The organism is Sphingomonas sp. PEI4 (assembly GCF_056679955.1).
On sequence record NZ_CM155258.1, the window covers coordinates 2,019,542 to 2,245,167 of the forward strand.

At 63.7% G+C, this 225,626-nt stretch carries 210 protein-coding genes, 2 tRNA genes and 4 pseudogenes (2 of these 216 running past the window's edge); 88 read left to right on the plus strand and 128 right to left on the minus strand.

The genetic code is table 11. The annotated features are described in order from the left end of the window. Positions 1-737, plus strand: the 3' portion of a protein-coding gene (locus tag AC1MLZ_RS09225; RefSeq protein ID WP_480961380.1) for an LOG family protein. The gene continues 148 nt to the left of window position 1, outside the view; the window shows 737 of its 885 coding nt (coding positions 149-885); its start codon lies off the left edge, out of view; the stop codon is at positions 735-737. Between the two features lie 118 nt (positions 738-855). Here AC1MLZ_RS09225 and AC1MLZ_RS09230 read toward each other — a convergent pair whose 3' ends face one another. Further along, positions 856-1,557, minus strand: coding sequence for a c-type cytochrome (locus AC1MLZ_RS09230; protein ID WP_480961381.1), 702 nt, complete (start codon positions 1,555-1,557; stop codon positions 856-858). 146 nt (positions 1,558-1,703) lie between these two features. Here AC1MLZ_RS09230 and AC1MLZ_RS09235 point away from each other — a divergent pair, with 146 nt between their 5' ends. Then, the gene (locus AC1MLZ_RS09235; protein WP_480961382.1) at positions 1,704-2,606 is read left to right on the plus strand and encodes a prephenate dehydratase; all 903 of its coding nucleotides are present in this window, start codon (positions 1,704-1,706) and stop codon (positions 2,604-2,606) included. Positions 2,607-2,719: 113 nt separating this feature from the next. Here AC1MLZ_RS09235 and AC1MLZ_RS09240 read toward each other — a convergent pair whose 3' ends face one another. From AC1MLZ_RS09240 to AC1MLZ_RS09250, 3 genes are all read right to left on the minus strand, one after another. Then, positions 2,720-4,030 (minus strand): sensor histidine kinase, encoded by a 1,311-nt coding sequence (locus AC1MLZ_RS09240; protein ID WP_480961516.1) that lies wholly within the window; start codon positions 4,028-4,030, stop codon positions 2,720-2,722. Positions 4,031-4,127: 97 nt separating this feature from the next. Then, a complete protein-coding gene (locus AC1MLZ_RS09245) occupies positions 4,128-4,793 on the minus strand; it encodes a response regulator transcription factor (RefSeq protein ID WP_056061146.1) in 666 nt (221 codons plus the stop codon). A 23-nt stretch (positions 4,794-4,816) separates the two neighbouring features. Next, entirely contained in the window at positions 4,817-5,131 is a 315-nt protein-coding gene (locus AC1MLZ_RS09250; RefSeq protein WP_480961383.1) for a hypothetical protein, read from the minus strand. 110 nt (positions 5,132-5,241) lie between these two features. On the opposite strand from AC1MLZ_RS09250, the gene AC1MLZ_RS09255 reads away from it, so the two are divergent. Further along, entirely contained in the window at positions 5,242-7,023 is a 1,782-nt protein-coding gene (locus AC1MLZ_RS09255; protein WP_480961384.1) for an ABC-F family ATP-binding cassette domain-containing protein, read from the plus strand. A gap of 98 nt (positions 7,024-7,121) precedes the next feature. After that, positions 7,122-7,364, plus strand: coding sequence for a hypothetical protein (locus tag AC1MLZ_RS09260; protein WP_480961385.1), 243 nt, complete (start codon positions 7,122-7,124; stop codon positions 7,362-7,364). Positions 7,365-7,441: 77 nt separating this feature from the next. On the opposite strand, the gene AC1MLZ_RS09265 is transcribed toward AC1MLZ_RS09260, so the two are convergent. From AC1MLZ_RS09265 to AC1MLZ_RS09285, 5 genes are read right to left on the minus strand one after another with little or no spacing between them, the layout of a single operon-like run. Continuing rightward, positions 7,442-8,245 (minus strand): DUF815 domain-containing protein, encoded by an 804-nt coding sequence (locus AC1MLZ_RS09265; RefSeq protein WP_480961386.1) that lies wholly within the window; start codon positions 8,243-8,245, stop codon positions 7,442-7,444. A gap of 39 nt (positions 8,246-8,284) precedes the next feature. Continuing rightward, positions 8,285-10,312, minus strand: a complete 2,028-nt coding sequence (locus AC1MLZ_RS09270) for a tetratricopeptide repeat protein (protein WP_480961387.1) — start codon at positions 10,310-10,312, stop codon at positions 8,285-8,287. Next, a complete protein-coding gene (gene prsR / locus AC1MLZ_RS09275) occupies positions 10,305-11,675 on the minus strand; it encodes a PEP-CTERM-box response regulator transcription factor (RefSeq protein WP_480961388.1) in 1,371 nt (456 codons plus the stop codon). Before prsR ends, AC1MLZ_RS09270 begins: the two co-directional genes overlap by 8 nt. Beyond that, positions 11,672-13,720 carry an XrtA/PEP-CTERM system histidine kinase PrsK gene (prsK, locus tag AC1MLZ_RS09280; RefSeq protein WP_480961389.1) on the minus strand — a complete coding sequence of 683 codons (2,049 nt, stop codon included), beginning with the start codon at positions 13,718-13,720 and terminating at the stop codon, positions 11,672-11,674. The genes prsR and prsK overlap by 4 nt, the downstream gene beginning before the upstream one ends. Before the next feature lie 7 nt (positions 13,721-13,727). After that, positions 13,728-15,116: a TIGR03013 family XrtA/PEP-CTERM system glycosyltransferase gene (locus AC1MLZ_RS09285; RefSeq protein ID WP_480961390.1), complete on the minus strand. Its 1,389-nt coding sequence runs from the start codon at positions 15,114-15,116 to the stop codon at positions 13,728-13,730. Positions 15,117-15,341: 225 nt separating this feature from the next. On the opposite strand from AC1MLZ_RS09285, the gene AC1MLZ_RS09290 reads away from it, so the two are divergent. Beyond that, complete coding sequence (locus AC1MLZ_RS09290; RefSeq protein ID WP_480961517.1) at positions 15,342-16,355, plus strand: mannose-1-phosphate guanylyltransferase; 1,014 nt, start codon at positions 15,342-15,344, stop codon at positions 16,353-16,355. Positions 16,356-16,399: 44 nt separating this feature from the next. Here the strand turns inward: AC1MLZ_RS09290 and AC1MLZ_RS09295 are convergent, their stop codons facing one another. Beyond that, positions 16,400-16,564, minus strand: coding sequence for a hypothetical protein (locus AC1MLZ_RS09295; RefSeq protein WP_480961391.1), 165 nt, complete (start codon positions 16,562-16,564; stop codon positions 16,400-16,402). Between the two features lie 505 nt (positions 16,565-17,069). Then, positions 17,070-17,855, minus strand: a complete 786-nt coding sequence (locus AC1MLZ_RS09300) for a MauE/DoxX family redox-associated membrane protein (RefSeq protein ID WP_480961392.1) — start codon at positions 17,853-17,855, stop codon at positions 17,070-17,072. A gap of 84 nt (positions 17,856-17,939) precedes the next feature. On the opposite strand from AC1MLZ_RS09300, the gene AC1MLZ_RS09305 reads away from it, so the two are divergent. Continuing rightward, on the plus strand, positions 17,940-18,344 hold the full coding sequence (locus tag AC1MLZ_RS09305) for a MerR family transcriptional regulator (protein WP_480961393.1): 405 nt from the start codon (positions 17,940-17,942) through the stop codon (positions 18,342-18,344). A 258-nt stretch (positions 18,345-18,602) separates the two neighbouring features. Here AC1MLZ_RS09305 and AC1MLZ_RS09310 read toward each other — a convergent pair whose 3' ends face one another. From AC1MLZ_RS09310 to AC1MLZ_RS09335, 6 genes are all read right to left on the minus strand, one after another. Then, positions 18,603-20,978, minus strand: coding sequence for a PAS domain-containing protein (locus tag AC1MLZ_RS09310; RefSeq protein ID WP_480961394.1), 2,376 nt, complete (start codon positions 20,976-20,978; stop codon positions 18,603-18,605). A gap of 164 nt (positions 20,979-21,142) precedes the next feature. Beyond that, entirely contained in the window at positions 21,143-21,496 is a 354-nt protein-coding gene (locus AC1MLZ_RS09315; RefSeq protein ID WP_480961395.1) for a hypothetical protein, read from the minus strand. Between the two features lie 68 nt (positions 21,497-21,564). After that, positions 21,565-21,729, minus strand: coding sequence for a hypothetical protein (locus AC1MLZ_RS09320; protein WP_480961396.1), 165 nt, complete (start codon positions 21,727-21,729; stop codon positions 21,565-21,567). Positions 21,730-21,804: 75 nt separating this feature from the next. Further along, a complete protein-coding gene (locus AC1MLZ_RS09325) occupies positions 21,805-22,485 on the minus strand; it encodes a sensor histidine kinase (RefSeq protein WP_480961397.1) in 681 nt (226 codons plus the stop codon). Further along, positions 22,482-23,285 (minus strand): Crp/Fnr family transcriptional regulator, encoded by an 804-nt coding sequence (locus tag AC1MLZ_RS09330; RefSeq protein WP_480961398.1) that lies wholly within the window; start codon positions 23,283-23,285, stop codon positions 22,482-22,484. Before AC1MLZ_RS09330 ends, AC1MLZ_RS09325 begins: the two co-directional genes overlap by 4 nt. After that, on the minus strand, positions 23,282-23,560 hold the full coding sequence (locus AC1MLZ_RS09335) for a hypothetical protein (protein WP_480961399.1): 279 nt from the start codon (positions 23,558-23,560) through the stop codon (positions 23,282-23,284). Before AC1MLZ_RS09335 ends, AC1MLZ_RS09330 begins: the two co-directional genes overlap by 4 nt. Positions 23,561-23,765: 205 nt before the next feature. Between AC1MLZ_RS09335 and AC1MLZ_RS09340 the strand changes: the two genes are divergently transcribed. The 4 genes from AC1MLZ_RS09340 (at position 23,766) to AC1MLZ_RS09355 (ending at position 25,871) form a co-directional block, all read left to right on the plus strand. After that, on the plus strand, positions 23,766-24,482 hold the full coding sequence (locus AC1MLZ_RS09340) for a Crp/Fnr family transcriptional regulator (RefSeq protein WP_480961400.1): 717 nt from the start codon (positions 23,766-23,768) through the stop codon (positions 24,480-24,482). Then, positions 24,479-24,730 carry a DUF6894 family protein gene (locus tag AC1MLZ_RS09345; protein ID WP_480961401.1) on the plus strand — a complete coding sequence of 84 codons (252 nt, stop codon included), beginning with the start codon at positions 24,479-24,481 and terminating at the stop codon, positions 24,728-24,730. The genes AC1MLZ_RS09340 and AC1MLZ_RS09345 overlap by 4 nt, the downstream gene beginning before the upstream one ends. Before the next feature lie 140 nt (positions 24,731-24,870). Further along, the gene (locus AC1MLZ_RS09350; RefSeq protein WP_480961402.1) at positions 24,871-25,569 is read left to right on the plus strand and encodes a Crp/Fnr family transcriptional regulator; all 699 of its coding nucleotides are present in this window, start codon (positions 24,871-24,873) and stop codon (positions 25,567-25,569) included. A 41-nt stretch (positions 25,570-25,610) separates the two neighbouring features. After that, positions 25,611-25,871, plus strand: a complete 261-nt coding sequence (locus AC1MLZ_RS09355; protein ID WP_480961403.1) for a DUF6894 family protein — start codon at positions 25,611-25,613, stop codon at positions 25,869-25,871. A 15-nt stretch (positions 25,872-25,886) separates the two neighbouring features. Here the strand turns inward: AC1MLZ_RS09355 and AC1MLZ_RS09360 are convergent, their stop codons facing one another. The 9 genes and pseudogenes from AC1MLZ_RS09360 to AC1MLZ_RS09400 all read right to left on the minus strand — a co-directional run bounded on the left by AC1MLZ_RS09360 (position 25,887) and on the right by AC1MLZ_RS09400 (position 41,008). After that, entirely contained in the window at positions 25,887-26,267 is a 381-nt protein-coding gene (locus tag AC1MLZ_RS09360; RefSeq protein ID WP_480961404.1) for a response regulator, read from the minus strand. Positions 26,268-26,507: 240 nt separating this feature from the next. Continuing rightward, entirely contained in the window at positions 26,508-27,749 is a 1,242-nt protein-coding gene (locus tag AC1MLZ_RS09365) for an alpha-galactosidase (protein ID WP_480961405.1), read from the minus strand. Next, entirely contained in the window at positions 27,746-30,049 is a 2,304-nt protein-coding gene (locus tag AC1MLZ_RS09370; protein ID WP_480961406.1) for a glycoside hydrolase family 3 C-terminal domain-containing protein, read from the minus strand. Before AC1MLZ_RS09370 ends, AC1MLZ_RS09365 begins: the two co-directional genes overlap by 4 nt. A gap of 151 nt (positions 30,050-30,200) precedes the next feature. Then, a complete protein-coding gene (locus AC1MLZ_RS09375) occupies positions 30,201-33,737 on the minus strand; it encodes a hydantoinase B/oxoprolinase family protein (RefSeq protein ID WP_480961407.1) in 3,537 nt (1,178 codons plus the stop codon). Between the two features lie 7 nt (positions 33,738-33,744). After that, positions 33,745-34,806, minus strand: a complete 1,062-nt coding sequence (locus tag AC1MLZ_RS09380; RefSeq protein ID WP_480961408.1) for a PLP-dependent cysteine synthase family protein — start codon at positions 34,804-34,806, stop codon at positions 33,745-33,747. Next, complete coding sequence (locus AC1MLZ_RS09385) at positions 34,806-36,839, minus strand: M3 family metallopeptidase (protein ID WP_480961409.1); 2,034 nt, start codon at positions 36,837-36,839, stop codon at positions 34,806-34,808. The genes AC1MLZ_RS09380 and AC1MLZ_RS09385 overlap by 1 nt, the downstream gene beginning before the upstream one ends. Positions 36,840-36,849: 10 nt before the next feature. Further along, the gene (locus AC1MLZ_RS09390; protein WP_480961518.1) at positions 36,850-38,256 is read right to left on the minus strand and encodes an L-serine ammonia-lyase; all 1,407 of its coding nucleotides are present in this window, start codon (positions 38,254-38,256) and stop codon (positions 36,850-36,852) included. A 205-nt stretch (positions 38,257-38,461) separates the two neighbouring features. Continuing rightward, a pseudogene (locus AC1MLZ_RS09395) lies at positions 38,462-38,644 on the minus strand (IS3 family transposase); the annotation flags it as partial. Between the two features lie 30 nt (positions 38,645-38,674). After that, positions 38,675-41,008, minus strand: a complete 2,334-nt coding sequence (locus tag AC1MLZ_RS09400; protein WP_480961410.1) for an FdhF/YdeP family oxidoreductase — start codon at positions 41,006-41,008, stop codon at positions 38,675-38,677. 132 nt (positions 41,009-41,140) lie between these two features. On the opposite strand from AC1MLZ_RS09400, the gene AC1MLZ_RS09405 reads away from it, so the two are divergent. Next, a complete protein-coding gene (locus AC1MLZ_RS09405) occupies positions 41,141-41,413 on the plus strand; it encodes an SH3 domain-containing protein (protein WP_480961411.1) in 273 nt (90 codons plus the stop codon). A gap of 322 nt (positions 41,414-41,735) precedes the next feature. Here the strand turns inward: AC1MLZ_RS09405 and AC1MLZ_RS09410 are convergent, their stop codons facing one another. Further along, complete coding sequence (locus AC1MLZ_RS09410) at positions 41,736-41,888, minus strand: hypothetical protein (protein ID WP_480961412.1); 153 nt, start codon at positions 41,886-41,888, stop codon at positions 41,736-41,738. A 116-nt stretch (positions 41,889-42,004) separates the two neighbouring features. Here AC1MLZ_RS09410 and AC1MLZ_RS09415 point away from each other — a divergent pair, with 116 nt between their 5' ends. Continuing rightward, positions 42,005-42,781 (plus strand): hemerythrin domain-containing protein, encoded by a 777-nt coding sequence (locus tag AC1MLZ_RS09415; protein ID WP_480961413.1) that lies wholly within the window; start codon positions 42,005-42,007, stop codon positions 42,779-42,781. Between the two features lie 472 nt (positions 42,782-43,253). On the opposite strand, the gene AC1MLZ_RS09420 is transcribed toward AC1MLZ_RS09415, so the two are convergent. Together AC1MLZ_RS09420 and AC1MLZ_RS09425 are read right to left on the minus strand one after the other, a co-directional pair. Beyond that, positions 43,254-43,442, minus strand: a complete 189-nt coding sequence (locus AC1MLZ_RS09420) for a hypothetical protein (protein ID WP_480961414.1) — start codon at positions 43,440-43,442, stop codon at positions 43,254-43,256. Positions 43,443-43,689: 247 nt separating this feature from the next. Beyond that, positions 43,690-43,878 (minus strand): hypothetical protein, encoded by a 189-nt coding sequence (locus tag AC1MLZ_RS09425; RefSeq protein ID WP_480961415.1) that lies wholly within the window; start codon positions 43,876-43,878, stop codon positions 43,690-43,692. On the opposite strand from AC1MLZ_RS09425, the gene AC1MLZ_RS09430 reads away from it, so the two are divergent. Next, a complete protein-coding gene (locus AC1MLZ_RS09430; RefSeq protein WP_480961416.1) occupies positions 43,877-49,252 on the plus strand; it encodes an autotransporter outer membrane beta-barrel domain-containing protein in 5,376 nt (1,791 codons plus the stop codon). The two genes, AC1MLZ_RS09425 and AC1MLZ_RS09430, sit on opposite strands and share 2 nt — an antisense overlap. Positions 49,253-49,419: 167 nt before the next feature. Beyond that, positions 49,420-49,617: a hypothetical protein gene (locus AC1MLZ_RS09435; protein ID WP_480958210.1), complete on the plus strand. Its 198-nt coding sequence runs from the start codon at positions 49,420-49,422 to the stop codon at positions 49,615-49,617. Between the two features lies 1 nt (position 49,618). Here AC1MLZ_RS09435 and AC1MLZ_RS09440 read toward each other — a convergent pair whose 3' ends face one another. After that, positions 49,619-50,746, minus strand: coding sequence for a hypothetical protein (locus AC1MLZ_RS09440; protein ID WP_480958211.1), 1,128 nt, complete (start codon positions 50,744-50,746; stop codon positions 49,619-49,621). Between the two features lie 143 nt (positions 50,747-50,889). On the opposite strand from AC1MLZ_RS09440, the gene AC1MLZ_RS09445 reads away from it, so the two are divergent. Beyond that, entirely contained in the window at positions 50,890-51,849 is a 960-nt protein-coding gene (locus AC1MLZ_RS09445) for a ferritin-like domain-containing protein (RefSeq protein ID WP_480958212.1), read from the plus strand. A 6-nt stretch (positions 51,850-51,855) separates the two neighbouring features. Here the strand turns inward: AC1MLZ_RS09445 and AC1MLZ_RS09450 are convergent, their stop codons facing one another. The 4 genes from AC1MLZ_RS09450 to AC1MLZ_RS09465 are packed head-to-tail and all read right to left on the minus strand — an operon-like array spanning position 51,856 to position 56,688. Continuing rightward, positions 51,856-52,626 (minus strand): Crp/Fnr family transcriptional regulator, encoded by a 771-nt coding sequence (locus tag AC1MLZ_RS09450; RefSeq protein ID WP_480958213.1) that lies wholly within the window; start codon positions 52,624-52,626, stop codon positions 51,856-51,858. Further along, a complete protein-coding gene (locus AC1MLZ_RS09455) occupies positions 52,626-54,830 on the minus strand; it encodes a GumC family protein (protein WP_480958214.1) in 2,205 nt (734 codons plus the stop codon). The genes AC1MLZ_RS09450 and AC1MLZ_RS09455 overlap by 1 nt, the downstream gene beginning before the upstream one ends. A gap of 14 nt (positions 54,831-54,844) precedes the next feature. Continuing rightward, a complete protein-coding gene (locus AC1MLZ_RS09460) occupies positions 54,845-56,182 on the minus strand; it encodes an outer membrane beta-barrel protein (RefSeq protein WP_480958215.1) in 1,338 nt (445 codons plus the stop codon). Continuing rightward, positions 56,179-56,688, minus strand: coding sequence for a polysaccharide biosynthesis/export family protein (locus AC1MLZ_RS09465; RefSeq protein WP_480958216.1), 510 nt, complete (start codon positions 56,686-56,688; stop codon positions 56,179-56,181). The genes AC1MLZ_RS09460 and AC1MLZ_RS09465 overlap by 4 nt, the downstream gene beginning before the upstream one ends. A 362-nt stretch (positions 56,689-57,050) precedes the next feature. Here AC1MLZ_RS09465 and AC1MLZ_RS09470 point away from each other — a divergent pair, with 362 nt between their 5' ends. Then, on the plus strand, positions 57,051-57,695 hold the full coding sequence (locus AC1MLZ_RS09470) for a sugar transferase (RefSeq protein ID WP_480958217.1): 645 nt from the start codon (positions 57,051-57,053) through the stop codon (positions 57,693-57,695). Between the two features lie 9 nt (positions 57,696-57,704). On the opposite strand, the gene AC1MLZ_RS09475 is transcribed toward AC1MLZ_RS09470, so the two are convergent. Genes AC1MLZ_RS09475 through AC1MLZ_RS09490 form a run of 4 tightly spaced genes read right to left on the minus strand, consistent with a single transcriptional unit; the run spans position 57,705 to position 62,623 of the window. Beyond that, on the minus strand, positions 57,705-58,913 hold the full coding sequence (locus AC1MLZ_RS09475; protein ID WP_480958218.1) for a glycosyltransferase family 4 protein: 1,209 nt from the start codon (positions 58,911-58,913) through the stop codon (positions 57,705-57,707). Beyond that, entirely contained in the window at positions 58,910-60,109 is a 1,200-nt protein-coding gene (locus tag AC1MLZ_RS09480) for a glycosyltransferase family 4 protein (protein ID WP_480958219.1), read from the minus strand. Before AC1MLZ_RS09480 ends, AC1MLZ_RS09475 begins: the two co-directional genes overlap by 4 nt. Positions 60,110-60,116: 7 nt before the next feature. Continuing rightward, positions 60,117-61,124 carry an endo-1,3-alpha-glucanase family glycosylhydrolase gene (locus tag AC1MLZ_RS09485; RefSeq protein WP_480958220.1) on the minus strand — a complete coding sequence of 336 codons (1,008 nt, stop codon included), beginning with the start codon at positions 61,122-61,124 and terminating at the stop codon, positions 60,117-60,119. Beyond that, a complete protein-coding gene (locus AC1MLZ_RS09490; RefSeq protein WP_480958221.1) occupies positions 61,121-62,623 on the minus strand; it encodes a DUF6418 domain-containing protein in 1,503 nt (500 codons plus the stop codon). Before AC1MLZ_RS09490 ends, AC1MLZ_RS09485 begins: the two co-directional genes overlap by 4 nt. A gap of 97 nt (positions 62,624-62,720) precedes the next feature. Here AC1MLZ_RS09490 and AC1MLZ_RS09495 point away from each other — a divergent pair, with 97 nt between their 5' ends. Beyond that, positions 62,721-64,160: a lipopolysaccharide biosynthesis protein gene (locus AC1MLZ_RS09495; protein ID WP_480958222.1), complete on the plus strand. Its 1,440-nt coding sequence runs from the start codon at positions 62,721-62,723 to the stop codon at positions 64,158-64,160. Here AC1MLZ_RS09495 and AC1MLZ_RS09500 read toward each other — a convergent pair. Both AC1MLZ_RS09500 and AC1MLZ_RS09505 read right to left on the minus strand, forming a co-directional pair. After that, on the minus strand, positions 64,147-64,842 hold the full coding sequence (locus AC1MLZ_RS09500; RefSeq protein ID WP_480958223.1) for a hypothetical protein: 696 nt from the start codon (positions 64,840-64,842) through the stop codon (positions 64,147-64,149). The genes AC1MLZ_RS09495 and AC1MLZ_RS09500 overlap by 14 nt on opposite strands. After that, positions 64,754-66,013, minus strand: a complete 1,260-nt coding sequence (locus AC1MLZ_RS09505) for an acyltransferase family protein (protein ID WP_480958224.1) — start codon at positions 66,011-66,013, stop codon at positions 64,754-64,756. The genes AC1MLZ_RS09500 and AC1MLZ_RS09505 overlap by 89 nt, the downstream gene beginning before the upstream one ends. 103 nt (positions 66,014-66,116) lie before the next feature. Here AC1MLZ_RS09505 and AC1MLZ_RS09510 point away from each other — a divergent pair, with 103 nt between their 5' ends. Together AC1MLZ_RS09510 and AC1MLZ_RS09515 are read left to right on the plus strand one after the other, a co-directional pair. Continuing rightward, positions 66,117-67,238 (plus strand): glycosyltransferase, encoded by a 1,122-nt coding sequence (locus AC1MLZ_RS09510; protein ID WP_480958225.1) that lies wholly within the window; start codon positions 66,117-66,119, stop codon positions 67,236-67,238. After that, positions 67,231-68,514, plus strand: coding sequence for a glycosyltransferase (locus tag AC1MLZ_RS09515; protein ID WP_480958226.1), 1,284 nt, complete (start codon positions 67,231-67,233; stop codon positions 68,512-68,514). The genes AC1MLZ_RS09510 and AC1MLZ_RS09515 overlap by 8 nt, the downstream gene beginning before the upstream one ends. On the opposite strand, the gene AC1MLZ_RS09520 is transcribed toward AC1MLZ_RS09515, so the two are convergent. Both AC1MLZ_RS09520 and galU read right to left on the minus strand, forming a co-directional pair. Next, positions 68,453-69,553, minus strand: coding sequence for a glycosyltransferase family 4 protein (locus AC1MLZ_RS09520; RefSeq protein ID WP_480958227.1), 1,101 nt, complete (start codon positions 69,551-69,553; stop codon positions 68,453-68,455). The two genes, AC1MLZ_RS09515 and AC1MLZ_RS09520, sit on opposite strands and share 62 nt — an antisense overlap. Continuing rightward, on the minus strand, positions 69,550-70,449 hold the full coding sequence (gene galU, locus AC1MLZ_RS09525) for a UTP--glucose-1-phosphate uridylyltransferase GalU (protein ID WP_480958228.1): 900 nt from the start codon (positions 70,447-70,449) through the stop codon (positions 69,550-69,552). Before galU ends, AC1MLZ_RS09520 begins: the two co-directional genes overlap by 4 nt. 120 nt (positions 70,450-70,569) lie before the next feature. On the opposite strand from galU, the gene AC1MLZ_RS09530 reads away from it, so the two are divergent. Beyond that, positions 70,570-71,871, plus strand: coding sequence for a UDP-glucose dehydrogenase family protein (locus AC1MLZ_RS09530; protein ID WP_480958229.1), 1,302 nt, complete (start codon positions 70,570-70,572; stop codon positions 71,869-71,871). A 9-nt stretch (positions 71,872-71,880) separates the two neighbouring features. On the opposite strand, the gene AC1MLZ_RS09535 is transcribed toward AC1MLZ_RS09530, so the two are convergent. Next, entirely contained in the window at positions 71,881-72,597 is a 717-nt protein-coding gene (locus tag AC1MLZ_RS09535) for a Crp/Fnr family transcriptional regulator (protein WP_480958230.1), read from the minus strand. After that, positions 72,584-73,273: an HWE histidine kinase domain-containing protein gene (locus AC1MLZ_RS09540; RefSeq protein ID WP_480958231.1), complete on the minus strand. Its 690-nt coding sequence runs from the start codon at positions 73,271-73,273 to the stop codon at positions 72,584-72,586. Before AC1MLZ_RS09540 ends, AC1MLZ_RS09535 begins: the two co-directional genes overlap by 14 nt. Before the next feature lie 323 nt (positions 73,274-73,596). Here AC1MLZ_RS09540 and AC1MLZ_RS09545 point away from each other — a divergent pair, with 323 nt between their 5' ends. Then, positions 73,597-74,007 carry a response regulator gene (locus tag AC1MLZ_RS09545; protein ID WP_480958232.1) on the plus strand — a complete coding sequence of 137 codons (411 nt, stop codon included), beginning with the start codon at positions 73,597-73,599 and terminating at the stop codon, positions 74,005-74,007. Position 74,008: 1 nt separating this feature from the next. Here the strand turns inward: AC1MLZ_RS09545 and AC1MLZ_RS09550 are convergent, their stop codons facing one another. Beyond that, the gene (locus AC1MLZ_RS09550; protein ID WP_480958233.1) at positions 74,009-74,464 is read right to left on the minus strand and encodes a response regulator; all 456 of its coding nucleotides are present in this window, start codon (positions 74,462-74,464) and stop codon (positions 74,009-74,011) included. 143 nt (positions 74,465-74,607) lie between these two features. Between AC1MLZ_RS09550 and AC1MLZ_RS09555 the strand changes: the two genes are divergently transcribed. Continuing rightward, positions 74,608-77,400: a PAS domain-containing protein gene (locus AC1MLZ_RS09555; RefSeq protein ID WP_480958234.1), complete on the plus strand. Its 2,793-nt coding sequence runs from the start codon at positions 74,608-74,610 to the stop codon at positions 77,398-77,400. A 210-nt stretch (positions 77,401-77,610) separates the two neighbouring features. Here AC1MLZ_RS09555 and AC1MLZ_RS09560 read toward each other — a convergent pair whose 3' ends face one another. The 3 genes from AC1MLZ_RS09560 to AC1MLZ_RS09570 all read right to left on the minus strand — a co-directional run bounded on the left by AC1MLZ_RS09560 (position 77,611) and on the right by AC1MLZ_RS09570 (position 78,489). Next, complete coding sequence (locus tag AC1MLZ_RS09560) at positions 77,611-77,847, minus strand: hypothetical protein (RefSeq protein WP_480958235.1); 237 nt, start codon at positions 77,845-77,847, stop codon at positions 77,611-77,613. 18 nt (positions 77,848-77,865) lie between these two features. After that, entirely contained in the window at positions 77,866-78,255 is a 390-nt protein-coding gene (locus AC1MLZ_RS09565) for an Arm DNA-binding domain-containing protein (protein WP_480958236.1), read from the minus strand. 141 nt (positions 78,256-78,396) lie between these two features. Beyond that, positions 78,397-78,489: transfer RNA gene (locus AC1MLZ_RS09570), tRNA-Ser, on the minus strand. 171 nt (positions 78,490-78,660) lie between these two features. Between AC1MLZ_RS09570 and AC1MLZ_RS09575 the strand changes: the two genes are divergently transcribed. Both AC1MLZ_RS09575 and AC1MLZ_RS09580 read left to right on the plus strand, forming a co-directional pair. Beyond that, positions 78,661-79,437, plus strand: a complete 777-nt coding sequence (locus AC1MLZ_RS09575) for a DUF1134 domain-containing protein (RefSeq protein WP_480958237.1) — start codon at positions 78,661-78,663, stop codon at positions 79,435-79,437. A gap of 214 nt (positions 79,438-79,651) precedes the next feature. After that, the gene (locus tag AC1MLZ_RS09580; protein ID WP_480958238.1) at positions 79,652-79,999 is read left to right on the plus strand and encodes a hypothetical protein; all 348 of its coding nucleotides are present in this window, start codon (positions 79,652-79,654) and stop codon (positions 79,997-79,999) included. A 129-nt stretch (positions 80,000-80,128) separates the two neighbouring features. On the opposite strand, the gene pyrC is transcribed toward AC1MLZ_RS09580, so the two are convergent. After that, the gene (gene pyrC, locus AC1MLZ_RS09585) at positions 80,129-81,166 is read right to left on the minus strand and encodes a dihydroorotase (RefSeq protein WP_480958239.1); all 1,038 of its coding nucleotides are present in this window, start codon (positions 81,164-81,166) and stop codon (positions 80,129-80,131) included. Positions 81,167-81,247: 81 nt separating this feature from the next. Between pyrC and ygfZ the strand changes: the two genes are divergently transcribed. The 3 genes from ygfZ (at position 81,248) to AC1MLZ_RS09600 (ending at position 84,234) form a co-directional block, all read left to right on the plus strand. Beyond that, positions 81,248-81,979, plus strand: a complete 732-nt coding sequence (gene ygfZ / locus AC1MLZ_RS09590; protein ID WP_480958240.1) for a CAF17-like 4Fe-4S cluster assembly/insertion protein YgfZ — start codon at positions 81,248-81,250, stop codon at positions 81,977-81,979. Positions 81,980-82,034: 55 nt separating this feature from the next. Continuing rightward, positions 82,035-82,796: a 16S rRNA (uracil(1498)-N(3))-methyltransferase gene (locus tag AC1MLZ_RS09595; protein ID WP_480958241.1), complete on the plus strand. Its 762-nt coding sequence runs from the start codon at positions 82,035-82,037 to the stop codon at positions 82,794-82,796. Positions 82,797-82,860: 64 nt separating this feature from the next. Beyond that, the gene (locus AC1MLZ_RS09600) at positions 82,861-84,234 is read left to right on the plus strand and encodes a glutamate--cysteine ligase (protein WP_480958242.1); all 1,374 of its coding nucleotides are present in this window, start codon (positions 82,861-82,863) and stop codon (positions 84,232-84,234) included. Here AC1MLZ_RS09600 and AC1MLZ_RS09605 read toward each other — a convergent pair. The 8 genes from AC1MLZ_RS09605 to AC1MLZ_RS09640 form a co-directional block, all read right to left on the minus strand. Then, positions 84,231-85,517, minus strand: a complete 1,287-nt coding sequence (locus AC1MLZ_RS09605; protein ID WP_480958243.1) for a methyltransferase family protein — start codon at positions 85,515-85,517, stop codon at positions 84,231-84,233. The two genes, AC1MLZ_RS09600 and AC1MLZ_RS09605, sit on opposite strands and share 4 nt — an antisense overlap. Before the next feature lie 73 nt (positions 85,518-85,590). Then, entirely contained in the window at positions 85,591-88,179 is a 2,589-nt protein-coding gene (locus tag AC1MLZ_RS09610) for a PAS domain-containing protein (RefSeq protein WP_480958244.1), read from the minus strand. Between the two features lie 92 nt (positions 88,180-88,271). Further along, positions 88,272-88,634 carry a hypothetical protein gene (locus AC1MLZ_RS09615; protein ID WP_480958245.1) on the minus strand — a complete coding sequence of 121 codons (363 nt, stop codon included), beginning with the start codon at positions 88,632-88,634 and terminating at the stop codon, positions 88,272-88,274. A gap of 124 nt (positions 88,635-88,758) precedes the next feature. After that, positions 88,759-89,370 carry a DUF4198 domain-containing protein gene (locus AC1MLZ_RS09620; RefSeq protein WP_480961519.1) on the minus strand — a complete coding sequence of 204 codons (612 nt, stop codon included), beginning with the start codon at positions 89,368-89,370 and terminating at the stop codon, positions 88,759-88,761. Positions 89,371-89,407: 37 nt separating this feature from the next. After that, on the minus strand, positions 89,408-89,704 hold the full coding sequence (locus AC1MLZ_RS09625) for a DUF3325 domain-containing protein (RefSeq protein ID WP_480958246.1): 297 nt from the start codon (positions 89,702-89,704) through the stop codon (positions 89,408-89,410). Beyond that, the gene (locus AC1MLZ_RS09630) at positions 89,701-91,302 is read right to left on the minus strand and encodes a PepSY-associated TM helix domain-containing protein (RefSeq protein ID WP_480958247.1); all 1,602 of its coding nucleotides are present in this window, start codon (positions 91,300-91,302) and stop codon (positions 89,701-89,703) included. Before AC1MLZ_RS09630 ends, AC1MLZ_RS09625 begins: the two co-directional genes overlap by 4 nt. Then, on the minus strand, positions 91,299-91,613 hold the full coding sequence (locus tag AC1MLZ_RS09635) for a hypothetical protein (RefSeq protein WP_480958248.1): 315 nt from the start codon (positions 91,611-91,613) through the stop codon (positions 91,299-91,301). The genes AC1MLZ_RS09630 and AC1MLZ_RS09635 overlap by 4 nt, the downstream gene beginning before the upstream one ends. Further along, positions 91,610-93,892, minus strand: coding sequence for a TonB-dependent siderophore receptor (locus tag AC1MLZ_RS09640; protein ID WP_480958249.1), 2,283 nt, complete (start codon positions 93,890-93,892; stop codon positions 91,610-91,612). The genes AC1MLZ_RS09635 and AC1MLZ_RS09640 overlap by 4 nt, the downstream gene beginning before the upstream one ends. 218 nt (positions 93,893-94,110) lie before the next feature. Between AC1MLZ_RS09640 and AC1MLZ_RS09645 the strand changes: the two genes are divergently transcribed. Continuing rightward, a complete protein-coding gene (locus tag AC1MLZ_RS09645; RefSeq protein ID WP_480958250.1) occupies positions 94,111-94,419 on the plus strand; it encodes a hypothetical protein in 309 nt (102 codons plus the stop codon). Positions 94,420-94,460: 41 nt separating this feature from the next. Here the strand turns inward: AC1MLZ_RS09645 and AC1MLZ_RS09650 are convergent, their stop codons facing one another. Next, a complete protein-coding gene (locus AC1MLZ_RS09650) occupies positions 94,461-95,237 on the minus strand; it encodes an EAL domain-containing protein (RefSeq protein WP_480958251.1) in 777 nt (258 codons plus the stop codon). A 288-nt stretch (positions 95,238-95,525) separates the two neighbouring features. Between AC1MLZ_RS09650 and AC1MLZ_RS09655 the strand changes: the two genes are divergently transcribed. The 8 genes from AC1MLZ_RS09655 (at position 95,526) to AC1MLZ_RS09690 (ending at position 103,724) form a co-directional block, all read left to right on the plus strand. Beyond that, positions 95,526-96,107, plus strand: coding sequence for an SRPBCC family protein (locus tag AC1MLZ_RS09655; protein ID WP_480958252.1), 582 nt, complete (start codon positions 95,526-95,528; stop codon positions 96,105-96,107). Next, positions 96,107-97,285: a zinc-dependent alcohol dehydrogenase gene (locus tag AC1MLZ_RS09660; protein WP_480958253.1), complete on the plus strand. Its 1,179-nt coding sequence runs from the start codon at positions 96,107-96,109 to the stop codon at positions 97,283-97,285. Before AC1MLZ_RS09655 ends, AC1MLZ_RS09660 begins: the two co-directional genes overlap by 1 nt. A 14-nt stretch (positions 97,286-97,299) precedes the next feature. After that, positions 97,300-98,085 (plus strand): SDR family NAD(P)-dependent oxidoreductase, encoded by a 786-nt coding sequence (locus tag AC1MLZ_RS09665; protein ID WP_480958254.1) that lies wholly within the window; start codon positions 97,300-97,302, stop codon positions 98,083-98,085. Positions 98,086-98,507: 422 nt separating this feature from the next. Further along, positions 98,508-98,849 carry a hypothetical protein gene (locus AC1MLZ_RS09670; protein ID WP_480958255.1) on the plus strand — a complete coding sequence of 114 codons (342 nt, stop codon included), beginning with the start codon at positions 98,508-98,510 and terminating at the stop codon, positions 98,847-98,849. A gap of 115 nt (positions 98,850-98,964) precedes the next feature. Further along, positions 98,965-99,129, plus strand: coding sequence for a hypothetical protein (locus AC1MLZ_RS09675; RefSeq protein WP_480958256.1), 165 nt, complete (start codon positions 98,965-98,967; stop codon positions 99,127-99,129). Between the two features lie 66 nt (positions 99,130-99,195). After that, positions 99,196-99,831, plus strand: coding sequence for a glycosyltransferase (locus AC1MLZ_RS09680; protein WP_480961520.1), 636 nt, complete (start codon positions 99,196-99,198; stop codon positions 99,829-99,831). 98 nt (positions 99,832-99,929) lie between these two features. Continuing rightward, the gene (locus AC1MLZ_RS09685; protein ID WP_480958257.1) at positions 99,930-101,825 is read left to right on the plus strand and encodes an acyltransferase family protein; all 1,896 of its coding nucleotides are present in this window, start codon (positions 99,930-99,932) and stop codon (positions 101,823-101,825) included. A 699-nt stretch (positions 101,826-102,524) separates the two neighbouring features. Then, positions 102,525-103,724 carry an IS256 family transposase gene (locus AC1MLZ_RS09690; protein WP_480958258.1) on the plus strand — a complete coding sequence of 400 codons (1,200 nt, stop codon included), beginning with the start codon at positions 102,525-102,527 and terminating at the stop codon, positions 103,722-103,724. A 511-nt stretch (positions 103,725-104,235) separates the two neighbouring features. Here AC1MLZ_RS09690 and AC1MLZ_RS09695 read toward each other — a convergent pair. From AC1MLZ_RS09695 to AC1MLZ_RS09705, 3 genes are all read right to left on the minus strand, one after another. Then, positions 104,236-104,712, minus strand: a complete 477-nt coding sequence (locus AC1MLZ_RS09695; protein WP_480958259.1) for a hypothetical protein — start codon at positions 104,710-104,712, stop codon at positions 104,236-104,238. A gap of 693 nt (positions 104,713-105,405) precedes the next feature. After that, positions 105,406-105,627: a hypothetical protein gene (locus AC1MLZ_RS09700; RefSeq protein WP_480958260.1), complete on the minus strand. Its 222-nt coding sequence runs from the start codon at positions 105,625-105,627 to the stop codon at positions 105,406-105,408. Positions 105,628-106,012: 385 nt separating this feature from the next. After that, the gene (locus tag AC1MLZ_RS09705) at positions 106,013-106,216 is read right to left on the minus strand and encodes a hypothetical protein (protein ID WP_480958261.1); all 204 of its coding nucleotides are present in this window, start codon (positions 106,214-106,216) and stop codon (positions 106,013-106,015) included. A gap of 170 nt (positions 106,217-106,386) precedes the next feature. Here AC1MLZ_RS09705 and AC1MLZ_RS09710 point away from each other — a divergent pair, with 170 nt between their 5' ends. Then, the gene (locus tag AC1MLZ_RS09710; RefSeq protein WP_480958262.1) at positions 106,387-106,542 is read left to right on the plus strand and encodes a hypothetical protein; all 156 of its coding nucleotides are present in this window, start codon (positions 106,387-106,389) and stop codon (positions 106,540-106,542) included. A gap of 45 nt (positions 106,543-106,587) precedes the next feature. Here AC1MLZ_RS09710 and AC1MLZ_RS09715 read toward each other — a convergent pair whose 3' ends face one another. Continuing rightward, positions 106,588-107,127 (minus strand): LysR family transcriptional regulator, encoded by a 540-nt coding sequence (locus AC1MLZ_RS09715; protein WP_480958263.1) that lies wholly within the window; start codon positions 107,125-107,127, stop codon positions 106,588-106,590. A gap of 159 nt (positions 107,128-107,286) precedes the next feature. Here AC1MLZ_RS09715 and AC1MLZ_RS09720 point away from each other — a divergent pair, with 159 nt between their 5' ends. From AC1MLZ_RS09720 to AC1MLZ_RS09730, 3 genes are all read left to right on the plus strand, one after another. After that, entirely contained in the window at positions 107,287-107,484 is a 198-nt protein-coding gene (locus AC1MLZ_RS09720; protein WP_480958264.1) for a hypothetical protein, read from the plus strand. A 201-nt stretch (positions 107,485-107,685) separates the two neighbouring features. Then, positions 107,686-108,414: a class A beta-lactamase gene (bla, locus tag AC1MLZ_RS09725; protein ID WP_480958265.1), complete on the plus strand. Its 729-nt coding sequence runs from the start codon at positions 107,686-107,688 to the stop codon at positions 108,412-108,414. 158 nt (positions 108,415-108,572) lie between these two features. After that, a complete protein-coding gene (locus AC1MLZ_RS09730; protein WP_480958266.1) occupies positions 108,573-109,502 on the plus strand; it encodes an arginase family protein in 930 nt (309 codons plus the stop codon). Positions 109,503-110,069: 567 nt separating this feature from the next. On the opposite strand, the gene AC1MLZ_RS09735 is transcribed toward AC1MLZ_RS09730, so the two are convergent. The 3 genes and pseudogenes from AC1MLZ_RS09735 to AC1MLZ_RS09745 all read right to left on the minus strand — a co-directional run. Further along, the gene (locus tag AC1MLZ_RS09735) at positions 110,070-110,369 is read right to left on the minus strand and encodes a hypothetical protein (RefSeq protein WP_480958267.1); all 300 of its coding nucleotides are present in this window, start codon (positions 110,367-110,369) and stop codon (positions 110,070-110,072) included. Positions 110,370-110,868: 499 nt separating this feature from the next. Beyond that, complete coding sequence (tnpC, locus tag AC1MLZ_RS09740; protein ID WP_480958268.1) at positions 110,869-112,284, minus strand: IS66 family transposase; 1,416 nt, start codon at positions 112,282-112,284, stop codon at positions 110,869-110,871. Positions 112,285-112,766: 482 nt separating this feature from the next. After that, a pseudogene (locus AC1MLZ_RS09745) lies at positions 112,767-113,981 on the minus strand (FTR1 family iron permease); the annotation flags it as partial. 162 nt (positions 113,982-114,143) lie between these two features. Between AC1MLZ_RS09745 and AC1MLZ_RS09750 the strand changes: the two are divergent. Then, on the plus strand, positions 114,144-114,608 hold the full coding sequence (locus tag AC1MLZ_RS09750) for a P-loop nucleotide/nucleoside kinase family protein (RefSeq protein ID WP_480958269.1): 465 nt from the start codon (positions 114,144-114,146) through the stop codon (positions 114,606-114,608). Positions 114,609-114,704: 96 nt separating this feature from the next. Here AC1MLZ_RS09750 and AC1MLZ_RS09755 read toward each other — a convergent pair whose 3' ends face one another. Beyond that, positions 114,705-115,457: an SDR family oxidoreductase gene (locus tag AC1MLZ_RS09755; RefSeq protein ID WP_480958270.1), complete on the minus strand. Its 753-nt coding sequence runs from the start codon at positions 115,455-115,457 to the stop codon at positions 114,705-114,707. A gap of 179 nt (positions 115,458-115,636) precedes the next feature. Here AC1MLZ_RS09755 and AC1MLZ_RS09760 point away from each other — a divergent pair, with 179 nt between their 5' ends. Next, positions 115,637-116,014 carry a VOC family protein gene (locus AC1MLZ_RS09760; RefSeq protein ID WP_480958271.1) on the plus strand — a complete coding sequence of 126 codons (378 nt, stop codon included), beginning with the start codon at positions 115,637-115,639 and terminating at the stop codon, positions 116,012-116,014. A gap of 150 nt (positions 116,015-116,164) precedes the next feature. On the opposite strand, the gene AC1MLZ_RS09765 is transcribed toward AC1MLZ_RS09760, so the two are convergent. Together AC1MLZ_RS09765 and bdcA are read right to left on the minus strand one after the other, a co-directional pair. After that, entirely contained in the window at positions 116,165-116,845 is a 681-nt protein-coding gene (locus AC1MLZ_RS09765; RefSeq protein WP_480958272.1) for an NADPH-dependent F420 reductase, read from the minus strand. Continuing rightward, on the minus strand, positions 116,838-117,551 hold the full coding sequence (bdcA, locus tag AC1MLZ_RS09770) for an SDR family oxidoreductase (protein WP_480958273.1): 714 nt from the start codon (positions 117,549-117,551) through the stop codon (positions 116,838-116,840). The genes AC1MLZ_RS09765 and bdcA overlap by 8 nt, the downstream gene beginning before the upstream one ends. A gap of 122 nt (positions 117,552-117,673) precedes the next feature. Between bdcA and AC1MLZ_RS09775 the strand changes: the two genes are divergently transcribed. After that, complete coding sequence (locus AC1MLZ_RS09775) at positions 117,674-118,237, plus strand: TetR/AcrR family transcriptional regulator (protein ID WP_480958274.1); 564 nt, start codon at positions 117,674-117,676, stop codon at positions 118,235-118,237. A gap of 377 nt (positions 118,238-118,614) precedes the next feature. After that, positions 118,615-120,045 (plus strand): IS1182 family transposase, encoded by a 1,431-nt coding sequence (locus tag AC1MLZ_RS09780; RefSeq protein WP_480958275.1) that lies wholly within the window; start codon positions 118,615-118,617, stop codon positions 120,043-120,045. Between the two features lie 305 nt (positions 120,046-120,350). On the opposite strand, the gene AC1MLZ_RS09785 is transcribed toward AC1MLZ_RS09780, so the two are convergent. Next, complete coding sequence (locus AC1MLZ_RS09785; protein WP_480958276.1) at positions 120,351-120,713, minus strand: darcynin family protein; 363 nt, start codon at positions 120,711-120,713, stop codon at positions 120,351-120,353. Between the two features lie 148 nt (positions 120,714-120,861). Here AC1MLZ_RS09785 and AC1MLZ_RS09790 point away from each other — a divergent pair, with 148 nt between their 5' ends. Beyond that, positions 120,862-121,416 carry a TetR/AcrR family transcriptional regulator gene (locus tag AC1MLZ_RS09790; RefSeq protein ID WP_480958277.1) on the plus strand — a complete coding sequence of 185 codons (555 nt, stop codon included), beginning with the start codon at positions 120,862-120,864 and terminating at the stop codon, positions 121,414-121,416. Between the two features lie 163 nt (positions 121,417-121,579). On the opposite strand, the gene AC1MLZ_RS09795 is transcribed toward AC1MLZ_RS09790, so the two are convergent. The 4 genes from AC1MLZ_RS09795 to AC1MLZ_RS09810 all read right to left on the minus strand — a co-directional run bounded on the left by AC1MLZ_RS09795 (position 121,580) and on the right by AC1MLZ_RS09810 (position 127,005). Beyond that, positions 121,580-122,968 carry an MFS transporter gene (locus AC1MLZ_RS09795; protein ID WP_480958278.1) on the minus strand — a complete coding sequence of 463 codons (1,389 nt, stop codon included), beginning with the start codon at positions 122,966-122,968 and terminating at the stop codon, positions 121,580-121,582. A 79-nt stretch (positions 122,969-123,047) separates the two neighbouring features. After that, on the minus strand, positions 123,048-123,353 hold the full coding sequence (locus AC1MLZ_RS09800) for a DUF4387 domain-containing protein (protein WP_480958279.1): 306 nt from the start codon (positions 123,351-123,353) through the stop codon (positions 123,048-123,050). Further along, entirely contained in the window at positions 123,337-124,524 is a 1,188-nt protein-coding gene (locus AC1MLZ_RS09805) for an acyclic terpene utilization AtuA family protein (RefSeq protein WP_480958280.1), read from the minus strand. The genes AC1MLZ_RS09800 and AC1MLZ_RS09805 overlap by 17 nt, the downstream gene beginning before the upstream one ends. A gap of 243 nt (positions 124,525-124,767) precedes the next feature. Beyond that, entirely contained in the window at positions 124,768-127,005 is a 2,238-nt protein-coding gene (locus tag AC1MLZ_RS09810) for a TonB-dependent receptor (protein WP_480958281.1), read from the minus strand. A gap of 191 nt (positions 127,006-127,196) precedes the next feature. Between AC1MLZ_RS09810 and AC1MLZ_RS09815 the strand changes: the two genes are divergently transcribed. Further along, positions 127,197-127,901 carry a Crp/Fnr family transcriptional regulator gene (locus AC1MLZ_RS09815; RefSeq protein ID WP_480958282.1) on the plus strand — a complete coding sequence of 235 codons (705 nt, stop codon included), beginning with the start codon at positions 127,197-127,199 and terminating at the stop codon, positions 127,899-127,901. A 97-nt stretch (positions 127,902-127,998) separates the two neighbouring features. On the opposite strand, the gene AC1MLZ_RS09820 is transcribed toward AC1MLZ_RS09815, so the two are convergent. Beyond that, positions 127,999-129,042, minus strand: a complete 1,044-nt coding sequence (locus AC1MLZ_RS09820; protein WP_480958283.1) for a zinc-dependent alcohol dehydrogenase family protein — start codon at positions 129,040-129,042, stop codon at positions 127,999-128,001. A gap of 124 nt (positions 129,043-129,166) precedes the next feature. Between AC1MLZ_RS09820 and AC1MLZ_RS09825 the strand changes: the two genes are divergently transcribed. Further along, complete coding sequence (locus AC1MLZ_RS09825) at positions 129,167-130,057, plus strand: LysR family transcriptional regulator (protein ID WP_480958284.1); 891 nt, start codon at positions 129,167-129,169, stop codon at positions 130,055-130,057. Between the two features lie 575 nt (positions 130,058-130,632). Here the strand turns inward: AC1MLZ_RS09825 and AC1MLZ_RS09830 are convergent. The 4 genes and pseudogenes from AC1MLZ_RS09830 to AC1MLZ_RS09845 all read right to left on the minus strand — a co-directional run bounded on the left by AC1MLZ_RS09830 (position 130,633) and on the right by AC1MLZ_RS09845 (position 137,680). Further along, positions 130,633-131,466 (minus strand): phospholipase domain-containing protein, encoded by an 834-nt coding sequence (locus tag AC1MLZ_RS09830; RefSeq protein ID WP_480961521.1) that lies wholly within the window; start codon positions 131,464-131,466, stop codon positions 130,633-130,635. Between the two features lie 9 nt (positions 131,467-131,475). Next, positions 131,476-132,701 (minus strand): annotated as a pseudogene (locus tag AC1MLZ_RS09835) (alkaline phosphatase family protein); the annotation flags it as partial. 119 nt (positions 132,702-132,820) lie between these two features. After that, positions 132,821-134,965 carry a TonB-dependent receptor gene (locus tag AC1MLZ_RS09840; RefSeq protein WP_480958285.1) on the minus strand — a complete coding sequence of 715 codons (2,145 nt, stop codon included), beginning with the start codon at positions 134,963-134,965 and terminating at the stop codon, positions 132,821-132,823. Between the two features lie 369 nt (positions 134,966-135,334). Beyond that, positions 135,335-137,680 (minus strand): GH92 family glycosyl hydrolase, encoded by a 2,346-nt coding sequence (locus tag AC1MLZ_RS09845; protein WP_480958286.1) that lies wholly within the window; start codon positions 137,678-137,680, stop codon positions 135,335-135,337. Positions 137,681-138,119: 439 nt separating this feature from the next. On the opposite strand from AC1MLZ_RS09845, the gene AC1MLZ_RS09850 reads away from it, so the two are divergent. Further along, positions 138,120-139,376 carry a multidrug effflux MFS transporter gene (locus AC1MLZ_RS09850; protein ID WP_480958287.1) on the plus strand — a complete coding sequence of 419 codons (1,257 nt, stop codon included), beginning with the start codon at positions 138,120-138,122 and terminating at the stop codon, positions 139,374-139,376. A 131-nt stretch (positions 139,377-139,507) separates the two neighbouring features. Here the strand turns inward: AC1MLZ_RS09850 and AC1MLZ_RS09855 are convergent, their stop codons facing one another. Both AC1MLZ_RS09855 and AC1MLZ_RS09860 read right to left on the minus strand, forming a co-directional pair. Next, positions 139,508-140,335, minus strand: a complete 828-nt coding sequence (locus tag AC1MLZ_RS09855) for an IS5 family transposase (protein ID WP_480958288.1) — start codon at positions 140,333-140,335, stop codon at positions 139,508-139,510. Between the two features lie 321 nt (positions 140,336-140,656). After that, a complete protein-coding gene (locus AC1MLZ_RS09860) occupies positions 140,657-141,826 on the minus strand; it encodes a cellulase family glycosylhydrolase (protein ID WP_480958289.1) in 1,170 nt (389 codons plus the stop codon). A gap of 303 nt (positions 141,827-142,129) precedes the next feature. Between AC1MLZ_RS09860 and AC1MLZ_RS09865 the strand changes: the two genes are divergently transcribed. The 4 genes from AC1MLZ_RS09865 (at position 142,130) to AC1MLZ_RS09880 (ending at position 147,954) form a co-directional block, all read left to right on the plus strand. Next, complete coding sequence (locus tag AC1MLZ_RS09865; RefSeq protein ID WP_480958290.1) at positions 142,130-144,964, plus strand: TonB-dependent receptor; 2,835 nt, start codon at positions 142,130-142,132, stop codon at positions 144,962-144,964. 116 nt (positions 144,965-145,080) lie between these two features. Continuing rightward, positions 145,081-145,515 carry a family 43 glycosylhydrolase gene (locus AC1MLZ_RS09870; RefSeq protein WP_480958291.1) on the plus strand — a complete coding sequence of 145 codons (435 nt, stop codon included), beginning with the start codon at positions 145,081-145,083 and terminating at the stop codon, positions 145,513-145,515. A gap of 117 nt (positions 145,516-145,632) precedes the next feature. Then, entirely contained in the window at positions 145,633-145,848 is a 216-nt protein-coding gene (locus tag AC1MLZ_RS09875) for a family 43 glycosylhydrolase (protein WP_480958292.1), read from the plus strand. Positions 145,849-146,754: 906 nt separating this feature from the next. Continuing rightward, positions 146,755-147,954 (plus strand): IS256 family transposase, encoded by a 1,200-nt coding sequence (locus tag AC1MLZ_RS09880; protein WP_480958293.1) that lies wholly within the window; start codon positions 146,755-146,757, stop codon positions 147,952-147,954. A 188-nt stretch (positions 147,955-148,142) separates the two neighbouring features. On the opposite strand, the gene AC1MLZ_RS09885 is transcribed toward AC1MLZ_RS09880, so the two are convergent. The 3 genes from AC1MLZ_RS09885 to AC1MLZ_RS09895 form a co-directional block, all read right to left on the minus strand. Further along, positions 148,143-148,826 carry a replication protein A gene (locus AC1MLZ_RS09885; RefSeq protein WP_480958294.1) on the minus strand — a complete coding sequence of 228 codons (684 nt, stop codon included), beginning with the start codon at positions 148,824-148,826 and terminating at the stop codon, positions 148,143-148,145. Positions 148,827-148,851: 25 nt separating this feature from the next. Beyond that, positions 148,852-150,108, minus strand: a complete 1,257-nt coding sequence (locus AC1MLZ_RS09890) for a tyrosine-type recombinase/integrase (protein ID WP_480958295.1) — start codon at positions 150,106-150,108, stop codon at positions 148,852-148,854. Positions 150,109-150,243: 135 nt separating this feature from the next. Beyond that, positions 150,244-150,334, minus strand: a tRNA-Ser gene (locus AC1MLZ_RS09895). Between the two features lie 88 nt (positions 150,335-150,422). Between AC1MLZ_RS09895 and AC1MLZ_RS09900 the strand changes: the two genes are divergently transcribed. Further along, complete coding sequence (locus tag AC1MLZ_RS09900; protein ID WP_480958296.1) at positions 150,423-151,280, plus strand: peptidylprolyl isomerase; 858 nt, start codon at positions 150,423-150,425, stop codon at positions 151,278-151,280. Here the strand turns inward: AC1MLZ_RS09900 and AC1MLZ_RS09905 are convergent. The 11 genes from AC1MLZ_RS09905 to AC1MLZ_RS09955 form a co-directional block, all read right to left on the minus strand. Then, positions 151,277-152,131, minus strand: coding sequence for a pirin family protein (locus AC1MLZ_RS09905; protein WP_480958297.1), 855 nt, complete (start codon positions 152,129-152,131; stop codon positions 151,277-151,279). The two genes, AC1MLZ_RS09900 and AC1MLZ_RS09905, sit on opposite strands and share 4 nt — an antisense overlap. Position 152,132: 1 nt before the next feature. Further along, positions 152,133-152,705: an NADPH-dependent FMN reductase gene (locus tag AC1MLZ_RS09910; protein ID WP_480958298.1), complete on the minus strand. Its 573-nt coding sequence runs from the start codon at positions 152,703-152,705 to the stop codon at positions 152,133-152,135. An 11-nt stretch (positions 152,706-152,716) separates the two neighbouring features. Further along, a complete protein-coding gene (locus AC1MLZ_RS09915; protein ID WP_480958299.1) occupies positions 152,717-153,511 on the minus strand; it encodes a DODA-type extradiol aromatic ring-opening family dioxygenase in 795 nt (264 codons plus the stop codon). A gap of 76 nt (positions 153,512-153,587) precedes the next feature. After that, positions 153,588-154,655: a spore photoproduct lyase family protein gene (locus AC1MLZ_RS09920; protein ID WP_480958300.1), complete on the minus strand. Its 1,068-nt coding sequence runs from the start codon at positions 154,653-154,655 to the stop codon at positions 153,588-153,590. Positions 154,656-154,691: 36 nt separating this feature from the next. Further along, positions 154,692-155,225 (minus strand): response regulator transcription factor, encoded by a 534-nt coding sequence (locus tag AC1MLZ_RS09925; RefSeq protein ID WP_480958301.1) that lies wholly within the window; start codon positions 155,223-155,225, stop codon positions 154,692-154,694. Positions 155,226-155,245: 20 nt separating this feature from the next. Beyond that, positions 155,246-156,559, minus strand: a complete 1,314-nt coding sequence (locus AC1MLZ_RS09930; protein WP_480958302.1) for an ATP-binding protein — start codon at positions 156,557-156,559, stop codon at positions 155,246-155,248. Beyond that, positions 156,556-157,278, minus strand: a complete 723-nt coding sequence (locus tag AC1MLZ_RS09935; protein WP_480958303.1) for an SURF1 family protein — start codon at positions 157,276-157,278, stop codon at positions 156,556-156,558. The genes AC1MLZ_RS09930 and AC1MLZ_RS09935 overlap by 4 nt, the downstream gene beginning before the upstream one ends. Beyond that, the gene (cyoD, locus tag AC1MLZ_RS09940; RefSeq protein ID WP_480958304.1) at positions 157,278-157,661 is read right to left on the minus strand and encodes a cytochrome o ubiquinol oxidase subunit IV; all 384 of its coding nucleotides are present in this window, start codon (positions 157,659-157,661) and stop codon (positions 157,278-157,280) included. Before cyoD ends, AC1MLZ_RS09935 begins: the two co-directional genes overlap by 1 nt. Next, positions 157,658-158,287 (minus strand): cytochrome o ubiquinol oxidase subunit III, encoded by a 630-nt coding sequence (cyoC, locus tag AC1MLZ_RS09945; protein WP_480958305.1) that lies wholly within the window; start codon positions 158,285-158,287, stop codon positions 157,658-157,660. Before cyoC ends, cyoD begins: the two co-directional genes overlap by 4 nt. Positions 158,288-158,291: 4 nt before the next feature. Beyond that, positions 158,292-160,292: a cytochrome o ubiquinol oxidase subunit I gene (cyoB, locus tag AC1MLZ_RS09950; protein WP_480958306.1), complete on the minus strand. Its 2,001-nt coding sequence runs from the start codon at positions 160,290-160,292 to the stop codon at positions 158,292-158,294. Between the two features lie 9 nt (positions 160,293-160,301). Beyond that, positions 160,302-161,510: a COX aromatic rich motif-containing protein gene (locus AC1MLZ_RS09955; RefSeq protein ID WP_480958307.1), complete on the minus strand. Its 1,209-nt coding sequence runs from the start codon at positions 161,508-161,510 to the stop codon at positions 160,302-160,304. On the opposite strand from AC1MLZ_RS09955, the gene AC1MLZ_RS09960 reads away from it, so the two are divergent. Then, the gene (locus tag AC1MLZ_RS09960; protein ID WP_480958308.1) at positions 161,509-161,748 is read left to right on the plus strand and encodes a hypothetical protein; all 240 of its coding nucleotides are present in this window, start codon (positions 161,509-161,511) and stop codon (positions 161,746-161,748) included. The genes AC1MLZ_RS09955 and AC1MLZ_RS09960 overlap by 2 nt on opposite strands. Continuing rightward, positions 161,745-163,070, plus strand: a complete 1,326-nt coding sequence (locus AC1MLZ_RS09965; RefSeq protein ID WP_480958309.1) for an MFS transporter — start codon at positions 161,745-161,747, stop codon at positions 163,068-163,070. Before AC1MLZ_RS09960 ends, AC1MLZ_RS09965 begins: the two co-directional genes overlap by 4 nt. Before the next feature lie 317 nt (positions 163,071-163,387). Here the strand turns inward: AC1MLZ_RS09965 and AC1MLZ_RS09970 are convergent, their stop codons facing one another. Together AC1MLZ_RS09970 and AC1MLZ_RS09975 are read right to left on the minus strand one after the other, a co-directional pair. Further along, a complete protein-coding gene (locus tag AC1MLZ_RS09970) occupies positions 163,388-164,548 on the minus strand; it encodes an MFS transporter (RefSeq protein WP_480958310.1) in 1,161 nt (386 codons plus the stop codon). Positions 164,549-164,613: 65 nt separating this feature from the next. Beyond that, entirely contained in the window at positions 164,614-165,231 is a 618-nt protein-coding gene (locus tag AC1MLZ_RS09975) for a flavin reductase family protein (protein ID WP_480958311.1), read from the minus strand. Between the two features lie 51 nt (positions 165,232-165,282). Here AC1MLZ_RS09975 and AC1MLZ_RS09980 point away from each other — a divergent pair, with 51 nt between their 5' ends. The 3 genes from AC1MLZ_RS09980 to AC1MLZ_RS09990 are packed head-to-tail and all read left to right on the plus strand — an operon-like array spanning position 165,283 to position 168,053. Further along, positions 165,283-166,017, plus strand: a complete 735-nt coding sequence (locus tag AC1MLZ_RS09980; protein ID WP_480958312.1) for a cytochrome b/b6 domain-containing protein — start codon at positions 165,283-165,285, stop codon at positions 166,015-166,017. Next, the gene (locus AC1MLZ_RS09985; protein WP_480958313.1) at positions 166,014-166,775 is read left to right on the plus strand and encodes a molybdopterin-dependent oxidoreductase; all 762 of its coding nucleotides are present in this window, start codon (positions 166,014-166,016) and stop codon (positions 166,773-166,775) included. The genes AC1MLZ_RS09980 and AC1MLZ_RS09985 overlap by 4 nt, the downstream gene beginning before the upstream one ends. A 51-nt stretch (positions 166,776-166,826) precedes the next feature. Beyond that, positions 166,827-168,053: a class I SAM-dependent methyltransferase gene (locus tag AC1MLZ_RS09990; protein WP_480958314.1), complete on the plus strand. Its 1,227-nt coding sequence runs from the start codon at positions 166,827-166,829 to the stop codon at positions 168,051-168,053. A 219-nt stretch (positions 168,054-168,272) separates the two neighbouring features. Here the strand turns inward: AC1MLZ_RS09990 and AC1MLZ_RS09995 are convergent, their stop codons facing one another. Next, entirely contained in the window at positions 168,273-168,665 is a 393-nt protein-coding gene (locus AC1MLZ_RS09995; protein ID WP_480958315.1) for an EF-hand domain-containing protein, read from the minus strand. 146 nt (positions 168,666-168,811) lie between these two features. Here AC1MLZ_RS09995 and AC1MLZ_RS10000 point away from each other — a divergent pair, with 146 nt between their 5' ends. Both AC1MLZ_RS10000 and AC1MLZ_RS10005 read left to right on the plus strand, forming a co-directional pair. Continuing rightward, the gene (locus tag AC1MLZ_RS10000; RefSeq protein WP_480958316.1) at positions 168,812-170,029 is read left to right on the plus strand and encodes an argininosuccinate synthase; all 1,218 of its coding nucleotides are present in this window, start codon (positions 168,812-168,814) and stop codon (positions 170,027-170,029) included. Positions 170,030-170,138: 109 nt separating this feature from the next. After that, positions 170,139-171,725, plus strand: coding sequence for a hypothetical protein (locus AC1MLZ_RS10005; protein ID WP_480958317.1), 1,587 nt, complete (start codon positions 170,139-170,141; stop codon positions 171,723-171,725). Here the strand turns inward: AC1MLZ_RS10005 and AC1MLZ_RS10010 are convergent. The 4 genes from AC1MLZ_RS10010 to AC1MLZ_RS10025 all read right to left on the minus strand — a co-directional run bounded on the left by AC1MLZ_RS10010 (position 171,688) and on the right by AC1MLZ_RS10025 (position 174,470). Beyond that, the gene (locus AC1MLZ_RS10010; protein WP_480958318.1) at positions 171,688-172,833 is read right to left on the minus strand and encodes a GNAT family N-acetyltransferase; all 1,146 of its coding nucleotides are present in this window, start codon (positions 172,831-172,833) and stop codon (positions 171,688-171,690) included. The two genes, AC1MLZ_RS10005 and AC1MLZ_RS10010, sit on opposite strands and share 38 nt — an antisense overlap. Before the next feature lie 79 nt (positions 172,834-172,912). Continuing rightward, the gene (locus AC1MLZ_RS10015; RefSeq protein ID WP_480958319.1) at positions 172,913-173,377 is read right to left on the minus strand and encodes a RidA family protein; all 465 of its coding nucleotides are present in this window, start codon (positions 173,375-173,377) and stop codon (positions 172,913-172,915) included. A 200-nt stretch (positions 173,378-173,577) separates the two neighbouring features. Continuing rightward, entirely contained in the window at positions 173,578-174,204 is a 627-nt protein-coding gene (locus AC1MLZ_RS10020; RefSeq protein ID WP_480958320.1) for an HAD family hydrolase, read from the minus strand. Then, positions 174,201-174,470 carry a DUF3572 domain-containing protein gene (locus tag AC1MLZ_RS10025; protein WP_480958321.1) on the minus strand — a complete coding sequence of 90 codons (270 nt, stop codon included), beginning with the start codon at positions 174,468-174,470 and terminating at the stop codon, positions 174,201-174,203. The genes AC1MLZ_RS10020 and AC1MLZ_RS10025 overlap by 4 nt, the downstream gene beginning before the upstream one ends. 36 nt (positions 174,471-174,506) lie before the next feature. Here AC1MLZ_RS10025 and AC1MLZ_RS10030 point away from each other — a divergent pair, with 36 nt between their 5' ends. Further along, positions 174,507-174,869 (plus strand): response regulator, encoded by a 363-nt coding sequence (locus tag AC1MLZ_RS10030; RefSeq protein WP_480958322.1) that lies wholly within the window; start codon positions 174,507-174,509, stop codon positions 174,867-174,869. 398 nt (positions 174,870-175,267) lie between these two features. Here the strand turns inward: AC1MLZ_RS10030 and rpmG are convergent, their stop codons facing one another. Beyond that, positions 175,268-175,435, minus strand: a complete 168-nt coding sequence (gene rpmG / locus AC1MLZ_RS10035) for a 50S ribosomal protein L33 (protein WP_055881863.1) — start codon at positions 175,433-175,435, stop codon at positions 175,268-175,270. A 222-nt stretch (positions 175,436-175,657) separates the two neighbouring features. On the opposite strand from rpmG, the gene AC1MLZ_RS10040 reads away from it, so the two are divergent. The 6 genes from AC1MLZ_RS10040 (at position 175,658) to AC1MLZ_RS10065 (ending at position 179,571) form a co-directional block, all read left to right on the plus strand. Beyond that, positions 175,658-175,960 (plus strand): hypothetical protein, encoded by a 303-nt coding sequence (locus AC1MLZ_RS10040; RefSeq protein WP_480958323.1) that lies wholly within the window; start codon positions 175,658-175,660, stop codon positions 175,958-175,960. A 3-nt stretch (positions 175,961-175,963) separates the two neighbouring features. Next, the gene (locus tag AC1MLZ_RS10045) at positions 175,964-176,530 is read left to right on the plus strand and encodes a TMEM165/GDT1 family protein (RefSeq protein WP_480958324.1); all 567 of its coding nucleotides are present in this window, start codon (positions 175,964-175,966) and stop codon (positions 176,528-176,530) included. Between the two features lie 62 nt (positions 176,531-176,592). Continuing rightward, positions 176,593-177,090 carry a Dps family protein gene (locus AC1MLZ_RS10050; protein WP_480958325.1) on the plus strand — a complete coding sequence of 166 codons (498 nt, stop codon included), beginning with the start codon at positions 176,593-176,595 and terminating at the stop codon, positions 177,088-177,090. A gap of 67 nt (positions 177,091-177,157) precedes the next feature. Then, positions 177,158-177,343 (plus strand): DUF1328 family protein, encoded by a 186-nt coding sequence (locus tag AC1MLZ_RS10055; RefSeq protein ID WP_480958326.1) that lies wholly within the window; start codon positions 177,158-177,160, stop codon positions 177,341-177,343. Between the two features lie 70 nt (positions 177,344-177,413). Next, positions 177,414-177,920 (plus strand): DUF6265 family protein, encoded by a 507-nt coding sequence (locus AC1MLZ_RS10060; protein WP_480958327.1) that lies wholly within the window; start codon positions 177,414-177,416, stop codon positions 177,918-177,920. Between the two features lie 58 nt (positions 177,921-177,978). Beyond that, a complete protein-coding gene (locus AC1MLZ_RS10065) occupies positions 177,979-179,571 on the plus strand; it encodes a cisplatin damage response ATP-dependent DNA ligase (RefSeq protein ID WP_480958328.1) in 1,593 nt (530 codons plus the stop codon). Positions 179,572-179,578: 7 nt separating this feature from the next. Here AC1MLZ_RS10065 and AC1MLZ_RS10070 read toward each other — a convergent pair whose 3' ends face one another. Together AC1MLZ_RS10070 and AC1MLZ_RS10075 are read right to left on the minus strand one after the other, a co-directional pair. Further along, positions 179,579-180,409, minus strand: coding sequence for a glutaminyl-peptide cyclotransferase (locus AC1MLZ_RS10070; protein ID WP_480958329.1), 831 nt, complete (start codon positions 180,407-180,409; stop codon positions 179,579-179,581). Between the two features lie 35 nt (positions 180,410-180,444). Further along, the gene (locus tag AC1MLZ_RS10075) at positions 180,445-181,329 is read right to left on the minus strand and encodes a cold-shock protein (protein WP_480958330.1); all 885 of its coding nucleotides are present in this window, start codon (positions 181,327-181,329) and stop codon (positions 180,445-180,447) included. 302 nt (positions 181,330-181,631) lie between these two features. Between AC1MLZ_RS10075 and AC1MLZ_RS10080 the strand changes: the two genes are divergently transcribed. The 5 genes from AC1MLZ_RS10080 to rpoN all read left to right on the plus strand — a co-directional run bounded on the left by AC1MLZ_RS10080 (position 181,632) and on the right by rpoN (position 186,029). After that, a complete protein-coding gene (locus AC1MLZ_RS10080) occupies positions 181,632-182,252 on the plus strand; it encodes a ribonuclease D (protein WP_480958331.1) in 621 nt (206 codons plus the stop codon). Beyond that, complete coding sequence (lptC, locus tag AC1MLZ_RS10085) at positions 182,249-182,905, plus strand: LPS export ABC transporter periplasmic protein LptC (RefSeq protein WP_480958332.1); 657 nt, start codon at positions 182,249-182,251, stop codon at positions 182,903-182,905. The genes AC1MLZ_RS10080 and lptC overlap by 4 nt, the downstream gene beginning before the upstream one ends. Positions 182,906-182,910: 5 nt before the next feature. Further along, a complete protein-coding gene (locus AC1MLZ_RS10090; RefSeq protein ID WP_480958333.1) occupies positions 182,911-183,456 on the plus strand; it encodes an LptA/OstA family protein in 546 nt (181 codons plus the stop codon). Between the two features lie 135 nt (positions 183,457-183,591). After that, positions 183,592-184,374, plus strand: coding sequence for an LPS export ABC transporter ATP-binding protein (gene lptB / locus AC1MLZ_RS10095; RefSeq protein WP_480958334.1), 783 nt, complete (start codon positions 183,592-183,594; stop codon positions 184,372-184,374). 158 nt (positions 184,375-184,532) lie between these two features. Continuing rightward, positions 184,533-186,029 carry an RNA polymerase factor sigma-54 gene (gene rpoN, locus AC1MLZ_RS10100; RefSeq protein WP_480958335.1) on the plus strand — a complete coding sequence of 499 codons (1,497 nt, stop codon included), beginning with the start codon at positions 184,533-184,535 and terminating at the stop codon, positions 186,027-186,029. 10 nt (positions 186,030-186,039) lie between these two features. Here the strand turns inward: rpoN and AC1MLZ_RS10105 are convergent, their stop codons facing one another. After that, a complete protein-coding gene (locus AC1MLZ_RS10105; RefSeq protein WP_480958336.1) occupies positions 186,040-187,050 on the minus strand; it encodes a ligase-associated DNA damage response exonuclease in 1,011 nt (336 codons plus the stop codon). A gap of 188 nt (positions 187,051-187,238) precedes the next feature. Next, entirely contained in the window at positions 187,239-187,844 is a 606-nt protein-coding gene (locus tag AC1MLZ_RS10110; protein WP_480958337.1) for a hypothetical protein, read from the minus strand. An 83-nt stretch (positions 187,845-187,927) separates the two neighbouring features. Between AC1MLZ_RS10110 and AC1MLZ_RS10115 the strand changes: the two genes are divergently transcribed. From AC1MLZ_RS10115 to AC1MLZ_RS10125, 3 genes are all read left to right on the plus strand, one after another. Next, on the plus strand, positions 187,928-190,372 hold the full coding sequence (locus tag AC1MLZ_RS10115) for a ligase-associated DNA damage response DEXH box helicase (RefSeq protein WP_480958338.1): 2,445 nt from the start codon (positions 187,928-187,930) through the stop codon (positions 190,370-190,372). Between the two features lie 521 nt (positions 190,373-190,893). Further along, the gene (locus tag AC1MLZ_RS10120) at positions 190,894-191,703 is read left to right on the plus strand and encodes an aspartyl protease family protein (protein ID WP_480958339.1); all 810 of its coding nucleotides are present in this window, start codon (positions 190,894-190,896) and stop codon (positions 191,701-191,703) included. 74 nt (positions 191,704-191,777) lie between these two features. Beyond that, positions 191,778-193,175 carry a M20/M25/M40 family metallo-hydrolase gene (locus tag AC1MLZ_RS10125; protein WP_480958340.1) on the plus strand — a complete coding sequence of 466 codons (1,398 nt, stop codon included), beginning with the start codon at positions 191,778-191,780 and terminating at the stop codon, positions 193,173-193,175. A gap of 161 nt (positions 193,176-193,336) precedes the next feature. On the opposite strand, the gene AC1MLZ_RS10130 is transcribed toward AC1MLZ_RS10125, so the two are convergent. Then, a complete protein-coding gene (locus AC1MLZ_RS10130) occupies positions 193,337-195,343 on the minus strand; it encodes a potassium transporter Kup (protein ID WP_480958341.1) in 2,007 nt (668 codons plus the stop codon). A gap of 135 nt (positions 195,344-195,478) precedes the next feature. Between AC1MLZ_RS10130 and pdeM the strand changes: the two genes are divergently transcribed. Then, entirely contained in the window at positions 195,479-196,141 is a 663-nt protein-coding gene (pdeM, locus tag AC1MLZ_RS10135) for a ligase-associated DNA damage response endonuclease PdeM (RefSeq protein WP_480958342.1), read from the plus strand. A 201-nt stretch (positions 196,142-196,342) separates the two neighbouring features. On the opposite strand, the gene msrA is transcribed toward pdeM, so the two are convergent. From msrA to pabB, 4 genes are all read right to left on the minus strand, one after another. Then, the gene (msrA, locus tag AC1MLZ_RS10140; protein ID WP_480958343.1) at positions 196,343-197,002 is read right to left on the minus strand and encodes a peptide-methionine (S)-S-oxide reductase MsrA; all 660 of its coding nucleotides are present in this window, start codon (positions 197,000-197,002) and stop codon (positions 196,343-196,345) included. A gap of 49 nt (positions 197,003-197,051) precedes the next feature. Further along, positions 197,052-197,198 carry a hypothetical protein gene (locus tag AC1MLZ_RS10145; protein WP_307088212.1) on the minus strand — a complete coding sequence of 49 codons (147 nt, stop codon included), beginning with the start codon at positions 197,196-197,198 and terminating at the stop codon, positions 197,052-197,054. Positions 197,199-197,444: 246 nt separating this feature from the next. Then, positions 197,445-198,644 (minus strand): pyridoxal phosphate-dependent aminotransferase, encoded by a 1,200-nt coding sequence (locus tag AC1MLZ_RS10150; protein ID WP_480958344.1) that lies wholly within the window; start codon positions 198,642-198,644, stop codon positions 197,445-197,447. A 49-nt stretch (positions 198,645-198,693) separates the two neighbouring features. Then, complete coding sequence (pabB, locus tag AC1MLZ_RS10155; RefSeq protein ID WP_480958345.1) at positions 198,694-200,466, minus strand: aminodeoxychorismate synthase component I; 1,773 nt, start codon at positions 200,464-200,466, stop codon at positions 198,694-198,696. Positions 200,467-200,546: 80 nt separating this feature from the next. On the opposite strand from pabB, the gene AC1MLZ_RS10160 reads away from it, so the two are divergent. After that, complete coding sequence (locus tag AC1MLZ_RS10160) at positions 200,547-201,215, plus strand: MBL fold metallo-hydrolase (protein ID WP_480958346.1); 669 nt, start codon at positions 200,547-200,549, stop codon at positions 201,213-201,215. Positions 201,216-201,501: 286 nt separating this feature from the next. Here the strand turns inward: AC1MLZ_RS10160 and AC1MLZ_RS10165 are convergent, their stop codons facing one another. Further along, positions 201,502-203,127 (minus strand): M28 family metallopeptidase, encoded by a 1,626-nt coding sequence (locus tag AC1MLZ_RS10165; protein ID WP_480958347.1) that lies wholly within the window; start codon positions 203,125-203,127, stop codon positions 201,502-201,504. Continuing rightward, positions 203,124-203,567 (minus strand): MAPEG family protein, encoded by a 444-nt coding sequence (locus AC1MLZ_RS10170; protein ID WP_480958348.1) that lies wholly within the window; start codon positions 203,565-203,567, stop codon positions 203,124-203,126. Before AC1MLZ_RS10170 ends, AC1MLZ_RS10165 begins: the two co-directional genes overlap by 4 nt. 216 nt (positions 203,568-203,783) lie before the next feature. Here AC1MLZ_RS10170 and rpmF point away from each other — a divergent pair, with 216 nt between their 5' ends. The 5 genes from rpmF to AC1MLZ_RS10195 all read left to right on the plus strand — a co-directional run bounded on the left by rpmF (position 203,784) and on the right by AC1MLZ_RS10195 (position 206,771). Then, positions 203,784-203,963, plus strand: coding sequence for a 50S ribosomal protein L32 (gene rpmF, locus AC1MLZ_RS10175; RefSeq protein WP_056054400.1), 180 nt, complete (start codon positions 203,784-203,786; stop codon positions 203,961-203,963). 41 nt (positions 203,964-204,004) lie between these two features. Further along, positions 204,005-205,033 (plus strand): phosphate acyltransferase PlsX, encoded by a 1,029-nt coding sequence (gene plsX, locus AC1MLZ_RS10180; protein ID WP_480958349.1) that lies wholly within the window; start codon positions 204,005-204,007, stop codon positions 205,031-205,033. After that, positions 205,030-205,998, plus strand: a complete 969-nt coding sequence (locus AC1MLZ_RS10185; RefSeq protein ID WP_480958350.1) for a beta-ketoacyl-ACP synthase III — start codon at positions 205,030-205,032, stop codon at positions 205,996-205,998. The genes plsX and AC1MLZ_RS10185 overlap by 4 nt, the downstream gene beginning before the upstream one ends. A gap of 94 nt (positions 205,999-206,092) precedes the next feature. Next, complete coding sequence (locus tag AC1MLZ_RS10190) at positions 206,093-206,392, plus strand: integration host factor subunit alpha (protein ID WP_107963972.1); 300 nt, start codon at positions 206,093-206,095, stop codon at positions 206,390-206,392. Between the two features lie 4 nt (positions 206,393-206,396). Then, positions 206,397-206,771 carry a MerR family transcriptional regulator gene (locus AC1MLZ_RS10195; protein WP_480961522.1) on the plus strand — a complete coding sequence of 125 codons (375 nt, stop codon included), beginning with the start codon at positions 206,397-206,399 and terminating at the stop codon, positions 206,769-206,771. Positions 206,772-206,888: 117 nt separating this feature from the next. Here AC1MLZ_RS10195 and AC1MLZ_RS10200 read toward each other — a convergent pair whose 3' ends face one another. Then, positions 206,889-207,404: a Ros/MucR family transcriptional regulator gene (locus AC1MLZ_RS10200; protein WP_480958351.1), complete on the minus strand. Its 516-nt coding sequence runs from the start codon at positions 207,402-207,404 to the stop codon at positions 206,889-206,891. Between the two features lie 679 nt (positions 207,405-208,083). Then, positions 208,084-208,263, minus strand: a complete 180-nt coding sequence (locus AC1MLZ_RS10205; RefSeq protein ID WP_480958352.1) for a hypothetical protein — start codon at positions 208,261-208,263, stop codon at positions 208,084-208,086. Between the two features lie 1,261 nt (positions 208,264-209,524). Between AC1MLZ_RS10205 and AC1MLZ_RS10210 the strand changes: the two genes are divergently transcribed. From AC1MLZ_RS10210 to AC1MLZ_RS10220, 3 genes are all read left to right on the plus strand, one after another. Continuing rightward, positions 209,525-209,854, plus strand: a complete 330-nt coding sequence (locus AC1MLZ_RS10210; protein ID WP_480958353.1) for a TIR domain-containing protein — start codon at positions 209,525-209,527, stop codon at positions 209,852-209,854. Positions 209,855-209,904: 50 nt separating this feature from the next. Next, on the plus strand, positions 209,905-210,735 hold the full coding sequence (locus AC1MLZ_RS10215) for a DUF4231 domain-containing protein (RefSeq protein ID WP_480958354.1): 831 nt from the start codon (positions 209,905-209,907) through the stop codon (positions 210,733-210,735). Between the two features lie 244 nt (positions 210,736-210,979). Then, positions 210,980-212,338 carry a TIR domain-containing protein gene (locus AC1MLZ_RS10220; RefSeq protein WP_480958355.1) on the plus strand — a complete coding sequence of 453 codons (1,359 nt, stop codon included), beginning with the start codon at positions 210,980-210,982 and terminating at the stop codon, positions 212,336-212,338. Between the two features lie 52 nt (positions 212,339-212,390). Here the strand turns inward: AC1MLZ_RS10220 and AC1MLZ_RS10225 are convergent, their stop codons facing one another. The 12 genes and pseudogenes from AC1MLZ_RS10225 to AC1MLZ_RS10280 all read right to left on the minus strand — a co-directional run bounded on the left by AC1MLZ_RS10225 (position 212,391) and on the right by AC1MLZ_RS10280 (position 222,216). After that, a complete protein-coding gene (locus AC1MLZ_RS10225; protein ID WP_480958356.1) occupies positions 212,391-212,573 on the minus strand; it encodes a DUF6771 family protein in 183 nt (60 codons plus the stop codon). A 702-nt stretch (positions 212,574-213,275) separates the two neighbouring features. Beyond that, positions 213,276-213,593 carry a hypothetical protein gene (locus AC1MLZ_RS10230; protein ID WP_480958357.1) on the minus strand — a complete coding sequence of 106 codons (318 nt, stop codon included), beginning with the start codon at positions 213,591-213,593 and terminating at the stop codon, positions 213,276-213,278. A gap of 113 nt (positions 213,594-213,706) precedes the next feature. Continuing rightward, positions 213,707-214,864: a tyrosine-type recombinase/integrase gene (locus AC1MLZ_RS10235; RefSeq protein WP_480958358.1), complete on the minus strand. Its 1,158-nt coding sequence runs from the start codon at positions 214,862-214,864 to the stop codon at positions 213,707-213,709. A 729-nt stretch (positions 214,865-215,593) separates the two neighbouring features. Beyond that, positions 215,594-216,349: pseudogene (gene istB, locus AC1MLZ_RS10240) on the minus strand (IS21-like element helper ATPase IstB); the annotation flags it as partial. Further along, complete coding sequence (gene istA, locus AC1MLZ_RS10245; RefSeq protein WP_151989758.1) at positions 216,346-217,854, minus strand: IS21 family transposase; 1,509 nt, start codon at positions 217,852-217,854, stop codon at positions 216,346-216,348. The gene istA and the pseudogene istB, both read right to left, overlap by 4 nt. A gap of 157 nt (positions 217,855-218,011) precedes the next feature. Next, positions 218,012-219,037, minus strand: coding sequence for a VapE domain-containing protein (locus tag AC1MLZ_RS10250; protein ID WP_480958359.1), 1,026 nt, complete (start codon positions 219,035-219,037; stop codon positions 218,012-218,014). 601 nt (positions 219,038-219,638) lie between these two features. Next, a complete protein-coding gene (locus AC1MLZ_RS10255) occupies positions 219,639-219,983 on the minus strand; it encodes a hypothetical protein (protein WP_480958360.1) in 345 nt (114 codons plus the stop codon). Beyond that, on the minus strand, positions 219,980-220,384 hold the full coding sequence (locus AC1MLZ_RS10260; RefSeq protein WP_480958361.1) for a hypothetical protein: 405 nt from the start codon (positions 220,382-220,384) through the stop codon (positions 219,980-219,982). The genes AC1MLZ_RS10255 and AC1MLZ_RS10260 overlap by 4 nt, the downstream gene beginning before the upstream one ends. Before the next feature lie 81 nt (positions 220,385-220,465). After that, a complete protein-coding gene (locus AC1MLZ_RS10265; RefSeq protein ID WP_480958362.1) occupies positions 220,466-220,873 on the minus strand; it encodes a hypothetical protein in 408 nt (135 codons plus the stop codon). Positions 220,874-220,974: 101 nt separating this feature from the next. Next, the gene (locus tag AC1MLZ_RS10270) at positions 220,975-221,463 is read right to left on the minus strand and encodes a hypothetical protein (RefSeq protein ID WP_480958363.1); all 489 of its coding nucleotides are present in this window, start codon (positions 221,461-221,463) and stop codon (positions 220,975-220,977) included. Positions 221,464-221,476: 13 nt separating this feature from the next. Next, complete coding sequence (locus AC1MLZ_RS10275; protein WP_480958364.1) at positions 221,477-221,845, minus strand: DUF4177 domain-containing protein; 369 nt, start codon at positions 221,843-221,845, stop codon at positions 221,477-221,479. Positions 221,846-221,847: 2 nt separating this feature from the next. Further along, the gene (locus AC1MLZ_RS10280; RefSeq protein WP_480958365.1) at positions 221,848-222,216 is read right to left on the minus strand and encodes a hypothetical protein; all 369 of its coding nucleotides are present in this window, start codon (positions 222,214-222,216) and stop codon (positions 221,848-221,850) included. A 113-nt stretch (positions 222,217-222,329) separates the two neighbouring features. On the opposite strand from AC1MLZ_RS10280, the gene AC1MLZ_RS10285 reads away from it, so the two are divergent. The 3 genes from AC1MLZ_RS10285 to AC1MLZ_RS10295 all read left to right on the plus strand — a co-directional run bounded on the left by AC1MLZ_RS10285 (position 222,330) and on the right by AC1MLZ_RS10295 (position 224,450). Next, a complete protein-coding gene (locus tag AC1MLZ_RS10285; protein ID WP_480958366.1) occupies positions 222,330-222,557 on the plus strand; it encodes a helix-turn-helix domain-containing protein in 228 nt (75 codons plus the stop codon). A gap of 221 nt (positions 222,558-222,778) precedes the next feature. After that, the gene (locus tag AC1MLZ_RS10290) at positions 222,779-223,240 is read left to right on the plus strand and encodes a toll/interleukin-1 receptor domain-containing protein (protein ID WP_480958367.1); all 462 of its coding nucleotides are present in this window, start codon (positions 222,779-222,781) and stop codon (positions 223,238-223,240) included. Positions 223,241-223,250: 10 nt separating this feature from the next. Further along, positions 223,251-224,450 (plus strand): outer membrane protein assembly factor BamB family protein, encoded by a 1,200-nt coding sequence (locus tag AC1MLZ_RS10295; RefSeq protein ID WP_480958368.1) that lies wholly within the window; start codon positions 223,251-223,253, stop codon positions 224,448-224,450. A gap of 261 nt (positions 224,451-224,711) precedes the next feature. Here AC1MLZ_RS10295 and AC1MLZ_RS10300 read toward each other — a convergent pair whose 3' ends face one another. Further along, positions 224,712-225,626, minus strand: partial view of a toll/interleukin-1 receptor domain-containing protein gene (locus AC1MLZ_RS10300; RefSeq protein ID WP_480958369.1) — the 3' portion only. It continues 177 nt past the right edge of the window; the window shows 915 of its 1,092 coding nt (coding positions 178-1,092); its start codon lies beyond the right edge, outside the window — the gene reads right to left on this strand; the stop codon is at positions 224,712-224,714.

Genomic DNA, 225,626 nt, shown 5'->3' on the forward strand with positions numbered 1-225,626 from the left:
TGCGGCCGGTGCGATTCCAGCTCGAACTGCTGAAGACCGAACTCGTCCTCGACGAGGCGAAGATTTGTTCGACGTTCGTGTTCTACGGGTCGGCGCGCATCCCTGAGCCGGCCAAGGCGCAGGCGCTGCTCGCACTCGCGACCGACGAGAAGTCGAGGAAGATCGCGGAGCGGCTGGTCGAGAAGTCGAAATATTACGACGTCGCGCGTGAGCTTGCGGCGAAGGTCAGCGTGTTGCCGCGTGACGAGCGGGGCTGGCGGAACTTCGTGGTGTGTTCGGGTGGCGGTCCGTCGATCATGGAAGCGGCCAATCGTGGCGCGGCTGATGTCGGCGCCGAATCGATCGGGCTCAACATCGTGTTGCCGCACGAGCAGGCGCCCAACCCGTATGTGACGCCGTCGCTGTCGGTGCAGTTCCACTATTTCGCGCTGCGGAAGATGCACTTCCTGCTGCACGCGCGCGCTCTGGCGGCGTTTCCGGGTGGGTTCGGGACGTTCGACGAGTTGTTCGAACTGCTGACGCTGATCCAGACGGGCAAGATCCAGCCGATCCCGGTGCTGCTGTTCGGACGGACCTTCTGGGAGCGGGTCGTGAACTTCGACGCGCTGGTCGAGGAAGGCGTCGTCAGCGAGAAGGATCTGGCGATCTTCCATTATGTCGAAACGGCGGACGAGGCTTGGGACGTGGTTGAGACGTTCTATCGTGAGCGGGCGGAGAAGGAAGCCGCCGAGGGCTAAGCCTTCTTGCTCCCTCTCCCTTCCGGGGAGAGGGCTGAGGTGAGGGGCTGTTCCGGGCGCTGCATTGCTTGGCAGCCCTTCACCCCGACCCTCTCCCGCAGGGGAGAGGGAGTAGCGGTTATTTCTCCGAGCGGGCGCCCTTGCGCGCTGCTTCCGGATCGACCGACGGCGCGCCCGAAGCGGGCGTGCCGGTGTTGGCGATGTCTGCCGTATCGGGCCCGTTGGTCGCCGCAGCCTCCGCCGCATCCGCGGTCGCTGGCTGATCCTTAGCCGCCGGAGCCGCACCCGCGGCAGGCGCCGCTGGAACGGGCAGATTCGAGCCCTGCTGGTTGAGATACAGGATCACGTTCGCGCGATCCTGCGCATTGCCGAGGCCCGCGAACGTCATCTTCGTGCCGGGGGCGAACTTACGTGGGGACGTCAGCCACGCGTTCATCTTGTCGAAGTCCCAGGTTCCACCGACGCTCGCAAGCGCCGTGGAAAACGCGAACCCGTTCTTACCCTTGGCGATCGCCTCGCCGACGGTGCCGTACAGGTTCGGCCCGATACCGTTCGCGCCACCCTGGTTGATGGTGTGGCAGGCGGCGCACTTCTTGAACACTTCGGCGCCCTTGGCGGCGTCGGCAGTCGGCAGCAGCGACGCGATCGGAACCTCGGCAGCGCCGCCCTCCGCGCCCTCGGCCGCGACACCCTCGATCGCATAGCCCATCTTCTCGGGGCGCTCGCCGTGGAAGATCATCCCACCGACGATCGACAGTCCGAGTGCCGCACCACAGCCTGCGAGCACCCAGCCGGCGATCGTATTGGTCCGATTGTCCATCTTGCGCATCCGCCCTGTTCTGTTTGGGATAGCCATAGAAAAGGCGGGCGCGCACCGCAAGCCGCGCTTGTATGGCGCGCATATGGCGGGCGGGGGCTCTCCACCCGGCTTGAACAGGCAGGCAGCGCGCTTTAGGCGCTAGGCGCATGGAAAACTTCGCCGCACCCGCCCGCCCGATCGTCGCGCGGATGACCGACGCCGCCGCCGCAGAACCCGCGCGCGCCGTGGCGTTTCAGGGCGCACCGGGCGCGAACAGCCATGTCGCCGCGGTCGAGGCGTTCCCGGATGGCCTGCCCCTGCCCTGCTTCGATTTCTCCGACGCGATCGACGCGGTGAAGGACGGCCGCGCGGATTGCGCGATCATCCCGATCGAGAATTCGCTGCATGGCCGCGTCGCCGACATCCATTTCCTGCTGCCCGAATCGGGGCTCGTCATCACCGGCGAGCATTTCCTGCCGATCCGCCATGCGCTGATGGCATGCGGCCCGCGCGACGGTATCCGCCAGGCGATGAGCCATCCGCAGGCGCTGGGGCAGTGCCGGCATTGGCTGAAGGCGCACGGGATCGAGCCGGTGAGCTATCCCGACACGGCTGGCGCGGCGGCCAAGGTCGCGGAGTTGGCCGACCCTGCGATCGCCGCACTGGCGCCGCCTGCCGCTGCAGGGCTGTACGGGCTGGAACTGCTCGCGACGGACATTGCCGATGCGGATCACAACATGACGAGGTTCGTGGTGCTGGCGCGCGGCGGCAAGCCTCCCGCAGCGCAGGAACCGGTGGGCGGCGAATGGATGACGACGCTGATCTTCGAGGTGAAGAACGTGCCCGCTGCGCTGTACAAGGCGGTCGGCGGGTTTGCGACCAACGGGGTGAACATCACCAAGCTGGAAAGCTATCAGCGCAACGGCAGCTTCTCCGCGACGGAATTCTATGCGGACGTGGTCGGCAAGCCGGGCGACGCGAACCTCGACCATGCGCTGGAGGAACTGGGGTTCCATTCAAAATGGCTGCGGGTGTTGGGGACGTATCGGCAGGCGCGGTCGCGGGGGTAGTCGACCGATCAATAGTCCGTACCGTTCTCCTGCGAACGCAGGAGCCCAGGGTCACAAGAGTCTTCCCTCTCGGCCCTGGATTCCTGCATTCGCAGGAAAACGGTGACTGACTGCTAGTTCGCGGCCGGCAACCTTAGCCGCACAAGCAGACCGCCTAGGTCTTCGCTCTCCTCCAGCGCGACCGTCCCCTCATAAATCTCTGCCACGTCGCGCACGATCGCGAGCCCAAGCCCAGTCCCCGGCTTGCCCGTATCGAGCCGCACGCCGCGATCGAAGATGCGGACGCGTTCTTCTTCCGGAATGCCGACGCCGTCGTCCTCGATCAGGAACTCGACAAAGCCCGACTGCGCGCCGACCGTCACGAACACGCTGCCGCCGCCATATTTCGCGGCGTTCTCGATCAGGTTGCCGAGCATCTCATCGAGATCCTGCCGCTCGACATGAACCTGAAGTCCCCGCGGCCCGGTCACGTCGATGCGGACATGGCGATACAGCCGCCCGACCGCGCGCTCGACCGATTCGAGGCTTGGCCACACGTCCGCGCGGCTGTGCGCGGAACCGCGGCGACCGACCGCCCGCGCTCTCGCAAGGTGATGATCCACCTGCCGGCGCATCGTCCGCGCCTCGCGGATCACCGTGTCGGCAAGATCATCCGACTGCGCGGTTGCCGCGTTCATGATCACCGTCAGTGGGGTCTTCAGCGCATGGGCAAGGTTGCCGGCGTGCCGCCGCGCTTCCTCCGCCTGACGCTCGTTATGCTCGATCAGCGCGTTGAGTTCCTCGACCATCGGCGCGACCTCGACCGGCATCGCGCTCGACACCCGGTTCGATTGGCCAGCACGCATCCGCGCGATCTCCTCGCGCACCCGCCGCAGCGGCCAGAGCCCATAGAACGTCTGCAGCGCCGCCATCACGATCAGCCCCAGCGCGAGCAGCGCGAAGCTGCGAACCAGCGTCCGGCGCAAGGTGGTGATCTGCGCGTCGAGCCCGTCGCGGCTCTGCGCGACCTGAAAGCGCCAATGGACCTTGGAGCCGGGAATGACCGCGTCGCGCTCTACGATCCGCAACTTTTCGTCGGGAAACTGCGTGCTGTCGTAGAAATGCGCGTTGCGATCGTCATGCGGGCCGCCGAATGCGAGCCGGCGATCCCACAGCGAGCGCGACGGGAAATCCTCGCGCCCCTTGCCCGACACCTGCCAATACAGTCCCGAATACGGCTCGACGAACCGCTGGTCGGCCGCAGCCTCGCGCGAGAAGATTACCTCGCCATCCGGACCGATCTCGGAAGAATTGAGCAGCGACCGCAGTACGTATTCGAGTTGGTCGTCGAAGTTTCGCGTTACCGCCTGGCTCAGCACGCGGTCGAGCGCGAACCCGCCGCCGCTGAGCAGCACGCCGATCCACACGGCCGCGATCAGGATCATGCGCCGCGACAGCGATCCCTTGACGGCGGCGGGCACGCGGATCGGCCCGTCCACTATCGGCGTGTTTGTGACCGGCGCGCTGTCCATCGTGAGCCGATCAGGCGTCCGGATCTTCGAGGCTGTAGCCGAGGCCGCGGATCGTCGTGATCACGTCCTGGCCGAGCTTCTTGCGGATCCGCGTCACGAACACCTCGATCGTGTTTGAATCGCGGTCGAAGTCCTGGTCGTAGATATGCTCGATCAATTCGGTACGGCTGACGACCTTGCCCTTGTGGTGGAGCAGGTAGCTGAGCAGCTTGTATTCCTGCGCGGTCAGTTTGACCGGCTCGCCGGCGCGCGTGACCTTGCCGCTGCGCGTGTCGAGGCGGATGTCGCCTGCGGTCAGCTCGGAAGAGGCGTTGCCCGACGCACGACGGATCAAGGCACGAAGACGCGCGATCAGCTCCTCGCTCTGGAACGGCTTGGCGACGTAATCGTCCGCGCCCGCATCCAGACCCGCGACTTTGTCCGACCAGCTGTCACGCGCGGTCAGCACCAGCACGGGCATCGTCTTGCCCTCCTTGCGCCAACGATCGAGCACGGTTAGCCCGTCGATCTCGGGCAGGCCGAGATCGAGCACGACCGCGTCGTAATTCTCCGTCGAGCCGAGGAAATGTCCCTCTTCGCCATCGACCGCGAGGTCGATCGCATAGCCGGCCCCCTCCAGGGTATTCTTCAATTGCTGGCCGAGATTCGGCTCGTCCTCGACGATCAGAACGCGCATGATAGTCCTCTCGATTGGGGGTTTCAGCGACCCGTGCGGCCGACGATCTGGCCGGTGCGGCCATCTACGTCGATCCAGATGACGGTTCCATTGCGCAGGTATTTGAGCGTGTAAATGGCACTGCCCGAATCATAGTCGAAGCCAAGATACTGCGCGTCCGCCATCGTCGGGCGCACGCGCGCCTCGATCTCGCGGACCGAAAGCAGGCGCCCGGTCTTGCGCCCCTCGAACGCCGACATCTGATCGCTGCGGCGTTGATCGGCGCCAGCGAGCATAGGAGCAGCGCCCATCAACACGGGCACCGCGGCCAAGGTCGCAAGGAAAAGCAGCATCTTCATGGCCGTGGCATAGCTGCCACGCGTTGAACACCCTGTGAATGGTCGCGCTCACACAGTCCCGACACAGTGTAACTTGCCTGCATCACCTGCCGTCCCTACTTGGCCCGGACATGGCAGCACCAATCTTAGCATTCGAAGGCCTCGGACTCGTCCAGGGCTCGGGATGGCTCTTTCGCAATCTCGACATCCATATCGGACCGCGCGACCGGCTCGCGCTGATCGGCCGCAACGGCGCCGGCAAGACGACCTTGCTCAAGTTGCTCGGCGGCAGCGTCGTCGCGGACGAGGGGCGCCGGACGATCGTCCCCGGCACCCGCGTCGTGATCCTGGAGCAGGAGCCCGACCTGCGCGGGTTCGCGACGCTGCGCGATTACGTGATGGCGGGCGACGATGCGCCGGTGAACTACGAGGCGGATTCGATTGCGGACCAGCTCGGCATCGACCTGTCGCGCGAGGCGGCCTCCGCGTCGGGCGGCGAACGGCGGCGCGCGGCGATCGTGCGTGCGCTGTCGCAGGACCCCGACGTGCTGCTGCTCGATGAGCCGACCAACCATCTCGACATCGGCGCGATCGAATGGATCGAGGATTGGCTCAAGCGCTTCCGCGGCGCGTTCGTCGTCATCAGCCATGACCGCACCTTCCTGACGCGGCTCACCAAGCAGACGCTGTGGCTCGATCGCGGCGCGATCCGGCGCGCGGAGATCGGCTTTGGCGGGTTCGAGGCGTGGACCGAACAGGTGTACGCCGAGGAACAGCGCCAGACCGAGAAGCTCGATGCACGCCTCAAGCTGGAGGAGCACTGGCTGCTTCGCGGCGTCACCGGGCGGCGCAAGCGCAACCAGGGCCGCCTGACCAAGCTGCACGAGATGCGCGCCGAACGCGCGTCGATGATCGGGCCACAGGGCTCGGCGAACCTGACCACGAGCAGCGACGACACCAAGTCGAAGGTCGTGATCGACGCGAAGAACGTCACCAAATCCTATGGCGACCGCACGATCATCGGTGACTTGACGTTGAGGGTGACTCGCGGCGACCGCATCGGCATCGTCGGCCGCAACGGCGCCGGCAAGTCGACGTTGCTCAAGCTGCTGACCGGTGAGATCGAACCCGACAGCGGCACGATCAAGCTCGCCAAGACGCTCGACGCCGTCGTGATCGACCAGCAGCGCAGCCTGATGGCGCCCGAGAAGACGGTCCGCGAAGTCGTCGTCGACGGCGGCGAGTGGATCGACGTGCTCGGCGTGCGCAAGCACATCCACGGCTATCTGAAGGACTTCCTGTTCGACCCCAACATGGTCGACGCGAAGATCGGCTCGCTGTCGGGCGGCGAGCGGTCACGGCTTCTTTTGGCGCGCGAGTTCGCCAAGCCGTCGAACCTGCTGGTACTCGACGAGCCGACCAATGATCTCGATCTCGAGACGCTCGACTTGTTGCAGGAGGTGATCGGCGATTACGACGGCACCGTGCTGATCGTGAGCCATGATCGCGACTTCCTCGATCGCACCGTGACGATCACGCTCGGGCTCGACGGCTCGGGCACGGTCGACGTTGTCGCCGGCGGGTACGAAGACTGGGAAAAGCGTCGCGTGTCGACGACTACCGGCAAGCGTGCTTCGAAGAAGGTCGCCGCGACCGCCCCCGTCGCCGCCGCCCCCCGTGCGAAACTGACCTACAAGGATCAGCGGGATTACGAGTTGCTGCCCAAGCGAATCGAGGAGCTAGACGCGCAGATGGCAGCCGATGCGATCAAGCTCGCCAAGCCCGACCTCTACATGCGCGACCATGCGACGTTTGCCAAACTGACGAAAGCGATCGAGCAGGCGCGCGCCGAGAAAGAGGCAGCCGAACTCCGTTGGTTGGAGCTTGCGGAGCTGGTCGAAGGCGTCGTTTGAGTCGAGAAGCTTCGATGGAGCTTGCCAAAAGTGGGATGGAACGCATTGACATTTATTGCGTTGCATCATAACGTTGGCTCTTAATTCTGGAGATTTTTATGAAGCTCAAGGCCCTTACCGGCAGCGCACTTGCTGTCGCAATGCTGTCCACCTCGGTTGCAGCGACCGCAGCACCTGCAAGCCTGTCGGTTGCGAACGTTCGCACCGGTTCGGCAACGTCGGGCAAGAGCGAAGCAGCAAGCGGCGGCATCATCGCTGCCCTGATCGCTGCTGGCGTCGTCGCCATCGGTGTTGTCGCGATCGTCAAGGACGACAACGACGACAATTCGGACAGCAACTAAGCGTTTCGGGCCGACGCCAACCGCGTCGGCCCATTCGTTTCCCGGTTGGCCTGTAGGCTCACCGGCATAAATACCGGCTAGAGCGCTGTACCCGCCTTGCCGGCCAGATTGACGATGAACTGCCACGCTACCCGACCCGATCGACTTCCCCGACGTGTCGCCCACCCGATCGCATCGCCAGGCTCGAACGACAGATCGTTCGCCTTCGCATACGCCGCGACGATCGCCAGATACCCCTCCTGATCCAGCGCGTGAAAGCCCAAGCTAAGCCCGAAACGGTCGGCCAGCGCGAGATGATCGTCGGCGGAATCGCGCGGATTGATCGCGCTCTCCTGTTCGGCAATGTCGCGCGGCGCCAGATGGCGACGATTGGCCGTCACTACCAGCCGGACATTGGCTGGCCGCGGTTCCGCGCCGCCCTCCAGCATTGATCGGAGCGTCCTCGCCTCAGCGGGAACGTCGAACCCAAGATCGTCAACGAACAGCACGAAGGCGCGATTGACCGGCGCCAGTGACGCGAACAGTTTCGGCAGGCCGCCCAACTCGGACACTTCGACGAGCGCCAGTTCGCCGCCTTCCGCCTGCACGGACGCTACCGCGCTCTTGACGAGCGCCGACTTGCCGGTACCGCGCGCACCCCAGAGCAACACGTCCTGCGCCGCGTGCCGCTTGGCGAGATGCCGCAGATTGGCGACCAGCGACGCCTTTTGCCGGTCGACGCCGATCAGCATGGGCAGCGGCAACGGCGCGAACGCACGCGCCGGCTGGAGCGTGTCACTGCGCCAGACATACGCCGGATGCGCCAGCGGATCGGCGGCGGGCGGTGGCGGTGGAGACAGGCGCTCCAGTGCGGCGGCAATGCGGTCCAGCGGATCAGTCATGTGCGGCTTCTGGCGGCGCGATGCCCGTCAGGCAAGCGTTCAGCCAAGCTGGCGAAGATGATCCGCGATCGCTGCATTGGCGGGCGCCACTCGCGTTGCCTTGACGAGCAACTGCCGGGCGCCGTCGATATTGCCGTCTGCCGCCAGAGCGACTCCGTACGCATCCGCCGCTGCCGCGCTCATCGGCGACAGCGTGTAGGCGGCCTGCCCGTATCGCACCGCAATCGCGCCGTCGTCGCTGCCGGCATAGGCCAGCGCGAGATCGACCAGCACGCCGCCGTCACGGTTGCCAACGCGCCGCCGTACCCCTTCCAGCGTTTCGATCGCAGCGTTCCAGTCGCCGGATGCGACCTGCCAATGCCCGAGCAGGCGGAGCCCTGCCAGGCTCTGCGGATTCTGCGACAGATACAATGCGAGCGCCGTGCTTGCGTCCTCCGCCCGTCCGGCGCGGCCGAGCGCATCGACGAGACGCAGCATGGTCGGTTCGTCGAACGACAGGTCAGCCGCGCGGGCGTACGCGCCGGCGGCTTCGCCGTAGCGTCCCCCGGCAGCAAGCGTATCACCAAGCGCGCGGTGTGCCGCCGGCGCACCAGGGGCCGCCGCGACCAGCGCCCGCGCGCGCGCGACCGCACCGCCCAAGTCGCCGCGCGAGACCAGCCCGCGGATCACACCCAGCACATAGGTCGGGTCGCCCGCCGCCGCATCGGCGTCCGCCATCAGTGCACCGATCGTATCGTCCGTGGCAAAGGTCGCGGCCGGCGCGATCGGCCCCGCTGCCGCCCGATCGAAATAGACGGCGGCCGAGGCACGATCGCCGGCCGCTTCGAATGCGCGCGCGATCAGCGCCAGCGAATAACTGTCGGCGTCGGCGCGCAACCCGATCGGTCGCAACGCGTCGAGCGCACCCCTGGGGTTGCCCGAACGGAGCAACGCCGCGCTCAGCAATCGCCGTGCGGTCACGTTCAAAGGCTGCACGGCGACCAACCGCTGCCACGTAGCGACCGCCTGCTCCGGTTTCCCCTCCGCATAGTCCAGACTACCCGACAGCAGGAGCGAGCCCGGCAGGCCCGCGATCGCGCCCCCGGTCCGTTGCAGCAACGTGCGCGCCAACATGGTTCGGCCGGCACGCGCCGCGAGAACCGCCTGCAGGTACAGCGCCTGCGGGCTGCCCGGCCGTGCGAGCAGCGCATCTCGAGTAGCGCCGAGCATCTCGGCGTTGCGCCCCAGTTCGCCCAGCGTTGCAGCATATTCGATCAGCGCGGGGTGGTAATACGCATCGCTCCGCAACGCCGCCGCGAACCACGGCAGCGCGGCGACCAGCCCGTAACGGCTACGGACAACCTCGCCCTGCAAGGTCAGCGCGGCGGGCTCGCGCGGGGCGAGCGTCGCTGCACGTGCTGCCGCAACTGATGCCCCGCCAACGTCGCCGGCGGTCAGGCGGATACGGCCGAGATCGGTCCATGCCGCCGCATCGTTCGGTACGCGATCGAGCAGCGCGCGAAGCACCGCCTGCGCCTGAACGCCATCGCCTTGCGATGCGAGCGCACGCGCCTGGATCCGTGCGGCATAATCGGCGTAGCGCGGCAGCGCCTCCGCGGCTTCGTCGAGTGCGCCATCGGCATCGCCTTGCAACAGACGTGCATGCGCCAGAAGCTGGTGGAGGCGACCGGCGGATAGCCCGGCATCCGTCGCTCGCGCGAGTTCGGCTTCCGCCGCCAGCCCATCACCGAGCTCGAGATAGGCGCGGGCAAGTACCGCGTGCGCGAGCGCAAGCTTGGGTTCGGCGGCAATCGCGTGCTGCGCATTGGTGCGGGCAGCGCTGTAATTGCCCGCGTCCAGTGTGTTCAGACTGTCGATCAGCAACCGACGTGCGTTGGGCGGTGGTGCACGCAGGGCAAGCGCGATCGCGATGGCGACAAGCGTCAGGCTCAGCAGACCGATCGCGAGGATCCTTGCGCGATCGCCTGTCAGGATGAAGGGCAACTTTACCCGCCGCCGCCGCCGCTTGCGACGCAGCAGCGGATAGCGGCTCGCCCGCGGACCCGGTGCAGCCACGGCCTCAGACATGGAGATCATAGCTTTTCAGCAGATCGTACAGTGTCGGCCGGCTGATCCCGAGCAGTCGCGACGCACCCGAAATATTGCCGTCCGCGCGGACGAGCGCTTGCCGGATCGCCTTCCGGTCCGCGAGTTCGCGGGCGGCACGCAGGTTCAGCGCGGCGGCCTCTTCGGCCTTGCCGTCGAGATCGAGATCGATCGCGGTGACGAGCTTGCCGTCCGCCATGATCACCGCGCGCTTGATCCGGTTCTCGAGTTCGCGGACGTTGCCCGGCCAGCCCCAGCCATCGATCGCAGCGCGCGCGTCGGGAGCAAGGCCGGTGACGACGGGGTTCATGGTCACGGCGTAGCGCGTCACGAAGTGGCGTGCGAGCAATACCGCGTCGCCGGTCCGGTCGGCCAGCGCCGGGATCCGCACGACGATCTCCGCAAGCCGGTAATACAGGTCTTCGCGGAAGCGCCCGTCGGCGACCATCGCATCGACATTCTGGTGGGTCGCGCACACGATCCGGGTATCGACGGGAATCGCCTTCCTCCCGCCGACGCGCTCGATCACGCGCTCCTGGAGGAACCGCAGCAGCTTCACCTGTAGTGCAAACGGCACGTCGCCGATCTCGTCGAGGAACAAGGTGCCGCCGGCGGCCTGCTCGATCTTGCCCTGAACGGTCTTGATCGCGCCGGTGAACGCGCCCTTCTCGTGTCCGAACAATTCGCTCTCGAGCAGCGTCTCGGGAATTGCCGCGCAATTTATCGCGACAAAACTCCCGCGCGATCGCGGCGAGGCATCGTGCAGCCCGCGCGCGAGCAATTCCTTGCCGGTGCCACTGGCGCCGAGCAGCATCACCGATACGTTGGCGGGGGCGACCCTCTCCAGCGTCCGCGTGACCACCGCCATTTCGGGCGACGCGCTGATGAGACCGCCGAACCCGCCTGCCCCGACGCGTGCGGCAAGCCGGCGGTTTTCGGCTTCGAGCGCATGAACGTGGAAAGCGCGGCCGACGATCATGCCCAGCGCGTCGATATCGATCGGCTTGGCGTAGAAATCCCAGGCACCGTCGGCGATCGCCTGCAACGCGCTTTCGCGTGCACCGTGTCCCGATGCGACGATCACCTTGGTATCGGGCTTCATCGCCAGGATGTCGCGCAACGTCGCAAAGCCCTCGCTCACGCCGTCGGGGTCGGGCGGCAAGCCGAGATCGAGCGTGACGACCGCCGGCTCATGCGCGCGCACCGCGTCGAGCGCCTGCGTCCGATCGCTCGCGACGACGATCTCATACCCTTCATACGCCCAGCGGAGCTGACGCTGCAGCCCGACGTCGTCCTCGACGATCAACAGGACGGGACGGTCCTTGTCGGTTGTGGCGCCGCTCATGCCGCCGCCTCCATCGCGGTCGCGGTAGGCAGCAGGATTCGGAAGCGCGTGCCCTGCCCCTCGCGGCTCGTGACCTCCAGCGCACCGCCCATCGCGTGGACGAGCTGACGCGCTTCGAACGCGCCGATGCCGAACCCGGTCGGCTTGGACGATACGAACGGACGGAAGAGCTGGTCTCGTACGAAACCTGGCGCCATACCGCAGCCTTGGTCGACCACATCGATCGCCACGCGGTCGCCCTGCGCGTCGATCGACAGCATGATCGGATCGTCGACGCCGCTCGCCTCGATACCGTTCTGGACGAGGTGCCCCAGCACCTGTTCGAGCCGCGTGGCATGACCGAGCGCCAGCGCCGGCACGACGCGTGCCGCGATCGGATGCTGGCCCTTCCGAGCGGCCACGATACGTTCGACCAGCGCGCCGACATCGACCGGCTGGAGCGGTTCGCTCGGCGCGGCATTATGCTGCGAAAGGCGGGCAAGCAGCGCGTTCATGCGATCGGAGGAGTCCTTGAGGGTCGCGACCATGTCGACGCGGAAATCGGGATTGTCAGCGTGGCGCTCTGCATTGCGCGCGACCAGCGTCAACTGGCTGACGAGGTTCTTGATATCGTGCAGGATGAACGCGAAGCGGCGGTTGAACTCGTCGAAGCGTGCCGCATCCGCCAGCGCGACATGCGCGCGATCCTCTGCCAGGTAGCTTGCCGCCTGCCGCCCGGCGACGCGGAGCAGATCGAAATCCTCCCAGTCGAGCGCCCGGTCGACCGCCGGGCGGGCGAGAACGATCGCGCCGACCAGTTTGCCGCCGTGCAGCAGTGGCACGATCGCCCAGGCCTCGGGACAGTCGCACAACCACGTCGGAACGCTCACCCGTTCGTCGTCGGGCGCGGCGCCGGTGCGAACCGGATCGAGTTCGATGATCCGAACACTGTTGCCGAGATAGCGTGCCAACACATCGCCGCCGCTCTCGCCCGCGCAGGACCAGTTCCACGTCGCGCCGATCTCCAGCGATGCGCCATCCGGCACCAACAACAGGCCGGCGGGCGAGTCCGTGAGATTCGCGACCGCCTTTACGACCCGCGTCCCGAGCGGTTCGGCGGTGTCGTCCGACTGGATGCCGGACCTGCCCAGCGTATCGGTAAAGCGCTGCCATTCGGCACGATAATCATAGCGATGTCGGAACAGGTGCTTCGCGATCTTCACCTTGATCCATGCCCGCAGCCAAGGCGTCGACAGCATCGCCATGAGGGTTGCGGTCGCGCCGAATACGATCGCAGTCTGCGCAATCCGGGCATAGGGGTCGGCATAGCTACCGGCGTAACTGGTCGAGAGCGCGACGATCCCGACATACAGCACGATTCCGATCGCCGAGAGCGCGCGTATCGTGACCGGCCGCGACAGCGCCAGCGTCCAGTCTCCACTGCGATGCACGGCGATCATCAACACTGCGGCCACGCCCACCATCGTCACGCCGCGCACCACAGACAGCCAGGACACCCAGCCGACCTGGAAATAATACAGCGCAAGCAGCACCAGGTCGGCGCCCCACATTGCCGTCAGCGCGAGCGTGACCAGCCTGATCCCACCGCGCGACGCCGGGGCCGCCTGGTAGAGATGGTGGACCAGCACGAGCGCGCTGACCGCAGTCATCATGCGGAAGACCAACCGCGCGGTGACGACCGCGGCCACCGCCTCGCGATCCATCGGCGCCATTTCGGCGACCGCGAGCAAGGCAGTCATGGCCGCGATCGCGACGACGAGGAGATACACCACCCCCAGCGCGAAATTGCCCGCCCGATCCCGCCGGACGAGCGCCAGCATGAACGCCAGCCAGGCGATGTTGCGGACGCTTTCGACAATGCGCGGCGCGACGTCGCCCGCATCTATCCCCGCCACGGCCAACGCCCACAGGCTCGTCGCGAACAACGCGGTGACGAACGCGCCGTGCGGCCACTGCCTCGTTTCCCCGCGGAATTGCGCCATGCCCAATACCCCGAACACCAAGGCAGCGAGCGCATGGCTCCAGAGGATCAGCGTCGCCGTCATGTCGGTTTCAGCGCGCGCCGACCGGCCACAGCACCACGCGCAGCGTCTGCAACAGGATCAGCATGTCTAGGAACGGCGAATAATTCTTCGCGTAATATAAGTCGTATTCCAGCTTGTGCCGGGCATCCTCGATCGACGCGCCATAGGGATAGTTGATCTGCGCCCAGCCGGTGATGCCGGGCTTCACCATGTGACGCTCGGCATAGAAGGGCAGCTGATCCTCGAGCTGCTCGACGAACTGCGGGCGTTCGGGGCGTGGGCCGACGAAGCTCATCTCGCCCTTCAGCACGGTCCAGGTCTGCGGCAGTTCGTCGATTCGCACTTTCCGGATGAAGCGACCGATGCGGGTAATCCGCGGATCGTCCTCCGCCGCCCAGACCGCCGTCCCGGCTACCTCGGCATCCTGCCGCATCGAGCGCAGTTTCAGGATGTCGAAATCCTCGTTGTAGAGCCCGACGCGGCGCTGACGGTAGAATGCGGGGCCCTTCGATTCGAGCTTGATCGCGATCGCGGTCAGCAGGATCACCGGCAGCGTCAGGACGAGCAACAGCCCGCTCGCGATGATGTCGAACGCACGCTTGAAGACGCTCGACAGCATGCGGCTCGACGCAAAGCCATCGGAGAAGATCAGCCAGGACGGGTTGACGCTCTTCAGGTCGATGCGTCCCGTTTCGCGTTCGAGAAAGCTCGATATCTCGCTGACCTGGACGCCGGTGGTGCGGACCCGCAGGAGATCCTTCATCGGCAGCGCGTTGCGGCGTTCGTCGAGCGCCAGGACGACTTCGCTGGCATTCTGATCGACGATATACGCGGCCAGATTCGGGATATCGCCCCGCGGCGTGGTGACCGCGACGACCGGGCTCGCCTCTCCCATCGATACGAAGCCAGCGACGACGAAATTTATACCGGGCTGTTCGGACAATTCGAGAATCTGCGCCGCACGCTTTCCGGCACCCAATACGATGATGCGGCGCTTGAACGTCTCGCCACCGAGCGTCTTGCCCAGCAATGCCCGCACGGTGACGAGCAACACGGTCGCGATGACCGTGGAATACAACAGGTTCGATCGCCAGAAGGTGAGCGCGGGGACCAGGAAGAAGATCAACGACAAGAACATCACGCCGAGCGCCAGCGCCACGGCCAGCCGCGCGGCGGCGAACCGGAGCGACAGGAACGATGCCACGCCGTACGCTCCGACCGCGACCAGCGAGACCTGCAACGCGGTCGCAAACGTCAGCAATTGCGCGATCCGGGTATCGATCGGCTCGACCACCATGCCGATCTGATGCGCGCGAACGACCCAGCCGAGCTCTGTCGAAACGATCAGCAGGACCAGATCGACCAGCCCGAGCAGGAGCACGGTATGCGGCACGTAATGCTTGAAGAGCCGTATCATGCAACGCTTCCCGACACATTAATTGTAAATGCTACCGACACCTGAACGCTTGGTTTCGCACGAAAACACGAAAAAAGCCTGAAGACCGCGCATCCAATCGGTACATTTGACGATTGGCACCGGTGGCGGCTCCGCTATAGCTCGGCGCCACCCGGAGGATTCATGACCGCACGCAAAATCGTTCCCGTTATCTTGTCAGGTGGATCGGGCACGCGCCTTTGGCCGATGTCCCGCCCTGAAATGCCCAAGCAGATGCTGGCACTGACGGCCGACGAGACGATGCTGCAACTGACGGCCGGTCGTGCGTTCGGCGAGCGCTTTGCCGCGCCGATCGTGGTCGCGAATGCGCGCCATGCCGATCTGGTCGAGCAGCAGCTTGCAGAGGCCGGCGCAACGCCGCAGGCGCTGATCCTCGAGCCCACCGGTCGCAACACGGCGCCCGCCATCGCCCTTGCGGCGATTGCAGCGGGTGGCGGCGGCGATGCTCTGCTGGTGATGCCGTCGGACCACGTCATCGGCGATATCGCAGCATTCCACGCCGCGATCGAGGCGGCCATGCCGCTCGTCACGCAAGGGTGGCTCGTAACCTTCGGCATCGCGCCTGACGCACCAGAGACCGGCTATGGCTGGATCCAGATCGGCGACGAACTCAAGCCGGGCGTCCACCGCGTCGCACGGTTCGTCGAGAAGCCGCCCCTCGACAAGGCGCAGTCGATGCTGGCGAGCGGCGATCATGCCTGGAACGGCGGAATATTCCTGTTCCTTGCCGATGCCTATCTCGAAGCGCTTGCACAGTTCGATCCGGGCATCCTGACGGCTACGCAGGAGGCGATGGACAAGGCACGGACCGAGGGCACGCGGATCTACCCAGACGCAGTCGCCTTCGCCGCTTCGCCCGACGACTCGATCGATTATGCGGTCATGGAGAAGGCGGACCGCGTCGCGGTCGTGCCGGTCGACATGGGCTGGAACGACGTCGGCAGCTGGGATGCACTGCATGCGATCAGCGACACGGACGGTGACGGCAACGCGCACCGCAGCCACGGCGACGGCAACGTGTTGGCGATCGATACGAGGAACTGCTTCGTCCGCAGCGACGGCGTGCGCGTCTCGCTGGTCGGGGTCGAGGACCTGATCGTGGTCGCGAGCGGCAACGACGTGCTGATCATGCCGCGCGGGCGCAGCCAGGAAGTGAAGAAGCTGATCGAGGCCATGAAGACCGCCGCGTCGACGAACTGACATCGGGAGCGAGATCGGTCCGGCCTCGCGCCGGACCGATCGAGCTATGGTTTCTTGCGGGTCTTCGGCACCTGCGACAGACGCGTCAACAGCGTCGGAATGTCCTCGGTTATCATCGTGTCGGTCGGCGTCTGCCAGGACGAGCGCAGCGCTTCGCCGACGTCGTGCAATCGTGCGCCGGCTTCACGCCTGGATGTCTCGTTTCGCACGTCTACCTCACTTACGCATACACCCGACGGCATCCTTCGGGGGGTAAGGACACCGCCGGGCTCTCGGGTCAAACCGACGATATCCGCGCTTGTTCCGGCAGTTTCGCCACGGTTTCGCCACGCACGCCTGTTCCGCGCCGGTTCCGGTCGCAGACGCGCCGAAATTCCGATCCTGGAAGCGCTGCGATCAGGCGACGATCGGCTTGGACGTTCAATGATGGTCGCATGGGCTATATGGGCACCGTCGAGGACGACGCGCCTATTTGCTGAGGAGGCCATCGATCCGGAGTCCGTGCATGGGCGGAAATGCATAAAGCGCAGCTGCTGGATCTGGGCGATCAGGCTGCCGGCTAAATCACCAGCTTCTCGGGTGCGGTACGGTGATCCGTGTCGCATGCTTCCTCTGGGCTTATCTATGCATATAGCCCCGCGCTATGTCGCTCGTCATCGTCTCGTTCGCGGCTTGGTAGGCCGCGGTCGAGGGAGACACAGCGACGGGTGACGATTACGGCATGGCGTGCGTAGTCCCGCTCGCGAGGCCCAGCGCTGCCAGCCCCATCCATACCGCCATCGCGATCATCATGAGGTTCTCGGTCAGCGACAGGAAACCGAGCGGCACGTTGCTGGCCCCGCCCACGCAGGCACACTTCAGCTCGCGCCTATCGAGGTACACCGCCTTGAACACCGACACGGCACCCACGGCCCCAATGAACAGCGCGACCGGTGCCGACAACCAGGTCAGCACGCCTGCGATCATCAGCACGCCCGCCATGCCCTCGGCGAAGGGGTAGATGTAGGAGTAGCGCACCCAGCGCTTCGCGAGCAGGTCGTAATTGAGGAACATCGTGGCGAAGCTCTCGATGTTCTGGAGCTTGAGCAGCCCGAGCACCGCCATGCTGAACCCGATGAACCACTCGCCCGCTCGTAGCGTGAAGGGCGTACCGTAAGCGGCATGGCTCGCAGCGAGCGCCATCAGCGCAGTCACTGCAAACAGCGCAACGACCGGCGTGTAGGTGGTCGCCTTGGGATCGGCGACGGCCTTACCGAAATGGCGGCGCACGTCGTCATAGCCGCCGATCCGCTCGCCCCCGATGAAGGTCTGCGGCGTCGTCTTCACGCCGTTCTCGGCCTTGAAGGCGTCCGTTTCCTCCCGCGTGGTCAGCCAGCGGTCGTCAACGGTGTAGCCCTCGCGCTGCAGCAGGTCCTTGGCTTTCAGGCCGTAGGGGCAGACGTGCTTGTCCATTACCATCCGGTACAAGGTGGCGTGGCGGGGGGCGGCGATCGTGGTCATGAGCAGCGGCTTTCGAGCTGGTATCTTTCAGGCTGCCATCCATATAGGGTCCGGACCATGGTACGGAGTCAAGGGTTGGCCCAAATGACTATTGCCGGGCTCGCGCGCGGGGCGGGCGTCGGCGTCGAGACCGTACGCTACTACCAACGACGTGGGTTGCTGGAGACGCCCGAGCGACCCAACGGCGCCGGACAGGGCGGGAGCGTACGGCGCTACGGTGTCGAAGACGTGCGCCGGCTACGCTTCATCCGCTCGGCGCAAGCGGCTGGGTTCACGCTTACGCAGATCGAGGAATTGCTGGCACTCGATGCGACGGACGATCGAACACGGGCGCGTGAACTCGCCAGCGAGAGGATAGCGGCGTTGGACGCCAAGATCGAAGAATTGGAGCAGGCCCGCGCATCGCTGCGCCGGCTCGCTCAGCAGTGCGGCAGCGGCGCGGCCGGTCCGTGCCCGATCCTGACCTCGTTCGAGCAGTCCGGCAACTGAACTCTGCGCTTCCGATTGGAAGACGGCGGTCGCGACGGTTTTCGCTGTCTCGATAGCGATCGTGAATGGGAACACCTGAGCTTGATAACGCTCTTATAGACCGGTTCCGGGAAGAGAGACGGCCAGAGTTGCCGGTCCGGATGCGACAAGCCCGTCGTCGCTTCCGGACTATCGTGACCTTCCGATTCAGCTACCTTCGCTCGGCGATGCCGGCTGTCCGAGACGACCGCTCGCGATGTTTGAATTCACGCTTTCCGCCTATGCGTCAGCACTGACCTTCATCATCTCCGCGACCTTGGCCGCCAGCCCCTGCATGGTGAAAGGCTTGGTGAGCAACTCCATGCCGGGCTCGAGGTGGCCGTTGCCGACCGCGGCATTCTCCGCATAGCCGGTGATGAACAGCACCCTCAAATCGGGCCGCAGGGAACGCGCAGCGTCGGCGACCTGCCGCCCGTTCATGCCGTTCGGCAATCCGACATCGGTGATCAGCAGCTCGATCTTGGCGCCCGATTGCAGAACCTTGATGCCTGCCGCGCCATCCGCCGCCCCGATCACGGTATAGCCCTGCTCGTCGAGCACCTCGTCGATGAGATGTCGGATCGTCGCCTCGTCATCGACGACCAGGATCGTCTCGCCGCTGGCCGATGCGGCCGTTGCGATCGCCTCTTCCGCCTCGCTCGGTAGGGCATCACCGGCATAGCGGGGAAGATAGATGGAGATCGTCGTTCCCTGCCCGACCTCCGAGTAGATCCTGACCTGTCCACCCGACTGGCGAGCGAAGCCGTAGATCATCGACAGGCCGAGCCCAGTGCCCTGGCCGATCGGCTTGGTCGTATAGAAGGGCTCGAAGGCGCGCTCGATCGTCTCCTGCGACATGCCCGTGCCCGTGTCCGTCACGCAGATCGACAGATATTGACCCGGCGGCAGGTCGCGCTCCAGCGCTGCGCGGTCGTCCAAACACGCGTTCGCCGTCTCGATCGTGATCCGGCCGCCGTCGGGCATGGCGTCACGTGCGTTTATGCACAGATTGAGAATGGCGCTTTCGAGTTGCGTTGCGTCGATCATGGCGGGCCACAGCCCGGCCGCTCCCGCCACCTCGATATCGGCGGTCGACCCCACCGTCCTGCACAGCAGGTCTTCCATTCCGGCGATCAGGCGATTGACGTCGGTTGGCTTGGGATCGAGCGTCTGTCGCCGCGAAAAGGCGAGCAGTCGCTGGGTGAGGGAAGCCGCGCGCCGCCCGGCGCCTTGGGCGGCGTGGATAAAGCGCTCGGCGTCGTCGAGCTTGCCTCGTTGCAGTCGCATCTGCAGCAACTCCAGATTGCCCATCATACCGGTCAGGAGATTGTTGAAGTCATGGGCCAGCCCGCCGGTAAGCTGACCGACCGCTTCCATCTTCTGCGCCTGGCGGAGCTGATCCTCGATTTGCCGCTGCCCGGTCATATCGACGCCGACACCGGTTCGCCGGACGGGTTTGCCACTCTCGTCGAAGTGGGTGTGCCCACGGGACAGCACCCAGCGGATCGACCCGTCCGGATGCACCAGCCGATATTCCAGTTCCAGGTCTTCCGGATGCTGCAGCCCGCCGGACATCGTTTCCTGCAGGGTGAGGCGGTCCTGCGGATGGACGTGAGCCAGGAACTCTTCACTCGTCAGGCCCGCCGCGCCGCGCTCCGGATCGAGCGCGTACAGCGCCGAGATGGCTTCGTCGCAGTAGAAGCAGTCGGCGGCGACATCGTAGGTCCACACGCCCACGCCGCCCACGGCCGAGAGGGCAAGGCGCGCGAAATCCTGCTCGTCGTGCAGCCTGGATTCCATGTCCCGCTCTGCGGTGACGTCGCGGCCCGTCGCATAGGCGATGTCGCCCGCAGGTGCGGCGACCCATGAGATCGTGCGGGTCGAGCCGTCCTTGTGAAGGTAGCGGTTTTCGATCTTCTGATTGCCGGTCGCGGCCGTTTCATAGGCGCCGACCGTCTTGCCGTGATCGTCCGGGACGACGAATTCGTTGACGTGATGTCCGATCAGCTCGTCAGGGGCATAGCCGAGAACCGTGGTCCAGGCCGGATTGACGCGGTGGAATATACCGTCGAAGTCGATCACCGCGAGGAGATCGGGCGAGGTGTCCCACATGCGGTCCCGCTCGGCCGTGCGCTCGTCGACCTGCTGTTCGAGCGTCGCGTTCAGCTTGCGCAACTTCGCTTCGCTCTCATGAAGCGCGGCCTCCGCATCGCGACGGGCGCTGATGTCGCTCGCCGCGCCGAACCATTCGACGATCTCGCCCCCCGGGCTCAGCAGCGGAACGGCGCGGGACACGGTCCAGCCGACCGTTCCATCCTTGCGAACAACCCGATGTTCGAGGTCGAACGTCTTCTTGAGCCGGATGGCGTCATCGATGGCAGCGGTCACCGCGGCCCGATCGGTCTCGGGAATATAGGCGAGCAACCACGAACGGTTCGGCTTCGACGAAGGCGTGCTGGGCAGGAACCCGCCGCCGTCGAGCTCCTTCATCTCGCCCCAGTCCGGGCTCATTCGGTAAAGCACGTCCGAACTCGCTTCGGTCAGCAGGCGGAGGCGGGCTTCACTCTCGCGCAGGCGCTGTTCAACGCTAACCGCGTTTTCGGTCCGATCTGTCATAACGTCCTCAGAGCGCTGATCTATTCCGGCCATCTATCAACTGCCGAACACACTGTAAAAGCGCATATAATTACCAACGCGATCGGGGCGCCCGATCGTTCCATAAGCCGCGTCACCACGGGCATGGCGGAGCCGCGCCTCGCGAACTTTGCCGCCGCGGCCGTTCAAGATACGCGGTGCTTCAAGGTGCTGGCTTTCTGCAACAGACGTTCCATTTTCCCTATCGCGGCCCCCGACAGCGTCAGCGCTTCGTCGAGATCACCGGTGCCATCGCCGACGATAAGTCCCTCGGCGGTCAAATGCATGAGCCAACGGGATGCTACTTTGGTTGGAATGCGGTGCTGCTCGCTGATGTGTCGCCCGGTCATGCGAACACCGCGCGCATCGGCAATGAACAGCTCGAGAAGAAAGTCCCAGCTGGGTTCGCCGAAAAACGATGAGGGAAGTTCCTCGGTACGGCTACGCCTGAAGGCCAGCATGAAAGCCGCGAGATTGGCAGCGTCGTCATGATCGATCACCCACGGCCCTCCGATTTTTTCACGTCTTTCCGCACACAACACCTACACGACAGGGTGGTTGCGACGGTTCAAGGCGAAGAGGTAATGGGCGCATCCCAAGCGTGCTCAAGATGGTCGAGCGCCGCGCACAGCAGGGCGCCCAGAACGAAGTCCTCATAGCTGTCGGCGAGCCCGATCAGGCGATCGATCTCGCTCGCCATCGTTTGCGCTTGGTCGGCAGGAATAGTCGTCAACGTCGCTTCTCCCACAAGTCTATTCGGTAGGACCATTTGACCCGACGCGCGGCTTGCCCCGCCAATCACGGGGTCTCACCTGGCCCGGGCTATGCGCAGTTTCTCGGAAACGCGAAGCTCGAACGCCTTGGATCCTGCCTTGGGCGGAATGAAGAGACCGCCGATCGATGCCGTCAGCCGTTTTACCAATCCGAGGCCCAGCCCATTATGATTGGGCCGATCGAGGTCTGGAAACGGCAGCCCGTCATCGTCGACGATGACCGATACGTCGCCGGCCGAGGTCCGACCGAGCGTGACCCGAATGTGGCCCGCCTTACCGTCCTTGTAGCCATGCTTGATCGCGTTAGTTGCCAGCTCGTTGGCGACCAGGGCAAGCGTCGTGACCTCGTTCGACGTCAGGCCATCGACATCGTCGGTGACCTGTAGCGACACGAGGATGGACCTTGGCTCTGCTTGCGCGTGCAGTGCCTCGCATACCTGGCGCAGCGCAGCCTCGATCGAGGGGTGTCGATCGCCGTGCATGGTACTGCGCGCGCGGGCGAGAATGGAAACCCGCTCCATGGCATCGGTCAGCGCCTGCCGTGCCTCCGGGTTCGTTGCCCGCTGGCTTTGCAGCGCGAGCAAACTGACCACGAGCTGCAGGTCGTTGCTGCACCGGTGATTGGTCTCGCGGAGGAGAAGATCATTGTCTCGGGTCGAACGAGGCACTCCGGCGGCTTTCGCCGAAGTCTGCGGGCGCAGGCGGTCGCTGATCATGCGACGTCGACCGTAGCGCGGGCAGCGGCATCGATAGTCTGGTCCATATGCAAGTAAGCCGGATCGAACCCGGCAGCGAAGCGCAATGCCGTGACGTCGTGGATCGTCAGCACGCGATCGCGGATTTCGATGAGGCCTTCACTGCGCAAATGCTGGATCATCCGATTGACGTGGATATTGGTCAGGCCGAGCAGGTCGCCGATCTGCTCCTGTCGCAACGGGAACGGGAAGGTGACATGGTTGCCGTCCTCGATACCGAGACGGATCGCGATCTCGCAGAGCAGATGGGCGATACGCGCGTGTGCCGACCGGCGACCGAGCGACACTATCCATTTACTCGCGACCGCGTTTTCGATCATCGCAAGGCCCGTGAAGGTCCGCGCGATACCGGGATGTTCATTGGCCAAAGCGAGCGCCCGACTGCGCGGCAACGCGACGATCGTCGCATCGGTGAGCGTTCGCACGCTATACCCAACCTGGTCGAAGAGCAGCGTATCAAGATTGGCCATGTCCCCCGGCACCAGGAGTGCGGTCAGCTGGCGGCCGCCATCAGAAACACAACTGTAACGGCAAGCCCAGCCACTAGCGACGATCAGCAGATTATCCGCTTTATCGGCCTCGGAAATCAGATCCCTGTTGATTTCGAACTGCCTGGACCAGGTGACGGCTTGCTCAAGCGCATGCCGCTCTTGCTTTGCCAGAAATGGCGAACACCAGAGGCTCGTTTCGCGAAGATATCGCGATGGCCGATACTCACAACGATGCGAGCGGCTTGATTGGTGTAGGGCCATTCCGGTCATACCAGATCACCTTTTACAACATGCGCAAGATGCGTTGCGGGATGTGAATTGAAACTATCTCTCACCGGCTCGGCGCGCAGCCATTCGGTTTTAAACGCAGAAGCAATGCCTGACTGGTTCCCAGCGGGAGACAATATCAGGGATTGCAGGCGTAGGAGGTAAGCGTTCGCCAAACCCTGATGAGCAGCAGCAGACGCACAGCAGGTTGCATTACGAGCAAGATTTCGTTCGACCGCGAGACGACTCGCTAGGTAGCTGTAATCTTCATCATGCATCGGGATTCTCCTGCTGATGTTCATGCAGGATACATATGTTAACGCTCTCGCCAAGCTTTGCAGGGAGTTTGGTCTGATAGATGACGGAGTTGGTTACTGACGGTGATGCCGGTGTGATGTATCAAATGCTGTATCATCTACGGACGACCCCGGGCGTAGATGGCTGAGAGTTCGTTACTCCCGCCCTTCGAACAAACGAGGGCGCATGACGCATCCGACCCAATCCTTCGTCCGCAATTGCCTGCTATCGGTCATCGATGCTGCGGGTTACGCCGCGATCGCGCCGCATCTCGAACCCGTCGACCTGCCCAAGGGTACCGTGCTGATCGAGGCGGGCGAGCCGTTCACCCACGCGCATTTCTTCAACAGCGGCATCGGCTCGATCGTGGTCAGCACCGCGGACAGCCGGCGCGTCGAGGCGGGAATTTTCGGCCGTGAGGGCCTGTCGGGTTTTGGCTGCCTGCTCGGCGTCGATCGATGCCCCCAGACGACATTGGTACAGGTCGAGGGTGAGGGCTACCGTGTCAGCATCGAAGCCCTGCGTAGCGCGTGCGATCATTCCAAGTCCCTGCGCGAGACGCTGTTGCGCTATGTCCACGTCTTCATTTCGCAGACCAGCTATACCGCGCTGTCCAACGTCAATCAGTCGGTCGAGGGGCGTCTCGCGCGCTGGCTGTTGATGTGTCACGACCGGGTGACCGGCGACGACATAGCGCTGACGCACGAGTTCCTGTCGATCATGCTGGCGGTACAGCGCCCCAGCGTCACGACCGCCCTGCACATGATCGAGGGCTATGGGTTCATCAAGGCCCGGCGTGGCCACATCACGATCAAGGACCGCGACGCCCTGATCGACTTTGCCGACGGCATGTATGGCACCCCCGAGGCGGAGTATCGTCGCCTTATCGGTCCATTCGCTTGAGCCGCTTCTATTTGCATCAGCAAATTGCGAACGGTATCATCGAAGACCCGGACGGCACCGAAGCCGTCGACCTGATGGCCGCAAGGCACGAGGCTATCCTGGCCGCACGCCAGCTTCTGGCCAACGCCATCCTGACGGGCGCTGCGCCGCTCGGCACCGCCTTCCAGATTACCGACGAAGCCGGCCAAGTGCTCCTGACAGTACCTTTTCGCGACGCTCTGCCGCCGCACTTCATCACTGCCGACTGAGAGGAGGTTGGTACGGTATCGAACCAAAAGGCGCTGCACGCTCGCCCGAACCTTAATCCGCATCTACCAACTTATATCAACTGCAACAGGGGCCAGCATCGCTACTGGCTTTTAGATACGAAAGATGTCGCAAGGGCAGCATGGCGTTCAACAATCGACTTCTTCGTGCCCTGTCGCCCGTTGACCAGGAGGTCCTGCGCCCACATCTGCGGTGGTCCGAGCTGGAGCGCGGCACCGTTCTCGTTCTGCCGAACGAGCCTATCTCGCGCGTCTGGTTCCCCGAGAGCGGGCTGAGTTCGATTATCGCCATGGCAGGCGGCGATCAGGGTATCGAAGTCGGCCTTGCCGGCCGCGATGGCCTGGTCGGCATGCCGCTCGTTCTCGACGCCGACCGTACGCCGCACCGTATCTTCATGCAGGTCACCGGCGCCGCGTATAACATCGATGGGGATATCTTGCGGCAGGTGCTGGACGACCATGCCAGCATCCGGAAACTGCTTATGCGCTACGTTCAGGCCTATTCGACGCAGACCACCTACACCGCATTGTCGAACGCCGTGCATACTGTCGAGGAGCGGTTGGCCCGCTGGCTGCTGATGAGCCACGATCGCCAGGATGACGACGAGATACCTCTGACCCACGACTTTTTGGCACTTATGCTCGGCGTCCGCCGACCGAGCGTGACGATCGCCTTGCACTCGCTCGAAGGGCTTGGCTTCATCAAGGCGACCCGCGGGCTGATCGTGATACGCAAGCGCGAGGATCTCGAAGAGTTCGCCGGCACCGGATACGGCGTTCCCGAAGCCGAATATGAGCGCTTGATCGGTCAGCTACGCTGAACCATCAGTCTAACTCTGATCAAGTTATGGATACCGCCAGCATGCCCCGTTTTTTCCTTCATATCGATGACGGGACGCAGCGGATCGAGGATGAGGAGGGCAGCGAACTGCCCGATCTCGCGGCTGCGCGCGAGGAAGCACTCGTCGCCGCCCGACAATTATGGGCCGCGGCGATCCTCAGGCAGCAGGATATCGGAACGCGCCGGATCCTGATCGCGGCTGGCGACGGCAACGTGACCGACGTCGTGGAGATGGACGATGCTCTACCACGCAGCCTCCTGTACCGCTTGAAGGCGATCTAGAGCTACTGGACCAGCTCACTCCTCGCGACCGACGAGCTGCGATTTGACCAACCGGGCCAGATCGGCCGGCGAATAGGGTTTGGGAAGAAATTTGCCGGTATCCGGCAGGACGTCATCCTTGATACGAACCCCGCCCGACGTGACGATGATCTCGATCTGCGGCCACCGCTTCGCAACCTCCATGGCCAGATCCAGCCCATCAATGTCCCCCGGCATGTTGATGTCGGTGAAGATCAGCGAGATATTTGGTGTGTGCTCGAGGAGTTCCAGTGCCTCCCGAGCGTCTCCTGCTTCGAGGATCACGTAGCCGCGGTCCTCGAGCGTATCGACGGCGAGCATGCGGATGAACATCTCGTCTTCAACAACAAGGACAGATGATTTTGGCTCGGTGGTCATGCCGCCTCAACGCACGTCGGAGTAGAGGGTTCGCCTGCCGATACCATTTTCGACATCCATAATGGGGATGCGGGTGAAGGCGGCACTGGGTGATCGGTTCGACCTTACGCCCTATCCCCGTTCGTGCCGAGTAGCTGCGTTGGCCGCGTATTCGAGGACACGTATCGAGGTACAGGTTCCGCGTACCAGCCTGCCCTTCGATACGCTGTCTCGATACGCTCCTGTGGAGCTGCTCGACGGCTACTCGGGACGAACGGGCCGCGGCGTCACCTTCACCATCACCACCCCGTGCGGTGGGACCATCGCGGAGAAGCGTCCCTCACGCAGTCGCCGCGTCGTCCCCGACCATAGATCACGCACATCCGACGCCATCCCCGCGGTGTAGCCGATCTCCGGCCACGCGACCGCGATCTCCGCCGGAGCCGCCCCCCGGTTCAGCAACAGCACCGCGCGGCTGCCATCCGCCAGCGGCCGCGCCCAGACCTCGTGATCGCCGTCATCGCGCACCCGTCGCCCCTGCATCCCGAGCGTATCCTGATCGACCGCGATCACGTCCTTGTTGAGCAGGATCGTGCGAGTCCTTGCGTCCATCTTCGCCACGTCGTTGCCCGCGATCAACGGCGCCGCCATCATCGCCCACAGGCTGAAATGCGCGCGATATTCGGTGTCGGTCATCCCGCCATTGCCGACCTCGAGCATGTCGGGATCGTTCCAGTGGCCCGGCCCGGCATAGGGATAGAGCGGCTCGTTCTTGTCGACGATGTCCATCATCCCCAGCGAATAGGTCACCGGCCCCGCCCACGCGTCGCGGATGTCGCCGGTGGTGCGCCACATGTTGCCGATCTTGGCCGCCCACTCCCAGGGCCGGTTGTTGCCCCATTCGCAGATCGACAGCAGCATCGGCCGCCCGGTCGCGCGGATGGCGTCCGACATCAGCGCATACGCCTCCTCGGCGTTACGCACGCCGGTCGAGCACCAGTCGTATTTGAGATAATCGACGCCCCAGCGTGCATAGGTGAGCGCGTCCTGATACTCGTGCCCCTGGCTGCCCGGACGCCCGCCGCAGGTCTTTCGCCCGGCGTCGGAGTATATCCCGAACTTCAGGCCCTTGGCGTGCACGTAATCCGCCAACGCCTTGATTCCCGACGGAAACTTGCTTGCGTCCGCGGTAATGAAGCCCTCCTTGTCGCGCTCGCCGTGCCAGCAATCGTCGATCACGACATGGCCGTAACCCGCCGCCTTCATGCCGTTCGCGACCATCGCATCGGCGGTGTCGCGGATGATCTGTTCGGTGACCTTGCAGCCATGCTTGTTCCAGCTGTTCCACCCCATCGGCGGCGTCATCGCGAGGCCGTTGGCGGTGCGCCCGGCTTCACGCGACGGGCGCACGGTGTTGGGATCCACGAGCTGGTCCTGCGCGGCCGCGCCGCTGGTCGCGACGATGAGCATCAACGCCGCGGCGATCTGCCGGATCGCGATCACTGGCCGTTCCGATCGAGCGTCTGCGCGGGCACGCGGACCGTCACGGTCTGGACGATGTCGGTTGCCGAAGTGGCGAGCATCACCTTGTAGTCGCCGCCTGCGATCTTCCAGCCGCCACGCGTCACGTCGAACGTCGCGAGCAGTCGCGGATCGATCGTCACCGACACCGACTGGTCGGCACCCGGCGCAAGGTCGACCTTGCGGAATGCCCCCAGCCGCTTCGGCGCTTCCCAGCCCGCCCCCGATACATAGACCTGCGCCACCGCCTTACCCTGCACCGCGCCCGTGTTCTTCACGGAGAAGCCGGCCTTGATCCCCTTGCCCTCGGCCGCCGCGGTCAAACCGCTCATCGCGAAGTTCGTATAGGAAAGCCCGTATCCAAACGGGAACAGTGGCTTGGCGCCGGTCTTGTCGAACCATTTATAGCCGACCGCGGCCCCCTCGATGTCGTAATTGCCCATCGGATGCGCGTCGCGGTCGAGCTTCGGGTCGCCCTCCAGCACCGGCCGCGGCGTCTGCGCGAGCGACGCGGGGAAGGTCGCGGGCAGATGTCCCGACGGGTTGACCTCACCGGTCAGCACGCGCGCGATCGCCTCGCCGCCCGCCGTGCCGGGATACCATGCCTCCAGCACCGCGCCGACCTTGCCGAGCCACGGCATCACCACCGGACCGCCGGTTTCGAGCACGACCACCGTCTTCGTGTTCGCGCGCGCGACCGCATCGATCAGCGCATTCTGGTTATCCGGGAGGTTCAAGTCGGGCGCGTCGATCGACTCGCCGGTCCACTGCTCGCCGAATACCACGACGACATCCGCTTTCCGCGCCGCCGCGGCAGCCGCCTTCACGTCCTTGCCGTCGAGATACGTCACCGTCGCGCCGGTCCGCGCCTGCAACGCTTTCAGCGGCGACGACGCGTGATAGGTCTTGGGGCCTGGGAAGCCGCTCGGGAAGGCGTCGGGCACGACCAGGCCGTTGGCCGGCGCGTTCGGCGAATAGACCTGGCTCGAACCACCACCCGACAGCACGCCGACATCGGCATGCGCGCCGATCAGCAGGATCGACTTCGCGGTCTTGGCGATCGGCAGCAGCCCGGCGGTGTTCTTGAGCAGGACAATGCCCTCTTCCGCGTCCGTGCGCGTCACCACGGCATGGGCGGTGTAATCGATCGTCGTCGCGCGGTCGCCTGCGACGACCGTGTCGAACGCGCCTACGGAGAACATCCCCCACAATACGCGGCGCGCCATGTCGGTCGCGCGCGCTTCGCTGACATGGCCGTTGTTGACCGCCTCGCGCAGCGCATCCGCGAAGTATGCCGAGCGATCGAACGCCCAGCCGGACTGCTGGTCGAGCCCGGCGTTTGCCGCCTCGCTGGTCGAGTGCACCGCCCCCCAGTCGGACATGACATAGCCCTTGAAACCCCAGTCACGCTTCAGGACAGTGTTGAGCAGCCAATCATTCTCGCACGCATAATGGCCGTTCACGCGGTTGTACGAGCACATGACGGAGCCGGGTCGGCCGATCTCGTTGGCGATCTCGAACGCGAGCAGATCGGACTGGCGCGCGGCCTGTTCGCCGATCCTGTGGTCCATCGTGAAGCGGTTCGTCTCCTGCCCATTGAACGCGAAGTGCTTCATCGTCGAGACGACGTGCTGCGACTGGATGCCTCTGATTTCGTGCCCGGTGATCACACCCGCCAGCAGGGGATCCTCGCCGCCATATTCGAAATTGCGCCCGTTGCGCGGTTCGCGCGTCAGGTTCATCCCGCCTGCCAGCTGCACGTTGAAGCCCGACAGGAACGCCTCGTTGCCGATCATCGCGCCGCCCGCCTCCGCGAGTTCGGGGTTCCAGGTCGACGTGGTCGCGATCCCGGACGGCAGCGACGTGCGCAGACGCGGCGTCGGCCCGCGCTGGCTGGCGACGCCGACGCCGGCATCGGTCTGCCACTGGTTCGGGATGCCGAGCCGCGGAATGCCCGGCACGATTCCAGCGGACGCGGCTAGGCCGTCCTTCGGATAGACGAAATTCTTGATCGGCGTCTTCTGCCAGTCGGCGGTAGTCGCGAAATAGCCGAAGGTGAGCTGCAACTTCTCGTCGAGCGTCATCTCCTTGAGAAGCAGGTCGACGCGCGCATCCGCGGATAGCGCGGTGTTCATCCAGGGCCGCGCCTTGGGGGCCTCGGTTCGCGCCGCCGCTGCACCCGGCGCGTTGTTGGTCGTCTGCGCTGTGATCGGAGCAGATAGCGCCAGGACCGATCCCGCCAGCAATCGGACGAGCACGCGGCGGGAGTGGGATACGGTCATGGGCCTCACCTGAATTATACGACGAATTGTATCGCGGTGTGCCGTGTCTCTGGTGCGAGCACAACCGGTGGTCGATTCAAATCCGGCAGATTGATAGGCTGATGTCGGAGGCGGGACCGGCTTATGAGCGATGGCAGCCCCGGCTGACGCTCTAACCGCCGAAACCGCCGCCGCCAGGCGTCTTGATCACGAACACGTCGCCGCCGTGCATGTCGACCTTGGCGGTGGACCCGAGGTGCTCGACGCTGCCATCCGCGCGCTCGATGGTTGCCGAGCCCAGTCCACCCGGCTCGCCGCCCGCCATGCCGAACGGGGCCACGCGGCGGCGGTTGGCGAGGATACAGGCGGTCATGTCGCCGAGGAACCGCACGCGTCGCGTCGCCCCGTCGCCGCCGTGGTGCACGCCTGCCCCGCCCGAGCCGCGGCGGGTCGAGAATTCCTCCAGTAACACCGGGAAGCGCGTCTCGAAGATCTCCGGGTCGGTCAGCCGGCTGTTGGTCATGTGCGTCTGGATCACCGACGCGCCGTCGAAGCCGGGGCCTGCGCCCGCGCCGCCGGCGATCGTCTCGTAATATTGGTGCACGTCGTTGCCGAAGGTGAAGTTGTTCATCGTCCCCTGGCTCGCCGCCATCGCGCCGAGCGCGCCGAACAGCGCGTCGGTGACGACCTGGCTCGTCTCGACGTTGCCGGCGACGACCGCGGCCGGATAGCGCGGGTTGAGCATCGAGCCCTCGGGCACGCGGATCGTCACGCCGCGCAGGCAGCCGTCGTTGAGCGGGACGGCTTCGTCGATCAGCGCGCGGACGACGTACAGCACCGCCGCGCGAACGATCGAGACGGGGGCGTTGAAGTTGGTCGGGCGCTGTTCGCTGGTACCGGCGAAGTCCACGACCATCGTCGCGGTCTCGCGATCGACGCGGACTGCCACGCGGACGACTGCACCGTCGTCCATTTCGTACGCGAACGCGCCATCGTCGAGCGTCGCGATCAGACGGCGGACGGCGGCGTCGGCATTGGCCTGAACGTGCTCCATGTACGCCGCAACGACGTCGGTGCCATATTCGCCGGCCAGCCGTGTAAGTCCCGCCGCGCCGCGCGTGCAGGCGGCGAGTTGCGCGGCTAGATCGGCGATGTTCTGGTCGATGTTGCGGGCGGGATAGGGGCCGCTCGCGAAGACTGCGCGCAGTTCGGCTTCGAGAAAGCGGCCTTCGTCGACCACCAGTACGTCGTCGAGCAGCACGCCCTCTTCCTCGACCGAGCGGCTTTCGGGCGGCATCGATCCGGGCGTGATCCCGCCAACGTCTGCGTGATGGCCGCGCGCGGCGACGAAGAAGGCGGGGGCGTCGTTATCGCCTGCGAAGACTGGCATGATGACGGTGATGTCGGGGAGGTGCGTGCCGCCGCGATAGGGCGCGTTGAGTGCGTAGGCGTCGCCACGGCGGATACCGCGGCCGTCTGCGTTATTCCCTCGCGCGTCGATGATCGTGCGGATGCTTTCGCCCATCGAGCCGAGATGCACCGGGATGTGCGGTGCGTTCGCGACGAGGTTGCCGTGCGCGTCGAACAGCGCGCAACTGAAATCGAGGCGCTCGCGGATGTTGACCGATGCGGCGGAGCGCTGGAGCGCGGCGCCCATCTCCTCGGCGATGCTCATGAACAGCCCGGCGAAGATCGCCAGCCGGACCGGGTCGGATTCGGTGCCGATGCTGGCGCCGATACGGGGTGCGATGCGGTCGAGGATCAGGTTGCCGATCGGATCGACGCGCGCGCGCCAGCCGGCCTCGACGATCGTGGTCGAGACGCTGTCGAGGATCAGCGCGGGGCCATCGATGGCATGGCTGACAGGTAGCCCTTCGCGGGCGAGGACAGGCGTGTCGTGCCACGCGCCTGCCATGTAGACGGGGACGATTGCTAGCGGCGCAGCGGGTTCGTCGGGGAACGCGACCAGCGCGGCGTCGATCGGCGGGCTCTCGGCGATTGCCTCGGCGACAATCCGGTCGGCGATCAGCGGCGCTGCGCTGGCAAAACCGAACTGCGCGATGTGTGCGGCGTCGAACGCGGCGATCATCGCTGCCGGTTCGTCGAGATCGAGTTCGATCGTGTGGTCGGTCTGGCCTCGCCGGAGATGCACGCGCCGCTCGATCCGCACGGCCTCCACCGCGACACCCTGCGCCACCAGCGCGTCGCGCGCCGCCTCCGCCAACCCGTCCAGCGCCTGGGTGATCGCGGCATAGTTTGTGAACGCCGCCCCGGACGTGGCCTCTCGAAGAACCCGGCGATCGGCCAGCCCCATGCCGTACGCTGACAGCACGCCGGCCAGCGGGTGGATCATCACGCGGTCCATCGCCAGCGCATCGGCAACCAAGCACGCGTGCTGCCCCCCGGCCCCGCCGAAGCAGGCCAGCGTATAGCGCGTCACGTCATGCCCGCGCGCGACGGAAATCGTCCTGATCGCATTCGCCATGTTCGCCACCGCGACCGCGACGAACCCTTCGGCTGCGACCTGCGGATCGAGCGGCAGTTCCGCGAACCGCGCAGCCACGGCCTCGGCATCGAGCGGCTGGTCGCCTGCTGGTCCGAACAGCGCCGGGAAGAATTCGGAGCGCACTTTGCCCAGCATCACGTTGCAATCGGTCACCGTGAGCGGTCCGCCACGGCGATAGCACGCAGGCCCCGGCACCGCACCCGCGCTCTCAGGGCCGACGATCAACCGCTCGCCATCGAAGCGGCAGATGGAGCCGCCGCCCGCCGCCACCGTGTGGATCCGCAGCATCGGCGCGCGGATGCGGGCGCCGGCGATCAGTGTCTCAGTGTCACGCTCGTACGTCCCGGCGTAGTGCGACACGTCGGTCGAGGTGCCGCCCATGTCGAAGCCGATGACATGCTCGAACCCGGCCGCGCGAGCCGTTGCCGCCATGCCGACGATGCCCCCCGCCGGGCCCGACAGGATCGCGTCCTTGCCGCGAAAGCCTGCGCCATCGACCAGCCCGCCCGACGACTGCATGAACAGCGCGCCCTGCCCCAGCGCGTCGCTCAACCCCGCGACATAGCGATCGACGACCGGGGACAGATACGCATCTACAACGGTTGTATCGCCTCGCCCGATCAGCTTGATCAACGGCGCAACGCGGTGGCTGACCGAGATTTGCGTAAAGCCGATCTCGCCCGCGATTGCTGCCAGCGCGTCCTCGTGCGCAGTGAAGCGATAGCCGTGCACAAGAACAATCGCGACCGCACGCAGCCCGCTATCGAACGCCGCCTGCAATCCTGCGCGGGCCGCATCGACGTCGAGCGGACGGAGTACGTCGCCCTCTGCCCCGACCCGCTCGTCGATCTCCACGACGTGCGCGAATAGCGGCGGCGGCCGGTTCACGTCGCGCGCGAAGATGTCCGCGCGTTCCTGGTGCCCGATCAGCAGCGCATCGCCGAACCCGCGCGTGATCGCGAGACACGTCGGCTCCCCCTTGCGTTCGAGCAACGCGTTGGTCGCGACCGTCGTCCCGATCCGCAGTTCGAGCGGCACGTCCGCGCCGTGAGTCAACCGCCGGATCGCCTCGACCGCCGCATCAGTGTAGCGCTCGGGGTCCTCCGACAGCAGCTTGGCGGTGACGATCCGCCCGTCGGGTTGCCGCGCGACGACGTCGGTGAACGTGCCGCCGCGGTCGATCCAGAACTGCCATGCGGTCATCGGTCAATCAGCCCAGAAAAGCGGTCATCCGTGCGGCGGCATCGGTCCACGCCACCTGGCGGTCGTCGAGCCACGCGTCGTCGTAATAGGTGCAGCCATAGCGATCGCCGCCATCGCACAACAGCGTGACTATGCTGCCCGTCTCGCCCGCCGCCGCCATCTCCTCGACGATCTGCGCGCACGCCCAGAGGTTGGTCCCGGTCGAGCCGCCGACCCGCCGCCCGAGCCGGTCGGACAGCGCGCGCATCGCGCCGATGCTGTCCGCATCCTCGACCGCGATCATCCGGTCGATGACGCTCGGCACGAAGCTCGGCTCGACGCGCGGCCGCCCGATCCCCTCAATCCGCGACGCGCACCCCTCGGGCAAGGCGACGACCGAGCAATCCTCGAAATGGCGATGGAACACCGAGTGTACCGGGTCGGCGACGCACAATCTCGTGTCGTGCCGGCAATAGCGGATGAAGCGCCCGATCGTCGCCGATGTGCCGCCGGTTCCCGCGCCGCACACGATCCAGGACGGGCACGGATGCTCCTCCTCGCCCATCTGCGCGAAGATGCTCTCGGCGATGTTGTTGTTGCCGCGCCAGTCGGTTGCGCGCTCGGCATAGGTGAACTGGTCGAGATAATGCCCGCCGGTTTCGGCTGCGAGCCGGTGCGAGACCGCGTAGACGGTGCGCGGATCGTCGACCATGTGGATCTCGCCGCCGTGGAAGCGGATCGCATCGAGCTTCGGCGTGGCGGTCGTTGCCGGCACCACCGCGATGAAGTGCAGGCCCAGCATCCGGGCGAAATACGCCTCCGATACCGCGGTCGATCCCGACGAGGATTCGATCACCGTCGTCTCGGGCCCGATCCATTCGTTGCACAGCGCATACAGGAACAGCGACCGCGCGAGCCGGTGCTTGAGGCTGCCGGTCGGGTGCGAACTCTCGTCCTTCAGGTACAGCACGATGCCCGGGTAGCGCGGTAGGTCCACGCGGATCAGGTGCGTGTCGGCGGACCGGTTATAATCCGCCTCGATCCGCCGCACCGCCTCCGACAACCAGCGCCGGTCGACGCGCTTCGCCATCACTGCAGCCCGTGACGGACCAGCATCGCAGTCGGCTCGGGATCACGCCCGCGGAATGCACGAAAGCTGTCCGCCGCTGGCCGCGTCGCACCGCGCGCAAGCACTTCCTCGCGGAACCGGTCGCCGGTCTTGCGATCGACCAGCCCGGCCTCCGCAAACGCCTCGAAGCCGTCCGCGGCCAGCAATTCGGCGTAGAGATAGCTGTAGTATCCCGACGCATAGCCGCCTGCGAAAATGTGGCTGAACGCATGCGGGAAGCGATGCCATTCGGGCGGTCGGATCACCGCCACCTCGTCGCGCACCGCCTCGATCACCTCGATCGGATCGCTGCCCATCGTGCCGAGATGGAGCAGCAGGTCGAACAGCGCGAACTCGACCTGGCGCAGGATGAACATCCCCGCCTGGAAATGCCGCGCCTTCACCATTCGCTCGAACAGGTCGGCGGGGAGCTTCTCGCCGGTCTTGTAGTGGCCGGACATGCCGGTCAGCACGTCCTTGTCCCAGGCGAAATCCTCCATCAGCTGGCTCGGCAGCTCGATCGCGTCCCACTCGAACCCGTTGGTCCCGGCGATGCTCGGCCGGTTCACCTTGGTGAAGAGCAGGTGGATGCAGTGGCCGGTCTCGTGCAGCAGCGTCGTCACGTCGTTGTGCGACAGCAAAGACGGCGTCTCGCCGCCATCCGGCGCGAAATTGCAGACGAGATACGCGACTGGCACCGTCACGGTGTTGCCGTCGTGCAACCGCGGTCGCGCCTGCGCCATCCACGCGCCACCGCGCTTGCCGGTGCGCGCATGCAGATCGAGATACAGTCCGGCGAACACCGTTCCGCTCTCGTCCACCACATCGAAGAACCGCGCGTCGTCGTGATACAGCGAGACGTCGTCGCGCTCGACGAGCTTGATGCCGAACAGCCGCTGCATCAGCGTCTGCCAGCCCTCCATCACGCGCTCGACCGGGAAATACGCCTTCACCACCTGCGCATCGACCGCATAGCGATCCTGCCGCAACCGGTTCGACACGAAGCCCGCATCCCAGGGCTCGAAATCGGCGATCCCGAGCTGCTCGGCCGCAAACGTCTTCAGTTCGGCGAGGTCGCGCTCCGCCGCCGGCTTCGCACGCCGTGCCAGATCGCGCAGGAATGCGATCACCTCGGCGCCATTGGGGGCCATCTTGGTCTCGAGCGACCACGCGACCGGATCGGTGAACCCGAGCAACGACGCCGCCTCGTGGCGTAGTTCGAGAATCCGTACGATCCGTTCGCTGTTGTCGAACTGCCCCGCATGCGGCCCCTTATCCGATGCCCGTGTCGCGAACGCCCGGTACATGCGGGCGCGCAATTCGCGGTTCTCGGCGAAGGTGAGGACGGCGTTCACGCTTGGCTGTTGCAGTGTGACCCGCCAGCCCTCCTGCCCCTTCGCCTTGGCGGCATCCGCAAACATCGCCTTGTCCGCGTCGGAAATCCCCGCGAGGTCCGCCTCGTCCGTCACCAGTTCCGACCAGGCATCGGTCGCATCGAGCACCGCGCTACCGAACTCGTTCGACAGGCCCGACAGCTCGACCGAAATCTCGCTGAACCGGTCGCGCGCCTCCGGCTCCAGCGCCACGCCCGACAATTTGAAATCGCGGATCGTCTGCTCGACGGCGACCCGGTCCTCATCCGACAGCGACGCGAAATCGGGCGACACGCTCAGCGCGACGAACACCTCGTACAGATCGCGGTTCTGGCCGACCTTCATGTCGTTCTCGACGAGTCGCTTCTGCCCCTCCGAATAGGCCGCGCGCAGTTCGGGCGTGTCCGCCACACCGTGCAGATGCGACACCGCCGACCAGATCGCGCCGATCTCGGTATTCGCACGCTCGTACGGCAGCCACGCGCCCGCGAAATCGGTCGGCCGCGCGGTGGTCAGCGCCTCGACCATCGCCTCGTGCCGCTCGATCGCCTCGTCCAGCGCCGGCGCGATCTGGTCGGGCGAGAGCTCCGCGAAACGGGGCAGCGACAGCGTATCGAGAAGCGGGTTCGTCGGGGCAGTCATGGGAAATCCTTCAGCATTCGACGACGTTGACGGCCAGGCCACCAAGCGACGTCTCCTTATATTGCGAGCGCATGTCCTCACCGGTCTGGCGCATCGTCTCGATCACCGCATCGAGGCTGACGATATGGCGACCGTCCCCGCGAAGTGCCAGATAGGCGGCGTTGATCGCCTTGATCGCACCCATCGTGTTGCGCTCGATGCACGGGATCTGGACCAAGCCGCCGATCGGATCGCAGGTCAGGCCCAGGTTGTGCTCCATGCCGATCTCGGCCGCATTCTCGATCTGCGCATTGGTGCCACCGAGCGCCGCGACCAGCGCGCCCGCCGCCATCGAACACGCGACGCCAACCTCGCCCTGGCATCCCATCTCCGCCGCCGAGATCGACGCGCGCTTCTTGTAGAGAAACCCGATTGCCGCCGCGGTCAGCAGGAAGTCGTGCGCGCCCTTCGCCGTCGGGTCCTTGGTGAACGTCTCGTAGAAGCGCAGTACCGCAGGCAACACACCCGCAGCCCCATTGGTCGGCGCGGTCACGACGCGACCACCCGCCGCATTCTCCTCGTTCACCGCCAGCGCATACAAGCTCACCCACTCGAACACCGCGGACGGATCCGCCGCGGTATCGCGCGCCTGCAACCCTTCGAACAGCGCCTTCGCCCGACGCGGCACCTTCAGCCCACCCGGCAATATGCCGCCCTGCCGACACCCGCGATCGATCGACGCGAACATCGCCGCGCGGACGGCATCCAGGAACGCATCGGTCTCGCTCTCCGGCCGCCACGCGATCTCGTTCTCGCGGACGATATCGGCAATCGTCATGCCGGTCGCGTCACCGGTCGCGAGCAATTCCGCCCCCGACGAGAATGGCCTCGGCAACAGGATGTTCGCCTTGACCGGTCCTGAGCCAGCCTCGACGATCGCCCCGCCACCGATCGAGAAATAGGTCCGCTCGACACTGCGCCCGTCGGCGAACGACGCGGTAAACGTCACCGCATTGGGATGCCCCGGCAGGAAAGTCTGCGCATGGAACAGGAGATGCTGGCTCTCCTCGAACCCGATCTCGATCCGGTCCGCCAGCATCAGCCGCCCGCTCGACCGGATGGCCGCAAGCCGCACCGGGATCAGGTCGGGATCGATCGTCTCGGGCTGCGCACCGCTAAGCCCCAGCATCACCGCACTATCGGTAGCATGTCCTCGCCCGGTCAGCGCCAGCGAACCAAAGAGGTCGACGCGCACCGCGACCGGCTTCTCGTCCGCGACCAGATCGGCGAACAGCCACGCCGCGCGCATCGGCCCGACGGTATGCGAACTCGACGGCCCGATCCCGATCGTGAACAGGTCGAGAATGCTAATCGCCTGGTGGCAATCGGGGCGGGCGCGAGCGTGTTCGTCCGGGCGATCGACGGTCAGCGGGTTCATCCAGCGATACTCAGGCGGGATCGGCGACGACGGACGGTGCGCGAACCTCGACCGGCGCGGCATACTTGGCGTAAACGTCCATCGTCCTCGGCATCCTTCAACCCATGACGCGCCAGCCGGTCACGACGGCAAGCCAGCCGTACCGTAGCCACGGTCGACATCACAGTACGAGACTATGGTCCCCGTCGTCCATCCGAAGTGAGTGGAGGCATTCCCGGCTATAGTCGTCGATCACATTCAGCATGCGGAACCGCCGGTCGCAGGCCAACGAGTCCTAGCGCGTTGTCGGGCGACCAGCGCTGGTTGGGTTCCTGCGGGATCGCCCTCGGCGCTCGCGTCCCAGCGCGCGCTTGCGGTCACCACGCTTGCGCACGGTCAGCCGCTCCTCGCAGAACGTCGCGTCGCTCAAGCCTGCCCTTCACTGGCGGCCAGCATACTCCATTTCAGGCGCAACGATCTCCGGTCCGTCGCTGTGGATCGTGACAGGGATCGACTTGGCGGCAGGCGTCTTGCTTTCCGCCGCATAGTGCCAGATCGGCATCAGGACGTTGCACTCCGGATAATATCCGCCGACACAGCCGATCGGCAGGTCGTAGGCGACGACGATCATGCCCGACAATTGGCGATCTACGCCGTCATTGGCCACCGTTTTAAGCGTGGCGAGTTGCCCTACGCGAAGCCCTAGCCGATCAATGTCCGAACGGTTCATCAGCACCACCTTTCGGGTGTTCTTGATGCCTCGAAAGCGGTCGTCATAGCCGTACACGGTCGTGTTGAACTGGTCGTTGCTACGCAGCGTCATCAGCCGAAAGCTATCGTGGTCCGCATCAGGCATGTCCGGATCCTCGTCGAGCCCGGTGGGCGTCACGAACTCGGCACGCCCACTCTTCGTACGCCATTCGCGGCGCTTGACGGGAAGGTCCCGCTGAAAGCCGCCCGGCTCCCACATGCGGCGCTCGTAGTCGTTGAAGCTGTCGGGCAGCGTCACACCCACTTCCTTTCGGATCTCCGCATAGTCGGTCATGTAGTCGTCCCAGCGCACGCGCGGATTGGGATCGAGCGCCTGATTGGCCAATTCGCAGATCAGACGCACTTCGCTGAGGAGATGCGGCGAGGCGGGCGTGCGCAAGCCGCGGCTGCCATGGACGCAGGCGGTAGTATCCTCGATCGACAGCACCTGTTGACCGGCTGCGGTCTCGTCGATCTCCAACCGGCCGAGAACGGGAAGGATGTAGCTGATTTCACCCGGCAGGAGCGCGCTGCGGTTGAGCTTGGTGATAACGTTGACGGTCAGGCGCAGCTTGCGCCACGCCGGCTCCATCTGCCCATGATCGGGGATGGCGCGGACGAAATTGCCACCCATCATGATGAAGGCCTGCACTTCGTCGCGCAGGATCGCCTCGCACGCCTCGACCGTGTTGTAGCCGGGCTCGCGCGGTGGTTCGAAGTTGAACTGCTCGCCGAGGCGGTCAAGCGGGAACAGTTCGGGCTTCTCCGTCACGCCCATGGTGCGCTGGCCCTGCACGTTGGAATGGCCGCGCACCGGACAGATGCCCGCGCCAGCGCGACCCATGTTACCGCGCATCAGCAGTAGGTTGACCAGCATGCGGACGGTTTCCACCCCCGCCTGATGCTGGGTGAGCCCCATGCCGTAGACGGCGATCGCGGCAGTCGAGCGCGCATAGACCGTTGCGGTCGCTTCGAGGTCCGCGCGATGGAGGCCGGAGTGGCGCTCGATTGCGTCCCATTGCTGCTCGCGCAGCCATTCGATGAAGGTTTCGAAACCCTGCGTGTGCTCGGCAATGAAAGCTGTGTCGAGGACCCCGGGCTCCCCCGCCGCAAGGGCTGCGTCATGCAGGGCCAACACCGATTTGCAGATGCCGGTTATCGCGGCAAGATCGCCCCCTGCCCTCACCTGATGATATTGTGAACTGATCCGCGTTTCCCTGCCCGTGAGCATTTCGGTCGGCGATTGCGGATTGATGAAGCGTTCGAGTCCGCGTTCGCGCAACGGATTGTAGGTGATGATCGCCGCGCCGCGCTCGCTCGCCTCCTGCAACGGGTGGAGCATTCGCGGTGAATTACTGCCGGGGTTCTGCCCAAAGAACATGATGCAGTCGGACCGGGCGAAGTCACGCAGGTCGACGGTGCCGACCCCCTGCCCGATGCTGGCGGGCAGCGCCACGGAGGTCGTCTCGTGGCACATGTTGGAGCTGTCGGGCAGATTGTTGTTGCCGTAGAGTCGCGCGAACAACTGGTAGAGATAGCTCGCCTCGTTGGACAGGCGGCCGGAGCTGTAGAAAACCGTGCCCTTCTGCTTGTCCTCAACCGCACGCAGTTCGCGTGCAATTTCTTCGACCGCATGTCCCCAAGAGACTGGGACATAGCGATCACTCGCTGCGTCGTAACGTAAGGGCTGGGTGAGACGGCCAGGCTGCTCGAGGTGATAATCATCCCAGCCCAGCAGCTCGGTGACGGTGTGTTCGGCGAAGAACGCGGGGGTGCAGCGATGCGCAGTGATCTCCCAGGCGACGGCCTTTACCCCGTTCTCGCAGAACTCGAGCGGCAGTGGGCTGGCAGGCTTTACCCAGGCGCAACTGTTGCACTGATAACCGTCGACCTTGTTGTGGCGGGTGAGCGCTATAGGACCGCTGGCGGCTACACCCTCACGCGTCAGTATTTCGCGCACGGACCGCGCCGAGCCCCAGCCACCGGAGGGCAGGCGATACGGCTTGAAAGTGGGTTTTTCCATCGGATGTCTCCGGCCTGCAGGAAGGAAGCGGATACATCCGCCGCGTGCTTACGTTCTTTACCAGGTACGATGCGGTGTCGTTGACCTACGTTATCGTCGAGGCAGGATACCGAACAGCAAGGGAGAAGCCGGATGACTGTTGGACGAGACTATCTGATGAAACAGCCATCCCGCCCGTCTGCGCCGAAGGTGTTTCTCGACACTCGGGTTATCCCTTCCGCAGTGAACGCCGCGGGAAGCCTGGAGGTGGCGCTGGATCGCGTGGCGGTGCGTACCGGGTTGCGGCCTGTTGTGATCCTGACCGGTAGCGCCGTTGCCGGTCTCCTCGTTGGCTGGAGCCTGTGGCGCAAGCGTAGCACCATGCCAGTCAGCGTCTCAAAGGAACCGCTGCTTAAAAGCCAGTGAACGGCATCCGCTAAATTTGGAAGACTAGTGCGCGGCCATTGATGAATACGCCCCCGGCCGCGCGTTACATATGCAGCCTTTCCTATGAACCGGAGTGAGGACGTGACGGGCATCAATCCGATATCTACAGCGCACCTCAGGATTTACAGTTACGTTGGCGGCACCAAAGACCAGTATTCCGGCTACGGCTATGACAGTTCGTCCACTCCCGGCCGTTCAAACCCGCTTCCCATCGCTACAATAGCGAACACAGAACAGGCCATGACCCTTTCAGGCATCGGCACTCTCGACATCGGACAGACGGTGAGGCGGCGTCGGATTTCTACTGTCCGCTCGTCTCCGAGATCACGTCCGGATCGCGCTTGTCGCCCCAGTATTGCAAAGTCGCCACGACGATAATTGCTAGAATGGCCGCTACAAAAATCCCCAGCGCGATGCGGAGGTAATTTCGATCTGCGGGTTTCGGATCATCCACCGCTACACTCCCGTACCGTAGTTTACAGAAACGAGAACGGGCGACGCAATGCTCGGTTCCTGATCCGCTAGCGCGTTGAAGCACCCGGCATCGGGGCCCCTGATCGCGACCCGCCTTTGACCAAGCGGCTCGGAAGGTCATCGCGTATTCGGCGACCGGCGCTGCCGATCGGCAGCTACCGGCGGATCGCGCAGGAGCGCTTTAGTCCCAAACCTGAGCGACAGCGAAAAAGGCCGCTCGTGCGTCCGCTTCGAATCGCCGGTCAGCCGGAACAGGTACGGATCATCGTCGTTGCTACCTTGAACAGAGGAGCGAACCACATGGCAACGGCAGCGCGCGAACCCGCATCCGAGAACTTCAAACGAAAGATAGCGATGGGGGCGGCGGCCGGCGTTGCCACTGGGCTCCTCGCGAACCTGCTCCGAAAGGCCGCTGTACAGGCACCAACAGCCATGGCGGGCAACTGGGATACAGCTCTGGCGTCGGAACATTCGGCGGCGCTTAAAATCTTTGACCTGCTGGAGAAGACCAGCAACCAAGCGACCGGCCGCCGATCGTTTCTGCTGATGCAGTTGAAACACGCGATCAGCAAGCATGCGTTTCAGGAAGAGAATGTGGTTTATGCCATGATGCGCGATCAGGGCCTGACCGACGCAGCGGATCACCTCAATCACGAGCATGGCTACGTGAAACAGTATTTCTTCGATCTCACGGAAATGCCCAAGGACGACCCCGCATGGCTGCCGAAGCTCAAGGAATTCCGCGGCATGATCGAAAAGCACATGCGCGAGGAGGAGGACGATCTTTTTCCGAAGCTCCGCGATCAGCTTTCGGATGAGCAGAACAAGCACATCACCATCGCGATGAACAAGGAAGGCCTTAAGCTGGCCTGAGCCGTTTACCCCCAGTCAGCAGGAGACAGACATGACCGACGATCCGAAAACCGACGACGCGACCCAGTCCGAAGAGGCTGAGGAAATGGAAAAGGTGCAGGAGGACGCTGCCAAGGAGCGCGAGGAAAACGGCGGTTATCAGTAGACTGGAACACCTGGTCAGCAGCCGCGCTGCCCCCGTGGTGCGGTTGCTGACATCCGACCCTCAAACGCAATTATGTCTGCGTGAACCCCGGGCCCGATGCGCAGAGTGTCATTGACCAATTGCCCGGCTGGTTTGCCCATTATATCGAAGTGCATCCGCACCGCGCTTTACGCTATCGATCACCACCCGCGTTCATCGCGCAAACCTGCGACGCTCTGTCAGGCCTTCAGGGGACAACAACACGGAGCCGGTCGAACAGCGCGAGGAACGCGTCGTCCGTCGGCTGGCAACCCCTGCCCTAACCTGACGATTCGGGACGCTTCGACGTTAGCCATGAATGTTCGGCCGGTTGGGCAAAGGGACATCCGGACACCGACCCGTCTTTTCAAGCAGCGCCGCCTGCTCTTCCAAAATTCCTGCACAGTAGAAAGCCCAATCGCGCTCAACCGTCGTGCGCGCACGTGAAGCAGCCGCTCGGAAGTCCTCGGCTTTCTGTAGGAACTCGTAATCGGTCATGTGGGCCACTCCGGAGGCCAGTTTGCTAATCGGACCCGGAAGCAGTTTTATTCGCATGGGTTAATGGCGGACCGTCATTCGCGAGGCGATCGGTCTTTTGATGTATTGCACGCCTGACATGTTGCCGGCCGATCATACCCGCTCTTGGCTGAGGAAGCATATGTCGACGGAGCTGTGCTTTGGCTGCGCTCGGGACGGGCGGTCCGCAAGACATTCGTCCGTCTCCCGATCACTCGTCGACCTGCCACTACATCATTTGTGGTTTCGCCCGCTCGCGAAAAGCACTGTGTTCTTTCCATAAACCACCCGTGTTCCGCCGGTCTAAACAGCCGGTTGCGCATTCCAAACCACCATCGCGCCAGCGCCAGTCATCCGTTGCCATTTCCTCCGGATATCTGATTTCGCCGGCACGCAAAATAGCGGCGAAATACACCATGGCATCGCGGAACCATTTACTTACCCACCACCTCTTCATCGGCGGCGTGTCGATGATCGCGCTCGCAACTGCCGGAACGGTCGCCGGCCACGCGCAAGCACTGCAACCCTCCTACTCGCCGGGCGCCAACAACGGCGGCGGCAGCAACGCAGGACGTGCCGACATCATCGCGGTGACAGACTCGACCAGCACGATCACCGGCGACTACGCCCTGCGTGGCACCAGCGCGCGCCGGTTCGTCTCCGACACCGCCACCATCGCAGACCGCAATCGCGACGGCCAAGTGGTCGCCGGCTTCGACGCCGTTGCCGACCGCTCGAGCGTCGTCCTCGGCGCGCAGCAAAAGACGCTCGCCGTTACCTATCCCGACCAGATCAAGGGCACCCGCGTCGCGACGTCGGTCTATGACAATGACCGTCTGTTCGCGACCGCCAGCACCGACACCCGCGCGGTGACCTATGTGGATACCAATGCACCGGTCTATGGCGACCTGCGGCTCGCCAACATCGCCAACTCGACCGTCACGATCGCGACCGGCGACAAGGCCAGGAGCGTCTACGACACGGCCAACTTCGCGCTCGTCACCGCGGACAGCGGCTCGACGCTGTACAACGTCACCGGTGGCAGCACGATCATCTATGATTCGCGGACCGCCACGATGGACGGCGCCGACCAAGACGGGCTGTCGCAATCCGAATCGGCCAGTGTCGGCGTACCGGTCACGACCTTTTCGGGCATCGCGTTCGGCAATGGCGACGCGGTGACCGATCTTGCCAGCCTGAAGCGCTACAACAGCGAACAGATAGCGCTGCTGACCGCCGGCACGATCGCACCCGCAGAGTATGACCGCCGCATCCAGGCGGCGGCGACGTCCGAAATCCGTCAGGTGACGGTGCGCACGCCCGTCATCGCGCCCTATACCGCGCCGCCGACGATCAGCGAGCGGCTGTTCATCAAGCTCGATCGCTCGACGCTGGTAACCACCACGGACTCCGAACTGGTCGGCGTGGTCGGCGCTGACGGCAATAACGATGGCATCTCGACGCTGATCCTTGCGCAGAACGGATCGACGGTCGTCAACAACGGCACGATCGCGCAGGGCGGAGGCGGCGTCGGCATCCGTGTCCGGGATGCGGGCAGCAGCCTGACCAACAGCGAAACCGGCGTGATCGGCGTCGGCTACGAAACGCTCGACCGCAGCAGCGGCCGGCCGAGCCCCAGCGGTCTCACCGATTTCCTCGGCTACGGCACTGCCAATATCGCGGTCCGCGCCACCGATGGCGCGACGATCGTCAACCGCGGCATCGTCAACGTCGCCAATCGGGACATCCCGAACCACCCGGAGGACCCGAATTACGGCAAGGCGAATGCCGGCATCGCGGTCAGCACCGGCGCGACTGCGTCCAATTCGGGGACCATCCTGATCGGTGGCGCCGACAGCGCGGCCGCCACCACGCTCGGCCTGTTCGGCGGCGCCGCCGGGTTGGTCGCGTATGACGGCGGCACCGCCATCAACACCGCCGGCGGCGTCATCCGCGTCGGCACCAGTTTTGCCGGCAACGCGGCCGACCTGAGCGGAATCGTCGATGTCGTCTCGATCAATCCGGCGGCGGGCATGACCTCGCTCTCGGGCGGGGGCATGCTGGTCAATGACGGACTGATCCGCATCGGCTCCCTGGCGCAGAACGCCACGGGCATGCTGGTAGGCGGCGAGGGCAATGTCGCGGTCAACACCGGAGCGATCACGATCGATCCCACCGCCACCCAGGGCCCAAGCGCACGCAACGTCGGCATCGCGGTCCGCGGCAGCAGCGTCGCTGGCGCAGTGCAGGCGACCAACGCCGCGACCGGCGTCATCACCGTCGGCGGCGTCAATGGCGTCGGCCTGCTCGTCGAGAACAGTGTCGACGGCGGTTCGGCCCGCGCGGTCAATGACGGCGCGATCGTGATCGGCGGCGGCATCTCGGTCGATCGCCTGCGAAACTACGGTATCTACGTCGCCAACGCGTCGTCATCGGCACGGCAGAACGGTGCGGTCACCTTGCTGGGCGAGGGCGCGATCGGCGTCCATGTCCGCGGCGGCGGCATAGTCGATATCGGCACGACCGGCGGGGTCGACTTCCAAGGCGCGCGTCAGATCGGCTATTATGCGCTCGGCGCGGGGTCGGCGATCACCGGCGCGGGTCTGACGACCGTCGACACCGTCGGCTCGACCGGATTGCGGGTCGAGGGCGGCGCGTTCGCGCGTGGCGCAGGGCAGAGCTTCGTCGTCTCCGGCCCCAACGCTTACGGCGTCGTGGCGACCGGGGTGTCGACCGGAACGACAATCGACGCGACCGACACGCGCTTCACCGTCTCGGGCGCCGGTGCGACCGGGCTGGTGGTCGAAGGCGGCGCGACCGGTATCCTCGCGGCGAGCAGCGGTCTCCAACTGACCGGGAACGGCACCACCGCGGCCATAGTCGACGGCCAGGCGCACGACCTCGACGGTGCAGCGGTCGGCGTCCCGGTTGCCGGAACCCGGCTGACGACGGCGGCGAACCTTACGTCGTCCAACATGGGGATCACCGGCTATGTCGTGCGCAACGGCGCCCAGCTCGCGCACGCCGGCACGATCGCCTTTACCGGCGCCAGCGCCACCGGCATCGTCGCCTCCACCGGCGCGGCGGTTACCAACAGCGGTGCGATCACGCTCGGCGGCGGCGCAAGCTATGGCATCGACCTGTCCGGCACCGGCACCACCGGAACCCACAGCGGCAACATTGGCGGTGCGGGAACCGGCGTACGCATCGCGAACGGCGCGAGCTTCGCCAACGCCGGCACCATCGCATTGGCATCGGGCACCGGCATCCTGATCGACGGCGCAGGCTCGACACTGTCGGGCACAGGCACGTCCCCAGTATCGGTCGGCGACGGCGTTGCCGCGCTGCGGCTGACCAACGGCGCGGCGGTGACGAGCGCGGGCAGCTTTACCGGCGGCGGCACCGCGCACGGCGTGCTGGTCGACACCGGCGCCGGCGCGCTGACGCTGGGATCCGGCATCATCACCAGTACCGGCAGCGGCAACGCGCTCGAAAACGCCGCGGGATCTGACGCGATCCGCCTGAACGGCACGACGCTGATCGCGAGCGGCAGCGGCGCGGCGGTCCACACCGCGGTCGCGCTCGACCCCGCCTCGATAGCGACGCTCACGGCTGCAGGGACGAACAGCACCGGCTTCGATTTCTCCGGCACAGGTGGCGCAGTCACCAATGGTCCGCTGGCGCTAGGCAATGGTCTCTCCATCACCGCCACCGGCGCAGGCGCGACCGGCGTTCGCCTCAACACCACGGGCGCGGTCACGCTCGGCGGCACCATCGCGGTCGCCAACGTGCAGGGCGGATCGGCGGTCGTCGCAGGCCCTGCGGCCTCGATCGCCAACACCGGAACGCTGCGTTCGACGAGCACGACGGCGGCCGTCATCGACCTGACCGGTGGCACGCGCGCCTTTACCAACAGCGGAACGATCAACGCCGCTTCGTCAACCGCCACCGCGATCGCTGGCGGCGCGAACGGCCAGGCGGTGACGCTGACCGCGGGACCGGTGACCGGCGCGGTGATGCTAGGCGCGGGCGACGACGTCTTCCTGATGACCGGCGGCACGCTGGCCGGTGCGTTCTCCGCCGGCGGCGGGAACGACCGCGCGATATTCCGCGGGTTGGGCGACGCCAGTCTGTCCGGGGTCACCGCGATCGCAGGGGCGGGCAGCGCAGGCGGTAGCGACGCGCTTACCTTCGACGCGACCACGTCCACCGGCACCCGGCGGATTACCGGATGGAACACTATCGCCCTTACCAACGGATCGACGCTCACCTCGGATGGCGACCTGATCCTCGCCGGCGGCAGCGCAACGATCGACGCCACCTCGACGCTGTTCGCCGGCAACGGCGTGCGCGCCGTCGTGGGGGCAAGCGCCGGCGGGTCCGCGACGCTCGTCAATGCTGGCATCGTCGACCTGACCAACGGCCCGTCCGGCGCCACCGACACGCTGACGGTCCGCGGCAATTATGTCGGCCAGAACGGCGTGCTGAAACTGCAGACGGTGCTCGCGGGAGACGGCGCGCCATCCGATCGCCTGATCATCGACGGGGGCTCGGTCAGCGGCACCACCAGCATACAGGTCGTCAACGCTGACGGGTTGGGCGCACGTACTACCGGAGACGGCATCGAACTGGTCGGCGCGATCAACGGCGGCACCACCACCGCCACGTCGACCGGAACCGGCTTCACTCTCGCTGGCCAGCATATCGACGCAGGTGCGTTCGAATACAGGCTCTACGCATCGAACGCGGCGGGAACGAGCCAGAGCTGGTTCCTGCGCACGCAGGCTGACGCGGGGGAAACGCCGTCCGACCCGACCTACCGCGCCGAAGTCCCTCTCCTCGCCGCGCTGCCCGCAGCGCTGCGCCGCGGCGACCTGGCGATGCTGGGCACCTATCACAAGCGCAGGGGCGACGAGAACGATCCGGTTGCGGAAGGATTCACGGTACCCGGCCGGCTATGGGGTCGGGCGATCGCCGACGACGGGCGCTTCCGCCAGCGCGGTGACGCACGACCCACCGCGGACGGCCATCTCTACGGCTTCCAGCTCGGCGTAGACCTGTTCCGCTTCGGCGACGGGGCCGGTCATCACGCAGCCGGTGTCTATGGCGGGTATACGGACGGTCGCTACACGACCAACGGCTTCACCGGAGGCGTCGAGAACCGCCGCGTCGGCCGGCTCGATCCCAACACGACCTATGCAGGCGCCTATTGGACGTATCTCGCGAACAGTGGATTCTATGTCGACACCGTCGTGCAGCACAGCTGGTATGGCGGCCGCGCGACCACGGCGGCCGACGGCTTTCGCATTCCGATCGACGGCACCGGCATCCTCGCTTCGGTCGAAACCGGCTACGCCGTCCCGCTATCGGCAAACTGGGTGCTCGAGCCTCAAGCGCAGCTGATCGCGCAGGGCACCGCGATCGATGACGTGACGATCGTCAATGCTTTGGTCCAGCAACGCGACCGCGGCCATCTGACCGGACGTCTCGGCCTACGTACCCGCGCTCGGTACGAGACGGGCGCGGGCGCGGTTCAGCCCTATCTTCGCGCCAATCTGTGGAAGGCGTTCGCGTCGACCGACCGGACCCTGTTCGTCTCTCCGGCTGCGACCTCGGTCGTTCGCACCCCTGGTTCGGCTATGTGGGGAGAGGCGGGAGCCGGGGTCACCTGGGCGCTCGGCCAGCGCATCGCGCTGTACGGCGAAGCAGACTATCGCAAGTCGCTCGACAACGATCGCGGGCTGGTCGGCCATTCCACGAGCGGGTCGATCGGACTGAAGATCGGGCTGTAATCTGCCCGGTCACGGATCTTCGGAGCGACGCGAAGGCGTTTTCGAACGGTTGAGGGGGGCGACCGTTCACCGAAGTCGGATGACTGGAGCCCAACCTGCGACGCTTGCTCGCGCAAGTCGTCAATTGATCGGGTGGGCCGATTTCCCTGCGTTACCGTAGCGTCGCAATGTCTAGTCTCCCCGTCGAACCTCAAGCGCTGACACCTGCCGAACAATCGCGCGTCAGTGCGGTGCTCGCCTCCGTCAGTACCCGGACGCTCCTCCAATCGCTGGCCCGGTTGAATGCGAACAATACCGACGCCGCGCTCATCATCGCCGAACTGCTCGAGCGGATGCCCGTCGGTTCGGACACGACCGCGACGTAGTTCAGGACCCCGTCATGGCGATGAAGCGAGTGCCCGTATCCGTCCCCGTGTTGCGGACGTTCAGCGATCCGATCCGCGCGCCGCTCGCCGACCGTACGACCAGATCGATGACGTAGTCGCCGCACTGTTCCAGCTGGACCAGGTTGTTCATCGGGTTCCCTGCGATGGTATCCCAAACCTCGCCCGTCACGCGCAGCCCGGTGCAGCGGATCGCGCGGAGAAACTGCCCGTTGCGTCGTCCCCTGAGGGTCACGTTGCGCAGCGTCACGTTGCTGCAATCGGTGATGAACGCAGTCGGCCCGTCCTGCGTCGCGGCGCCGAAGTCGAGATCGGCGTCGACGATCGTGATCTTGTCGATGATGCAACCTTGCGCCACGCCGGTGTTCTGCATGGCCAGCGGGCACCCGGTCGGTCCCTGCGTTATGCGCCCCTTGATTCCGGTCAGCGTGACGTTGCGAATGATCGCCTTGCCGGTCGTCTTGCTGGTGTAGAACTTGATACAGGAAAACGCCGCGCTGTTCAGCGTCATCGCGGTGAGCGTGATCCGCTCCATCAGCGCATTCGTCGACTCGTGATTCTCGGACGTGAACGACACCGCATCGTCGCCGCTCTGCACGACGATGTTCGACCCCGTCACCTGTCTGCACGCGCCGAAGAAATGCAGCCCGTCCGCCCCCGCCTTGTTGACCCCCGACTGAAGTAACAGCCCGTTGATGTGGCCCCCCGTCGAGTTCTTGATCTCCATGCCGAAGCCGGTCAACGGCCCGGCGGTGCGCACGCCGATCACGGTAAAGCCGTCGGTCGCTACGATCCCGAGTCCTTTGCGTGTCGCCCCCGCCGGATCGGTCGGGGCTCCGGCGAACGCGCCGCCGCCGCCGGTGATCGTCACGTTGATCAGACGTTTTCCGGACCGGTTGGTCAGGCAGTAATGCGTGCCCACTGCCGGGCCGTGATCATTGTAGACATCGCCGACGACGATGATCTTGGCGTGGCTGGCGTAGCCGAGTCCGGTACTCTTCAGCCGATGTCCTCCCACCGGGATGGTATAAGCGATCCGCCCGGCAGCGGCGGCGTCGAGCGCGGCTTGCAGAGGGGCGGTCATGTCGGGCGAAGCCATGGGTGTCGTCATGCCCGCCGGTAAAGGCTTTGACGTATTAACGGTTTACTGACGGTTGGTAGCAACCCGCCTCGATTACATCATTTGATGTATTGAGGTGCTGATCTCATGGAACCGTTAACGTCCTGGAAAAGGTCGCGATCCCTACTCGCGGGATGCAGACCATCTCCCCCCATCGCCGCCAGTTCCTACGCCTGACCGCCAGCTTCTCGACTGGACTCCTTCTCGCCGGGTGCGGCGGTGGCGGCGGTGCCGACGAGGAAGACGCTGCGGCAAGCGAACCGATCGTCGTTGTTCCTGGGCCGACGCCGACGGTCACCCCGCCCCCCTCCGCCGTTGCGGGCGTAAGTCACCCGCTCAACCTTGCGCTGACGCTCGCCTATGTCGGCGCGCAATACTACGGCTATGCCGCGCGCGGTGCCGGGTTGCCGGCAGCTTTGACTGGCGGAGTCGGACGCTTCGGGCTCGCATCCGGCGCACGACAGGCTAGTTTCTCCGACCCGCTCGTTGCGGCCTACGCGGCCGAACTCGCCGACGACAAGCAGCAGCATGTCGAGCGATTGCGCGGTCAATTGGGCGCGCAGGCGGCAGCGCAACCTACGCTCGACCTGTCGAGCGGCGCGACCGGCGCGTTCACCACCGCGGCGCGGGGAGCCGGGATCGTCGGATCGGGCACAGCTTTTGATCCATACGCTAGCGACGCGCATTTCCTGCTCGGTGCATTCCTCGTCGAAAATACGGTCGCGGCGACCTATCGCACGATCCTCGGCCAGACCTCCGACACCGCAGTCGCCGATATGCTGTCCGTCAATCTCGCCGACGCGATCTATCACGGCGGCCTGATCCGGACGCTGCTCGATGGCAAGGCGGCGACCAACACCGCGATCGCGACCGCGCTGAGCGGTGCCAGCATCATGCTCGGCGCGCTCGACGGCAGCAATATCGGCGACCAGTCGCTGGCCGGCGCGAGCGGATCCAGTTCGAACCTGCAGGATTCCGACGGCCGCCCGATTCCCTTCACGCGCGCGACGGCACAGGTACTGAAAAACCTGTATCTGTCGGACAGCGGGGTCGGTGGGTTCCTGCCCGCCGGCGTGAACGGCGTTACCGCCTGACGCCGCTCAGCCGGAGGCGGCGTCTCGCGTGGGGTCCGCGCGGTCCGCAAGCAACGCCAGCCGTGCAAAATCGTCGATGGTGACAACGCCGCCACGGATCGACACGAGATTTTCACGGCGGAACTGCGAAACGATGCGGTTGACGTGCACCAGGCTCAGTCCGAGCAGTTCCGCCAGCGTATCCTGCGTCAGCGGCATAGGGAACGATCCGTTGTGAACGAACCCAATGGACGCCAGCCGCTGATGCAGTTCCAGCAGCAGATGCGACATCCGCTGCCGGGCGCTCTGGCAGCCAAGCCGGACCACGTGATCGAGCAGCGCCGTCTCTTCGGTACGGTCGATCGCCGCAAGCGCGCGGGCGATCCCGGGATAGTCATGCGGGTTCAGCCGGACGGCCTGGACCATCCGCGCGATGCTGATCGTGCGCACCGGTGTCAGCGCAACCACCGGATTGAGCGCGAACGGGCGTCGTTCGCCCCGGTCGCCCATCAGGTCGCCGGGAATCAGCACGCTCAATATCTGCCTGCGGCCGTCGGGCAGGATCCGCGGCCGACACGCCCACCCGCCTACGACCAGCCGCGGATGCGGGCTGCCGTCTTCTTGCGGACAGATACTCGTCCCCGGCGCGTGCTGCTTGGGCTGCTCGCCCAACGACAGCACCAATTCGACCTCCAACGGCGAGAGAACCGTGACTTTGCGCAGGCGATGCAGCAGCAGCTCGGTGCTGAGCGACCTGCCACTGCCGCGGGGATCGCCTGTGTACATGACCTTCAACATCAGTTTGAATAATAGCCGCTGTACGACCCCATGAACTGGGCGGGGTCACCGTAGCCGGACCGGGCGAGTGCCCGCAGGTCGACCCGGCTGAGAGCGACGCCGGTCATCTTGACGCCGAGTGACTGAAGCAGATGGATTGCCATCTCCACCGCCGCATCGGATGTTTTCCGCCAGCGAACGAGGAGGATGGTGGAATCGACCTTCTTGGCGACCAACCGACCGTCGACCACGGGCAGGACCGGCGAGGCGTCGAAGATGACGACGTCGAACCTAGCCTTCAGGTCCTCGATCAGCGCATCGAAACTGCCATTGCCAAGCGCATGTGATGCGGCGAGGCCCGCGCGCAGCATCGGCAGGATCGTCAGGCTCGAATCGACATCCGGCAACAGCGCCTCGTCGAGCGTCGCGTCGCCTTCGAGCACCTGTTGCAAGCCGACGGTTGGGCGCAGCCCCAGCGCGTTGGCGATGCTCGGCCTGCGCATGTCGGCATCGACCAACACGGTGCTGACCCCGCTCATGGCGACGATCCGTCCGAGACCGATCGACGCGGTCGTCTTGCCTTCGTTCGGCAGCGCGGAGGTCAGTGCAATAGTGCGAACCTTGCCCGATCCCGCCGCCTGCAACACCGAAGCCGCAAGGTTGCGATATCCCTCTGCATAGGCCGAGCCGCTATGGTCGACGAGCGCGCTGATCGGGTCGCTGCCGCCGACATGGCGGACCGCCGAGCCGAGCGTCGGCAACCCGGCAAGGTACGGCAGTTGCAATCGACCCTCGACGTCCTCCAGAGTACGGATGCCACGATCGGTACCTTGCTTAAGGAACACGACGCCTAGTCCGATCGCGGTGGCGAGCAATGCGCCGACGAGCAGGTTGATCGGCATATTGGGCGAGGTCGGCCGCGTCGGCACCGCCGCCAAACTGGCGACGCGCGCATCCGACTGGGTCGTCGCCGCCTGTGCGCCGATTTCGTTCAGTCGATTGAGGATCTGTGCATAGATCTGATGCGCGGTATCCGACCGAAGCTGCAAGGCGCCAAGCGCGATAGAGGCGACGCTATTGTTGACGACCTGTGCCCGTGCGCCACCGGCGCTGCTGGCCAGCGATCCGGTGCGCCGGGCTGCGACCTCGCGCTGTGCCTCGAGATTGGCGATCGTGCGAGTGATCTCGCCCTGGATCTGCGTATCGATGTCTGCAACCTGCCGCTGTGCAGCGGCAAGCGGCGGATACTTGGGTCCGTAGAGCCCATCCAGATCCGCTACCTGCGCGCTGAGCACCGCGCGCTGACTCCGCAATTGCTGGATTACCGGAGAGCCAAGCGCCTCGCCCAAATCGTCCCCGGACGAGCCGCGGGCAAGCTGCTGCCGCGCGGTCTGCAACCGGGCACTGGCCTCAGCCTCCCCCGCCCGCGCCAACGCGACCTGGCCATCGAGCGACGACAATTGCTGCTCGGCGATCGTGCCGCCCTGCACGCTCATCAAATTATGAGCAACCTTGTACCGGCCCAGTGCATTGTCCGCAGCCTCGACCTCGCGACGCGCTCCAGCAAGCTGCCCGCGCAACAGGGTGACGGACGCGTCGGATCCCTCGCGCTTGACGACGGTCGACTGCGCCACGAACTCCCGGGCATAGGTGTTGACGATATCGGCTACGAGCTGGGGATCGTGATGCTCGAACGACAGGCTGAGCGCGAAGGTCTGCGCCGTGCGGTGCACGTCCAGTCCCTGCTGGAGCCGTTCGATCGCCGCGTCGCGCCGCGCCGAGGCTGCGACTGCGGTCGCCTTCGCCGCGAGTAAAGGTACACGGTCGCGGATCGAGGGATTGCGCATCAGATCGTCGAAGCGCGTCGGTTCGTCCAGCATCAGGCGATCGACGACCAGCGCCGCAAGCGTGCGGCTTTTCAGCAGTTCGACCTGCGTATCGACGCTTGAATCGGCCGCCGGATCGCTGAGCGCGGTGGTGCGGTCAGACCCGATCTCGGCCGGGCGCGGCGCGATGACCAAGGTCGCAGTCGCCGTGTAGCGCGGCGTCTGGAGCAGCGTATAGGCGGCGACTGCCAGCATGATCGCGCCAGCGACCAGAACGAACAGGGCCAAATGGCGGCGATAGGTCTTGAACAGGTCTATCAAGCTGGTCGACGGTGCGGGCCGCTCGGTTGGCGTGATCGTCGGACGAAGCCCGGTATAAGGCGCAAGTACGCTAGCCATGGTCTAGTCTCCGGTCAGTTCTGAAAGGTGAGCGTCGCGGAGACGCGATGGTCGTCGAAATTGGTGACGCCGGCGGTGCAGGTGCAATCGCGCGACAGGTATCGGTAGCCGAGCCGTGCGTTCCAATGGTTGCGTGAGAGGTAGGTCAGCCCGACATCCGCATAGGGCAGGCTGTCCCGGCGGTTGAGGCCGCGATAGGTATCGCGGAAATAGCCGCCCTCGACCGAAGCCATGAGGTAGCGACGCAGTTCATGGTCGCCGCGCAGCGATCCGCCGCGATGCAGGAAGCCGCCAGTTCCGGGGACACCGCTGTCCTCGATGCTGCTCTGCGCGGTCGCGGTGATCGTCCACAGCCGGTTGGGAAAATAGACCAGCGTCGCGAGCGTACCGATGCCCGACAGCGGGCGGATACCCGCAAGGTCGAAATTCTGCCGGATATAGCCGACGCGGACGTCGCCGCGCAGTAGCGTGGTCAGCTCGAAACTCGATCCGACATAGGCACCAAAGCCCTTGGAATCACGCGTACCGATGCCGGGGGTCGGGAGGCGATAGTCGATCTTGTTCAAGCTGCCCGCGGCGTAGACGGAAAAAGCCGGGCTGATCGCACGCTCGATGCGCACCAGTCCCTGGTAGCGGGTCCGGTCGCGGTCACGCGCGAACAGCGTACCGCCCTCGCGGCTCGGCGTATCGCTGAACCTCAGCCGGGCGATGTCGCCGCGAAAGACGACGCGGGTGCTGGTGCCCTCGATCGTGCCGCCGGCAAAGCCGTTCAACGCGCGATATTCGATCGGCTTTGCGGCATTGACCGGCGAATCGGCAGCGTAGCGCGGGTTGATCAGCGATCCATAGCTGACGCCCGCTGTCAGGCTGCTGAGCGCGCCGATCGCGACGCTGCCGCGGAGCCCGGCCAGTCCCTCTTCGGTGTTCTCGCTGGTATAGGTCGAATAGCGCCGCAGGTCACCGCGCGCATAGGCTGCAACCTGATAGGGGCCGGCGCTGGTGCGGACTGTCACTTCAGGGCGGACGACCAGCGCGATGTCGTCGCGGCGGTCGTCGTTATTGGCGAACAGGTTGGTGGTGTACACGCTGCCGATCGCAAGGCCCGGAAATACGTCGAACGCGCCGACCGAGATCCCCTGCGCGGTGAACGCAGGCAGCATGCGATCCGCGACTGCGGTTTCCTGCGTACGCGCGAACACCGACCGCACCGACGTGATTGGCGCTTCGGGGGGGATCATCACGGTCGGCGCGTCTTGCAGCAGCTGCGCAGACCCGGGCGCGGCGGTGCCCGCCGCGAAAACCAGTCCCAGCGCAGTACGGCGGCGTCGTGCCGCCGACGAAGACCGGCTCAAAACCAGCGCTCTTTGATACGGATGGTGTCGCCCGGCGCGACCCGGGTCTTTGCGGTCACGTCATAGGTGATGAATTCGCTGGCCTCGCCGGCGTGCTTGATCAAGACCTTCTTGGTCTTGGCGCGGTAGGTATAGCCGCCAGCCTGCGCAACCGCAGCTTCGACGGTCAGGCCGTTGGCGAACGGATATTGACCGGGCTTGTTAACCTCGCCCAGAATGTAGAACGGCCGGGTCGACAACACTTCAACCGCGACGCGAGGATCCTTTAGATAGCCATCGGCAAGCTTCGACACGATCCGGGTTTGCAACTGCGACGACGTCAACCCTCGCACATCGACTTCGCCGATCAGCGGCAGCGCAATGGTACCGGAACCGTCGATGGTAAACTCGCCTCCAAGCGAAGAATTGCCAAACACGACGACGCGCACGCGGTCTCCGCCCGACAGCGCGTAGTTATAGGTCGGTAGCGTTGAAGCAACGTCCTGCGCGATCGCCGACGTCGCCAAGCCGACAGCAAAGCATCCTAATACGACACGCCTAAGCATACGTCCTCCCGGGGCGCTGAGCACCGTTGCTTGTTAAGTTACATCCAAGATCAGCTACCCGAACCAGGTTCAGGCAGGTCCGATACTGCACGAGCGGTCAACGACGTTATCGTGCTCGACCGCTAATCTTCTGAACCATCTAATGATGTGAGGGCTTTAATAGTTCTTTAACCCATATTCATTTTCGACTTATCCGCCGAAATGATTGTATCAATTGATGTTTTGAGGGCTGTGTTGGAGCAGCGGGGGCTGGCGTGCCTCATTTGATCGCCGCGCAATCCCGTCCCGCGCGTTAGCGTGTCTTAGCTAACGGGTAGGTAACCATGACATCTCAGTATCAAACCGATCACGCGCGCGGCCAATCCCAGCTGATTAGGGCGATCGACGTCACGCTCGCCGCGCTCCTCATGATGACGCTATTACCGATCATGATCCTGCTCGGGGTCGCGATCTGGGCACGCGACGGGCATTCGCCGATCTATGGCCATCGCCGCTACGGCAAGGACGGGCGCACGTTCCTGTGCTACAAGTTTCGGTCGATGGCACCGGATTCCGATGCGCGTCTCGCACGGCTGCTTGCCAGCGACCCGGTCGCTCGCGCGGAATGGCACCGCGACCACAAGCTGCGCAACGATCCGCGCATCACCACGATCGGCCGCATCATCCGCAAAACCAGTCTCGACGAGCTGCCGCAGTTCGTGAACATCCTTCGCGGCGAGATGAGTCTGGTCGGCCCGCGTCCGATCGTTGCCGCGGAAGTCTCGCGCTACGGACGGCGTTATGTGGATTACTGCTCGATGCTGCCAGGAATTACCGGGATTTGGCAGATCAGCGGACGCAACGACACCGACTATCGCCGCCGCGTCGCGATGGACAGCATAATGGCACGCCGCCTGTCGCCACGTCTTTATGCACGGATTCTATTGGGCACCGCGCGCACCGTGCTGTCGGGTCACGGCGCCTATTGATCCCCCTAGCTAGCCGATGTCGGAGCGCCCGAGGAGGGCGCGATAGACATCGGCGAACCCGTCGGCGACGGCGGCGGGCGTAGTCCGCGCGACCACGCGGTCCCGTCCTGCCGGCGACGACGGCTTGCCGTGCACGAGCACTGCTTTCATCCGCTCGGCGAGTGCCTCGACGTCGCCGGGCGGCACTAGCCAGGCATCGTCCGCAATGATTTCCGCGATGCCGCCGCTACGCGCGCCAATGACGGGCACATACGCCTGATAGGCCTCGAGTACGGTCCGCCCGAGCGGTTCGGCCCACAGCGACGGTGCGACGAGCACGTCGATCCGGTCGAACAGATCCTTGGGTTTCTGGAAGCCGATGAACTCGACCGGAAGCCCCCTTGCCAGTTCCTCATAAGGCGCGAGCGGGCCGAGTGCCGCACCAGCGATCAACAGCCGCCATCCGGTCGCGGGCAGCAACCGTGCCGCGCGCAGCAACGTATCCACGCCTTTTTCCGGGCTGATCCGACCGAGATAGCCGAACGTGACCGGTCCGGTGAGTGGCGGCTTCACATAGTCGACGCCGACCCCCTCGACCTTTGCAGTGTTCCAGATCACATGCCGTCGCGCTGCCGGGACATGATCAAAGAACCCGTATTTCAAATGCCGCGCAAGAACCTCCTGCCCGACCGCGGTCACCGCCGAGACGAGGCGCTGGTCGAACTGCTTGGTGAAGGTCAGAACCTTGCATTTGAGGTGCCGGTGCGCGCATGGCCCGGTCTCGCGGTACATCGAGCTCGCGGCGCATAGCAGGTCGAAATCGCGCAACGTATGGACGATCGGGACGCCGCGTTTCTTCGCCGCATGCCAGACGCGCGTCGAGATATCGACCATCGAATGCGTGTTGATCAGATCGGGGCGGAACGCGTCGATCACCGCGCCGAACCGTCGCTCGATCGCGAAATTCGCCTGTTGCTTGAACTTTGCCCATTCGCGCTGCCGTGGCGTGTGGCTGAGCCAATCCTCGATCCAGAAGTCGTTGCCATGCGCCATGCGAAACACGCGGACGCCGTTGCGAACCTCCTCGACCGGATCCCCCGGCGTCAGGCAGGCGGCAGCAACCTCCCAGCCGGCCGCAACCTGTGCCTCGGCCAGCATGCTAACCGACCGCTCCGCGCCGCCGACGATATGCGGCGGATAGAGGCTCGAGAGATGGAGGATGCGCAGTGGCGCGGTCATGCCGCCATGCTCCCCGCCATGACGGTATCGTACAGCGCATCATACGCATCGAGCATCCGCGTCGGCGTGACGGCCGCCAGCACGTCGGCGAACGCCGCCGGTTTGGGCAGCGCGCTACGCCCCTGTTCCATCGCAAGCCGCATCCGCGCGGCCAGCGCCGGCGCGTCGCCGGGTTCGACCAGCCAGTCGTCCCCGACCGCGCCGACCAGATCGGTGATCGCTCCCAGCCGCGCGCCGATGACGGGAACGCCCCGCGCGAAAGCCTCGACCACGGTCAGCCCGAACGGCTCGCGCCATATCGATGGCACGACCAGCAGGTCGATCGAATCGAGGAACGCGCGCGGATCGGTGAAGCCGAGGAAGTCGACCGGCAAGCCTTCGGCCAGCGCACGATAGGCTGCATCCCCCTCCTGCGCGCGACCAGCGACGCGTAGCCGCCAGCCCTGCTCGGGAAGCAACCTGCAGGCGGCGAGTAGCGGCTCGATGCCCTTTTCCGGCACCAATCGTCCAAGGAAACCGAAGACCATGTCGCCGATCCGCGTCGGCCGCGCGTGCCCTTCGGCGACGTCGACCGCATTCCAGATCACCCGCGCCCGGTCCGGGCCAAGGTTGCGGAACAGGCCGAAGCGTCGATGCTCGTCGAGCACCGGCTGAGAGACTGCCGCAACCGCATCGATCCGACCGGCGAACCGCGCCTTCCATGCGGCCGTAATCCGACAAGACGTGTGCAGCGCCTCGCACGACTTGCCGTTGCGAAACCGTGAGGCGCGCGAACAGATCAGGTCATAGTCGTGGAGCGTATGCACCGACCGCGCGCTGCTGTTCGCGATCGCCGACCAGATCATCGGCGGCAATTCGACCATCGAATGGGTGTGGACGATATCGGGACGGAACGCCGCAATCGCTTGCGCGAAATCGGCGGTGGCGCGGTAGTCGACCATCTGGCCCAGCTTGTTGGCGGTGCGCATCGGTCGCGGACTGGCGAACACGTCCTCCATCCAGATCAGGTTACGGCTCGGCTGCGGCATCACCGCGACGCCGTGGCGTTCACCCGCCGGTTGCGCGTCGCGCGTCAGATACGCCGCCGCGACCTGATGCCCACGCGCGACCTGCGCCTCGGCGAGCATTTCGACGACCTTCTCCGCGCCGCCGATGACATGCGGCGGATAGACCGAACTGACGTGCAGGATACGCAAGAGTGGTTCAGCCCTTCATGAAACGGCGCGCGGCCGAAGAGGTCAGTTTTAGATACCGGTCGCCATGTTCGCGCGATGGTTCGATCTCCGAACCCTCGTGCCATTCATTGAAACTGGTAATGACTACCCAGTCCGCGTCGTACCGGATCGCGGCGTCCCAGAGCGTCTGGTAGGTCTGGCCGTCGTGCCGCTCGACCGTCGGTCGTGGCTGAGGCCTGCCGGGAACACGGGTATCGTCGAAGCCGGGTATGACGGTCGCGCAAAACAGCCGGTCGGCGACCTGCGTCTTCCACGCCGGATAGGTTCGGTTCGCCCACGCCGCCATCTGCGGCGGCGTCATCCCCTTCACATAAGGGGCAAGGACATAGACGTGGATGCCGTCCATGAACGGCGCCCAGGCCGCGAATTGCGCGGTTTCGCGCGGCGAAACGTCGCCGACCAGGAACGCCCGCCCCGCTGCCTTCCGCCAATCCCTTGCTGGCAGGTCGCGCAGCGCCTGCAGATAGAGGAACAGCACCGGTCGCGTGTCGACCCGCAGCCAGGACGGGTGCGCGCCATACGTGCTGGTCAGGTACGCGATGTCACGCGCCGCGCCCGCCGCACCGTCCTTCTGCTGTTCGAGATAGACCGTAACCTTCAACCCCGCCTCCTGCGCGGCCGCGAGGATCGCAGGCATTGCCTTGTCCTCGAACGACGCCGGTCCCCACCAGCTGACGATCAAGCCGGTGAGCCCGGCCGCCTTGGCCTGCGCGATATGGGCTGCGACCACCGCCGGGTCGTGGCTGTCATAGGTGCCGAGCGTCGGATGGTTGAACGTCGGGCTCTGCCGCGGCGCTTCGCCGTGCGGCCCCTGCCAATGGAACCAGCGTCCGCTCGTCTTGGGATTACCGTACCAGGGGTAATAAAAGGCCAGCACCTGTCGCGGATAGCGGCGCGGGGCGGCCCCGATTGCGGGTGCGCTAGCCAACAAGCTCCCACCGATGCCTGCACCGATGATCGTCCGCCTGGAAATCATGCCGATCGCTCCCTTGCGAAGAATGCCGCGCGACCGCGGCTCAGCGCCGACAGGATCTGAGCGCGATTGATCGCGAGCAGGACGATCTCGATGGTCACGAACAGCAGCACGCGATTGATCTGACCGGGTGCCGCGACGCTCCACAGCGACGCCTGCTGCGCGGAGAAATACACCTGGAGAAACACCCACACCGCCAGGAACAGGCTAAGCGGAAACCGCGATTCGAAGGCCCGGCGCAGATACAGTGCGGCGAACGCGGCAAGCACGCCGAGCACCACCATCACCGCGGCTACACCTAGATACCCGAACATCACCAGCGCCAGCGCCTCGGTACCCATCGTCAGCTGCACCCAACCCTGGTTCTTGCGAAAGCTGTCGGCAAGCTTGGCAGGCGAGTAGCGCTGGATGAAATAATAGGTCTCGACGCCGTTGGCGAAGGCCGCGGCCGGCGGTGATTTGGCGCCCAGCGTCTGGACGTTGCCGTTGACAAGATGCGAGTCCCAGTTGGTCACGCGCCGCGCATCGCGGCTGGCGACGAACCACAGTTCGCCCTGCCCCGCGATGCGCTCGCCCACCAACGTCACAGTACGGTCGAGCGGCAACCGGCCATAGCCAGAATAGATATACAGCGTCGCGCCTAGCGCGGCACACAGCAGCGCGCCGACCGGCACCGCCAGCCGTATCATCGTCCCTGCCAGCCTGCCCTGCCGCGACAGCAGCAGCGGCATCGCGAAGAACGCGACCTCGGCCAGGATCGTGAAGAACTTGTCGCCGAACAGGAAGTACAGGCCGGTCAGTCCCAGGAACGTCAGGATCGCCGCGGTCCTCAGCACCGGCTGGTGCCGCGGCGCGAACGCCACGGCGCCCAGCATCGCTGCGAACAGGAACTTGTTGTCGAGCAGGATCAGGACCAGCCCGCTGCTATATTCCCGGCGGTACAGGAAGCGGTCGATACCCTCGAGCAAGGGAAATCCGCCCTGCAATCCGTGCAGGAAGGCTAGCCCGCCGAGCACCATGCACAACAACACGACCGGCCAGCCGAGCAAGGCGACCAGCTCGTCGAGCATCGGCGAGCGGACATAGGTGAGAAAGGCCCGCTCGAACCACCGGAACACCAGTCCGAAGACGAGGAAGAATATCGACGTGAACGCTACGAACGACGCGCTCGCATCGCCCGGTTCGCCGAGCCGGTTGACCTCCGGCATGTAGGCGCCGGCCTCGATCACCAACAGCGACACAAGCGTCGCGAGGCGCGTGATGGCCAGCGGCAACAGCAGGATCAGCCCGGCGGCACTGATCCGACCGATCAGTAGCAAGAGGAAGCCGAACAGCAGCAACGAGGTCCACGAAAAGATCGGGCTGACGAGCGTGGACGCGAGCATCCAGTTCAGTGCCAGCGCGGCCGCGATCGCCACGATGCCGCCGAATGGTACCGGTCTGGTCGTCGGCGTGTGATGGTCTGTCGCTGCGAACACGCCGCGACCCGTTGGATTGGCCATGCCCCCGATTACGGCGCGCATCTGCCGCCCGGTGCCTCATTTGAGGCATGCGCCGCCGCACTGCCATGGTCAGGGCGGCCTGGCAGGAGGCCCCGACGTGCTAGGCAAGAACATACTCTCGATGTCCGGGCTCAGCCTGTACCGCAACGCCATCCAGTTCGGGATGAACATCGCAATCGCGGCGTTCGTGTCGCCTGCCGATTATGGGCTGGTCGTGTTCACGACGCCGTTCGTGGTGCTTGTCGCGATGTTGACCGATCTCGGGATGACCAGCGCGATCACGCGCGCGCCATCGCTGTCGCGCATCGAAGCGGGGGCTGCGATGGGCGCGATGATGCTCGGCGGCCTCGTTTGCGCGACGCTGCTGGTCGCCGGTGCCTGGCCGTTGGAGCACGCGATCGGCATGCGCGGCTTGGCGCCCGTCATGGCTGCGATGGCGGGAGTGGTCGTTCTATCGATCTCGGCCGCAACGCCGCGCGCTCTGCTCGAGCGCGAACTTCGCTACGCCCACATCGCTCGGATCGAGGCGGTCGCGATCGCCGTCTCCGCCACCGTCGGCATTTTCGCGGCGTGGCATGGCGCCGGCGTCTGGTCGCTGGTGCTGTACAATATGCTGGTCCAGACGCTGCGCCTTGCCGCGTTCTGGTGGACCGTGCGGCGCGAGCTCAGCCCCAACCTGCAATTCCGTCGGCTCGGGCAGCTGCTGTCGTTCGGCGGCTGGGTGCTGGCCAGCAACATCCTGAACTTCCTGTCGCGCAACAGCGACAATCTGCTGATCGGCGCTTCGCTCGGCGCGGCAGCGGTCGGAGTTTATGGCCTGTCCTATCAGTTCATGCTCGCGCCGCTGATGGCGATCACTTGGCCAACCAGCGCGATCCTGCTCGCCACGTTGCGCGACCAGGATCCGCATGGCGAGCGCGCCAGGGCGATGGTCGAAAGCGTGCTGTCCGCCACTGCGCTCGTCGTCGTGCCGGCGATGCTGTACCTGACGTTCGGGCTAGCCTTTCCGGTCGGCGCACTGCTGTCGGATCGCTGGGCCGCGGTGCCGGGCATCGTCGCCTGGCTCGCACCGGCCGGTGCGCTGCAGGCGATCGCGTCCTATAACGGCGCGCTGCTGATGGTCGCGGGTCGCGCGCGGGCGCAGTTCGTCCTGACAGTGATCAATACCCTCGTGCTGGTCGCGACCTTCGTCCTGGCGCTCCCCTATGGGCTGACCGCCTTGGTCCATGCGTACACGCTGGTCGTCACGCTGCTCAGCTTCGCCTTCATCGCGCTGATCGTCACGCTGACCGGGCTGGGGCTGCGACGGCTGGCCGATGCGCTGGCGCCTGCCATGCTGGCTAGCGGCGCCGGCGTGCTCGCGGTCGCGGTCACGACCGGCACGCATCCGGTAAGCTGGCTCGGCTGGGCGGGCGCCAGCGCGATCTACGGCGCGGTGGTGCTCGCCTGCTACGCCGCTTTCCACGTTCATGTCCGCGCGACGCTGGCAGTGATGCTGGCGCGCGGCGCGCCGGCGGCGTCGGTTACAGGAACGTAGCCGGCAGGAAGCGCCCGCCGGCGAACACCGCCTGCGTCTTTGCCGCACGGACGACACCGACCGCATAATCATGTTTCGCCGCGTGTAAGCGGTCATGGACCAGCGCGACGGTGTCCTGCTCGCCGTCGCGTTCCGTATCGTCGAGCACCAGCGCGAAATCCTGCGGCAGGCCATCGATCATCGACAGGATGCCACTACGCGAATCCCGTGGCGTTCCACGTGGCCCGTCGCAGACGATGACGTCGAAGCTGCGCCCCTGCTTCACCGTGGCCCAGTCATAGGTCGTGATCGTACGCCGCCCGATTCGCATTGGCTGCAACGGTGTCACCAGGATCTCGTGCGTGACCTGAGCACCGATCCGCGCGGCCCATTCGGCGTCGTTCTCGAGCGTCAGCAGGTTGCCGACGAACCCGCGCCGCTGCAGCATCGCCCATAACAAGGTGCTCTGTCCCGCCCCGATGTCGAGCACCGACGCGGGGCGGAATTCGCTACCGAGACGGAGGATCAGGTACAACAGGCTGTAGTTGGCGGCCCCGCCGGTCGGATAGAACCGGTCCTCCTCGCCCAGCAACGCCAACTCGCGCAGGAACAGGTCACGATAGATCACTTCCAGCGCCGGCTCCGGCTGGAACACGCTTGGTTTTCCGGTCAGGCGACGAAATTGCTGGCGTAGGTTCGTCATGCGAGGGGTCCTCTACGGTGGAGAATGCGTCGGATCGGCGCGGGGCAAATTTCATGGTGAGCGCACGGGTCATCGGCCGTTCGACCCAGCGATAGACGGCAAGCGCCAGCGCGATCGCTGCCGTTACCGTGACGAGGACCAGCAACCACCCGGGCGCTTCACGCACCACCGGCAGCTTCTGTGCGGCCTTTTCCATCGCTATCAGCGCGAACGGGTGAAACAGGTATAGCGAATAGGACGCGTCGCCGACCCGGGTGAACGGCGCCGCCACCTGCGGCATGCGCGGTTCCGGCCCGAGCAGCGCGGCCGCCAGCACGGCCGCCACCGGAATGCCCGCGAACAACACGCGCGGCCAGGCATTGGCGACGGTCATGCCGACCGGCTCGTCGAACACATGCGCCGGGTCCGCCAGGAGCACCGTGATCCCGACGACGGCAATGGCCAGCCGCAGCGAAGGCGGCAGTACGAGACGCCGCGCAACCAGCGCCCCGATCACCACGCCCAACCCGAAATCTAGAATGATCGGCCGGGTCCAGAACCACAAGGCTGCCGGTAGCGGCGCGGCTTGCCCGACCGCGACGAGCAGCGCGAGCATGACGCCGAGCGTCACCAGAGCCCTATGCCGCGGCCACGCGACGACCAGCCCCAGCAGCGCGTAGAACAGCATCTCGTAATTCAGCGTCCAGCCAAGATCGAAGACCGGAAACAGCCGGCCTTCGCCGTAAGTATCCGCGGGCAGAAACGCATAGGAGGCCAGGATTGCAAGCGAACTCGGGAACCGGTCGCCGCCCTTCAGCGTCGCGACGGCGAGCAAGGCGAGGAACAGCGTCGTTACCAGCCAGTAGAGCGGCACGATCCGGATCAGCCGCCGCGTGACGAAATCGCGCCGTGCGCCCGCACGCCCGAACAGCCGCCCCGACGCGTGCACGATGATAAACCCGGAAATTACGAAGAACAGGTCCACGCCTGCGCCCCAAGGCACCAAGGTCGACCGTACGAACACCTGTCCATCGGATGCGACAACGGCGCCGACCGCGCTTTGACTATGGCCGAGAACTACCATCAGCGCCGCGACCCCGCGCAGGACCTGCACGGTCCATAGCGTGTGGTGCGGCAGCGGCGGCGTTGCTGCTCGTACGCGTGTGTTCAGGGCATCGGGCCGTTCGTCCATGCGTCGTTCGACCACAGCGTCGCCCAAGCGCCTGCCTCAATTGACGCAGTGCCGCCCAGCCCCGCCTCCTACGGATCGACTTCTGTAAAACACCGAGGGCATGATGAAGATTCTCCACCTTGCCGAATCCGCCAAGGGCGGGGTCGGGACCTACCTCGCGGAGATCCTTGGCGATCAAGCTCGGCGATATGGCAGCGACAATGTCCGGGCGCTGATCCCCAGCCAGCACGCTGCCCATGTCACCGGGGTCGACCGCCGCCTGCTCGTGACATGGCGCCGCCAAAACCGCTCGGCGCTGGGCGTGTTCCGGCTGGCGTCATCGATCCGGCAGCAGATCGCCCGGTTCAAACCAACCATCGTCCATGCCCATTCGAGTTTTGCCGGCGGTGTTCTGCGGCTGCTCTATGGCTGGAGGCGCCCGCCGTTCCGGATCGTCTATTGCCCGCACGGCTGGGCGTTCGACCGCAAGTCCACCGGCTTGAAAAACCGGCTGATCGAAAGCATCGAACGCAACCTAGCACCGTCGGCAGACCGCATCGTGCTCATTTCCAACCACGAACATCTCGAGGCGCTCCGTATCGGCATCGATCCCGAACGGCTCGCCGTCGTACTCAATGGAATCGACGACCAGCCCCCGGCGCGGTCGGCCCGGTGGAACGATCATCGGATTCGCGTCCTGTTCGTCGGGCGGCTCGACACACAGAAGGGGTTCGACACCCTGCTCGACGCGGTCGACCCGATCCGCGATCGTGTATCGGTGCGGGTGATCGGCAAGGCGGTAGCGGGGCCCGCTACCGCGCCGCGCCCGCACAGTTCACAAGTCGAATATCTCGGCTGGCGTTCGCTGTCCGAGGTCGCGACCGAGATCGCAGCGGCCGACGTCGTGGTCATTCCGTCGCGCTGGGAAGGTTTCGGCCTGGTCGCGCTAGAGGCTATGCGCGGCGGGTGCGCAGTGGTGGCCTCCGCAGTGGGCGGCTTGCGCGAGATCGTCGTGGAAAACGTCACCGGGCATCTCGTCGTTCCAGACAATCCCGAACGGTTGATGACCGCCCTGACCCTTCATGATCGCGCGGCCTGGCAGGCAATGGGCGCAGCCGGTCGCGCGCGTTATGAGGCAATGTTCACTGCGCGCCGCATGAACGACGAGTTGCACGCGGTCTATGAAGAGTTGGCGTCCCTGCCCGACCCGCTTCCGGCCAACCGCATGACGGCTGCGCATGCGTAGCGGCCGCGCGATCATAATATCGGACTATATCGGCGGCGAAGGTGCCAGCAGTGGCGGTGCCGGACATGCCGCGCTCGACAGCTACCGCGCGTTGCGCGCGGCAGGCGCCGATGTCCGGGTCGTCGCGGGGTTCGGCACGCCGCCGCCGATCGAGGGCGGGCGGTTCGCGACGCTCGGCGGCAGCGACTTACGCGCCGGACAGGCGGCCGGCATGCTGAAAGGGATCTACAATCCTGCCGCACGCACCGCGCTCGCCCACGAACTGGCGGACGAGAACCCCGACACGACGTTGATCATTCTGCACCAATGGACGCGCTACCTGTCGCCTGCGGCGCTGGCGGTCGTCGATCGCTTCCCGACGATGATCTACATGCATGATTATTTCTGGGCCTGCCCGAACGGGCTCTATTACGATTTCCAGGAGGAACGTCCGTGCGACCGGCGTCCCATGGGCGCGCGGTGTATAGCGGCGGACTGCGATCGCCAGGGTCGCGTCCGCAAGATCGGACGCGTCGTGCGCCAGGCGGTGCGCCAGGTCGGGACCCGATCGCCACCGACGCGGCGGCTGTTCCTGCATCTCTCCGAGCTAGCGCATCGCACGGCCGCGCCGTTGCTGCCTGGCGAGCGCCATGCAATCCTTTACAATCCGCTGGCCATCACCGCCACGGCCTCTCCCCCACCTCCAGCGCCACACTACGACGTCGGATATTTTGGTCGCCTCGAAATGGACAAAGGCATCGTCGCCTTGGTCGACACGCTCGCCACCGACGGGCTGACCGGATTGTTCGTCGGTCAGGGATCCCTGGAAGCGACATTGACGCATACGCCGGGCGTCGAACACCGCGCATGGGCACCACGCGATACGATGGCGGAAACGATGCGGTCCTGCGGCGTCGTCGTGCTGCCGTCGTTGTGGCACGAGACCTGGGGGTTGGTCGTGCCCGAGGCGATGGCCGCAGGCGTTCCGGTACTGGTTTCTTGCCGCGCCGGTTCTGCCGAACTGGTGCGGCGGTTCGGCGGCGGCGCGACCTTCGATCCCGAGGTGCCAGGCGACCTTGCCGCCAAGCTCGGCATGATGCGCGCCGCTGCGGCCAAAGCGACGCCGCTGCGGGACAGGTTGCGAACGTTCCTGTCGCCGGAGCGTCACGCCGCCCGGCTGCTGGGACTCGCCGAAAGCCAGTTCGGCCTCGACCTTCGCGCAACCGACCGCCGGGTCAGCGCTCGATCAAATCCGTCAATACGCTTGCAAGCTTGGCCCCCGCCGCAGCCCAGCTGAAGTCGCGCGCCCGTGCTTGCCCTCCGGCGATCTTTGCGGCGCGCAAGCCCGGCTCCCGCAAGGCCAGAACCGCGCGCGCCCACTCCTGCGCGTCGTCGACGCCGGCATAGATCACCGCATCGCGGCAGACTTCGGGGATCGCACCCGCGGGCGCCGCGATCACCGGACATCCGCACATCATCGCCTCGACCGGCGGCAGGCCGAAGCCCTCGGTGCGAGACGGATAAAGAAGGCAATGCGCCTGTTCGTACAGTGCGCGCAGCCCGGCGTCGTCGATCCCACCGACGAAGATTGTGCCCGCTGGCGGCGTCAGCTGCGCCGCCTCCAGCGTTGCACGCGACGGCCCGATCACCACCAGTTGCACCCCGGCAAGTTCGGCACGCGCGAACGCAGCAAAGACCACGGCGACATTCTTGTACGCAGCAACCGATCCGAACATCACCGCGTAACCGCCCGATATCAGTCCATGCCGCTCCAGCACCATGCGATCAGCCGCTGTTTCGAGAATGTGGTCGGCGCCGTTGTGGATTACCCGTGTCGCCTCGGCGCTGGCGACCCCGAACGTGGCCAGACTGTCGCGCGCATAATCCGAAACGGTCAGCACCGTCCGGCTCGATCGTGCGCCTCGCGGCACCAGCAGGCGATAGCCCCATCGCAGCTTGGCGGGATAACTTTCCGGCGACAGCCGGAACTGCACGTCATGCACCATCGTCAGCTTGTTTCCGTGGAAGCCGGGCGCGAGGTTCGCGAAGCTGGCGAGCACGCCGCCGCGTGCCGCGATCGGCAAGCCGAACTGTTCCCACGCCTGGCTATGCCCACGCCACTGCGGCACGGGCATGATCGCTTCGAATGGCGGCGCCCAGTTCCGCGTCCTCGGCAGCAGCAATCGCATGTCCCAGGCCGCGGGTGCCCCCCCCGCCACCGCAAGCCGGTCGAGCTCGCGGATCAGCCGGTCGGCCACGCGGCTGACGCCGTTGGTGGCGCCGGAATAGAATTTGCCGTTCAGGAACAGTCGCGGCCTACCCGCCTGCCCAATCAAGCTGCGCGCGCGATCTGGACGTCGACCGTGCCAATCAGGTTGCTGGCAAACGCGCGCACCGCAGGGCCGATATCGCCGCGCGCCAGTGCCAGCGCGAAATTAGCCTGCACGTAGCCGGTCTTGTCGCCGCAATCGTGCCGCTCGCCGTCGAAGGTCACCCCGTGGAATGGCTGTCGGCCAATCAGTTGCGACATCGCATCCGTCAGCTGGATCTCGCCCCCCGCGCCCTTTTCCTGCCGCCCCAGAATGTCCATGATCTCGGGCTGAAGGATATAGCGACCGGGTATCATCAGGTTCGACGGTGCCGTCCCGCGCGCCGGCTTCTCGACCAGCGCGGTCACCTCGGTCAGCGCGCCGTCCCGCCTGCCGGGTGAGATAATGCCGTATTTATCGGTCTCTGTGTTTGCCACGGCGAGCGCGCCGACCAGATTGCCGCCGACCCGCGCATAGGCGGCGACCATCTGCGCGAGAAAGCCGGGGCTGCCGACCATCAACTCGTCGGGCAGCAATACCGCGAATGGTTCGTCGCCGACGATGTCGCGCGCGCACCACACTGCATGCCCCAAGCCCAGCGGCTCCTGCTGCCGGACATAGACCGGACTGCCCGGCTGCATGCGGATCCCGCTGATCGGCGCCAGCGACTTGCCGCGCGCGCGCATCGTGTCCTCCAGCTCATACGCGATGTCGAAATGATCCTCGATCGCGCCCTTGTTGCGACCGGTGACGAAGATGATCTGCTCGATCCCCGCCTCGATCGCTTCCTCGACCGCATATTGGATCAGCGGCTTGTCGACGACGGGCAGCATTTCCTTGGGAATGGCCTTGGTCGCGGGCAGGAAGCGCGTCCCCAGCCCCGCCACTGGGAAGATTGCCTTGCGTACGGGTTTCATCGCCATCTCCACGATTGAGTATGGCGCGGCAATATCGTGTTCCCCGGTCGGGCACCCATCAAAGGATGGCTTCCGGGCGAGCCGGACCTGTCATCCCCGCGCCGAACGATAACGAGTGTAACATCCATGCGCATTACAATGATCGGCTCGGGCTATGTCGGCCTGGTATCGGGGGCGTGCTTCGCCGACTTCGGGCACGTTGTCATCTGCGTCGACAAGGACGAGGCGAAGATCGCCGCCCTCGAAGCCGGGCGGATGCCGATCTACGAGCCGGGCCTGGCAAATCTCGTCGCGCAGAACGTCGCTGCCGGGCGGCTGACCTTCACGACGGACCTGGCGACCGCGGTGGCCGGCGCCGATGCGATCTTCATCGCGGTCGGCACGCCGGCGCGGCGCGGCGACGGTCACGCCGACCTGCGCTATGTGATGGCTGCGACCGAGGAGATCGCCGCGACGATCACCGGCCCGACGATCGTCGTCACCAAATCGACCGTACCGGTCGGCACCGGCGACCGGGTCGAGGCGATCCTGCGGCAACATCGCCCGGAACTGGCCGTGCCCGTCGTGTCGAACCCCGAATTCCTGCGCGAAGGTGCGGCGATCGACGATTTCAAGCGGCCCGACCGGATCGTCGTCGGTACCACCGACCCCCACGCCCGCGACGTAATGCGCGCGATCTATCGTCCGTTGTTCATCAATGAATCGCCGATCCTCTTTACCGATCGGCGGACGTCGGAACTCACCAAATACGCCGCCAACGCGTTCCTTGCGACCAAGATCACCTTCATCAACGAGATCGCCGATCTGTGCGAGGCGGTTGGCGCCGATGTACAGGACGTCAGCCGCGGGATCGGCCTGGACAACCGGATCGGCAAGAAATTCCTGCACGCCGGCCCTGGTTATGGCGGGTCGTGCTTCCCCAAGGACACCCTCGCGCTGTTGAAGACGGCGGAGGAGCATCGTTCGCCGATCCGCATCGTCGAGGCCGTCGTCGCGGTAAACGAAAGGCGTAAGCGCGCGATGGGTCGCAAGGTGTTGACCGCGCTGGGCGACGATCCGCGCGGAAAGACCGTCGCGCTGTTCGGGCTGACCTTCAAGCCCAACACCGACGACATGCGCGACGCGCCCAGCATCGCCATTACAGCCGCGCTGACGGATGCCGGCGTCCTTATTCGCGCCTGCGATCCCGAGGGCGTGACGGCGGCGCGCGCGGTGATGCCCGATCTCACCTATTGTGACGACGCCTATGCCGCGGCCATGGGCGCTGACGCCGCTGTCGTCGTTACCGAATGGGATGCATTTCGCGCCCTCGACCTCGACAGGTTAAAAGCATCGATGGCGTCCCCGGTGCTCGTCGACTTGCGCAACGTGTATCGCCGGGAGGTCGTCGAACAGGCAGGGTTCGCCTATGTCGCGGTTGGCCGGTAAAACCGTCGATCAGCGGTTCCGAACGAGGTGCGGTGCGCGGTAGTCGACCATCAACCGCAGTCGCGGTTGGTCGCTTAGCGTGATCGTACCCCCTTGCGAGGTCACCAACCCTTCCCGCTGCAACAGCTTGAGCGTGCGGTTGACGTGCACGTTGGTCAGGCCGAGCAGGTCGGCCAGCAGTTCCTGCGTCAAAGGCACGGGGAACTGATCGTCCGTCCCAATTCCTGTCAATTGGAGCCGTCCCTGAACCTCCAGAAACCAGTCGATCAATCGTTCTTGCGCAGTGAAGCGGCCGAGCCGGATCGCGTGCGCCACCAGGTAATGGCCATCCAGCGCGGCGCTGACCGCATAGGCTTCCGCCAGTTCGCTCCCCGGCTCCGCCTCGGGAACCGCGCAGGTCACCACTTCGGTCACGGCGACGATCGACGACGACTCTATCGGCTCGCGGTGAGTCCGCAGCCCGATCACGTCGCCCGGGATCAGGAAGTTGAGGATCTGTCGGCGACCGTCGGTCAGGATACGCTGCTGGAACGCCCAGCCGCTCAGGATCGCGCGCGGCTTGCGAAGCAATTCGCGCTCCGCGACCATCTCCCGCTTGGCCGGCGAGCGGCGACGATCGCGTTCGGCCGCCGCTAGTGCGGTAATTACCGAGGGCTCCAGCCGAGCCAGCTTCGCAAGCCGTATTTGCAGGGGAGACGGTGCAGAGGCCGAACTACTCGATATCATCGATATCGCTCCGGTCGGCCGCGCTTAGCCATTCCAGCTCTACATCCGCCATTTGCCGGGCAGGCAACGGAAGTATTATCGTGCAGTCGAGGCCCCCAGGCTTAAGCGCGAAGACCGTCGTCGCCCCGAACTGATACGGTAACGCGTCTTCAATCAGGCCTTGCCCGAACCCGGGCACGCGTGGAGCCGAGGACATCAGCGGTACGCCGGACTCCCTCCAGTGAAAGTGCAGGATCGACTGCTCCTCCTCCGGTGACACCGTCCATTCGACATGCAGCGCCCCGCCATGCGCCAGCGCGCCAAATTTTACTGCGTTGGTCGCCAGTTCGTGCAGCGCCAGCCCCATCAGTTCGACCCATTTCCCGGACAGGTGCACTCGCGGTCCGCTGATCGTGCAGTCCGGTCCGTCCGTGCAATGTACAGTCAACAATTCGTCGCGGACCATGTCCTCCAACTCGACCCCGCCCGACGTCACGCCCGCGATATCGGCCTGGTAGCGCCCGATCGCATCGAGCCGGTCCTCGAAATGGGACGAGAACTGGTCCTGCGCCGTTTTGCCGGCGAGCATGCGCCGATAGATCGTCCGGATGACGGCCAGCATGTTGCGGACCCGGTGCTGGAGTTCATAAGTCAGCGCCCGTTCGCGAACGGCAGCGGCGGCGAGCGCCCGGCGCAAAGTGTGAACTTCCTGCTGCAACGCCTGCAGCGACGCGTCCGCGTTCGAAGGCGTCGGCTTGGATGGCGGCAACTGCCCCCGTCCTTCGGAATCAGTCGCAATCGGCGTTGGTTCTGTCACAGCATGCTACTCGTTCGTGGAATCGTCCGCGGCATAAGGCCGGCCGATGCAACGAACAACGCAAATGGTCGTTTAGATCAAGTATGTTCGTATATTACCCGTAGCCAACTTGTTAAATATGCTTAATTCGTGGACAGTGCACTCGTACAAGTCAGCACTGCACTCCCTAACATAGATTATAAAAGAGTGGGGACCGATAAACGATGAACGATGATCGATTGACGGGGCTCCAAATCTTGGTTGTCGAGGACGAATACTACCTTGCCGACGAAGCGCGGGAGATTCTATCGCAGATGGGCGCAGCGATCCTTGGACCGGCGCCAACCGTAGAACAGGCCCACGCCATAATCGCGCGGACGGGACAAATCGATGCTGCGTTGCTGGACGTCAATCTGCGCGGCGAGCTGGTCTTCGAACTGGCTGACGCGTTGCAGGAGCGCGGCGTTCCCTTTGCGTTTGCGACCGGCTATGACAGGGACGTGCTGCCGGATCGTTTCGCCGACCGGCTGGTGTTCGGCAAGCCGGTTCGCCCGGAGTTGTTGATCGAAGCGTTCACAGAGCTTGTAGGAAGGCGCACAACCGCCAGCCCTGCGGCGTCCGGTCCAGCTATATAGACTAGTACGTCGAACTGTTGACGGCATCACGTCGCTGGTTCGACAGCAGGTCATGGATGGTCCGCAACAAAGTTGGCATGTGGATCGGCTTTGCGCAACTGACGACATCGGGATACCGTTCGCGCGTGATCGCGTCGTGATAACCGCTTGAAAAGACGAACGGCACCTGTCGCGCAACCAGCGCGTCGGCGACGGGGAAAACAAACTCACCGCCAAGGTTGACGTCCAGTACGGCGGCGTCGATCCGGGCTTCGTCGAACACGCGACGCAGTGCACCTTCCACAGACGCTTCGGGGCCGAGGATCGTAGCGCCCCTATCTTCGAGCTCGTTTTGAAGATCGGCCGCGAGCATATATTCGTCCTCGACCAGCAAGATTCGGCAGTGCGCCAGATCGTTCATGACAAAGCCCCCCCCAATTTCTTTTGTACAGGCATGAATACCGAACACTAAACGCATCGTGATGCCTTAACCCAGGTTGTCGCTGCCTCGTCCAATCCAGCTAACGTATTGGTAAGCATACTCCCGGCCGTCTGGTGTTCGCATTGTTCTTTCGAGCAGCCCCACAAGGGACCGGAAACAACCGAACCGCTGGGAATGGCATGATCGATCGCGGCAAATATTCCGAACGCCAGCGAGTCCTGGCGGATTTCGGCGATTTTGTACTTGATCGCGACGACCTCGACCAGATCCTCGACGAAGCCTGCCGGTTGATCGCACATACGCTAGGCACCGATTTCGCCATGGTCATGGAAATCGACTCGTCGACGCATACCGGGCTCGTTCGCGCCGGCATCGGTTGGCGCCCGGGCATTGTCGGGCACGAACGCATCGGCCTGAGCGCGAACACGTCCGACGCGTTCGCGATCGAACAGACCGAGCCGGTCGTCATCAACGACCTTGCGCATCGGCAACGGTTCGTCTGCCCCGACTTTCTTATGGATCACGGTATCGTGGCGCTGGTGAGCGTCCCGATCCTGCTGCGCGGACGCAAGCGCTACGGCGTCCTGCAGGTCGACGACAGCCGGACCCGCGCGTTCGACGAGGACGATGTCGATTTCCTCAAGACCTATGCGATGGTGCTAGGCCCCGTCATCGATCGCCGGAAGACCGCAGCGGCGTTGAGGACCGCCGACGAACGCTTGCGGCTGATCGTCGAGAACGCTCATGCCTATGTAATGATCGTCAGCGATGCGGATGGCCTGATCACCGACTGGCTTGGCGGCTCCGAAGCCATTCTCGGCTGGTCGGCTGCGGAAGTGACCGGCCGGTCGGTCGACCTGATCTTTACCCGCGAGGATCGCGATGCGGGCATCCCCGAGCGCGAGCTATCGGGCGCGCGCGCGCGGGGTACGGCAGCAGATGTGCGGTGGCATTTGCGCAAGGACGGGACGCGCGTGTTCCTGGACGGCCAGACAATCGCGCTGAAGGAGCAAGGCGGCAAGCTGCGCGGCTATCTGAAGATCGCGCAGGATTTCACAGATCGGAAACACAACGAGGATCGCCAGGCTTACCTGCTGGGCCTGTCCGACGCGTTGCGGCTGCTGACGACCGTAGACGAGATCGTGGCGCTGGCGGCAAACGGCCTTGGCGAGCAACTGAAAGTGGACCGCGTCGTGTACGGCAAGATCGCCGCCGGCGTGCTGAACTTGGCGTACAACTATACTTGCGACGCGGCGTCGATCGTCGGCGACTATGCGATCGAGCCACTCGGCTCCGGCCTATTGGATGCATATCAAGCGGGTGCGCTCGTGGAGATCGAGGACGTCGGAGCCGACGTACGGTTGGACGATCAGGGCCGCGCAGAGCTTCGAACCCGCGCCATCGCCGCGTTCGCCGACCTCGTGCTGTTCCATGACGACGGCGTGGTAACCTTCCTCGGCGCGCAGAGTTCCAGCCCGCGAATCTGGACTTCTGCCGAGCGCACCCTGATCCGCGAGGTTGGGGAACGCGTCAAGACGGCCATCGAGCGTGCGCTTGCTGAAACCGCGTTACGTGAGAGCGAGGCGCGCCTGCGTCAGTTCGGCGACGCCTCGTCCGACATTCTGTGGATCGAGGACGCCGAGACGCTCCAATGGGAGTATCTCAGCCCGGGATTCGAATCGATATATGGACTGTCGCTCAGTCAGGCGTTCATGGGTGACAATTTTCACAACTGGACCGACCTGATCGTCGAGGAAGACAGACCGCATGCGCTCACTAGCATCAAACGGGTTCTGAATGGCGAGCAGGTGACCTTCGAGGTCCGTATCCGGCAGCCCGATGGCGAAATCCGCTGGCTGCGCGATACCGATTTTCCGATCTACGGCCCCGGCGGACGGGTCGAGCGAATTGGCGGCATCGGGCAGGACATTACCGAGATCAAGCAGGCGCAGCAGCGGCTGGAGGAAAGCGAGGAGCGACTGCGCATCGCGGTCGAGGTGGGTCAGCAAGCGCTGTGGGACTGGAACATACGGACCGGCGACGTGATCTGGTCGGATCAGCATTACCTGCTCGAAGGCTATGAGGTGGGCGAGATCGTCCCGAGCTACGAGGCATGGCTCGCACGCGTCCATCCTGACGATATGGCGGGCGCGGAGGCCGCGCTTCGTCTGGCGATGGATATGCAGACCGATTTCGAGCACGAGTTCCGCAGCCTCCACCCCAATGGAACGGTGCTATGGCTCTACGCGCGTGGCCGCTTCTTCTACGACGGTCACGGCCACCCGTTGCGGATGGTGGGCGCGATGATCGACATCACCGAACGTCGCGAATGGGCGGAGCGCCAGAACGTGCTCGTCGCCGAACTGCAACACCGCACCCGCAACCTGATCGCCCTCGTCCGCTCGACGGCTGACAAGACGGCCAGGACCAGCACCGACCTCTCCGACTTCCGTTCACGGTTTCGCGATCGCCTGGAGGCTCTGGCGCGGGTTCAAGGCCTGTTGTCGCGGCTGACCGATGTCGATCGGGTGACCTTCGACGACCTGATCAGCACCGAGTTGTCAGCCATGAACGACACGCTCGACCGTGTGACGCTCGACGGTCTCTCGGGTATCCGTTTGCGTTCCTCCACCGTGCAGACGCTGGCGATGGCGCTACACGAACTTGCGACGAACGCGGTTAAATATGGCGCGCTGGGGCAGCCAGCGGCTCAACTCACCGTTACCTGGTCGCTTGGGGATACCGGCGCAGACGGACGGCCATGGCTGCATGTGGACTGGCGCGAGAGCGGCGTGCAAATGCCAACCAACGGCGTGGCCTCGCGAGGAACCGGCCAGGGACGCGAACTCATCGAACGCGCGCTCCCGTACCAACTAGGCGCTAAAACCACTTATGTGCACGGCCCCGATGGAGTGCACTGTACAATTTCCGTTCCGGTATCGGGCACCACACTCGATACGCGGCACAGCTGACGCGTAACTGACAGGTTTTACCCTATCTAGAATATATCCGCACGATCGCACGGTTCGTCCGCTCGGCCGGACCATTGGGTCCAAGGGTGGTTCGGTTTGGTGAGCCGGTGCTCGATGTCGTTGCCTCGCAGATCATGTCGAAGCGCATTTGACGCGACCAGGCGGTGTTACGATTGCGCGGCTGCTCGGCAAGCTGGATGCTATTGTCGGTCAGAATCGTGTGGATCCGGTACGGCACCGCTTTCGGCAAGTGTTCAAGGAACTGTCCGTGCCGATGGGGCTCGCGTGCCTGAAGTCTTGGTCGATGATCTTGCGGTAATGCTCCTTGCCATGGCGTTCAGCCCATTCGTTCATGATCGTGGACAACGCCGCGCGAAATCCGTGCGGGACGTGACGGCCATGATAGCCGGCGCGGTTGAGCAGGTAGCCGATTGCATTCTCGCTCATCGGTCGATGGTGTGCCGATTACTGGGGAACAATAGGTGGCCGCTCCCGGTCGGCCACAGGGCCCTGAGCACGGCCAAGTGCTTGCGTCATGCCATTCACGGGCGACGCGCTCGAACGTCTGCCGTCCGGCCTCGATATCTCCTCGACCTTAAGTTTCCGCGCGATGGCTGGATCCCGCCCTTCACACAGGAGGGTAAAGGCCTCGTCGCGCTTGCACCGCGCGTCGGCCAGCGCGACGAGCGGATAGGCGCCAAACGCCATGCTCTTCTGCTTGCCGTCGTAAGAGTAATTCCAGCGCCAGAGCTTTCCGCCACTGGGGGCGAATAGCAGGAGCAGGCGGTCGGCGTCGGTCAGCTTGTAGGATTTCTCGCGCGGCTTGGCCGCTCGAACCTTCGTATCACTCAGCACGGGGCGCCTCCAAAGTACCACGTTCCAGTACCTCCAAATCGTCGGAGGCCTATGGACGGCTGTGGCCAGGCTGGCGGGCTAAGTGTCGGTACTCAGGAGAAGTCGATATTGGTGGACTTTTGCGGCCCCCTGCGAAGGGGCTGGCGGAGACGGAGGGATTCGAACCCTCGGTACCAGTAAACCCGGTACGGCGGTTTAGCAAACCGCTGGTTTCAGCCACTCACCCACGTCTCCGGCTGCAGCAGATGCGGGGCTATAGCGAGGGTCGGGCGGCGGGGCAACGGCTGTAATGCGCTATTCCGACGCGAAATCGACACGGGCCGGTGGTTCGTTCATTGCGCGGCAAGGCGCATCTTGGTTACCTAGCCGCAGCGGGCGCATTCGCGTTCTGGGGAATAGTTGATCATGCGTAGCTTCTGGCTTGGCCTTGGCGTCCTTGCAGCCACCTTGTGCGGCGGTGCGCCGGGTATCGCGGCGGCACAGGTCCGCACGATCGATCCCAACCAGGCGATCGACGGCGACCTCTCCGCCCAGCCCTCGCAATATCGCGCCGGCCAGTCGACTGCACAGACGACGACGCAGCCATCGCGACCCGCGGATCAACCGGTGGACCAGACCGTGCCGGTCGAGCCGACGCCGCCGCCCGTCACGACGACCCAGCGTCCGGAAACGCGAGCCGAAGCCACGATGCAGGCGGCCGACACCTATCAGCGCGACGATCTGCTCGCTGCGGGCGAAGGCGTGTTCGGCAAGGGCGCGGCCGGGCTCGGTGGCATTCTCGAAAACATCCTCAAGGATCAGGGCCAGCCCAACGCCTATATCGCCGGCCGCGAGGCATCGGGCGCGTTCATCCTCGGCGTGCGCTACGGATCGGGGATCATGAGCCACAAGGTCGAAGGCCAGCAGCCGGTCTATTGGACCGGGCCATCGGTCGGCTTCGACATCGGCGGCGACGCGAACAAGGTCTTCGTGCTGGTCTACAACCTGTACGACACCGAGGAACTGTATAAGCGCTTCCCCGCGGTCGAAGGGCGCCTGTACCTGGTAGGCGGTTTCGCCGCGACCTACCTCCGCCGCGGCAACGTCGTCCTGATCCCGATCCGCCTGGGCGTCGGCTGGCGCGCGGGTGTCAACGTCGGGTATATGAACATGACCCACAAGAGCAGGTGGTTACCGTTCTAGGCGAAGTCGAGCAGCCGGCCACGCCCGGCTGACTCCGACAAGCCCGGCCGGCGGGGCGAAGCTCCGTCCGACGTTGCCTGTCCTGAGCGCCTGCCTTGGCAAGCAGTCGAAGGAGACTTTGCCCACGGCGCGCGCCCAAACCACGGGCCATTCACGGCTCCCCGAGGCGCGTTGCACCAGTTGACGCACCCACCCCAAGCGCTACCCCACCGCCATGGCAAAACCCGACCGCCTCGCCCGCCTCGACGCCCAGCGCGAGGACCTCGAAACCGAATATCGCGAGACGCTTATAGCGGCGCTGGAGAAGACCGCGTCCGGCTCGCTCGGTCTGTTCGACCGCACCCCGGACCGCCGCGTCCGCGCCGCGATCGCTCCCACGATCGACGCGCTCACCGAGATGGGCAGCGACATCGATTCGATGCGCGAGCGCCTGATGCTGGACCCCTTCGATCTCCACCGCGACTTCTTCGCCGCGCGCGGCCCGGTCAGCGCGAGCGCAGTCGGCGAGCAGAAGGAAGCACGGCTGTGGCTGGACCGGCTCAAGGCAGCCCCACAGCCATAATTTCAATCGTTCGTCATCCTGACGAACGTCGGGATCCAGAGCCACGCTGATGGGCGTTCGTGGCTCTGGTCCTGGGTCGAGCCCAGGATGGCGGAGCATAAGGGGCATGCTGCGATCGGAGCTACGCTCCTAGCCCTCGAACCGCCATCCGACATTGGTCCCCGCCAGGAACGGCACTACCGCCGTATCCCCAGCGCCGATCGACGCGGGCACCTCGACGTCGCCGCGCACCAACGTCACCGTCCCCTCGTTCAACGGCAACCCGTAGAACCGCGCGCCGTGCTCGGACGCGAAGCCCTCGAACTTGTCGAGCGCCCCCTCTTCGTCGAACACCCACGCATAAGCCTCCAAGGCGAACGGCGCGTTGAAGATCCCCGCACAGCCGCAGCCCGATTCCTTCGCCCCGACGACATGCGGCGCACTGTCGGTCCCGAGAAAGAACCGCGGCGATCCCGACACCGCCGCGCGCCGCACCGCCAACCGGTGCGTCTCGCGCTTCAGCACCGGCAGGCAATAGGCGTGCGGCCTGAGCCCCCCGTCGAACAGCGCGTTGCGGTTGATCAGCAGATGCTGCGGCGTGATCGTCGCGGCGATCGGATGATCCGCCTCCGCCACGAACGCCGCCGCTTCCGCGGTCGTGATATGCTCCAGCACGATCTTCAGGCCGGGATAGTCGCGCACCAGCGGCGTCAGCACGCGCTCGACGAACACGGCCTCGCGGTCGAAGATGTCGATCGACTTGTCGGTCACCTCGCCGTGGATCAACAGCGGAATGCCGATCCGCTGCAACGTCTCCAGCACGCCGGTCAGCGCGCGGATATCGGTGACGCCGTGCGCCGAATTCGTCGTCGCATGCGCGGGGTACAGCTTGCATGCGGTGAACACGCCCTCGGCATGGCCGCGCTCGATCTCCGCCGGATCGGTGCCGTCGGTGAGATAGCACGTCATCAACGGCGTGAAGTCGGCTCGGTCTCCGAGTGCAGCCATGATCCGACCGCGATACGCCTCGGCTGCCTCGATCGAGGTCACCGGCGGCGTCAGGTTCGGCATGATGATCGCGCGCGCGAACTGTCGCGCGGTATGCCCCGCCACCGCCTCCAGCATCGCGCCATCGCGCAGGTGGACGTGCCAGTCGTCGGGGCGGCGGATCGTGAGGCGCTCGGTCATGCGGCCTTCCTATCGGTGCCGGCCGCCGGATGCCAGACGTCGCCTGCTTGGAAATCGCGCTGGGCACACTAGGTGGTGATCATGGAAACTCCTGGAACGATGCTCGCCGACCGCAGCGTGATCCGCGTCGCGGGTGAAGACGTGCGGGGCTTCCTGCAAGGGCTGGTCACCGCCGACACCGCGCTGCTGACCCCCGCCAACCCGGCCTGGGCCGCATTGCTCTCACCGCAGGGCAAGGCGCTGTTCGATTTCATCCTGTGGGCGGACGGCGACGACGTGCTGATCGACGTCGAAGCCGCGCAGGCCGGGGCACTGACCAAGCGCCTGTCGCTTTACCGCCTGCGCCGCGCGATCACGCTCCAGCCCGACGCGCTGAAGGTCCACTGGTCGCCCGATGGTGCGCAAGGCGTCCCCGACCCTCGCCTCGCAGAACTCGGTCATCGCTGGCTCGCTCCCGAAGCCACGCCCGCGACGGGGTGGCACGCGCACCGCCTGTCGCTGGGCGTTCCCGAAGGCGTCGCGGACTTGGGCGCGGGTGAAACACTCTGGCTCGAATGCAACGCACGCGAATTGAACGGCGTCAGCTTTACCAAGGGGTGTTACGTCGGCCAGGAAAATACTGCGCGGATGCACCACCGCTCGAAGGTCAATCGCCGCCTCGTCGTCGCGCCCTTCACCGAGCCCAGCAACCGTACTCGCACGACCTACCCCGATCTTGGCCTGATGATCGAACATCGCCGCGTCGAAGCACTTGGCGACGCCTTGATCCCGGGATGGCTCGCCGCCGCTCTGGCTGACGAAGCGACGGCTTAGTACCCGGTTGCCGCCGCCCCTCCCCGTCTGCGGGAAGATTTGCTAGGGGCGGTACATGCCTGCAACCCCAGCCTGGCCGCCGCAGTCCACGCCGCGCCTTTTCGTCGATACGCCGCTCGTGGCTGGACCGCTCCACGTTGATGGCCCAGCGGCGCATTATCTCGTCGGTGTGATGCGGATGAAGATCGGTGAACCGGTGAAGCTGTTCGACGATCGGACCGGCGAATGGCTCGGCGTCGCGTCGAGCGTCGGCAAGCGCGACTTGGTCCTGGACGTCACCGAAATGCTCCGACCGCGCGAGGATGTGCCCGATCTTTGGCTGTGCGCCGCGCCGCTCAAGAAGGGCCGCGTCGACTGGATGGCCGAGAAGGCGTGCGAGCTCGGCGTCGCGCGGCTGCAGCCCGTCATCACGCGGCGGACGATCGTCGACAAGCCCAACACCGAGCGTCTGCGCACGCAGATGATCGAGGCGGCCGAGCAATGCGGACGCACCGCGCTGCCCGAGGTGACCGAGCCGGTGAAGCTGGCGGCGTTGCTGCGCGACTGGCCTGAAGATCGCGTGCTGTTCTTTGCGGACGAGACTGGCGGCGTGCCTGCGCTGGAGGCGATGCGATCGCGGCCCGGTCCGGCGGCGATCCTGATCGGGCCCGAAGGCGGCTTCGACGCGGACGAGCGCGAGGCAATCCGCAATCATCCCCAGGCCATCGGTATCGGCCTCGGTCCACGCATCCTGCGCGCGGAAACCGCGGCGGGTGCTGCAGTCGCCTTGTGGATGGCGGCGGCCGGCGATTGGGGGCCCGGTCGCGGCGGTGTGTGAGATCGGTACCGATTGGTCCGAATCCCCTCTAGCACCCTCGTTCATCGACGCGTAAGGCGCGGCGATGACGACGATTCCCGCTCCGAAAAAGACCAGCCCGACGATCGAGTCGCGCGACCAGTTGATCGCCAGCTTTGCGCGCGGCGAGAAGCCGAAGGACGCGTGGCGGATCGGCACTGAGCACGAGAAGTTCGTCTATGCGAACGGCGATCACCACGCGCCGTCGTATGACGAGCCCAGTGGCATCCGCGCGCTGCTCGGCGAACTGGAGCAATATGGCTGGAAGCCGGTCATGGAGGGCGGAAACGCCATCGCCATGTCGGGCCCCGACGGCAGCATCAGCCTGGAGCCCGCCGGACAGTTCGAACTCTCCGGCGCACCGCTCGACAGCCTGCACGAGACCTGCGCCGAGACCGGGCGTCACCTGGAGCAGGTGAAGGCCGCGGGCGAAAAGCTCGGCATCGGTTTCCTCGGGCTCGGCATGTGGCCGGACAAGACGCGGGCCGAACTGCCGACGATGCCCAAGGGGCGCTATGCGATCATGCTGCGGCACATGCCGCGCGTCGGCAGCATGGGCCTCGACATGATGCTGCGGACCTGCACGATCCAGGTGAACCTCGATTACGCGTCCGAAGCGGACATGGTGAAGAAATTCCGCGTCGGGCTGGCACTCCAGCCGCTGGCGACCGCGCTGTTCGCCAACTCGCCGTTCACCGAGGGCAAGCCGAACGGCATGCTGTCGTATCGCAGCCATATCTGGTCCGACACCGATCCGCACCGCACCGGCATGCTGCCGTTCGTGTTCGAGGATGGCTTCGGCTACGAGCGCTACGCCGAGTACGCGCTCGATGTGCCGATGTACTTCGTCTACCGCGAGGGCAAGTATATCGATGCCGCTGGCCTCTCGTTCCGCGACTTCCTGAAGGGCGAACTCAGCGTCCTGCCGGGCGAGAAGCCGACGCTGGACGACTGGACCGATCATCTGTCGACCGCCTTCCCCGAGGTGCGACTGAAGACGTTCCTCGAAATGCGCGGCGCGGACGGCGGACCGTGGAACCGGATCTGCGCGCTGCCGGCCTTGTGGGTCGGATTGCTGTACGATCAGGGTGCGCTCGATGCTGCGTGGGATCTGGTCAAGGACTGGACGATCGACGAGCGCCAGTCGTTGCGCGATGCGGTGCCGAAGCTGGCACTCGACGCGCCGATCCCCGGCGGCGGCAAGCTGCGCGACATCGCCGGCCAGGTGCTCGACATCGCCGGTGCCGGTCTCTCTGCACGCGCGCGCTTCAACCGGGCGGGCGACAACGAGACCGGCTTCCTCGATCCGCTGCGGGAGATCGTGCGGAGCGGCAAGGTGCCCGCCGAAGTGCTGCTGGAGCGGTACAACGGCGTCTGGGGTGGCGACGTCTCGAAGGTCTATGACGAGGCCAGCTTCTAACTGCGCAACCTCGCGAACAGCCCCGGGACGAACCCGTTGCGCGTCATCCAGTCGAAATACGCGCGGTAGTCCGGGTCGAGCTTCAGATGCCGCTCCTCGGTTTTGGCGCGCCAGTAGTAGACACCGCTCACAGCCGCCATCAGCAGCGTCGCGCGCACCGCGTCGACGACGCTGCCAACCGTCAGAATCGGAATGGTGGAGATCCACCAGAACAGGTTCTTCGACAGATACGCCGGGTGGCGCGACACCGCATAGGGCCCGTGCGTCAGGATCCCGCGGTTGGTCAGGTTCGAGAAACGGAAGCCGAAGGCCATCGTCGCCCACGCGTAGATCGCGGTCAGCGCCACCAGGACCGTGCCGATCACGCCAAGCAGCACCGGATGCCACTGGAACCAATATGCCCAGTCCGACGTGCCCGGATGATAGTCGAGCGGCCCGCCGGTATTCATCAGGATGAACGGAGGGTAGCACATCAGCGCCGGCATCCACGCCGCCGCATACGGATTGGCACTGCGGATGTGCGAATCGAGCGGGCGGAAGGTCAGCACATAGCCGATCGTCGCGAACGCCACGTCGATCAGGAACATCAGCATCACCAGCCAGTTCGACAGCGTCACCGGATCATGCAGCACCGCGCGCATGTCGCCGCGGACGAACTCGCCGAACCCCGGCGGGACGATCGCGAGCATGAAGGCGAGGAAGAACGTCTTCACGCCCCATGCGCGCAAATGACCATAGATCGCCTCGCGGTCGACACCCGCCTGACCCGTCATCCACGCGCCAAGGTGCCAGGCGCCGTCGCGCGGCTCGACGAGGTACCGGTCGATCCAGAGGACATAGGGGATCGAGACGACGAACACGATCGGCGCGGCGTTGGTGAAGCACCACATCGCAAATGCGAAATTGCCCTGCCAATAGAATCGCCCGGCACCGTAGATCACCGCGATCCCCGCCCAGGTCGCCCATAAACCGGCAAGCTTGGTCAGGCTGGTGTCGAGCGTCTCGCGCCAGGGCCTGCCCACAGACCAGTCGATCCCGGTGCTCGGGTTCCGATGGACCTTGTCGACCAGCAGCGACCACGCGACCATCGGCAGCCCGCACGCGGCTACGTTGATGAGCGCCGAATACGGCCCGTCCATCCCGTACCAGCGCGCGATGCCGAGCCACGCCAACACGCCGACCAGTCCCGAAAGCCCCGCACCATGGCTGACCGCAGACCGCGGACGGGGATCGGTCTCGGGGTCGACCTCGGCCCGATCGGAAAGCGCGGCATCCTGAAGCATGGAATGCTCAGTAGCGCGGATTGGTAAGCAAGCCATGAAGCATGATGCGCCGACCGAACCGGTCCGCCCGGGATCAGCCCGCCGCCTTGCGCAGCACGCGCGACAATTGCTCGACCGAATACGGCTTGTGCAGCAGATCGAAGCCGTGCGTTCCGTTCTGCGCGAGCACGTTGCTATACCCCGACGTCAGCACCACCGGCAGTCCGGGGTATCGCGTCCGGATCGTCTCGGCGAGTTCGATGCCGTTCATCCCCGGCATCACCACGTCCGAAAACACGATGTCGAACCGTGACGCATCCTTGTCCAGTTCGGCCAGGGCCTCCTGCGCATCGGCGGCCCAGACCGTCAAATAGCCAAGTTCCGCAAGCGACTGCGTGGTGAACGTCCCGACTTCACGGTTGTCCTCGACCACCAGGACACAGGTGCCGTGACCGTCGGCCAGATCCTCGACCGCGTCGTCCGCTTCGGGCAACGCCCCCTGATCGACCGCCGGCAGGTACAGGGTGAAGGTCGTGCCGACGCCGACTTGGCTCTCGACCGTGATATCGCCCTCGGACTGTTTGGCGAACCCGAACACCTGGCTGAGCCCGAGCCCGGTCCCCTGCCCCACGTCCTTGGTCGTGAAGAACGGTTCGAAGATGCGTTCGAGCTTGTCGGGTTCGATGCCGGAGCCGGTGTCGGTCATCGATATCGCGACGAAATCGCCGTGCACCAAGGGATGCGATCGGACCGCGGGAATGAACGAGGCCCGGCGTACGGCGACGTCGATCCGGCCCGCCCCGTCCATCGCATCGCGCGCGTTGACCGCCATGTTCACCAGCGCGGTATCGAGCTGGCTGGGATCGACATTGGTGAAACACGCGGCGTCCGGCACGTCGATGCCGATCACGATGCGCGATCCGGTCAGCGTGCCCAGCATGTCCGAAATCACGCGCAGACTCTGACCGACATCGATGATCTCGGGCTTGAGCGCCTGCCGACGCGCGAAGGCGAGCAGCTGCCCGGTCAGCTTTGCTGCGCGATCAGCCGTATCGGAAATCGCCTCGATATAGCGCGCGCGCCGGTCGTCGCTGAGGTCCGGCCGCTTGAGCAGGTCGGTCGCCGACCGGATGACGGTCAGCAGGTTGTTGAAATCATGCGCGACGCCGCCGGTGAGCTGGCCGACCGCCTCCATCTTCTGCGACTGGCGCAGCGCGTCCTCCGCGTTCTGAAGCTCGCCGGTCCGCGCGGTCACCTGCTGTTCGAGCGATGCGGCGAGCGCGGCCAACTCCTGTTCCGCGCGCCGCCGCTCGGTGGCGATCCGGGTCCGCTCGGCAACCTCGCGGATGAATGCGAGTTCGTCGTCGCGCCAATGACGCTGCGCTTCGTGATTGATGTACAGCAGGGCAACGAGAGCGCCGTTCTCGGTCAACGCCATGTTGATGACGGCGCGGGCGCTGATCGCCTCGAGCGCGGCGGCGTTCGCCATCGTACGAGGGTCGACCCGCGCATCGTCGAACACCACGTCGCGGCCCTGGGCGAGGTCTTCGATGTACGAACCGTAATCGCGGAAGTTGAGCACGCCCGCGAGTGACGTGATTCCGGGCGCATTCCAGTCTCGCGCGATCGTGATGGTTTCGGCCTGCGTATCGACTTGGCCATAGCCGACGCGGCTGACGCCCAACGTATTGCCGATGATCCGCGCCGCCGCGAACGAGATATCGTCCGGCTCGTCGGTATCGCGGAACACGTCGGACAGCTCGACGAGCGCGGCGCGCATCATGTCGCTACGCCGCTGATCGGTGATGTCGGTCGAGACGCCGGCGATCCGCAGCGCCTCATGGTCCGCATTGTAGAAGGGCTGCCCCCGCGAGCCGATCCATCGCATCTCGCCGTTTGGCCGGATTATCCGGTATTCGACGCCATAATCGGTTCCCTCCGCAACACAGCGGGCCACCTCGGCAATGCTCTTGCCCCGATCGTCGGGATGGATCGCTGCGAGCCGATCGTCATAGGTGAAGGGTTCGTGCGCGGGTCGGCCGAAGATTTCCTTGCAGGTTTCGGATGCGGTCAGCCGCTTGCTGGCGATTTCCAGGCTCCACGTACCGAACCGTGCGGCCTTCAGCGTAAAGGCGAGCTCGCGCTCATGCTCCTCCTGCATCCGCAGCCGGTCGGTGAGTTCGGCCATCAGCGATGCGTTGCTGACCTCCAGGCCGTGCAGTTTCTGCCGCTCGATCGTCACGTCGACCTGGCTGGCAAAGAAATACGCCAGCACGCCCTCGGTATCGTAGACTGGCGCCATCAGCAGGCGGTTCCAGAACGGTTCGCCGTCCTTGCGGTGGTTGCGGATATCGATCTCGAGCGGCTCGACCCGTCGCACCGCCTCGCGAATGCGTTCGATCGTCGCCGCGTCGGTCTCCGGTCCCTGCAGGAAGCGGCAGTTACGCCCGAGTATCTCTTCACGCGTATAGCCGCTCAGACGACAGAACGCGTTGTTGGCGAACACCACCGGGTTGTCGGCCAGGCGCGGGTTGGTGATGATCATCGGCATGCGCGTGGCCCGCACGGCGGCGACGAACGGGTCGGTGCCGACATCCTGGCCGACCAGCTCCGAGGCGATCCGCTCGGCATCGGCGGTAATCTTCGGTGCGGCGGGGGGAACGCGGTCGGTGATGTCAGTCAAGGCCGGCTTCCGTGGATTGGCGCTAAGTCGCCGACATCTAGGTCGCGATCTCGCTCACCGCAACGTGGCGCCGTGTTTCGGGAATCGCATTCTCACTGGTAATGCGTGGTGTTCTCGAAGCCCTCGTTCGTCTTCGCCATCTTCAGCAACTTCTTTGCATAGGACCGAACGTGCCGGTCGAACCGCGTGTCGTTGTACACGCCGCGCCAAATATATTCGTCGCGCTCGAGCAACAGCAGCAGCGCGGCGGAGAACGACGCCTGGAGATCGACCGTGTTCCTGACCTTCAGGAGCGAGCAGACCATTTCCTCGGCGCTCGCCTTGTCGCAATCGTCCTGCAGCTCTCGCCCGCCGCGCTCCGCCACGACCTGATCGTTTCGCGCGGCGACCACCCGGCTTTCGAGCCACGTGCGGACGACCGCGCCGTTCCATTCCTTCGTCGGCTTGATTGCCACGCCTCGACTCCGTTCGCGCTCGGTCGGCAAAACGCCTCCTCGCATTCGCTCGCGGCTTCAAGGACGCAGGATCGATCGTCAATCGCCAATCGATCCTGCGTGGGCAGTCTCAGCGTGGGAAGTCTCAGCGTGCGACGTACGAGGTCGTCGTGATCCGGTACACCGTCTGCGCGACGCCGCCCGGAAGCGAGATCGGCCCGTCTTCCTTCTTGCTGGCCACCAGGAGATAGCGTCCCGGCTTGGCGACACCCGTCCTGCCCGTCTCGATGATCCCGGCGGCATCGGTGGTCAGGTCGGTCTTCGAACGATCGGGCGCGTACAGCGCGACGGGGACGCCCGCCACCGGCTTGCCGTCGCGCGTCAGCACGAAGCGCGATCCGTTCGCGGTGACCGGGGCCAGTTCGAACGGCAGCTTGGCCTGCGCCTCGGCACGGCCCGCGCGTGCGTAATAGACCACGCCCTCCTTCTTCCCGTCCTGCCCCCAGGGGGCGAAGACCGAATCGTCCCAGGCGCGCACGTCGCCCGCCGGCAGTTTCGCCTCAAGGAAGCCTACGCGCCGCGTCAGGACGGCGTCGGGCTGCGCGAGTATCCGCGGCGCTTTCAGCTTGGCGAATTCGGGATCGCCACCGGCCGGCATGGGTTCGCCCGGCTCGCCCAGATAGACGCGCGCAGGGCCGGTGCCATCGCGCTCGATCCAGATCTCGTGCGCGTGAGCGGTCGCGGGGATGCAGAGGATGAGCGCTGCGAACAGGAAACGCATGAACTAAGGTCCTTTAGACGGAGGATCGCGACGGCTGCGCGTCGCGGGGCGGAATGAAGTTGAGCGCGAGGAAGGCGATCCCGGCACCGGCCATGATCGCGCCTGCCCACAGGATGGGCCCGAAGATCCAGCCGCGGGCGAGGATCGCGGGCACGACGCTCGCGACCAGCGCGAGCCAGCCGCCGGTCCGCAGAATCCTGCGCCGCGCTTTCTGCGGACAGCACCCGAACCGGCGACGATGATGCGCGTCGGTCGCGAGGCCGAGCAGCACGAACGCGGCGGTGGCGACCAGGAGCGACAGGATGCTCATTCGGCGGGCTCCAGAACCTTGGAGGCGATGACGGCCGGGACCTTGCGAACGCGCTTTGCAGCCGGGCGATGGCGCGCGACGCGACGGGCAAGCAGGAGGAAGGCGACCCCGAACACCGCGATCGTCGCGTCGATGCCCGCGATCATCGCGTCACCGATCGCCAGCGACGCGAACAACCCGCGATCGGTGGCGACGACGTCGTACACCGGCAACGCGACGAGCAGCACGCCGGTCGCCGCGAACAGCAACGGCCAGACGCGCGCCGGCCTGACGACGAACGCCACCACCGCGGCCACCGCCCAGGCGATGAACAGCACATGCATCTCCCAATCAGCGCGCGCGCGCAGCGTTACCGGCAGGAGCCGGTTGGCCCAGAAGAAGCACGCGATCCCCAGCGGAAAGCCGCCGATCACCGCGACGTTCAGCCGCTCGACCAGGCGAAACCCGAAATGCGGTCGGGTCGGGTCGGGCAGGCGCTCGCGACGCTTGACGGTCCAGAGCACGAGGCCGCTCGCGACCATCAGCGTGCCGGCGATCCCGCACAGGAAATACAGCCAGCGCCCGCCGTCGCCCGCGAAGCGTCCGGCATGCAGACCGATCATCGCACCCGCAGTTTCCGCAGCGGCTCCCGGTGCCGGCGAACGCCAGACGAGCCGTCCCGACACGCCGTCATAGGTCAGCCGCGGCGTCCGCGAACTTAGCATTGAACTGGCGCTCTGGCTGACCGATACGCGCGCGGCGGCGTCGCCGGGATCGCTGACCTCGATGAAGCTGGCAGGCGCGCCGAGCCGGCGTTCCGCATCGACGGCGATCCGCCGCAGGTCGATCAGGGGCGCCGGGCGGCCGGTCCTCTCGACTACCGTAGCGGTGGGGAACAGTGCGGCGAACACCGCGCGCTCGTCGATATAATTGGCGACGACCGCCCACGGCATCAGCATCGCCATCAGCGTGACCAGCCCAGTATAGGTGATCATCAGGTGGAACGGCAGCGCCAGAACCGCGGTCGCATTATGGCCGTCGAGCCAGGATCGCTGCCCCTTGGCGCGGCGCAACGTGAAGAAATCCTTGAAGATCTTCTTGTGCGTGACGATCCCGCTCATGATCGCGACCAGCATCATCATGGTCGCGAACCCGACCAGCCACCGCGCCCAGATCACCGGCATGTAATGGAGGTCGAAATGGAACCGGTAGAAGAACTCCCCGCCCCGCGTCTCCCGCGCCTGCCCGACCTGTCCGTCGGCGCCGATCAGCGCCTGGGTATCGCCGCGTCCTCGTCCGCCACGCCGGCCCCGCCCGCGCTCTTCGCCGGGCTTGGGCTGCGGCACCCAGAACAGTTGCGCGCCGGGCGTCCGTTCGGTCGCCACCGGGATGAACCAGCTCTTGGCATCGGGCGCCTTCCTGGCGAGGAACGCCTGCGACCCCGCCAGCACGCGCATCGGTTGCTCGACCCGCGCAATCTCGGGTCGCATCCAGCGGTTGAGCCCCTCGCGCCAGAACGCGATCGTGCCTGCGACGAACACGAGGAACAGGATCCAGCCGAGCAGCAGCCCGGACCAGGTGTGCAGGAACGCCTGCGACTGTCGAAACCCCTTGCTCATAACCGCCCCGTCGCATCGATCGACACCCACGCGATCGCCGCCGCGACGCCCGCAGCCGCGGCGAGCGTCCAGATCGCCCGCCAGCCACTACGCGCCGCGAACGCCCACATCGCCGCGATCGCGCACAAGGCGAGCGCGATCAGCGCGGCGGTGACGCTCGCCTCGGCACGATCACCGGGCAGCAGCCGCGCGATCGCCATCGCCCACAGGCTCGCGGTCGCATAACCGAGCGGCACCGCCGCGACGACGCGCAGCGCGATGTCGCCACGACGCGCCCAGCGCGCGCGGGCATGCGCGTCGCCCGCCGTCATTCGAAGCTGTACCGAAGCGTCGCGAACGCAGTGCGCGGGCTGCCATAGTAATTGCCGCGACCGGTGGCGGCGATCCGTGCGTAATAGCTCTTGTCGAGGACGTTGGCGACGTTGACCGACACGCCTACGCGCTCGCTGAACTTGTAGCCTGCGCGCAGGTCGAGCACCGCATAGCTCGGCTGGCGGACGATGGTGGACCGGGTGCGCAGCGTGCCGTCGGGGTTGAACACCGCCGCATTACCGCCGAAGGTCGAGCTGAACCACGTCACGCTGCCGCCAAGGCTCGCGCCTGCCAACGGCCCGTCGACCGGCGCATAGTTGGTGAACGCCTTGATCATGTGCTTCGGCACGATCGGCACCAGCGACAATCCTTCGAACGCGGCGTTCTGGTCCTCCAGATACTTGGTCTTGGTGTAGGTGTAGCCGCCGTTGATCCGCCAGCCCGGCAGGATCTCACCGGTCGCCTCGGCCTCGATCCCGCGCGAGCGGACCTTGCCCGTCTGCAGCACGACGGTCGCGACGTCGGGATCGTTGAACAGCCGGTTGGTCTGGGTGATCTGGTACGCTGCCGCCGACAGCAGCAGGCGGTCGTTCATCAGCGAAAGCTTGGTGCCCGCCTCATATTGCGCGCCGATCAGCGGCTCGATCTGCTGCCCGTCGGGACGTGCCCGCCCGACCGGCGCCGCCTGCGGCGTGAAGCTGTCGGCATAGCTCGCATAGAGATTGAGCTGCGACGTCACGTCCCAGAGGATACCGGCATAGGGCGTGAAGCGGTTGTCGATCCCATAGCGCGTCGACGGCGGCAGAACGCCGCTCGGCGTCAGGAGCGTGGTCGTCGTGGTATCCCACCATGTCACGCGACCGCCACCGATCAGCGTCAGGCCGGCGACCGGGCTCAGCCGCATTTGCCCGTAGATGCCGTATTGCTCGACGTCGGTCGAAGAACCGCCATAGCTTTGCAGCACGCAGTTGACGGGCGCAGGCGTGATGGCCGTGCTGGAGTTGGGGCATGTCGCGCCGCTGCCCTGCACCGGATAATAGGGCGACGCGCCGTACGGGTTCAGCGGCGGCTCGAACGGCGATACCGGATTATACACGTCGATCCGCGCATAGTTGGACAGGCGCGTGTTGTACGACGTACCCGAACTCGCCTGATAATCGGTGCCGAGGATCAGCGTCTGGTCGCGCCCGAACAGCGGGAAGCTGCCGATGCCGTTGAAGTCGAACGAGCGCGTCTGCTGCTTGCTGTCGCCGCGATAGGCGATGTGGCTGGTCGAGCCATTGGTCGCGGTGACCGGCTGGTTGCCGATATAGCTGTAGATATCGACGCGGTCGACGTCGGTGAACAGTCCCGTCGCGCGCAACGTCCAGCGATCGCTGATCTTGTGCTGGAGTTCGGCGAACCCGGTCCAGGTCTCGGCGTTGAACCGGTTCCAGTCGGCACCGAGATAGGTCGATCGCTTCACGTCGAGCAACTGCCCGTCGCTGCCGTCCGCGCCGCCGATGATGCCGGGTAGCCCCGACTGCACCGCCGGGCGGAAACGATCGTAATAGCCGCCGACCGTCAGCGTGGTGCGCGTCCCGATCTCCAGCGAACCGGCCGCGAATCCGCCAATCCGGTTGCGGTGCGCGGTGGCGAAGAACTGATCCTGGTCCTGCGCCATCGCGCCGACGCGGATGCCTGCCTTCGATCCGATCGGCGTCGAGACGTCTAGCTCGAACCGGGCATTGTCATAGCTGCCGACACCAGCGTTCGCCTGCATCTTGAACGCTTCGAGTGGTCGCTTGCGCACCATGTTGATGCTGCCGGCCGGATTGCCCGATCCGCTGAACAGTCCCGCCGGGCCACGAAGGACCTCCAGTCGGTCGTAGAAGAACAGGTCCGGCACGGCGGACGGGAAATTGAACGCGAACGTCGGTACGCCGTCGATCAGGTAATTGGTGATCGCGAACCCGCGCGAGAAGAACGACGGATCCTCGCTGCCGACGCCGTTGACGGTGATACCGTTGGTCGCGGTCAGCGCGTCCTCCAGCGTGAACAGATTCTGTGCCTCGATCTGCTCGCGGTCGATTACGGTGATGGTGTTCGGCGTGTCCTTCAGCGGCGTCACGGTCTTGCCGACCTCGCGACCATAGCTCTTGCCGATGACCATGATCTCTTCGGCCTTCTGCGCGTCGTCCGATCCGGTGGCTTCGACGGTTTTCGGCTCTTCCGCCGGCGCTGGCAAAGGTGCCCCGACCAGTGCTGCACTCGCCAGCAATATACTCGAAAAACTCATACTGAACCCCCGTTGACGGGAGGCCTCTAGGAGAATCGCTGTTGCGAGTCACTATCAATCTAACGCTTTTGTCATGTTTCAGCTGTACTCTCGTCATGACCGATACCCGCACGAACCGGGTCGCTCTCGCCGAACGCGGCAATTTTGTTCGGCCTCAACCGGACAAAAATCCCGCCAACGCGTTGAGCACGTTCGATCGAACAACCAAGGAGCTTCCCATGCCGACCAATTTGAAAGCCAAGTTCGAGACCCGCCGCGAAGCCGAGATGACCGTCGAGCGTCTCGTCCAGGAGCAGGGCATCGAGCGGGCCGACATCTTCATCACCACCGACGGCGATCGCAACAGCGTCGGCAACGAAGAAGCGGGTGCCGACACCGAGGGCCAGGACCCTACGCCCGAATCGCGTGACGACGCGGCGCTGGAGGGAAAGATCGTCGTGTCGGTAGATATTCAGGACGAAGCGCGCGCAGCGGAAGTCAAAGCCGCGTTCGCCGAGTTCGACGCCAGCGATGTCGCCGAAGACTGACGCGTTCCGCTCATCACGGCAAAGCTATCATCTTGCCGTGATCAGACGCTTGCGAGAGTGCCGATGGCAGGGCGACCCAGCAGATACCCCTGGCAAAGACGGATGCCGAGGTCACGCAGCGTGGCCAGTTCGGCGTCCGTCTCGATGCCCTCGGCGAGCGGCTGGATATCGAGCGCCGTCGTCAGTCCGACGATAGCCGATACGATCGTGCGTTTGGTGGCGGACAGGTCGATGTCGCGAATCAGCGCCATGTCGATCTTGAGCACGTCGGGGCGAAGTTCGGCCAGCAACCCCAGCCCCGCATAGCCTGCGCCGAAATCGTCGATCGCGGTCGTGAACCCCTGCGCGCGATAGGCTTCGATGATCCGTCGGACGTGATCGACGTCCTGCATCTTTTCGTTCTCGGTGAACTCGAACATCAGGTTGCGCGGGTCGAACCCCGAGCGTGAGGCTGCGTCGAGCGTGGCGCGAATACAGGCATTCGGCTCATAGACGGCATTGGGCATGAAGTTGATCGACAGCTTGATGTCGGTATCCGCCGGATAGAGCTGCCCCGCCAGTTCGACTGCCTTGACGCGACAAGCCTGGTCGAAACCGTAGATCAGTTCGGGCGCGACCTGCGCGAGGATCGTGCCGGCGCCCTCGCCCGCGGCTCCCCGGACCAGCGCCTCGTACGCCCAGATCCTTCCAGTTTGGATATCGACGATCGGCTGGAACGCCATCGTGAAATCGAACGGCAATTCGCGACCGTCGCGGCACCCTGCACACCCGCGCGATCTAGTTCCGCCACTGCCTCGCGGAAATGCATCGAAGTCCATGAAGCTCATATCTCGCTTGCCGTAGTGCGATCCCGGAAATGCCCGGATTGATGACGAAGGCCTTACCGTACGTTGGTTAAGATTTGTCGCACCGACATACCTTATCGCAGCAAAGAACTGCGCTATCGCAGTGCCTTCGGGCTACCGGCCTGCCGCTCCCGATGGCGCGTGTTCAGGGCGGAATATCATTTCCCGACGCCGGGGCCATTTCTTGGATTGTGCGTTGAGCGCTCACGCAACGTGGTGAACGAGCGAGCCAACATGCTCGCCAGGACAGGATGAATTGACATGACGGACGAGAAGACCGCGCATGGTGACGATGCCCCCCCGACGACCTGGAAAAAAGGCGATGCGCTGACGGAATCCAGGGTTACCGACCTCAAAGGCGACACGATCGTCGCGCGCGCCGTAACGATCAATCGTCCGATCGCCGAGGTTTTCGCCTATTTCCGAGACTTCGCGAACCTGCCGACGTTCATGGAAAACGTCGAACGGATCGACATTCTGGACGACAAGCGATCGCACTGGGTCGTGAAAGCCCCCGCGGGCAAGACCGTCGAATGGGATGCGGTCGTCACCGAAGAGGCGAAGGACGGCGTGATCGCCTGGACGTCCGAGCCCGGCGCCGACGTCGCGAACAGCGGCCGGGTCGAGTTTCGCGATGCCGGCGCGCGCGGTACCGTCGTCACCGCGACGATCGCCTATGATCCGCCCGCCGGCGTCATCGGCAAGCTGATCGCCAAGATGTTCCAACGCGAACCGGCGATACAGGCACGCCGCGACCTGCGGCGCTTCAAACAACTGATGGAAACCGGCGAGATCGCGACCGCGGCGATGACCCGCAAGCAACGCGAAGAGGAGATGGCCTGATGCGCGCTTTGGCATGGCACGGTAAGCACGACGTCCGCGTCGATACCGTCGACGACCCCGAGATCGTCAATCCACGCGACTGCATCATCAAGGTCACCGCGACCGCGATCTGCGGCTCCGACCTGCATCTGTACGATGGTTACATCCCGACGATGCAGGCAGGCGACATTCTCGGCCACGAATTCATGGGCGAAGTCGTCGAGGTCGGCGCGAAATCGACGCTGAAGAAGGGGCAGAAGGTCGTCGTCCCGTTCACGATATCGTGCGGCAGCTGCTATCACTGCGGCAAGCATCAATATTCGGCCTGCGACAACGGTCTCCCCGCCGACAATCAGGATATCGCGCAGGAACTCTACGGTCAGCCGATGGCCGGTCTGTTCGGCTATAGCCACATGACCGGCGGTTATGCGGGCGGCCAGGCGGAATATGTCCGCGTGCCGTTCAGCGACGTCGGGCCGATCGTGATCCCGGACGGTGTCGAGGACGAGAAGGTGCTGTTCCTCTCCGACATCCTGCCGACCGGCTGGATGGCAGCGGAGAATGCGCAGATCGAACCGGGCGACACGGTCGCGGTCTGGGGTTGCGGTCCGGTCGGGCTGTTCGCGGTGCAGTCGGCATTCCTGATGGGCGCCGAACGCGTCATCGCGATCGATCATTTCCCGCACCGCCTTGAGTTGGCAAAGAAGTTCGGCGCCGAGACGATCAACTACGAAGAAAGCGCCGTGTACGAAGCGCTGATGGTGATGACCGGCGGGATCGGTCCCGATGCGGTGATCGACAGCGTCGGCCTGGAGGCACACGGCTTCTTCGTCGACAACGTGATCGACCAGATCAAGGCGTCGACCTTCCTCGGCACCGACCGCGCACATTCGATCCGCCAGGCGATCATCGCCTGTCGCAAGGGCGGGCGGGTATCGATGCCGGCGGTGTATGGCGGGTTCATCGACAAGTTCCCGCTCGGTGCGCTGATGGAGAAGGGGCTGACGCTCAAGACCGGCCAGACGCACGTCCAGCACTATATGCCCGCGCTGCTCAACGCGATCATGGAGGGCAAGATCGACACGACCTTCCTAATCTCGCACCGCATGGACCTGGAGGACGCCCCCAAGGGCTACGACATGTTCAAGAACAACCAGAACGAAGTGACCAAGGTCGTGCTGAAGCCCGGCTTCAATTGAGAGGATCTGAGACAATGGCCGATAAATTCGCAATCATCACCGGTGCCTCGACGGGCATCGGCTTCGAACTCGCCACGCTCGCCGCGAAGGACGGCTATGACATCCTCGTCGTCGCCAACGAGGCGCTGATCCAGGCTGCCGGCGCCGACTTCAAGCAGTTCGGTACCGACGTGACCGCGGTCGAGGCGGACCTGTCGACGATCGACGGCGTCGATGCGCTGATCGCCGCGACCAACGGGCGGAAAGTCGACATATTGTGCGCCAATGCCGGCCACGGTCTCGGCCACGGCTTCCTCGACCAGAAGGTCGAGGATTGGCGGCTCGTGGTGGATACCAACATCACCGGCACATTGTACCTCATCCATAAGGTGCTGCCGGCGATGGTCGCGCGCAACGACGGCAAGGTTCTCGTGGTCGGCTCGGTCGCGGGCTACATCCCCGGCGCGTTCCAGGCGGTGTATAACGGCACCAAGGCGTTCATCGACAGCTTTACCGAAGCGCTTCGCAACGAGATCAAGGAGGCCGACGGCGTCACGCTGACGACGCTGATGCCCGGCCCCGTCGATACCGAATTCTTCGACCGCGCCGGCATGAACGACACCGATGTCGGCACCGATCCGAACAAGAGCGATCCGGCCGATGTCGCCAAGGACGGTTGGAATGCGCTGATGAGCGGCAAGGCATCGATCTTCTCGGGCTGGAAGACGAAGGTCCAGGGCGTGCTCGCCAACGTGATCCCCGGTTCCATTCTCGCCGAACAACATCGGGGGATGGCAGAGCCAGGTAGCGCAAAGGACTAAACGGTGGTCGCCTTCCGGCTGACGGCGTTGAAGGCATGCCCGGCCCTGATGGGACCGGGCGTCGCCGCTTCGCACCAGCGGACGCGGGTCCGAGATACCGCAGATTACCCGTGCTCGCCAATGCCGATCTGCGCTGCGGACTGCAGTTCATTCTGCCCGAGACCGGCATGACTGCTTCGGCGAACGGGTTTGCCGAAGCGGTCCTTACAATGCGCGAAACCGTCGACGAATTTCGGCCCCGCGGGGGCGTCCTGGAACGTTGGACATGGACGCATAGCGTGGCACGATTGGCTAAGATTATCGAGTAAATACAAGATGTAAAGCAATGAAAAATACCTGACCGACCATAGCGACTTGGCCGGAACATGGTTTTAGGTTCGAGCACCAACGCGGATGACTGCGGCTTCGCGGATTGGAAGAGCGTGCACGGTATCGGACCCACCCCCAGCCTCTCGAAGTCCGATGACGCAAACGCCCCGCCGCTGATCTGTTTCTCGCATCTCCGTTGGGATTTCGTCACCCAGCGCCCCGAGCATCTGATGAAGCGGTTCGCGCGTAACCAGAGCGTGTTCGTCTGGGAAGAACACATACCCTGCGACCACCCGCTGCCGTTCCTCGAACATCACCCCTTCCCCGCCGACAAAGTGATCGCGCTGCGCCCGCGCCTCCCGCATTGGTGGAATGCCGAGCAGGTCGGGACGGGGTTGCGGCAACTGCTCGACATGCTGATCGCAACGAGCATCCGGACGAAGCCATTGCTCTAGTTCTACACGCCGACGATGCTCCCTTTCGCCGAGCACCTCGACGCTACCGCCGTGATCTACGACTGCATGGACGACCTGTCCGCGTTCCGTTTCGCCGACCCCGCCCTGCTCGACCGTGAAAACCCGGTTGCTCGCGCGTGCCGGCCTCGTCTTCACCGGCGGCTATAGCCTGTACGAAGCCAAGCGCGACCGCCACCGCGACGTCCACGCCTTCCCCTCCGCGGTCGACGTCGCGCATTTCGCACGAGCCCGCACCGGCAACGTCGAACCGGAAGACTAGCGCCGCATCGCGGGCCCGAAGCTCGGATTCTTCGGCGTCATCGACGAACGCATCGACCTCGCACTGATCGACGCCGTCGCTGCTGCACGACCCGACTGGTCGTTCGTGATGATCGGCCCGGTCGTGAAGATCGACCCCGCCCACCTGCCACGCCGCGCCAACATCCACTGGCTCGGCGGGCGTGATTACCACGAACTTCCCGCCTATCTCTCGGGCCGGGACGTCGCGCTAATGCCGTTCGCGATGAACGCCGCGACGCGCTTCATCAGCCCGACCAAGACGCCCGAATATCTCGCCGGCGGCCTGCCCGTCGTCTCGACGTCGATCGTCGACGTGATCCGCCATTATGGCGACTCGGCGGCGGTGGAGATCGCGTCCGATGCGACGCCGTTCGTCGCCGCCTGCAAGGCCGCCCTCGCCCTCCCCCGTGCGGGCGTCTGGCGCGACGAAGCCGACCGCCTGCTCGCTACCCAATCCTGGGACCGGACCCAAACCGCCATGACCGCAGTCATGCCGGCGAGGTTGATGACGACGAGCCGTCCGTGCCCATCGAAGGACGGAGGGGCGAGCGTCATAGGGCCTTTCGCTACCGCTTGGGCCGCGAGGCTACTGTTTGCTGTCGCAGTCATGCGTCATCCTTTCCTGCGACCAGATGGGTCGCGATGCTGGTGGGGGGGGCGCCGCAGCCGAGCGTTGAGCTAGACGCGGCTTGAGTGTCTGCTATCGGCGTACAGTCTCGCCGGGGAGCGGACGGCATTCGGGGCGGCGCGATGAAATCTCAAGAGACTACGCGGCTAGTCGTGCTCGATGCACTTCGCGCAGTAGCCGTTGTAGCGGTGGTGTTATTCCACTCCTTCCCAGCATGGGTGCCGGGCGGGTTCGTCGGCGTCGATATCTTTTTCTTGATATCGGGCTTCATCATTTGGCTTCAGTACGGCGAGAAACTGGTCAGCGGCGAAAACCGCTGGCGTACATTTTTTGCGCGGCGTGTGCGTCGCCTGGTGCCGGCCTATCTCGTGCTCCTGATCGTCACGACAGCAGCGGCGTACTATGTGCTGCCGCCGAACCTATTGCTGGAATATGGTCAATCGCTCTTTGCCCAGGCGATTTACAGCCAAAACGACGTGTTCTTAGCCCAAGGCGACTATTTCGTCGGCTCTTTACAACGGCCGTTGCTGCATACGTGGAGCTTGGCGATCGAGGAATGGTTCTATTTCCTGTTTTTCGTACCAATACTTTTAAGGAAGTGGAGTGGACGATATTGGCCTATCGCGCTGATAGCCTTTGGTTTCAGCTCGCTCGCGTTTGCTGTGGGAACCGCACACTACAGCGATCGCGCAGCTTTCTTCCTGCTACCCTCCCGCGCATGGGAATTTGCAGCCGGCATCGGCGCAGCGCTGCTGTATCAAAAGTTTCGTGAACGATCCGCCTCGCGGGCCACTCCCGCCATCGCGATAGGGGCAGTCGCACTAATACTGGCCTCGATATTCTTGTTTGCCGAGCATGCGCCTTTCCCCGGACTGCATTCCGCCCTAGCTCTTACCGGCGCGTTCATTCTGTGCGTCGTCCAAGGGCAGGCCGGTGCGGCGTTCACCGCTGCAGCTTCTGCCAGTCCCGTGCAGCACGTCGGCAAGATATCGTACAGCTGGTATCTCTGGCACTGGCCGCTGATCTCATTGTACGCGGTATGGTCTGGTAAACCGATAACCGGCACCGCGGGGGCCATACTGCTTGTTGCAGGATATCTTTTAGCGGTCGTGAGCTACATCGCTATTGAGCAACCCTCTCATCGATCCTCCGGTCTAAAGCGCCCCCTAAACACGACACTGTTGCTCGTTGCCTTCGTCATATTTTCCGCGGTGGCCGGCGCTTGGCTGATAAATTCCAACGGGGCAATCGAGCGCTACCCCGTCTCGGATCGCCCTTACATCGAAGCCAAGTTCGATCGGCCCGGCGAGCGGTGCCCAATCATCGACCGTCTGTTCTCATTCAACTCCAGCATCTGCAGCCGAAATAAAATCCGAGGGGACGGGGGTGTTCTTCTACTCGGGGACTCTCACTCGAATATGCTCCGTGAAGTGTTCACCGATCTTGGAACCGAGGCGGGGACACCCGTATTTGTTAGCACGAATATCTGCCGGCCGATTGAGACCGGCAAGATGCTATGTCCCAGCGCGTACTGGAAGCGGCTCGAAAGAGGCATTGCGGATAATCATATCGCGACCGTGTTTATCGTTGTGTCGTGGCCGTTAGATTTCGTGGAAGATGACTTCCGCTATGCGATCGGCCGGCTTCGTTCTTTCGGTCTTCAAGTATTTGTCATGAAGCCGATACCGCAAAATCCCGAGTTTGATCCTTCCATATATATTGGGAACCCCAAGACCAGGGATCTATCGCAAGCCGTCACGTTCTCCGAATATGGCCGGGATACGTACTTAGGAACGCGAAAAAAACACCTCGAGATCCTTGATCGAATTGGAAGCCGAGACCGGTCCGTTCAGATTATCGATCCCGCCCCGTATCTCTGCCCGAATGACAAGTGCATTTTCGCGGTTGAAGGTCGCCTTACTTATGCCGATGCCGATCACCTGAGCGCCGCGGGAGTGGCGCTAATCCGGGAGGAGCTTCGGAAAGTCTTTCAGGACGCCGCGCCGGCAGTAACCGTACCGGCGCGACCGCCACGCACCGGAAATTAGCTCTGTCACATCGTCGACATCACGGCGAACTCGGCCGGGTTAAGGTGGCGATTGTAGATGACAGCGTGCGTTATGATGCGACCAGCACGGCCCGGAGCATTCGTACGTCGCGGCGGGTGGGTCGCGATCGCGTGGTGAATCATCGTTGCTCCGGCATGGCTAAGGGCGGCCGCGGACGGACCGCCCGTAATGAGCGCTGGCGTTGAAAGGGGAGGTTCGTTCGCGGACTACCCAAGTATACTGGTAGGGCTCGACGAGCCTCAACGACCGAGGACGCGGCAGCCATACGCGTTCAAGACGCCTATTTCTCCACAGGTGCGTTGAGCTCGGAAGGGTCGGCCGTGAGCAGCCAGACCGCAGCCGGGACAATCTGTAAAACAAGGAAGGCGATGGCGATGAGGCAGAAAGCCAGTTTCTGTATTCGCGTTGTTGGCACCGGTTTCGACATGAGGACGCACGTTAACTTGCTACCCCAGGATGTAAACGCTGCGCTGCACCAATTTGTACTTGATTTAGGTTAGACTATTGGGAAGCGTCGAGTTTCGGTCGTGTCCCCGCTGGTGGTGTAGCTCAGCGGTAGTGAAGCTGACCGGTCGCGCGCTATCATCCAGCGCTGTAGCGGCCGGTCAGGTTCACGGGTGGCCATCGAAGATCTTCGGATAGGTTTGGGTTGCAAGACTCAACCAACGGAGACCTTCGATGACCGACGATACGATGAACCTGCAAGCGCTGGTGGGAAAGAGCGCGGATGCAGATTTCCTACGCGAAATGATTGGCTTTGCCGCGCAGCGGCTGATGGACCTGGAGGTCGGTAGTCTGACCGGCGCGGGTTATGGCGAGAAGAGCAGTGACCGCCTCGCGCAACGTAACGGTTACCGCGAGCGGGACTGGGAAACGCGGGCCGGCACCGTTGAACTGCGTATCCCCAAGCTGAGGACGGGCAGCTACTTTCCCGCCTTTCTGGAGCCCCGGCGCCTTTCCGAGAAAGCGCTAACCGCAGTCGTCCAGGAGGCATACATCCAGGGCATCTCGACCCGTTCGGTCGACGATTTGGTGAAGGCCATGGGTATGAGCGGCATCTCGAAAAGCCAGGTGAGCCGGCTTTGCGAGGAGATCGACGTCCGCGTGAAGGCGTTCCTCGAGCGCCCCATTGAAGGCGACTGGCCATACGTGTGGGTCGACGCGACGTACCTGAAAGTGCGTCAGGCTGGTCGGATCGTCTCGGTCGCGGTCACCATTGCGGTCGGCGTGAACGGTGACGGCAGGCGCGAGGTGCTCGGCATGGCGATCGGTGCGTCGGAGGCCGAGACATTCTGGACAGACTTCCTCCGCGGCCTCGCGCGGCGGGGCCTACGCGGCGTGAAACTCATCATCTCGGATGCCCACGAGGGCATCAAAGCTGCCGTCTCACGCGTGTTCAGCGCCACGTGGCAGCGGTGCCGCGTACATTTCGCGCGCAACGCTACGGCCCATGCCGGCAAGAGCGGGCGGCGCGTCGTCTCGGCCTTCATCGCCACCGCGTACGCACAGGAGACGCCCGAAGCCGCCAAGGGTCAGTGGCGCAAGGTCGCCGATCAACTCAGGCCCAATGTCCCCAAGCTCGCGAAGCTCATGGACACTGCCGAGGAGGACGTGCTCGCGTACATGTCGTTCCCGCCACAGCATCGCACCAAGCTGCACAGCACCAATCCACTCGAACGCCTCAACGGCGAGATCAAGCGGCGCACCAATGTCGTCGGCATCTTCCCCAACGAGGATGCCATCACCCGGCTGGTCGGCGCCTTGCTGCTCGAGCAAAACGATGAGTGGGCGGTTCAGCGGGGCCGTTACATGACACTGGAAAGCGTGACGCAATTGGGCGATGATACCACCGTCACGTTGTCGTCCATGACGGCGTAATCGACCCGGCCCTGCCCGGAGATCAAAGCGGCTACGCCGCTGAAGCTACACCACGCGGTGGGACACGATCCGAGTTTCGTAAGAAGTCCGACCGCCATGACTAAATACACGGTATTCGTCGCGATGATTTTACCGACTTCATTTAATGCTACCTGGTTCACATAAAAGTACCATTCCATCTGCCCCTGCTTATCATAATCTTGATACAGCAGAGCGGCCGGGTTGGCGATGCCGTCAACATCTAGAACGGGTACGGTTTCAAATTTTATCTTCTATGATCTCGATTTTTGAACGGGTTGAAGCTGGCCCGAACGCGTGGGACTTGCTGGCTTTGCGACGACCGTGTTTTCCCTGGTGAATCCGGCAATAATCGCTGCCCGCATCAGATGCAGGCAGCCAAAGATACGCACTTAAACTGCGGCGATCCCACGTGCCGCCATCGTGTCGCGAATGAGCGCAGCGCAGGCGATCTTCTTCGACAGCGACGGAAAGCCGCGCGGATTGCTGATTGTCAGCAACGCACCCAACCGAGCATTAACCGAGGGCAGATAGAGCGGAGAAGCCCGTTCCGCCCCCCCCCCCAACGAATACCGTTAGGAAGCGGCAAGCCCGCTTCGGCAGTGGTTACTTTGCGCCTGCCCGCTGTCATGGTTCCTGCAGAAATACGTTCGACTACTATCCGGCCTTCGAATACCACGACCATCCAAATCCCGGTGACAGTTGTCGGGACAGATGCATGGGTCGTTTCGGTAAGAATTTGTTCGGTGATATTGCTCACCGCCAAGGTGGCGATAACGGTGTGCATTCCGGAGACGCCAAACGCGTATATGCGATAGCCCTTCAGCGTCGCTTGGTCCTGATTTCCGCCGAGCGAAAACCCGCCTCCCGCACCCGTTAGACGCAGGGCGAAGAAATGCGCGACAGAGGCGTCACCAAGATCGTCAGGCATGTCAAAGTATGTCGTACCGTTCAATTGCGGTACAGTCATCGTCACCTCTAGATATGCAGACGGGGCTAGGACCACCTCCGAGGAGTTGTCTGCGACCCAAGCGGGGCGACGCCGGCTAGGTGTCAACTCATTCACCGCAACCGATCCAGCTACTGTCTCACGCCGCGTGCATCCGTTCCGTCTTGCCGTCCGTTATAAGCATTCAACAGGAGCAAACCATGGCGGACCGAAACGACACGAAACCTCAGAAGGGCATGCTGATCGGCTTAGCGATAGGGCTGGTCCTGATGGTTGCCCTCTTAGTTACCTTCTACTTCCGGGTTCAGAAGCCTGCAGTCGAAGCGAAGCCAAACCGGCCACCTTTGGCGACGCAAGGGTAAGTTGCCAGACCAGCGTCATCGGCGGTGATCAGTCGCAAAGCGGTACAGGTATGGGTGAACTATTCCGCAGCATCACCGCTCCATACCGTTGAACAATCGCCCGAGCGCCTTGTTCGGGCCTCTGCGTTGGGGGTGGGGGCAGGCCCTAGACCCAGTCCAATCAACTCACCACGGGGTGCTAGAGCACCGGTACCCGTTAGGGCCGGTACGGCTTAGACCGCTGCCGATTCTAGAAGCCAAGCCTCAATCGCCCGCGCCGCCAGCGGCAATCCAACGCGGGAAGAGGTATCAACGATGACGCAGGGCGATGCCATTTCGAAAGAATCGCCGCGTTACGCCGCGGCGATCACCGTCAGCCGGGGATGCCCCAGTTGGCCTCCTCGTCGGCCGCTTTCGCCGTGCGAACCAGATGCTCGACATAGTTCTGGAAGATCGGAACCGTGAACGTGACCAGCGTAGGCTCGCCCTTTGGTTCCTTGAACGTCAGCACGACGAATCGTCCGCCTTCCTCGTCGAGGACGAGGCCAGCCTCCATCGCACCGGGGCCGCTGGGGGTTATGATCGTCGCCGCCATCTCAATCTCTCGCTGTTCGCTTGGCCTGCTGCATTACCGCAGCGGCGCAAACGTACCAGCGTCGATGTTGGATCAGGCCGCGGTTGCCACGGTGCGATTCGAACCAGCGTCGTTCGCGGCACGGACGCGCGGGGTTGCTGCGGCAACGGTCAGCATGCGGGCAGCCTGCATCTTACGATATTCGAAGTAGAGAGCGATCAAGGAGAACATAGGAACCTCGGGCAAGACATTGCTGCGTCGCAGCATCAGTCTTGCAGGTGGTCGCGCAGCCCGCGAGACGCAATTGCGTTATGCCCAACCACGATTGTGCAAAATGAAGACGCCTGCGCTTCAGCCCGCGCATGGTCCGTCACAGCAGGGCGCCGTCATGCCGCTTTGGTTGTGATCAGGTCCCGCCGCAGATCCCGAATTTCTGGGACGTAATCGCCCGATCGCGCCCGGCGCACTTGATGACGATGGCTTCGGCTTCAGAGCCGTCGTGCTCGTCGAATGCGTCAATCATCTGTCCAAGCGATCCGGATGCAAGTCGCTCGTCGATATGCTCGGCTTCGTCGTCCGCGGCTTTAGTTCGTAATAGCTCGGCGGGCATGTTCCACATGGTTTTTAGCACGGCTTCTGACTCCTGCCCCCAGGTTGTCAGGACAGTTGGCCATCGATCGAGACGGCGTCCAGACCCATGCAGCCGCCAATGCGCCCGCCTTACTGACTGGCGCGACGAACTGCTCCCCAGCTCTAAGCTTTCAAACAGAGGCACCGACGATGACCCGCGAAGCTAGCCAGCCCGCCGCCGAGAGCGATCGCTTGGTCATGCTCAAGGTCGTTGAGATCATGGTCAGGCTGAAGCGCACCCGGATCTATAAGCTGATCCGCGAGAAGCCTTGCTTCGATATGGTCCTGCAAAGCTCCGCTAGTTAGGCCAACGAAACGATCGCCGATGACGTCGGCAAGATGCACCTGTCGTTAGTTAGCGAGTGGGTGGTGCCTAGACGCGACAACCACCAGGCGGTCCACCGCAAAGGGGCGAAGGATCAACGCGCCCGTTTCGACCGCATTCGACAGCACACCGATCTCCGCAAACCCGGCCGCGACGCTTCGGGCAATCTGGTCGCTTTCGCGCTCCCTGAGTTCGATATCGACTTGCGGATGTGCCGCCATCCACGCGGCCAGTCTTTGCGGCAGAACCTCGGTAATTGCAGCGGTGTTCGCGAAGATACGAACGGAAGCGCGAAGTCCTTTGGCATACTGGCCGATGTCACCCCGCATTTGGGCCATTTGGTGCAAAATAGTGCGGGCATGATGCGCTAGCATGTCGCCAGCCTCTGTCGGCGTGATCCCGCGACGACCACGGTTCAACAAAGCGACTTCGCCGGTCGCCTCCATATCACGCAACCGCTCGCTGGCCGCAGGTAGGGACAGGCCGATTTCAGCAGCGCCATGCGTGATGCTGCCCGCATCGACGATGGCGAGGAACAGCCGCAAATCTGTCAGGTCGAACCGCATAACTACACATAGCGCGTCATCAGCCTTCGTTCCAGCCGAAGCCAGCGATCGGAACTTCCGCATTGTGGGCGTGCCAGAGACCGCTAGCTCACAGTCATATTTGATCAATCGCCTGTTCGGCTTGTGATTGGTTGCGGCCTTTGAGATGGGAGAAAGGAATTGATCAAAGGCTTCGATAACGCCGACTTTTTGTTAATTCTGCTGTTTGTTGATCTGCTGTGTTTGACGATCGCAGGTTGCGGCTTGGCGACAGCCCCAACGGATGAACCCAGGACTGGATGTGAAAACCGCAGTGTCCACATTCCGCCGCCCCATGAACAGCAAACTATGCTCGCCGACATGCTACTTCACGACTGATTGCGTAGCGGGCAATTCCGGTGCCGCCTCTCCGCTTGCTCGAAAGTTTCCAGCCCGGTCATGTCAGTAGCAATTACAAGGCGCATTGCCTTGGTCGCACCACTCATCGTGCTACCATCATTCCGAGCCTCGGTCGGCAGCAGCATACAAAGGCGGTTGCAGGAACTGGAGGTGAAAAGTGGGAGGAGGCTTGGAGTCGCGGTGCTCGACTCCACGACCGGGCAAGTGACCGGCTATCGGATTGATGAGCGTTTCGCCATGTGCAGCACCTGTAAGGCGCTCGCCGTAGCGTTCGTACTAGCGCGGGTTGATCGAGGCGAAGAACGCCTGACGCGCCGTGTGACCTTCACCAAACGCGAGCTTGTATCGCCATTTAAGATGACTGCTCCTCACGTCGGCTCTGAAGGGATGACGATTGAGGCACTCTGCGAGGCAGCTTTAACCGTCAGCGATAGCACCGCCGCCAATCTGCTTATTGCAAGCTTCGGCGGACCGACTGCGCTCACGGCATATCTTCGATCGATCGGCGATCCTGTAACCCGCCTGGATCACATGGAACCCGAACTGAACATCGTCACGGTGGGCGAGACCCACGATACCACCTCACCTGCCGCTATGGCGAAAACTCTACGCCGCCTACTGCTTGGAAACGCTTTATCGAACTCGTCGCGCAAGCTCCTGACAGGATGGATGATGGGAGCGATTGATGCAGCAACGCGCCGCCTCCGGGTAGGCGTCCCAGCAGGATGGCGGATTGCGAACAAGCCGGGCACGTGGGGAGGGATCGCGACCAACGATGTCGGCGTGATCTGGCCGCCGGCCCGGCCTCCCGTCGTGGTCACGGCCTACCTTGGTGAAGCGCTGGGAACCGTCGAAAGCCAAGAACTTATTTTGGCCGGCGTCGCTCGATTAATTGCGGGCACGGTGTAGCATGACGGGCTTCGCCTAAGCGGCCGGGCAATGTAGCGCTTTCCGAATTGGGAACGGCGATCGAGACGGCCGACGCTGTCCCACAGGGATGGTGTTTCGAGAAATAGACACGTCGCGCGAGTATTGCTGGGTAGTCTGGTTCACCCTAGCCTCGCGCCATGCACGTCATCACCTCTCCGTCAAACCTCGGGCTTCGGCCACTACGTCTGAACCACGAGCCCGGTACCTGGCGCGCGCCTGCGGCTCTCCTCGAAGCGGGGCTGTTGAAGGCAATTGGCGCGCCGCCCGTCACGAGTTTGCGACGCCCGATCTACTCGCCGGAGCCGCAAGTTGGGACGCGCATACGAAACGGTCGAACCATGCGGGACTTCAATCTCACGCTGGCCGAGGCCGTCCGCGATGTACGGCGTAGAGGCGAGTTCGCCCTCGTTATCGGTGGCGACTGCTCGATCCTCATGGGGGCGCTCGCCGGCGCGCGCGAAGAGGGACCAATCGCTCTGATCCACATCGACGGCCACAGTGATTTCCGGCATCCGGGGAACTACGACTTCAACCGAAATCTGGGTGCTGCGGCGGGTATGGACCTTGCCCTGGTAACGGGGCGCGGTGAGCCGCTGGGAACCAAATGGCCGGGTATTGGAGGTCCGCTCGTCGCGGATGCGGACGTGATACAGCTTGGGGAACGCGAGAGCCGAAACCCGGACTTCGCCTGGCCTGACGTGCAGGATACGGACATAGATACGATCGACGTGTTCGAGGCGACCGCCATCGGTGCGGAAGGCGTCGCTGCCCGCATCGCCACCATGCTTGCAGCTAAGCCGGATCAAGGTTTCTGGATTCATCTCGACGTGGACGTGTTGGATGAAGCCATTATGCCTGCGGTCGATTGCCCCGGCAGTCCCGGCATACCACCGAAAGAGTTGGTTGCGATCCTGCATCCGCTGGTCGCCGATGAACGATGCCGGGGCATGACCGTGACGGTGTTCGACCCGGACCTCGATCCTGATGGCAAGTACGCCGACGCGATCGTCTCGCTGATGGCGAAGCTACCTTTTCCAGCGCCTGCATCGGTCGATCCGACCGCGTGAGCGCTGGCTAAGCCTTCCCAATTAGGAACGGCGATCGAGAAGCCGGGACGTTCTCGATTGGGATCGAATTTCGGGAATGTCCGGGTGGGAAGGTTAGCTGCCGGTCCGCTTACTGCGCCATAAGCGGACTTTCGCGACAAGCACGTTGATGGCGAAGGCCAAACCAAGAGCAACCACAACTACAGCGCCCATCATGATCCACACGGGTGTGAAGTCGCCAACGCAGGGCTGCTCCCGTCCCTCGCATCGCCACCGGCCATCATGCCAGCGCCAAAAACGATCAGCGCTACCGGCGTCATCAGCGCGGTGGCGGACAGACATCCCCAATTGGTCGGACGCTTTTCATAGTTCATTCGGCCATCCTGACCGTCGACGCGAGCGTCTGCAACTGAGCGATTCTTTTCAGCCGCCCCCCATTCCTGATTAGGATCGATTCCGAGAACGCGTGCGTCGTTTCGATCTCCGTTCCATTTTGAGAACGTTGTGTCGATCGCTGCCGCACAGTCCCGCTAAAGCGGTTATGCCTGCGGATCAAAGCAGCCGGCACTCCCCTTTGGTGAGCCGCGTTTAGTAGGTACGCCCCTCACTCCCACGGTACGCGACGAAAGTCGTTAGCGCGGATAATGGCAGGCCAACAGTCAACAGCATAGGAATGAGCTTCGGGTCGAGGAACGCTGTCCCCAGGCCGTGCTGTATCCCCCATAGAAGCACGTATGACAGCATCAGCACTACGGGTGACAGCGCAGATGTCGCGAAGATGATGGTCACAGCGGTTGACGACCCGCGCCAGATCGCCAAGCGATTAGCGATCCAGACTGATGCAAACAGCCCGATCGTCGCGGCAATAAGTACAAGCGTCGGCACCATTTGAAGATTGTGCCCGAAGTTCCGGTTGCTTTCTAGTTTATTCGGAGAGTCGCCGACCGTCTCTGCCACTCGTTGAGAAGCGGCTCGCCGCTGAATTAAAACCCCGCCATTGGTAGCTTTCGAACCGGGTCCGATCTCGCATCCTAATCGCGAAGCAGAATGGACCCAGAACCCGCCGTCAATCCGCAGTCCAGGTAGCTACGTCGATCTGCTTTAGACCTGCACGCTGAAGCGTATATATCGCTCCGCCGATGCATTTATACGACGCGTTAGGACGATAGACGATAATTCCGCGACGATGCTTACCAGCTTGAACAATCTGAGGAAGGCGATCTGACGCCACCCTCTTTCCGTCGACAGTAATGCGGCACTCATTGCCGTACCGAGCTACATTCGCAATCAAAGGAAAGTCATTGGTTTGACCGTCAGCACTCGGCACTATCAAGGCCGTAGCTATCCCCAAACCGCAGAACAGAGGCTGTTTGTATCTGCTCACCCCCTATGCGGCGAGGGTCGGCGCACGACGCTGTGAGATGACGTCTACGATCGCTTGGAGGGCGGTCTTGCCGTGTAGCTTTGCTGTGGCGATCACGGAGACTGTGGCAGCGTAGAACTGCGAGCCCCAGGTCGAGCGGAAGCAACCGGTTACCTTGCGGAAGATCACCGACATGCGCAGCGCGCGTTCCGAGCCGTTGTTGGTGTAGGGCACGTCGCGCCGGGTCATGAACACGAACAGGTCGGTGCGGCACCTCTTGATCGCGCGCATGAGCTTTTGCCCCTGCTTGTGCGGTACTGCGAGCTTCATCAGGCCGGTCAGTTGTCGCTCCAGCCGGGCGAGATACTGGGCAAGCGTTGTATTCTTGAGCCGGTCTCGTCGTTTGCCGATGTTGCAGGCCCGCTTGAGCAAAGCCTTGAAGCCCGGTGCGAACATCATGTCGCCGCTGTCGATGGCATATTGTGCGTCGCGTAGCAGGTGCGCCAGGCAGACCTGGCGCTGCTCGCCATGGCCGTTCTGCGCACCGTAGCGGTCCGCTACCCAGACCTTGGGCCTGGCCCCGCCCAGGAAGTCGGTGATGATCCGCGCGGCGCGGGTGTCGGCGATGATGTGATAGATCGCGGTAGTGGTGTGCATGACCCACTGCCAGTGCTTGCGCCCGCAGACCCGTGCCGACGTCTCGTCGGAAGCGATCACCTCGGCCCGGCGGACTTCCTCGCCGATCTCCTCGGCCGCCTCCAGCATCGGCTTGAGCGCGCGCTGGAGGATATTGGCGACCGCACCTTCGCTGATGTCGAGACCGAAGACCGTCTTCATGATCTCCTTGAGACGCTCGAAGCTGATCGCTTGCGTGACGTGGAGATGGATCAGCAGTGCCTGGATGCCGGGGCCAAAGGGTGAGCCCGGCTCCATCCCTTCGGGTACAGGTGCAGTGAAGGTGGCCTCGCAACACGGGCATACTCCGCTATGCAGATGGACGCGCGTCGTCACCGGCTTGATCGGCGGGATCTCGATATGATCATAGGCATGAACCTTGCGCTGGTCGTCCTGGCTCAACGCCGCGGCGCAGTTCGGGCACTGCGTGGCAAGGGCCTCGACCACCTGGTCGGGATCGGCAGCCAGCGCGCGGGTGACACCGGGGCGACCCTTGCGGTCTTTGCGCTGGCGCTCGGGCAGGTTTGGCTTTTGTCCGGCGCTCGGCGGTATCGAGGAATTGTCCGGCGTCTTCGGCGGCTTGCCCAGCTTGTCCTCCAGCTCGGCCACACGCCTCTCAAGGCGCGTGATGGATGCCGCCTGAGTCTCTACCAGGGCGCTTAACTCCGCAATTCGCGCGGCCTGAAGCGAAATAACTTCCGCCTGCGCCAGCACCAGCGCGACCAGCTCATCATGCGAAAGCGCTCGGACGGCTTCGACGTTCATGAGGATTCTGAATCAGCAAGCGCGCAACGGCGCAAGCAAAATCCGGCAGCCCCACCCAACCTCGGACTATGCAGCCCGTGTCACGCCGCCTGTGTTACCGCCGCAAGGGGGTGAGCAGATACGGCTGTTTCATTGCAGGATCATGGGATACTATTCACTTACAGGCAACATCCGCTGTTTTCTCAACACAGCCATTCCCGAAACTCGATCGATTTTCGGGGAATCTTAGGGCTTCCCGAAACCCCAGCAACAGCATCAAACGGGAATACGATCGCTGCCGGTTGAGTGCGTCGCCCGGCAATAGGGGTGTCACAACCGTTCAGTTATGACACCTTCGACGTTCGCCAATGCCGATATCGGTTGGTCGCGTTTTTCTCGGAAGGCCGCGCCGGCAGCGACGGGCACCATCGGTACGCCCGCGATCAGAGCCGGGAGAGATCGTGGTCCGACCGCTTTCGAGGCGGTCGCAGAGCGTTGCGGGGTTAGGCGGTCGCTTCCTTCGCAGTGCTGGCGGTGACCCGGTTGCGGCCGAAGCCAATCGCCAGCAGCGCCGCCATGACAAGCTGCGCCGCGATCCCCTCTGTTGTTGGATAGAGGCCGAGGATTTCGACGCGCGGGAAGCCAGCGACTGGGTTGACCGGCAGCCAGCCCGCTTCCTGCAGGGCGGACCCGCCCTTGCCGATCAGCACCACGGCCAGCAGTGCCATCAGTGCCGAGCTGTAGGCGAAGAACTTCCCGAGCGGCAGCGTGCGGCTGTAGCGCGTCATCCCCCACGCAATGACAGCGAGAGCCGCAACAGCCGAGGCCGCTCCCGCCAACACCGATCCGCCGTTCCCTCCCGTCCATATCGCTGTGAAGAACAGGATCGTCTCGAAGACCTCGCGGTAGACGACGACGAACGACAGGCCGAACAGGAACCACGCTGATCGCGCGTTGAGCGCCGTCGTCAGTTTCTCGCGGATGTAGCGTTGCCAGGCATCGGCGATGCTCTTGCCGTGCATCCAGATGCCGACCCACAACAGCACCAACGCAGCGAACACCGAGCCGAACCCTTCCGTCAGTTCGCGACTCGCGCCGCTGATCTCGACGGCATAGGTGCCGACGGCCCAGGTGGCGGCGCCGGCGACCAGCGCCGCGACCCAGCCGCCATGCACGTAGGGCATTACGTCGCGGCGTTCGGCCTTGCGCAGAAAGGCGAGCATGGCGACGACGATCAGCAGCGCCTCTAGCCCTTCGCGCAGTAGGATCGTGAAGGCACCAAAGAAGCTGGACGCGCCCGACGCCCGTTCGGGCGCAAGCGCGGCTCCCGCCTCGCCGAACAGCGTGTCGAGCGCGCGTGCCTGATCGCGCACGGAGGTTGGTGGAGCGCCGTTGGCGATGCCGGCGCGTAGTGCGCCCATCGCGCCTTCGATCCGCACCATCAGCGCGTTGTCGCGCGCCGACAGCATCGGCTCGACCGGCTCGAAGCCGTCCAGATAGGCCGACAGCGCGAGGTTGGTCGCGCCCTTGCGGTCACCTTGGGCATAGGCGGTAACGGCCTCGCCGAGCCGTTCGCGGGCAAGCGACAGTGTGCCGACGTTCCGCGGCACGACCGCACCCGGGTTGCGGCGCAAATAGGCGATCACGGCATCGGTCTTCGCCTCGCCGATCTCACCGGCGAGATCGGCCGGGGTCATCCCGACCAGCTTCTCCATGTTGATTCACTTCCTACAGATAGCCGATCGCAGTCGCTCGATCTTTCCCACAAATGAACGGCGATCGAGAAGGCCGGGACGTTCTCAATTGGGATCGAGTTTCGGGAATCGCTAGCAGTGGGCCTCACCTGCTATTAACGGGGGAAAGCGACGGCAGGAGACGGAATGCCTACGGCTCACCTTGTGTTCGGCTTCTTAGGATCGGGGAAGACGTCGCTAGCCAAGAGGCTTGAGCTTCAACATAGCGCCGTCCGGTTTACTCCTGACGAATGGATGGCACGCCTATTTGGCGAATACCCGCCCGCCAACACGTTCCAAGACAGGGCAGCGGCTATCCTCGATATCATGCAGCCTGTTTGGATTCGCTGCCTATCACTGGGTCTCGACGTTGTTCTCGATTACGGTTTCTGGTCTCGGGCTGAACGGGATCGCGTACGGGCTGCAGTCGAGAACGTAGGGGCTACCTCTGTGTTGTTGGCTGTAACCTGTTCCGATGGGGAGGCCCGAAAGCGCATCGCAATCAGAAACAAGGCCGCTCACCGGAGCCTCTATATCGCTCCTGCCACCTTTGACCGGCTTAAGGCACGGGTTGAGCCTTTGGGCATGGACGAGCCGCACTCAGTGGTGTGAACATACCGGCGCTGCTTCCCAGCTAGGATGCTGATTTGGGAATGATCTGGGTCTTCTAAGCCGTTGCGCTTGGAAGAACCCGATCATGAGAACTGACTAAAGTTTCACGGCAGCGTTGCCACCATCTACCCAAAGCGCTGACCCTGTAACGAAACTCGACATATCGCTGGCGAGGAACAGCGCCGCTTGGGCAATTTCCTCGGGTCGAGCGATCCGCTTCATTGCGTGGAGACCGGCAGCCCATTCGCGCTGGGCGTCATCGCCGGCCATGTCGGTAGCCGTGCCGCCCGGCAGGAGGGCGTTTGCGCGGATGCCGGCTGCGGCATAATCGGCCGTGATGCCTCGGACCAACCCCATAAGACCCGCCTTGGCCGCGCCATACGGTCCCATGCTTGGCAGACCCACGCTGTTGCCAACGAAGCTGCCTGTAAAAACAAGCGCGCCGCCCCCTTGCTCGATCATGACGGGGATCTGCGCTCGGGCGCCGAGAAAAGCCGCAGTCAGATTCACCGCCAACACTTCTGACCATTGGCGAGGCTCAATCTCTGCGAGCGGCCCAATGGTGCCAACCGAGCCAGCATTATTGAAGGCGATGTGTAAGCCACCAAACCTCCCGCGTGCGGCAGCAACCGCCTTATCGTGCGTGCCCGGTTCAGTAACATCACCAACGATCGCAATCGCTTGACCTCCTAGACGCTCGATTTCGTCGACCGCTATTTTTAGCGAGGCTTCCCGCCGGGCAACGAGCACCACAGACGCACCATTCGCAGCAAATAGTTTCGCTGCCGCCTTCCCAATGCCAGAACTGGCACCCGTAATAATTGCGACCTTACCGTCCAGCAGTTTCATTCGTTGGCTCCTTGATGGAGGCAATTAGCTAGCTAGTCTTTCCGCTGCGTGCGTCCTGTTCCTTGTCATCAAATTGATTAGGTTACTTTGTGCAGGGTGAGCCTTCCCGATTGGGAATGGCCGGCCTTAAATTCCGCCGGTACAGGTAATATGAACCATTTCCTAAGGCTGGAACGAGAATGCTGCATCACTTATCAATTGCTGTGACCGATTTGAAACGGGCCATGATTTTCTATGATGCGGCACTTACCCCACTTGGCTATGCCCGTGTCTTTACGGGAGATGAATCAGTAGGTTATGGATATGCCGGGCAAGGTGACAAACTGCTACTCAATCTTGAAGCCCAAGTAAGCGTACCCGGTGAGGGGTTCCACTTGGCATTCTCCGCGTCCGAGCCGGAACACGTCGATCGATTTCACGCTGCCGCATTGCTGCACGGAGGAAGCTGCAACGGACAGCCCGGGCGACGTCCTGATTATGGCGACAATTATTACGCGGCCTTTGCGTTCGATCCCGATGGATACCGTATTGAGGCGGTGGTTAATCGAGCGCCGTGACGCCGCCTCCAACCCGGTACGATATCGACCAAGGCGACCAGTGAATGGTCGTTTCCTGCCGTTCTGGTTTTCTCGAAAACGAACGGCCAGCGAGACAGCGCGCGCATTCTCGAAATCGATCGAGTTTCGAGAAAGGCAGAGCCGGCCGTTCTACCTCAGCGGGAGCCGTCTCGCCTTGGCAAGGTTCACGATCAACTCGGGGAGCGTCTGATGTTCGTGCGCGCGCCATGCGGGCTGACCTGGGCCGCTCCGCCAGGACTCGCTAAGTGGACTGTTGTCTGCCGTATCGAAGCCGAACTGATCGTAAAGCCGCGTGACCAGCTCCACCGCCTCGGGGTGGTCGCTTGATACCGACAGCGCGTGCCGCCCCGGCGTGCCAGATGGCCGCGCCGACAGGAACAGGCGCGGTGCCTGAATGTGCGTGAACGCCTTCGCGACCTTAGAGGTGGGGAGCTGTTCCTGCCGTAGCTCGTGCTCCGTCTTCTCACCGACGTCTACCACGGCGTAGCGCCCGTCACGCCACGGCATGTAGTTGTTGGTGTCCAGCACGATCTTGCCCGCCAGTTGCTCGACCGGCATGTCGTTGGCGAGCTTGAGGGGGGACGCCACCATGACGAAATCCCCCGCCTCGGCCGCATCGGCAGCGGTCGCAGCGCGCGCGTCGGGCCCGAGTTCGGCGACCAGGCGGGCCAAAGTTTCCGGTCCGCGCGAGTTGGCGATCACCACCCGGTAGCCGTTCGCGATGGCGGCGCGGGCGATCTGGCTGCCGACCTCCCCCGCACCAATGATGCCGATGGTGGCCATAGTTGAGCGCTTCAACGGATCAGGCACCGAACGCTCCGTCGATGGTGTGCATGGCGCCGGTGACGAACCCTGCCTCCGGTCCGGCGAGCCATGCCACCATGCCCGCGACCTCCTCCGGCTGGCCGTGACGCTTGATCGCCATGAAGCCGTGCAGCAGATCCTTCATCGGTCCGTCTGCCGGGTTGGCGTCGGTGTCGATCGGACCGGGTTGCACGACGTTGATCGTAATCCCGCGAGGCCCGAAGTCGCGTGCCAGCCCACGTGCCATCCCTTGCAGCGCTGACTTGCTGAGCGCGTAAGCCGCCATGCCGGGAACGGGCATCCGATCGCCGTTCACCGATCCGATAACGATGATGCGCCCGCCCTCGGGCATCTGGCGCGCCGCCTCGACTGATGCATGATACGGCGCGTGAACATTGATCCGGAACAGCCGGTCAATCGCGTCCGGGTCCTGTTCCAGCGAGTCGCCGAACACGGCGATGCCGGCATTGACGACCAGCACGTCGAGCGCGCCGCTGTCCTTCACGCGGGCGATCACCGCGTCGCGATCCGCGCTGTCCGTCTCCACGGCCGTGCTGCGCGTCTCGGCCGCCAACGCTTCGGCTGCGTCTCGCGAGCCGGAATAGGTGAAGACCACGGTCGCGCCATCCGCTGCAAAGCGCCGAACGATTGCCGCGCCGATCCCGCGGCTACCACCCAGCACAAGAACGGATTTTCCCTCGAACGCACCCATCGCACTCTCCTTGATCCATAACTTACGATGCGCTACATAAATGGTTCAACCCGCGCGTCAAGGTATTTGTAGTGGAGCAAACAGAAAACCGCCGCACACGTGGCCGACCGCGCCAGTTCGACTTGGACGAAGCGGTCGCGACCGCCCAGCGCCTTTTTCACGCCCGCGGCTACGATGCGGTCAGCGTTGCCGACCTCACCCAGGCAATCGGAATAAATCCGCCGAGCTTCTATGCCGCCTTTGGTAGCAAGGCGGACCTCTACAGCCGCATCCTCGATCGTTATGCCGCCCACGGCGCGATCCCGCTGCTCGATCTGCTAAACGCGGAACGACCGATCGCGGAATGCCTTTTGGCGGTGCTGGAAGAGGCGGCCCGGCGCTACGCAGCCGATCCAGGCGCGGCGGGTTGCCTCGTCATCGAGGGTGCGCGCTGTGCCGACCGAGAAGCAAAAGGCGCGGCTGGCGCTTTCCTTACGGCTGGGGAGAAGGCGATTTATCGATTCATTGCCGCCCGTTATCCCGATCAAGCCGCGTGTATCCAAGATTATATGAGCACCGTAATGGCCGGGCTGTCCGCCAGCGCCCGTAACGGGCACAATTTTGATCGCCTGCTCGCAACCGCCCGTCTCGCAGGAGTCGGTCTTGAACAGACGTTCGCGCTTGATAGGCAAGGTCGGGAAAGGTGAACACGACGTTCCCGTAAAGGAACCCGTATTGCGAATGCGTCCGCGGCAATCATACCGAGTGAGGCCTTGAGGCCTGTTTTCCCAAAATCCGTTCCCAATTACTCTTTCCCGAAATTGCGGAAAGAAGACGGAGTTATGGGAATGTTTAGCGTTCCCAGACAGCGGGGTTTGGGAGGGCCGCACGGACCCAAAAGCAGACGCTCAGAGCAACGGGACAGCTCCCCAACTCCGGCCGCTTGTTCATGTCCACTCCCAGAGTGAAATTAGGACGGCAAGCCCCTCCCTCTGACTGCCAGGTTTTCTCAAAAGGGATGGCAGACCGTGCGAAAACTCGCTGGGTGATTCCACAAGGTTGCTGACGGGCGTATGCTGTGGCCATGGCATACATCCAGGGTCATGCGCGCGACCAGGCGCTGCTGCTGCCGGCATCGGTAGAGGATTATGTGGCAGCGGATAGTCCGGTTCGGTTCATCGACGCGTTCGTTGATGACCTCGATCTGGGCGAGGCCGGTTTTCATCGGTCGCGGCCGAAGGCGACGGGGCGGCCAGGCTATGACCCGGGCGACATGCTCAAGCTGTACCTGTACGGCTATCTCAACCGGGTGCGGTCGAGCCGACGGCTGGAAGCCGAGGCGGCACGCAACCTCGAGCTGATCTGGCTGCTGCGTGGGCTTCGGCCAGACTACAAGACCATCGCTGACTTTCGTCGCGACAACCGGAGCGCCTTCAAGGCAGTGTTCCGCGCCTTCGTCGTCCTATGCCGCAAGCTCGACCTGTTCGGGCGCGAGCTGCTGGCGGTGGACGGCACGCGGCTGAAGGCGGTGAACAACCCGGCACGCAACTTCTCCCGTGACAAGCTGGCCAGGTATATTGCCGCGGCCGACGAGCGGCTTGAGGGGTATCTTGCCGAGATGGACGCCATCGACCGCGGCGAGGATGGCCATGGGCCTGGCCGCAGCGGGGCGCTGGCCGCAAAGATCGCCAGGGTGCGCGAGCGGCGTCAGGCCCAGGAGGCGATGCTGCACGAGCTGAACGCCAGCGGCGAGAGCCAGATATCGCTAACCGACCCCGATGCGCGCGCGATGGTCACGGGTCGAAAGACCACGGTGGGCTACAACGCGCAGGTAGCGGTGGATGCGAAACACAAGCTGATCGTCGAGCAGCACGTTACCAACGCCGGCACCGACATGGGTCTGCTGGCACCCACTGCTGGGGCGGCGAAAGACGCGCTAGGCGTCGAGCAGATCGATGTGGTCGCCGACATGGGCTATTACAAAGGCGAGGACATCGAAGCATGCGAGGCGAATGGTATCACACCCTTCGTCGCCCGGCCGAGACGGGGCAGCGCCATCGCCAATGGCCGTTTCTCTAAGGATCTCTTTTGCTACGATGCCGAGGCGGACGCGTACCACTGCCCGGGTGGCCGGACCCTCGACATCAGCTATCGCGCAGTGACGCGCGGCCACGCCAACATCCAATATTCCAACCCCGCCGCCTGTTCGGACTGCGCAATCAAGGTGAACTGTACCAGCAGTCGCTGGCGGCGCATCAACCGTTGGGAAAACGAGGCGGTGCTGGACCGCATGGCGGGGCGCTTGGTTGCGCGCCCTGATATTCTTGCCGTTCGCCGCGAGACGGTCGAACACCCGTTCGGCTCGATCAAGCAATGGATGAACCAGGGCGCATTCCTGATGCGCGGGCTGGAGAAGGTTCGCGCCGAGTTCAGTCTGACCGCGCTCGCCTACAATCTAAGAAGAGCCATTACCCTCATCGGCGTGCCGGGGTTGATCAGGGCCGTACAGGGCTGATCAAGCTCGCCAAATCTGCTGCGCAGCGCTCAATGGCCTCCCCTTGAAGCCACCACAGCGCCACCAGAGCGCCACCAGAGCGCCACCAGAGCGCCACCACGGCAGTAACTCAAAAATATTTGCGCCCAGCTCCACGGTTTAACAAAAGACGTCTGTGCCCATGTGACGGCGAGTTCTCGCACGGTCTGGATGGTGTTTCGGGAACGGCCACAAGAAGGGCATGAAGAACGCTGCTCTTTCGCTCCACCCGCACAGGGTGTGGAGCGGAGCAGCGCCACTGAGCGGCATACACCGCACGTTGAACCTTACGATTGGAGAGCTTCGACCTCGTAGTTCTTTGCCCAGGCGTTCAGTTCACCTGGGAAAATGTCATGAACGAGAAAGAAGCGGTCCCAGAACGGCGTCTCGCGCAACTTCTCACAAAACAGTTGATAGCTGTGATGATCCTTTGACTCGATCATCCAGACATCGCTAATCCTTGCCGTGTAGAACTCAACGTCGTACCAATTTAGGCGAACCCGCCCCTTGAATTCATCGAGGATTGGCTGGAAAGTGTTTCGTGCATGGGTCAGTCGCGTCTCGAACGTGAAACCTAGCCATTCCGGCGAGGTCTTAACCATAAAGAAGGTCGTGAGTGCGGTTTCGAACTGAGTGGGTTGGGTGTCCATGATGCATCCTTGCGTCGTTGATTGACGCTATTAGGATGTGAGCATACGCTCACCTTAGCTACTCGCATTGGCCATCATGACTGCACAGCCTCAAGACCATCGCACGCGCCCACGAAAACAGCCAAGGCAGGCGCGCGCGCAGCACACCGTGGCTGCGATCATCGAAGCCTCTGCTCGCATTTTGGAGGAGCAGGGGCATGGTGGTTTCACCACTAATGCAGTGGCTGAATTAGCCGGCACCAGCATTGGCACGCTGTACCAGTACTTTCCTGACAAAAATGCGCTGCTCGGTGCGTTGATTGCCCGCGAAACATCCCGGCTTATCGAGGAGGTTGAGGCCGCGAGTATCGTGGTTGCCGGGCGGGGCGCTTTAAATGGCGTGATTGAAGCCGCTGTTCGCCACCAAATGCGTCGCCCTCGCCTGGCACGACTGCTCGATTTCGAGGAAGCCCGCCTGCCTTTCGATGCCGACACTCAGTTTGTAAGAGCGAGTATCGTCACACTTCTCGCAGACATTCTTGCCCGGCCGGACCTTCCCCACCAGTCTGACGCTGTATCTGCCACGGGGGATGTTCTAGCGATTATCCGGGGAATGATCGATGCCGCAGGCGAACGCGGCGAGGAGCGACAGGCACAACTCATGGTGCGGGTTCGCCGCGCCGTACTTGGATATCTGTCAATGCCCGACAGCGCTGAGGCCTGACTCTCATACGATGGACGCAGATAAAAATGCGCCTGGGAGGTCCGCACGGACCCATGACTGGAGGCTCGTGACGTTTCCCGGACGTCCCAACATCAGACGTCCGTTCATCAGTATTAGGCCACTAGGATCACGCTGCCGGTGGAATGGGGTCGATGAGCATTTGTTACGAGACGGTCGGGGCCAGTTCCGGCGTCACGCGGATCTCGTCGGCCTCGTTCGTCCGCAAAGTCGCAAGGTTCCGCTCGTGCTGCGTCCGATCGATCCGGTAAGCGAAAAGTAACCCGATCGCGATGAGCGTCATCCCAATGACCGTCGGCAGATACAGGGCACCCAGTCTGAAAATCAGTTCGGGATCCACTTCCCCCGGCTTTGCGTCCCGGGGAAAAGCGATCAACGAAAGCACTCCACCCGATACCATGACCCCTAGTCCAGATACCGCCTTGGTAAAGAACTGATCGGCTGAAAAGAGCAGCCCTTCCGAACGTTGCCCGGACTTGACCGCGACATCTTCTACGACGTCGGCGAGCATAGAGTTCATCATGACAGCGCTCATCACGTAAAGCATCCCGAGAAAGAAGGCTTCCGCTGCAAGGATGACGAACAGGGCGTTCGATCCATTTCGCGGCATAAGATCTAACAATCGAAGCGCGATCGGGATTGCGCCGTTCAAAAGGCCGAGTGTGTAACAGATTATCGTGCCGCGACGCTTCCCCAGCCTGCGACTTACCACTCCTACTACCGATGCGCCTACGAGAGCCCCGACAGCACCTATAGTTGCCATGAGCGACAGCCGCGACTGCGACAGTTCCCAAAAATACAGGCCAAAGTACAGGTCGAGTCCGGTCTTCGCACCAGCTGCAACCGATTGGAAAGCGCCAACCCCGAGCATGGCAACTGCGGATCGGTTGCGCAGGATACCCATTGTATCCTGCCAAAATGTGCCACCCCGGTGTTTGGTCGGCACGGGGCGGCGCAGGTAGGGAATGAACCGGTGCGTCGCCGCAGCCGAGGTGACGATCACGGTAAACATGATCGCCGACATCGTAAGGGAGAAACCGAAGTAACCTGCCTGCTCCGTCGCGCCGCCCGACCCATCAGGCCGCTCGCGCATAAAGACCTCTAGTCCAAGGACCGTCACGAGCAGCCCGGCGATCGTACGGAAGAAGATGCGGAAGTTCACGATCCGCGTGCGGCCGTCATAGTCCTCGACGAGTTCAGGCGCGAGGGCCGCGGACGGCAACTCGAAGAAGGTATCCGAGACCCTGATCAACAATAGGCAGGCGAACAGCCAGCAGAGAAGCGGCCAATCGGCCAGACCAGTCGGCGGGTTCCAGAGCAGGAAGAACCCGATCGCCAGCGGCGCGGCGGACAGATACATGAAGGGATGCCGCCGGCCCCAAGGCGAGCGAAAACGGTCTGACAAATGCCCGACGACGGGATCGCAGATAGCGTCGAAGACCAGGATCACCGTGATGACTAACGACACACGCGTCGGGGAAAGACCGAGCACCTGATTGTAGTACAGCAGAAGGAACGCGCTCAACGCGCGCATTTTGATCCCGCTTGAGACAGCACCGAGTCCGTAGAGGGCTTGGGTGATGATACCTGCAGTCGGTCGACCGCTACTGGGATCAGAGCTCGACATCAAGCAACCTCACGTATTGCTGACCGCCGTGCATGTCCCGCTCGACCGTTCCGCCCTGCGGCGTGGCACGAGGATAGGAGAACTTCAGCACCGAAAGATCCGTCACCTCGAAACGCTTCATACTGACGGGGTCAACGCCGAACACCGCGGCAATTGCCGAACCAGTGAGCGACGGGGCGTTCGAGTAATGTGCAAACGTCCCGGCATCAGGGAAGAAAAGATCGACGGTGATCCAGAAGGGCCCGGCATTCTTTGAACGTACATGCGAGCAGACGTTACTCAACTTCGGCATGATTAACCCCTTCCGCACCTGGGTATCGGATCCGAACAAGCTCCAGCGGGTCGTCAACCCGAACCACGTGGTTCAGCCTGAACTCGTAAACCTGTCCGCGCTCGATCTCGGCCGGCGAGAATGGAAAGGCGTAGCTCGGAAGCTCTTGATTAATGTTCAGCGGCATGTGGAAGAAAGCCGGGTTGCAGGTCTTGGCTATTTGCGTTGCCAGCTCCTGCGTCGATGCGGTGGCGACGAACATCAGGCCAATTTCGCGCGGCGGAGGCGCGGCTGGATCCACCGCTTCCCCCGTAACCCCGTTCCAGCCATAGGCTCGCAGCGAAACGTCGTAGTCTCCGAGACGAACCCCGATCGTCGCCTGCAACCGCGATCGGAAGAAACCTTCCATCTGAGCGATGAAACGTGGGATCTCGGCCAACACGCCGCGGTCCTGGATACCGACAAGCATGATCGTCTGGAACGGTCCCCCGGATGCGCCCTCCAGCTTCATGGTATATGGCGCAGGTTCGAAGACCGATCCCGAGACGCGTACGATCCGATCGTCGAGCGCCTCGTAACGTGAGGTGCTGACGTCCAGAACGCCGCCCGGCTCAGCGAGCCGGAACGGATCACTATTCTCGTAGAGCATATGGGCCGACACCGTCTTCGGCGTGCACGCGTTGCTCGTGGCCAGCGGCTCGACGTCGAAATGGTCGATACCGACGCGAACGATCACGCCTCCGTCGCGTGAGCGGACCGTGCAGAGTCCGCCGCATTCCGCAGTTTTGCCAGCATGCCACGCAGCGCCTGCACCAGCGCCCATCATTAACGGTACCGCAGCGATGACGGCGGTGTCTGTAGTCCGTCCACCAAGGACGATGTCAGCACCCGTGCGTAAGGCTTCTATGTACGGCTCTGGCCCCATCAGGGCGACGATGTGGTCGCACGCCGCGAAGACGCCTGGCGGGACATCCTGGACAGGTGCCAGCGGCATGATACCGCCGTTCGTGGCACGCTCCTCGAGCACCGCTGCTTGCTGCTCCGAATAGAGCAGAGCGATACGCGGGCTCAATCCGTTCTCGCGCGCGATCTCGACGGCAACGTCGTACATCCAGTCGAGCGCCATGTCGCATCCGCTGGTTCCGCACGAGCCGATCAGCAGCGGGATTCCAGCATTGGCCTGCGCCATCATCAGGATGGCGAGATCGGACTTGACCGCATCACGAGAGTATTTGGACCTCCCTGTCGCTAGATACGCCGGACCGCTATCAGTCGAACCTGCGTCGCACGCGATCGCGTGAGCGCCCATCGTAATGCCGCGAGCCACGTCCTCCGTACGCACACCCGCACCAAGAGCCCCGACCGGGACGATGACGTTGCATGTCTGTTCGAGTGCGGGCGTCATACTCGCATCCTGACCGGAGCGCGGGCGAGTTCAGAAACGTGCATCGAGTGTCACTCCGATCTGCCGCGGGGCGCCGTACTGCACGAATAGGCCGTTGGCCTGGTCCACGTTGTAAACGCGATATTCCTTATCGGTCAGGTTCTTGACCCAGAACCTTGCAGAAAACCGCGCATCGACGTGATAGGTCACGCTAGCATCCCAAAGGGTCCGCGGCCGACGATACTCGATGAAATCGTTGTCGTTATCGTCGAAGATGTCGCTCTGGTAGTCGAGTGATACTACAGCCCGCAGCCAGCCCCAGTCCGATTTGGGCGACGTGAATCCAAGGTCCGCGGTCATCGCATGCTGCGGGGTACGGCTGAGACGACTGCCTGCGAGGTTCCGCTGCACTACGGCGCCGTTGGCAAGGATCGCAGAGGTTTGCGTCAGCCGATCGAAGAAGGGATGGAGGTAGGTGTAGCGCGCCGTTAGATCGACAAACTCGACAGGCGCGAGCACCAGTTCGCTTTCGATGCCCTTGATCGTCGCGTCCCCCGTGTCGGTGGATACGCGCGTTCCACCGGGTCCTGCGGTCGCATCCGGGATGACCTGGATCGTCTGCAGATCGCGATATTCCGCCTGGAACACGGACACGTTCAACCTCAGCCGGCGGTTCAGCCAGTCGGTCTTGATCCCCGCCTCGTAGTTGGTGACCTTCTCTGGCGCGGTTGCGACCCGGGCCAGTATGGCTGATCCCGGCTGTTCTTGAAAAGCGCCTGATTTGAACCCGGTGGATACGGTGCCAAAAACGAAGATGTTGTCACTGAAGCGGAAATCGGTGCCGACGCGGTAGGTGACGAGCTTTTGCCGCGTGACGCCGGGGGTGCCGAACGTCGAGTAGTTCACAGTCGGCAGGACCGGGTTACCCGTCAGCCGCGTGACCTCGTAAACCTTCCTCTCGTCCGTATAGCGCGCGCCGCCAAACACCCCGAGGCCGAAGTCGAACTTGTACTGCGCCTCGCCGAACGCGGCATAGCTGCGGTTGCGAGAGTGTGCGACGAAGCGGTTCTCGCTGTTGTCGATTACCTCGGTCTCGCTCTCCCGTTCGCGATCAATGTCATCGCGATTGTAGTACAGACCTGCCACCCAGCTGAACGGCCCGGAACCAAGTGAGGTTAGCCGGGTCTCGGCCGAATAGGAGTCCGCTTGCTCTTTTGCCAGTATCTGAATTGCGGGCACCAGTACTCCCGTGGCGGCATTCACAGCGGCGGTGGCGCCGTCTAGGTCGTCCGAGGAGTCGTAGTCCAGCGTTCGCCATGCTGCGGTCGCGTTCAACGTTGCGAAGCCAAGTACCTCGGTGTTCAGCTCGCCGCGAACGCCACCGGTCGTCGATCTGATGAAACCATAGCGATCAGGATCCGCAATCCGCGGCTTGTCGTAGTCGTCGTAGCCGGCATTCGGCCTGGTGGGGTGGAACGAAAGTCTTCGAACGTTGAAGCGGGACCCTGGCGCGAGGTCCTGGTCTGCGATGTCGGCTGAGATCAGGAATGTTGTGGCGCTGCCGAGACCGAACATCGTCTGCATCCGCGCGCTCATTTTATTTTCGTCGTCGAGAGGACGGCCTATCGGAGTTTTGCGAAAACCATCGTTACTCACCGCACCGAGCACGATACGCGTGGCGATCGTATCAGTGATGGGGACGTTCAACATCACGTTGCCGTTCAGCTGCGAAAACTCGCCGGCCGTGAACTGAACCTGTGCCTTTGCATCCCGCGTCGGTTTTGCGGTGATGAAATTTATCGCCCCGCCGACGACGTTCTTTCCGAACAGTGTGCCTTGGGGCCCTTTCAGAACCTCAATGCGCTGCATGTCGAAAAAATCGATTCCGAGCATCGCGGCACGGCCGAGATAGACCCCGTCAAGGAAGGCAACCGACGACGGGTCCCCTCCCGCACCCTGGTTGGCGCTTCCGATGCCCCGGAAGAAGGGGCGGGGAGCAGCACGAGGGAATGCGTCGAAGTTCACGCCTGGAGTGGCCTGAGCAAGCTTGGCAAAGTCGTTGATGCCCTTCTCCTGGAGCTGGGCATTGGTGAACGCCGTGACAGTAACGGGCGCGCTTTGCAGTGACTCCTCGCGGCGACGCGCCATGACGACAATGTCCTGGATCCCGGAGGCCTTGGCTTGCTCAGTCGGCATGCCCTCCGGTGGAAGTGTCGTCTGCGCATAGGCCGGCATTGACGCAAAGCTGCCAAGCGTCGCCGCGCACAAGATCGTTTGGTAGGAATGCATACTCAGGTCCTCCCCTGCCCCCGCATTTGACCTGCGGGTCTCATTGACGCGACGGTGCTTTCACCATCCGCTGCCGGACCGTTTGCACTCTGGGATAGGTTCGAACGTGTCACCAATGTTACATCGAACGACAATCTTTCGAGCTATAGGCTCGGGCGCAGCTGCGTATTGCAGCGCGGAGAGGAACTATAATGGACGACGGCGCGGCCCCCCCGGTGCCCGGCATCATCAACCGGGAGAACTGGATCGGTGCACTTCCGGGTACGGTGCGCTTGGCCGTCGAGGCCCGCATGACGCGCTTCACCGTCGACCCCGGCATGCCGGTAAAGCGCGCCGGTGAGGCGGCAACGCGCATCTTCCAGGTCGAAAGTGGCTTTCTGAGCCTCATTGGACTGCACGTCGACGGGCGGCAGGCGCTTATTACGATCTACGCGTCCGGAAATTGCTTTAGCGAAACTGCGATGATCGCTCGGCGCATGCACAACCACACGACGATCGCGCTGACCCCGGCGGTTATGCGGCAACTCGATCGTGATGATTTCTGGGAGTTGTATCACCGGCATCCGGAGATCCCTGAGGCGCTCTGCCGGAAGTTCGCGGAGGCCATCTCTCGGCAAATGGCCAGCCGCGAGCAGCGTGCGACCCAGCGTCTCGGAAAACGCGTAGCAATGATGTTCGATAACCTCGCAGAACATGCAGGATCGGAAACGAGCGAAGGCGGCGTCCGCATCGCTCTACCGATCACGCAAAGTGACATCGCTGATCTCTTCGACGTCACACGGCAGAGCGTGCATCGCGAGGTGGCAAACCTAAAGCAGCTAAAGCTGGTAGAAAGGCATCGGGGCGAATGGATCGTTTTGGACCCTGTAAGGCTACACCAGATCTGCAGTTACTGAATGCCCCGATCGCTTCGCGATGAAAGACTGCTGAAGGGACGATAGCTGAGGATCCAAACGTTCACGGCGTGTCCGCTCCCCGAGTTTCGGCATTTATTCAGGTCGGCGGCAGGGTGATGTCGCACGTATCGATCACGATCTTGCCGAACGGGCCAGCGTCAAGACGATCGAGTGCGTCCGATAGATCGGCGAACGCGAAGCGGCTGTCGATCACCGGCGTCATTCCGGTCCGTGCGACCGCGCGCACCAGGTCCTCAAGCGCACGACGATGACCGGTACCAATGCCCTGGATCGTCACGTCCTTCATCATCAGCGGCATGGCGGGTGAGGAGAGGTCGAACCCATCGAGCGCGCCGATCTGATAGATGCGTCCGCCAATCGCCGCAGCCTGTACCGACTGGCCGAGAAAAGTACCGCCGACGGTCTCCAGGATATGATCTGCGCCTCGGTCGTCGGTCAACGCGTATAGCGCTTCGAGCCAACCCGTTCGGTGCCGATCCATCGGATGGTCGGCTCCCAGCGCCAGGACACGATCGATCTTCTCCGAGCTGCAAGAGACGAGCACCCTCGCCCCATGCAACTTCGCGAACTGGAGCCCGAAAAGCGCCACTCCGCCAGTCCCCCGGATCAATACGGTGTCGCCGGCGCGTACTCCGCCGCGCTCGACCAGCGCGAACCAAGCGGTGAGCGCGGCGCAGGGCAGCGTACTCGCCCGGGCGTCGTCCAGTGCCGCTGGTGCCGTGACCAGCCAGTCTTCGGGCAGTACAACATACTCTGCCAGTACGCCGGCGAAATAGCCGCCGAGGGTGCGATAGGCTGGGGTGCGGGCCGTGCCTGCGCGGGCACCATCGATCCACTCGGGCGTGAAGCAAGAGATCACGCGATCGCCAACCGCGAACCGTTCGGCATCGTCGCCCATCGCCACGATGCGGCCAGCTAGATCCGAGCCCGGCGTGAATGGAAAGTCGAGCGTAAGCCCGCGCCCGCTATCGATAACCATCTTGTCGCGGTGGTTGAGGGAAACCGCGCCGACCTTGACGAGCACCTCTTGCCGCCCGGGTGTCGGAATGGGCCGCTCCCGCAAGGTCAGGCGATCACGACCGATCCCGTCCATCTCCCAGCGCTGCATCATGTCCGTCATCGTCGATCCTCTTCGTGCCTTAAGCAGATATCGGTCATCCACGATAACAGTATAATGGACTGGGATCGGCACGGGCCGGTGAGCAGGATTCATCAGTATGCGTGGCGCAGAGTTTGCTGAACTGATGGCCTTCATGGCCATCGCGGATGAGCGAAGTTTTCGAGGTGCTGCCCTGAGGCTGAATATTTCGCCCTCGGCGCTGAGTCACAGCATGCGATCGCTCGAGCAGCGTCTGGGCGCCCGTCTCCTCCACCGTACGACCCGCAGCGTCGCGCCAACCGAGGCGGGGCAAGCCTTGTTGGAGCGTCTAAAACCGTCGGTCGCCGAGGTTGAAGATGCGGTGCGTGATGTCGCCGCTTTTCAGCAGCAGCCACGCGGGCTCGTGCGGATCAACATGCCGCGAATAGCGGCACAATTGATCGTCATGCCAAAACTGGCGGCCTTTCGCGCCGCCTATCCCGACATCCGGCTCGATCTCGTGATCGACGATAGCATCATCGATGTGATTGGCAGAGGCTTCGATTTCGGGATCCGGTCGGGCTCGATCGTTCAGCAGGACATGATCTCGGTGCCCCTCACCCCGGACCTCCGCATGGCTGTCGTGGCGTCGCCGGTCTATTTCGCTGAGCGGCCGCCACCGCAGTCGCCCGCCGAGCTAAACGGTCATGCCTGCCTAACGTACCGCTGGTACGAAACCGGTGCCCTGCATCCTTGGCACTTCGATGGCCCCAAGGGGCCAGTGGACGTGATTGTCGACAGCGTCATGACCGCAAACGATACCGACCTCCTGCTCGAAGGCGCCTTGCGGGGTTGCGGCGTCGCACTTTTAGTTGAAAGCAGGGTCGAGAAGCATATTGCGGACGGATCGCTTCAACGCGTGTTGATGGACTGGTGCAGGCCGTTCCCGGGCTTCCAACTTTACTACCCGAGCAGACGCCACATGCCTGCCGCCATGCGGACCTTCATTGAGTGGATGAAGCTGTCTGATGGCGTCGCAAGACCGCTAGCGGTTTGACAAAAGCAGACCCTCGCTAGCCGTAGGTGGCATCACCGATTATCAGTCGCCGAGCAACTAAGCGACTACGAGACCCAGACGTGGTCATTCGCCGCGCGTTTTCGGCTCCCCAACTTCGGCCGCTCGTTCATGTAGATCGCCTGACTTTAGTAGATCCCGCAGCCATGCCAGCGGCTTTCCCAAGAGGAATCAAGTAATGGTACGCCTGCTTCCCAGCAACGAAGGTCTTCGTTTGGTAGGTAAGTGGGCTGGCCGCTTTCGGGATTGTAGAATCTGCGATCACTTATTGGTCTAAGTAATGTGCGCTGTCTGCTTCAGCACGTCTTTCGTCTCGCATTGGCGCACCCACGAATAAATTTGCTAAGTCGCGGATAGGCCAGATCATATGGACTGATTCCCATGAATATGCACATGGGAGTGCGGCCTGAAACGAATGGATCGGTTACTGGGTCTATCGACGGAATAGAACCTTTTCGCCTGATTCGCGATCCGGAACGAAGCTGTATCTAATACGAATGTGGCTGACCTGTCTTGTTTGACTGGAAATAACTAGCCTTTGCTTAAAAGAATCGCGGTCAAGTTGCACGCCGGCCGTAGGCGGGGTCGCTCACGCTCGACCGGCCGGTCTCGGCATGTCCGGCGAGACGTACTGTGGTGGGACTGCCGCCGATCCGGACGATCATGTCGTACCAGTGATTGCTTGACCTTATGTCGAAGCGGCTCGTCCTTCGCTGCCCCGGTTGCAGTGCGATCACGCGGACCGGCTCGCTGAGATAATCGAGGTGTTCGATCGTCACGTCGCACCCGGAGGATGCAGCCGCGATCACGGTGATGTCGAAGTGGTCGTCGCGGGCCGCAAACCGCGCTTCGATCCGGGGCTGGTGGATTTGCATGCTCGTACCCTTGAACTCGCGCAGGAATCCGTTGGGTCCGTGTACCCGGTACCAATAGTCGCCCGACACGGGCAGCGGCAGCGTATCGGCCAGCGATTTGCCCGCCTCGACGGTGTAGAACCACGGGCCCTGGTGATCGTCGGGCGCATAGACATTGAACCCTGCCCCCGCCTTACCGGTGTTCGTGATGCGGAGATCGAAGCGTTGCGCGGCGTTCCGGATGCCGTCCACGGCCAGATCATAGGGCAGCGCACGTGCGGGGCGGCGGCCCGGCTCCTGCTGCGGCCTGTCTTGCGCGAGCGGCGGCGCGGGGCGCGTCTTCAGGCGGCCGCTCTCCACCAGTCGCTTGCTGTCGGCGGTATCGGGCCATCTGGCCGGCAGCGCGCGGTCGGGGTGCGCGAAGTCGAACGCGCTGGTCAGGTCGCCGGTGACGGCACGTCGCCACGGCGTGATGTTGGTGTCGATCACGCCGAACCGCTGTTCGATGAACCGGATGATCGAGGTGTGATCGAACATTTGTGAATTGACCCAGCCACCCTTGCTCCACGGCGACACCACCGTCAGCGGCACGCGCAGGCCCAGCCCGACCGGCTCACCGTGGAAGCTCTCGCCGGCGACGTCGACGGTGGATGCGCCCATCGCGCGGTTCAGCGCCGGGAGCACCGGCGGAACATGGTCGAAAACCCGTCATTCTCGTCGTAATTGATCAGGAAGACGGTCTTGCCCCACACCGCCGGATTGGCGGTCAGCGCACCGAGGATGCGCGCGGTCAGGAACTGGCCGTATTCGAGCGCGGACGCCTCGGGATGTTCGCACAATTTGTAGGGCGCGGCGATGTACGAGACCTGCGGCAGGGTATCGTTCATCACGTCGCGGCGGATCGCCTCGACCAGATGCTCTCCCTCCGACGCGGCAGCATTCTCGCGCGTCGAGCCCGCTACGATCGATCGTCCGCGCTTGTAGAGGTCCGATGACGGATCGAGCCCGCGGAAGTTGGCGAACGAACTCAGCGTGTTGTCGCCGAAATTGTCGTATTCCTGATAGACCCGCCACGAGATGCCGGCCTGTTGCAGGCGTTCGGCATAGGTCGTCCAGGTCAGCCCCTTGAACTTGGGGTCATCGCGGGAGGCGTCGCCGGTCCAGTTGTTATCGTCGGCGTTGGTGACGAGCTGTGGCCCCGTGTCGCCGACCGACAGGCCGCTCGTTCCGGCATACATATACATCCGATTGGGGTTTGTCGGGCCGTGGAGCGAGGCGTGATAGCCGTCGCACAGCGTGAAGGCGTCGGCGAGCGCATAGTAGAACGGGATGTCGTCGCGGGTGTGATAGCCCATCGTCAGCGCGGTCTTCTTCTCAACCCACGCATCGTTGTTCTTCCACAGCGCGTGCGATCCCTTCCAGCTATGGTCGAGGCTCTGCATCGCGTTGGCGTTGTGCTCGCCGGCGTTGAGCCGGAACGGAAGCACCGCGCTCTCCGCACCGCGCGTGAGCGGCTGTTCCCACACCGAACGACCACCCGGCAGCAGCATCGGGCGGGGATCGCCAAAGCCCCTGACGCCGCGCATCGATCCGTAATAATGATCGAACGAGCGGTTCTCCTGCATCAGGACCACGATGTGCTCGACGTCCTGGATCGTGCCGGTACGGCGTGCCGCGGGCAGCGCGAGCGCGCGGGCGATCGGGGCGTTCAGGCCACCGACCGCGCCCGCAGCCGCCATGAGTTTGAGGAAGTTTCGGCGGGTATCCGACATGGAGCCTCGTGTTTTCTCGATACAGCGGAGGCGACACGCGTCGGCCGCTTACCCGCCGTCATTGATGACATCCGCGACATCCGCGGTACGCGTCGGTCTAACGGCCTGCGTTCTACGGCTTAGAAGCGCTTTCTGACGGTGACGAAAACCTGCCGGGGCGCACCGACCATCATGCCCTGGTAGGTGCCCTTCAGATCGCTGTTCGTGCCGCCGACATTGGCGATGTAATCCTTGTCGAACAGATTGGTGACATTCGCCTGAACCTCGAGCTTGCCGACCGGGCTGGAGTCTTCGAGCCGGAAGCCGAGCGTCAAATCGGCGAGCACGCGTCCCGGCACCGAGCTGTCGTTCAGATAGGTGTAGTCGCGCTTGCTCTGGTAGGCGAGATTGAACCGTCCGAAGACCGCGCCGTTGTCATAGGCGAGTTCGGCGTTGGCGAGATGCGTCGGAACGCCCGTTACGGTCTTGCCGTCGGTGGCGAGGACGGTTTCGCCGGCGCCGTTGAGCGTATCGTCCGCATAGCGCGCATGGGTGAAGGAATAGGACCCGAACAGCGAGACGTGGCGCATGAGCTTGTAGGTGCCCGCCAGTTCGACGCCGTTGGTATTCACGCTGCCGACGTTGGAGGTGATGCTGGCGCAGGTTTCGATTACCGCGCACGGACTGAAGCTGGCCAGCCGGTTGCGGAAGGTGACGTGATAGCCCGACAGCAGACCCTCGAAATGCGGCAGATGAAAGCGGAAGCCGCCTTCCGCGGTCTGCGAGCTTTCCGGTTTGATGTTGCCCTTGTTGGCGTCGAACGTCGCCTGGTCGGTACCGAACGGGCCCGAGCCGAACGCCGAGATGTTTTCCGAATAGCTCGCGAACAGCTCGACCTTGGGATCGATCATGTAGTTGAAGCCGGCTTGTGGCAGGAACAGGTCCTTGGCTTTTATCTTGCCGCTCGCCTGCGCGATGGTCGAATAGATGACGTCGTTGCTGACGCCGACGTCGAGCGCCTTGAAGCCTGCGGTGATCTTCAGCCGGTCATTGACCTGCCAGGTGTCCTGCGCGAATCCCTGATAGGTGTTCACCGTGTAGCGATAGTCGTAGTAGCGATCGAAGACATCTTTGCTGTCAGGCCATTGCTGCTCGCCCCAGTTGCTGCCGTCGCTCGCGACGCCGTATTTGAACCGGCGATAGGTGAACTTGTTGTGTTCGTACCAGCCGCCGACTTCTAGCTCGTGGTTGCCGAGCTGATATGTCAGCGATCCCGTGAGGCCCTCGCGCTGGATGCGGTAGCCCGAGCTGCGGACGAACAACGGCGCACCGCCCGGCGTGCCCGAATAGGGATACCACCATGTTCCCTCACCCTTGTTGTGATGCATATAGGGCTGAATCCGCAGCGTCAGCGCGTCGGTAATCTTGGTTTCCAACCGGACATAGCCGAGATAGTCGCGGCGCAACGTGGTGCCGTCATAATAGGTGTCGTCGACGCACTTGATCCCGTTGGGATAGACGTTCGTGGTACAATCGCCGGCCGGATTGGCCTGATACGCCTGCGCGAGCGCGACCGCGGTCGCCCAGTCGTAGCGCAGATAATCCCAGTTATAGCCGTAGCGATCGATGATCGATTTCGACATGTCCATGTAATCGTCGGTCGCGAGATCGGAATAGGCGGCGTAGGCGGTGATCGTGGTGTTCTCGCCCAACGGCACGATCGCCTTCGCATTCGCCTGCCATGACGAGGTCTTGCCGTTGCCCTTCCATTTCGGCTGGTCCAGCCGCGCGCCACTGACATAGGCGCGCGCGCCGTTGCCGAGGTCGCCGGTGTCGATCCGCGCGAACAGGCGATAGGTGTTCTCGCTGCCGTAGCCGGCTTCGGCGAGCACGCCCGCATCGCGGCTGGGATCGACGGTCGAGAACTTGATGGTGCCGCCGAGATTGGAGCTGGCCGCAGTGTCCAGCGCACCCGCCCCCTGCGCCAGTTCGACGCCGCCGATGTTTTCCGAGATCGTCGCGCGGCTGATGTGGAGGCCGTTGAAGTTGCCGTACGACATGTCACCGAGCGGCATGCCGTCCAGCGTATAGCCCAACTGGTTCTGGCCGAAGCTGCGAACCGAGATGTTGCTCGAATATTCGTTGATGCCGAGCGGATCGGCGCTCTGGAAGTTCACGCTGGGCAGCTTGGCGAGGATCTTGATCGGGCTCGTTCCCGGCGGCGCGGCATCGATGTCGGCCTTCGACAGCGTCTGCACTTGCCGGGTCTCGCCGCGCCCGAGCACGACGATGTCGGCGTTGGCGTTCCGGGTTTCTGCTTGAGTTTCTACTGGTTCAGTCTGCGTCGTCGAGACTGAGGGTGCGGGTTCAGCCGAAGATGACGCTACGATCTCCTGCGCATGCGCCGAGAATATCCACGGCCCCGCTGCAACGAGTGAAGTGCAAGATATTAGAAAAACACGCAACTTCTTCATTTTTTACGCAGCCCCGTCGCTTTTTAGGTCAGAATCCATTCCCTTAATGAGATTTCGTGGCGGTGGGGTTACGGTTTCAGGTCAGTTCGGTGGCACCTGCGCCTTGCACGGCCTCAACTGCGGATGCCGCCGCTATCACCTTTGCGCCGTTAGGGCGCGGGGCAATCGGTCTGACAGTCTTTAATTGCGCGGCATGGTCGATGGCGCGGTGGAGGACGAGAACGGGCGGGCTTTCGCGGCTTTGCCCCAGAGCTTGTTCGGTTTCGCGGCCATCACGAAGCGGAGTTCGCCGCCCTGGCGGATCTCGTCGTCGCGCAGATAGCTGCGGGTGAGGGGCGTTCCGTTGAGCGTGACCGATCGGATATAGGGGTTGGCGTCCGACAGATTATCCGTCCGGATCGCGAACTGCTTGCCGCCGGGCAGCGCGAGCGTCGCCTGCGACAGGAACGGCCGGCCGATGACATATTCGTTCGATCCCGGCGCGACCGGGTAGAAGCCGAGCGCGGTGAAGACGAGCCATGCGGACATTTGGCCGAGATCGTCGTTGCCGCTGAGCCCCTCTGGCTTGGCGCCATATTGGCTCCGCACGATCTGGCCGAGCCGCTCCTGCGTCCGCCACGGTGAGCCGGCGTAACTGTAGAGATAGGCGACGTGGTGGCTCGGTTCGTTGCCGTGGATATACTGGCCGATCAGCCCGGCGATATCCTCCGCATGACTGTAATCGACCTTTGAATTGTCGAAGTCGAACATCGCATCAAGCTTATTCAAGGTCTTGGCGTCGCCGCCGAGCAGCCGGAACAAGCCCGCCTGATCCTGCGGTACGAACCAACTATATTGCCACGCATTGCCTTCCGTATAATCGGAGCCGTAATTGATCGCGGTCGGATCGAACGGCGTGCGGAAGGTTCCGTTCGCCAGCCTTGCGCGCAGCCATCCGGACTTTGCGTCGAAGCTGTTCCGCCAGTTGCCTGCACGCCTCTCGAACCGTTCGGCGATCTCGGTCTTGCCCATCCGCCGCGCCATTCGCGCGATCGTCCAGTCGTCATAGGCATATTCGACGGTCTTCGATGCAGCCTCCGGCTCCTTGTCGATCGGGACGTAGCCGCGCTGAATATACTCGCCGAGCCCACCATAGGATGCATGGTCGGCGCTCGCGACCATCGCCTGCAACGCGGCGTCCGCGTCGAAGCCGCCGATCCCCTTCATATACGCGTCGGCGATTACGGGGACGGCGTGATAGCCGATCATCGTCCACGTTTCGCGCCCGGCGAATTGCCAGACCGGGAGAATGCCGTCGGGGCTGCGTTGCTGGCTGGCGATCAGCGAGCGGACGATGTCGGAGTTGGTCTTTTCCGGCTGGATCAGTGTCAGCAGCGGGTGTTCGGCGCGGAACGTGTCCCAGAGGGAAAAGGTCGATCGAACCGTAAAGCCATCGGCCTGATGCACCTGGTCGTCGGGGCCACGGTAGCGCCCGTCGCTGTCGCTCCAAACGCTGGGGGCGAGCAGGCTGTGGTAAAGCGCGGTCGCGAAGATGCGGCGCATCGGAGCTTCGGCCTCAAACTTGACCGCGCCGAGTGCGGTATCCCAGTCGGCCTGCGTCTTGGCGCGGACAGCGTCAAAGCCGCCGGGCTCGCTGTCGAGATTGGTGAGCGCGCCGGCTTCGTCGACGCCGGAGATCCCGACCTTTACTTCGAGCGGTGCATCTAGCGGGCCGAAATCGAGTCGCGCTTTGAGTGCCTGGCCGAGCTTTTCCGCCAGCGCATCGCTGCCGCGGCCTGGGCCTTGGAACCCCTTGTACGGAATCTCCTTCTCGCGGTTGACCAACGCGTGGCCGACCAATGGGGCGGAGAACCGCATCGCGAAATAGAGCTTGCGGCCGGGCGCCCAGCCGCGCGTCTCGCGGAAGCCGGTGAGCACGCCATCGTCGCGCAGGTGCAGCCCCGACCACAGGATCTTGCCGGGGTAATTATAAAGCGACGACCGGAGATCGACGACGAGATGCGCGGCCTTGCCCTTGGGGAAGCTGTAGCGATGCACGCCGATCCGGGTGCCGGCGGTCATTTCCGCGCTTACGCCAGGCCCGTCGAGCGTGACGGCATAATAGCCGGGCTTGGCGACTTCGGTGGCGTGCGAAAAGCGCGAGCGATAGCCGGGGGCAGCGGGCGTGCCGGGGTCCATCGGCACGTTGTCGCCCGATACCGGCATGACCAGAATGTCGCCGAGATCGGAATGCCCCGCGCCCGAGAAATGCGTGTGGCTGAACCCCTCGATCGTCGGATCGTCGTAGCGATAGCCGGCGGCATGGCCGTAGCAGGTGCGGATGACGCACGAGGTGTCGGTATCCGGCGACAACTGGACCATGCCGAACGGCGCGACCGCGCCCGGGAAGGTGTGGCCTTCGCCGCCGGTGCCGATGAACGGATCGACCGCCTCGCTCGGCTTTGCCTCCTCCTGCGCGAAGACAGGTCCGGCAAAAATCGTGGTGACCACTGCACCCATGAGGCACGATCGCGTGAAGATAGACATCGAGGTCACCCGTTCAGAGGGAAATAGGGTCGGCTAATGTGGACGAGGTCACTGGACGGAAAAAAGCGTCGTTATGCGCCGATGATCGCAGGACCATCTCGGGTGCCAGATAGACCATGTCGCGCAAATCCCCGCTACCCGGACACGCGGTGTCGTCCCGTCATCCGCTACTGCTACACCGTAAGTCCGGTCCTGGTCGAACGCGACCTGCCTCCGGCTTCCGGCCAGACCCATACCGGACATTCGCGCCTCCATCCTTGCCTCCCAACTTCAGACACTCATTCGGGAAGCCTGTGGTCACCGCCAACGAAAGAGATTGCGCCGAGATCGATCGAACGTTGATCTGCACGCCGAAAAGCCAAGGCACCCCAATTCGCTCGTCGTTGGCCGCCGTTTGTGCGTGCCAACAGACATGGTCACTCTTCGATTGCTGACCTAGATGACGGCCATGATCGATAAGCAGACGTCTGCCTCCATGGGAGCTGGCGAATTCGTCGCGTTCGTCGCCGCGCTGATGGCAGTCAACGCTTTGGGCGTGGACCTGATGCTGCCTGCGCTCGCCGACATTGGCCATCAGCTTGCTATCACGACGGCCAACCACCGCCAGTGGATCATCACGGTCTACATGCTGGGCTTCGGTGCTGGACAGCTCGTCTATGGCCCGCTTGCGGACAGGTATGGCCGCAAGCCCATCCTGCTCATCACGCTTGCCGGCTTCGTGGCGGCCAGCATCTTCGCCGCAGGTTCGCAGACGTTCTCCGCCCTTCTCGGCGCACGCGTGCTCCAGGGCCTCATGTCGGCATCGACGCGGGTGCTCGCGGTCGCGATCGTGCGGGATCGTTATTCGGGCCGCCAGATGGCGCGCACTCTGTCCGTCGCCCAGATGATCTTCTTCCTGGTGCCGATCATGGCGCCCAGCCTCGGTCAGGTCCTGCTGGCTTTCGGACCCTGGCGCTTCATCTTCTATGCGCTGGCGACCTTTGCGGCCGTCGTCCTCGCCTGGTCCACCCTCCGCCTGCGCGAATCCCTGCCGGTGGAACGTCGTTCTCCCTTGTCGCGGGCATCTCTTGGCCGCGCCTACCGATTGACGCTGACGAACCGCTTCTCTGCCGGCTATGCCGTGGCGGCGTCGATGACGTTTGGCGGCATCATCGCCTTCGTCTCCTCCGCCCAACAGATATTCGTCGATGAGTTCCATGCCGGCGAACGCTTCACGATCCTGTTCGCCGTCTGCGCCTTCTCAATGGCCTGTGCATCCTTCGCCAACAGCCGCCTCGTCGAGCGGCTTGGCACCCGCCTCATCTCCCAGTCCGCATTGCTCGCCCTGATCGCCTTGTCGCTGCTCCACCTCGTAGTGATCGGCGTCGGACGGGAATCGCTGGGGACGTACATGCTGTTCCAGGCACTCAGCATGACTTGCATAGGACTGTGCGGGTCGAACTTCGGTGCCATGGCGATGGAGCCGGTCGGACACATCGCCGGTACCGCGTCCTCAATACAGGGCTTCATCACCAGCGTCGGGGCGGTGGTCGTCGGCTCCATCATCGGACAGGCATATGACGGCACGACCTATCCGCTGGCCATTGGATACCTTGCAATCGGCATCGCAGTTCTGGGCGTCGTGTACTTCACGGAAGGACGAAGGCTGTTTCAGGCTAGACATCCTAGTGACACGCAAGAGCCCGGACACCCCTAGACCCAGATCTCGACCTTCAGCGGAGCCACTGGCCTTTTCGGAAGCGGTCGCCGGTTCATCTCGTCCTGAGCCGGGCGACGACGGTCAGCATCAGCCTGTCGCACGGCGCTAGAATGGCCTCAGAGCCCGACTCACAATTGGAGTTTGGCAATACGGCGCGTCATTCGCCTGATGGATGAAACGACCATCCACGCCTCGGACGATGCGATGGAGGCTTCCCAGTCCTTGGCGAGACGCCGGCATCGGCTGAGCCACGCTAGGATGCGTTCGATGGCCCAGCGCCGGGGCAGAATGACAAAGCCCGTCAGGTCGGAACGTTTGATGATTTCGATTGTCAGCCGATCAATGTGCGCGACCGCTACTTCAAGTTTCTGGCCGCCATAGCCGCCATCGGCATACAGTCTGGTGAGCGTGGGATACGCGTCGCAGGATCGCTCGATCAGGCCGGGCGCCCCGTCGCGGTCCTGAACACCGGCGCCGTGCACCACGCCTTCAAGCATGTTGCCGAGTGTGTCGGTCACGACGTGGCGCTTGCGCCCCTTTATCTTCTTGCCAGCGTCGTATCCGCGAGGCCCACCCGCCTCGGTAGTCTTCACCGACTGGCTATCGATGACGCCTGCGCTCGGCGCCGGTGTGCGACCTTCCGAAACTCGCACCCATGCTACCAGCACCGCGTTGATGACATCGAGCAGGCCGTTGTCGCGCATCCGGTAGAAATGATCCTGCACCGTCGTGAAGGGCGGGAAGTCCTTGGGCAGTTGCGCCCATTGGCACCCTGTCGTGGCGATATACTGGATCGCGTCCCACAGGGGCCGCGCCTTGTGCTTGCGCGGGCGTCCCACCCTGGAGGTTCGCCTCAATAACGGCCTGACGACAGCCCATTCTTCATCCGTGCAGTCGCTTGCATAGCGCAGCCCGCTTCTGTCATGCTCGCGCCGAGCGGTTTCAGTCCAGCCCATGTGATCCTCGTGGTCTTCGCAACCCCCGGTGAATCACAGGCTGCTGAAATCGCTCAACTCAATTTTCGGTCGGGCTCTTAGAACCTCGGCCAATAGGGTCAGAGGATAAAGTCCTAACGGTCGCGGCTAGCGGTCACCCGTCGAGGCCTGCCCGGATCGCAGACCCGGTGGCATGATATTTGGTTGGTCAGATACAACCCAGAACGATCATCGAAGACGGCGGAAAGTATCAGCGCATCGCGCAGACGATAGGCCTGCCGCCTGACAACCACTGCGCGCGCAGCATCGCCTTCCTTCGCGAAGGCGATGCTGCAGATCGCTTCAGCGTTGGCGACCTGCCGCCGACGTATCGGACGGGGCCGCCGGTACGACGCCCTTCGGCGCCGCGCTCAGTCGACGGATGAGGTCGGTTTCAGCCTGCCGATACGGCGTGCCGTCGTTCCGGAACACCTCGTGAAACCAGATCGTCGGCTCGGCGAGCACGTACGGCTTCTGCCAGCTGTCCCAGGGGAGCCGCGTCTGCGTCTTCCCATCGACGAACCCCCAGTTGATCATGCCGACATTGTAGCGCTTGCCGATCGGCAGCGACCCATCGAAAGTCGAGCCGTTGCCGCGCGCCATATACTCCGTGCAGATGATCGGGCGATTATAGGCGAGCAACTGCTTGATCCGCCGCTCGAACGTCTCCGGCCAGCTATAATCGTGGAACGTCACCACGTCCGACTGCGCGAGCTGGAGCTTTTCCATCGGAGACGTCTTGCCGCCCGGTGCCCAGTCGTCGCCGATCCACACCCCCGAGGTCAGCGGCTGCGACGGATCAGCCGCGCGCGCCCAGTCGAACACCTGCGCCAGCAGCGCGCGGACCAGCGGCTCCTTGCCGTCCTGCCCCTTATATTGATCCGCGCCATTGTCGGGCTCGTTCCAGACGTCCCAGCCGAGGATCCGGTCGTCCTTCGCAAACGCACCGATCACGCCCTGCACATACGCCTTGTAGCCCGGATAGCGCGTGCGATCGCGCAGGCCCGGCAGCCCCGGTCCCTGCACCCAGCCTGAATTATGCACCCCGGGGATCGGCGGATGCTGTGGCCCGCGTTTCGGATCCGGATCCCAGCAACTGTCGAACAGCACGAACAGCGGCTTGATCTTGCGGGCCTTGGCCATCGCCAGGAACGCGTCGATCCGCTGCTTGAAGCCTTCCGGATCCTGCTGCCAGAGCTGATCGTGGAGGAACACGCGCATCGTGTTCATGCCGATGCCCTGCGCAAGGCCGAGTTCATAGTCGATCCGCTTAGGATCCCAGGTCGCCGCCTGCCACATTTCTAGCTGGTTGATCGCGGTTGCGGGAGCATAATTTGCGCCGACCAACCACGGTTGCGCGGCGTACCAGCTTTTCGCCTGCGCCTCCGTCCAGCGGCCGCGGGCATCGGCAGGGCTGGCGACGAACACCGCGGTGGTGAGCAAGGCGAGGTACAGCGACTTTGCGGCAGTCACGGTCCCTGCGGTCCGGGGCTCTCGTATCGACCACGCGGGCGTCCGCGCCAAATTGCCACCGTTCACGGGCGTTCCTCTCCTGTTCAACCGTTTCGCCGCTCGCCGTATCGACGATACGCAGTGGCCTCACCGCGGTGCTGTTTTCGCATCCTCGGCGATCCTAGCTGGCCAAGCCTCGGATCAACAAGACCCCATGAAGAATCCATCAATCTTGTCCTACAAAATGATTGATTGCGCGATTTGATCGTTTTAGCGTGACGCCAAGTCGTATGGAAAACCAGCGACACTAAGGGGGAGAGAGACATGAACGCGAAAGCACGCCTTTACGCATCCGTGGCCGCCGCAGCGATCGCCACGGTGGCGCCGGCAACCGCACAGACTTCCGATACCACGCAGACCAGGGCCGGCGGCCAGGACCTGCCCAAGCCGACAACGGCGTCGGACCAGAATGCCAACCCCGCCGCACCACAGCCGTCGGTCCAGGAGAGCCCGACCGAGGGCGGTGACGAGATCGTCGTGACCGGCCTCCGTCGCAGCCTCCAGTCGGCGCAGGCGATCAAGCGCAATTCAGACGGCATCGTCGATGCGATCGTCGCCGAGGATATCGGCAAGCTGCCGGACACGTTCGCGTCGTCCGCGCTCGCGCGGGTGTCGGGCGTGCAGGTGACGCGTGGCGGCGGCGAGTCGGCGGGTGTCACGGTGCGCGGCTTGCCCGATCTCAGCACCACCTATAACGGCCGCGAAATCTTCACCGCGGAAGGCCGCTTCGTCCAGATCCAGGATTTCCCTGCCGGCACGGTCGCCGCGCTCGAAGTCTATAAATCGGGCACCGCCAACCTGATCGAGGGCGGCATCGGCGGCCAGGTCAACGTTCGCGGCCGTCGGCCATTCGATTTCAACGGCTTCGAACTGTCGGGATCGTTGAACGGGGTGAACTGGCAACAGTCGGGCAAGATGTCGTGGAACGGCAATCTGCTCGTCAGCGACCGGTGGGACACCGGGATCGGCGAGATGGGCCTGCTCGTCAACGCATCCTATGTCGGCATTAATTTCCTGGATGCCACGCGCGAGCAATCGCTGGTGGTTGGCACCACCAATTCGGCGAACACGCCGGATACTGCCGGCGGAGTCCGCTATCCGGACGCACAATCGCTCTTCCTGGGTTATGGTCGACGCTGGCGGCCATCCGCCAACGCAGCGTTCCAGTGGAAGCCAACGCCCGAACTCGAAATCTATGTCGACGGTCTGTACCAAGGGTATCGCGGACGCGACTCCAACCGGTTCATGTTCGTTCCGATCTTCGGCGGTGCCGACTTCCAGCTGACGAACCTGACGACGCGTCCCGGCAACGCGAACGTGGCGCAAAGCGCGACCGTGACGGGGGCCAATGCACCGGACGGCTATTATGGTTCGGCCAACGGTACGACCAACACCTACCAGGCGGGTGGCGGCGCGATCTGGAAGCATGACAATCTGCAGATCTCGGGCGACGTCGCCTACACCGACAGCAGCTACACTTTCGATCTGATCAACATCGACTATACGTTCCGAAGCTCGCCGGTGCGCAATGTCGTGTTCGAAGCCCCCGGAACCGACGGCGGCCCGACGTTGAACCTGGGCGACTTCAACCTGACCGATCCGGCCAATTACCTCAGCCGCGGCTTCTTCCAGGAATATACCAAGGTCGGCGGCAAGGACATCCAGTCGCGCGTCGATGTCCAGTATGATTTCGGCGGCGGCCTGTTGAAGCGCTTGCAGTTCGGCGTCCGCTACAATGATCGCGACGCCAACCGCGATCGCGGCGCGCCGTACATCTTCAACCTGCCCGCGCAGTTGCCGATCACCGCGCTGCCGGTCAGCACGGAATCCACGCTTGCCGGGTTCGGCTACAACAACACCTTCCCCATCCGCACCTTCACCGCGATCCCGTCGAGCAGCATCCGCGATAATCTCGTCGCCCTGCGAAGCTTCTACGGGGCGCCGGCAGGACGACCGGAATTCAACCCTTCGGAGAATTTCCGGGCGAACGAAAAGGCGCTGGCCGCCTATGCTCAGGTCAAATACGGGTTCGACATCGGCAGCGTGGTCGTCGACGGCGTCGTCGGTTTGCGCGCGATCCGCACCAAGAACCGCATCAGCGGCTTCCTGCGCGACGAACAGACGACGGGGAACTTCGTCATCACCCCGATCACCGCGAAGAACGAATACACCGACTACCTGCCTAACGTCAGCGCACGTGTAGCCGCCACCGATGAGTTGCAGCTCCGGCTAGCCTACACGCAGACGCGGACCCGGCCGAACTTCTTCGACCTCAATCCTGCGCTGACCGTGGGATCACCGCCGACGATCGATCCGAACAATCCGCCAAACCCGAACGACCCCAACAGCAACGTGCGCAACATCACCGCCGGCAACCCGAACCTGTCGCCGCTGACGTCGAACAACTACGACGCGAGCCTCGAATGGTATTTCTCGCGAAGCGGTTCACTGACCGGCGCGATCTTCCGGCGTGATGCGCAGGGCTTCATCTCGAACACCACGGTCTTCACCACCGACCCCACTTATGGTCGCGTCCGCTTCACGCAGCCCGAAAATACCGGCGCGACGCGGTTCCAGGGCGTCGAAGTCGGCTTTACGAGCTTCCTCGACATCGACGGCCTCCCCAATTGGGCAAAGGGCTTCGGCCTCCAGGCCAATGGTACCTATGTGGACTCCAAGGGCGATCTGGCCTCGACGCTCGCGACGTCGCCCAACGTTGCCGGCCAGCAGCAGCGCTTCAACGGCGTATCGAAATGGACCTATAATCTGGTCGGGCTGTACGAGCGCCCGTTCTTCTCGGCGCGTGTCGCGTATAATTTCCGCTCGGACTTCGTTCAATATTACAGCCAGGAGCCGCTCGACGTCGACGTCAACGGCGCGCAACGCACCGGCGGGGTCATCGAGAAAGCGCGCGGACAGCTCGATCTGTCGGCAACGGTCACGCCGGTTCCGAGCGTTACTCTGGCATTCGACATCGTCAACGTGCTGGGCAATCCAATCCGACGCTATCGTGAGTTCAACGACGCCGGCGACCAGTTCGCCCGCCAGATCTTCTACCTCGAACGCACTTATTCGCTCGGCGTACGGTTTCGGTTCTGACCTGACTCAGCGATTATAGGAGATATACTCATGCAGCGTGCGGATTTCAGGCAGATTAGCGTAACTACCCCGGTTCTCAAGGCGGTGTTCGTGCTCGAGGCCGGGCAGCCAGCACAATGACGCGACATCGGGGACCGTGGATCGCAGGCGCAATCGGGGTCGCACTGGTTACGGCGGCGGCAGGCACCGCGCGCAACCCGGTGTTCCAAGGTGCTGACCCGCACGCAATGATGATCGATGGCGAGATGTGGATCTTTCCGACTGGCGGTCCGGGTGGAAGCTGGGCCGCGGACCGGTTCGGCGCCTTCTCTTCGCGTGACCTCCAGACCTGGACCAGCCGTGGCGAGATCTTGCGACGTGATCAGATCCGCTGGATCGGCGACAACGGTGCGAAGGCGCATTTTCTGTCGGCACGGGGCGTCGCGACACGTGGCGGCAAATGGTATCTCTATTATTCGGTCGGGCCGCAGAATCCGACCCGAGCCGGATCGGCGTCGCCGTCGCGGACGCACCGCGGGGGGCCTACCGCGACAGCGGTCGGCCTCTGGTGACCGGCGGCCGGCAGGCGAACGGCGCGAAGCTGCGTGTCTGGGAGCTCGGTCGCGACATGGTCAGTCTCGCGCGGGAGGTCCGGTCGACCAGCCGCCCAATTTTACCGAGGGGCGTTCATGCGCGAGCGTAACGGTGTCTATTATCTCTCGTACAGCTGCGGCCACTGGGCTGCCCCGATTACTCCGTCCATTACGCAACGTCCCGCTCGCCGATCGGTCCGTGGCGCTAACCGCGGAACCATCCTGAAGCGCGACGCGTCACATCAAGGCCCGGGCCACCACAGCTTCGTCCGCATCCGCAAAGGCGATTGGCTCATCATATACCACCGTTAGGACCAGTCATCCGGTACCACGCCGTTGAAGGGCGAGCGCTAGGTCGCGATCGACCGTGTTCGCTATGCCGCCGATGGGCCTATAGTGCCTATCGCAATGACCGACGGCGATGACGCGCCGACGCTGCCCCGCATTGGGAGACGGGGCGAATAAGACGGTACAGTTACTATCCACCGTATGGATAATTATTTGTTTTCAACCAGCCGTAATCTCTGAGCAAGCGGCTGATCAGTAGCGGTGACATTCGAGCTCCTCTGCCGAAACAAAACGAACGGCGGTTTACGCACGCCAACGGCCCGAAAGCGGCCAGGCGGCTTTCCACCATTCACCCCCGAATACTCCGCAAGAACCCCCGCCTCGCCCGTTAGCTTCTTACGTGCCTTTTGATGCAGTTGGGATATCTGATGCGCAGCGCGCTGACACGTGGCCTACGCCGCAAGATCCCTCCTACGGTGATGCAAATTGATGCACCTGCCACCCCATTTAACACGCTTATCCCCCCGCCTCGCCCGCGAGCTTTTCGTGTCGGTTCCGGTGCATTAACAGGCAACAACCAGTCCCACGGTATTCCGCCGCTTTTGGCCACATATCACGGCATCATCGACGGTGCGCTTCGGTGCACCAACAGCCGCCTGGGCGAAACCGCATGTACCAAGTCCATGTAGGACGTTTAAACACGCCAAACCGCTCGACTCCTATCGCCGCGGGTTTGCGCCGGCGCACTGTCACAGAGTACGACCGAGCACCGCCGGGTCGTGTCCCGGGTGGTGGTGTAGCTCGGCGGTAGTGAAGCTGACCGGCCGCGCGCTATCCCCGAGCGCTGTAGCGGCCGGTCAGGTTCACGGGTGGCCATCGAAGATCTTCGGATAGGTGTGGGTTGCGAAACTCAACCAACGGAGACCTTCGATGACCGACGATACGATGAACCTGCAGGCGCTGGTGGGAAAGAGCGCGGATGCAGATTTTCTGCGCGAGATGATAGGCTTTGCCGCGCAGCGGCTGATGGACCTGGAGGTCGGCAATCTGACCGGCGCTGGATATGGCGAGAAGAGCAGCGACCGGCTTGCCCAACGTAACGGTTACCGCGAGCGGGACTGGGAGACGCGGGCCGGCACGGTGGAGTTGCGGATCCCCAAGCTGAGGACGGGCAGCTACTTTCCCGCCTTCCTGGAGCCCCGGCGCCTTTCAGAAAAAGCGCTGACCGCGGTCGTCCAGGAGGCGTACATCCAGGGCATCTCGACCCGCTCGGTCGACGACCTGGTGAAGGCCATGGGAATGTCGGGCATCTCGAAGAGCCAGGTGAGCCGGCTGTGCGAGGAGATCGACATCCGCGTGAAGGCGTTCCTCGAGCGGCCTATCGAGGGCGACTGGCCATACGTGTGGGTCGACGCGACGTACCTGAAGGTCCGCCAAGCCGGCCGGATCGTCTCGGTCGCGGTTACCATTGCGGTCGGCGTGAACTGCGACGGCAGGCGCGAGGTGCTCGGCATGGCGATTGGTGCGTCGGAGGCCGAGACATTCTGGACAGACTTCCTGCGCGGCCTCGCACGGCGAGGCTTACGTGGCGTGAAACTCGTCATCTCGGATGCACATGAGGGTATCAAAGCAGCCGTATCGCGGGTGTTCAGCGCAACGTGGCAACGGTGTCGAGTCCACTTCGCGCGCAACGCCACAGCCCATGCTGGAAAGAGCGGTCGCCGCGTTGTCTCAGCTTTTATCGCCACGGCTTATGCCCAGGAAACGCCCGAGGCTGCCAAGGGGCAATGGCGAAAGGTTGCCGACCAGCTCAGACCCACCGTCCCGAAGCTCGCCAAGCTGATGGATACGGCGGAGGAGGACGTGCTCGCCTACATGTCGTTCCCGCCGCAGCATCGCACCAAGCTGCACAGCACCAATCCACTCGAACGCCTGAACGGCGAGATCAAGCGGCGCACCGGCGTGGTCGGCATCTTCCCCAACGAGGATGCCATCACCCGCCTCGTCGGCGCCTTGCTGCTCGAGCAGAACGACGAGTGGGCGGTCCAGCGAGGACGTTACATGACGCTGGAAAGCGTGACGCAATTGAGCGATGATCCCGCAGTCACGTTGTCGTCCATGGCGGCGTGATTGACCCGGCCCTGCCCGGAGATCAAAGCGGCTACGCCGCTGAAGCTACACCACGCGGTGGGACACGATCCACCGCCGGACAGGACCCGCCGCCCATGCCCAGAACATCGGGTCATTTGAAGAACCTGTCACGGTCATCGATGGGCGATCTTCCCTTTCTATAAATGAATGGTGCTGGTTTCAGACCGCTAGGCGGACTCGCGCTCATTCTCGTCCAGCGCGTCCGCAAGTCGGGCGAGGGCAGCCGCCAGCGCCTCGTTCCGGACACCAAATCCCACCGCTTCGCGCAACGGCAACTGAGCCACCATCTCCGCCTGCTCGGTGCGGGTCTGCTTAAGATGCTGGACCATGTCGGCAGGCATCGGCGCGGGACCAACGATACGCTCCACGATCACGCGGGCAAACGCCGGAATGCAGAGTCGGTACGCGTTGCTGATCTGGCGGATTCTGGGTCCGGCACCTTCTGCTTCAGGAATCGGTTCTGTCCTGCGGACCCAATCCAAAAAACCGTGGTCCTTGAGCGCTTTCAACGCGCGCACGATAGCGTCACGCGAGCGTCGCAACTTTCCCATCAGATAGTCGATCGACGGCTCAAGCCGGCCTGACCGGTGACACACGATGCGATACAGCGCGCGCAGGACTTCTAGCCCAACGTGACCTAGCGGTCCGTTACGCTTGCCAGGCTGCTTGTGCTGCCGGTCATATCCTTCTGCAGCGATCATCGCCGGGCCCATCTGACGCTTCCTGAGCGGGCGCCAGAACCGGGCCTCGCAGGAGCCCTTGGGAAAGCTGTCGCGCCGGACGCGGTTACGCGAGATGCCGTACTGGCTCGCCCTACCGCCAATAATCTCGTGGAGCGAGCGCGCGGTCATGCCACCGCTCCCTCGGCGGCAACGCCTAGCGGCGCGGTCCTTCGAGCAGTTCCGCTGCTGGCGCAAACCCATCGAGCAGAAGGTCCGCCCACTCCTGCGCGATCTCGATACGACGCGGCAGGTACGCGGCGCGGTTGTAGGTCGCCTCGACGCGGTCTGGAATATGCGCGAGCATGAGATCGATGATGGCCCGATCGCCCGGTCTGTCGAGCGCCTCCGCGCGTTCGTTCATCACCGTCGAGAATGTCGATCGCCAGCCGTGCGGCACATGCCGCGCCCGGACCGCCAGGCGATTGTAGAAATACCCGATCGCATTCTCGCTGATCGGTTTGTGGGCATGGCGCTGGCTCGGAAAAACCAGTGGGCCGCGCGGTGCGAAGGCACGCGCTGCCCGGAGCACATCCATCGCCTGTCTGGACAGTGGTGCTAGAAAATCGAAGCGGTCGTCCTGCTTGCGCGCGACCTTCAATTTCATCCGGTCCGCCGGGATGCGCCACACCGGCGCATCCTCGTTCAACGGCTCCAGCTCGGCCCAACTGGTCGTTCGAAGCGCCCCCGGCCGCAGTGCCGTCAGCGCGAGAAGTCGCGACGCGAGCTTGGTCATGGGATGCGCTGCCGATGCCTCGGCTGCCATCAATAGCGCACGGGCTTCCTCGATCGATCCCAGCGCCGGCTGCCGTTTCTTGATGAGCGGCTTCATCGCTCCACGAATTGATACAGCCGGATCGCTCGTCGCGTATCCCGACGCTATCGCAAAGCCGTACACAGCTGAGATGCGCTGCCGAACGCGACGCGCGGTCTCGACCGATGGCCGCTCCTCAATCCGCCGTACCAGTTGCAGCACCATGGGCGAGGTCACCGCTGCGACTGGCGTCGAGCCGATATACGGAAAGACATCCTTCGCTAGGCTGTTCAGGACGTTCGCCGCATGCACCGCGACCCAGCTCGACAGCTGCTGGGCATGCCATTCCCGCGCTACCGCCTCGAACGTCGTTGCCTGCTCGATATGACGGACGGCAGCGGTTTGCTTGCGGTCGACGCTCGGATCGGTCCCTGCCTTCAAAAGTCGCGACGCCACGTCCCGGTGCTCGCGCGCGCGCGCCAGGCTGACTTCGGGATAGCTGCCCAGCACAAGCAGCTTTTCTTTGCCGGCGATTCGATACTTCCAGCGCCACGAACGAAAGCCCGTGGTCGTCACGAACAGATGAAGCCCCCGGGCATCGGACAGCTTGTAGCTCTTCTCCGCTGCCTTGGCCTGTCGGCAGCGTAATTCGGTCAGCACTCGATACCCCCAGAATACCCCCAACAAGCGTGCGCTTGGCTGAGACACAATGGGACGATGGGAGGCTATCGCACAAGAGAAACCAAGGCAAACCCTTGGCTTATGAGACGGAATGGACGCTGTGGAAAGGCAGGGTGGCGGAGCGGGAGGGATTCGAACCCTCGATACGCTTTTGACGTATACTCACTTTCCAGGCGAGCGCCTTCGACCACTCGGCCACCGCTCCGCATTGCTCTGGAAGGGCGTCTGCTAGTGCGGGTTTGGCCGGGGCGCAAGCGATTGCGTGCGGTGATCGGCTGGGGCAGTCTGCGGGGATGTTGAATATCCTTCTCGCCGCCATGCTTGCGCAAGCCGTTCCGGCCGCCGCGACGCTCCCGTCAGATCCGATTGCGGCGGACTGGGTCGCGGTGCCGGACGACGAACTGGTGGTGTTCACCTTGGCCAATGGGCACCGGTTTACCGTGCGGCTGGCGCCCCGATATGCGCCTGTGCACGTCGCCAATATCCGCAAGCTTGCCGCGGCGCATTGGTGGGATCTGGGGACCAGCGTGTACCGGTTGCAGGACAATTACGTCGCGCAATGGGGCGATGCGACCGAGAAGAAACCGTTGGTCGCGGGCGTCGTCGCCAATCCGCCGGCGGAATATTCGCATGCCGGGCCGACGACGGTGGCACGGCTGTCGCAGCGCGACCCTTATGCCGAATGGGCGGGATATAGCCGCGACGGCTGGTCGCTGGCGGGCAATGGCGCGACCGAGTGGCTGCCGCATTGCTACGGCATGGTCGGCGTCGCGCGCGATCTGGCGCCGAGCACGGGGAGCGGCGCGGAGTTGTATACCGTGATCGGGCATTCGCCGCGCGCGTTGGACCGGAACATCGCGGTGGTGGGGCGGGTGATCGATGGTGTCGAGTGGCTGTCGTCGCTGCCACGTGGGACGGGGGATCTGGGGTTCTACAAGACCGAGGGGGAGCGGAGCCCAATCGTGTCCGCCCGCCTCGCGAGCGAACTCCCTGCCGCCCAGCGGCCGCGCTTCGAATATCGCGCGGCGGACAATCCGCGGTTTGTGGCCTGGATCGCGTCACGCGAGAACCGGCCGGGCCCGTTCTTCACGGTGCCTGCCGGGGGAGCGGACATCTGTGCCGCGCTGCCCCCGGTTCGCAAGGCGCCCTAGCGGATGACCGGAGGCTTGCCGAACAGGCCCGCGTTATAGTCCTCGATCGCGCGGACGATCTCTTCGCGGGTGTTCATCACGAAGGGGCCGTGTGAGACGACGGGTTCGCCGATCGGGTCTGCGTGGCCGTAGAGGATCGTGGCCGGTGCCTCGGTCGTCACGGTGATCGTGTCGCCGTCCACCGCGAAGGTGGCCAGATGGTGCGGCTTGATCGGCGTGCCGTTCGCCGAGGGGGCGCCGGCGACGACGTAGAAGAAGACCGCGCGGCCACTCGGGGCGGGCAGGTCGACCCTGGCGCCGGCTTCAAGCTCGACGGTCATCATCGCGACGTCGGTCAGCGACTCCATCGGGCCGCGCTCGTCTCCGAAGCCGCCCGAGATCAGGTTCACGACACCGCCATCGACCGGGATCGCGGGAATGTCCTCGCGTTGGAGGCCGGTATAGGTGGGCTTGGTCATCTTGAGGCGGCCGGGGAGGTTGACCCAGAGTTGCAGGATCTCAAGCGGGCCGCCGTCGCGCTTGAACGACGCCGGCGAGATTTCCGCGTGGATCAGGCCCGAGCCCGCCGTCATCCACTGAACGCCGCCCGCGCGGATGACGCTCTCGTGCCCGCCGCTGTCGAGATGCGCCATCTCGCCCTTGAGGATGAAGCTGACGGTCTCGAACCCGCGGTGCGGATGCGGGCCGAACGGCAGGCCGGTGTTGCCGGGGCGATAGGTCTGCGGGCCGTGATGGTTGAGGAACAGGAACGGATCGACCTGCGGCAGGCCGGGCCCCGGCAGCGGGCGCCGGGTGACGAGATCGGCGATGTCGTCGCGCTGGGCCGGATACTGGTTGAGGACCTGCCGCATGTCAGGATGCCTCGCGGTCTGCGGTGGTGGGCCGCGCGATGTCGGCGAGCAGGTCGTCGATGCCGGCGACGAGGAAATCGAGCGTGCGCTGGTCGGTGAGGCGACCGTCGGCGATCTTCTCGTGAACCGCGCCGACGACGGCTTGTGGACGCAGCACGGTCCGGGCACCAATCGAGGCCAACGTCTCGTTGAGTTGTGCATGAGCACGCGCGCCGCCGACTGCACCGGGCGAAGAGGTAAGCGTGAAGACCGGCTTCCCCGTCAGCGTCGCCTTGCCGTGCGGGCGCGAGGCCCAGTCGAGCGCGTTCTTCAGGACGCCGGACATGCCGTGGTTGTATTCCGGGGAGGCGATGACGATCCCGTCGGCCGCGCCGATTGCGGCGCGCAGGGCTGCGACGGCGGCGGGGGGCGTGTCGGTGTCGGCGTCCTGGTCATAGAGCGGCACGTCGTTCAGCGCGAAGACCCTCAGCGCGGCCTTGTCGGCCACCGCTTCGCCAAGCGTGGTCAGGATGACGGTGTTGTACGAGCCGCGGCGCAGGCTGCCGGAGATGGCGAGCAGAACGGGAAGAGCCATGGAAATTCCTTTTAGTTGAAGCGGTAGCCGGAGATCGCGGTTTGCAGCACGCGCTCGCTATAGTTTTGCGTGCCCCGCTCGTCGGAAGCACCGGCGGCGACCATCAGCGGCAGGAGATGCTCCTCGCGGGGGTGCGAGAGTCGACCGGCGGGGGCTTCGGCCCAGTTGGCGAGCGCTTGAGCACGAGCGGTCGGTTCGGACTCGACGGCCGCGGTGAGCCATTGGTCGAACGCTTCGGACGGCGCGGTGAAGCGCGGGTCGCCGTAGCCGCGCATATTGTGGAAGCTCATGCCCGAGCCGACGATCAGGACGCCCTCATCGCGCAACGGGGCAAGCGCGCGGCCGGCGGCAGCGTGGAGCGCCGGATCGAGATCGCGGTCGACCGACATCTCGACGACCGGGATGTCGGCGTCGGGGAACGCGACCTTCATCGGGATGAAGACGCCGTGATCGAGGCCGCGCGTCGGGTTGACGGTGGCGGTCAGGCCGGCGCCGCGGAGCAGGTCGGCAGCGCGGGCGGCCAAGGCGGGATCGCCCGGCGCGTCGTAGCGGAGCTCGTAGGTATGCGCCGGGAAGCCGCCATAGTCGTAGATCAGCGGCGGGGTGGTGGCGCCGGTGAAGGCGAAGCCGCGGGTTTCCCAATGGCCGGAGACGACAAGAATCGCCTTGGGCTTTGCGGGCAACGAGGCGGCGATCGACCGGAGGTACGCGGCCATGCCGGTCCAGTTACCGGCATGGTCGTCCATGAAGAAACAGGGCCCGCCACCATGCGGGATGAAGAGGGCTGGTTGGCGGGTGTTTGTCATGGCTTCGAGGTAGGCGGCGGCGGGGGCGATCGAAAGGGCGCGAATGGCAACGCTGCGTTGCCGGTTGGCGCGCGCGTCACGTCCAGTAAAGGATCCGGGCTTGCGGCAGCTTCGCGGCGATCTCGTCCTGGAAGACGCTGCGAAGCGCGCGCATCGTGTCCGCGTCGTAGACGTATTTGACCGAGCCGAACTTCGTGCGCTTTTCGGTCCGGTTGGCCATGCTGAGGTCGAGCGACGAGCCGGGATACCAGGTTTCGAGTACCGCCTTCGATCCAGGCGTATAGCGATGGGTGATCAGTTCGATCGTCACGTCGGGTACGTCGGCGAGCACCCTGCCCGCCTCCGCCAGCAATTCGCCATACGCCTCGCGCCAGCCTTCGGCGGCAATGATTGGCGCGACCGTCAGCCCGATCTTGTAGCCCGCGTCCGCCATTTTCCGCAACGCGAGCAACCGCGCCGCGACCGGGCTAGTGCCGCCTTCGAAGCGCGCATAGGCGGCGGGGTTGATCGAGGCGCGCATGCGGGTGCGACCGCGGTGGTCTAGTTCCAACAGCGGCTCCACCGCGTCGAACTTGGTGGTGAAGCGCAACTGCACGTCCGCCTCCCACGCGCCGAAATGCGCGATCAGCGCGGAGAGCGATCCGGTGACGTGCTCGATGCCGAGCGGATCGGTGTAGCAGGACGCCTCGAATGTCGTGCCCTCATGCGCGCGGGCGGTCGAGCGCGAGGTGACGGTGCCCTGGCCAAGATGCGCGGGCAGTTCGGCGAGGATCTCCGGCAGGTTCGCGTAGACGCGCGTGATGGGCGGGCCTTTCAGCGAACCGGCCAGGTAGCAATAGCCACAATGCGCGGGGCACCCTTCGGCGAGGTCGATCCGCCAGTCCGCGCTGGGGGCAATCGGCTGGAGCTTGCGCTTCGACGGCGGCGCGACGACCAGCGCAAGCGTCGCCTTTGCCTCGGCGTAGGCGCGGCGGGAATCGTCGGGGAAGTCGAGCTTGAGGCGGTCGCTCGGTAGCGTCGTGACGGGAACGCCTAGCGCAGTCGCGCGGGCGGCAATTTCGGCGCCGTGCTCCCAGGTCAGCGCGGACGGGGTCGCGAGCAGTCGCTTTGGCTGCCAGAGTCGTGAGGGTTTTGGCGCTGGCATCGATGGACAACGCGCGCCTTCGCCCAAGCGTTGCGGCTATTTTACCGGGCGCTTCTCAAGCTTCCGCGCGAGCGTGCGGCGGTGCATGCCCAAGCGGCGCGCGGTCTCCGAGATGTTGAAGTCGGTTTCGGCGAGCGTGGTGTGGATGCGCTCCCATTCGAGCGTCTTGATCGAGGTCGGGCGTTCGGAGAGTTCGGTGTCGACGCTGCCCTCGGTGCGATCGAATGCCGCCTCGATATCGTCGGTGTTCGAAGGCTTTACGAGATAGTGCGAAGCGCCGAGCTTGATCGCCTCGACCGCCGTGGCGATGCTCGCGAAACCGGTGAGGACGACGACGAGGATCGCGGGGTCGTGTGCGTGGAGTGTTTGGACACAGACCAGGCCGGACGCGCCGCCAAGCTTCAGGTCGACGACGGCGTAGCGCGGCGTGCGCTCGGCCAGTTGCTCGACGAGTTCCTCGTGGCTGGCGGCCTGCATCACTTCATAGCCACGGCGTTCGAACGAGCGCCGCAAAGTCCGTGCGAAGGTCTCGTCGTCCTCGACGATGGCAAGGAGTTTCGGTTCGGTCACGGCGTCCGTCATGGCGTCCGTCACGAGAGGGCAATCGCGGAGAGGGGCATGGTGATCGTGACTTCCGCGCCGCCGCCTTCGCAGTTCACGACGGACACGCCGCCACCGAGTTTGCGCATGACGTTGACCGCCAGGAACAGGCCGAGGCCGTGGCCGGGTTCGCGTTTGCTCGATTGATAGGGCTTGCCGAAACTGGCGAGCCGTTCGTCGCTGAAGCCGGGGCCGCGATCACGGACGATCAGCGCGAGGTTGCCGTCGTTGCGTTCGCCGCGGAACGCGACCCAGTGCGGCGAGGCTTCGGCGGCGTTGTCGAGCACGTTGGCAATCACCTGTTTGAGCGCGGGGTCGGACACGACCTGCGGATCGTCGCCGACCCGGGTGGTATAGTCGAACTCGACGCCGGCGTGCACCGCACGCCATTCGTCGACGATCCCGTCGAGGAGCTGGTGGAGCGGCATGATCTCGGGCGCTTCGCCGCGGGCTTCGCCAGCAGAAAGCAGGATGCCGGTGACGATCGCCTTGCAGCGCTGGACCTCGGATTGCATCTCGACGATTTCGGCCTGAAGGTCGGCAGCGTCGGCAAGCACTGGCATACGACGCCAATCGGCGAGGATGACCGCGATCGATGCGAGCGGCGTGCCGAGTTCATGCGCGGCCCCCGACGCGAGCAGGCCCATGCGGACAATGTGATCCTCCTCCGCAGCCTGCTGGCGGAGGTCGGCGAGGCGCGTGTCGCGGGCGCGCAAATTGCCCGTAATGCGGGTCATGAAGAGCATGAGCAGCGTCGCGATCAGCATGAAGCAGAGCAGCGAGCCGATCGTGTAGAGGATGAAATACTCGCCGCTGTAGTCGGCCGGCAGGACCAGCGGTCGGTAATAGAGCGTGAGCAGGCCGAAACAGGCCGCGGTGACGACGACGATCGCCCAGCTCGACCAGCGATCGAGCAGCACGGCGCCGAGCACGACGTGGAGCAGGTAGAGCGAGATGAACGGGTTGCTCGCCCCGCCCGCGAGATAGAGCTGGGTGGTGAGCAAGCCGACGTCGAACAGGAGGGCGAGCAGGAGCTGGACGTTTGCCCCCTTGCGCCACCCATAAAGCGGCATGCTCGCAAGGTTGAGGCCGACCGCGGCGGCAAGCGCCGCCATCATAGGCAAGAGCGGAAGGTCGAAGCCGAGGGCAAAGCGCGCGAACAAGATCGTGACGAACTGGCCGGCGACGGCGATCCAGCGCAGCGTCACCAGTTGCCGCATGTTGGCGTTGCCGGTCGCGTCGGTACGCGCGGTGGCGAGCGCGAGCCAGCGTTGCCAGCCCTGGCGTGCCGACGCCGAAGTCATGCGTCCGCGGACCCGTGCCGCTTGCGCGTATCCTGGCGTACGAACACAACGAACGCGAACACAGTCATCGCGGCGAGCGCGAACCAAGTCAGCATGTAGACGAGGTGGCTGTTCGGGAAGGCGATGATCGTAAGGCCGCCGACGGGAGCGGCACTACCTGACTTGTCCGCATCGACGAAATAAGGCGCGACGTTCGAGAGACCGCGCGCCTTGGCGATTGCGGCGACGTCGCGCGAATACCAGTTGCCCGCGACGGGATCGTTGCTGCGAAGGAAGCCGCCCTCGGGTTCGGTGATGCGGAGATACCCTGTGATCGTGACCCGGCCCATCGGCTTGCCATGCCCGACGCGCTGCTCGGGCGAGACGTAGCCGCGGTTGACGAGGACGGTGAAGCCTTGGACGGTCCGCAAGGGCGTGACGACCCAATAGCCGCTGCCGAGCGCGGTAGCCGCGCGGACGAGCGTTTCCCGCGTGTTATCGAAGGTGCCGTCGAGCCGGATCCGGCGATAGGCATCGCTGGTGGCGGCAATCGCGCCCCATGACGCGGGCCCCGGCGGCGCAACCGGCGCGGCGTGCGCGCGGGCCGCGACCTGTTCGATCAGGTTGAGCTTCCAGGCGCGACGCTCGACCTGCCAGATGCCGAGCGCCATGAACCCGGCGAACAGCAGCAGTGCGACCAGGCCTGCTACATAGACGGCAGGGCCCGGTCGCGTCTGCATCACATGTCTGCCGCGGCCTGCATCGGCATCATGTTCGCGTTCATGTGGTACATGACCCAGATCGACCCCGCGAGCGTGATGACGACGAGGATGATCGTGAAGATCAGCGCCATCATCGTCCAGCCGCCCTCCGACTTGCCGCTCATGTGCAGGAAGTAGATCATGTGGACGACGATTTGCGCGACCGCGAACACCATCACGACGAGCGCCGCGGTCGACGGGTCCTTGAATGCGCCGGTCATGACCGCCCAGAACGGGATCGCGGTCAGGATGACCGAGAGGAAGAACCCCTTGAGGTAGCTGCCCCGCGTGCCGTGTGCGGCGCCGTTGTCGTGGTCGTGATCGGCGTGCGGGTTGTTCGCCGGTGCTTGGGGATCGCTCATCGTAGGGTGCCCATGAGATAGACGAAGGTGAAGACGCCGATCCAGATGACGTCGAGGAAATGCCAGAACATGCTGAGGCACATCAGGCGGCGCTTGTTGGCGGCGATCAGGCCGTGCTTCTGGACCTGCACCATCAGCGTGACGAGCCAGATCAGGCCCATCGTGACGTGAAGGCCATGCGTGCCGACCAGCGTGAAGAACGACGACAGGAACGCGCTGCGGGTCGGCCCTGCGCCCTCATGGATAAGGGTGGCGAACTCGTACATTTCGATCGACAGGAAGCACAGGCCGAACAGCCCGGTGAACACCAGCCACATCTGCATGATGCGCTGGCGCCCTTCCTCCATCGACAGCATCGCGAAGCCGTAGGTGATCGACGAGAACAGCAGCATCGCGGTGTTCACCGCCACCAGCGGCAGCTCGAAGATCTCCTTCGGGCTGGGCCCGCCGGCATAGCTGTTGCCGAGCACGGCATAGGCCGCGAACAGCACCGCGAAGATGAGGCAATCGCTCATCAGGTACATCCAGAAGCCCAGCATCGTGCTGCTGCCCTCCGGATGCTCGTGCTCGTCGATCTCGTAGAACGAGACCGGCTCGCCCTCTTTGTTCATCGGTGTAGCGGACATCGCGTCAGGCTCCCTGGGTCGCGAGCTGGCGGGTGCGCGCGTCCTCGCTGGCGATCACGTCCTCGACCGGGATGTAGAAGTCGCGCTTGTAGTTGAAGGTGTGGAAGATCGTCGTCGCGAAGATGCCGAGCAGCGCCAGCCCCGCGAGCCACCAGATGTACCAGATCATCGCGAACCCGAATGCCACGCTGAGCCCGGCGAGCACGACGCCCGTGCCGGTGCCGCTGGGCATATGGATCGCCTTGAAGCCGGAGACCGGGCGCGTGTGCTTGCGGTCCTTCATGTCGTACCAGGCATCCAGATCGTGGATGATCGGCGTGAACGCGAAGTTGTATTCCGGCGGCGGCGACGACGTCGACCACTCCAGCGTGCGGCCACCCCAAGGGTCGCCGCTATGATCGGCAAGCGCCTCGCGGTTACGGATGCTGACGAAGATCTGCATCAGGAACGCAGCGATACCCGCTGCAATCATCGCCGCGCCCACGCCGGCGATGACGAACCAGATCTGCAGGTTCGGATCGTCGAAATAGCGCATCCGGCGGGTCACGCCCATCAGGCCGAGCACGTAGAGCGGCATGAACGCGAAGTAGAAACCGACGACCCAGCACCAGAACGAGATCGTGCCCCACTTCTTGTCCAGCTTGAAGCCGAACGCTTTCGGGAACCAGTAGTTGATCCCGGCGAACATGCCGAACAGCGTGCCGCCGATGATCACGTTATGGAAATGCGCGACCAGGAACAGCGAGTTGTGCAGCACGAAATCGGCTGGCGGCACCGCGAGCAGCACGCCGGTCATGCCGCCGATCGTGAAGGTCACCATGAAGGCGATCGTCCACATCATCGGCAGTTCGAACCGAATCCGCCCCTTGTACATCGTGAACAGCCAGTTGAAGATCTTGGCCCCGGTCGGGATCGAGATGATCATCGTGGTGATGCCGAAGAACGAGTTCACGCTCGCGCCGGAGCCCATCGTGAAGAAGTGGTGCAGCCAGACGAGGTAAGCGAGGATCGTGATGACGAGCGTCGCATAGACCATCGAGCTGTAGCCGAAGAGGCGCTTGCCCGAGAAGGTCGAGGTGACTTCCGAGAAGATGCCGAACGCGGGCAGGACCAGGATGTAGACCTCGGGGTGACCCCAGATCCAGATCAGGTTGACGTACATCATCGGGTTGCCGCCGGCGTCGTTCGTGAAGAACGCGGTGCCGATGTAGCGGTCGAGCGACAGCATCGCGAGAACCGCGGTCAGCACCGGGAAGGCGGCGATGATCAGGATGTTGGTGCAGAGCGACGTCCAGGTGAAGATCGGCATCTTCATCATGGTCATGCCGGGCGCGCGCATCTTGACGATCGTCGCGACCAGATTGACGCCGGACAACAGCGTCCCGATGCCCGCGATCTGCAACGCCCAGATATAGTAATCGACACCGACGTCGGGCGAGTATGCGAGGCCCGAAAGGGGCGGCATCGCCAGCCAACCGGTCCGCGCGAACTCGCCGATGAACAGCGACATCATCACGATGATCGCGCCGGCCGTGGTCATCCAGAAGCTGAAATTGTTGAGGAACGGGAACGACACGTCGCGCGCACCGATCTGGAGCGGGACGACATAGTTCATGAGGCCCGTGACCATCGGCATCGCCACGAAGAAGATCATGATCACGCCGTGCGCGGTGAAGACCTGGTCATAGTGGTGCGCGGTCAGATAGCCTTCCGAGCCGTTGAACGCGATCGCCTGCTGCGCGCGCATCATGATCGCGTCGGAGAACCCGCGCAGCAGCATGACGATCGCGAGGATCATGTACATGATCCCGATCTTCTTGTGGTCCACGCTCGTGAACCATTCTTTCCACAGATAGCCCCAGACCTTGAAATAGGTCAGCGCCGCTACGAGGCCGAGACCACCGATCGCGACCATCGCGAAGGTGGCGACGACGATCGGTTCGTGCAGCGGCAGCGACTCCAGGGTCAGGCGGCCGAAGATAGTCTTCAACAGGGTGTCGTTCATGATGGTTCTCTAGCCGTTCGCGACGGGGCGCGTGCCCGGCTGTGTGAGTGGGGTGCGCCCGTTGATGGGCATCAACATCGTGTGATTGCGGTTCTGCTGCGAGCCGGGTGCGCTGTTGGCGCCGTCCTTCTTGATGTCGGCAGGCGCGGTCCAGTGGTTGCCGCTGCCCTTCTCGCCGGCATCCTTCATCAGCGCGCCTTCGACACGCTCGGACGAATCCTGCGGGCCCTTGCCGTTGTTCACGCCGGGCATCGCCATGCCGCTGTGCGAGTCGCCGCCGTGAACGCCAGCCTTCGCGCCGTGCATCAGTTCGGACATGCAGGGCTTGCCGGGCTGGACGCACTGCTCGACGACCAGCTTGAACATGTTCGCCTCGACCGCATTGTAATAGCGGACCGGGACCTTCTCGCTTGGCTTCTCCAGCTGGAGATAGCTTGCACGGTTCAGGCCACCGCCACGCTGCTTGACCTGGTTGACCCAGGCCTGGAAGCCGGCATCGTCGACGCCGTGGAAACGGAACCGCATGCCCGAGAAGCCCGCGCCGCTATAGTTGGACGAGAAGCCCTCGTAATTGCCGGGCTTGTTGATCACCGCGTTCAGCGTCGTCTGCATGCCGGGCATCGTGTAGATCATGCCGGCGAGCGCAGGGATGTAGAACGCGTTCATCACCGACGACGAGGTCAGCTGGAAGCGAATCGGCCGATCGACCGGCGCGGCCAGCTCGTTGACCGTGGCGATGCCGTATTCCGGATAGATGAAGAGCCACTTCCAATCGAGCGCGATGACCTGAACCTCGAGCGGCTTGCCGGCGCCATTGGCACCATTGCCCGCCTGCTGCCTGTCGACCAGATTGCCGACCGGCACGTTGTTCGCGAGCGTCGGCGTATCGGGCTTGATCCGGCCGAGTGGACGGTACGGATCGAGCAGATGCGTACTGGTCCAGGTCAGCGCGCCGAGCGCGATGATGATCAGCAGGGGCGCACCCCAGATCATCAGCTCGAGCCCGACCGAGTGATCCCATTTGGGCTCGTACTTGGCCGACTTGTTGGACGCGCGATAATGGAACGCGAAGAACAACGTCGCGCAGATCACCGGCACGATGATCAGCAGCATCAGCCCCGTCGAGATCAGGACGAGATCGCGCTGCTGCACTGCAATATCGCCCGACGGCGACATCACCACCCAATCGCAACCGCTCGTAAGCAGCGCTAAAGGCATGGCGGCCAACCATTTGAAGGCCGAAATTTTCGGGCGGGAAAGCGATTTCACGACGGTCATTGCGTCCCCCTACGCCTCGGTTGCGTTGCGCTACAGTGGACAATTTGTCCAATGGGCGTTGCACTGCAACATCGGCATGGTTTTATCATTACGCGGGGTAGCACAAATTGCCCCTGCCCGCATCCGTCGAAAGAGCGTATCGTCGGGTCCGCGCCCTAAAGAGCGAGTTGAAGAATGAGTGCAAACACGGTTCCCGAAACGAGCTTCGAGAGCGACGCTCGCGACATCAACAGCGAGCATGTCTCCCCCGGCGTGATCGCGATCGGCGTGGTGATCGGCCGTGCGTCGGAGTTCTTCGACTTCTTCGTGTACGCGATTGCCTCGGTGCTCGTGTTTCCAACGCTTGTCTTCCCGTATGTCGATCGATTGCAGGGCACGTTGTATTCGTTCGCGGTCTTCGCGCTGGCGTTCATCGCCCGCCCGATCGGCTCGATCATCTTTATCGGAGTCGATCGCGCTTATGGTCGCAGCGTCAAGCTGACGATCTCGCTGTTCCTGCTGGGCACCTCGACCGTCGCGATGGCCTTCATCCCCGGCTACGAGTCGGTCGGCAACTGGTCGGTCGTGATTCTCGCGCTGCTGCGGATCGGCCAGGGCATCGCGCTCGGCGGCGCCTGGGACGGGCTCGCCTCGCTGCTATCGCTGAACGCACCGGAAAAGCATCGCGGCTGGTACGCGATGTTGCCACAGCTCGGCGCGCCATTCGGCCTGCTGGTTGCGAGCGGCCTGTTCGCGTTCTTCGTCGCCGCGCTGCCGACCGAGGATTTCTTCGCTTGGGGCTGGCGCTATCCGTTCTTCGTGGCGTTCGCGATCAACGTCGTCGCGCTGTTCGCCCGCCTCCGCCTCGTCGTGACGCCCGAATTCGAGGACATGTACGAGAAGCGCGAGCTTCAGCCTGCGCCGGTGGTCGAGACGATCCAGGCCGAGTGGAAGGCGATCTGGCTCGGTTCGTTCGTGCCGCTCGCGAGCTTTGCGCTGTTTCACATGGTGACGGTGTTCCCGCTGTCGTGGATCGTGCTGTACACGCGTGAGGCACCGGGCCGTTTCCTGGTCGTCGAGATGGTCGGCGCGGTCATCGGTCTCGGTGCGACCCTGGTATCGGGGCTGCTCGCGGACCGGTTCGGTCGCCGGACGATGCTGGGCACCATCGCCGTGCTGATCGCGCTGTTCGCGATCGCCGCACCGTCGCTGCTCAATGGCGGCGACTCCGGCGAGCGCCTGTTCATGGGCATCGGCTTCCTGCTGTTCGGCCTGTCGTTCGGGCAGTCGTCGGGCGCCGTGGCGTCAAGCCTGTCGCCGCAGCATCGCTATACCGGCTCCGCGCTGACGACCGATCTCGCCTGGCTGTTCGGCGCTGGCTTCGCCCCGCTGGCGGCCTTGCTGCTGACGAGCAAGCTCGGGCTGGCGGCAAGCGGCGCGTACCTCTTCTCGGGCGCAGTGTTCACGCTGATCGCACTGGGGCTGAACAAGCAGCTCGCCAAACGCGACATCGCACGGTGAGCGTTCGGGGCTGACGGACGGACCGCCCAGCCCCTCCCGGCACTCACGAACACCACACCGAAATGACAAGCACCACCCCGGCGAAGGCCGGGGCCCAATTGGCAAGGCCGTGGTAACGACGCGCTGTCCGTTGTTAGCACCGTTCCCCAATTGGGCCCCGGCCTCCGCCGGGGTGGTGGCAGCCAAGTAGCTTCGGGGAACGTCTCCGCAAGAACTGCTCCCCCGCGAAGGCGGGGGTCCAGGAAGCCACCAGCGCCAGCACATCTAACCTTGGACTCCCGCCCCCCGCGGGAGAACGGCAGGTAGAGCGCTTTCGGTCAGGCCCGCCGACGATCCAGCGTCCAAGACAGCGCCCAGATCGCAAACCCACCAAGCGCCAGCGCCGTCCCGACCCACCCGGTCGACGGCAGCCCATACCCACCCGCAATCGCCAGCCCGCCAAGCCAAGGCCCAAGCGCATTGGCCGTATTGAACGCCGAATGGTTGAGCGCCGCCGCCAAGGTCTGCGCCTCCTCCGCGATATCCATCAGCCGCGTCTGGAGGATCGTCGACAACCCTCCGCCACAGCCGATCAACACCACCACCGGCAACATAGCCCAGAGATGCGGCGTGGCGGGCGCGTACAGAGCAAGCGCCCCCGCCCCGAACAGCAACGTGATCCCCGCCGCCGGCATCAACGCCACGTCCGCCGCCTTCGCGCAGACAAGCGTGCCGATCGTCAAGCCGACGCCGAACAGCGCGAACGCCACGGGCGTGAACGCGGACGACACGCCCGTCACGTCGGTCAGCGTCGAGGCAAGATAGGTATAGACGCAGAAGATCCCGCCGAAACCGACCGCACCGATCGCCAGCGTCAGCCACACCTGCCCGTTACGCAGCGCCGCCAGCTCGCCAAGCGGACTCGCATTCTTGGCTGGGTGCAGGATCGGCGCAAACCTGAACAGCATCGCCACCGTTGCGGCAGCAATGATCGCGACGATCCCGAAGCCCCAGCGCCAGCCGAACCACTGGCCGATGCCATTCGCCAGCGGCACCCCTGCGATCGTCGCGATCGTCAGCCCGAGCATCATCCGCGACACCGCGCGCGACCGCTTCTCGCGCGGCACCATCGACGCCGCAACCAGTGACCCCACGCCGAAATACGCGCCATGCGGCAACCCACTAAGGAACCTCGCCAGCAGCATCAGATGATAGGTCGGTGCGAGCGCGGACAGCCCGTTGGCAATCCCGAGGAACGTCATCAACCCGATCAGCAACACCCGCCGTTCGATCTTCGCTGCCAGCACCGCGATCGTCGGCGCACCGACGACGACTCCGAGCGCATAGGCGCTGATGACATGCCCCGCGGTCGGCTCGTCGATCCCAAGCCCGCGCGCGAACTGCGGCAAAAGGCTCATCGCGGCAAACTCGGTGGTCCCAATCGCGAATCCGCCGACGGCGAGCGCGAGCAGCGCCATGCGCGTATCGACAGGTTTCATGGGAGAATCGCTTTCGTGAATGGGTGAGGGCTCAAAAAATGCTGCGCCGCAACATCGCCCCTCTATCAGCCCGGGCGGCGCATCTTGAACAAGGAATCCTCCGTGATCGCAAAGTAATCCGCGGGGCCGCCGCCGCGCAGGATCGGTTGCGCGCGGGCCGTCTGGTACACGCCGTCCTCCAGCATCGCCGAGTCGATGTGGATCGCCACGGCCTCGCCGAGCACCAGCCACTGGTCGAGCGCGCGACCCTCCTTCGTCTCCAGCCGGATCAGTTGCGTGACCTTGCACTCGAACTGCGCGCGCGACGCGGCGACGCGTGCCGGCTTCACTTGGGTCGACGCTGCCATATCCAGCCTCGCCAGCGCGAACTCGTCGACGTCGGCGGCAACGTTTGCGGCGGTCGTGTTCATCGCCTCGCTCAGGTCGCGCGACACCAGGTTCCAGACGAACTCGCCGGTCGCCTCGATATTGGCCACGCTGTCTTTCCAACCCATCGACGAGAAGCCGATGATCGGCGGCTTGTAGTTGAACAGGTTGAAGAAGCTGTACGGCGCAAGGTTCGGCACGCCGTCGGCGGAGACGGTGCTGACCCAGCCGATCGGTCGCGGCGCGACGATCGCGTTGAGGGGGTCGTGCGGCAGGCGGTGGCCGTTCGCGGGTTCGTAAGAATGCCATTCGGTCATGCAGATATCCCTGCTAGGTTCAGGTTCGACTGGCTAGAGCGAAGACCGAGCATGAACGATCCCTCTCCCCCCGTAACGATCAAGCGTCACCGGTTGGCGACGCGCGTCTGGCACGGGGTGACGGTGGTGGCGATGTTCATCATGATCGGCAGCGGGATCGGCATCTTCAAGGCGCACCCTCGGCTGTATTGGGGGCGGTATGGCGCCAATTTCGACACCGCGTGGACGACGCTGGACCAGTGGCCGGGTTGGGTCGTCACGCTGCTCAACCTGCTGACCATCCCGACGAGCTACAACCTCGCAATCTCGCGGCGCTGGCATTTGCTGTTCGCGCTGGTGCTCGCATTCGCGCTGCTCGGGTTCATGATCGTGAGCCTGATCAACCGCCATTTCCAGCGCGACCTCCGCGTGCGCGCCGCCGAGCTGTCCCCGCGAGAAGTCGTGCACGACGTGAAGGAACATCTCGCCTTCCGCTTCCACGATCCCAGGCGGCCGGGCGCGTACAACATCCTCCAGAAGCTGTCCTACGTGGCGACGATCTTCGTGCTGATCCCGGTGATGATCCTGACCGGGCTCGCGATGTCGCCGACCATGGATGCGGCATGGCCGTGGCTGCTGGAGGTGTTCGGCGGACGGCAGTCGGCGCGCTCGATCCACTTCATCGCCGCCACCGGCCTGGTGCTGTTCATCGTCGTCCATATCGCGCTGGTCATCCTGGCGGGCACCTGGAACGAGGTGCGATCGATGATCACCGGACGTTGGACAGTTCCGGAGGACGTCGCATGAGTTCGCTGATTACCCGCCGTGCCCTCGTCGCCGGCGCCACGATCGGTGCAGGCGCGCTGCTTACCGGGTGCGACAAGATCGCCCAGAACGGGTCGGCGCGAAAAATCCTGTTCATGGGCGAGGACATGAATCGCGGCCTGCAACGCGCGCTGGCGAACCGCAACGCGCTCGCGCCCGAGTTCACGCCCGCGCAGATGTCGCCGATCTTCCGGTCGAACGGCACGCGCGATCCGGGGACGGCGGATTACACCGCCCTGGTTGCGAACAATTTCGCGGATTACCGGCTGAAGGTCGGCGGACTGGTCGACCGGCCGCTGTCCGTCACGCTGCCGCAACTGCGCCGGATGCCCGCACGTGCGCAAATCACGCGGCACGATTGCGTCGAGGGTTGGAGCGCGATCGGCAAGTGGCAGGGGCCGAAGCTCGGCGCGCTGCTGACCGCCGCCGGGTTGCAGAGCACCGCGCGCTACATCGTCTTCACCTGCGCCGACCTGTATCGCGGCACGCCCTATTACGAGTCGATCGACCTGGTCGACGCGTTCCACCCGCAGACGATTCTCGCCTGGGCGCTGAACGACCGGGTGCTCGACGTCGCGCACGGCGCCCCCGTCCGGCTGCGGGTCGAGAGGCAACTCGGCTACAAACATGCCAAATACGTCATGGCGATCGACGCGGTCGCCAGCCTCACCGGGATCGGCAAGGGCAAGGGCGGCTATTGGGAAGATAACGTCGATTATGACTGGTACGCGGGGATCTGAGCCGCCCCCGAGGGGTAGCGCAATTCCGTACCAGTCATTAGCTAACGCAGCATGGCCCTATTCGATCGTTTCCTGGCCCGGCAGGTTAAAACCGGCGAACTCACGCTCATCCATGCGGACGGCACGACCAGGCATTTCGGCAAGCCCGATGCAGCCTATAACCCGGTCACGATCCGGCTGACCCAACCCGGTGTCGCCGGCGCGATCGTCCGCCACCCGGCGCTCGGCGCGGCGGAGGCGTTCATGGACGGGCGTCTGGTAATCGAGCGCGGCGACATCCGCGATCTGGTCAATCTGCTCAAGGGCAACAGCCCGTGGGAGCGTGGTGGCGGGCTCAATCCGTCGCTGCCGATCAAGCTGCTCGACAAGGTCGTCCACCGCGTCGACCGCGTGAACATGGCGCGCCGATCGAAGAAGAACGTCGCGCATCACTATGACCTGTCGGACCGACTGTACGACCTGTTCCTCGACGCCGACCGGCAATATTCCTGCGCGTATTTTACCGATGCGGGCAACAGCCTGGAGCAGGCGCAAGGCGACAAGAAGGCGCATATCGCCGCCAAGCTCGCGATCCAGCCGGGCATGCGCGTGCTCGACATTGGCTGCGGCTGGGGCGGCATGGCGCTGTACCTGCATGCGAAGACCGGCGCCGAAGTGCTGGGCGTGACGCTGAGCGAGGAGCAGTTGAAGGTCGCCCGCCGACGTGCCGAGGAGGCCGGTGTCGCCGACAAGGTGAAGTTCGAACTGATCGACTACCGCGCGCTGACCGGGACGTTCGACCGGATCGTCTCGGTCGGGATGTTCGAGCATGTCGGCCCCGCGCATTACAAGGCGTTCTTCCGCAAATGCCGCGACCTGCTGACCGAGGATGGGGTCATGCTGCTCCACACCATCGGCCGGATGGGCGGGCCGGGCGTCACCGACACCTTCACGACCAAGTACATCTTCCCGGGCGGCTATAACCCAGCGCTGTCGGAGATCGTGAAGGGGTATGAGGGGCTGCGGATGTTCCCGACCGATATCGAGGTGCTGCGCGTGCATTATGCGCTGACCATCGATCAATGGTACGACCGCACGGTCGCCGCGAAGGACGCGATCGTCGCGCTGTACGATGAGCGATTCTACCGGATGTGGACCTTCTATCTCGCGGGAGCGGCGGCAGCATTCCGGACCGGGGGCATGGTCAACTACCAGATCCAGCTCTCGAAGAGCCGGATGACCCTACCGCTGACGCGCGACTACATGATCGAGGGCGAGCGGGCGTTGCGGGAGGGGTGAAGCCCGCAGAGTCCTTCACCCCGGACTGGTTCCGGGGTCCACCGTTCCGCAAGATCTACGCTTGCCGAGTCTGCGGAACGGTGGATGCCGGAACCAGCCCGGCATGACGGAGGGACCTTAGGTTCGCACCACCCACGTGTTCCCCCGCGAAGGCGGGGGCCCAGGACCAAGCAGGAATACGATATTTAGCTGGGCCCCCGCCTCCGCGGGGGAACACGTTTAGCGCGGACCCTGCACATCCGCCTTCGCCGCAGCGCGCTCGTCGCCGCCGATCTTGCCGTCCTTGTTCGCGTCGTATTTCGCGAAGGTCGCCGCGAGCAGCGCCTGCGCCTCGGCTTGCGTGACCTTGCCGTCCTTGTTCTTGTCCGCGCTGGTGAACCACAGGTCAGCGAGGCGCTTGGCGTGGACCGGATCCGGACGCCCCTGCCCGCCGACCTTCATATTGCCGATCCGTGCCTGCACTTCGGCGCGCGTCAGGACGCCGTCCTTGTTGGTGTCCGACGCAGCGAACTCCGATTTGAACTTGGCCGAGGCGGACGCGCGGGTTTCCTGCGCGAGCGCCGGGCCTGCGAGACCGGCGAGGACGAGAAGGGTGAGGCTTTGGCGTAGCACGGTGCGGTAACTCCAGAGGATTTGCGGCGCGAATAGACCGGATCGGTTGTACGCGCCATTAACGCCGGAGTTTCATGCCGTGGTTGCATGGCGAGCGCCCAACGCATAGGGGCGCGGGCATTGGATATTGCCGAAGGACCCTGCCCGTGACCGATCAGATCAACCGCGTCGTGCTCGCCTATTCCGGTGGCCTGGACACGAGCGTGATCCTGAAATGGCTCCAGCAGACGTATAATTGCGAGGTCGTGACCTTCACCGCCGATCTCGGCCAGGGCGAAGAGCTCGAGCCCGCGCGTGCCAAGGCCGAGATGATGGGCGTGAAGCCCGAGCACATCTTCGTCGACGATCTGCGCGAGGAGTTCGTCCGCGACTACGTGTTCCCGATGATGCGGTCGAACGCGCTGTACGAAGGGCTGTACCTGCTCGGCACGTCGATCGCGCGGCCGCTGATCGCCAAGCGCCAGATCGAGATCGCCAAGATGGTCGGCGCCGACGCGGTCAGCCACGGCGCGACCGGCAAGGGTAACGACCAGGTACGCTTCGAGCTCGGCTATTATGCGCTGTCGCCGGACATCAAGGTGATCGCACCGTGGCGTGAATGGGATCTCACCAGCCGCACGCGCCTGATCGAGTTCGCCGAGCAGCACCAGATCCCGGTCAGCAAGGACAAGCGCGGCCAGGCGCCGTTCTCGACCGATGCGAACATGCTGCACACGTCGAGCGAAGGGCTCGTGCTCGAAAACCCGTGGGACGAGGTTCCCGACTATGTCTACTCGCGCACGGTGAACCCCGAGGACGCGCCCGATACCCCTGAATACATCACGATCGATTTCGAGCGCGGCGACGGCGTCGCGATCAACGGCGAGGGCATGAGCCCGGCCACCCTGCTGTCGACGCTCAACGACTATGGCCGCCGCCACGGCATCGGTCGCCTCGACCTCGTCGAGAACCGCTTCGTCGGCATGAAGAGCCGCGGCATGTACGAAACGCCCGGCGGCACGATCTATCACCTCGCGCACCGCGGCATCGAGCAGCTAACGCTCGATCGCGGCGCCGCGCATCTGAAGGACGAGCTGGCACCGCGTTATGCCGAGCTGATCTACAACGGCTTCTGGTTCTCGCCGGAGCGCGAGATGCTGCAGGCCGCGATCGATCACAGCCAGGAGAAGGTGTCGGGCACCGTGCGGCTGAAGCTCTACAAGGGCGGCGTGTACGTCGTCGGCCGCAAGTCGCCGAACTCGCTGTATTCCGAGAAGGTCGTGACGTTCGAGGACGACCAGGGCGCCTATGACCAGCGCGACGCGGCGGGCTTCATCAAGCTGAACGCGTTGCGGTTGCGGTTGCTGGGCCGGCGCGACCAGTAATTCACGACCCCGTGGACCACGGTTCGATGCGGAAGTTTGCGGGAAAGATCGTCAACTCGTCGTGCGCGCACTTGTCTAGTGCGCCCACCCGCCCCTAGGGTTCGACGATATGATTACTCAGGGGGAAAAGCTGCATTGGTGGCAGACGCGCGCGTTCGTCGCAGCCGTTGCGATCGCGTCGATGATACCGCTGCTGTGGCCGGAGGTCCCGCCGCTCGTCGACCTGCCCGGGCATATGGGCCGGTACCGCGTCCAGCTGGCAATCGCCGACAATCCCTGGCTTTCCCAGTGGTATAACTTCCGCTGGCAGATGATCGGCAACCTCGGTATCGACCTGCTGATCGTGCCGCTCGCGCCGATCTTCGGGTTGCAGCTGGCGGTGAAGCTGATCGTGATGGCGATTCCGGCGCTAACGGTGACCGGGCTGCTGTGGATCGCGCGCGAGGTGCATGGGCGAATTCCCGCGACCGCGTTGTTCGCGCTGCCGCTCGCCTACAGCTATCCGTTCCAGTTCGGTTTCGTGAATTTCGCGCTCGGCATGGCGCTCGCGCTCAACCTGTTCGCGCTGTGGCTGCGGATGGGGCGGCTCGACCGGCTGCGGTTGCGCACGGCGATCTTCGTGCCCGTCTCGTGCCTGTTGTGGCTGTGCCATACGTTCGGCTGGGGCGTGCTGGGCGTGCTCGCCTTCTCCGCCGAGCTGATCCGCCAGCACGACATCCGCCGCGACAGCGATCCCAAGAGCTGGGCGCATGGCTGGTTCAGGGCGTGCATCCAGGCGGGGCTGAACTGCCTGCCGCTCGCGCTGCCGATGGTGATGATGGTGGTGTGGCGCTCGGGTGACCATGTCGGCGGCAAGACGCAGGACTGGTTCAACTGGCGCTGGAAGATGAACTGGATCACGATGGTCCTGCGCGATCGTTGGATGACGTTCGACATCGCGTCGGTCACCGTGCTGTTCGTCATCCTGTTCCGCGGCGTGCGCGACCAGACGATCGAATATTCGCGCAATCTCAGCCTGTCGGCACTGTTCCTCGCGATCGTGTATATCCTGTTGCCGCGAATCGTGTTCGGTTCGGCCTATGCCGACATGCGGCTCGCGCCGTTCATGCTCGGGATCGCGGTGATCGCGCTGCGGCCGCGGCATGGGCTGTCGTTGCGGGGCGCGGCGGTACTAGCGGTGCTGGGCTTTGCGTTCTTCGGCGTGCGGCTGGCGGGGACGACGGTCAGCTACCTGATGTACGACCGCAGCTACGATCAGGCGATCGCGGCGATCGATACGGTGCCCGAGCGGTCTCGTGTCGTGTCGTTCGTCGGGCGGCGGTGTCGCGACGACTGGGCCTATTCGCGGCTCGAGCATGTCCCGGCATTACTGCTGGAGCGGCGGCTGGCCTTCACCAACGACCAATGGTCGATGGCCGGCGCGCAGTTGATGACGACGCAATATCCGGCGGCGAAGGGCTTTGCGCATGATCCGTCGGAGATCGTCAGCGACGTCAAGTGCCGTGGCCAGTTCTGGCGGCCGATCTCGCTGGCGCTGGAGAGATTCCCGCGCGACGCGTTCGATTACGTCTGGCTGATCCACCCGCCGAAGTTCGATTCCGCGCTGGTCCGCGACCTGACCCTGATCCGGCGCGACGGCACCAGCCTGCTGTACCGCGTCAACCGGGCTGCTGCTCGCCCCGCCGGAACGGAGTAAGCTCGCCGAGATACTCCTGCTGCTCCGCGACGGCTTCGCGCTCGCGAACGAGATAGTCGGCGATCGCCCGGCGGAAATTCGGGTCGGGGATGTAGTGCGCGGAATAGGTCGCGACCGGCGCATAGCCTCGCGCGAGCTTATGTTCCCCCTGCGCGCCGGCCTCGACGGTCTTCAGGCCACGCGCGATGGCGGCGTCGATCGCCTGATAGTAGCAGAGCTCGAAATGGAGGAACGGCACCTCCTCCGTCGCACCCCAGTATCGACCGTAGAGCGTGTCCTCGCCGATCAGGTTGAGCGCACCGGCGATCGGCACGCCGTCACGCTCGGCCAGAATGAGCAGCACGCGGGCGCCCATAGTCTCGCCAATCTGGTCGAAGAACGCCCGCGTCAGATACGGCTGCCCCCATTTGCGAGCGCCGGTGTCCTGATAGAACACCCAGAACGCGTCCCAATACTCCGGCGTGATCTCCGCCCCGGTGAGGTGGCGGATCGTCAGGCCTTCGACCGCGGCGGCGCGCTCCTTGCGGATCGCCTTGCGCTTGCGGCTCGCGAGCACGGCGAGGAAGTCGTCGAAGCTCGCATAGCCGTCGTTCTTCCAATGGAACTGCGTGCCTTGCCGGATCAGCCAGCCCGCCGCCTCGAACAGCGCCACTTCGTCGGGGTCGATGAAGGTCGCGTGCGCGGAGGACAACCCGCTCTGGTCGGTCACCGCCTCCAGCGCAGCGATCAGCGCGGGGGCGTGCTCGGGATCACGGAGCAGCAGGCGCGGGCCTGGCACCGGGCTGAACGGTGCTGCGATCTGGAGCTTGGGATAATATTGCCCGCCGGCCCGCTCCCACGCATCGGCCCAGCCCTGATCAAAGACGTATTCGCCCTGGCTGTGGCTCTTGGCATAGGCGGGCGCGATCGCGGCGGGCTTGCCGTCGGGCCCGTCGACCACGACCGGCAGCGCCTGCCAGCCGGAGCGCCCGCCGACACTTCGCGACGCTTCGAGCGCGGACAGGAAGGCGTGGCCGACGAACGGGTTGGCGGTGCCGGAGCACGCCTCCCAATCCTCGGCCGCGATCGAAGTGACGCCTTGGGCGATGCGAGCGGTGACGGCGTTCATTGCCGCCTAGGTAGAGACGCGAGGGCGCGCCTCCAAGGGCCGTGTAGATGCGAGACGCGCGAGCGCGCCTCCGGGACGGTCAGACGGAAACCTGTACGATCGCGTCGATCTCGACCGCAGCGCCGAGCGGGAGGACGGGAACGCCGACCGCCGAGCGCGCATGCTTGCCGGCATCGCCGAACAGCGCGACCATCAGGTCCGATGCGCCGTTGGCGACCTTGGGCTGGTCGGTGAAGTCGCCGGTCGAATTGACGAACACGCCGAGCTTCACGATCCGCTCGACCCGGCCGAGCGTGCCGAGCGCGGCCTTCATCTGCGCGACGAGCATGAGCGCACACAGCTTGGCGGCCTCCTGCGCGTCTTCGAGCGAAACGCCGTCTCCGACGCGGCCGGTGACCAGGGCGCCGTCCTTGAACGGCAACTGGCCCGAGATGTGGAGCATGCCGTTCGCCAGCACGGTCGGGACGTAGGACGCCACGGGTGCGGCAGCCTGCGGGAGGGTGAGGCCCAGCTCTTCGAGCTTGCGGTCGATACGATCGGTCATGGAGAAGGTATCACCACAGGGGTGGGGGACGGGTCAAGTGGGGGGCTTCACGGTCCATCTGTCATTCCCGCGGTGGCGGAGAAGTTGGTGACCAACTCCATCATGAACGCTGTTCTCCCGCGAAAGCGGGAGCCCAGGATTACGGGCGATATCGCTTGTGGCTCCTGCGGCCCCGCGTCCGCGAGGGCACAGAAGGGTATTTAGACCTCCGCCGGCACCCCAGCGTCGAACCGCGCGGAAATCCAATCCGCCGCCTCGCGCCAGTCATCGATCCGCGCATGAGCCTCGGGCGCCTTGGGCACGCTCACCGCCAGCGTCGGCTCCGAAATCATATGCAACCGGTGGACCCCCGGCGCATGCTTGGCGACCGACTCGTGATGCACCGCAAGGTCATCCACGAACACCGTGACCGGCGAACCATATTCCTCGACCAGCCGCGACACCGGCGTGCCCTTGCCGCCCTGGTTGCACTCCACCCGGTGCGCGATGCCGAACTTGGCGAGTTGCTCGATCCGCGGCTGGTGGCATTCGTCCTGGAGGTTGGTGAGGATGACGATGTCCGCCACCTGCGCCAGCCGCTCCAGCGCCTCGACCGCGTGCGGCACCAGCGTCTGGCGGTGCATTTCGCGGGGGAAGAACTCCTCCAGCATCGCCCGCATATCCTCGCGTGACGGCGGCGGACTGCCATCGCGCCGCGTCATCGCGGTAGAGAAGTCGCCGTGCTGGATCGCGAAATCGATATCGTGGCGCTCGTCGAGCCACACGCCGAAATGCTTGACCATGTGCAGCAGCACTTCGTCGCAATCGCTGATCAGCAACGGCCTCATGCTTCCAGCTCCAGCCGCGCGCGAACCAGCGCCTCAGGCTTCACCCCGAGCGATTCGGCACACGCGATCAGGTCCGGCTCGTGGTTTTCGAGGAAGCCGAGCGCCGCGGAAAGCACGGTCGGGTCGCTCGCCCTTGCACGGAGGTCGTGTGGCTCCAGACCGGTCACCGACAGCAGCCGCATCGCGCGATCGGGCTCGCCCAGGGTCCATACCAAAGCGCGCAGGGCGAGCGCTTCGGCGTCTTCGTTTGAATCGCGGTCGCGCATTGCCTATCGTGCCCTCTTTCCGGATAAGGTGGATCGGTGGCAAAGAAGGTGCTCGTTGTCGAGGACAACGAACTGAACCTCAAACTATTCTGCGACCTGTTGCGCGCGCACCAGTTCGCCGTCGAACCCGTGCGCGACGGCCGTGAAGCCGTTGCGCGCGCTCGGGAATTCGTGCCCGACCTGATCATCATGGACATCCAGATGCCGCACGTCACCGGCTACGAGATCATCCTCGAACTGAAGGCCGACGAGGATCTGCGCGCGATCCCGGTGATGGCGGTCACGGCGTATGCCGGGCGCGACGACGAGGAACGGATCCGGGCGGCGGGCGCGGACTCGTATGTGTCGAAGCCGATCAGTCTGGCACGGTTCATGGATGCGGTTAAGGCGCTGATCTGAGCCGGGGGGGGGGTGGACACCGCGTCGGCTCCGCCTTCCCGTCGCTTCAACCCAAAATCCGTTGCCTACCACGTACCCCGTACCTCCTCCACACTGACCTCTGGCCTCTACCCCCTCACCCGTTCGTGCTGAGTAGAGACCGAGTAGCTCCGTCAGCAGCGTATCGAGGGCTCGTATCGAAGCATGGGGTTCCGCGCGCCAACCTGTCCTTCGATACGCCGTCTCGATACGCCGCCTACGGCGACTACTCGACGGCTACTCAGGACGAACGGAAGGGGGAATACCGCACCCCGGCCCGCGCCGCGACGACGGACGACACAAACGCCAAAAGCCGCGGGGGCTACCCCGCGGCTTTTCGGATCTTCGCAATCAGACGACGGCTTGCGCCGCCGACCGGATTACTTGATCTTGGCTTCCTTGAACTCGACATGCTTGCGCACGACGGGATCGTACTTCGAGAAGGAGAGCTTCTCCGTCTTGGTACGAGGATTCTTCTTGGTGACGTAGAAGAAGCCGGTGTCAGCGGTGCTGAGCAGCTTGATCTTTACGGTGGTCGGCTTGGCCATGAGCCCAATTCCTATGGCTTGAAAATGCGAAAGCGGCGAACTCGCGCCGCCGCTCCATCAGGGGCGGCGCATGGCGGACGTCGCGGGCGAAGTCAAGCTTTACCCCGTCGCTTCGCATCGAGACTGTTCATTTAACCCGCTATTCACTGTCCGGCGCGCATACTAGCATCGGATAATGACGGGAGCGGGATCGTGGGGCAGGCACTGGGTCGAATCGACGACATGATCGCTGTGAAAGCCGACCTCGCCGCGCGAATCGCCGCGATCGACGTCCGGGCGCCTTATTCCCGCCCCTGCGACATCGCCACCGAGATCGATGCGATCCGCGTGATCGCGCACAGCAATGGCCTCAACCCCGCGGTCACCGTCGCGCACTTCGTCGATTCGGCTTTGTCGCGCGGCGAGCATGGCGCGCTGGTGCATGGCTGGCTGTCGATCCTGCGCGATGCGGTCGGGTGCGAGCGGCAGGACGTCCAGGCGTGCCATGCGTTCGCCGCCGCCTGTTCGGTGCGCCTTGCGGGATAATCCATGGACGCATTGATGGCGGCACTCGTCGCGGCCGCAATGGCGCAGGTCGGCGACCGCACCGCATGGCTTGCCGCAATCCTTTCGGACCGTCACCGCAAGCCGGGGCTCGTCATAGCAATGGCAGCCCTCGCGTTGCTCGCTGCGAGCGGTCTCGCCGCCACGCTCGGCGCGATGATCGGCCCCAAACTCGCCCCCAACGCGCAGCAACTGATGCTCGCGCTTGCGCTTGTGTTGCAGGGCGGCGGGTCGTTCTTCCCAGCCAAATCACCCGAGAGGCTCGATCGCTGGCGGATCGGCGCGACCGCCACGGCGCTGCTCGGCCTCTTCATTCTCGCATTCGGCGACGGCGTGCAGTTCATCGTCCTGACGCTTGCCGCCCGCACACCCGTCCCCGCGCTTGCGGCAATCGGCGCGACGATCGGTTCTCTGGTCGTGATCGTCCCCGCCGCGCTGATGGGCGAGGCCGCATGGCTGAAACTCCCGCTCAGGCCGTTGCGGATCGCCATCGGCATCGTGTTCCTGATCTTCGGCATCGTCCTCGCACTCGGCGCCCTACGACTGGTCTAGACGCCGGGAGCGATTCGGCGTTTGGATCGTTTACGCAACGACTTTCAGAACCGGAGCTAGACATGGCCGACATCAACCCCGCCCTCGACACGCCGACCGACCTGCCGAGCAACAGCACCAAGTCGGTCGCCGACGCGCTGAACGCCGCGCTCGCCGATTGCTACGCGCTGTACCTGAAGACCAAGAACTTCCACTGGCACATGTCGGGGCCGCACTTCCGTGATTACCACCTGATGCTCGACGATCAGTCCGCGCAGATCATTGGCGTGACCGACGCGATCGCCGAGCGGGTACGCAAGACCGGTAACACCACGCTGCGCTCGATCGGCGATATCTCGCGCCACCAGACGATCGCGGACAACGACATGGCGTTCGTCGGCCCGACCGAGATGCTGGCCGAACTGCGCGAGGACAATCTGAAGCTCGTCGAGCAGTTCCGCATCGTCAAGGACGCCGCCGACGCCGCCAAGGACAACGCGACCAGCGGGATCGTCGACGAATGGACCGACCAGGCCGAGGAGCGCGCATGGTTCCTGTTCGAGGCGAGCCGCAAGGCCTGATCGTTACAGGTCAGGAACAAATCGGCCGCAGCGCCGGTTGAGCGATCCTACCAAACAGGAGGCCGTCATGCTGAAGCTCGCAATCACCTTTCTCGTCATCGGCGCCGTTCTTGCGCTACTCGGCTTCGGCGGCATCGGCGGCGCGTTCATCGGCATCGCCAAGATCCTGTTCTTCATCGCGATTGCGCTGTTCGTGGTCTTCCTCGTGCTCGGCCTGCTCGCGGGCAAGGGTATCAAGAACGCGATCGACTGACGCGCATACCGCTCGCGACTCGCCAAGCGGCGCCAATCATGTAGCCTCTGCCGGAAACGGTGGAGGCTATATGCATTTCTGGATCCCGATCCTCGCGCTCGCCGCCGTGCCGGCCTCCTCCCTCGCTGCCGTTCCCGACGAGACGCGGTCCGCCGCCCCCGGAGTCGCGCCGCCGGACGCGAACATCGAATCGCTCGCATGGCTGGAGGGAAGCTGGCGCGGGCCCGGTCTCGGCGGCGATGCCACAGAAGTCTATGCAGCGCCCGAAGCCGGTCAGATCACCGGACATTTCACGCAGACGCAAAAGGGTAAGGTCGCTTTTTACGAACTGATCCAGATCGTCCCCGTCGGCAGATCGCTCGCCTATCGCTTGCGCCATTTCAACGCCGACCTGACCGGCTGGGAAGACAAGACGGGTAAACCGGAGAGCTTCGCGCTCGTCGCGATGGAGAAGGATGCGGTCCATTTCGACGGGCTGACGATGCGCCGACTCGGGCCCAACCGCATTGACGTCTGGGTGAGGATCGACGGCAAGGCGCCGCGCGAAGCCCTTTTCAACTACACGCGCGCACGGTGAGATGCGCGCGTTGAAAGGGCGCGGGGAGCGGCGGCGGCTTCCCGTGCGTTGAACAACGATGCACGCTTTCGCCGCCCTGCTCGACTCGCTCACCTACACCCGGTCGCGCAATGCGAAGTTGAAGCTGATCGCGGATTATCTGCGCGCGACCCCTGATCCGGATCGCGGCTGGGCGATGGCGGCGTTGACCGGCGATCTAGATCTCAAGGGCGTGAAGTCGGCGGTCATCCGCGGTTTGATCGAGGAGCGCGTCGATCCGGTGCTGTTCCGGATGAGCCGCGATTACGTCGGCGATACCGCGGAGACGGTGGCGTTGCTCTGGCCCGAGCCGGTTACCCCGGTTGATCCCACTCCCTTGTCGATCACCGACGTCGTCGAGCGCTTAGCGGCCTTGTCCCGTGCCGATGCTCCCGCCGCGCTGGCGGACATGCTCGACCGCTCCGATGCGGAAGAGCGGTTCGCGCTGTTGAAGATGGCAACCGGGGCGTTGCGGATCGGCGTATCCGCACGACTGGCGAAGACCGCGCTCGCCGATGCGTTTGGGCTGGATGTCGATGCGGTCGAGGAGGTCTGGCACGGGCTAGATGCACCCTATGCGAGCCTGTTCGCCTGGGCCGAGGGGACGGGCGAGCAGCCGACGCCGGCCGACGTGCCCGTGTTCCGCCCGTTCATGCTCGCACACGGGCTCGAAGACCTGCGCGTCGATCTCGCCGACTATGCCCCCGAGTGGAAATGGGACGGCATCCGCGTCCAGATCGTCCATGTCGCCGGCCAAACGCGCCTCTACAGCCGCACTGGTGACGACGTGACGGGCAGCTTCCCAGAGATCGCCGCCGCGTTTCGGACGCCAGGCACGGTCGACGGCGAGCTGCTGGTAAAGGGTGAGCATCAGGGCGGCACGCTGGAGGACGGCGGCGGCGCGGCGAGCTTCAATGCGCTCCAGCAGCGACTCGGACGCAAGACCGTGTCGGCCAAGATGCTGGCCGAGTATCCCGCGTTCGTCCGGCTCTACGACCTGCTGATCGACGGCGACGAGGATCTCCGCGCGCTGCCCTGGACCGACCGCCGCGCGAGGCTGGAAGCGTTCGTGCCGCTGCTCGATCCCGAGCGGTTCGATCTCAGCATGGTCATCGAGGCGGACGACTTCACCGCGCTGGAGGCGATCCGCGCCACCGCACGCGATGCGGCGATCGAAGGCGTGATGCTCAAGCGTCGCGACTCGCCCTATGTAGGCGGGCGTCGCGCCGGACTCTGGTACAAATGGAAGCGTGATCCGCTCACCGCCGATTGCGTGATGATGTACGCGCAACGCGGCTCCGGACGGCGCTCGTCCTATTATTCGGACTACACCTTCGGCTGCTGGACCGAAGACGGCGAACTGCTTCCCGTCGGCAAGGCGTATTCGGGGATTACCGACGAAGAGCTCAAGATGCTCGACAGCTTCGTCCGCAACCATACGCAGAACCGGTTCGGCCCGGTGCGCGAGGTGGAAAAGAAGCTGGTGCTGGAGATCGCATTCGATTCGCTGCACGATTCGAAGCGGCACAAATCGGGCGTGGCGATGCGCTTCCCCCGAATCGCGCGGATCAGGACCGACAAGCCAGCAGCGGAGGCCGACCGGATCGCGACGCTCAAGCGAATGATTACGTAACCCGCCGTCACCGAAGAGCGCGGCCTGACGGGCTATCGATCTTTATTTCGAACAGCGTCGGCCAGTATTTGCCCGTCACGAACAGCCGGTCCGCCTTCGCATCCCACGCAATCCCGTTGAGCACGGCCTCGCGGTCGGTCGCGGCGATCTCGGCAACCAGTGGGCGGAGGTCGATCACCGCGGTCACCTTGCCGGACGCGGGGTCGATGCGAACCAGGAAGCCGGTGTGCCAGACGTTGGCGAGCAGCGCGCCGTGGACATATTCGAGTTCGTTGATGTCGCGTAAGGGTCGCCCATCGATCGTCACCGCGATGCGCTTGCGCTCGGCCAGCGTCAGCGGATCGCGGACGATGATGTCGGAACTGCCGTCGGACTGGAGCAGCGAGACGCCGTCGCTGGTCAGCCCCCAGCCTTCGCCGGTATAGCGGTTCTCGCCCTTCGGCTTCAGGGTGCGAACGTCCCAGCGGTGTGCGATGCCGTCATGCCAGGTGAGGCTGACGAGCTGGTCTTTCCACAGCGCAAGACCTTCGCCGAACTCTGTAGGGTCGATTCGCGCCCGGGCGAGGATCTTGCCATCCGCGAGCGACACGCGGCGAACGTCGGATTGCCGTTCCTGCCCCGTGCTCTCGTACAGCGCACCATCGTGCCAGAGCAGCCCCTCGGTGAATGCGGTACGATCATGCGGATAGCGCGCGACGATCGTTGCCGAGAGCACCGGGACGCGAGTCGGCTCGCGCAGAGTCGGAACAGCACCCTGCCCGGCCCGCGCCGCGGACGACAGCGAAGACGATGAAACGAGAACGGCCGGCCCCGCCAAAGCGAGACCGGCCGCAATCATTATCCTACCGAACACGGTCGGACCAGTCAGCTGGATCAGCCGCCTGCGCTCAGGTTCACCGCTGCGTACTTGCCGCGACGATCGACCTCAAGCTCGAACTCGAGCTTGTCGCCCTCGTTCAGCGTCGCCATGCCGGCGCGTTCCACGGCCGAGATGTGGACGAATGCGTCAGGCTGTCCGTCGTCGCGCTGGATGAAGCCGAAGCCCTTCATCGCGTTGAAGAACTTGACCGTACCGGTCGCCTTCTCGCCGGTTAGCTGACGCTGTGCGCCACCTGCACCACCGTCACGGTCGCGATCGCCACCACGGGGCGCGCCCGGGCCGGCATCACGGTCACGCGGCGGGCCGCGATCGGTGACGGCCATCGGCTCGCCGTCGATCTTCAGGTCGGTTGCCGAGATACGGCCGCCGCGATCGACGAGCGTGAAGCCGAGCGGCTGCCCCTCGGCGAGCGCGACCATGCCGGCCTGCTCGACTGCGCTGATGTGGACGAACACGTCCTCGCCGCCGTCATCGCGAACGACGAAGCCGAAGCCCTTCTGCGCGTTGAAGAACTTTACGACGCCAGTGCCTTCGCCGACGACCTGGGGAGGCATGCCGCGACCAGCACCGCCACCGCCACCGCCACCGCCGCCCGAGAAACCGCCGCCACCGCCGCCGCCGCCGCGGTAACCACCGCCGCCGCCGCTGTTGCCGCCGCCGTAGCTGCTGCCACCGCCACCGTAGCTGCTGCCGCCACCGCCGCCGTAGCTCGAGCCACCGCCGCCGCCATAGCTGCTGCCGCCACCGCCGCCGAACCGATCGCCGCCGCCACCAAAGCTGCTGCCGCCGCCGAACTCGTTGTCGCCGCCGCCGAAGCTGTCGCGCTTGTCGCGGCCACGCCCGCCACGGTTCCCGCGGCCACCTTTATCGAAACCCATAAGCTCTGTTCGTCTTCCCGGTTCGCCCGCAAATTTCTCAAAACCCTTGTGCCGGACGACGAACGCAGGTTTTCCAGCGCGAAACCTTTTGCGCCTTGAGGGGACCCTTAGCGCAAAATACAAGCCGTCGCGAATAGATTCTGATCCGAACGCACGCGATTTGGGTCGATACTGACGCAAGTGTCGCTTGTCAGCCACGGCTCGTCGCATCGACGATCACGAAGCCTTCTTGTCGCCTGATTCGGATCGGTGACACAGAGAGAGCCATTGAGCGTTCAGCCGTGGGCGGCTACGGCCATCGCATGACAGTTTATCTCCACGAAGGCGACATCCCCGCCGATCTGTTCGCGGCCGGCGCCGCGATCGCCGTCGACACCGAGACGATGGGGCTGATCACGCCTCGCGACCGGCTGTGCCTGGTCCAGCTTTCCGATGGCGGTCCCGACGAACACCTTGTCCGGTTCGCTGCGGGTGCCGGCTATGACGCCCCCAATCTGAAGGCACTGTTGGCTGATCCGGCACGCGTGAAACTCTATCATTTCGGACGATTCGATATCGCTGCGGTCCAGTATTATCTCGGCGTCGTCGCAGCGCCGGTCTATTGCACCAAGATCGCGTCGCGGCTGATACGCACATACACCGACCGCCACGGCCTCAAGGAAATCGTGCGCGAACTGCTCGGCCAGGACATCTCGAAGCAGCAGCAATCGTCCGACTGGGGCAGCCCCGAACTGTCGGAGGCGCAGAAGGACTATGCTGCGTCGGACGTCCGCTTCCTCCACCGGTTGCGCACCGAACTGGACAAGCGGCTGATTCGCGAAGGCCGTATGGAGCTCGCGCAGGCCTGTTTCGACTTCCTGCCGACCCGCGCGGCGCTCGATCTGGCCGGCTGGCCCGAAATCGATATTTTCGCACACGCATGATCGAGGTTCCGCCACCCTCGCCCGTCGCTCGCCGCGCGCGGACCGCGCGGCAGGACTGGGCCGCGCCTGGCGGCAGCCACGATCGCTTCGTGGCGATCGCGCGTGTCGGCCTGCCGACCGCGATCGGCGTGCTGGCGGCATTCCTGGTGATGGCGCCGCTGACTGCGGGCGGCGACGTGTCGTTCCTGCTCGACAAGAACAAGGTCGACGTCGCGCAGGAGCGGATGAAAACGCAGGCGGCACGCTATCGCGGCGAGGATACGAAGGGCCAGGCGTTCACGCTCGATGCCGCCTCGGCGATCCAGAAGAGCTCGGCCGAGCCGATCGTCCAGCTCAACCAGCTTGCGGCACAGATCCAGCTCACCGACGGCCCCGCCAATATTAAGGCGAATACCGGCCGCTACGACATGGATACCGAGAAGGTGCAGCTGTTCGGTCCGCTCAACGCCACCGCGGCGGGCGGCTACGACCTGAAGACCACCAACGCGACGATCGACATGAAGGCGCGCACGCTCGAAAGCGGTGGCGCCGCGACCGGCACCGTCCAGCAAGGCACGTTCAGCGCGAACAAGCTGCGCGCGAACCTCGAAGAGCGCACCGTCACGCTCGATGGCAATGCCCGCTTGCGGATCGTGCCCAGAGGGCCGAAATAGCCGCCATGCGCGTGCCCTCCATCCTAATAGGCCTGTCCGCCCTGCTCTCCACGACCGCGGTCGCGCAGCAGGCGCACAACTCCAACGCCCCGATCAATTTCGGCGCGGATCATATCGAGCTGCAGGACAAGGCAAATCGCGCCATCCTGTCGGGCAGCGTCTCGGTCAAGCAGGCCGAGATGACGCTGAACTCGGCGCGGATGACAGTCGCCTATACGGGGCAGGTGATCGGCGGAAATCCGCAGGTCTCGCGGCTCGACGCGTCGGGCGGCGTGACCGTGAAGCGTCCCGACCAGACTGCGCGCAGCCAATATGCGATCTACGATCTTAACCGCCGCGTCATCACGATGCTCGGCGCGGTCACGCTGACCCAGGCGGGCAACACCGTGAACGGCGGGCGCCTGACGATGAACCTGGACACCGGCCGTTCGGTGATTGACGGATCATCGGTCGGCGGCAGCAGCGGCGCGGGTTCGGCAGCGGGCGGCGGCACCGTCACGCAGACCAGCGGGCGCGTGACGGGCACCTTCTCGGTCCCTAAGCGCAACTGATCGCTTGAGCGTGCCCCGCGAGGGCTTCCCTCCAGCGGCGTGCTCCTGCATGTTTCCTGCCAACCTGCCGCCAACCTCCTACCGCCAACCTCCTGCCGAGCGCTCGGCGACTGATTATTGCGAGGGCCTGATCCCATGGACGCCACCACGCTGCCCCCGATCGAAGCGATAGAACCGATCTCGGAGCCGCCTGTCAGTAACGGCCTTCAGGTCGTCTCGATCGCCAAATCCTACGACAAGCGCGTGGTGCTGACTGACGTCTCGGTGTCGGTAGGGCGCGGCGAAGTCGTCGGCCTGCTCGGGCCCAACGGTGCGGGCAAGACGACCTGCTTCTATTCGGTGATGGGGCTGGTGAAGCCCGACTCGGGCCGCATCATGCTAGACGGCGAGGACATCACGAAACTGCCGATGTACCGGCGCGCGATCCTCGGCCTCGGCTACCTGCCGCAGGAGACGTCGATCTTCCGCGGGCTGACGATCGAGAAGAACATCCTCACCGTGCTCGAACTGTCCGAGCCGGACAAGGCGGCGCGCCAGCGGAAGCTCGATACGCTGCTGGAGGAGTTCGGTCTGACGCGACTCCGCGCGGCGCCGGCGATGGCGCTGTCGGGCGGCGAGCGTCGTCGCGCGGAGATTGCTCGCGCGCTCGCGGCGGATCCATCGATCATGCTCCTCGACGAGCCGTTCGCGGGCATCGATCCGATCTCGATCGCCGACATCCGCGATCTGGTGAAGGACCTGAAGCGCCGCGACATCGGCGTGCTGATCACCGACCACAACGTCCGCGAGACGCTCGAAATCGTCGACCGCGCCTACATTATCTACGATGGCCGCGTGCTGTTCTCCGGCTCGCCCGCCGAACTGGTCGCGGATGCGAACGTCCGCCGCCTGTATCTTGGCGAAGGCTTCTCGCTTTAAGGTTATGGCGCCCTCCCTCGCCCCTGATCCCACTCCCCCCGTCATCCCAGCGAAAGCTGGGATCTCCCGGTGAGAGCGCGCGCCCTGGCCGCGGGAGACCCCAGCTTTCGCTGGGGTGACGGAATTTTGTCGTTGGGCTCGTTATGGGTGGCTCCCGCATGAGCCTCGCCCCTCGCCTGGACATCCGCCAGTCGCAGTCGCTCGTGATGACCCCGCAGCTCCAGCAGGCGATCAAGCTGCTGGCCCTGTCGAACCTGGAAATCGAGGGGTTCATCGCCGAGGAAGTCGAGCGCAACCCGCTGCTCGAAGCCGGTGCTGCGGAAGATGGCGATGCCCCCGACCGCGAACCCGTCCCTGAGGTGCGCGACGAACGCGTCGCCGCCGACGAACTCGTTTCCGGCACCGGTGCAGGCGACGAACCGACGCTCGACGTCGACTACGCTACCGAAAGCCACCAGCAGGACAGCGTCGCCGACGGCGGCAGCGGAATGGACGGCGCGCTGTCGATGACCGGCGCGAGCGCGGGCGGCGCGGGCGGCGAGGACGGCCCCGATCTCGACGCGTTCGCCGATACCAGCCTCAGCCTCGCGGATCACCTGCTCGCGCAGGCCGGTCCCGCGATCCCCCACGAGGACGCCTTCATCGCCGCGCATCTGATCGACCAGATCGACGAGACCGGCTATCTCACCGTATCGCTGCTCGACATCGCCAACCGGCTCGGCGTGCCATTGGTCCGCGTCGAGGCGGTGCTGGCGACGATCCAGACCTTCGATCCGACCGGCGTCGGCGCGCGCGATCTTGCCGAATGCCTGACATTGCAGGCGAAGGAAGCCGACCGCTACGACCCCTGCATGGCGCGGCTGATCGACAATCTCGACCTGCTCGCACGCGGCGAACTGACCCGGCTCAAGCGGATGTGCGACGTCGACGACGAGGACATGGCCGACATGATCCGCGAGCTGCGCGGCTATGATCCGAAGCCCGGCTGTCGCTACGGCGGCGAGCCCGCGCAATCGGTGACGCCCGACCTGTTCGTCGCGCGTACGAAGGCAGGCTGGGCGATCGAGATCAACGCGTCGACCTTGCCGCGCGTACTGGTCAACCGCAGCTACTATACCGAACTCTCGGGCGGTCAGCAGGACAAGGCCTCGAAGGCGTGGCTGAGCGATTGCCTCGCCAGCGCGAACTGGCTGGTGAAGGCGCTCGACCAGCGTCAGCGGACGATCATCAAAGTCGCGACCGAGATCGTGAAGCAGCAGGAGGCGTTCTTCCTGAAGGGCGTCGCGCACTTGCGGCCCCTGACGCTGCGCCAGGTGGCGGACGCGATCGAGATGCACGAATCGACCGTCAGCCGCGTGACGAGCAACAAATACGTCTCGTGCGTGCGCGGGCTGTACGAGCTGAAATACTTCTTCACGAGCGCGATCCAGTCGGCGGATGGCGGAGAGGCGGTGTCCGCGCAGGCGGTGAAGTCGGCGATCCGCGCGCTGATCGATACGGAGGGGGCGAAAATCCTGTCCGACGACACGCTGGTCGAGTTGCTGAACGCCAAGGGCTTCGACATCGCGCGGCGGACCGTGGCAAAGTACCGCGAAGCGTTGGGGATCGGCAGTTCGGTCCAGCGTCGCCGGGCGCGGACGTTAGAAGGCGCTTAATTCGCGTGAATCAATCGTCCTCGTCTTCGAACCCGACCAACGCCAGCGCGCGCGCCTTGATCTGGCGGGTCATGCACCAATGGACCAGCGCATCCTCGCGGCCGTGCGTAACCCAGACCTCCTGCGGCGCGATCTCGGTCAGCGTGGTGGTCAGTTCGTCCCAGTCGGCATGATCGCTGAGGATCAGCGGCAGCTCGACGTTCTTCTGGCGCGCGCGGCCCCGCACGCGCATCCAGCCGCTCGCCATCGCGGTGATCGGATCAGGCAGCCGCCGCGACCAGCGATCGTTGAGCGCACCAGGCGGGCACATCACGACATGCCCCGCCATGTCCGCCTTCTTCGCATCGGCGACCGGCAGGAGTTCGCCGAGCCTCACGCCGTGCTCAACATACAGGTCGCATAGCCGTTGCAGCGCGCCATGGATGTAGATCGGCGCTGCGTGGCCGCGCTCACGCAGTTCGGCGATCACGCGCTGCGCCTTGCCGAGCGCATAGGCGCCGACGACGACGCAGCGATCGGGGTTGGCGTGCAAAGCCGCGATCAGCTTGTCGATCTCGTCGCCGGTGTCCGGGTGGCGGAAGACCGGCAGGCCGAAGGTCGCTTCGGTGATGAAGACGTCGCACTTGACGGGTTCGAACGGGGTGCAGGTCGGATCGGCGCGGCGTTTGTAGTCGCCCGAGACGACGATCCGTTCGCCGCGGTAGTCGAGCACGATCTGCGCGGAGCCCAGCACGTGGCCGGCGGGGACGAAGCCGATGTCGACCCCATTGTCAGCGGGTCCCATCCGGATCGTCTCGCCATACGCGACCGGGTTGCCGGCCTGCGGACCATAGCGCGCGTCCATGATCGCGAGTGTTTCGGGCGTGGCCCAGACGGCCTCGTGACCGCCGCGCGCGTGGTCTGCATGGCCGTGCGTGACGAGCGCCTTTGCGGTCGGGATCGACGGGTCGATCCATGCGTCGATCGGCTTGACGAGGATGCCGTGCGGATGCGGTTCGAGCCAGTCGCCGAGTTTTGCCATACGGGGGTAACGCGTGACGCGGGGGTGCGGTGCCGTCACACGTTGGTGGCAGGCATGGTGCCATGAACAATGGTCTTCGTCATGCCGGGCTCGTTCCGGCATCCACGGTTCCGCAGAATCGAGTGGGGTGAGTTCGCCGAAGGGTGGACCCCGGAACGGGTCCGGGGTGACGCAGTGAAGGAGCGCGCTTACCGCCGCCCGCCGACCTTGATGGTCGCCAGGATCGCATCCATCCGCGCTGCCGCGACCGCTTGTGTCGGCGCGTTGCGGCTCGCAGGGGCTGCCGCCTTCACCGCATACGTAACGCGGTCGATCGCGTAGCAGGCGCCGTTGATGACGCTGCGGAAGTTGGTCGCGTTCACCTGCTGGCTCATGCCGGCGTCGCCGTTGGTGTAGACGGTCCAGCGGTGACCACCGAGCATCCGGTTCGGCAGCCGCTTGGCACTGCCCAAGACCATGCCAGCGGTGCCGCAGGTTGCGACCACGGGTGCGCTGCGGCTGAAGCCGACCTGGATCAACTCGGTCACCCGACCTCGGCCGTCGATCGGCTTGGCGACTTCCCAAAAGCGGACGATGCCGACGCCGCGGCCGACCGGCGCGCCATCCCACATCTGTCGCCAACCGCGGTTCATCAGCGCGCGGCCGGCGAAATTCCGGGTCGGCGTCAGGCTGGAGGCATAGGATAGTCGGACGATGCCGCCGCCTCCGACGAACGACTTATCGGCGGCAGTGGCATTGGCGAAGGGCAGGAGTGCGAGCAACGGCAGGGGCAGGAAATAACGAAAAAGCGACACCGATCGTCTTTCACAACAGAGCTTTAGCCAAAGTGGCGGTCGTTCCGCACGCGGTCCATAGCGGTGCGGCGCGATGCCCCCATATGACGACGATGCGTGAACAGGCCGTGAGCGACCTCCCCTCCCCTCTCGAAAACTGGTTCGCGTCGCGCGGTTGGCGGCCGCGGCGGCATCAGCTCGAAATGCTGGCCGAAGGCCGCGCGGGGCATCACGCGCTGCTGGTGGCGGCGACCGGCGCGGGCAAGACGCTGGCCGGGTTCCTGCCGACGCTGGCCGAACTGATCGAGGCGCCGATTGCCAAGGGAGGGGGCGGCCTCCACACGCTCTACGTCTCGCCGCTGAAGGCGCTCGCGGTCGACGTGCAGCGCAATCTGCTGACGCCGATCGACGAAATGGGTGTCGATATCCGCGTCGAGACGCGCACCGGCGACACCCCCTCCGACCGGAAGGCGCGGCAACGGATCAAGCCGCCGCAGATCCTGCTGACGACGCCTGAGTCCTTGTCGCTCTTGCTGAGCTATCCCGACAGCATCACGATGTTCGAAAACCTCCGCACGATCGTCGTCGACGAGGTTCACGCGTTCGCGACCGGCAAGCGCGGCGACCTGCTCTCGCTCTGCATGGCGCGGTTGCAGAAGATTTCGCCGGGGATGCGCCGCGTCGCACTGTCGGCGACGGTCGCGGATGCGGACGGCTATCGCGCATGGCTCGCACCAGACGGCGACATCGATCAGGTCGCGATGGTCCGCGGCGAGGCAGGCGCGGATCCCAACATCGCAATCCTGCTCCCCGAGGGCCGCGTGCCGTGGTCGGGGCACTCGGGCCGCTATGCCGCCGCGCAGGTGATGGCGGAGATCGAGGCGCACGAGACCTCGATCGTGTTCTGCAACACGCGCAGCCTGGCCGAACTCATCTTCCAGGATCTGTGGAAGGTGAATTCGGGCAATTTGCCGATCGGCGTCCACCACGGCAGCCTGGCGAAAGAGGCGCGCCGAAAGGTCGAGAACGCGATGGCCGAGGGGAAACTGCGCGCGCTGGTCGCGACGTCGAGCCTCGACCTGGGCGTAGACTGGGGCAATGTCGATTGCGTGATCCAGATGGGGGCGCCCAAGGGATCGTCGCGGCTGTTGCAGCGGATCGGCCGCGCCAACCACCGGCTCGATGAATCGTCCGAGGCGATCATCGTGCCGGGCAATCGCTTCGAATATCTGGAGGCGCGTGCGGCGCTCGACGCGGTCGAGGTGGGCGAACTCGATTCGGACATCTTCCGCGTCGGCGCGCTCGACGTGCTGGCGCAGCACGTGATGGCGTGCGCCTGCGCGGCTCCGTTCCGCGAGGCCGATCTGATCGACGAGATTCGCTCCTCGCTCCCTTATTCCGCACTGCCGACCGAGACGTTCGAGCGCGTGCTGCATTTCATCAGCGACGGCGGCTATTCGCTGAAGGCCTATGACCGGTTCAAGCGACTGACCAAGGATCCGGACGGAACGTGGCGCGTCAGCCACCCCAAATTCATCGGCCAGCACCGGTTGAACGCAGGCATCATCGTCGAGGCGACGATGCTCAACGTGCGGTTCGGCAACGGCCGCGTGCTGGGCCGCGTCGAGGAGGCGTTCGCGGCGCAGTTGAGCCACGGCGACACGTTCTTCTTCGCCGGATTGAGCCTGGAAGTGATGAAGATCGATCTCGAAGATTTGGTGGTCCGCGCGACATCGAAGCCTGCGCGGATCCCGACCTATGGCGGCAGCCGGATGCCGCTGTCGACCAACCTCGCCGACCGCGTCCGCGGGTTCCTCGCGCAGCCGGAGGCATGGGCGCGGTTCCCCGACGACGTGCGCGAATGGCTGGAGATGCAGGCGTATCGATCGGTCATGCCCGAGCCCGGCCAGCTGCTGGTCGAGACGTTCCCGCGCGAGGGGCGGCATTACATGGTCGCGTACAGCTTCGAGGGGTGGAACGCACACCAGTCGCTCGGCATGCTTATCACGCGCCGCATGGAGACGCAGGGGCTCAAACCGCTCGGCTTCGTCGCCAATGATTACGCGCTGGCGGTGTACGGGCTGGAGAAGATCACCGACCCAGCCGCACTGTTCTCGGCGGATATCCTCGAACACGAGTTCGTCGAATGGGTGCAGCAATCGCATCTGCTCAAGCGCGCCTTCCGTGAGGTCGCGGTGATCGGCGGACTGGTCGAGCGACAGCATCCCGGCAAGCGCAAGACCGGTAAACAAGTGACGTTCTCGACCGACCTGATCTACGACGTGCTGCGCAAGTACGAGCCGACGCATCTTCTGCTGGAGGCGGCCTGGGCGGACGCGCGCGCGCGGATGACCGATGTCGGACGGTTGGCATCGCTGCTCGATCGCGCGGCGGCGACGATGGTGCATGTCGACTTGGAGCGCGTGACGCCGCTCGCCGTGCCGGTACTGACGCTGATCGGGCGGGAGAAGGTGTCGACGAACAGTTCCGACGATGCGCTGCTGATCGAGGCGGAAGCGATGATCGCGGACGCGATGCGACCGGATTGATCCGGGCTTAATCCTCCCCCGCCAGGGGGGGGGTGGCTGGCGCTTGCCAGACGGAGGGGGAGGTAAGTGGTCACTGCTGTTGCGTAGTCCTCCCCCTCCGTCGCCTTCGGCGCCACCTCCCCCTTGCGGGGGAGGATTTCAGAATGGCTCAGCTCCTGCCCGGCAACGCCAGACGAACAGTTGCAAACTCGTAATAATCGCCGCGGCCCTGTTCTCCCGCGAAGGCGGGAGCCCAGTCTGGATCCCCGCCTTCGCGGGAAAACAAACTTGGTATCGAGAGGATAACCGTCATAATAATCGGGGCCGTCCGCCGCTAACAACCACAGTTGCGCGCCCGATGGAATAAGCGCAGCATTTGCAGCATGCACAGGCGGCTAGCCCCTCTATTGCTAGTCATTTCCGCCCAGGCCAGCGCCCAGGACGCCGCCCCGCCGCAGCAAAATGTTGCACCCTCTCCGAGTGCAGCATCTGCAGCAGAGCCCGACCCTGCCACGCTCCTGTTCGGCGACGACGAAACCCGCATGACAGTCCCGGTAACGATCGCCGGCGCCGGCCCCTTCCCCTTCGTCGTCGACACGGGCGCACAGCGCACCGTCATCTCGCGCGAACTCGCCGCCACACTCGGCCTCGCCCCCGGCCGGACCGTGCGGGTTACCGGCATGACCGGGTCGGACAGCATCGGCACCGTCGTCATCCCCTCGCTGAAGGTCAGCGTGATCGGCAGCGCCGCGATCGAGGCCCCCGCGATCAGCGCGATCAATCTCGGCGCGCACGGGCTGCTCGGGATCGACACGTTGCAGGATCACGCGGTGACGATCGACTTCGACACCAAGACGATGACCGTCATGCCTTCGCGCAAACGACAGCACCGCGAACGCGCCGGTCCCGACGAGATCGTCATCCGCGCGCGCAGCCTGTTCGGGCAACTCGTCGTAACCGACGCCTATTGCAACGGCATCCGCATCCGCGTAATCCTCGACACCGGCACATCGGTGAGCATGGCCAATGGCGCGCTCCGCCGAAGGGTCACGCGCAAGGGACTGGGCAGCGCGGCGCGCTCGCAACCGGTATCGCTGACCGGCGTCACCGGCGAGACCGTGGTCGCCGACTACACCACGATCGACCGAGTCTCGATCGGCAACCTGACGCTCGGCGACCTGCCCGTCGCATTCACCGCGGTCGATGCGCCGCCGTTCCGCCAGTTCGGCTTGTCCGAGCGGCCCGCGATGCTGCTTGGGATGGACGTGCTGCAACTGTTCCGCCGCGTCGACATCGACTTCGCCAACCGCGAGGTCCGGCTCGCCTTGCCGCGCGGAACACGGCGCCGTTGAGCGCAGCAGGGTCGAGGTTGCGTCGGCGCGCGTTCGCTGCAACTCTTCGCGCATAATCGAACAGGGGGACGACGATGCGCGCGACTGGCTGGCTACTCACGGCGGCGATTCTGACGACACCATTCTCGGCACAGGCGCAATCGCGACCCGACCAGAAGGCGTTTCTCGGGCTCTACAAGGAGCTGGTCGAGACGAACACGACGCTGTCCGTCGGCAGTTGCACGCAGGCCGCGGCGCAGATCGGCGCGCGGTTGAAGACGGCGGGCTATGCGGATGCCGACATCACCTATTTCTCGGTGCCCGAGCATCCGAAGGACGGCGGGCTGGTCGTCGTACTGAAGGGCTCCGACGCGTCGCTCAAGCCGATGCTGCTGCTCGCGCATCTCGACGTGGTAGAGGCCAAGCGCGAGGATTGGGTGCGCGATCCGTTCAAGCTGATCGAGGAAGGCGGCTATTATTACGCGCGCGGCACCGTCGACGACAAGGCGCAGGCGGCGATCTGGTCCGACGCGATGATCCGCTTCAAGACCGGTGGCTACACGCCGAAGCGGACGATCAAGCTCGCGCTGACCTGCGGCGAGGAGACGACGTTCGCGTGGAACGGCGCGCAGTATCTGGCGAAGGAAAAGCCCGACCTGATCGCGGCGGAGTTCGCGCTGAACGAAGGCGGCGGCGGGCGGCTCGACGACACTGGCAAGCGCCAGTTGCTGGCGATCCAGATCGGCGAAAAGGCCGCGCAGAACTACACGTTCCTCGCCACCAATCCCGGCGGTCACAGCTCGCAACCCACACCGGAGAACGCGATCTACGAGCTCGCCGACGCGGTGAAGGCGGTGCAGGGCTACGAGTTTCCGGTGAAGTTCACCGACACGACCAGGGCGTTCTTCGCGGCGAGTGCGAAGGCGATGCCGGGCGCAATGGGCAGCGCGATCACGCGGTTGCTCGCCAATCCCGAGGACAAGACGGCGGATGCGATCGTCAGTCGTGACAAGGCGATGCATTCGACCTTGCGGACGACGTGCGTGACCACGCTGCTGAACGCCGGCCATGCGGAGAACGCGTTGCCGCAGCGCGCGACGGCGAACATCAACTGCCGGATCTTTCCGGGGGAAACGGTGGAGGGCACGCTAGCCAAGCTGAAGGAACTGGCCGGCGCAAAGGTGACGGTAACGGCGAACCAGCCGGTCCGCCCGACCGCGATTCCCCCGACGCTCGATCCCAAGATCATGGGCCCGGTGACGAAGGTCGCGGCGAAGCACTTCTCCGGCATCCCGATCCTCCCCCTCATGTCGACCGGCGCCACGGACGGCATCTTCTTCGAAGCGATCGGCATCCCGGTCTACGGCGCACCGGGCGTGTTCATCGACAAGGACATGGGCGGCATCCACGGCCTCAACGAGCGCATCCGCGTGGCGTCGCTATACGACGGCCGAGACTACCTCTTCGACCTGGTAAAGGCATTCGCGGGGTGATGCGGCATGTCCCTCTCCCCTACGGGGAGAGGGAGGGAGGAGCCGAAGGCGACGGAAGGGTGAGGGGCGTGAGGCTCGAGACGGTGCCCGACAAGGCCCCTCACCTTTCCCACGGCAAGTGCCGCGGGCACCTCCCCTCTCCCCGAAGGCGCGAGGGACGTTTAAACGGTGACCTGTTCGCCCAGCTCCAGCACCTTGCCCGGCGGGATCTTCAGGAAGTCGGTGGGATCGCTCGCATTCCGCTGCAGGAACATGAAGATGCGGTCCTGCCATGGCGGCATACCCTTCTCCGCATCGGGCTTCAGCGTGTTGCGGCCGATGAAGAACGAGGTCCGCATCGGGTCCAGCCCAAGCTGTTCGGTCTTGGTCCCGATACCCAGATCCCGCGGCACGTCGGGCGATTCCATGAACCCATAGGTCAGAACGACGATCGAGAAATTCTCGTCCACCCGCTCGACCTTAGCGCGCGCCGATTCCTCCACGAACGGCCGGTCCGCAGTCCGAATGCTGACGATCAGGTTGCGCTCGTGGAGCACCTTGTTGTGCTTCAGGTTATGCAACAGCGCGCCCGGCGTCGCATGCGGGTTCGCCGTCAGGAACACCGCGGTCCCCGACACGCGCTCTGGCGGGCGCCTCTCGAGCGCGGCGGCGAGATCGGTCAGCGGGATACTCTGGCGCTTCTCGAACGCGCTGACGATCTTCTTGCCCCGCACCCAGGTGAAGATGATCAGCCCGATCGCGGCGGCAATGACCAGCGGCACCCAGCCACCCTCGATCACGCGTAAAATGTTGGCACCGAAGAAGATCAAATCGAGCGTCAGGAACGGCAGGATCGCCGCCAGCGCCAACGGCCGCGACCAGTTCCAGCGATGCCTGACCACGATGTACGCGAGCAAGGTGGTGACGACCATCGTGCCCGTGACCGCGATGCCGTACGCCGCCGCCATCGCCGACGACGTCTTGAACTGCACGACCAGCACCAGCACGCCGATCAGCAACAGCCAGTTGATCGCGGGGAGGTAGATCTGGCCGGCAAACACCGCCGAGGTCTGGCGGATGCGCAGTCGCGGGAGCAGCCCGAGCTGGATCGCCTGCTGCGTCAGACTGAACGCCCCGGTGATGACCGCCTGACTGGCGATGACGGTCGCGAACCCGGCGAGGATGATCAGCGCCGGGCGCAACGGCTCGGGCGCCATCAGGAAGAACCAGTCCTGGTTGACGAAGGGGATGCCCTGCCGCGCCGCGTCCTCGAGCTTGGCGAGCGCGAACGCCCCCTGCCCCAGATAGTTGAGCGCCAGCGCCGGAAAGACGAGGAAGAACCAGCCGATACGGATCGGCAGCTTGCCGAAATGGCCCATGTCCGCGGTCAGCGCCTCGGCGCCGGTGACGGTCAGGAACACCGCGCCGAGCACGAACAGACCGGTGACGCCGTGCGTCGCGAGGAAGGAGATGCCGTAGGTCGGCAGGAACACGCGCACGATCGAGGGTTCGTCGGCGATATGCCAGATGCCCAGCGCACCGATCGCGACGAACCAGACGATGCAGACCGGGCCGAACAGCTTCGAGACCTGCGCGGTGCCGCGGGCCTGGATCATGAACAGCGCGATCAGGATGCCGATCGTCAGCGCGCGGACCACGCCCTCGTTGAAGATATGCGCCGCACTCGGGATCGTCCGCAGGCCCTCCATCGCGGACAGCACCGACAGCGCCGGCGTGATGATCGCATCGCCGTAGAACAACGACGCGCCTGCCGCGCCGAGCACGATCGCCACCTTCGACCGCATGCCCAGCGCGCGACGGGCGAGCGCGGCCAGCGCCAGCACGCCGCCCTCGCCCTGGTTGTCCGCGCGCATCAGGAAGATGACGTATTTGACGGTGACCACGAGGAACAGCGACCAGAGCGCGAGGCTCAGCACGCCGAGGATCTCGCTTGGATCGATGCCCCCCGCCGACGTCTGACCGAGCGCCTCGCGGAACGCATAGAGCGGGCTGGTACCGATATCGCCGAACACCACGCCGATCGCACCCACCGTCAGCGCGGCCAGCGCCGGATGCGGATGCAGGTGCGCCGCGGACAGATCCGACGGCGCGCAAGCCTGCCCCGCCGAACTATCGGCGGTCGGTTCGGTCACGACTACGGTCTGGGGTGTTCCGGCTACGGACGTCATGGCGCGCAGAGCGCTCCTCCTGATGGGACGGCGCGCTTTACGCCGATTGGGGGCATGCGCAAGTGCTCCTGACTGGCGTGCTGGTTTGGACGATGGCGGGTTGATTCACGGGGCGTGCACCGGCATGGCGAGGAAATGGTTCCCTTTTCGTTCGGCGGGCATGCGCTTCTGGCGTTGGCGCAAGGCGCGCTGTTCTGGCCGGAGCGGCGTGCGCTGCTGGTCGCCGACTTGCATTTCGAGAAGGCGAGCTGGTTCGCCAAGCGCGGCCAGATGCTGCCGCCCTATGATTCGATCGCGACATTGGCCGATCTCACCGCGCTGGTCGCCGCAACCGGCGCACGAGAGGTCTGGTGCCTGGGTGACAGCTTCCACGACAGCGACGGGTGCGAGCGACTGCCACAACGCGCGCAGGATATGTTGCGGGCGATGACCGACGGCACGCGCTGGACGTGGATCACGGGCAATCATGATCCGGCGATCCTCGATCGATGTGGCGGGGAGGTCGTCGACGAGGTCGTCGTCGACGGGCTGGTGCTGCGGCACGAAGCCGACCGGGCGGAGACGCGGCCGGAGCTGTCGGGGCATTTCCATCCGAAGCTGCGGCTGTCAGTCCGTGGCAAGCAGGTTGCACGGCGGTGTTTCGTGGCGACTACGACGAAGCTGATCCTGCCCGCGTTCGGGTCGCTCACCGGTGGGCTGGACGTCGACCATCCGGAGATCGTGCGCGCGGTCGGGGTCGGAGCTCAGGCATTGGTGCCGGTGGCGGACCGGATGCTGCGGTTCCCGGTCGCGGCTTAGATTTGGTACTCCGTCCGCGAATTCCCGACCTGCGGGCGTCGTGGACCCAATCCGCTTCCGCCCCCGCCACTACCACCCCCGCCCGTCGCCCCAGCGAAAGCTGGGGTCTCCCTCGTGGCTCGAGACGTCGGCCAAAAACGGGATATTCCAGCTTTCGCTGGAATGACGTGCTTAGGATAGGCGTCTTTTAAGCCTATCACCTCACCGCGAAATCGTCGGAAACGCAGCCCTGAACGCAGCAACCTTCGGCTTGTCCCACATCACGATGTAAGGATGCGTCGGGTTCCGGTCGTAGAAATTCTGGTGATACGCCTCGGCCGGATAGAACGCGCCGGTCTCCAGCTTCGTCACGATCGGACCCGAGAACGCCCGTGTCTGCCCCAGTTGCGCGATGTACGCCCGCGCGACCTGGGCCTGCGCCGGCGATTGCGGGAAGATCGCCGAGCGATAGCTGGTGCCGCTGTCCGGTCCCTGGCGGTTCAGGCTGGTCGGATCGTGCGCGATCGAGAAATACACGCGGAGCAACGTGCCGTAGCTTACGACGCGGGGGTCGTACGCGATCCTGATCGCTTCGGCATGACGAGTTGTCTCGGCGGAAACCTGGTCGTAGGTCGCAGTCGCCTTGGTGCCACCGGCGTAGCCCGCCGTGACGGCCTTCACGCCCTTCACATGCTCGAACACCGCTTCCATCGTCCAGAAACAGCCGCCCGCCAGCACCGCGGTCTGGATACCGGGCGCTGCGGGAAGGTCGGTCTTGACGGCGGGGATGACGACGGCGCGGGCGCCCTGCGCGGTACCGGCGGACATGAACGCACCGGCAATACCGACGGCGGCGAGCGTGGCGAGAAGCGGCTTTTTCATGCTTGGATACATGGTGTTGCCCCGATCGTTCGCCAAGACGCGCGCAAGATCAGCGCGTGGCGGGCGCGCTATGCTCGAAATGGCTGGCAAAGGTCTGGCGTGCTTCCGCAGGCTGCATCGCGAGCAAACCGATGGCGCCGAGGACGAAACCGCCGCTGAACTGCCAGAAGAAACTCGACTTTACGATGCTGCGCATGATGCGATCCCAATGAATTCAAGTGATGACACCGACCGGATGGGTCGGCGTCAGCTACGGACCGGCATGTCGTAGAAATGCCGGCCAACCACAATGTCGTTTTTAGAAACTCTCGATTAACGCGCCGTGGCCGATGCGTTCATCGTGCAGCAGGCATCGGCCGGCAGGATTGCCGAAAGATGTCGCCGCACGTCTCGAATGTTGCTCTAACCCAGAATCCTCCCCCGCCAGGGAGAGGATCGTTTGTTACTTCAGCGCAGCACACGCCGTCTGGATTCGCGTGCAAGCTTCGCGCAGCAACGCGTCCGACGTCGCATAGCTGATCCGGAACGCAGGGCTGAGCCCGAACGCCGCGCCCTGCACGACGGCCACCTTGGCATCGTCGAGCAGATAGCCGACCATTGCCTCGTCGGTATCGATCAGGCGACCGTTCGGCGTCGTCTTGCCGATCAGCTCGGCAAACGACGGGTACACGTAGAACGCACCCTCCGGCGTCGGGCAATGCATGCCGTCGATCTCGTTGAGCATAGCCACGACCAGATCACGACGCCCCTGGAACGCGGTGTTGCGCTCCGCGAGAAACGACTGGTCGCCGTTGAGAGCCGCCACCGCCGCGGCCTGCGCGATCGAGCATGGGTTGGACGTCGACTGCGACTGGAGCTTGGCCATCGCCTTGATCAGCCACGACGCACCGGCGCCATAGCCGATCCGCCAGCCGGTCATCGCATACGCCTTCGAACAGCCATTGACGGTCAGCGTACGCTCGAACAGCTCGGGGCATGCCTCGGCAATGGTCGCGAACTTGAAGCCGTCATAGACGATGTGCTCGTACATATCGTCGGCGAAGATCCAGACGTGCGGGTGCTTCGCCAGCACCGCGCCGAGCGCCTTCAATTCGTCGATTGTGTAGCCGGCACCGGTCGGGTTCGACGGCGAGTTGAGGATCACCCACTTGGTCTTCGCCGTGATCGCCGCGTCGAGTGCGGCGGGGTCGAGCTTGTAGCCGACCTCAGGCCCCGCCTTGACGATCACCGGCACGCCGCCCGCGAACTGCACGACGTCGGGATAGCTGACCCAGTACGGCGCGGGGATGACGACCTCGTCGCCAGGATCGATCGTCGCGACCATCGCGTTGAACAAGGTGTGCTTGCCGCCGACGTTCACGCTGATCTGGTCGGTGGTGTAGGTGAGATTGTTGTCGCGCGCGAACTTGGCGACGATCGCCTGCTTCAGCTCGATCGTGCCGTCGACATTGGTGTATTTCGTCTTGCCGTCACGGATCGCCTGGATCGCGGCCTCTTTCACGAAGTCCGGCGTGTCGAAATCGGGCTCGCCCGCACCAAGACCGATCACGTCGACGCCCGCGCGCTTCAATTCGAGGACACGGCTGGTGATCGCGAGCGTCGGCGAAGGGCTGATGCGACCGAGCGCGGCGGATGCGTGCATGATGGAACCTTTGCGGTTGTCCGCAGTTTTGCCGCGGAATTCGCGCGGGCTATACGCTCCGCTTGGCCGAATTCGCAACCGTAACGATGGCAGGAATCAGCCCGCGGACCGCATTTCCGATAAAGAAACCATTGGCAAGGTCCGCCCGGGTGATCGGCGCCTCGATCGCGCGACCCGATTCGAGCAGGTCTGCGCGGAGAATACCGGGGAGCAGGCCCGAAAACTGGCTGGGCCGTAGCGGCGGCGTCACAAGGGTCGCGCCGCGCTGCACGAACACCGATGTGAAACTCCCTTCGGTCAGGAAGCCCTCCGCATCCTCGAACACCACCTCGAACGTGCCCGCGGCCTTGCGCGCATCGTCGTAAAAGGCACGCGCGCTCGTCTTGTGGCGGAGGCGGAAGTCGGTACCGGCCACCGGCAGCGGCACGATCGCGACGGTCGCTTGCGCAGGCGAGCGCGGCAGCGGCGCGGCCTCGATCGCGATCGCGCCCGACGGGCTGAGCAACAGGCGGACGCGCCGGGGCCCGCGCAACCGGAAGGTCGCCGCCTGGAGCTCGTTGCGCGCGGTGTGGCGGTCGAAGGTGAACCCCAAGGCCTGGGCACTCGCCTTCATCCGCGCCAGATGCGCTTCGAGACGGGTCAGCCCTTCGTCGGGATCGAACGCCATCGTCTCGATCAGGTCAAAGCCGCGCTGGCCGGCAGTGACGAATGCCCCCTTGGCATGACACTCCTCCCACTCCGCGTCGCCCGCGCTGTCGGCGACGATGCCCGAACCGAGGCTCATCGTCGCCGCGTCATCCCGGACCGCCAACGTCCGGATCGCGACGTTGAAGATTGCGTCGCCGTTCGCATCGAACCGGCCGATCGAACCGGTATAGATGCCGCGAACGCGGGCGTGCTCGACCTCGGCGATGACCTCCATCGCGCGCTGTTTCGGCGCCCCGGTGATCGATCCGCACGGGAACAGCGCGGCCAGCACGTCGACCGCGTCGCAGTCCGGTTTCAGCGTCGCGGTGACGGTAGAAGTCATCTGGTGGACGGTAGGATAGATCTCGACGGTGAACAGGTCGGGCACCGCGACCTGGGTGGCGACGCGCGACAGGTCGTTGCGCATCAGGTCGACGATCATCAGGTTCTCGGCGCGCTGCTTCGGGTCGGCCGCGAGGTCTTTGGCGAGCGCGCGATCGGCGTCGGGAGTCTCGCCTCGTTGCGCCGTGCCCTTCATCGGGCGGCAGGTGAGCGTGTCGCCGTCGAGCGCGAAGAAGAGTTCGGGGGACAGCGACAGGAAGCGTGTCTCGCCGGTGTCGATCAGCGCACCGTAGCCCGCCCCCGCCTGCCGCCGCAGCCGGGCGTAGAGCGCGAGCGGATCACCGACGAACGGCACGCTGGCGGCGAAGGTGAGGTTGGCTTGATAGATGTCGCCCGCCGCGATCAGGTCGAGCACGCGCGCCAGGCTGGCGTCGTAGGTCTCGCGGTCGATCAGCGGCTGGGGTGCGCCGGTCCACGCGCCGGCGGGGTCGGGAAGCAGCGCGGCGACGTCGTCGGGCGCTATCGTCCGGTACTCCGCGAACAGGCCGAACCAGAGCAGCGGGTCTTCGGTGCGGACGTCGATTGGCTTCGATGCGAACGCGGCTCCGGCCTCGTAGGTCAGGTACCCGGCGGCGTGGAGTCCTTCCTCGCGGGCTTTGCGAAGCGCGTCGAGTGCGGGGCGGACCTCGGCGAGGGTATCGGCGCGGACGATCCGGACGGGGTCGCGGTACAATCGCGCCGGGGCTCCTGCCGCGCGGGCATCATCGAGCAACACGTAGGGCGCGGTCCACATCGTCGCGACTGTTGCACGGAGCGCGAGGCAAACCGCAAGCGCCGATTGCTCCGACGGGCGCGCTATCCTATTTCGGGGCCATGACAAATCCAGCCACCCCGCCCCTGCGCGCCGCGATCGTCCAGGTCACGCCGATCCAGCAGAATTGCACGATCATCTGGTGCACCGCGACGATGAAGGCGGCGGTGATCGATCCGGGCGGTGACCTGCCGCGGATCATGGCGGCGGTCGAACAGGCGGGCGTGACGGTCGAGAAGATCCTGCTGACGCACGGCCATATCGACCACGCCGGCGGCGCGAAGCGACTGTCGAACGATCTCGGCGTCCTGATCGAGGGCCCGCACGAGGCGGACCGCTTCTGGCTGCAACGGCTCGACCAGGACGGCCCGAAATACGGGATTTCGGGGGTGAATTTCGAACCCGACCGCTGGCTGGTCGAGGGTGATACGGTGACAGTGGGAGATCTTACGCTCGATGTGTACGAGACGCCGGGGCATACCGAGGGCCACGTGATCTTCCACCACGCGCCGTCCAAATTCGCGCAGGTGGGGGATGTGCTGTTCCAGGGGTCGGTCGGGCGATCGGACATGCCTGGGGGAAATCATCAGGTGCTAGTGAAGTCGATCGTCGAGAAGCTTTGGCCGCTTGGGAGCGATACGAGCTTTATCCCGGGGCATGGGCCGGCGAGTACGTTCGCGCATGAGCGGGCGACGAACATGTTCGTGAGCGATCGGGCTTTGGCGGCTTAAGAGCTGCCCCTGCCGCTCCCCCGCAAGCCTTCCTGTTTCCTCGCGAACGCGGGGGTCCAGGATACCAAGCGGTACCGCCTGTAACCCTGGGCTCCAGCGTTCGCGGGAGAACACGAAGAAGCAGAAGCGCGACCTCCCAACGCTCCACCCCGGCGGAGGCCGGGGCCCAGTTGGGGGAACGTAATTGGCGGACGGGGCGTGCCGTTACCGCGGCTTTCCAATTGGGCCCCGGCCTTCGCCGGGGTGGTAGCATGGTAGCGCTGGTTACTTGCGTGGTGCGAAGACCTTACTTCCGCTCCCCGGCCGTCTCAGCCCGCACCGACTTGAACTCGGACCCGTCGCGCCACTCGGGCCACAACCGGCTGTTCGCGAGCTTCGTCCCGATCGTCTGGAACAGCCCCACATCCTGCGCCGCACCACGCAGATCCCAATCCGCGCCCCAGGCGTCGCACGTCTGGTGATAGCATTTCATATAACCGTCGAGCCAAGCCTGCCCCGCGGTCCGGCCACCCTTGACCAGATCCGGCGCACCGCTGATCGCCATCAGCAGCAGCGTCGGCACGCCGCGCCGCGCGACCGAGAAATGGTCGGCGCGGTAGAACAGCCCGCGTTCGGGAAGGGCTTCGGGAGTTACGACGCGGCCTTGCGCCTTCGCCGCATCGCCCAGCATGTCCTCGAGGCTGTTCTGGCCCGCGCCGACCAGCATGACGTCCTTTGCAGGCCCTGCGGTCTGGAGGATGTCGAGCGTCAGGTTGGCGACCGTCTTGGCGGCCGGATAGACCGGGTTCACCGCATAGGTCTCCGAACCGAGCAGCCCGCGCTCCTCGCCGCTCCACAACGCGAAGACGAGGCTGCGGTCGGTGCGGGGGGCCTTGGCAAACCCACGCGCCAGTTCGAGCACGCCCGCCACGCCGAGCCCGTCGTCGTTCGCGCCAGGCCGGATCGTCCGCCCCTGCGCATCCGGCGCGCCGATCCCGTACGCGTCCCAGTGCGCGCCGAACATCACGACTTCGTCCGCGTGCTTGGTGCCTGGGAGCTTGGCGAGCACGTTTTGGCTCTCAGCGGTGTCGTGCTTGACCGGCAGGTCGGTCGTTAATGCCTGCTTCAGCGCCACCGGACGGAAGTCGCTCCGCCGCGCCGCCTTGCGCAACGCCGCCAGATCGAGGCCCGAGGCCGCAAACAACCGGGTCGCAGCGCCACCTTCCAGCCAGCCTTGGAGCATCACCCGCGACTCGGGATCTTTCCGCACGATGTCGTAATTCTCGCCAGCCGGCGCCGTCACCGTATTCCAGCCGTAACCCGCCCCCGCTGTGTCGTGGACGATCAACGCCGCGACAGCACCCCGCCGCGCCGCCTCTTCGAATTTGTACGTCCAACGGCCGTAATAGGTCATCCGCCGGTCGCCAAACTTGCCCTTCGCATCGTCGCCGGCGACCGCTTCGAAATCGGGGTCGTTAACGAGGAAGACGGCGACCTTGCCCTTCAGGTCGAGGCCCTTGAAGTCGTCCCAGCCGCGCTCGGGCGCGCTGACGCCGTAGCCGACGAACACCATCGGCGCGTTCGCTATCGCAACGCGGTCGACACCGCGCACCGTGCTCAGATAGATGTCGCGCCCCTGCACCAGCGCGGTCTCGCCAGCGCGGACCGTGCCCGAACCCATGCGTGTGTGGACGAGCGGCACGGGCTGCGTCCAGCTGCCGTTCGGGCCGCCGGGCTGCGCCTTCATCGCCTTGAACTGCGCGATCAGCCAGGCGATCGTCTTGGTCTCGCCGGGCGTGCCGGGCGCGCGGCCCTCGAACGCGTCGGAGGCTAGCGTTTTGACGTCCGCCGACAGGCGTTCTGGGGAGACCTGAGCGACCGCAGGCGTCGCCGCCAGGAGCGTGGCTGCGGCTAGAAGGTAGCGCGCGCTCATGCCTGACTACCTGATGGCACGACCTGGAAGGTCTTCGCAGCGGGCACGCTGTTCGCCTGATACGCGATCGCCAGCGCCCAGCCGGCCAGCACCGCCATCAGCGCCCAGGTCGCCAGTGCGCCGCCGGCCCGCGGCACGCTCGACGTCGTCTTGTCCATCCCGAAGGCGTGCGCGATTCGCGCAATCACGAACACCGCGCCGGCGATCCACAGCCACAGCGTCGAGCCACCGGCCAGTTCGATCAGCCCGATCAGGATCAGGATGAACGGCGCATATTCGGTGAAGTTGGCATGCGCGCGCATCCGCGCCTGCAAGCGCTGGTTGCCGTCGTCGCCGATCAGCACGCTTTCCTTCAGGCGCATCGGGACGATTCGGAAGGCGAGCCACAGGTTGACGACGGCGGCGGCGGCGGCGATCGTCAGCGTTACGGGTAATATCACGGCGTTGCCCCTCGAATAATCAGGTCTTTTGTCAGGCGTATGCCCTGCCACTCCGGGCGGAAGCTTGCAACGCGGGGTGAAATCGCTATAGCGCCACGCTTCGCGAGCGTCAGGCCGCATGGGTTGCTTCAGGCGGCCGGCATTCTTGTCGGTTGCCTGTGTCCCGTGTCCGGACGTACTCGGAGCCCCGACCTTTAGATTGAACAAGGTGCCGAAATGGCCGTCCCCAAAAGAAAAACCTCGCCCTCCAAGCGCGGCATGCGCCGTGGCCACGATTCGCTCACGATCGCGTCGTTCCAGGAATGCCCGAACTGTGGCGAGCTGAAGCGTCCGCACAACCTGTGCGGGTCGTGCGGTCACTATAACGGTCGTGAAATCCTCTCGATCGAGGGCTGAGGCTTCCGTCCGGAACCTCTAACTTGAACGAAGGATAAGCGATGCCCGACAGCGGCTGGATCGCGGTCGATGCGATGGGTGGCGATGACGGGCTGGCAGTGATGCTCGCCGGTGTCGCGCGCGCGCGACATCAATTCGAGGGCATACGCTTCCTGCTGGTCGGCGACGAAGCTGCGATTCGCGAGGGGCTCAAGGCTCATCCGAACCTGTCGCAGCATTCGGAAATCGTCCACGCGCCGGAAGTCGTCGGGTCGAGCGAAAAGCCGACCCAGGCGATTCGGCGTGCCAAGAAGACCTCGATGGGCATCGCGATCGACCTGGTGAAACAGGGTCGCGCCGCCGCCGCGGTGTCGTCGGGTAACACCGGCGCGCTGATGGCGATGGCGAAGCTGTCGTTGCGAATGCTGCCTGGTATCGACCGGCCGGCACTCGCAGCGCGTCTGCCGACGCTTGGCGATACCGACATGGTGATGCTCGACCTCGGCGCGAACACCGAGTGCGACGCGCGCAACCTCGTGCAGTTCGCGATCATGGGTGCCGCCTATGCCCGCACCGCGCTCGACATCCCGCACCCTCGCGTCGCGCTGCTGAACATCGGCAGCGAGGACATGAAGGGCACGGACGAGATCCGCGATGCGGCAGCGCAACTGCGTGCCACGCCGGCTGTCGACATGCAGTTCAACGGCTTCATCGAAGGCGACCGTCTGTCGCGCGGCGAAGTCGACGTCGTCGTGTGCGACGGATTCTCGGGCAACATCGCGCTAAAGACCGCCGAGGGCACCGCGCGATTCGTCGCCGACCTGCTCAAGCGCGCGTTCCGCAGTTCGGTCCGCTCGAAGCTCGGCTTCCTGATCTCGCGACCGGCGACCGAATTGCTGCGCGATCATCTCGATCCCAACAATCACAACGGCGCGGTCTTTCTCGGGCTCAACGGGATCGTCGTGAAAAGCCATGGCGGCGCCACCGAGCGCGGTGTTGCGACCGCGATCGGCAACGCCGCCAAGATGGTCCGCAACGATCTGGTCCGGCGCATCGCCGAAGACCTCGGTACTGTGGAGAAGGCGGCATGATCCGTTCGGTCGTCATCGGCACCGGCTCCGCCCTGCCCGCGCGTCGCGTTTCCAACGCCGAACTCGCAGAGCAGGTCGACACCAGCGACGAGTGGATCGTCGAGCGCACCGGCATCCGCTTCCGCCACATCGCCGGCGAAGGTGAGACGACCGCGACCCTCGCTGCCGACGCCTGCCGTGCGGCTTTGACCGCCGCCGGTATCGAAGCGCAGGACATCGACCTGATTGTGCTCGCCACAGCGACTCCCGACCAGACCTTCCCTGCCAGCGCCACCAAGGTGCAGGCGATGCTAGGCATCAACGACTGCGTCGCATTCGACATCGCCGCGGTCTGTTCGGGCTTCCTGTACGCGGTCCAGGTCGTCGACAGCATGATCCGCAGCGGCGTCGCCAAGCGCGCGCTGGTGATCGGTGCCGAGACGTTCAGCCGCATCCTCGACTGGGAAGACCGGACCACCTGCGTGCTGTTCGGCGACGGCGCCGGCGCGATCGTGCTGGAGGCACAGGACACGGCCGACGAGGGCGGCCGCGGCATCCTCACCACCAAGCTCCACGCCGATGGCCGTCACAACGAACTGCTCTATGTCGATGGCGGCGTCTCGACCACCGGCACTGTCGGCAAGCTCCGCATGAAAGGCCGCGAAGTCTTCCGTCATGCCGTCACTAACCTGGCATCGGTGATGACCGAATCGCTGGCGATGGCCGGGCTGTCGTCGGACCAGGTCGACTGGGTCGTGCCGCATCAGGCGAACGCGCGCATCCTCGATGCTACGGCGCGAAAGCTTGGTCTCGCACCTGCGAAGGTGGTCGTAACCGTGGACCAGCATGCCAACACCTCTGCCGCCTCGGTTCCGCTCGCGCTGGACGTCGCGGTGCGGGATGGGCGGATTCAGCAAGGGCAGATCGTCGTTCTGGAGGCGATGGGCGGCGGGTTCACCTGGGGTGCGGCGGTTATCCGCTTCTAATCTTTGTGAAACGCTTTGATTCGCTTGCAGAACAAAGCCCTTCCGGTCGCCTGTCCCCTTGTGTAGGTAGTTCACCAAGTGTGGGAGCTTGCCAATGACGATTACCGGTACTTTGACACGCGCCGATCTGGCGGAATCGCTGCACGGCAACGTAGGATTGTCGCGCGCGGATTCGTCCAAGATTGTCGAACAGATCCTTGCAGAGATGTGTGGCGCCCTGTCGCGCGGCGAGAACGTCAAGATTTCGGGGTTCGGCACGTTCGTGCTTCGCGACAAGGGCGAGCGCGTCGGTCGCAATCCGAAGACTGGTATCGAGGTGCCGATCGCACCCCGCCGCGTGCTGACGTTCCGCGCCAGTCAGATGATGCGTGAGCGCATCGTCGGTGCCGGCTGAGGCGATGTCGGGCGACGCCGACGATAGCGGCTCGCCTCCCACTGGAAAAGCTGGCGCAGCGTTTCGAACAATAGGCGAACTGTCGCGTGAGACGGGGTTGCCGCAGCATATCCTGCGCTATTGGGAGACGCGGTTCCCGCAGTTGCGCCCACTGCAACGCGCGGGCAACAGACGCTACTACCGGACCGAGGACATTGATCTGGTCCGCCGGATCGACATGCTGCTGAACCGCGAGGGGTATACCGTGCGGGGCGTCCAGCAGCTGCTAACGGCAGAGAAGACCCCACCCGTTGTGCGAGAGACGATCACGTCTCCGATCCCCGCACTGCGCGCCATTCGTGCGTTGCTTGCCGAGGCACTGATCGAAGACGGCGGCTAGGCCTGGTCCAGGCCTAGCCGAAGTGACCACCGATCTTCAAAAGCAAGGCCGGGGGAGAAAAGTCCGACACGGTCTTGCCGGACGAAAAAGGGGGAAGGCTTCGCCCTCCCCACGCACTCAGGCATCGCTGCCAAGCGTCTTCTTGGCGGCGTCCAGTGCGGCCTTACCGCCCTTGCGAACCGTCTTCACCGCGCCATCGGCTGCCTTCTCGACGGTCGAGCCGGCCTTGCGTCCGAGGCCGATCGACTTAGCCATCGCCCGGCGTGCTTCCGAATAGGTCGCCGCGACCATCGGATAGTCCGCCTTCAGGTTGAAGCGCTCGCGATACTGCTCGGGCGTGAGGCCGTTCGTCGACAGATGCCGACGCAACGTCTTGTACTTCTTGCCGTCAAGCATCGAGATGATGTGATCGGGCGATGCCAGCGACTTTCGCACCGATACGGCAGGCTCAGACGCAGACGTGGGTGCCGCCTCAGGCTCCACATCGCCATTCCCGGTGAGTTTCTCGACCGCGGCATGCATCGCAACTAAAAACGCCGGCACGTCGTCAGCGGCAGTGCGCGTATTGGGGTTCGCCAGCCATGCTGCCGTCAGTTCGGCGGCGAGTTCGACCGTGTTGATTGTATCCGTCACGCTATTTCCTTGAATTCGTAATGCAGCCCACCGGTATCCACCTACAGAATTTGCTTGAGATAACACGGCGACATTAAGCATACGCCTTACAATTCCTTTTGTTCATCTGACTATTAAATTATTCGTCACCCGACCCGAACTTGCCGCCTCTTCACGCCGATGACAATATAACGGGATCGCAAGCCCTCGCTGATCCGACCGCCAAGAAAGCATGTTCTTCGAAATGGCAACGCGTACTTTACGCTCTTCAAACCCACGCGAGCAACGGACGTAAGGGTTGGTCGATCAGCGCATCGCCACGCTCCTTGCAGCTTACGCACCTCGCCGCGATAGCGCCCGTATATTGCGATGATCCCTGGCGATAATTCGGTGAAACCACTAGGCTATCGGGACGAACCGATGTCGCCCACTCGTGGGGCGAAGTCATTGCAACGCTCGTCCACTGAGCAGGAGAGCGGCGACGGCGGGCTCTACTCCCGGTTACTTGAAACGGTTGACGATGATCAAAACTCCGTCCTCAATCCCGGCAAGAGCCACCGATCACGCCCCGGCCTTCATGATATAACCGGCGGCGGATGCTCAACGAAATTTCTCCTACCCCCGGCAGTAGCTATCGCAATCTCAAAGATCGCCAGTCTACGTAATCGAGTACCGGTCACGCCCAGCGGTAAAACTACATCTACAATGTCGAATTGACCGATGCGAGTGCCTCTTCGAGATAGAAGCTATGCGCGATGTTGCGTACGACCTCTCGTGCTTCGCCACTATATTCCGTAGCGATGACCGCGAAGGCGTCGACCAGTTCGCGAAGAAATCCTTTATCCAGCGCTTCAAGATCGGCACCCAGAACCTCCATCATCTCGACAGAGGTATCCGGATACAGCAGGTCCTCGTCTGTCAGATCTGCAAAAACTACAAACGAGCGACGATGCAGGCAACCTGCATGGCTATCATGGCTTCACCACCCTGACTTTGATGTTGATGACGTTCATCTTCTTCAGCAGCTTGAGCGCTTTGGCCTTCTGGCCAGGGTTGGGAACCTCCGACGTTCCGAGAAGTCCTGCTCCGCCAACACCTGCGATTGGCGCAATAGCTTGGCTCGTGCATGCGGAGCGTCGGTGACGCCCCATTTCCGATCGATAACGTATTCGCCTTGTATGCCGTCGAACTTGACCGGTCGCTTCGAGCCATCAGGCATCGTCCGCGTGAGCGTCGGCACCTGTCCAGGGCGCGCACCAGTCGCCGAATCTCATATGCGTCGCGCTTGAGAGTTTCCTTCACCGAGCCGATCTGCGGCGGATCATAGGTCGTGTGTGGCCTCGCCATGCGCAGGCCGCGCAACGCGGAAATCTTGGAGCCCCCCCCCCCCCCGGCGCGACCGTCAGCGCAACATTCCCGGCGACCGATCCCGTGGCGCGACCGAGATGCCGCGCCGAGGCTTTGGCAACGGCGTCTGCCCCACGCGAAATCTGTCCCTTGGTCGTCTACAAGGCACAATGCTGTAGGATGGTGCGCTTACAGGACTCGAACCTGTGACCCCCGCATTACGAAGGCTAGTGACGCACCGGGATTAGTTGAAGGTTTACTGATAGTTATGAGCCAATACCTTATGCCCCGGCGGCGGCACCCAGCCGCTTCCCAGTTTGGGGTAAGATCGCTGAGCAGCCGTTTCCTACCGAAAGCGCTTTGGCATGGGAAAACCGGAAAAGTCGACCTGCGCTATACCTGCAGACGAGTGACTGGCCGCCCCCTCCCGCCGATGGTGATCGCCGCCGCACCCCCTGTATCTCGCAGCCTAAAAGAGACCGAAGTGGCAGCTTCAAATGACGCATGCAAAACCGTTCATCTTCGATGCGTGAGGCAAGGCGTGAGTACAGGGCGAGTTTAGTGGGGGCGTTGATTGAGTCGGAAGGTGCGTCGTCCGACCCGGCTCCATCGGTCACTCGGATAGCCGCTTGAGTAGAATCTCCGTTCTGCGCTTTGAACCGATTTGCGTATGCTACGAGATCGCATAGGGTAACGGTAGAGGGGACCTCGCAATGCCGAACTTACACAACTATCGTCTCTTTATAAGTCACGCTTGGGACTACAGCGAGGGTTACAATCGCGCTCTTCGGTTTTTGAACGAAGCCAACAACTTCATTTTTACAAACTACTCAGTTCCTGAAAGTAGAGCTTTTGTGGGAATGAATAGCGAGCAACTTGGCGATCAGATGAAGGCACAAATTAGGCCGGTCCAGTGCGTTATCATCCTGGCAGGAATGTACGTCAACCACAGTGGCTGGATCCAATATGAGCTCAATTATGCGAAGCTTCTTAACAAACCAATCTTAGGAATCATTCCTTGGGGGCAGGTCAGAACCCCGCTTGCCGTTTCGAACGCTGCAACAAAGATGGTCGCCTGGAACTCAGCATCGATTGTTGCAGGCATCCGTGAGATCACGCCTTGAGTACTGTTTCCGCCTTCGACTACCCTGCGCTCTACGATACAGCGGGGGATATGTCGTCCGAATCACAAACATCGTTTTTGCGACTGATCCGTGGCGAATACGCATTGTTAATTGTAGCTGCAATACTTTCTATGAACTGGAGCAAGAAGCCCGGTTTTTTCGCTGTCTATGCTATTGTTCTGCTCGCATCGTTAGGAGTTCTCATAGGTCGGAGCCTATGGAAGCCAGAGCAGGGATGGTATCGTGGCCGCGCCTTAGCAGAGTCTATCAAGACATCTTGCTGGCGGTACTGCATGAGAGCCGAGCCATTCGGCGATGTGCCGACGAAGGAAGAAGCTCGCGCTTCATTCAGAGAGCATTTGCTCGATATTTTACGAGTTAACCGATCTATTGGAGATCGGATGCCGCCGGATAGCGCAGCAAACGATCCCATCCCTGGATCAATGCAGACAATCCGGGGCTTATCACTCGCCGATCGGAAGGCGTATTATCTGGAACATCGGGTTAAGGACCAGCGTATTTGGTACGCTCGCAAAGCTCGCTTGAACAAGAATGCAAGTCGCTTGTGGTTTAGCGTAGGCATCGCTGCATATTCAGTAGGCATCTGCCTAGCACTAGCGCGAATCGCTTATCCTGCTTGGGAGCTGTGGCCAATTGAACCAGTGATAGTTTTTGCGTCGGCGATAGTCGGCTGGACTCAGGTAAAGAAGTTTAATGAGCTAGCGTCTTCATACACGCTAACAGCACTTGAGATTGGGCTTATTAAAGACAAGATAGACACTGTGTCATGTGATCAGGAATTTTCTGAGTTTATCAATGATGCTGAACAGGCTTTCTCGCGAGAACATACACAATGGGTTGCGAGGCAGCAGACCGACTAGCCGCAAAGAATGATTAAGATCGCAAACTCTCTTAAAATCAAGGCTGCCTGAGTTGACGAGACGACTCGGCCGCGGCGTCCAATAGCGAATCGGAGTTTAGCGCGCGGTAGTGCATGCGGTGTACACGGACCTTACGCAGCAATAAGCGAGGGATCCTGCTCACTTTCACTTTTCCTTAAGCTGCCGTCTGCCGGTTCGATACCGGGTCTCCCTAAAAACTCGTGCGTTTATGAGGTCGTTTTCGATGGATGAAAAAGCTCTGATTTTCCTCTCTTACGCCTCACCTGACTACGATCGAGTCCACGAGTACTACGTCGCCTTGTTAAACGATGGGCTCGATCCATGGCTCGACAAAGAGAAGCTCGTCGCCGGACAGAGCTGGGATTTTGAGATAAAAAGAGCTCTGTCTAGAGCTGTGATCATTGTCGTATTCCTTTCTAATAATTCCGTAACACGGCGAGGATATGTACAGCGCGAAATTAAGATTGCCTTGGATCAGGCCGACGCTAAGCTTCATGATGACATATATCTAATTCCCGTTATGCTGGATGAGGTCATTATTCCGCCGCAGCTCCAGGCGATCCAAGTCATAGGCGTCGCTACAGAAGATCCATACAAACAGTTGTCGCGCGCAATTGATGAGCAGCTTAAACGTCTAGGACTCGAGAATTCTCGACTGCAGGGCGATCCGCAGCTTCGCTGGAATATGATTTGGCACCGCGATAAGTGGGAGGGGCTGCCTGGCTATGACACGTCATACCAAGTTCCCCGTTTTTTCTCGGACGAAAACCCGCAGGCGAGCGAATTAACGGACGTTATCCGAGGCTGGGCCGCAGCTGAGGCAATGGTACAAAGAGAGGTCAAGTTCTCGCAATCGACCGAATATTGTAATTTCGGTCAGCATCCTTTCCGTCGCATGAATAGCTGGGAGGCAGCATGCGGCGCTCCAATCGTTCAGGAGAGGGTGGTAAGCATATCTTACGCCGTTCACTGGATGGGCGCAGGTGCCGCGCATCCAAATATGCATTTCAAGACATTCGCTTTTACGATAAATCCGACGACTCAAATCCTGTCGTTGGAGTCGATTTTTTTGGATGCTGATAGTGCCTTCAATGTCTTACAAAATGTTATTCGGCACCAGCTCCTCCATGATAATGAGCGCTTCCCGGACCAAGATCCTAACAACCCAGAGCTAGGGGAAGAATGGGTAAACTCCGGAACGTCTAACTGGAGCGATCTAAGCAACTTTGTTTTCACCGAAGAAGGCATCGATTTTCTGTTTTCCCCTTACCAAGTGGCAGCTTACGTGTTTGGCCCCCAGTTCGCGACCGTTAAATATGAAGAAATTGCAAAGTTCTTGCACAAGCACTATGCCTTTGCGCTTGGTGTAGAACATCTTCAGCATGAGCGGCTCTCGACGCTCACATCCCAATTGGTAACAGACTTTATTGAGAACTCGGCGACGCACGATGGTGCCGAAGTACGGGCGACGGACGCGGCACCGCTTAATGCCAATGACGGAAGAACAAAGGCAGCAGACTCTATGGCTTCCGACGCTCCGCTCGCCGAAGAATCTTCGACGGTACCCTTGGGCGGTTATTAGGGCTCGACCAATCTAACGCCCGTTGCGGAAACGACAAATATACTTATCAAGGTTATAGCGGCAGACGAAGCTGCCCCGCCTCGATGTCGAGCGCCTTGTAGAGGGCGTTGTAAACGTGCTCCGCAACTTCGCGTCGTGCGTCCGCCCTCAATCGCTCTTGCGGCACCGTAAGCGCCACGAGGGCCCAGCCTGGAGCTTGCTCGATCAGGTCCGCGATCCGTTGGGCGGTGATCAAGCTCGCCATCAACCGAACGCCATTGCGTGGGGCGACAGGCCACGTTTAGCGAACTCCGCCTCGATTGGCGCCAGTAAGCTTTCGGGACCGTCCTCCATGCACTGGAAGTAGACCGTCTGCATCTCGGAAGGCCGCAGCTCGGGCAAGATTTCCGCAATCAGATGGTGCGTCTGAGACAGCGGTTCAGCGCCATTGCGCATCGACTCGGGTGCGTGCTCCATAAGAACAAATGTGGAACAGGATTCGGGTTGAGTCAACGTGCTAACGGTTGCTACTGATCTCGAAGTGCGGTCGTGAGAATGGAAAATGGGGAGGCTCTTCAACCTCCCCGGTCCGTTACCGTCCTTCCGCACGTATATGATTCGGAACAGAGCCAATGCGGTTCACGCGATTACACGCGCAGGACGGTCTTTTCGAACAACGCTGGACATGCGCCTGTCATTGGAGTCGGCTCCGACCTCCGGATCATGAACCGCCATTCTCCGGGGAATGTCCATGACCGAGTAACGAATTGTAAACTTATGACGAAGAGCGGCGGCAGTCCTCAATCGATCGGTCCGTTGGCGACTTAGAAGCTCACGCCTACCGACAGGCATACTTGGGACATCCGGAGCTGAATGGACCCCGTTCCGCGAAGTGCGGTTACAGCGGCCTCCTGGCTTATCAGGATCGAACGATTCGATGTCAGGGCCGATCGAGGCCTCAGGTGGCGGGCAGACTGTAACGCTCGTCCTCATCACAATCCCAGAGCCCATCCAGTCCAGACTTCTCATTGAGCGTCGACAGCACATCGGATGCTCGTAGCGGCAGAACGCGGGCGATGCGTTCGATCCAGTATTCAGTCCTATATCCAGCCTCAAGGCATTCGAGGATCAGGATAGTTGCCAAGTCTGCTTTCGAAGCCCTTGGGCCGTGCGATGCAAGCTCATTGCGTGCCTGGACGATGAAGGGCTTGAGCTTGCCCTCAAGCGCTGCTGTTCGAGCTTCGCCAGTAGCGTCAACGGTGTTCGTGTCAGTCATGATCGTGCTTTCGGTCGATCGGCTTCGACGTGCGAAAAGCCGAAAAATAATAGGGTGGATTCCCCGACCCACACAGCCGGCAAAGCGCCAGCGCATGGATCGGGGAAATGTAGCTAGTTCGACCACCCTGCCTTTGCCGCGCCAGCCTCGGCCGCTGCGAGCAGAGTGTCGTTGGCAAGGTGGGAATACCTTTGCGTGGACTGGTAGGAAGCGTGACCGAGCACCTTGCCAACCGCGAACAAATCAACCCCACTATTGATCATGAACGAGGCGGCCGAGTGCCGGAGATCGTGGATACGCAGGTCGTGCAGACCGGCGTCATTCCTGGCCTTCTGCCAAGCGTGCTTGATCGTCGTGAAGGGTTTGAGCGTATCGGGGTTGGGCAGAAGATACTGACACCGGCCGACCCGAGGCAGCTGCTCAATAATGCCGATCGCCGCCTGAGACAGGGGCACGTGACGGGACTTGCCGGTTTTAGAAGTAGGGATGAGCCACGCACGGCGTTCAAGATCGACGTGCTGCCATTCAGCGTTGAGCAGTTCGGAAACGCGCGCGCCGGTCAACAGGAGCAAGCCGACAATGGCAGGCAGCAGCGCGTTGCGTGACGCCGCCACCGCCTTCTGCAGCCGCCGCGCTTCTTCGACACTTAGAAAGCGTTCACGAGCGTTATTGATGGCCGGACGACGAATGCCAACGACTGGATTACGGGTGACGCCGGGGGTGCCCCAGGTCAGGGCTAGAGAGAACGAGCGCCCGAACGTCACCCGAATCTTCTCGACTGTTGCGGGTGCCAGCCCCTCGCCCGCTTTCAGCGCCAGCCATTGTGCGACGTCCTGCTGTCGAATCTCCGTCAGGCGAACCTTCCCCCAGCGCGGCAGGATGTGCCTGCGGACATACATCTCCGTCGTGTTGTAGCTCCGTTGATAGGTCTTGGCATGCGCGAGGTGCATGACGGCCAGCTCCGCGTAGGTCGGCACAGCTTTGACGTCTTCCTTCACAGCCGCCGGATCTCCGCCTAAAGTAATCGCCGACCGCAACCGTTTTGCCTCTTTGCGGGCTTGATCGAAGGTAATGTCTCCGAACACACCAATCTTGTGCTGGCGCTGGCGATCATGTTTGTCGTTGTAGCGCATGTAATAGGTCTTACCTCCAGAGGATCGTACCTCTAGGACGAAGCCCGTTGTTATCGTATCATAGTATGTTTCCTTGTTTTTGCCTTCTGGGCAGGAGGCGATGAGGCAGAATGTATTATCGAGCTTTGCCTTGGGCATGATTATGTTTCCTAATTTGTGTACGTAAACCGCGATCACCTGAGAGCCCCGGCGAGCGGCGGCGGAGCCGCGGTAGGCAGTGGTGCACTGTTCGAACGAAACGTCGTCGAGTGGCCCTGCATTGATGCCTATTGGGTACATCCAATTGGCAGGGCCACGAGCGCGGCCTTTTGTCGGATGGCAGCTCCGGTGGGGGCAGGGGGAGGGAAACAGCCGGAGTAGCCGCCCCTCCTCGATCGCTAAGCTAGAACGCGTCTCCAACGGGCGGCTGCTTTGGCCCCATGCGCGGTGTCAGCAACGGTTCGGCCCGCTTTAATGGGACCCGCCACTTATCTCCGCCCTGGACCCGCTTTGGTTCGCCGCAAAATTCGCGCAGAACCGTACCGCAATCCTTAGTTTGAGGGTTGGTAGGTACAGGAATTCCAAGCTGCCTCAAAAGTTGGCTAGCGGACATATATCCATTCCCAACATCCCCGACCAAAGAGAGGTCAAGAGCATCCAAAACGATGTCGCGGATCGAGTTCGCCGAGCGGTAGTTGAGATTGCTCGCAGTCAGCAGAGCTTCTTCGCTCTCTGACAACCTATTGAGCGGCGATCTGGATGAGACAGTAGCGGCGATCAGGATGAGACTCTGCGGCCGTGACGGGAGCGAGATTGTCGCGGCGCGACAGGCAATGCAAGGCCAACTTTGGTCTTGATCGCCGCTCCGCGACAGACGGTGTCTCAGCTTGATTGTCGCTGGAGGGCTGCGCGGCGTCGGTAGCTCTCGACGTTCATCTCGAAGATGGTGGAATGATGAACGAGGCGATCGACAGCGGCGAGCGTCATGGCGGGGTCAGGGAATACGCGCGACCAGTCGCCGAATGGCTGGTTGGCGGTAATGAGGGTTGATCGGCGTTCGTAGCGGGCGCTAATCAGTTCGAAGAGGACGGAGGTTTCGGCCTGGTCCTTGGTGACGTAGGCGAGATCGTCGAGCACGAGCAGGTGATATTTGTCGAGCTTGGCGATCGCACTTTCGAGGGCGAGCTCACGGCGCGCGATCTGCAGTTTCTGGACGAGATCCGAGGTACGGGTGAACAGGACGCGCCAGCCCGCCTCGATGAGTGCCATGCCGATTGCAGCGGCGAGATGGCTCTTCCCGCCGCCCGGTCCGCCAATCATGATGAGGTTGGCCCCCTTCTCGAGCCAGCTGTCGCCGGCGCAGAGCGCCATGATGTGAGCCTTCGAGATCATCGGCACGTTGGTGAAGTCGAAGGTGTCGAGGGTCTTGCCTGGTGGCAGGCGTGCTTCTGCCAGGTGCCGCTCGATGCGTCGCCGGTCGCGTTCGGCGATCTCATGCTCGGCGAGCGCGGCGAGGAAGCGGGTGGCCGGCCACGCCTCCTTGTCGGCGCGTTCAGCGAACTGGAGCCAGGCCTGCTTGATGGCAGGCAGACGCAGTTCGTTGAGGATGAATGCGAGGCGCTGGGTGTCGACAGCGGGGTTCATGCGGCCGCTCCCGTCAGCAGAGTGTCGTAGACGGCAAGCGAGGGCAATTGCACCGAGACGACCGGCAAGCTGGCCGGGTCTGGTGAGAAGCGTGCTCGTAGCTGCGTGAGGTCTGGCAGGCGCCTGGCGTCCAGATCCGCTGCCAGAACATCTGCCAGCTCTGCTTCGCAACCCCGCTCATGCGCGAGCGAGAGCAACTCGACCATGATCTTGCAGGCGACGCGCTCGGGCAGTTGTTCGATAAGACGGTCGAATGTCCGGCGATACGCTTCGCGCGGAAAGATCTGGTCGCGGTAGACGAGGTTCATCAGCGCCATAGGTTTGCGCCGCAGGCTGTGAATGACGTGCCGGTAGTCGACGACGTGTCCGTGCTTGCCGTCGCTGGGCGTTCGTCCGCGACGGAGCGTCATGAGACGCGTCGCGCCGAGGAAGATATCGAGGCGGTCGTCATACAGGCGGACCCTCAGCCTGTGGCCGATGAGGCGCGACGGGACCGTGTAGAAGACCTTCTTCAGCGTGAAGCTGCTGGTCGAGGTGACGGGGACAATGCTCTCCTCATAGTCGCCGGTGCGAAGCTGCGGGAGCGGCTGCAGCGTTGCGCGCTCGGCATCGATACGAGCCGCGTTGCGTCGGTTCTTGCGCGCGACGATCTCGTCGATGAAGGCGCGATAGGCGGTCAAATCGTCGAAGTCGCCGGATCCGCGCATCAACAGTGCGTCGTTTACGGCATATTTGAGATGGCCGTGGGGGCTTTCGATAGCGCCGTTCTCATGGGCGACACCGCGATTGTTGCGCGTCGGCTCCATCGCATAATGCTCGCAAAGCGCATCATATCGCCGCGTCAGGTCAACTCTGGCGTCAGCGTCGAGATTGCGGAATGCGGCCGACAGGCTGTCACTGCGGTGTAGGCGTGGCGCGCCGCCTACCGCCCACAGGGCGTTCTGCAGTCCCTCGGCCAAGGCGACATAGCTCTCGCCGCCGAGGATGACATGGGCGTGCTCGAAACCCGACCAGACCAACCGGAAGTGATAGAGGAGATGCTTGAGCGGCTCGCCGGCGACCGTGACGGGCACATCGAGGTCGCCCATATCGGTGAAGTCCGACAGGCCCATGTGGCCGGGCTCGTGGGTCTGACGGAAAATGACTTCCTGGTCCTGACCATGCCGCGCACGCCATGTCCGGATGCGCCGCTCCAGGGTCCTCCGGATACCGGGCGACAGATCCGAATGCCGGCGAAGCATCTCCTCAAATATGGCAACGGCCCGCAGGCCGGGAGCCGCCTGGAGAAGTGGGACAATCTCGGTGTCGAAGATCTCTGCCAGCGGGTCTGGTCGGCGCCGACCTCGCGGCTCCGCCTTCTGGGACGGGAGTTTGCCGCCCTTGAGCAGTCGATAGGCGGTCGCCCGGCTGATACCGGCCTTGGCCGCTGCCACGGGCACCGGGTCGCTTTGACGATGTTTCATAAAGAGCCTCGTTTGATGATCGTTGACGTGTCGACCGCTCACCTGCGCTCTTCCCCCAAGGAAAAGCCCAGATGTAGGCCGGTCACGACCACCAAAGCCCTTCGAAAGGGCTTCCGTTTGGGGCTGTCGGCTCCGGGCTACGCCCTACGCCGACAGCCCCAAACGGAGTCTCATCTTGATTGACGCTGCTGTCTCACCTTCATCGCCGCGCAGCAGACAACCACCATTTCATTCCGTCTTTATACCTTACGGCAAGCTGAGCATACACCTGCTGCATATCAATTGTGTGTTTATAATTGATACTGACCACAGGTATTGTCCAGAATCTACTATTTCCAGTTTCGTCTACTAAAAAGTTCTTCTGGTTGACCGTCGCAAAGCAAACAGTACGACGACCATACTCAGACTCCGCTTTAGCATATGGCCTCCTGACTTTGTCAAAGTCGCCTGTTACAAAGCTTTTCAATCGAGCAACGTCTCGACGAAACGAGCTATCGAGTTCACCAAGCTCAACAATCCAGTGGGTGATGGCCGCCAACACCGAGTCCTTATTGCCCGCGTCGAGATGATGACCCAACTTGACGAACTCACCTCGCATATTCGGATCTGATACGAGCTTCATTCCCCAGGTCGTCTTGCCTATACCTTGGCCGCCCTGCAACGTGAGAACACCGCGCGCATAGAATCCATGCTTGCTGAGCGCCGCCGCTACGGCACTGAGCATCCACTTCTCTATGAGTGTATTCTTCAGCTCCGTTGAAAAGTCATCTTGGGCAACGACCGTTTCGCAAAATTCGACTAAGCGGTCGCATCCGTCCCACGGCACGGACATTATCCAATCTTCCACCGGATTATAAGCATTCCGGTCACCGATGGCTTCAATGTAGGACGGTATCTGGCCAACGGATAGGCCATGCAACGAAGCAAGACTCGTTACTTCCGTAAGGGTAGAATTATCCCGATTGTCTGAGGTGCCTTCAAAGTCTGGTATATTGATCTCTATCTTCTTCTTTATCTGATTGTATTTAACGCTAATACCGAACCCTCGAAGGATATGATCCAGGTTTTCTAAAGTTGTTGGCAGGTGACTTGATGCTCCAACGGGACAATCGGGAAATTCACTCGCTTCCAATCGTCGATTTATCCTCGACACCTTGCCCGTTACCTGCTGTCCGATTGCGAGCGCCTGCGATGCCTCGGTCGTAGCGATTTGATCCTCAGGCACTTGGATCGGTACGGTTCCAGTACCACTGACATCAATATTAATGTCCGCAGGGCATACATGGTGGGACATAGTTGGGGCTCTGGCTTGAACGCTATCCATAAAACTCTCACGGCTTTCGGCTGCGAAACTTGGTCGAGCCGAGTTCAAATTATGTAGGGTGAAAGCTATTAGCAGTGCGCGGGTTCACATCCGCCGGAGCGGACAACTGAAGAGGGCGCTTAAAAAGCTAATAGTGCCGTGGCGATTAACCGGTCCTCATCGGGATAGCGACTAGCCAACGCGGACATAATGCTCAGACGGCCGAAAGGTTCATGCCGCGAGAAATTTTGCTGGTACGCGGATGCTAACCGTCGATCTCGCTGTGATATGTGTACGGCGAACGGACCTGTCTGAAGCGGATGCTACCGCATCACCAACCGCCAAGATCTTAATCTGACCGCTTACTCGGCGCGACCCGTGCTGCCGATGGAGGGACGAAGAGGCAGTTACCGGTTAGTGGCAAGTGTGGCTGCCGTCGGTGATAGGTAGCGAGGTTTTGTTTTTGCCTCCCCCTCCCCCCACCCGACCCAGTTGCTGCTCAATGCCTAATGATGTCGCCAATCTAGCGATGGCTTGGGTTGCCGCCCCCTCCCCCCACCCCCGGAAGTACGGCACCATTCGTTTGTTGCCTGAGCTGAACGCGAACTGGCGGACGCGTGATCACTGACCGGTCGCGCTTCAGCATCATCATGATGAGCGTCAAGCTGGCAATCCAGATGCATCCTATCGGGTGCGTCTTTAGAAGGCCGGCAAGCATGCCGAAGGCGAGCAGGCCGAACGTCTCAGCCGGACGAAGCAATATCCCAACAACGAGGCCGATCAAGCCCAGGACGAGCAGGACTGATAGCGCCATCTGAAGGACGCTGAGGACGATCCCAGCGAGTAGCAGCATCCCAACGATTTTCATGGTTTGCTCCCTTTGGTGACATAAGCGTTGCATAAGGCGAGGAGGTCGGGATCGGCCCCTTCGGCATTCTCAATCAGTAGGATGTACGCGAAGCCGGAATCACCTACCGTCACGATCATCTCGAACCAGCCGCCCTCGTCTTGCAGCCTGTCCCAGAAGGGGTGGAAGTCCGTCGATCCGAAATGGGCACCGTCGATGGGGCTGGTTGTCGGATAAAGACCGATCTCCCGCATAATGACGGCGGCAGTATCGCCCGGTTGGACCACGACAATATGCGTCAGGGAACCCAACTCGGCGGCTGCGTAGTGGATAATCCGGGTAGTCAGTAGATCGCGTAGGTGGGAACTGATCGGCAGTGCCAAAGCGGCCTGCGTCGTTGCTTCATCGTGGAGTGAGAGCATGGTGGCTTCCTTCAGACATTAAAAAAGCACCCCGAAGGATGCTGCGATGCCGCTGGATGCGGCGGGTTTTGGTTGGACCGGTCAGGATGCGTAAGATTTGCAGAGGGCCAGAAGCCGCGGGTCGACGCCGAGCTGGTCAGGGATGAGCAGAATGTGCCCGAAGCCATCATCGGACAGCACGAAGGCCAGTTCGAAGTAGCCGTCGTGGTGTTCGATCCACTCCCATGACGGGACGAAATCGGGATGGCCGAACGCAATGCCGTCCACGAGGTTGATGTCGGCAGCGAACCCGAGAGCCGCCTTTACCTCTATCATCCCGTCTCCAGCCTCGACGGCGTGGAAGTGGGCGAGATCGCCGAGTTCGATGTCCGGTTCGGTATCGTCTTCTAGCTGCGTTGCGCGGATAGTGAGGAGGTTGCGCAGCTCCGCATCAAGCGAGGTGTTTCGAATGGCGGCCTCAACGGCGGCACGTGTGACAAGTGAGAACATATATCATCTCCTGATTTAGTTATAAAAAAAGGCCCCCGCGAACTGATCGCAGAGGCCGTTGGGCAGATTGATAATAGGCTACCGGTTGGCGGTGCCGCCGGTCAGAACAGCTTTAGGGACTTTCTCAGCTTCACGTTTTCGAACAGTGTTGGATACTGAACGTGAACCGACCTATCGTGTTTCTCATTGGCGACGGTCATGCGCCAAAAACCAAAGCCCAGGATTAGTATGCCGATCACGGGGTTCAGCACCAACGCAATCAATCCCACGCACATCGGACCGATGAACATCCAGTTTTCTTTTGGCGTCCAGCGTTTGCGGGACTCTGACTTGAACAGCCGCTGCACTTCCGATTGCTTCATCGTTTCAACGTCAGCCAGCGGCGCCGGCTCTTCGATCAGCGCTAACCCATCTCCATCCCGCTTCAGCGTCACGCCATCAGCCGCCGCTTGAGGTAATAACTCGTCAAGAACGACACCCATGTCCGCTTGATGAGCGGCCTGTTTCTGCTCTTTGACGGCGACCTTTTCATATTGCTGCTGGCGTTCCAGTTCAGCCCTTCGCGCGGCAACGCGTGTGCTCATGTCCATGTGATACCCCCGCTTATTCGTTTGATATGATAGCTGCGATAGCGGCGGCGCCGAGACCCAGCCCCAGCACGCCAGATGCGGCCCTACGACCAGTTCGTTTGGCACCGTCCTCCGCCGCGATGACGTCATCGATGACGCGGGCAGCACGGGCCTCCCGTTGATCTTCCGGGACGCGACGCTCGAACGTGACCATCAGCGTCTCGCGATCGCTGGTCAGCATGTAGCGTTGCTGGACCTTCTCCATGAACACCATGCGCCACCCTTCGGCAGCGAGGGCATTGATGTAGGCCTGGAGCACCGCTGTCTCGATGCGGCCATCGCCCAGCAGCACAGAGCTTATCGCGCCATCGGCTACGTCGATGACCTTGTACTCGTACTCCATGCTCAGCGCTTCCAGTTGGCTTCGGCGAACGCACGGCAGGCGGTACGGGCCTTGATGATGTTGCGGCCGGTCGAGACACGGATGGTCTGTTCGTTGATCGGCTCGATCTCGCGACCGCGGGTTTTGGCTTCATCGTAGGCGCGGGCCGTCACAAGCGATCGGCACGCCACCATCAGAGCATCAGCCTCAGGGACGAATTGGTAGCGCGAGTAACGAACTTCGACGCTGAACCCCTTGGCAGTGTCCTTGAGGGTGAAGTGGGCGTTCTTATCGGCAACCTCGGTCAGAGGATGAGATACGTCAGCGGGATGGGTGCAGCCTGCGAGGGCGGCGAAAGCGCTGACGGTCAGCACTGACATTTTGACGTTCATGTTGTTCTCCCGTTGTTGTTGAAAGGATCGTTCCCCGCCTCGATCGGCAGGGCAAGCGAAATTGACACGATTGGTCTACAGACCCAGACGCGGGTCTCCGGTCACACCCAAGTATGGATGTGGTGCAGCTTCTCGGCGCGAACGTGCGCCATCATCGGAAGCTGAAAGGTATGTCGCAGGAGCGGCTGGCGCTCGATGCTGGTATGGAACGTAGCTACGTGAGCGATCTTGAACGCGGCACCCGGAACCCCTCTGTGCGAGCACTGGGGCGACTGGCGGACGCGCTTGGGATCGAACCGAAGCTGCTGCTGGAAATGCCCGTAGGTGGACCTTCCATATAAGATACCTAATTTCGCGCGCTCGCGCCTTACATCCTTGATAATCGGATCTAGAGCCAACTATGGCTGCAACGACTGTCGAATCTCAAAGGAGTTGGCCATCGCACTGCGCTCCTGCCCTAATGCCTCGGCGGCGGGACGATAGCTTTCGTTGCTATATGTACCGTTCGGTGGCGAGCGTGGCACCCATTGCGCGACGAAGCTAAAGTGTAGACAGTTGCCCCATGCCAACGCCAGCACACGTGGACCACCCACGCATATTTGTATCGTATGCGAAAGAAGATCATGATTTTGCCGGCGAACTTTACATGGCACTTCGCGCTGCCGGATTTAGGCCTTGGATGGACAAGCCGCCTTCACCCTATGATTTAGACGGACTGCAGCCAGGTGAAGATTGGCGTATCGCCCTTGGACGGGAAATCGCCGAAGCGGATCGCATGATCCTCATACTGTCCCCAATAAGCGTTGAAAAAGTTGGGTACGTGCAAAGAGAGTTTCGGTTAGCGCTACAAAAAATGGGCGATATGCCGCCTGGTAGGAGATTTGCGATACCGATACTGAAGGAGCCTTGTAACGTTCCTCAGCTGGTCGTTGGCAATGTTGCGCTGGGTGACTTGCAGTGGACCAACGTATTTGAAATTGGCCTTCCCCGTTTTGTGGACGCGCTGACTAGGCCGTGGAATTGAGGGCGATATCATGAAGCCGCGTATAGCTTGGACAGTTCAGGTCTCTTCGCTTCAAAGTCGAAATAATGTTCTATTTAGCACGGATAGGTTGTTTTTCGGCACATCCGGTTCTGAATGGAATGTCTCGGACGAACTGGACGGCGTCCGATGCGTAGACTCAGCAACCGGCAAAATCCTCTGGTTTGCCCCTACCGACTCTGATGTTAATGAAATCGCGCTACTGGCTGGCACGTTGATCGCGCCGTGTGACAGTGGATCAATATATGGCATTAATCCGGAAACTGGGAATCAGTTGTGGGTGCGGAAACTGCCGGGGCGAGTCCTTGCCAAACCAATGAGGGCTGCGACGTTACGAGACGATAGCGCATTACTAATCACCCACTCTGGGGAGATGCTCGAACTAAACGTGAGAGACGGTTTTTTTAGCAAAATTGCTCACCTCCATCAGGAAGTCAGGGCTAATCCTATCGTTGTCAGCAGTGATCCACTGGGATCTTTGCTGATTGCCACGGAAGCCGGTATGCTTCTCAAATTTGACATGTTGTACCGGCGGACTACGCGATTGGCCTTTGCCGATTATGCGCCGTTTAGCAGTGCTGAAAGTGCTCGAGCAACTGGAGTCATTCACTCATCGCCCGCAGTGGCCGCCACCAGTGCGGTGTTCGGTTTCGCGCGCGATACCTACTACGATGGCGCTGCCTTGACCTGCATAAACATGGCGGACGGCACTATCCGATGGACCGAGCCAACCGCGAAAAATCGGTATTTCGGAAATTGTCGCAGCATTCCGCTCATCTGCGAAAACAAAGTAGTGTGTGCCTTTGCGTATTCGAAGGGGTTAGACATTTTTGATCTTAACTCGGGCCAATACCTTTCTTCCGTGGCCGTAGGTCAGGAGGTTTTTCAACAATGGTCATCTCCGGTAGAAGTTGCACCGGGATTGATAGCTATTAGCCGGGTGGATGGAGTTGTCTCATTTGTTGACGTACACTCGCTTAAGCTTATAGCATCGGTGTCAATATCGACAGCTCTCGGAGAGAACACCGTAGTAGATATGAATAAACTTAGAACGGATAGTACCACTTTTGATCTACTGCCGGGTGAACCTCCCCGTGGTGGGATTTGTATGACACCGCTATACCATCGCGGCTCGTTATACGTAGGAGACACCAACGGAACGCTGGCAAAAATCGATCTACAACTTTCGTAGGTATGATCTAGAATTTGAACGAAACAAAACCTAGCGCATCCGGCTGCTCTACCTAACCGAATTAACCTCGTGGAGAGTTTTTGTAAGGTCTACGGCAACGTGGCGGCCGCAACGTGACTTTTCGCGTGCGGACGGAGACTACCCAAGTAGCCGGTCATTTGCCTCCTGCCCAAGGCTCCTTGGCACCCCCACCTGCTCCATACCTTGATGGTCGTCCGGTGACCTAACCTTCACCAGATTACCTTGACCGCCTCGGACTTGCTATTCCGATCCTAAAAGTATCCGCTTTGCGGTTTTGGTCAGGAATGGCTCAACGTGCTGCCACGGCAGATAAACCTCTTGCTGACCCAAGACATGCGGGAGCCCTGACATAGAAGAAAGGTTAAGTTGCATACCCGCCTCATTGAAATTAAAATGATCAAAGAGGTTCCAGCCGTATACGTCAGCGTAGTAGCTAATATCAACTTTATCTTCGGTGCGCCCGTATTGACGGCGCAAATCGAGGTTGACGTAGTCGGTGAGAAACCTCAAACCGTCCTCCGTAGCTTCAAAGATGTCGGTTGCCGTGACTACACCGGCGTTCTCGCCTAGAATATTAATTGATTGTATCCCGTAATTCGGATAGGCAGAATTTGAGAAGTAGCTAAAAGTTGAAATTTTTAACGAGACGAGCTGCCCCTTACGGTAGAACTCGGAGAGGTGCAGCTCCCACATTGAGCCTGATGGTTGCCACCATTCAGCCAATTGACGTCGCGCTTCGTACAAACCACCTAATGCGCGGACCCGGATGAGCCCATTGACAAAATCCCAGTAATCTCCGTCCTGGGCATAGGTTAGCCAATCTGCTTGAATCGTTCCTCGCGCTAAATTTTCAGATATCTCATGTGGTATTATCCCACCTTCGTCTGGTTGCGCCGCCGCTACCCGAAGAGTAGCAGGTATTTCCTCACCTTGTTCCGTGACCGCACGCGCAAGACCCGCAGCGAAGCTCCGCCGCCACGTCAACTCAAAGTGATTTACATACTGAAGGCGCGCTAACTCGGGGGGCAATGACGATTCGTCAATACGCATCGGAATAATGTAGACAACACCAAGCCGCTTGTCGTTCTGATGCCTAAGTGCTTCATTAATTTCACGCTGATATACACCGTTGCGCTCGGTCGTTTGCGCAGCGCA

Bases quoted from the DNA above. Each gene is read 5' to 3' on its own strand.
- AC1MLZ_RS09230 (WP_480961381.1), bottom strand. From the start codon at position 1,557: ATGGACAATCGGACCAATACGATCGCCGGCTGGGTGCTCGCAGGCTGT.
- AC1MLZ_RS09235 (WP_480961382.1), top strand. From the start codon at position 1,704: ATGGAAAACTTCGCCGCACCCGCCCGCCCGATCGTCGCGCGGATGACC.
- AC1MLZ_RS09240 (WP_480961516.1), bottom strand. From the start codon at position 4,030: ATGATCCTGATCGCGGCCGTGTGGATCGGCGTGCTGCTCAGCGGCGGC.
- AC1MLZ_RS09245 (WP_056061146.1), bottom strand. From the start codon at position 4,793: ATGCGCGTTCTGATCGTCGAGGACGAGCCGAATCTCGGCCAGCAATTG.
- AC1MLZ_RS09250 (WP_480961383.1), bottom strand. From the start codon at position 5,131: ATGAAGATGCTGCTTTTCCTTGCGACCTTGGCCGCGGTGCCCGTGTTG.
- AC1MLZ_RS09255 (WP_480961384.1), top strand. From the start codon at position 5,242: ATGGCAGCACCAATCTTAGCATTCGAAGGCCTCGGACTCGTCCAGGGC.
- AC1MLZ_RS09260 (WP_480961385.1), top strand. From the start codon at position 7,122: ATGAAGCTCAAGGCCCTTACCGGCAGCGCACTTGCTGTCGCAATGCTG.
- AC1MLZ_RS09265 (WP_480961386.1), bottom strand. From the start codon at position 8,245: ATGACTGATCCGCTGGACCGCATTGCCGCCGCACTGGAGCGCCTGTCT.
- AC1MLZ_RS09270 (WP_480961387.1), bottom strand. From the start codon at position 10,312: ATGTCTGAGGCCGTGGCTGCACCGGGTCCGCGGGCGAGCCGCTATCCG.
- prsR (WP_480961388.1), bottom strand. From the start codon at position 11,675: ATGAGCGGCGCCACAACCGACAAGGACCGTCCCGTCCTGTTGATCGTC.
- prsK (WP_480961389.1), bottom strand. From the start codon at position 13,720: ATGACGGCGACGCTGATCCTCTGGAGCCATGCGCTCGCTGCCTTGGTG.
- AC1MLZ_RS09285 (WP_480961390.1), bottom strand. From the start codon at position 15,116: ATGATACGGCTCTTCAAGCATTACGTGCCGCATACCGTGCTCCTGCTC.
- AC1MLZ_RS09290 (WP_480961517.1), top strand. From the start codon at position 15,342: ATGTCCCGCCCTGAAATGCCCAAGCAGATGCTGGCACTGACGGCCGAC.
- AC1MLZ_RS09300 (WP_480961392.1), bottom strand. From the start codon at position 17,855: ATGACCACGATCGCCGCCCCCCGCCACGCCACCTTGTACCGGATGGTA.
- AC1MLZ_RS09305 (WP_480961393.1), top strand. From the start codon at position 17,940: ATGACTATTGCCGGGCTCGCGCGCGGGGCGGGCGTCGGCGTCGAGACC.
- AC1MLZ_RS09310 (WP_480961394.1), bottom strand. From the start codon at position 20,978: ATGACAGATCGGACCGAAAACGCGGTTAGCGTTGAACAGCGCCTGCGC.
- AC1MLZ_RS09325 (WP_480961397.1), bottom strand. From the start codon at position 22,485: ATGATCAGCGACCGCCTGCGCCCGCAGACTTCGGCGAAAGCCGCCGGA.
- AC1MLZ_RS09330 (WP_480961398.1), bottom strand. From the start codon at position 23,285: ATGACCGGAATGGCCCTACACCAATCAAGCCGCTCGCATCGTTGTGAG.
- AC1MLZ_RS09335 (WP_480961399.1), bottom strand. From the start codon at position 23,560: ATGCATGATGAAGATTACAGCTACCTAGCGAGTCGTCTCGCGGTCGAA.
- AC1MLZ_RS09340 (WP_480961400.1), top strand. From the start codon at position 23,766: ATGACGCATCCGACCCAATCCTTCGTCCGCAATTGCCTGCTATCGGTC.
- AC1MLZ_RS09350 (WP_480961402.1), top strand. From the start codon at position 24,871: ATGGCGTTCAACAATCGACTTCTTCGTGCCCTGTCGCCCGTTGACCAG.
- AC1MLZ_RS09355 (WP_480961403.1), top strand. From the start codon at position 25,611: ATGCCCCGTTTTTTCCTTCATATCGATGACGGGACGCAGCGGATCGAG.
- AC1MLZ_RS09360 (WP_480961404.1), bottom strand. From the start codon at position 26,267: ATGACCACCGAGCCAAAATCATCTGTCCTTGTTGTTGAAGACGAGATG.
- AC1MLZ_RS09370 (WP_480961406.1), bottom strand. From the start codon at position 30,049: ATGACCGTATCCCACTCCCGCCGCGTGCTCGTCCGATTGCTGGCGGGA.
- AC1MLZ_RS09375 (WP_480961407.1), bottom strand. From the start codon at position 33,737: ATGACCGCATGGCAGTTCTGGATCGACCGCGGCGGCACGTTCACCGAC.
- AC1MLZ_RS09380 (WP_480961408.1), bottom strand. From the start codon at position 34,806: ATGGCGAAGCGCGTCGACCGGCGCTGGTTGTCGGAGGCGGTGCGGCGG.
- AC1MLZ_RS09385 (WP_480961409.1), bottom strand. From the start codon at position 36,839: ATGACTGCCCCGACGAACCCGCTTCTCGATACGCTGTCGCTGCCCCGT.
- AC1MLZ_RS09390 (WP_480961518.1), bottom strand. From the start codon at position 38,256: ATGAACCCGCTGACCGTCGATCGCCCGGACGAACACGCTCGCGCCCGC.
- AC1MLZ_RS09400 (WP_480961410.1), bottom strand. From the start codon at position 41,008: ATGGAAAAACCCACTTTCAAGCCGTATCGCCTGCCCTCCGGTGGCTGG.
- AC1MLZ_RS09405 (WP_480961411.1), top strand. From the start codon at position 41,141: ATGACTGTTGGACGAGACTATCTGATGAAACAGCCATCCCGCCCGTCT.
- AC1MLZ_RS09420 (WP_480961414.1), bottom strand. From the start codon at position 43,442: ATGACCGATTACGAGTTCCTACAGAAAGCCGAGGACTTCCGAGCGGCT.
- AC1MLZ_RS09430 (WP_480961416.1), top strand. From the start codon at position 43,877: ATGGCATCGCGGAACCATTTACTTACCCACCACCTCTTCATCGGCGGC.
- AC1MLZ_RS09425 (WP_480961415.1), bottom strand. From the start codon at position 43,878: ATGGTGTATTTCGCCGCTATTTTGCGTGCCGGCGAAATCAGATATCCG.
- AC1MLZ_RS09435 (WP_480958210.1), top strand. From the start codon at position 49,420: ATGTCTAGTCTCCCCGTCGAACCTCAAGCGCTGACACCTGCCGAACAA.
- AC1MLZ_RS09440 (WP_480958211.1), bottom strand. From the start codon at position 50,746: ATGACGACACCCATGGCTTCGCCCGACATGACCGCCCCTCTGCAAGCC.
- AC1MLZ_RS09445 (WP_480958212.1), top strand. From the start codon at position 50,890: ATGCAGACCATCTCCCCCCATCGCCGCCAGTTCCTACGCCTGACCGCC.
- AC1MLZ_RS09450 (WP_480958213.1), bottom strand. From the start codon at position 52,626: ATGTTGAAGGTCATGTACACAGGCGATCCCCGCGGCAGTGGCAGGTCG.
- AC1MLZ_RS09455 (WP_480958214.1), bottom strand. From the start codon at position 54,830: ATGGCTAGCGTACTTGCGCCTTATACCGGGCTTCGTCCGACGATCACG.
- AC1MLZ_RS09470 (WP_480958217.1), top strand. From the start codon at position 57,051: ATGACATCTCAGTATCAAACCGATCACGCGCGCGGCCAATCCCAGCTG.
- AC1MLZ_RS09475 (WP_480958218.1), bottom strand. From the start codon at position 58,913: ATGACCGCGCCACTGCGCATCCTCCATCTCTCGAGCCTCTATCCGCCG.
- AC1MLZ_RS09485 (WP_480958220.1), bottom strand. From the start codon at position 61,124: ATGATTTCCAGGCGGACGATCATCGGTGCAGGCATCGGTGGGAGCTTG.
- AC1MLZ_RS09490 (WP_480958221.1), bottom strand. From the start codon at position 62,623: ATGGCCAATCCAACGGGTCGCGGCGTGTTCGCAGCGACAGACCATCAC.
- AC1MLZ_RS09500 (WP_480958223.1), bottom strand. From the start codon at position 64,842: ATGACGAACCTACGCCAGCAATTTCGTCGCCTGACCGGAAAACCAAGC.
- AC1MLZ_RS09505 (WP_480958224.1), bottom strand. From the start codon at position 66,013: ATGGACGAACGGCCCGATGCCCTGAACACACGCGTACGAGCAGCAACG.
- AC1MLZ_RS09510 (WP_480958225.1), top strand. From the start codon at position 66,117: ATGAAGATTCTCCACCTTGCCGAATCCGCCAAGGGCGGGGTCGGGACC.
- AC1MLZ_RS09515 (WP_480958226.1), top strand. From the start codon at position 67,231: ATGCGTAGCGGCCGCGCGATCATAATATCGGACTATATCGGCGGCGAA.
- galU (WP_480958228.1), bottom strand. From the start codon at position 70,449: ATGGCGATGAAACCCGTACGCAAGGCAATCTTCCCAGTGGCGGGGCTG.
- AC1MLZ_RS09530 (WP_480958229.1), top strand. From the start codon at position 70,570: ATGCGCATTACAATGATCGGCTCGGGCTATGTCGGCCTGGTATCGGGG.
- AC1MLZ_RS09535 (WP_480958230.1), bottom strand. From the start codon at position 72,597: ATGATATCGAGTAGTTCGGCCTCTGCACCGTCTCCCCTGCAAATACGG.
- AC1MLZ_RS09545 (WP_480958232.1), top strand. From the start codon at position 73,597: ATGAACGATGATCGATTGACGGGGCTCCAAATCTTGGTTGTCGAGGAC.
- AC1MLZ_RS09550 (WP_480958233.1), bottom strand. From the start codon at position 74,464: ATGCGTTTAGTGTTCGGTATTCATGCCTGTACAAAAGAAATTGGGGGG.
- AC1MLZ_RS09555 (WP_480958234.1), top strand. From the start codon at position 74,608: ATGATCGATCGCGGCAAATATTCCGAACGCCAGCGAGTCCTGGCGGAT.
- AC1MLZ_RS09560 (WP_480958235.1), bottom strand. From the start codon at position 77,847: ATGAGCGAGAATGCAATCGGCTACCTGCTCAACCGCGCCGGCTATCAT.
- AC1MLZ_RS09575 (WP_480958237.1), top strand. From the start codon at position 78,661: ATGCGTAGCTTCTGGCTTGGCCTTGGCGTCCTTGCAGCCACCTTGTGC.
- AC1MLZ_RS09580 (WP_480958238.1), top strand. From the start codon at position 79,652: ATGGCAAAACCCGACCGCCTCGCCCGCCTCGACGCCCAGCGCGAGGAC.
- pyrC (WP_480958239.1), bottom strand. From the start codon at position 81,166: ATGACCGAGCGCCTCACGATCCGCCGCCCCGACGACTGGCACGTCCAC.
- ygfZ (WP_480958240.1), top strand. From the start codon at position 81,248: ATGGAAACTCCTGGAACGATGCTCGCCGACCGCAGCGTGATCCGCGTC.
- AC1MLZ_RS09595 (WP_480958241.1), top strand. From the start codon at position 82,035: ATGCCTGCAACCCCAGCCTGGCCGCCGCAGTCCACGCCGCGCCTTTTC.
- AC1MLZ_RS09600 (WP_480958242.1), top strand. From the start codon at position 82,861: ATGACGACGATTCCCGCTCCGAAAAAGACCAGCCCGACGATCGAGTCG.
- AC1MLZ_RS09605 (WP_480958243.1), bottom strand. From the start codon at position 85,517: ATGCTTCAGGATGCCGCGCTTTCCGATCGGGCCGAGGTCGACCCCGAG.
- AC1MLZ_RS09625 (WP_480958246.1), bottom strand. From the start codon at position 89,704: ATGAGCATCCTGTCGCTCCTGGTCGCCACCGCCGCGTTCGTGCTGCTC.
- AC1MLZ_RS09630 (WP_480958247.1), bottom strand. From the start codon at position 91,302: ATGAGCAAGGGGTTTCGACAGTCGCAGGCGTTCCTGCACACCTGGTCC.
- AC1MLZ_RS09635 (WP_480958248.1), bottom strand. From the start codon at position 91,613: ATGACGGCGGGCGACGCGCATGCCCGCGCGCGCTGGGCGCGTCGTGGC.
- AC1MLZ_RS09640 (WP_480958249.1), bottom strand. From the start codon at position 93,892: ATGAGTTTTTCGAGTATATTGCTGGCGAGTGCAGCACTGGTCGGGGCA.
- AC1MLZ_RS09645 (WP_480958250.1), top strand. From the start codon at position 94,111: ATGCCGACCAATTTGAAAGCCAAGTTCGAGACCCGCCGCGAAGCCGAG.
- AC1MLZ_RS09650 (WP_480958251.1), bottom strand. From the start codon at position 95,237: ATGGACTTCGATGCATTTCCGCGAGGCAGTGGCGGAACTAGATCGCGC.
- AC1MLZ_RS09655 (WP_480958252.1), top strand. From the start codon at position 95,526: ATGACGGACGAGAAGACCGCGCATGGTGACGATGCCCCCCCGACGACC.
- AC1MLZ_RS09660 (WP_480958253.1), top strand. From the start codon at position 96,107: ATGCGCGCTTTGGCATGGCACGGTAAGCACGACGTCCGCGTCGATACC.
- AC1MLZ_RS09665 (WP_480958254.1), top strand. From the start codon at position 97,300: ATGGCCGATAAATTCGCAATCATCACCGGTGCCTCGACGGGCATCGGC.
- AC1MLZ_RS09690 (WP_480958258.1), top strand. From the start codon at position 102,525: ATGACCGACGATACGATGAACCTGCAAGCGCTGGTGGGAAAGAGCGCG.
- AC1MLZ_RS09695 (WP_480958259.1), bottom strand. From the start codon at position 104,712: ATGACTGTACCGCAATTGAACGGTACGACATACTTTGACATGCCTGAC.
- AC1MLZ_RS09700 (WP_480958260.1), bottom strand. From the start codon at position 105,627: ATGGCGGCGACGATCATAACCCCCAGCGGCCCCGGTGCGATGGAGGCT.
- AC1MLZ_RS09705 (WP_480958261.1), bottom strand. From the start codon at position 106,216: ATGCCCGCCGAGCTATTACGAACTAAAGCCGCGGACGACGAAGCCGAG.
- AC1MLZ_RS09710 (WP_480958262.1), top strand. From the start codon at position 106,387: ATGACCCGCGAAGCTAGCCAGCCCGCCGCCGAGAGCGATCGCTTGGTC.
- AC1MLZ_RS09715 (WP_480958263.1), bottom strand. From the start codon at position 107,127: ATGCGGTTCGACCTGACAGATTTGCGGCTGTTCCTCGCCATCGTCGAT.
- AC1MLZ_RS09730 (WP_480958266.1), top strand. From the start codon at position 108,573: ATGCACGTCATCACCTCTCCGTCAAACCTCGGGCTTCGGCCACTACGT.
- AC1MLZ_RS09735 (WP_480958267.1), bottom strand. From the start codon at position 110,369: ATGGTGCCGACGCTTGTACTTATTGCCGCGACGATCGGGCTGTTTGCA.
- tnpC (WP_480958268.1), bottom strand. From the start codon at position 112,284: ATGAACGTCGAAGCCGTCCGAGCGCTTTCGCATGATGAGCTGGTCGCG.
- AC1MLZ_RS09750 (WP_480958269.1), top strand. From the start codon at position 114,144: ATGCCTACGGCTCACCTTGTGTTCGGCTTCTTAGGATCGGGGAAGACG.
- AC1MLZ_RS09755 (WP_480958270.1), bottom strand. From the start codon at position 115,457: ATGAAACTGCTGGACGGTAAGGTCGCAATTATTACGGGTGCCAGTTCT.
- AC1MLZ_RS09760 (WP_480958271.1), top strand. From the start codon at position 115,637: ATGCTGCATCACTTATCAATTGCTGTGACCGATTTGAAACGGGCCATG.
- bdcA (WP_480958273.1), bottom strand. From the start codon at position 117,551: ATGGGTGCGTTCGAGGGAAAATCCGTTCTTGTGCTGGGTGGTAGCCGC.
- AC1MLZ_RS09780 (WP_480958275.1), top strand. From the start codon at position 118,615: ATGGCATACATCCAGGGTCATGCGCGCGACCAGGCGCTGCTGCTGCCG.
- AC1MLZ_RS09785 (WP_480958276.1), bottom strand. From the start codon at position 120,713: ATGGACACCCAACCCACTCAGTTCGAAACCGCACTCACGACCTTCTTT.
- AC1MLZ_RS09795 (WP_480958278.1), bottom strand. From the start codon at position 122,968: ATGCGCGCGTTGAGCGCGTTCCTTCTGCTGTACTACAATCAGGTGCTC.
- AC1MLZ_RS09800 (WP_480958279.1), bottom strand. From the start codon at position 123,353: ATGCCGAAGTTGAGTAACGTCTGCTCGCATGTACGTTCAAAGAATGCC.
- AC1MLZ_RS09805 (WP_480958280.1), bottom strand. From the start codon at position 124,524: ATGATGGCGCAGGCCAATGCTGGAATCCCGCTGCTGATCGGCTCGTGC.
- AC1MLZ_RS09810 (WP_480958281.1), bottom strand. From the start codon at position 127,005: ATGCATTCCTACCAAACGATCTTGTGCGCGGCGACGCTTGGCAGCTTT.
- AC1MLZ_RS09815 (WP_480958282.1), top strand. From the start codon at position 127,197: ATGGACGACGGCGCGGCCCCCCCGGTGCCCGGCATCATCAACCGGGAG.
- AC1MLZ_RS09820 (WP_480958283.1), bottom strand. From the start codon at position 129,042: ATGACGGACATGATGCAGCGCTGGGAGATGGACGGGATCGGTCGTGAT.
- AC1MLZ_RS09825 (WP_480958284.1), top strand. From the start codon at position 129,167: ATGGCCTTCATGGCCATCGCGGATGAGCGAAGTTTTCGAGGTGCTGCC.
- AC1MLZ_RS09830 (WP_480961521.1), bottom strand. From the start codon at position 131,466: ATGTTCGATCACACCTCGATCATCCGGTTCATCGAACAGCGGTTCGGC.
- AC1MLZ_RS09845 (WP_480958286.1), bottom strand. From the start codon at position 137,680: ATGTCTATCTTCACGCGATCGTGCCTCATGGGTGCAGTGGTCACCACG.
- AC1MLZ_RS09850 (WP_480958287.1), top strand. From the start codon at position 138,120: ATGACGGCCATGATCGATAAGCAGACGTCTGCCTCCATGGGAGCTGGC.
- AC1MLZ_RS09855 (WP_480958288.1), bottom strand. From the start codon at position 140,335: ATGGGCTGGACTGAAACCGCTCGGCGCGAGCATGACAGAAGCGGGCTG.
- AC1MLZ_RS09865 (WP_480958290.1), top strand. From the start codon at position 142,130: ATGAACGCGAAAGCACGCCTTTACGCATCCGTGGCCGCCGCAGCGATC.
- AC1MLZ_RS09870 (WP_480958291.1), top strand. From the start codon at position 145,081: ATGACGCGACATCGGGGACCGTGGATCGCAGGCGCAATCGGGGTCGCA.
- AC1MLZ_RS09875 (WP_480958292.1), top strand. From the start codon at position 145,633: ATGCGCGAGCGTAACGGTGTCTATTATCTCTCGTACAGCTGCGGCCAC.
- AC1MLZ_RS09880 (WP_480958293.1), top strand. From the start codon at position 146,755: ATGACCGACGATACGATGAACCTGCAGGCGCTGGTGGGAAAGAGCGCG.
- AC1MLZ_RS09885 (WP_480958294.1), bottom strand. From the start codon at position 148,826: ATGACCGCGCGCTCGCTCCACGAGATTATTGGCGGTAGGGCGAGCCAG.
- AC1MLZ_RS09900 (WP_480958296.1), top strand. From the start codon at position 150,423: ATGTTGAATATCCTTCTCGCCGCCATGCTTGCGCAAGCCGTTCCGGCC.
- AC1MLZ_RS09905 (WP_480958297.1), bottom strand. From the start codon at position 152,131: ATGCGGCAGGTCCTCAACCAGTATCCGGCCCAGCGCGACGACATCGCC.
- AC1MLZ_RS09910 (WP_480958298.1), bottom strand. From the start codon at position 152,705: ATGGCTCTTCCCGTTCTGCTCGCCATCTCCGGCAGCCTGCGCCGCGGC.
- AC1MLZ_RS09915 (WP_480958299.1), bottom strand. From the start codon at position 153,511: ATGACAAACACCCGCCAACCAGCCCTCTTCATCCCGCATGGTGGCGGG.
- AC1MLZ_RS09920 (WP_480958300.1), bottom strand. From the start codon at position 154,655: ATGCCAGCGCCAAAACCCTCACGACTCTGGCAGCCAAAGCGACTGCTC.
- AC1MLZ_RS09930 (WP_480958302.1), bottom strand. From the start codon at position 156,559: ATGACTTCGGCGTCGGCACGCCAGGGCTGGCAACGCTGGCTCGCGCTC.
- AC1MLZ_RS09935 (WP_480958303.1), bottom strand. From the start codon at position 157,278: ATGCAGACGCGACCGGGCCCTGCCGTCTATGTAGCAGGCCTGGTCGCA.
- cyoD (WP_480958304.1), bottom strand. From the start codon at position 157,661: ATGAGCGATCCCCAAGCACCGGCGAACAACCCGCACGCCGATCACGAC.
- cyoC (WP_480958305.1), bottom strand. From the start codon at position 158,287: ATGTCCGCTACACCGATGAACAAAGAGGGCGAGCCGGTCTCGTTCTAC.
- cyoB (WP_480958306.1), bottom strand. From the start codon at position 160,292: ATGAACGACACCCTGTTGAAGACTATCTTCGGCCGCCTGACCCTGGAG.
- AC1MLZ_RS09960 (WP_480958308.1), top strand. From the start codon at position 161,509: ATGGCGGCCAACCATTTGAAGGCCGAAATTTTCGGGCGGGAAAGCGAT.
- AC1MLZ_RS09955 (WP_480958307.1), bottom strand. From the start codon at position 161,510: ATGCCTTTAGCGCTGCTTACGAGCGGTTGCGATTGGGTGGTGATGTCG.
- AC1MLZ_RS09965 (WP_480958309.1), top strand. From the start codon at position 161,745: ATGAGTGCAAACACGGTTCCCGAAACGAGCTTCGAGAGCGACGCTCGC.
- AC1MLZ_RS09970 (WP_480958310.1), bottom strand. From the start codon at position 164,548: ATGAAACCTGTCGATACGCGCATGGCGCTGCTCGCGCTCGCCGTCGGC.
- AC1MLZ_RS09975 (WP_480958311.1), bottom strand. From the start codon at position 165,231: ATGACCGAATGGCATTCTTACGAACCCGCGAACGGCCACCGCCTGCCG.
- AC1MLZ_RS09980 (WP_480958312.1), top strand. From the start codon at position 165,283: ATGAACGATCCCTCTCCCCCCGTAACGATCAAGCGTCACCGGTTGGCG.
- AC1MLZ_RS09985 (WP_480958313.1), top strand. From the start codon at position 166,014: ATGAGTTCGCTGATTACCCGCCGTGCCCTCGTCGCCGGCGCCACGATC.
- AC1MLZ_RS09990 (WP_480958314.1), top strand. From the start codon at position 166,827: ATGGCCCTATTCGATCGTTTCCTGGCCCGGCAGGTTAAAACCGGCGAA.
- AC1MLZ_RS10005 (WP_480958317.1), top strand. From the start codon at position 170,139: ATGATTACTCAGGGGGAAAAGCTGCATTGGTGGCAGACGCGCGCGTTC.
- AC1MLZ_RS10010 (WP_480958318.1), bottom strand. From the start codon at position 172,833: ATGAACGCCGTCACCGCTCGCATCGCCCAAGGCGTCACTTCGATCGCG.
- AC1MLZ_RS10015 (WP_480958319.1), bottom strand. From the start codon at position 173,377: ATGACCGATCGTATCGACCGCAAGCTCGAAGAGCTGGGCCTCACCCTC.
- AC1MLZ_RS10020 (WP_480958320.1), bottom strand. From the start codon at position 174,204: ATGAGGCCGTTGCTGATCAGCGATTGCGACGAAGTGCTGCTGCACATG.
- AC1MLZ_RS10025 (WP_480958321.1), bottom strand. From the start codon at position 174,470: ATGCGCGACCGCGATTCAAACGAAGACGCCGAAGCGCTCGCCCTGCGC.
- rpmG (WP_055881863.1), bottom strand. From the start codon at position 175,435: ATGGCCAAGCCGACCACCGTAAAGATCAAGCTGCTCAGCACCGCTGAC.
- AC1MLZ_RS10040 (WP_480958323.1), top strand. From the start codon at position 175,658: ATGATCGCTGTGAAAGCCGACCTCGCCGCGCGAATCGCCGCGATCGAC.
- AC1MLZ_RS10045 (WP_480958324.1), top strand. From the start codon at position 175,964: ATGGACGCATTGATGGCGGCACTCGTCGCGGCCGCAATGGCGCAGGTC.
- AC1MLZ_RS10050 (WP_480958325.1), top strand. From the start codon at position 176,593: ATGGCCGACATCAACCCCGCCCTCGACACGCCGACCGACCTGCCGAGC.
- AC1MLZ_RS10055 (WP_480958326.1), top strand. From the start codon at position 177,158: ATGCTGAAGCTCGCAATCACCTTTCTCGTCATCGGCGCCGTTCTTGCG.
- AC1MLZ_RS10060 (WP_480958327.1), top strand. From the start codon at position 177,414: ATGCATTTCTGGATCCCGATCCTCGCGCTCGCCGCCGTGCCGGCCTCC.
- AC1MLZ_RS10065 (WP_480958328.1), top strand. From the start codon at position 177,979: ATGCACGCTTTCGCCGCCCTGCTCGACTCGCTCACCTACACCCGGTCG.
- AC1MLZ_RS10070 (WP_480958329.1), bottom strand. From the start codon at position 180,409: ATGATTGCGGCCGGTCTCGCTTTGGCGGGGCCGGCCGTTCTCGTTTCA.
- AC1MLZ_RS10075 (WP_480958330.1), bottom strand. From the start codon at position 181,329: ATGGGTTTCGATAAAGGTGGCCGCGGGAACCGTGGCGGGCGTGGCCGC.
- AC1MLZ_RS10080 (WP_480958331.1), top strand. From the start codon at position 181,632: ATGACAGTTTATCTCCACGAAGGCGACATCCCCGCCGATCTGTTCGCG.
- lptC (WP_480958332.1), top strand. From the start codon at position 182,249: ATGATCGAGGTTCCGCCACCCTCGCCCGTCGCTCGCCGCGCGCGGACC.
- AC1MLZ_RS10090 (WP_480958333.1), top strand. From the start codon at position 182,911: ATGCGCGTGCCCTCCATCCTAATAGGCCTGTCCGCCCTGCTCTCCACG.
- lptB (WP_480958334.1), top strand. From the start codon at position 183,592: ATGGACGCCACCACGCTGCCCCCGATCGAAGCGATAGAACCGATCTCG.
- rpoN (WP_480958335.1), top strand. From the start codon at position 184,533: ATGAGCCTCGCCCCTCGCCTGGACATCCGCCAGTCGCAGTCGCTCGTG.
- AC1MLZ_RS10105 (WP_480958336.1), bottom strand. From the start codon at position 187,050: ATGGCAAAACTCGGCGACTGGCTCGAACCGCATCCGCACGGCATCCTC.
- AC1MLZ_RS10115 (WP_480958338.1), top strand. From the start codon at position 187,928: ATGACGACGATGCGTGAACAGGCCGTGAGCGACCTCCCCTCCCCTCTC.
- AC1MLZ_RS10120 (WP_480958339.1), top strand. From the start codon at position 190,894: ATGACAGTCCCGGTAACGATCGCCGGCGCCGGCCCCTTCCCCTTCGTC.
- AC1MLZ_RS10125 (WP_480958340.1), top strand. From the start codon at position 191,778: ATGCGCGCGACTGGCTGGCTACTCACGGCGGCGATTCTGACGACACCA.
- AC1MLZ_RS10130 (WP_480958341.1), bottom strand. From the start codon at position 195,343: ATGACGTCCGTAGCCGGAACACCCCAGACCGTAGTCGTGACCGAACCG.
- pdeM (WP_480958342.1), top strand. From the start codon at position 195,479: ATGGTTCCCTTTTCGTTCGGCGGGCATGCGCTTCTGGCGTTGGCGCAA.
- msrA (WP_480958343.1), bottom strand. From the start codon at position 197,002: ATGAAAAAGCCGCTTCTCGCCACGCTCGCCGCCGTCGGTATTGCCGGT.
- AC1MLZ_RS10145 (WP_307088212.1), bottom strand. From the start codon at position 197,198: ATGCGCAGCATCGTAAAGTCGAGTTTCTTCTGGCAGTTCAGCGGCGGT.
- AC1MLZ_RS10150 (WP_480958344.1), bottom strand. From the start codon at position 198,644: ATGCACGCATCCGCCGCGCTCGGTCGCATCAGCCCTTCGCCGACGCTC.
- pabB (WP_480958345.1), bottom strand. From the start codon at position 200,466: ATGTGGACCGCGCCCTACGTGTTGCTCGATGATGCCCGCGCGGCAGGA.
- AC1MLZ_RS10160 (WP_480958346.1), top strand. From the start codon at position 200,547: ATGACAAATCCAGCCACCCCGCCCCTGCGCGCCGCGATCGTCCAGGTC.
- AC1MLZ_RS10165 (WP_480958347.1), bottom strand. From the start codon at position 203,127: ATGAGCGCGCGCTACCTTCTAGCCGCAGCCACGCTCCTGGCGGCGACG.
- rpmF (WP_056054400.1), top strand. From the start codon at position 203,784: ATGGCCGTCCCCAAAAGAAAAACCTCGCCCTCCAAGCGCGGCATGCGC.
- plsX (WP_480958349.1), top strand. From the start codon at position 204,005: ATGCCCGACAGCGGCTGGATCGCGGTCGATGCGATGGGTGGCGATGAC.
- AC1MLZ_RS10185 (WP_480958350.1), top strand. From the start codon at position 205,030: ATGATCCGTTCGGTCGTCATCGGCACCGGCTCCGCCCTGCCCGCGCGT.
- AC1MLZ_RS10190 (WP_107963972.1), top strand. From the start codon at position 206,093: ATGACGATTACCGGTACTTTGACACGCGCCGATCTGGCGGAATCGCTG.
- AC1MLZ_RS10195 (WP_480961522.1), top strand. From the start codon at position 206,397: ATGTCGGGCGACGCCGACGATAGCGGCTCGCCTCCCACTGGAAAAGCT.
- AC1MLZ_RS10205 (WP_480958352.1), bottom strand. From the start codon at position 208,263: ATGATGGAGGTTCTGGGTGCCGATCTTGAAGCGCTGGATAAAGGATTT.
- AC1MLZ_RS10215 (WP_480958354.1), top strand. From the start codon at position 209,905: ATGTCGTCCGAATCACAAACATCGTTTTTGCGACTGATCCGTGGCGAA.
- AC1MLZ_RS10220 (WP_480958355.1), top strand. From the start codon at position 210,980: ATGGATGAAAAAGCTCTGATTTTCCTCTCTTACGCCTCACCTGACTAC.
- AC1MLZ_RS10230 (WP_480958357.1), bottom strand. From the start codon at position 213,593: ATGACTGACACGAACACCGTTGACGCTACTGGCGAAGCTCGAACAGCA.
- AC1MLZ_RS10235 (WP_480958358.1), bottom strand. From the start codon at position 214,864: ATGCCCAAGGCAAAGCTCGATAATACATTCTGCCTCATCGCCTCCTGC.
- AC1MLZ_RS10255 (WP_480958360.1), bottom strand. From the start codon at position 219,983: ATGAAAATCGTTGGGATGCTGCTACTCGCTGGGATCGTCCTCAGCGTC.
- AC1MLZ_RS10260 (WP_480958361.1), bottom strand. From the start codon at position 220,384: ATGCTCTCACTCCACGATGAAGCAACGACGCAGGCCGCTTTGGCACTG.
- AC1MLZ_RS10265 (WP_480958362.1), bottom strand. From the start codon at position 220,873: ATGTTCTCACTTGTCACACGTGCCGCCGTTGAGGCCGCCATTCGAAAC.
- AC1MLZ_RS10270 (WP_480958363.1), bottom strand. From the start codon at position 221,463: ATGGACATGAGCACACGCGTTGCCGCGCGAAGGGCTGAACTGGAACGC.
- AC1MLZ_RS10275 (WP_480958364.1), bottom strand. From the start codon at position 221,845: ATGGAGTACGAGTACAAGGTCATCGACGTAGCCGATGGCGCGATAAGC.
- AC1MLZ_RS10280 (WP_480958365.1), bottom strand. From the start codon at position 222,216: ATGAACGTCAAAATGTCAGTGCTGACCGTCAGCGCTTTCGCCGCCCTC.
- AC1MLZ_RS10285 (WP_480958366.1), top strand. From the start codon at position 222,330: ATGGATGTGGTGCAGCTTCTCGGCGCGAACGTGCGCCATCATCGGAAG.
- AC1MLZ_RS10290 (WP_480958367.1), top strand. From the start codon at position 222,779: ATGCCAACGCCAGCACACGTGGACCACCCACGCATATTTGTATCGTAT.
- AC1MLZ_RS10295 (WP_480958368.1), top strand. From the start codon at position 223,251: ATGAAGCCGCGTATAGCTTGGACAGTTCAGGTCTCTTCGCTTCAAAGT.